General features: G+C 74.5%; 146 protein-coding genes, 5 pseudogenes and 1 riboswitch. Of the genes and pseudogenes, 11 read left to right on the forward strand and 140 right to left on the reverse strand.

What is annotated here, in order from left to right; all coding sequences use genetic code 11:
- From THESUDRAFT_RS13765 to THESUDRAFT_RS11205, 7 genes are all read right to left on the reverse strand, one after another.
- On the reverse strand, positions 1 to 622 hold a 622-nt coding region (locus THESUDRAFT_RS13765; protein ID WP_169328747.1), incomplete at its 3' end, for a helix-turn-helix domain-containing protein.
- Between the two features lie 197 nt (positions 623 to 819).
- Complete coding sequence (gene asnS / locus THESUDRAFT_RS11180) at positions 820 to 2118, reverse strand: asparagine--tRNA ligase (RefSeq protein ID WP_040827664.1); 1299 nt, start codon at positions 2116 to 2118, stop codon at positions 820 to 822.
- Positions 2119 to 2196: 78 nt separating this feature from the next.
- Positions 2197 to 3474, reverse strand: coding sequence for a D-alanyl-D-alanine carboxypeptidase family protein (locus THESUDRAFT_RS11185; RefSeq protein WP_083855440.1), 1278 nt, complete (start codon positions 3472 to 3474; stop codon positions 2197 to 2199).
- 98 nt (positions 3475 to 3572) lie between these two features.
- Positions 3573 to 4523, reverse strand: a complete 951-nt coding sequence (locus tag THESUDRAFT_RS11190; protein WP_006904904.1) for a hydroxymethylglutaryl-CoA lyase — start codon at positions 4521 to 4523, stop codon at positions 3573 to 3575.
- 87 nt (positions 4524 to 4610) lie between these two features.
- Complete coding sequence (locus THESUDRAFT_RS11195) at positions 4611 to 5750, reverse strand: acyl-CoA dehydrogenase (RefSeq protein ID WP_006904905.1); 1140 nt, start codon at positions 5748 to 5750, stop codon at positions 4611 to 4613.
- Positions 5751 to 5971: 221 nt separating this feature from the next.
- Positions 5972 to 7510: a glycosyl hydrolase family 18 protein gene (locus THESUDRAFT_RS15150; protein WP_006904906.1), complete on the reverse strand. Its 1539-nt coding sequence runs from the start codon at positions 7508 to 7510 to the stop codon at positions 5972 to 5974.
- A gap of 79 nt (positions 7511 to 7589) precedes the next feature.
- A complete protein-coding gene (locus THESUDRAFT_RS11205; RefSeq protein WP_006904907.1) occupies positions 7590 to 8432 on the reverse strand; it encodes an SDH family Clp fold serine proteinase in 843 nt (280 codons plus the stop codon).
- A 168-nt stretch (positions 8433 to 8600) separates the two neighbouring features.
- Here THESUDRAFT_RS11205 and comA point away from each other — a divergent pair, with 168 nt between their 5' ends.
- Complete coding sequence (gene comA, locus THESUDRAFT_RS11210) at positions 8601 to 9434, forward strand: phosphosulfolactate synthase (protein WP_006904908.1); 834 nt, start codon at positions 8601 to 8603, stop codon at positions 9432 to 9434.
- A gap of 5 nt (positions 9435 to 9439) precedes the next feature.
- The gene (locus THESUDRAFT_RS11215; RefSeq protein ID WP_051009339.1) at positions 9440 to 10468 is read left to right on the forward strand and encodes a hydroxyacid dehydrogenase; all 1029 of its coding nucleotides are present in this window, start codon (positions 9440 to 9442) and stop codon (positions 10466 to 10468) included.
- Positions 10469 to 10703: 235 nt separating this feature from the next.
- Here THESUDRAFT_RS11215 and THESUDRAFT_RS11220 read toward each other — a convergent pair whose 3' ends face one another.
- From THESUDRAFT_RS11220 to THESUDRAFT_RS11590, 76 genes and pseudogenes are all read right to left on the reverse strand, one after another.
- Positions 10704 to 11936 (reverse strand): glycosyl hydrolase family 18 protein, encoded by a 1233-nt coding sequence (locus THESUDRAFT_RS11220; protein WP_040827803.1) that lies wholly within the window; start codon positions 11934 to 11936, stop codon positions 10704 to 10706.
- Between the two features lie 207 nt (positions 11937 to 12143).
- On the reverse strand, positions 12144 to 14879 hold the full coding sequence (locus tag THESUDRAFT_RS11225; RefSeq protein ID WP_006904911.1) for a DNA translocase FtsK: 2736 nt from the start codon (positions 14877 to 14879) through the stop codon (positions 12144 to 12146).
- A 99-nt stretch (positions 14880 to 14978) separates the two neighbouring features.
- Positions 14979 to 15830, reverse strand: coding sequence for an undecaprenyl-diphosphate phosphatase (locus THESUDRAFT_RS11230; RefSeq protein ID WP_006904912.1), 852 nt, complete (start codon positions 15828 to 15830; stop codon positions 14979 to 14981).
- A 56-nt stretch (positions 15831 to 15886) separates the two neighbouring features.
- Positions 15887 to 16108: a YlzJ-like family protein gene (locus THESUDRAFT_RS11235; protein WP_006904913.1), complete on the reverse strand. Its 222-nt coding sequence runs from the start codon at positions 16106 to 16108 to the stop codon at positions 15887 to 15889.
- 516 nt (positions 16109 to 16624) lie between these two features.
- Positions 16625 to 17272: pseudogene (locus THESUDRAFT_RS14760) on the reverse strand (ClpP family protease); the annotation flags it as partial.
- 359 nt (positions 17273 to 17631) lie between these two features.
- Entirely contained in the window at positions 17632 to 19272 is a 1641-nt protein-coding gene (locus THESUDRAFT_RS11245) for a ribonuclease J (protein ID WP_006904915.1), read from the reverse strand.
- A gap of 323 nt (positions 19273 to 19595) precedes the next feature.
- Positions 19596 to 20486 (reverse strand): 4-hydroxy-tetrahydrodipicolinate synthase, encoded by an 891-nt coding sequence (gene dapA, locus THESUDRAFT_RS11250; RefSeq protein ID WP_006904916.1) that lies wholly within the window; start codon positions 20484 to 20486, stop codon positions 19596 to 19598.
- Positions 20487 to 20526: 40 nt separating this feature from the next.
- A complete protein-coding gene (dapG, locus tag THESUDRAFT_RS11255; protein ID WP_006904917.1) occupies positions 20527 to 21864 on the reverse strand; it encodes an aspartate kinase in 1338 nt (445 codons plus the stop codon).
- Positions 21865 to 21960: 96 nt separating this feature from the next.
- Positions 21961 to 22980 carry an aspartate-semialdehyde dehydrogenase gene (locus THESUDRAFT_RS11260; protein ID WP_006904918.1) on the reverse strand — a complete coding sequence of 340 codons (1020 nt, stop codon included), beginning with the start codon at positions 22978 to 22980 and terminating at the stop codon, positions 21961 to 21963.
- Positions 22981 to 23071: 91 nt separating this feature from the next.
- On the reverse strand, positions 23072 to 23656 hold the full coding sequence (locus THESUDRAFT_RS11265) for a dipicolinate synthase subunit B (RefSeq protein ID WP_006904919.1): 585 nt from the start codon (positions 23654 to 23656) through the stop codon (positions 23072 to 23074).
- A gap of 125 nt (positions 23657 to 23781) precedes the next feature.
- Positions 23782 to 24624: an NAD(P)-dependent oxidoreductase gene (locus THESUDRAFT_RS11270; RefSeq protein WP_006904920.1), complete on the reverse strand. Its 843-nt coding sequence runs from the start codon at positions 24622 to 24624 to the stop codon at positions 23782 to 23784.
- A gap of 20 nt (positions 24625 to 24644) precedes the next feature.
- Entirely contained in the window at positions 24645 to 25430 is a 786-nt protein-coding gene (gene dapB / locus THESUDRAFT_RS11275) for a 4-hydroxy-tetrahydrodipicolinate reductase (RefSeq protein WP_242823407.1), read from the reverse strand.
- Between the two features lie 218 nt (positions 25431 to 25648).
- A complete protein-coding gene (locus tag THESUDRAFT_RS11280) occupies positions 25649 to 26143 on the reverse strand; it encodes a DUF1269 domain-containing protein (RefSeq protein WP_006904922.1) in 495 nt (164 codons plus the stop codon).
- Positions 26144 to 26209: 66 nt separating this feature from the next.
- Positions 26210 to 26488 (reverse strand): YlmC/YmxH family sporulation protein, encoded by a 279-nt coding sequence (locus THESUDRAFT_RS11285; protein ID WP_040827807.1) that lies wholly within the window; start codon positions 26486 to 26488, stop codon positions 26210 to 26212.
- A gap of 39 nt (positions 26489 to 26527) precedes the next feature.
- Positions 26528 to 27004 (reverse strand): dUTP diphosphatase, encoded by a 477-nt coding sequence (gene dut / locus THESUDRAFT_RS11290; protein WP_006904924.1) that lies wholly within the window; start codon positions 27002 to 27004, stop codon positions 26528 to 26530.
- Complete coding sequence (locus THESUDRAFT_RS11295) at positions 27001 to 28299, reverse strand: M16 family metallopeptidase (protein ID WP_006904925.1); 1299 nt, start codon at positions 28297 to 28299, stop codon at positions 27001 to 27003. The genes dut and THESUDRAFT_RS11295 overlap by 4 nt, the downstream gene beginning before the upstream one ends.
- Before the next feature lie 120 nt (positions 28300 to 28419).
- Positions 28420 to 30702 (reverse strand): polyribonucleotide nucleotidyltransferase, encoded by a 2283-nt coding sequence (locus THESUDRAFT_RS11300; RefSeq protein ID WP_083855442.1) that lies wholly within the window; start codon positions 30700 to 30702, stop codon positions 28420 to 28422.
- A gap of 70 nt (positions 30703 to 30772) precedes the next feature.
- Entirely contained in the window at positions 30773 to 31042 is a 270-nt protein-coding gene (gene rpsO / locus THESUDRAFT_RS11305; RefSeq protein ID WP_006904927.1) for a 30S ribosomal protein S15, read from the reverse strand.
- 216 nt (positions 31043 to 31258) lie between these two features.
- On the reverse strand, positions 31259 to 32263 hold the full coding sequence (locus THESUDRAFT_RS11310; protein ID WP_006904928.1) for a bifunctional riboflavin kinase/FAD synthetase: 1005 nt from the start codon (positions 32261 to 32263) through the stop codon (positions 31259 to 31261).
- A 108-nt stretch (positions 32264 to 32371) separates the two neighbouring features.
- Positions 32372 to 33628: a tRNA pseudouridine(55) synthase TruB gene (gene truB, locus THESUDRAFT_RS14765; RefSeq protein WP_006904929.1), complete on the reverse strand. Its 1257-nt coding sequence runs from the start codon at positions 33626 to 33628 to the stop codon at positions 32372 to 32374.
- Positions 33625 to 34728 carry a DHH family phosphoesterase gene (locus THESUDRAFT_RS13970; protein ID WP_006904930.1) on the reverse strand — a complete coding sequence of 368 codons (1104 nt, stop codon included), beginning with the start codon at positions 34726 to 34728 and terminating at the stop codon, positions 33625 to 33627. The genes truB and THESUDRAFT_RS13970 overlap by 4 nt, the downstream gene beginning before the upstream one ends.
- A complete protein-coding gene (gene rbfA, locus THESUDRAFT_RS11325) occupies positions 34728 to 35135 on the reverse strand; it encodes a 30S ribosome-binding factor RbfA (RefSeq protein WP_156821958.1) in 408 nt (135 codons plus the stop codon). Before rbfA ends, THESUDRAFT_RS13970 begins: the two co-directional genes overlap by 1 nt.
- Positions 35136 to 35283: 148 nt before the next feature.
- On the reverse strand, positions 35284 to 35571 hold the full coding sequence (locus THESUDRAFT_RS11330) for a DUF503 domain-containing protein (RefSeq protein ID WP_006904932.1): 288 nt from the start codon (positions 35569 to 35571) through the stop codon (positions 35284 to 35286).
- 85 nt (positions 35572 to 35656) lie between these two features.
- The gene (gene infB / locus THESUDRAFT_RS11335; protein ID WP_006904933.1) at positions 35657 to 37969 is read right to left on the reverse strand and encodes a translation initiation factor IF-2; all 2313 of its coding nucleotides are present in this window, start codon (positions 37967 to 37969) and stop codon (positions 35657 to 35659) included.
- A gap of 870 nt (positions 37970 to 38839) precedes the next feature.
- Positions 38840 to 38941 (reverse strand): annotated as a pseudogene (locus THESUDRAFT_RS15320) (translation initiation factor IF-2 N-terminal domain-containing protein); the annotation flags it as partial.
- Complete coding sequence (locus tag THESUDRAFT_RS11340; protein WP_006904934.1) at positions 38907 to 39281, reverse strand: L7Ae/L30e/S12e/Gadd45 family ribosomal protein; 375 nt, start codon at positions 39279 to 39281, stop codon at positions 38907 to 38909. The gene THESUDRAFT_RS11340 and the pseudogene THESUDRAFT_RS15320, both read right to left, overlap by 35 nt.
- Positions 39268 to 39561: an RNase P modulator RnpM gene (gene rnpM / locus THESUDRAFT_RS11345; protein ID WP_006904935.1), complete on the reverse strand. Its 294-nt coding sequence runs from the start codon at positions 39559 to 39561 to the stop codon at positions 39268 to 39270. Before rnpM ends, THESUDRAFT_RS11340 begins: the two co-directional genes overlap by 14 nt.
- A 6-nt stretch (positions 39562 to 39567) precedes the next feature.
- Positions 39568 to 40989: a transcription termination factor NusA gene (nusA, locus tag THESUDRAFT_RS11350; protein WP_006904936.1), complete on the reverse strand. Its 1422-nt coding sequence runs from the start codon at positions 40987 to 40989 to the stop codon at positions 39568 to 39570.
- An 80-nt stretch (positions 40990 to 41069) separates the two neighbouring features.
- A complete protein-coding gene (locus tag THESUDRAFT_RS11355; protein ID WP_006904937.1) occupies positions 41070 to 41531 on the reverse strand; it encodes a ribosome maturation factor RimP in 462 nt (153 codons plus the stop codon).
- A 522-nt stretch (positions 41532 to 42053) separates the two neighbouring features.
- Complete coding sequence (locus tag THESUDRAFT_RS11360; protein ID WP_006904938.1) at positions 42054 to 43325, reverse strand: MgtC/SapB family protein; 1272 nt, start codon at positions 43323 to 43325, stop codon at positions 42054 to 42056.
- An 88-nt stretch (positions 43326 to 43413) separates the two neighbouring features.
- The gene (locus THESUDRAFT_RS11365; RefSeq protein ID WP_006904939.1) at positions 43414 to 45174 is read right to left on the reverse strand and encodes a proline--tRNA ligase; all 1761 of its coding nucleotides are present in this window, start codon (positions 45172 to 45174) and stop codon (positions 43414 to 43416) included.
- 367 nt (positions 45175 to 45541) lie between these two features.
- Positions 45542 to 46948 carry a flavodoxin-dependent (E)-4-hydroxy-3-methylbut-2-enyl-diphosphate synthase gene (gene ispG, locus THESUDRAFT_RS11370; protein WP_006904940.1) on the reverse strand — a complete coding sequence of 469 codons (1407 nt, stop codon included), beginning with the start codon at positions 46946 to 46948 and terminating at the stop codon, positions 45542 to 45544.
- A 192-nt stretch (positions 46949 to 47140) separates the two neighbouring features.
- On the reverse strand, positions 47141 to 48172 hold the full coding sequence (gene rseP, locus THESUDRAFT_RS11375) for an RIP metalloprotease RseP (RefSeq protein ID WP_242823422.1): 1032 nt from the start codon (positions 48170 to 48172) through the stop codon (positions 47141 to 47143).
- Positions 48173 to 48271: 99 nt separating this feature from the next.
- A complete protein-coding gene (locus THESUDRAFT_RS11380) occupies positions 48272 to 49792 on the reverse strand; it encodes a 1-deoxy-D-xylulose-5-phosphate reductoisomerase (RefSeq protein ID WP_006904942.1) in 1521 nt (506 codons plus the stop codon).
- Between the two features lie 109 nt (positions 49793 to 49901).
- Positions 49902 to 50849, reverse strand: a complete 948-nt coding sequence (locus THESUDRAFT_RS11385; RefSeq protein WP_006904943.1) for a phosphatidate cytidylyltransferase — start codon at positions 50847 to 50849, stop codon at positions 49902 to 49904.
- Entirely contained in the window at positions 50843 to 52060 is a 1218-nt protein-coding gene (locus THESUDRAFT_RS14775) for an isoprenyl transferase (RefSeq protein WP_006904944.1), read from the reverse strand. The genes THESUDRAFT_RS11385 and THESUDRAFT_RS14775 overlap by 7 nt, the downstream gene beginning before the upstream one ends.
- Positions 52044 to 52580, reverse strand: a complete 537-nt coding sequence (locus tag THESUDRAFT_RS11395) for a PASTA domain-containing protein (RefSeq protein ID WP_006904945.1) — start codon at positions 52578 to 52580, stop codon at positions 52044 to 52046. Before THESUDRAFT_RS11395 ends, THESUDRAFT_RS14775 begins: the two co-directional genes overlap by 17 nt.
- Entirely contained in the window at positions 52577 to 53131 is a 555-nt protein-coding gene (gene frr, locus THESUDRAFT_RS11400) for a ribosome recycling factor (protein ID WP_006904946.1), read from the reverse strand. Before frr ends, THESUDRAFT_RS11395 begins: the two co-directional genes overlap by 4 nt.
- Complete coding sequence (gene pyrH / locus THESUDRAFT_RS11405; protein ID WP_040827823.1) at positions 53128 to 53850, reverse strand: UMP kinase; 723 nt, start codon at positions 53848 to 53850, stop codon at positions 53128 to 53130. Before pyrH ends, frr begins: the two co-directional genes overlap by 4 nt.
- A gap of 197 nt (positions 53851 to 54047) precedes the next feature.
- Entirely contained in the window at positions 54048 to 54644 is a 597-nt protein-coding gene (gene tsf / locus THESUDRAFT_RS11410) for a translation elongation factor Ts (RefSeq protein ID WP_006904948.1), read from the reverse strand.
- A gap of 239 nt (positions 54645 to 54883) precedes the next feature.
- A complete protein-coding gene (gene rpsB, locus THESUDRAFT_RS11415) occupies positions 54884 to 55585 on the reverse strand; it encodes a 30S ribosomal protein S2 (protein ID WP_006904949.1) in 702 nt (233 codons plus the stop codon).
- A 251-nt stretch (positions 55586 to 55836) separates the two neighbouring features.
- Positions 55837 to 56571, reverse strand: coding sequence for a hypothetical protein (locus tag THESUDRAFT_RS11420; protein ID WP_006904950.1), 735 nt, complete (start codon positions 56569 to 56571; stop codon positions 55837 to 55839).
- A 154-nt stretch (positions 56572 to 56725) separates the two neighbouring features.
- Positions 56726 to 57256 (reverse strand): hypothetical protein, encoded by a 531-nt coding sequence (locus tag THESUDRAFT_RS11425; RefSeq protein ID WP_006904951.1) that lies wholly within the window; start codon positions 57254 to 57256, stop codon positions 56726 to 56728.
- A 4-nt stretch (positions 57257 to 57260) separates the two neighbouring features.
- Positions 57261 to 58037, reverse strand: a complete 777-nt coding sequence (locus THESUDRAFT_RS11430) for a FliA/WhiG family RNA polymerase sigma factor (RefSeq protein WP_006904952.1) — start codon at positions 58035 to 58037, stop codon at positions 57261 to 57263.
- A 65-nt stretch (positions 58038 to 58102) separates the two neighbouring features.
- On the reverse strand, positions 58103 to 58765 hold the full coding sequence (locus THESUDRAFT_RS11435) for a flagellar brake protein (RefSeq protein ID WP_006904953.1): 663 nt from the start codon (positions 58763 to 58765) through the stop codon (positions 58103 to 58105).
- Positions 58766 to 58818: 53 nt separating this feature from the next.
- Positions 58819 to 59688, reverse strand: a complete 870-nt coding sequence (locus THESUDRAFT_RS11440; RefSeq protein ID WP_006904954.1) for a MinD/ParA family protein — start codon at positions 59686 to 59688, stop codon at positions 58819 to 58821.
- On the reverse strand, positions 59660 to 61042 hold the full coding sequence (locus THESUDRAFT_RS11445) for a flagellar biosynthesis protein FlhF (protein ID WP_006904955.1): 1383 nt from the start codon (positions 61040 to 61042) through the stop codon (positions 59660 to 59662). The genes THESUDRAFT_RS11440 and THESUDRAFT_RS11445 overlap by 29 nt, the downstream gene beginning before the upstream one ends.
- On the reverse strand, positions 61039 to 63123 hold the full coding sequence (gene flhA, locus THESUDRAFT_RS11450; RefSeq protein WP_006904956.1) for a flagellar biosynthesis protein FlhA: 2085 nt from the start codon (positions 63121 to 63123) through the stop codon (positions 61039 to 61041). The genes THESUDRAFT_RS11445 and flhA overlap by 4 nt, the downstream gene beginning before the upstream one ends.
- 1 nt (position 63124) lies before the next feature.
- Complete coding sequence (locus tag THESUDRAFT_RS11455) at positions 63125 to 64573, reverse strand: EscU/YscU/HrcU family type III secretion system export apparatus switch protein (RefSeq protein ID WP_006904957.1); 1449 nt, start codon at positions 64571 to 64573, stop codon at positions 63125 to 63127.
- Positions 64570 to 65343, reverse strand: a complete 774-nt coding sequence (gene fliR / locus THESUDRAFT_RS11460; RefSeq protein ID WP_006904958.1) for a flagellar biosynthetic protein FliR — start codon at positions 65341 to 65343, stop codon at positions 64570 to 64572. Before fliR ends, THESUDRAFT_RS11455 begins: the two co-directional genes overlap by 4 nt.
- A 114-nt stretch (positions 65344 to 65457) precedes the next feature.
- Positions 65458 to 65730, reverse strand: a complete 273-nt coding sequence (gene fliQ, locus THESUDRAFT_RS11465; protein ID WP_006904959.1) for a flagellar biosynthesis protein FliQ — start codon at positions 65728 to 65730, stop codon at positions 65458 to 65460.
- A 109-nt stretch (positions 65731 to 65839) separates the two neighbouring features.
- On the reverse strand, positions 65840 to 66523 hold the full coding sequence (fliP, locus tag THESUDRAFT_RS11470) for a flagellar type III secretion system pore protein FliP (RefSeq protein ID WP_006904960.1): 684 nt from the start codon (positions 66521 to 66523) through the stop codon (positions 65840 to 65842).
- The gene (locus THESUDRAFT_RS13770; protein WP_006904961.1) at positions 66520 to 66780 is read right to left on the reverse strand and encodes a FliO/MopB family protein; all 261 of its coding nucleotides are present in this window, start codon (positions 66778 to 66780) and stop codon (positions 66520 to 66522) included. The genes fliP and THESUDRAFT_RS13770 overlap by 4 nt, the downstream gene beginning before the upstream one ends.
- Entirely contained in the window at positions 66765 to 67262 is a 498-nt protein-coding gene (locus tag THESUDRAFT_RS11480; RefSeq protein WP_006904962.1) for a DNA-binding transcriptional response regulator, read from the reverse strand. The genes THESUDRAFT_RS13770 and THESUDRAFT_RS11480 overlap by 16 nt, the downstream gene beginning before the upstream one ends.
- A 43-nt stretch (positions 67263 to 67305) precedes the next feature.
- Complete coding sequence (gene fliN, locus THESUDRAFT_RS15325; protein WP_006904963.1) at positions 67306 to 68115, reverse strand: flagellar motor switch protein FliN; 810 nt, start codon at positions 68113 to 68115, stop codon at positions 67306 to 67308.
- Entirely contained in the window at positions 68072 to 69037 is a 966-nt protein-coding gene (gene fliM / locus THESUDRAFT_RS11490; RefSeq protein WP_006904964.1) for a flagellar motor switch protein FliM, read from the reverse strand. The genes fliN and fliM overlap by 44 nt, the downstream gene beginning before the upstream one ends.
- A 36-nt stretch (positions 69038 to 69073) precedes the next feature.
- Entirely contained in the window at positions 69074 to 69568 is a 495-nt protein-coding gene (locus THESUDRAFT_RS11495; protein WP_006904965.1) for a flagellar basal body-associated FliL family protein, read from the reverse strand.
- Positions 69565 to 69843, reverse strand: coding sequence for a flagellar FlbD family protein (locus THESUDRAFT_RS11500; RefSeq protein ID WP_006904966.1), 279 nt, complete (start codon positions 69841 to 69843; stop codon positions 69565 to 69567). The genes THESUDRAFT_RS11495 and THESUDRAFT_RS11500 overlap by 4 nt, the downstream gene beginning before the upstream one ends.
- Before the next feature lie 83 nt (positions 69844 to 69926).
- Positions 69927 to 71147, reverse strand: a complete 1221-nt coding sequence (locus THESUDRAFT_RS11505; protein WP_006904967.1) for a flagellar hook protein FlgE — start codon at positions 71145 to 71147, stop codon at positions 69927 to 69929.
- 151 nt (positions 71148 to 71298) lie between these two features.
- On the reverse strand, positions 71299 to 71763 hold the full coding sequence (locus THESUDRAFT_RS12535; RefSeq protein ID WP_006904968.1) for a flagellar hook capping FlgD N-terminal domain-containing protein: 465 nt from the start codon (positions 71761 to 71763) through the stop codon (positions 71299 to 71301).
- A gap of 28 nt (positions 71764 to 71791) precedes the next feature.
- On the reverse strand, positions 71792 to 72487 hold the full coding sequence (locus THESUDRAFT_RS13605; protein WP_006904969.1) for a flagellar hook-length control protein FliK: 696 nt from the start codon (positions 72485 to 72487) through the stop codon (positions 71792 to 71794).
- 1291 nt (positions 72488 to 73778) lie between these two features.
- Positions 73779 to 74249: a flagellar export protein FliJ gene (locus THESUDRAFT_RS11520; RefSeq protein ID WP_006904970.1), complete on the reverse strand. Its 471-nt coding sequence runs from the start codon at positions 74247 to 74249 to the stop codon at positions 73779 to 73781.
- A 30-nt stretch (positions 74250 to 74279) separates the two neighbouring features.
- The gene (locus THESUDRAFT_RS11525; RefSeq protein WP_006904971.1) at positions 74280 to 75710 is read right to left on the reverse strand and encodes a FliI/YscN family ATPase; all 1431 of its coding nucleotides are present in this window, start codon (positions 75708 to 75710) and stop codon (positions 74280 to 74282) included.
- Complete coding sequence (locus THESUDRAFT_RS12540; RefSeq protein ID WP_006904972.1) at positions 75707 to 76591, reverse strand: FliH/SctL family protein; 885 nt, start codon at positions 76589 to 76591, stop codon at positions 75707 to 75709. Before THESUDRAFT_RS12540 ends, THESUDRAFT_RS11525 begins: the two co-directional genes overlap by 4 nt.
- Positions 76575 to 77570, reverse strand: a pseudogene (gene fliG, locus THESUDRAFT_RS11535) (flagellar motor switch protein FliG). The gene THESUDRAFT_RS12540 and the pseudogene fliG overlap by 17 nt, the downstream one beginning before the upstream one ends.
- A gap of 272 nt (positions 77571 to 77842) precedes the next feature.
- Positions 77843 to 79498 carry a flagellar basal-body MS-ring/collar protein FliF gene (fliF, locus tag THESUDRAFT_RS11540; protein WP_006904973.1) on the reverse strand — a complete coding sequence of 552 codons (1656 nt, stop codon included), beginning with the start codon at positions 79496 to 79498 and terminating at the stop codon, positions 77843 to 77845.
- 89 nt (positions 79499 to 79587) lie between these two features.
- A complete protein-coding gene (fliE, locus tag THESUDRAFT_RS14785) occupies positions 79588 to 79965 on the reverse strand; it encodes a flagellar hook-basal body complex protein FliE (RefSeq protein WP_006904974.1) in 378 nt (125 codons plus the stop codon).
- Positions 79966 to 80045: 80 nt separating this feature from the next.
- Complete coding sequence (gene flgC, locus THESUDRAFT_RS11550; RefSeq protein ID WP_006904975.1) at positions 80046 to 80612, reverse strand: flagellar basal body rod protein FlgC; 567 nt, start codon at positions 80610 to 80612, stop codon at positions 80046 to 80048.
- A gap of 3 nt (positions 80613 to 80615) precedes the next feature.
- Positions 80616 to 81179 (reverse strand): flagellar basal body rod protein FlgB, encoded by a 564-nt coding sequence (locus tag THESUDRAFT_RS11555; protein WP_006904976.1) that lies wholly within the window; start codon positions 81177 to 81179, stop codon positions 80616 to 80618.
- Positions 81180 to 81276: 97 nt separating this feature from the next.
- Positions 81277 to 81369, reverse strand: a riboswitch (cyclic di-GMP riboswitch).
- A 348-nt stretch (positions 81370 to 81717) separates the two neighbouring features.
- Complete coding sequence (gene hslU, locus THESUDRAFT_RS11560; RefSeq protein ID WP_006904977.1) at positions 81718 to 83160, reverse strand: ATP-dependent protease ATPase subunit HslU; 1443 nt, start codon at positions 83158 to 83160, stop codon at positions 81718 to 81720.
- Between the two features lie 118 nt (positions 83161 to 83278).
- Positions 83279 to 83827 carry an ATP-dependent protease subunit HslV gene (hslV, locus tag THESUDRAFT_RS11565; protein ID WP_006904978.1) on the reverse strand — a complete coding sequence of 183 codons (549 nt, stop codon included), beginning with the start codon at positions 83825 to 83827 and terminating at the stop codon, positions 83279 to 83281.
- A 153-nt stretch (positions 83828 to 83980) separates the two neighbouring features.
- Complete coding sequence (locus THESUDRAFT_RS11570) at positions 83981 to 85090, reverse strand: tyrosine recombinase (RefSeq protein ID WP_242823408.1); 1110 nt, start codon at positions 85088 to 85090, stop codon at positions 83981 to 83983.
- A gap of 4 nt (positions 85091 to 85094) precedes the next feature.
- Positions 85095 to 86468, reverse strand: coding sequence for an FADH(2)-oxidizing methylenetetrahydrofolate--tRNA-(uracil(54)-C(5))-methyltransferase TrmFO (trmFO, locus tag THESUDRAFT_RS11575; RefSeq protein ID WP_006904980.1), 1374 nt, complete (start codon positions 86466 to 86468; stop codon positions 85095 to 85097).
- Positions 86469 to 86470: 2 nt separating this feature from the next.
- On the reverse strand, positions 86471 to 88603 hold the full coding sequence (gene topA, locus THESUDRAFT_RS11580; protein ID WP_006904981.1) for a type I DNA topoisomerase: 2133 nt from the start codon (positions 88601 to 88603) through the stop codon (positions 86471 to 86473).
- Between the two features lie 95 nt (positions 88604 to 88698).
- On the reverse strand, positions 88699 to 89613 hold the full coding sequence (gene dprA, locus THESUDRAFT_RS11585; RefSeq protein ID WP_006904982.1) for a DNA-processing protein DprA: 915 nt from the start codon (positions 89611 to 89613) through the stop codon (positions 88699 to 88701).
- A 133-nt stretch (positions 89614 to 89746) separates the two neighbouring features.
- Positions 89747 to 91342: an ABC transporter substrate-binding protein gene (locus tag THESUDRAFT_RS11590; protein ID WP_006904983.1), complete on the reverse strand. Its 1596-nt coding sequence runs from the start codon at positions 91340 to 91342 to the stop codon at positions 89747 to 89749.
- Between the two features lie 152 nt (positions 91343 to 91494).
- On the opposite strand from THESUDRAFT_RS11590, the gene THESUDRAFT_RS11595 reads away from it, so the two are divergent.
- Positions 91495 to 93132 (forward strand): YifB family Mg chelatase-like AAA ATPase, encoded by a 1638-nt coding sequence (locus tag THESUDRAFT_RS11595; protein ID WP_006904984.1) that lies wholly within the window; start codon positions 91495 to 91497, stop codon positions 93130 to 93132.
- 148 nt (positions 93133 to 93280) lie between these two features.
- On the opposite strand, the gene THESUDRAFT_RS13130 is transcribed toward THESUDRAFT_RS11595, so the two are convergent.
- The 25 genes from THESUDRAFT_RS13130 to THESUDRAFT_RS11720 all read right to left on the reverse strand — a co-directional run bounded on the left by THESUDRAFT_RS13130 (position 93281) and on the right by THESUDRAFT_RS11720 (position 116386).
- Positions 93281 to 93682, reverse strand: a complete 402-nt coding sequence (locus THESUDRAFT_RS13130; RefSeq protein ID WP_207635467.1) for a YraN family protein — start codon at positions 93680 to 93682, stop codon at positions 93281 to 93283.
- A 242-nt stretch (positions 93683 to 93924) separates the two neighbouring features.
- The gene (locus tag THESUDRAFT_RS11605) at positions 93925 to 94740 is read right to left on the reverse strand and encodes a ribonuclease HII (RefSeq protein WP_006904986.1); all 816 of its coding nucleotides are present in this window, start codon (positions 94738 to 94740) and stop codon (positions 93925 to 93927) included.
- 244 nt (positions 94741 to 94984) lie between these two features.
- Positions 94985 to 95968: a YlqF/YawG family GTPase gene (locus tag THESUDRAFT_RS11610; protein ID WP_006904987.1), complete on the reverse strand. Its 984-nt coding sequence runs from the start codon at positions 95966 to 95968 to the stop codon at positions 94985 to 94987.
- 308 nt (positions 95969 to 96276) lie between these two features.
- Entirely contained in the window at positions 96277 to 96798 is a 522-nt protein-coding gene (gene lepB / locus THESUDRAFT_RS11615) for a signal peptidase I (protein ID WP_006904988.1), read from the reverse strand.
- 123 nt (positions 96799 to 96921) lie between these two features.
- The gene (rplS, locus tag THESUDRAFT_RS11620; protein WP_006904989.1) at positions 96922 to 97263 is read right to left on the reverse strand and encodes a 50S ribosomal protein L19; all 342 of its coding nucleotides are present in this window, start codon (positions 97261 to 97263) and stop codon (positions 96922 to 96924) included.
- 106 nt (positions 97264 to 97369) lie between these two features.
- The gene (trmD, locus tag THESUDRAFT_RS11625; RefSeq protein ID WP_006904990.1) at positions 97370 to 98137 is read right to left on the reverse strand and encodes a tRNA (guanosine(37)-N1)-methyltransferase TrmD; all 768 of its coding nucleotides are present in this window, start codon (positions 98135 to 98137) and stop codon (positions 97370 to 97372) included.
- 44 nt (positions 98138 to 98181) lie between these two features.
- Complete coding sequence (gene rimM, locus THESUDRAFT_RS11630) at positions 98182 to 98679, reverse strand: ribosome maturation factor RimM (protein ID WP_040827851.1); 498 nt, start codon at positions 98677 to 98679, stop codon at positions 98182 to 98184.
- 2 nt (positions 98680 to 98681) lie between these two features.
- Entirely contained in the window at positions 98682 to 98939 is a 258-nt protein-coding gene (locus THESUDRAFT_RS11635) for a KH domain-containing protein (protein ID WP_006904992.1), read from the reverse strand.
- Positions 98940 to 99057: 118 nt separating this feature from the next.
- Positions 99058 to 99330 carry a 30S ribosomal protein S16 gene (gene rpsP, locus THESUDRAFT_RS11640; protein ID WP_006904993.1) on the reverse strand — a complete coding sequence of 91 codons (273 nt, stop codon included), beginning with the start codon at positions 99328 to 99330 and terminating at the stop codon, positions 99058 to 99060.
- Between the two features lie 141 nt (positions 99331 to 99471).
- Positions 99472 to 100809, reverse strand: coding sequence for a signal recognition particle protein (gene ffh, locus THESUDRAFT_RS11645; protein WP_006904994.1), 1338 nt, complete (start codon positions 100807 to 100809; stop codon positions 99472 to 99474).
- A gap of 9 nt (positions 100810 to 100818) precedes the next feature.
- Positions 100819 to 101436 carry a sigma factor-like helix-turn-helix DNA-binding protein gene (locus tag THESUDRAFT_RS12545; protein ID WP_006904995.1) on the reverse strand — a complete coding sequence of 206 codons (618 nt, stop codon included), beginning with the start codon at positions 101434 to 101436 and terminating at the stop codon, positions 100819 to 100821.
- A gap of 236 nt (positions 101437 to 101672) precedes the next feature.
- Entirely contained in the window at positions 101673 to 102608 is a 936-nt protein-coding gene (gene ftsY / locus THESUDRAFT_RS11655) for a signal recognition particle-docking protein FtsY (RefSeq protein WP_006904996.1), read from the reverse strand.
- A 28-nt stretch (positions 102609 to 102636) separates the two neighbouring features.
- Positions 102637 to 106365 carry a chromosome segregation protein SMC gene (gene smc / locus THESUDRAFT_RS11660; protein ID WP_006904997.1) on the reverse strand — a complete coding sequence of 1243 codons (3729 nt, stop codon included), beginning with the start codon at positions 106363 to 106365 and terminating at the stop codon, positions 102637 to 102639.
- Between the two features lie 103 nt (positions 106366 to 106468).
- Positions 106469 to 106729: a stage V sporulation protein S gene (locus tag THESUDRAFT_RS11665; RefSeq protein WP_040827856.1), complete on the reverse strand. Its 261-nt coding sequence runs from the start codon at positions 106727 to 106729 to the stop codon at positions 106469 to 106471.
- Between the two features lie 346 nt (positions 106730 to 107075).
- Positions 107076 to 108062 (reverse strand): ribonuclease III, encoded by a 987-nt coding sequence (gene rnc, locus THESUDRAFT_RS11670; protein ID WP_242823409.1) that lies wholly within the window; start codon positions 108060 to 108062, stop codon positions 107076 to 107078.
- Positions 108052 to 109314: a beta-ketoacyl-ACP synthase II gene (gene fabF / locus THESUDRAFT_RS11675; protein WP_006905000.1), complete on the reverse strand. Its 1263-nt coding sequence runs from the start codon at positions 109312 to 109314 to the stop codon at positions 108052 to 108054. The genes rnc and fabF overlap by 11 nt, the downstream gene beginning before the upstream one ends.
- A gap of 90 nt (positions 109315 to 109404) precedes the next feature.
- On the reverse strand, positions 109405 to 109644 hold the full coding sequence (acpP, locus tag THESUDRAFT_RS11680) for an acyl carrier protein (RefSeq protein WP_006905001.1): 240 nt from the start codon (positions 109642 to 109644) through the stop codon (positions 109405 to 109407).
- Between the two features lie 112 nt (positions 109645 to 109756).
- Positions 109757 to 110506 carry a 3-oxoacyl-[acyl-carrier-protein] reductase gene (gene fabG, locus THESUDRAFT_RS11685; RefSeq protein WP_006905002.1) on the reverse strand — a complete coding sequence of 250 codons (750 nt, stop codon included), beginning with the start codon at positions 110504 to 110506 and terminating at the stop codon, positions 109757 to 109759.
- Positions 110503 to 111456, reverse strand: coding sequence for an ACP S-malonyltransferase (gene fabD / locus THESUDRAFT_RS11690; protein WP_006905003.1), 954 nt, complete (start codon positions 111454 to 111456; stop codon positions 110503 to 110505). The genes fabG and fabD overlap by 4 nt, the downstream gene beginning before the upstream one ends.
- Positions 111453 to 112688: a beta-ketoacyl-ACP synthase III gene (locus tag THESUDRAFT_RS11695; protein ID WP_341349101.1), complete on the reverse strand. Its 1236-nt coding sequence runs from the start codon at positions 112686 to 112688 to the stop codon at positions 111453 to 111455. Before THESUDRAFT_RS11695 ends, fabD begins: the two co-directional genes overlap by 4 nt.
- Positions 112663 to 113718, reverse strand: a complete 1056-nt coding sequence (plsX, locus tag THESUDRAFT_RS11700; RefSeq protein WP_006905005.1) for a phosphate acyltransferase PlsX — start codon at positions 113716 to 113718, stop codon at positions 112663 to 112665. Before plsX ends, THESUDRAFT_RS11695 begins: the two co-directional genes overlap by 26 nt.
- Positions 113715 to 114332 (reverse strand): transcription factor FapR, encoded by a 618-nt coding sequence (fapR, locus tag THESUDRAFT_RS14790; RefSeq protein WP_242823410.1) that lies wholly within the window; start codon positions 114330 to 114332, stop codon positions 113715 to 113717. The genes plsX and fapR overlap by 4 nt, the downstream gene beginning before the upstream one ends.
- Before the next feature lie 422 nt (positions 114333 to 114754).
- Complete coding sequence (rpmF, locus tag THESUDRAFT_RS11710) at positions 114755 to 114934, reverse strand: 50S ribosomal protein L32 (protein ID WP_006905007.1); 180 nt, start codon at positions 114932 to 114934, stop codon at positions 114755 to 114757.
- Positions 114915 to 115499 carry a YceD family protein gene (locus tag THESUDRAFT_RS12550; protein ID WP_006905008.1) on the reverse strand — a complete coding sequence of 195 codons (585 nt, stop codon included), beginning with the start codon at positions 115497 to 115499 and terminating at the stop codon, positions 114915 to 114917. The genes rpmF and THESUDRAFT_RS12550 overlap by 20 nt, the downstream gene beginning before the upstream one ends.
- Positions 115500 to 115657: 158 nt before the next feature.
- Entirely contained in the window at positions 115658 to 116386 is a 729-nt protein-coding gene (locus THESUDRAFT_RS11720; protein ID WP_006905009.1) for a S16 family serine protease, read from the reverse strand.
- Between the two features lie 534 nt (positions 116387 to 116920).
- Between THESUDRAFT_RS11720 and ylbJ the strand changes: the two genes are divergently transcribed.
- Complete coding sequence (ylbJ, locus tag THESUDRAFT_RS11725; RefSeq protein WP_040827678.1) at positions 116921 to 118138, forward strand: sporulation integral membrane protein YlbJ; 1218 nt, start codon at positions 116921 to 116923, stop codon at positions 118136 to 118138.
- Positions 118139 to 118241: 103 nt separating this feature from the next.
- Here ylbJ and THESUDRAFT_RS11730 read toward each other — a convergent pair whose 3' ends face one another.
- The 5 genes from THESUDRAFT_RS11730 to THESUDRAFT_RS11750 form a co-directional block, all read right to left on the reverse strand.
- Positions 118242 to 118838: an ATP synthase subunit B family protein gene (locus tag THESUDRAFT_RS11730; RefSeq protein ID WP_006905011.1), complete on the reverse strand. Its 597-nt coding sequence runs from the start codon at positions 118836 to 118838 to the stop codon at positions 118242 to 118244.
- Positions 118835 to 119326 carry a pantetheine-phosphate adenylyltransferase gene (coaD, locus tag THESUDRAFT_RS11735; RefSeq protein ID WP_006905012.1) on the reverse strand — a complete coding sequence of 164 codons (492 nt, stop codon included), beginning with the start codon at positions 119324 to 119326 and terminating at the stop codon, positions 118835 to 118837. The genes THESUDRAFT_RS11730 and coaD overlap by 4 nt, the downstream gene beginning before the upstream one ends.
- Positions 119295 to 119894 carry a 16S rRNA (guanine(966)-N(2))-methyltransferase RsmD gene (gene rsmD, locus THESUDRAFT_RS11740; protein ID WP_006905013.1) on the reverse strand — a complete coding sequence of 200 codons (600 nt, stop codon included), beginning with the start codon at positions 119892 to 119894 and terminating at the stop codon, positions 119295 to 119297. The genes coaD and rsmD overlap by 32 nt, the downstream gene beginning before the upstream one ends.
- 347 nt (positions 119895 to 120241) lie before the next feature.
- On the reverse strand, positions 120242 to 120859 hold the full coding sequence (locus THESUDRAFT_RS11745; protein ID WP_006905014.1) for a spore coat protein: 618 nt from the start codon (positions 120857 to 120859) through the stop codon (positions 120242 to 120244).
- A 41-nt stretch (positions 120860 to 120900) separates the two neighbouring features.
- Positions 120901 to 122493 (reverse strand): MFS transporter, encoded by a 1593-nt coding sequence (locus THESUDRAFT_RS11750; protein WP_006905015.1) that lies wholly within the window; start codon positions 122491 to 122493, stop codon positions 120901 to 120903.
- Positions 122494 to 123087: 594 nt separating this feature from the next.
- On the opposite strand from THESUDRAFT_RS11750, the gene gpr reads away from it, so the two are divergent.
- Both gpr and THESUDRAFT_RS11760 read left to right on the forward strand, forming a co-directional pair.
- Positions 123088 to 124293, forward strand: a complete 1206-nt coding sequence (gpr, locus tag THESUDRAFT_RS11755) for a GPR endopeptidase (protein ID WP_006905017.1) — start codon at positions 123088 to 123090, stop codon at positions 124291 to 124293.
- A gap of 211 nt (positions 124294 to 124504) precedes the next feature.
- Complete coding sequence (locus THESUDRAFT_RS11760) at positions 124505 to 125935, forward strand: MFS transporter (RefSeq protein ID WP_423219093.1); 1431 nt, start codon at positions 124505 to 124507, stop codon at positions 125933 to 125935.
- A gap of 43 nt (positions 125936 to 125978) precedes the next feature.
- Here THESUDRAFT_RS11760 and recG read toward each other — a convergent pair whose 3' ends face one another.
- Both recG and THESUDRAFT_RS11770 read right to left on the reverse strand, forming a co-directional pair.
- On the reverse strand, positions 125979 to 128771 hold the full coding sequence (gene recG, locus THESUDRAFT_RS11765) for an ATP-dependent DNA helicase RecG (RefSeq protein ID WP_242823411.1): 2793 nt from the start codon (positions 128769 to 128771) through the stop codon (positions 125979 to 125981).
- An 85-nt stretch (positions 128772 to 128856) separates the two neighbouring features.
- Complete coding sequence (locus THESUDRAFT_RS11770) at positions 128857 to 129342, reverse strand: Asp23/Gls24 family envelope stress response protein (protein ID WP_040827680.1); 486 nt, start codon at positions 129340 to 129342, stop codon at positions 128857 to 128859.
- A 391-nt stretch (positions 129343 to 129733) separates the two neighbouring features.
- Here THESUDRAFT_RS11770 and rpmB point away from each other — a divergent pair, with 391 nt between their 5' ends.
- Positions 129734 to 129925 carry a 50S ribosomal protein L28 gene (gene rpmB / locus THESUDRAFT_RS11775; RefSeq protein WP_006905021.1) on the forward strand — a complete coding sequence of 64 codons (192 nt, stop codon included), beginning with the start codon at positions 129734 to 129736 and terminating at the stop codon, positions 129923 to 129925.
- Between the two features lie 148 nt (positions 129926 to 130073).
- Here rpmB and hslO read toward each other — a convergent pair whose 3' ends face one another.
- From hslO to THESUDRAFT_RS11880, 21 genes and pseudogenes are all read right to left on the reverse strand, one after another.
- Positions 130074 to 131075, reverse strand: a complete 1002-nt coding sequence (gene hslO, locus THESUDRAFT_RS11780) for an Hsp33 family molecular chaperone HslO (RefSeq protein ID WP_006905022.1) — start codon at positions 131073 to 131075, stop codon at positions 130074 to 130076.
- A 474-nt stretch (positions 131076 to 131549) separates the two neighbouring features.
- Positions 131550 to 132410 carry a ribulose-phosphate 3-epimerase gene (rpe, locus tag THESUDRAFT_RS11785; protein WP_006905024.1) on the reverse strand — a complete coding sequence of 287 codons (861 nt, stop codon included), beginning with the start codon at positions 132408 to 132410 and terminating at the stop codon, positions 131550 to 131552.
- Positions 132411 to 132562: 152 nt separating this feature from the next.
- Complete coding sequence (gene rsgA, locus THESUDRAFT_RS11790) at positions 132563 to 133477, reverse strand: ribosome small subunit-dependent GTPase A (RefSeq protein ID WP_006905025.1); 915 nt, start codon at positions 133475 to 133477, stop codon at positions 132563 to 132565.
- A 36-nt stretch (positions 133478 to 133513) separates the two neighbouring features.
- Entirely contained in the window at positions 133514 to 134236 is a 723-nt protein-coding gene (locus THESUDRAFT_RS11795; RefSeq protein ID WP_242823412.1) for a PASTA domain-containing protein, read from the reverse strand.
- 78 nt (positions 134237 to 134314) lie between these two features.
- Positions 134315 to 134524 (reverse strand): annotated as a pseudogene (locus THESUDRAFT_RS15330) (PASTA domain-containing protein); the annotation flags it as partial.
- 928 nt (positions 134525 to 135452) lie between these two features.
- A pseudogene (locus THESUDRAFT_RS15335) lies at positions 135453 to 136211 on the reverse strand (protein kinase domain-containing protein); the annotation flags it as partial.
- Positions 136208 to 136942 carry a Stp1/IreP family PP2C-type Ser/Thr phosphatase gene (locus THESUDRAFT_RS11805; protein WP_006905028.1) on the reverse strand — a complete coding sequence of 245 codons (735 nt, stop codon included), beginning with the start codon at positions 136940 to 136942 and terminating at the stop codon, positions 136208 to 136210. The gene THESUDRAFT_RS11805 and the pseudogene THESUDRAFT_RS15335, both read right to left, overlap by 4 nt.
- A gap of 377 nt (positions 136943 to 137319) precedes the next feature.
- Complete coding sequence (gene rlmN / locus THESUDRAFT_RS11810) at positions 137320 to 138381, reverse strand: dual-specificity RNA methyltransferase RlmN (RefSeq protein WP_006905029.1); 1062 nt, start codon at positions 138379 to 138381, stop codon at positions 137320 to 137322.
- 20 nt (positions 138382 to 138401) lie between these two features.
- Positions 138402 to 139814 (reverse strand): 16S rRNA (cytosine(967)-C(5))-methyltransferase RsmB, encoded by a 1413-nt coding sequence (gene rsmB / locus THESUDRAFT_RS11815; RefSeq protein ID WP_242823413.1) that lies wholly within the window; start codon positions 139812 to 139814, stop codon positions 138402 to 138404.
- A 57-nt stretch (positions 139815 to 139871) separates the two neighbouring features.
- The gene (locus THESUDRAFT_RS11820; RefSeq protein ID WP_006905031.1) at positions 139872 to 140555 is read right to left on the reverse strand and encodes a zinc metallopeptidase; all 684 of its coding nucleotides are present in this window, start codon (positions 140553 to 140555) and stop codon (positions 139872 to 139874) included.
- Positions 140556 to 140687: 132 nt separating this feature from the next.
- Positions 140688 to 142310: a methionyl-tRNA formyltransferase gene (gene fmt, locus THESUDRAFT_RS12560; protein WP_006905032.1), complete on the reverse strand. Its 1623-nt coding sequence runs from the start codon at positions 142308 to 142310 to the stop codon at positions 140688 to 140690.
- Between the two features lie 258 nt (positions 142311 to 142568).
- Positions 142569 to 145118, reverse strand: a complete 2550-nt coding sequence (gene priA, locus THESUDRAFT_RS11835) for a replication restart helicase PriA (RefSeq protein ID WP_006905033.1) — start codon at positions 145116 to 145118, stop codon at positions 142569 to 142571.
- Positions 145115 to 146506 (reverse strand): bifunctional phosphopantothenoylcysteine decarboxylase/phosphopantothenate--cysteine ligase CoaBC, encoded by a 1392-nt coding sequence (gene coaBC, locus THESUDRAFT_RS11840; RefSeq protein WP_006905034.1) that lies wholly within the window; start codon positions 146504 to 146506, stop codon positions 145115 to 145117. Before coaBC ends, priA begins: the two co-directional genes overlap by 4 nt.
- A 1-nt stretch (position 146507) precedes the next feature.
- Positions 146508 to 146738: a DNA-directed RNA polymerase subunit omega gene (gene rpoZ, locus THESUDRAFT_RS11845; protein WP_006905035.1), complete on the reverse strand. Its 231-nt coding sequence runs from the start codon at positions 146736 to 146738 to the stop codon at positions 146508 to 146510.
- Between the two features lie 47 nt (positions 146739 to 146785).
- Positions 146786 to 147475 (reverse strand): guanylate kinase, encoded by a 690-nt coding sequence (gmk, locus tag THESUDRAFT_RS11850; RefSeq protein ID WP_006905036.1) that lies wholly within the window; start codon positions 147473 to 147475, stop codon positions 146786 to 146788.
- 8 nt (positions 147476 to 147483) lie between these two features.
- Positions 147484 to 147738 (reverse strand): extracellular matrix/biofilm regulator RemA, encoded by a 255-nt coding sequence (remA, locus tag THESUDRAFT_RS11855; RefSeq protein ID WP_006905037.1) that lies wholly within the window; start codon positions 147736 to 147738, stop codon positions 147484 to 147486.
- An 82-nt stretch (positions 147739 to 147820) separates the two neighbouring features.
- Positions 147821 to 148696 carry a YicC/YloC family endoribonuclease gene (locus tag THESUDRAFT_RS11860; RefSeq protein WP_006905038.1) on the reverse strand — a complete coding sequence of 292 codons (876 nt, stop codon included), beginning with the start codon at positions 148694 to 148696 and terminating at the stop codon, positions 147821 to 147823.
- A 30-nt stretch (positions 148697 to 148726) separates the two neighbouring features.
- Positions 148727 to 149647 carry a ribonuclease FAU-1 family protein gene (locus tag THESUDRAFT_RS11865; RefSeq protein WP_006905039.1) on the reverse strand — a complete coding sequence of 307 codons (921 nt, stop codon included), beginning with the start codon at positions 149645 to 149647 and terminating at the stop codon, positions 148727 to 148729.
- Positions 149648 to 149694: 47 nt separating this feature from the next.
- Positions 149695 to 150864, reverse strand: coding sequence for an LL-diaminopimelate aminotransferase (locus THESUDRAFT_RS11870; protein ID WP_006905040.1), 1170 nt, complete (start codon positions 150862 to 150864; stop codon positions 149695 to 149697).
- Positions 150865 to 150891: 27 nt separating this feature from the next.
- Positions 150892 to 151776 (reverse strand): diaminopimelate epimerase, encoded by an 885-nt coding sequence (gene dapF, locus THESUDRAFT_RS11875; RefSeq protein ID WP_006905041.1) that lies wholly within the window; start codon positions 151774 to 151776, stop codon positions 150892 to 150894.
- A 408-nt stretch (positions 151777 to 152184) separates the two neighbouring features.
- A complete protein-coding gene (locus THESUDRAFT_RS11880; RefSeq protein WP_006905042.1) occupies positions 152185 to 155229 on the reverse strand; it encodes a cation-translocating P-type ATPase in 3045 nt (1014 codons plus the stop codon).
- Between the two features lie 250 nt (positions 155230 to 155479).
- On the opposite strand from THESUDRAFT_RS11880, the gene THESUDRAFT_RS11885 reads away from it, so the two are divergent.
- Positions 155480 to 156034, forward strand: coding sequence for a hypothetical protein (locus THESUDRAFT_RS11885; RefSeq protein ID WP_006905043.1), 555 nt, complete (start codon positions 155480 to 155482; stop codon positions 156032 to 156034).
- A gap of 135 nt (positions 156035 to 156169) precedes the next feature.
- On the opposite strand, the gene THESUDRAFT_RS11890 is transcribed toward THESUDRAFT_RS11885, so the two are convergent.
- The 3 genes from THESUDRAFT_RS11890 to THESUDRAFT_RS13615 all read right to left on the reverse strand — a co-directional run bounded on the left by THESUDRAFT_RS11890 (position 156170) and on the right by THESUDRAFT_RS13615 (position 160301).
- On the reverse strand, positions 156170 to 157852 hold the full coding sequence (locus tag THESUDRAFT_RS11890) for a hypothetical protein (RefSeq protein WP_006905044.1): 1683 nt from the start codon (positions 157850 to 157852) through the stop codon (positions 156170 to 156172).
- 108 nt (positions 157853 to 157960) lie between these two features.
- Complete coding sequence (locus tag THESUDRAFT_RS11895; protein ID WP_006905045.1) at positions 157961 to 159067, reverse strand: NAD/NADP octopine/nopaline dehydrogenase family protein; 1107 nt, start codon at positions 159065 to 159067, stop codon at positions 157961 to 157963.
- Between the two features lie 727 nt (positions 159068 to 159794).
- Positions 159795 to 160301 carry a hypothetical protein gene (locus tag THESUDRAFT_RS13615; protein ID WP_156821939.1) on the reverse strand — a complete coding sequence of 169 codons (507 nt, stop codon included), beginning with the start codon at positions 160299 to 160301 and terminating at the stop codon, positions 159795 to 159797.
- 549 nt (positions 160302 to 160850) lie between these two features.
- On the opposite strand from THESUDRAFT_RS13615, the gene THESUDRAFT_RS13620 reads away from it, so the two are divergent.
- From THESUDRAFT_RS13620 to THESUDRAFT_RS11910, 3 genes are all read left to right on the forward strand, one after another.
- Positions 160851 to 161120: a hypothetical protein gene (locus THESUDRAFT_RS13620; protein ID WP_156821940.1), complete on the forward strand. Its 270-nt coding sequence runs from the start codon at positions 160851 to 160853 to the stop codon at positions 161118 to 161120.
- 1664 nt (positions 161121 to 162784) lie between these two features.
- A complete protein-coding gene (locus THESUDRAFT_RS12565) occupies positions 162785 to 164251 on the forward strand; it encodes a hypothetical protein (RefSeq protein WP_006905047.1) in 1467 nt (488 codons plus the stop codon).
- 257 nt (positions 164252 to 164508) lie between these two features.
- Positions 164509 to 167487 carry a bifunctional acetate--CoA ligase family protein/GNAT family N-acetyltransferase gene (locus THESUDRAFT_RS11910; protein WP_006905048.1) on the forward strand — a complete coding sequence of 993 codons (2979 nt, stop codon included), beginning with the start codon at positions 164509 to 164511 and terminating at the stop codon, positions 167485 to 167487.
- Positions 167488 to 167529: 42 nt separating this feature from the next.
- Here the strand turns inward: THESUDRAFT_RS11910 and THESUDRAFT_RS11915 are convergent, their stop codons facing one another.
- Positions 167530 to 168582, reverse strand: a complete 1053-nt coding sequence (locus THESUDRAFT_RS11915; protein ID WP_006905049.1) for an MBL fold metallo-hydrolase — start codon at positions 168580 to 168582, stop codon at positions 167530 to 167532.
- Positions 168583 to 169086 lie beyond the last annotated feature (504 nt).

Here is a 169086-nt window from a genome sequence, read left to right on the forward strand (position 1 = left end):
CCCCGGCCGCCGCCTTCCGCCGGGGCCCGGGCGTCACCAGCGGGGGTGGGGCCCAGGCCTCGGGCGGATCGGCAACAGGCCGCCGGGAGGGCGCGGCGGGAGGCAATGGAGGCCGCCGCCGGCCGCCGGTGTCCACTGCCCCGGGGGACCGCCGCCCTTCCTCGCCCCGTTCCTGGATGCGGCCGGAGGGATCGCCGGGTTCCTCGGCGGGATCCGCCGGGCGGTCCGGGGCTTGGGCCCCTTCACCCGGGCTTCCGGCCATCCAGGCAGGCGCCGGCCCACCCGCCTCCCCTTCCTGGCCGCCGGCCGTGCCCCGGGCCTGCTTCCAGCGGCTGTAGGCCCGGGCCAATTCCATCCCGTCCAGGTCGACCAGGCTGGCGTAGGCCCGGATGAATCCGCGGGTGTACACCTCCGGGGGCAACTCCGCATCGTCCCCCCGTTCCAGCGCCTCCAGGTACTTCCGCCGGATCTTGGTGGCCACCTGCACATCGTGCAGGGTCAACCCCTTGCGCTCCCGGGCCTCCCGCAGCTGCCGCCCGATCTCCTCCAGGGTCACTCCCTCACCCCCGTGCCCTGCCGCCCGCTGTCCGACGCTGGCAACGCCGTCAACTCGCGCCCGCACGCCCCCCGCCGCCGGCCGGATTCGGCCGGGGACGCGATGGAGCCCGCCTCGCCCAACGCGCGGCCCGCCGGCTCCCGGGCGTCCAGCGCTTCCTCGCTTCCACCGCCGCGGCGGGCCTCGGGGCGGGGCGGCGGCGGGGCCCGCCGCCCCGCCCCATGGGCCACCCGGACCCCCGGACCCCTCAAGGCCCCATCCCGTCAAGGATAGAGCCGGTTGAGCAGGCGCGGGAAAGGAATGGCCTCCCGGACGTGCTCCAGGCCGCAGATCCAGGCCACCGTCCGCTCGATGCCCAGGCCAAACCCGGAGTGGGGAACCGAGCCGTAGCGGCGCAGGTCGATGTACCAGGCCAGAGCCTGGCGGCTCAAGCCGTGCTCGTCGATGCGGCGCAGCAGCAGGTCCAGGTCGCTGATGCGCTGGCTGCCGCCGATGATCTCCCCGTAGCCTTCCGGAGCCAGCAGGTCGGCGCAGAGGGCCACCTCCGGCCGCTCCGGATCGGGCTCCATGTAGAAGGCCTTCACCTGGGCGGGAAACCGTTCGACGAATACGGGCCGCCCGAAGTGCTCGCTCAGCGCCGTCTCATGGGGAGCGCCGAAGTCCTCTCCCCAGGGCAGGCCCAGGCCCTGCCGGTCCAGGATGCGCAGGGCGTCGTCGTAGCTGATCCGGACGAAAGGCGCTTCGACCTCCCGGCGCAGGGTCTCGGGGTCACGGCCCAGGGTTTCCAGTTCCCGCGCGCACTGGTCCAGCACGCGCAGCACGATCCCCCGCACCAGCCGCTCCTGCAGCGCCACGTTGTCTTCGTGGGTAAAGAAGGCGGCCTCGGGCTCCAGCATCCAGAACTCCAGCAGGTGCCGGCGCGTCTTGGACTGCTCGGCCCGGAAGGTGGGGCCCAGGCAGTAGACCTTGCCCAGCGCCATGCAGGCCGCCTCCATGTAGAGCTGGCCGCTCTGGGAGAGGTACGCCTTCTCGCCGAAGTAGTCGGTTTCGAACAGGTTGGTGGTCCCCTCGGGCGCCGAGGGGGTCAGGATGGGCGCATCGACCCGGACGAACCCCTCCTCGGCCAGCACTTCGGCCGCGGCCTGCATCACCGCCGCCCGCACCCGCAGGACGGCATTCTGCCGCGGCGTGCGGATCCACAGGTGGCGGTGGTCCATGAGGAAGTCGACGCCGTGTTCCTTGAGCTTGATGGGATAGTCTTCCGCCACGTGCACCGGCTCCAGGCGGGTGACGTCCAGCTCGTACCCTCCCGGCGCCCGGCGGTCAGCCCGCACCACGCCCCACACGCGGCAGGACGACTCCTGGGTCAGGGACGCGAAGGTCTCCAGCCCCTGCTCTCCCGCCCTGTCGCGGGTGATCACGCACTGGATGACGCCCGTGCCGTCGCGCAGCAACAGAAAGGCGATACGCCCGCTGGACCGGCGGTTGTACACCCAGCCGGCCAGTTCCACCTCCTGGCCCTCGAACCGGCCCACCTGGGCCACGGTGACCGTCACGACCATCCCTCCGCCTTCACCGTCTCCCTGGTTCCGCTTTCCGCCTGCGCCCCTTCGCCCCGGCCCCCGCCCGGACCGCCGCTCTCAGCCGAACAGGTTGCGGAAGAGCAGGCGCACGCTGTCCCACAAGACCCGGAAGAACCCGCCCCGGGGCACGGCGTCGGCCGTCACCAGGGGCAGCTGGCGCAGCACCCGGCCCCCTGCATCCTCGATGGTCAGGGTCCCCACCCGCTGCCCTCGCTCCAGAGGCGCCACCAGGGGCTCCTTCAACTCCACCCGGCTGCGCACCTCCCCGGCGGCCGTCTTGGGCACGGTCACCACCGGGTCCTCCGCCGGCTGCACCGTCACCTGGGGCTGGGCGCCCTTGAAGACCGGAACCACCTGCCGCCCGTTCTCGCCAAAGGCCACCCGGGTGTTGGTGAACTGCTGGAACCCGTAGTCCAGGAGCCGCTGGCTCTCGCCGACCCGCAAGGCGTCGCTGGCCGCCCCCATGACCACCGACACCAGGCGCCGGTCACCCTCCCGGGCCGTCGCCACCAGGTGATACCCCGCCTCCGACAGGTGGCCGGTCTTGAGGCCATCCACCCGCGGGTCGCGGAAGAGCAGCCGGTTGTAGTTGGGCTGGGCAGCGAAGTCCTTCCACTCGAAATACTTCATGCTGGTGTACTTGAGGATGCCGGGATGCTCCTTGAGGACATGCAGGGCCAGCCGCGCCATGTCCCGCGCGGTCACGTGCTGCTCGCCCCCCGGCAGGCCGTGGCTGTTGCTGAACACCGAGTCCTTCATGCCGAGCTCGGCGGCGTGCTGGTTCATCCGCTGGACGAAGGCCTCCTCGCTGCCCGCCACCGCCTCCGCCAGCACCGTGCTGGCATCGTTGCCCGAGGCGATGGCCACGCCCCGGATCAGGTCCTCGATGCGGACCCGCTCCCCCACCTCCAGGAACATGGCCGACGGCCCGCCCAGGCCGGCCTGTACCGAAAGCCGCCAGGCGGCCTCGCTGACGGGCACTTCCTGGTCCAGCGTGATCTGCCCCTGTTCCAGGGCGTGGAACACCAGATCCAGGGTCATGATCTTGGCCAGGCTGGCCGGCGGGATGGGCTCGTCCGCCTTCTGGGCAAAAAGTTCCTGGCCGGTGGTCGCGTCCACCAGCAGGGCGGAACGGGCCTGGATCTCGAGACCGCCCTCGCCGCCTGCACCGGTCGCAGGCGGGCTGCCTTGAGGTGCACCGGCCTGGGCCCAGGCTACGGGGAAGCCCGTCCCAGCTCCCAGCACCGTCGCCACGCTCGCCGTCAGCATCACCACCCCGGCCGCGGCCCTCCACAGCCGCCCCCGGCGGGCGCGCCGGGATTCAGCCAACCCCATGGGAACCCTTTCGCCTCCTTCTGCCCGCGGCGATGTTCCAGGGCGCGCAGGAGCCCTGGGGAGCGCCGCGCCAGGCCTCGGCGGCCGGCGCCGCCCTGCTACCCCTCCGCCTCCCGGGCCGCCTGGCGGGCCTGGACCGACCGCACCAGATCGCTCCGCTTGCCGGCCTTGAGGACGAATCCCGGCAGCTCCCGGCCCATCAGCTCCTGGGCCAGCCGGGCCGCCGCCAGCAGGCGATCCAGGTCGACCCCCGTGGCGATCCCCATCTCGTGCAGCATGTGCACCAGGTCTTCGGTGGCCACGTTGCCCGTGGCCCCCGGCGCATAGGGGCAGCCGCCCAGGCCCCCGACGGCCCCATCATACACGGTGATGCCGGCCTGCAGCCCGGCCACCACATTGGCCAGCGCCGCACCGCGGGTGTTGTGGAAGTGAAGCCCCAGCTCCAGATCGGGGAAGCGCTGCTTCAACAGGCGGCAAAGGCGGTCGACCTGGGCCGGGTTGGCCATCCCCGTGGTGTCCCCCAGATAGACGGCCGCCACCCCCAGGTCCCGGTACGCCCCCACGATGCGCTCCACCTGCTCTTCCGGCACATCCCCCTCGTAGGGGCAGCCAAAGGCTGTCACCACATAGCCCGAGAGGCGCACCCCCGCCGCCGCAGCCAGCTCCGCCACCGGGACGAAGCCGGCCAGGGACTCGGCGATGGAACGGCGGACGTTGTGCCGGTTGTGGGTCTCGCTGGCCGAGACGAAGAGGCTGATCTCGTCCACGCCGCAGGCCAGGGCGCGCTCGGCACCGCGCCGGTTGGGCACCAGGGCGCTGTAGATCACCCCGGGACGGCGCCGGATGCGGGCCAGCACCGCCTCGGCGTCGGCCAGCTGGGGGACGGCCCCCGGGTGGACGAAGGACGTCACCTCGATGCGGCCGAAGCCGGCCTCCGTCAGGGCATCGATCAGCCGGACCTTTTCCTCCGTGGACAGGATCCGGGCCTCGGCCTGCAGGCCGTCCCGGGGCCCCACCTCCCGCACGGTCACCTGCGCCGGCCAGTCCATCCCGTTCCTCCCCTTCCCCGGCAGTTCCTGGACAGGGCGCGCCTGCCGGCAGGAGGCCCCGGCCAGGGCCCCTTCCCTACCGGTGCCCTAGCAGCCCAGCTCCCGGGCGATGACCAGGCGCTGGATCTCGGATGTGCCCTCGCCGATCTCCATCAGCTTCGCATCCCTCAGGTAGCGTTCCACGGGAAAGTCCCGGGTGTAGCCGGCACCGCCGTGGATCTGAATGGCCTCCAGGGCGGCCCGCACCGCCAGTTCGGACGCGAACAGCTTGGCCATGGCGGCCTCCCGCCGGTAGGGCCGGCCCCGGTCCCGCAGCCAGGCGGCGCGGTAGACCAGCCAGCGGGCGGCTTCCAGCTGGGTCGCCATGTCCGCCAGCTTGAACTGGATGGCCTGGAACTTGCTGATGGGCCGGCCGAACTGGCGGCGATGGCGGGCGTACTCCAGGGCGGCGTCCAGGCAGGCCTGGGCGATGCCCACCGACAGGGCGCCGATGCCGATGCGGCCGCCGTCCAGGGTTTGCAGGAACTGCTGGTGCCCCTTGCCCCGCTCCCCTACCAAGTGGTCCAGGGGAACGCGGCAACCGTCGAAGACCAGCTCCGCCGTGTCGGACGCGTGCAGGCCCAGCTTCTCGTACCGGCGCACCGCCCGCCAGCCCGGCGCCTCCCGCGGCACCAGGATGTTGCTGATGCCGTCGCGCCCGGCCTCGGGGTCGGTGACGGCCGCCACCACCACGAAATCGGCATGGCTGCCGTTGGTGATGAAGATCTTGGTGCCCTCGATGACCCACCGGTCGCCTTCCTGCCGCGCCCGGGTGCGGATGGCCGCCGTGTTGGAGCCGGCCTCCGGTTCGGTGAGCCCGAAGGCCGCGATCTTCTCGCCGCGCAGCGCCGGCGCCAGCCAGCGGGCCTTCAGCTCCTCGCTGCCGAACAGGTAGAGGGGCGTGCAGCCCAGGGAGACGTGGGCCGCCACCGTCAGGGCCGTGGAAGCACAGGCCCGGGCGATCTCCTCGACGGCGATGGCAAAGGAGAGGGTGTCACCGCCGGAGCCGCCCACCTCTTCGGGAAAGGGCAGGCCCAGGATCCCCAGCTCGCCCAGCTCCCGGAACTGCTCCGCCGGAAAGGTCCCCGTCCGGTCGCGCTCCGCCGCCCCCGGCGCGATGCGCCGCGCCGCGTAGTCGCGGACCATCTCCCGCACCAGCCGCTGCTGCTCCGACAGCTCGAAGTCCAACGGCGCCACCCCCGTGGGCATCGCAACACGCCGGGCGGGCCCGAAGGCCCGCCGGCGTGCCCGTTCCATACCTACTTTCGGAAAGGGCCGGGGGTGTCCTGCCGTCCTGGGGTGCTGCCGGGCGGGAGGCCGGGTCCTGCGGCGCCGGAGGGCGCGGGTACGGCAGGGCCTGGAGGGCCGGAAGCGACGGTGCCCTCCTGGCGGCACTTCTCTCCTCGGCGCTAGCGGCGCGGGCCGTACGCCCGCTCGATCACGTTCCAGAAGGCGTCGTCCTCGTACCCCAACCGCCAGATGGCGATGCCGCCCAGACTGTACTTCCGGACGAGATCGATACGCTGCTCCAGCACCCGCTCGTCCAGGTACCAGATCTCGCGCGCCTGGCCCCCCTCGCCGGTATAGGTGAAGTGGGGGTTCTGGCTCTCCCGGTCCCACTGCGGCCGCACGCCGTGGCGGTCGATGATCTGCTTGACCTGCCAGAGGGGCACGGGGGTGGAACTGGCCTCGTTGCCGGGCCCGGCCCCGGCCGGCCAGTCGTACCCGTAGGCCCCCACGCCGAGCAGGATCTTGTTCCCTGCGATCCCGGCGTTGAGCATCTCCTTGATGTTGGCCTCGACCCAGCCGGCCGGCGACACGGGACCCGGCTGGCTGCCCAGGTAGTGGCGGTCGTAGGCCATGAGGATCACCTGGTCCGCGTGGCGGGCAAACACCTGCCAGTTGTGCCCCCCGTGCACCGAGGGATCCACGTCCACCTTGGGGAAGGCGGCGATGTCCAGCCGCTTGTCCTCCGGCAGCGCCGCGTCCAGCTCCCGGATGAAGTCCGACATCAGAGGCTCCGCGTCGGGCGGCAGCAGCTCGAAGTCGATGTTGACGCCGTCGTAGCCCCGCTCCCGGACCTCGCGCACGATGGCCTGCACGGCCCGGGAGCGGGCCGCCGGGTCGACCAGGAACCCGGCCTCGTTGCCCCCGCTCTGCAGCAGGTTGAACAGCGGGATCAGCAAGATGTCTTGCGACCTGGCGAAATCGATGACCTCCTGGCGGATCTCCTGGGGCCAGAGGCTCCCGTCGGACCGGATGGAGTACCAGAAGGGGCTGATGCTGTCGATGAGATCGGGCCGCTTCTTCACTGAAGGGAAGGAATCGCCGAAGACGGGGGACCACCCGTTCTCGAAGAAGCCCAGCACCTCGGGACGTGCCACCCCCGCCGGCTTGCGCAGCGGCGGCTGCCCCTGGGGTCCGGGCTCCCCCGGCAGGGTCGCCAGGATCAGGAGGAACAGGCCCGCCGCCACGGCGCCCACCTGCCAGCGCCGGTCCGTGCGCAGCTTGTCCCAGATCCCGTTCCACCCGCCCAGGCTCGCCCACCAGCCTCGGCCGCGCCCGCCGCCACCGCCCCAGTCGCCGCCGCCACCGCCCGGTGGCGTGCCCCCGCGCCCCGTGCCCCCGGGGCCGGCGGCACCGCCACCCCCGGACGGCCCGTCTTTTGCGGGGCCGCCCCCCTGGTCGCCACCGTCCGGCCTGCCGGGGGCATCCCACTGGACGGGGGCGTGTCCTGCCGGCGCTTCCCGGCCCTCCGGACCTCCACCGTCACCGGCCGCCGCGCCGCGGTCGAAGGCCACCGCCGGCCGGCCGGGCTTCCCGGCTCCGGACTCGCCCGCCGGAGCACCCGGCCCTGCGGCCGGTTGCCTGCCCCGCCCGGCGGCACGGCCTGCCCTCCCGGAGTGCGGCTCCGGCCCGCGGCGGTGTTCCGGTCCTTCGCTGTTCACACCATCGCCTCCCCTCTCTGGAATCGGCCCCCCGCAGCCGCCTCCCGCGGTGGACCCCTGCTGCGGGCTCCGGCGATCCTTACCGCGTAGGCCGCTCGGCGTAGGGCACCGGGATGAACTGGACCGAAGGGCGCCGCCCGTCGGGCTGGGGATAGAGTTCCATCAACCGGTAGACCAGGTCCGGCAGCTCGCAGCGCACCTCCAGCCCCAGCGCCCGCAGCTCGTCGCAGCCGATGGGAAAGTCGTGGGTCCAGCGGCCTTCCGTCAGCGCTTCGGCGATGCGCCGCGCGTCCTCGGCCGGCAGGCGCTCCTGAAGCAGCCGCTGGACGGTCTGGCGGACCTGGGCGATGGCCTTTTCGGCCAGATCGCCCAGCATCAAGGTCTTGTCGTCCACCTTGTCGGGCCCCTTCTGGCGGATGGCGGCCAGGATGCTGGCCGCGGGGTAGCCGCCCAGCTGGGGGTCCACGGGACCCAGCACGGCGTTCTCGTCCATCCAGATGGCGTCCGCCGCCAGGGCGATCAGGGTGCCGCCGCTCATGGCGTAGTGGGGCACCATCACGGTCACCCGGCCCCGATGCCGCCGGATGGCCTCGGCGATCTGCTCGGCCGCCAGCACCAGGCCGCCCGGCGTGTGGACGATGAGGTCGATGGGCATGTTGGGCGGCGTGTAGCGGATGGCCCGCAGAACCTGCTCCGAATCGTCGACGGTGATGTACCGGGTCAGGGGGATGCCGAGAAGGCTCAGGGACTCCTGGCGGTGGATCAGGGTGATGACCCGCGAGCCCCGCTCCCGTTCCAGCTGGCGGATCACCTGCAGGCGGCGGTCGGCAATGCGCCGTTGCCGCAGCAGGGGCAGCAGGGACCAGAGGATCAGGACGAACCAGAACAAGTTGCTGAACAGTGCCCCCAGGTTGACGTCCATCGGTTCACCGGCCGGCCGCCCCTGGGCCCGCCGGCAGTAGTGTGTGCGGGGCGGCCCCGTTCTAACGGCCGGGCGGCGTCACGGCGCGGCCGGCACCGCCATAGGATGGGCGTGGCAAAGGCCGTGGCCGTCCGGGACACCGGCCCGGGCGGCGGAGGAGGAAAACCCATGAGCTTGCCTGCGCCCTGGAACGGCGTGGTCTCGCCGCCCCTGGCGGGACGCCCTCCCAAGCCCCGCCGGCGCGGTTTGACCATGATCCTCGACAAGGGGCTGGGGCCCCGCGCCACGGCGGACCTCATCGAAGTGGCCGGGCACTGCATCGATTACTGGAAGCTGGCCTTCGGCACCCCCGCCTGCTACCCCCCGGCGGTGCTCAAGGCCAAGGTGGAGCGGATCCGCGCGGCCGGCATCGCCGTCTACCCGGGCGGCACGTTCCTGGAGGTGGCCCTGGTGCAGGGACGCTTCCGAGCCTTTCTCGAGGCCGTGCGGGAGATGGGCTTCACCCACGTGGAGGTGTCCGACGGCACGGTGGACATCGCCCCAAAGGTGCGCCGCGACTTGATCCGCGCCCTGCTGGCGGAGGGCCTGGGGGTGGTGAGCGAGGTCGGCAAGAAGCATCCCGCCGATCGGGTCTCCACCCTGCGCCTGCACCAGCAGGTGCTGGACGACCTGGAGGCGGGGGTGGAGAAGGTCATCGTGGAGGCACGGGAGTCGGGCAAGGGCATCGTGATCTACGACGCGCAGGGCCGGGTGGATGAAGACGAACTGGAGGCCCTGGTGCGCGGGCTGCCCGACCCCTACGTGCTGGTCTTCGAGGCGCCGCAGGTCCACCAGCAACAGGACCTGATCCTGCGCTTCGGGCCCGGCGTCAACCTGGGCAACGTGCAGCCTGCGGACGTCCTGGCCCTGGAGGCCTTGCGCCACGGCCTGCGCGGCGACACCCTGCGCGCCGCCCTGCTCGGGCGGCCCGACCTGCGCTCCGTCCGGTTTCCCCAGGGGTGAGAGCCGTGGCCAGCGTGCCGGTGCCGGAACCCCTGGCGGGACCGGTGGTGGTGGCCGAGTTCTGTCCCGGGTCGGCGGTGGAGATCCTCCAGCAGGCAGGGTGCCGGGTGGTCTACGACCCTGGGCTGGCCCGCGACCCGGCGCGCCTGCTGCGCCTGCTGCCGCACGCCACCGGCCTGGTGGTCCGCAACCAGCTCCGGGTCGACGACGCGCTGCTCGAGGCCGCACCACGTTTGCGGGTGGTGGGGCGCCTGGGTGCGGGCCTGGACAACATTGACGGCGAGGCGGCGGCGCGCCATGGGGTGACGGTGGTCTACGCCCCCGGCGGCAACGCCCGGGCCGTGGCCGAGTTCGTCCTGGCCCAGATGCTGGCCCTGGCCCGGCGGCTGCCTGCCGCCGCGGCCATGGGAGCCTCGGGCCGCTGGGCCCGCCAGTCCCTGCTGGGGGACGAGCTGGCCGGGACCCGGGTCGGCATCCTGGGCCTTGGCCGGATCGGCCGGGCCCTGGTGCCCCTGCTCCGGCCCCTGGTGGGGGCCGTGGCCACCTTTCACCCCCGGCGGGGGCCCGAGGATCCCGAATGGCGAGAGCTGGGCATCCACTGGCGGCCCCTGGAGGACCTGCTGGCCTGGTCCGATTACCTGGTCGTCCTCCTGCCGCTGCGCGCCGGCACCCGGGGCCTGCTGGACCGGTCCCTGCTGGCGTCCCTCAAGCCGGGAGCCCGGCTGGTGGTCACCGGCCGGGGCGGCGTGGTGGACGAGGCGGCCCTGGCGGACCTGCTGCGCAGCGGCCATCTGGCCGGGGCGGCCCTGGACGTGAGGGCCCTGGAGCCACCGGGTCCCTGTGATCCCCTGCGGGGACTGCCCAACGTGGTGTTGACACCCCACGTGGCAGGGCTGACCGTCCAGGCCCAGGAGCGCATCGGCCGTTCGGTGGCCGAAGACGTGCTGCGCGTGCTGCGCGGCCTCCCGCCGCTGCAGCCGGCCTTCCTGCCGGCCACCGCGGGTGCGTTGCGGCAGGGGCCGCCGCAAGGCTAGAATGGGGGCGAACCCTGAAGACGGGAGGCCCGCCATGGTCACCCTGCTTTCGATCTTGAGCAACTGGATTCTGCCGTGGGGGTTCGTGCTGTTCGTCGGCTACTGGCTGTGGAGCGTGACCCGGCCACCCCGGCGCTCATGGTGAGAAGCGGTTCCCGCGCAGCGGCCGCAACAGGGGCGGAGCCTGGCGCTCCGCCCCTGGCCCTTTCCCTTCGGGTGCGGGGAGCGGTGGGGCCTAGGTCCCGCCGTTGCCGTCCGGATCGTTGCCCGGATGCCCCTCCTGGATCTCCCCGGGATCCGCGTCGGGATCCTTGTTCTCGCTTTCCCGCTGCTGGTTCCGGTCTGGCGTCATGTCCATGCCGGTGCGGCCGGTCTCCCGCAGCAGCATGCGCCAGTAGGGTTCATCCTCGTAGCCCAGGCGCCAGATGGCCACGCCGTACAGGTTGTGGCGGCGGGCCAGGCGCACCTTGCGGGCCACGGAGACCTCGTCCTCGTACCAGACGGTGTGGCGGACTCCCCGCTCGTCCACGTAGGTGAAGTGGGGGATCCCGTCTTCGTTGCGCTGCACCTGGATGTCCCTTTGCCGGGTCAGGGTCCGCACCTCTCGCAGGGGAACGGGCGTGGCCCGGTCGCGGTTCTCCGCCCAGTCGTAGCCGTAGGCGGGAATCCCCAGCCAGATCTTGTCGGCCGGGACGCCGTCCTCCCGGGCGGCGGCCACCACCTCTCCCACCCAGTCCAGAGGCGAGACGGGCCCGGGGCCGGTCAGCTCGCCGTGGCGGTCATAGGCCATCAGGACGATGCGGGCGTATTGGGCCAGGCCCTTGTAGCTGTAGGCGTCCTTACTGTGCTGCGTGCTGTCCTCCTGGTGGCGATGGGGGATGACGGACACGGTGATGGCCTTGTCTTCGGGCAGGGCCTGGCGAAGTTCCCTCAGGAAGGTCGTCAGCTCCTGGCGGCTGCGAGGCTCCAGCAGTTGGAAGTCGATCTGGACGCCGCCGTAGGCATGCTGGCGCACCAGACGGACGATGCTGGTCACGGCCCGGCGCCGGGCACCGGCGTCGTGCAGGAAGGCGTCGGTCCCCTCATGGTTGTTGAAGAGGGGCATCAGCTTGATGTTTTCCCGCGCAGCGAAGTCCCGCAGGTCCCGGTCGCTGCGGTCGACGATGGAGCCGTCGGCCCGCACGCTGTACCAGAAGGGCGACAGGTATTCGATCTGGTTGCGGTGCCGGCGCAGGGTGGCCAGGATGTCCTCGCCCCGGGCCTCCTCGGTCTCGTCGTAAAAGCCAAGGATGAAGAGCTGGCCCGGCACCTTGGCCCGCGGCGCCGGCTTGGCGGGCACCTGCAGGTTGTCGTTGCTCCGGTCGGCCCGCGGCTTGGCCACCGGGTTGCGATCGCCGCCGGCCGCCATCCAGATGCCGGCGCCCACCAGCACGGCCACCAGCACCCAGACCCAGGCGCGATTCCGCATGACCCTCACCTCGCTTTCCGGCCGTAGTATGGCCGCGAGGCTCGGGCCGCCGAGCCGGGTGCCGCCCGGCATTGTCTCGTAAGAATGGAAGGGAACGCCGCCGGGTGCCGCGCCCATGCCGCCGGGCCATCCCTCCCCGGCCGGCATCACCCCCGCCGGCCGCCACCGCAGGAGACCTTCCCCGGCGCCGCGAACCGGCCCGGCCGGCTAGCCGCCGGCCGGCATCCCCGGCGGCAGGCCGGCATCGCCGTGGCGGCGGCGGAACTCCTCCCAGGTGATCAGCACGTCGCGGGGCCGGGCCCCCTGGTGGGGGCCGATGTAGCCGCGTTCCTCCATCATGTCGATGAGGCGCCCGGCCCGGGTATAGCCGACGCGCAGGCGGCGCTGGATCAGGGAGACCGAGGCCTGGCCCGCTTCCAGAACCACCCGTACCGCCTGGACGAACAGGTCGTCGTCTTCCTCCGTTGCCGGGTTGTCGCCCGCCTGCACCTCCGCGCGCAGGACCTCCTGGTCGTAGGCCGGCTGGGCCTGGCGCCGCAGGAAGGCCAGAACGGCCTCCAGGTCCTTTTCGGAGATGTAGGCGCCCTGCACCCGGACGGGCTTGGTCGCCCCCACGGGCATGAAGAGCATGTCCCCGCGCCCCACCAGCTTCTCCGCCCCGGCCAGGTCCAGGATGACCCGGGAGTCGGTCTGGGACGAGACGGCAAAGGCGATGCGCGACGGGATGTTGGCCTTGATGACGCCGGTGATGACGTCCACCGACGGCCGCTGGGTCGCCACCACCAGGTGGATCCCCGCGGCCCGCGCCATCTGCGCCAGCCGCTGGATGGCGTCCTCCACCTCCACGGGGGCCACCATCATCAGGTCCGCCAGCTCGTCGATCACCACCACCATCAGGGGCAGCGGCTCTTCCCCTTCCTGGGCGGCGCGCAGGTTGTAGCGGGTCACGTCCCTGACGCCCGTGCGGGCAAAAAGCTCGTACCGGCGCTCCATCTCCCGCACGGCCCACTGCAGGGCTCCCGCCGCCTTGCGCGCGTCGGTGATCACCGGCGCGATCAGGTGGGGGATCCCGTTGTACCCGCTCAGCTCGACCACCTTGGGGTCGATCAGGAGCAGCTTGACCTCGTCCGGCCGCGCCTTGAAGAGCAGGCTGGCGATCAGGGCGTTGATGCACACGCTCTTGCCCGAGCCCGTGGCACCGGCGATGAGGACGTGCACCAGCCTGTCCAGCGAGGTCACCACGGGTTGCCCCGCGATGTCCTGGCCCAGGGCTACGGTGAGCTTCGACCGCGACCGGGCGAACTCGGGGGTCTCCAGCACGTCGCGCAGCTGGACCGCCACGATCTCCCGGTTAGGCACCTCGATCCCCACCGCCGCCTTGCCCGGAATGGGCGCCTCGATCCGCACGTCCGGCGCCGCCAGGCTCAGGGCGATGTCGCTGGCCAGGGCCTGAATCTTGCTGACCTTGACGCCCCGGGCCGGTTCCACCTCGAAGCGGGTGACCGCCGGCCCCACCGCCACGTCGACGATCCGTGCCTGCACGCCGAAACTGGCCAGGGTCTCCTGCAAGGTGGCCGCCTTCTCCAGGATTTCCCGCTGCCTGCGGGCGGTGGCCCCCTGCCGGCCCCGGCTCAAAAGCTCCAGGGGGGGCAGGCGGAAGGACTGGGGCACCGCCGGATCCGGTGCGGTCGAGGGACCACCCGCCGGGTCCGGTGCAGCGGAGGAACCGGTCTCCCCGCCCGCCGGTGCCTTGCCCGCACCCGGCTGGTGCGGGCCGCCTCCCCCGCCGGAGCCGCCGCCGGGGCCGGTTTCGCCCGCCTCGTCCCGGCCGCCGGCCTGCGCAAGCCGCCCTTCGCCGGGTCCCCAACGGGGCGACGGGCCGGAAGCGCCGCCGTCGTGCCCGGCTCCCGCCCCGCCGGCACCCTCCGGCACGGTGCCGGCGCCGGAGGCCTCCTCCAGCACGCCGGCTCCGTCCTGGAAAGCCCGCTCGACAAGCCGTTCCAGTCCCGGCAGCAGCACGGCGGGCTCCTCGGCGACGGCGCCCTGCGGCCCGGTGGCCGGAGGCAAGGAGGCGACCCGCCCATCGCCTTGTGATGGCCTGGCGCGCCCCCCGGCCCACCAGCGCCGCAGGTGCCACCAGGGAGCCCGCCCGCCCCGGATGCCGTCGCCGGGCGGGGCGGCAGCAGGGCCGTTTGCGGCCGCTGCGGAGCGCGACCGGCCCGCCCCCGGGGCGGAAGCCGCCGCCCCGGCCAGGTCGTCCACCGGGCGCGGGCCGGCGGTGCCCGTCTCGGGGTCCCGGGCGGCCGCCGCCATCCGCCCGGCAGCCGCCCCGGGCGCCACGGCCGCCGCCTGCCCGGGTTCATCCCCGTCGGGGCTGAAGAAGGCGCCCGCGGCCCATTCCCGCACCTGCAGGGCCACCGCCGCCAGGCCCCGGCCGGCCAGGGCGGCCCAGGTGGCCAGGGGCACGCCGCTGATCAGCCGGAAGGCCAGCACCGCCAGGGCCGCCCACGCCACCAGGGCGCCGGTGGCGCCGAAGGCCCGGGCCAGGAGCCAGCCGGCGGCGGTACCCACCAGGCCGCCGCCGGAGCGGTAGCAGCGGCTGGACCAGAGGTCCGCGCAGGGTTCGGCCACGGCGACCGCCACCAGCACCACGGCCAGCAGCAGGCCCGCTTGCCGGGAGCGGGCCCGCAGCGCCGGCGCGGCCAGCAGGGCCGCCAGGGCCCGCCAGGCCATCAGGGGCGGCAGGACCCAGGCCGCCCGGCCCAGGAACCAGCGCAGGCCTGCCGCCAGCTGGCTTCCCACCACGCCGCCGGCCGCCGGGCCGCCCCCTAGGGCCAGGGCCGTGGCGGCCGCCGCCACCAGGAGCACGATGCCCCCGACTTCCGCCCGCAGGGGACCGGCTTCGCCGGATGCCGCCTTGCGCCGCGCCCTGCGCCGTGCCATCCGCCTCCCCCCTCCTGGACAGGCATTTCGGCCGCAGCCGGGTTTTTCCTACGCCCGCTCGGGGCGCCGGCCTCGTCCGGAGCCCGCCCCGCCGCCGGCTCAGCCCCGCCAGCCGCTGTAGAACAAGAGAAGAATGGCGACGGTCCACAGGTAATATGCAAACCATGGCAACCGGCCGGCGATGAGCCAGCGCAGGAGCCAGCGGATGGCCATGTAGCCGGTGACGCCGGCCGCCACCGCCCCGGCCAGCAGGGGCGCCCAGCCGGTGCCGCCGCCGGCGGCCGCCAGGTCGGGCAGCTGCAGGACCGCCGCGCCCAGGATGGCCGGCACCGAGAGCAGAAAGGACAGGCGGGCCGCCTCCTCCCGCTCCAGCCCCCGCAGCAGGCCGCCCACCAGCGTGCTGCCGGAGCGCGAGACGCCGGGAAACAGCGCCAGCGCCTGGAACAGGCCGACCACCACCGCGTCGGCCAGGGTCGCCCGGGCGAGGGGCCGACCGCCCGGCGGCCTGCGCCCGGCCCACCAGAGCAGCGCGCCGGTGAAGATCCAGAAGGCGGCCACCACCACGGGGGACTCGAAAGCCGCTTCAATCAAGCCTTCGAAGGCCAGGCCGGCGACGGCCGCCGGGATCGTCCCGGCGATGACGAGCCAGCCGAGCCGGGTGCCGGGATCCAGCCCCTCCCACCACTGCAGGCTCCCTGGCCGGCGGCCCCCGGCCAACCCCCCGCCGGTGCGCACAAACCCGGCCAGGGCAGCCCGCAGGTCCGCCCCGTACACCACCAGGACCGCCGCCAGGGTGCCGAGATGCACCATCACTTCGAAGGCCAGCCCCGGCAACTGCAGCCCCAGGAGATCTTCGGCCACCGCCAGGTGGCCACTGCTGGAGACCGGCAAGAACTCGGTCAAACCCTGTACCACGCCCAGCAGGACGGCGTTCCAAAGGGAAAGCTCCACGTCCACTCCTCCCCACGGTGGCGCTTCCCCCATTTTAAAAGCCAGGGGCCCCGCCGTCAGCGGGGCCCCCACCACAAGACGCGGCGTCCGGGCTGGTACGCGGGATCCAGGAAGTCGTTGGGGTCGCAGGACAGGAGCCGGACGATCCGGCCGCCGTAGGGCGAGTCGGGTTCGACCAGCACCGTGCGGCCGTTGATCTGGAGCTCCACCGGCTCCGGCCGGGGAGCATCCCACCCCTCCAGCACCTGGTGGAGGGGAACGACGGTGTAGAGCAGCAACGGCCATCCTCCTTTCGGGCGCACCGCCGCCGGAATGAACGGTGGCCGGGGGATTCAGCCTAACCCGTGAGGGCGTTGTTGCCGGGGCCCGGGCCCGCGTCCGACCCGAGCGGTGGCGCGGGCCCGTATGCTTCCGCCACGGCGGCGGCCGCCCTCCGGGCTCGGCAGCGGCCAGCCCGGGCTTTGCCGGCCGCTCCCCCCGCCTGGCGGAGGACGCTACCGCCCGTGCCGGCGCCCGGCCGCTGGGGCCGCCGGGCCCCAGGGCGTACCCTGGGGCCGCCCGCTTGGCACACCGGGCGGGCTCCACCCCGGGCTCCCCGCCGGCTGGGTTCCCGTGCCCCACGCCGCCGGGGCTCCCCCACCCCAGGCGGGCGCCGGGGCCGGTGCCGGCGGAGCCGGCCAGGCGCCCGGCCCCGCGGGGCCCGGACCGCCCGGCCCGATCCCGTCGGCCGTACCGCCGGCCCCCGCCGCCGGGACTCCACCCGCCGCTGCCGGCTCGCCGGCGCGGCCGGCGCTCCTCTGCGCGATCAGCTGGTTGAGCCGCTGAACGGCCTGGGCCAGGCCCCCCACCTCGTCGATGAGGCCCTCCCGGACGGCGTCCTCGCCCACCAGCACCGTCCCGATGTCCCGGGCCAGCTCGCCCGTACGGAACATGAGCTCGCGGAAACGGTCGCGGCTGATGCGGGAGTTCTCCACCACGAAGCGGATGATGCGCTCCTGCATCTTGTCCAGGTACTCGTAGCTCTGGGGGACGCCGATGACCAGGCCCGTCAGCCGGATGGGGTGGATGGTCATGGTGGCCGTCGGCGCGATGAAGCTGACGTCCGCCGCCACGGCGATGGGCACGCCGATGGAGTGGCCGCCGCCCAGCACGATGGAGACCTTGGGCTTGGACAGCGACCGGATCAGCTCCGCCAGGGCGAGCCCCGCCTCCACGTCGCCGCCCACGGTGTTGAGGATCACCAGCAGCCCCTTGATGGCGGGATTCTGCTCCACGGCCACCAGCTGGGGGATGATGTGCTCATACTTGGTGGTCTTGTTCTGGGCGGGCAGCTGCAGGTGCCCCTCCACCTGCCCGACGATGGTCAGCACGTGGATGTCCGGCGGCGACTGGGGTACCCGGTCCGTGCCCATTTCCTTGATGTTGGCCGCCGCCTCGTCCATGGGCGGCTGGGCGGGGCCGGTCCCTCCGTCGCCTCCCGGGCCCCGGCCGGGGGTAGGGGCGGGCCCCGGCACGGGGGTATACGGCACCGTGGTGGGCGGCCCCGGCTGGGTCGCCCGGAAGCGCTGCTCCGGTCCAGGCAAGGGTATCCCTCCTCGGCGTGTAGTATGGCCGCCGCGCTGGTCCACAAGCCCCCGGCAAAGGCACAGGCGGCGGGTCGACCCCGCCGCCTGTGGGACCCTTGTCTCACCCGTCGAGTTCCTTCCGGCCGCCCGGCCCGGCGGAAGACCCGGCAACGTCGCACGCCGCCGGCTGCCGCTGGGGCCGGCTGCCGCTGGTGCCGCCCGCGGCGGGACGGCCCTTACACCTCCAGCACGATGGGCAGGATCACCGGCCGCCGGCCCGTGCGCTCATAAAGGAACTTCCCCAGGGCGTCGCGCACCGCGGCCTTGATGGTGGACCATTCGGTGATGTCCTGCTCGTCGATGCCGTTGAGGGCCTTGACGGCCCGCTCCCGCGCCTCCGACAAGAGGTCTTCCGATTCGCGCATGTAGACGAAGCCGCGGGTGATGAGGTCCGGACCCGACACCACCTTGCGCTGTTCCCGGCTGAGCACCATGGCCACGATCAGCACGCCGTCCTGGGCCAGCTGGCGCCGGTCGCGCAGCACCACGTTTCCCACGTCGCCCACGCCCAGGCCGTCGACCATGACGGCGCCCGCCGCCACCTTGCCCCGCACCCGGGCGGTGCTGGCCGTGACCTCGAAGACGCTGCCGTTCTCGCCGATCAGGATGTGGTTGTCCGGGATCCCCACCGAGCGCGCCAGCTCCGCGTTGTGCAGCAGGTGCCGGTACTCGCCGTGGACGGGGATGAAGAACCGCGGCCGGGTCAGGTTGAGCATCAGCCGCAGCTCCTCCCGGGACCCGTGACCGGACACGTGCACCCCGGCGTGGGGACCGTATACCACCTGGCAGCCGCGCCGGAACAGGTTGTCGACGGTGCGCTGCACCAGTTTCTCGTTGCCGGGGATGGGGTTGGCCGCGATGACCACCGTGTCGCCCGGGATCAGCTCGAGCTTGCGCAACTCGCCGGTGGCGGCGCGCGCCAGGGCGGACAGGGGCTCGCCCTGGCTGCCCGTCATCAGCACCACCACCCGCTCGGGCGCCAGCTCGCCGATCTTCTCCGCCGGGGTCAGGACGCCGCCGGTGTCCCGCAGGTACCCCAGCTTCATCGCCACCTCCACGGCGTTCTCCATGCTGCGCCCGATCACGGCCAGGCGCCGCTTGAACTGGGCCGCCAGGTCGAAGACCTGCTGCAAGCGGTGCAGGTGGCTGGCGAAGCTGGCGATGAGAATGCGCCCCCGCGCCTGCCGGAAGACGTTCGCCAGGGCTTCGCCCACCTGCCGCTCCGAACCCGTGACCCCGGGGCGCTCGGCGTTGGTGCTGTCCATCATGAGCACGTGAACGCCTTCGGCCCCGTAGGCCGCCAGCCGCTGGTAATCGGCTACCCGCCCGTCGATGGGCGTCTGGTCGAACTTGAAGTCCCCCGTATGGATGAAAAGGCCCACCGGCGTGCGGATGGCAAAGCCCACGGAGTCGGGGATACTATGGTTCACCAGGAAGGGCTCGACGGTGAAGGCGCCGGCCTTCACCCTCTCGCCCGGCCGGATGGCCCGCGACCGGGGGGGCAGGGCCCGCTTGTCCTCCTCCAGCTTGCGCTCCACCAGGCCCAGGGTGAGGCGCGTGGCGTAGATGGGCGCCTGGATCTCCTTCAGCAGGTAGGGGATCCCGCCGATGTGGTCCTCGTGCCCGTGGGTGAGGAAGATACCGCGAAGCTTCTGCCGGCGTTCGATGAGATAGGTGTAGTCCGGGATCACGACGTCGACGCCGGGCATGTCGTCGCCGGGGAAGGCCAGACCCGCGTCGATGACGATCAGGTCCTGCTCGGTCTCGAGCACCATCATGTTCTTGCCGATCTCGCCCAGCCCGCCCAGCGGCACCATCGTGACCGCGGATCCCTTACCTTGTGCCGCGATGCTCGTCCACCTCCTGCGCCAGGCCCCGCCCCGCCCTGCGCGGCGGCCCGCAGGACGGGCAGCGGGGGTACTTCGCGATCCAGCGATACACAAAGAAATGCCCCGCGCCACGGCGCGGTGGCATCCCGAACCCGAATCCGCTGCCGCTATTATACCCGGCCCCGGCAAGGGGCGCCAGGGTACCGGGGCGGGCGCCGCGCTCGTCCGGCGGCCGGCGGCGCGGGGTCCGCCCGGGTCCGGACCGGGCCACCGCCCGGGCGGTGCCGCGGCGGCGGCGCCGGTTCGACCGTTCAGGCAGGCAAGAGCTCCAGCTCCACCAGCAGCCGGCGCAGGCGACCCGCCAACTCTTCCGGCATCTCCACCAGCGGCGGCCGGAACCCTCCGGCATCGAAGCCCATCCAGCGAAGGGCCGTCTTCACCGGGATCGGGTTGGCCGTCCAGAACAGGCCCTTGAACAGGGGCAGCAGCCGCAGGTGGATGGCGGCGGCCTGGTCGACCCGGCCGGCCCGGAAAGCATCGACCAGCTGCCTCAGCTCCCGCGCGACCAGGTGGGAGGCCACGCTGACCACCCCATCCCCGCCCACCGCCAGGATGGGCAGCAGCAGGCTGTCGTCGCCCGAATACACCCGGAAGGGGCGCGGCAGCAGGCGGCGTACCTCACCCACCTGGTCCAGGTTGCCGCTGGCCTCCTTCACCGCCACCACGTTGGGCGCCTGTTCCACCAGCCGGGCCAGGGTCGCCGGCTCCAGGTTGGAAGCGGTGCGCCCCGGCACGTTGTAGATCATCACCGGCAGGGACGTCGCCTCGGCCACCGCCCGGAAGTGGGCCAGCATGCCTGCCTGGGGCGGCTTGTTGTAATACGGCGCCACCAGCATGACCCCGTGGGCGCCCTGATGCTCCGCCGCCCGTGTCAAGCGGATGCTGGTGGCGGTGTCGTTGGTGCCGGTCCCCATCCAGACGAAGACCCGGTCGCCCACGGCATCCAGCACCGCCGCCAGCAAGGCCGCCCGCTCGTCTTCGGTCAACGTGGGCGATTCGCCGGTGGTGCCCGCCACCACGATGCCGTCCGAGCCGGCGTCCACCAGGCGGCGGGCCAGGGCGCCCGCCCGGGCGACGTCGAGCCGCCCCTCGCTGTCGAAGGGCGTGACCATGGCGGTGATCACCGAGCCGTAATCGGCCACCCGCGGTCCCTCCCTTCCCTGAATGACGATCTGGAACGACCTACGCTCCGCCTTCGCCCGCCGCGGTACCGGGGGCCCGGTCCCGCCCGCCCCGGGACGCCGCCGGCGCCTGCTCCCGCGGCGCCCGTTCGGGCCCGTCCAAAAGCGGCTCGACCGATCCCAGGCCGAAGTGCTCGTGCAGGGCGCGCACGGCCCGGCCCAGGTCATCGCCGTCCACCAGGCAGGAGATGGTCATGTGGGAGTCGACGGTCAGCAGGATGGACACCCCGGCGGCCTTGAGGGCTTCCACCACCCGGGCCATGACCCCGGGGACCCCGTGCATCCCGGCGCCCACCACCGTCACCTTGGCACACCCCGGGCGCAGCTCCGGTTCCAGCCCCAGTTCCTCCAAGGCGGCCCGGGCCTCCCCGGCCCGTTCGTCCCGCACAACGAAGGACTTGCGCCGGGGCGAGACGTTGATCATGTCGACGCTGATCCCCCGGTCCGCTAGGCTGCGGAAGAGCCGCACGTTGAGCGCCTGGTCGTCCTCGGCGGTGGTGTGCAGGGTGATCTGGGTCAGCCCGGGGATGTGGGTGATGCCCGTCACCGCCCGGACCTGGCGCAGGTCGGGCCAGACCTGGTCGACCTCCCAGTGCCGCGTGATCAGCGTGCCCGGGTCGTCGCTGAAGGTGCTGCGGATGCGCAGGGGCACGTTGCCCCGCATGGCCAGCTCCACCGCCCGGGGATGCACCACCCGCGCCCCTTCGTGGGCCATCTGCACGATCTCGTCGTAGGTCGCCGTGCTCAGGGTGCGGGCCTCGGGGACCAGGCGCGGATCGGCCGTCTTGATCCCGTCCACGTCGGTGTAGATCTCCACCACCTCGGCCCGCAGGGCCACGCCCAGGGCCGCGGCGGTCGTGTCGCTGCCGCCCCGGCCCAGGGTGGTGAACTCGCGACCGTCCTCGGTCACGCCCTGAAACCCGGCGACCACCGGGACCAGGCCGCGCTCCAGCAGGCGGCGCAGGGGGGCCGGGTCGACCCGCAGGATGCGGGCATCGCCGAACTGGCCGTCGGTGACGATGCCCGCCTGGCCGCCCGTCAGGGCCACGGACTGGATGCCCCGGGCCCGCAGTTCCTGGACGAAGACCACGGCCGAAATGATCTCGCCGCAAACCATCAGCAGGTCCTGTTCCCGCTCGGCCAGCCGCGGGTGCACGCCCCGGGCCAGCTCCAGCAGGGTGTCGGTGGCGTAGGGATCGCCCCGCCGGCCCATGGCGGACACCACCACCACCGGCTTGAGGCCGTCCTGGACGGCGGCGACCACATGGCGCGCGGCCGCCGCCCGTTCCTGCGGGCCGCGTAGGGACGTGCCGCCGAATTTCTGGACGATGGTGCGCACGGTGGTCCCGTTCCTTTGACCGTGGAATGGTGAACCGTGGCAGGGTGCCGGCCGCCGCGCCCTGGGGGCGGTGCCGGCTCCTTACCCCACCGGCCCCTAGTGCCTCGAGGGGGCCCCGGCGGCGACCAGGGCCTCGGCGATCTGCACGGCATTGGTGGCGGCGCCTTTGCGCAGGTTGTCGGCCACGATCCAGAGCCAGAAGGCGCGGGGCACGGCGGGATCGTGGCGCAGCCGGCCGACGTACACCTCGTCGCGGCCTGCCACCTGCAGGGGCGTGGGATAGGCGCCGGCGCCGGGATCGTCCACCACCACCACCCCGGGCGCCGCCTGGAGAGCCGACCGCAGGTCGTCCACGGTGGCCTCCTCCCGGGTTCTCAGCCATACGGCCTCGCTGTGCCCCACCCGCACCGGCACCCGCACGGCGGTGGCCGTCACCGCCAGGCCGGGCTGCTCCAGGATCTTGCGGGTCTCGCGCACCAGCTTCCATTCCTCCAGGGTGTAGCCTTCCGCCTCGAAACGGTCGCAATGGGGCAGGACGTTGAAGGCGATGGGCTGGGGATAGACCTGGGGCCCGTGGACGCGGCCCTCCACGCCGGCCCGGACCTCCGCCTCCAGCTCGTCCAGGGCGGCGGCGCCCGTGCCCGAGACGGCCTGGTAGGTCGACACCACCACCTGTTCCAGGCCAAAGCGGTCGAGGATGGGCTTGAGCGCCACCACCAGCTGGATGGTGGAGCAGTTGGGGCTGGCGATCAGGTTGCGGTGGCGGGCCAGGGCGTGACCGTTGACCTCAGGCACCACCAGGGGAACCTCCGGATCCATGCGGAAGGTGTTGGACTTGTCGATCACCACGGCGCCCGCCCGGGCCGCCACGGGTGCCAGCTCCTTGCTGACGTCGCCGCTGGCCGCAAAGAAGGCGAAATCGACACCGGCCAGCGCGCCGGCCGTGGCCTCGCCCACCTCCCAGGTGGTGCCGCCGAACTCCACCGTGCGCCCGGCCGAGCGGGAGGTGGCCAGGGGCCGCAGCTCCTCCACCGGGAAGCGGCGCTCCTCCAGTACCCGCAGCACCTGCTGGCCGACCAGCCCCGTGGCCCCCACCACAGCAACCCGAAAGCCCATATCCTGCTCCACCCTCCTCCGTCATGGTCCCCCACGCCCCGCCGGTGCGCCGGGTCCCCGGGTTTCGCCCCGCGGCACCTTCCGCCGGCGCCTACCAAGGCGTCACCAGCAAGGGCTGGAGCTGGCGCCCCTCCAGCGCCGCGGCCACCGTCTGGGGCAACAGGTCGAAGCGTGCCGTCAGAGAGTTCGGTTTCTCGCCGGGATTATCCTGGCCAAAGGGAACGAAGTAGACGTTCCTGGTGTTGAGCAGCGTGGCCAGGTTCCGGGCGTTGAGCCCCAGGCCGTCGTTGGTCGAGATGGCCAGGACCACGGGCCGCTGGTTGCGCAACTGGGCCTTGGCCGCCATCAGCACCGCCGAGTCGCTGAAGCCGTTGGCCAGCTTGGCCAGGGTGGTGCCCGTGCAGGGTGCGATCACCAGCACGTCCAGCAGGCGCCCCGGCCCGATGGGTTCGACCTCGGGAATGGCCCGCCAGGGCGAGCGGCCCGTGACGGCTTCCAGCCTGGCCAGCCACCGCTCCGGCGTCCCGTGGCGGGTGGCTACCGTGGCCACCGAGTGGGACACGATGGGGTACACATCGGCCCCCTCGGCCACGAACCGCTCCACCCACCCCAGGACCGTGTCCAGATTGTGATGGGAAGCGCACAGCGCGAAACCCACGCGCCGTCCCTCGAGCACTGCCCGATCCCTCCCCGCCCGCGGGCCTCTTCCGCTTGGGACCCGTGTCCGGGCCCCTCACGGGCACCCTATGGCGTCCCGGGCAAGGAGGTCACCCCGGCCGGGTGGAATTGGGCTCGTTCGCGTCAGGTTTGCTGACCTGACGCCACCGCCATGACCCGTTCCGCCAGGATGCGGCCGGCCGTCACGGGGAAGAACCGGGCCGGCAGGCCCAGCTCCAGGTAGGCACGGATCTGCCGGCGGCGGGCCGCTTCCCAGTCCACGCCGCCGGGATGGGAGGCGATGTCGATCACCAGGGCGCCGGGCGGGAGGGCTTCCAGGGCGGCCGCGTCCAGCACCGGGGCGGGGACGGTGTTGAAGACCAGCTCGGCATCCCGGAGGGTAGCGGCCAGCTCGTCAAACGCCACCGCCGCCGCCCCGCCGGCCGCTGCCCGGGCCCGCGACTCTTCCCGCCGGGCCACCACCGTCACCCGGCAGCCGAAGCCGTGCAGCAGCCGGGCCAGGGCCCGCCCGCAGCGCCCGTAGCCCACCACCACCGCGGTCCGGCCGCCCACCACCTGCCGGTCCAGCTGCTGGGCGCGCAGGACGGCCCCCTCGGCCGTCGGCCAGGCGTTGGCCTCGGCAAAGGCGGCATCGGTCAGGATATCGTACACGCGGCCGCCCGCGGCAGCCACCGCCGCCTCGGCGGCGGGCCCGGGCCGCCCGCCCACGTAGAGGACACCGGGCGCCAGCGGCCAGCGCGCCGGCTCGAGCCAGGCGGCGCCCACCGTGTTCATCAGGCCCACGGTAGGACCGCCCGTCACGGGCCCGACCACCACCGCCGCCCCGGCCAGCGCCTCCGCGCCCGCCCCGCCGGGCAGGCCCTCCACGGGCTGTCCCCACCAGCGCACCGCCCATCCCCGGGCGGCCAGTTCCCGGGCACAGGCCACCTGCCGCTCGTCGGTGGTGATCACCGCGGCCACAGGCATCGCCGCTGCCTCCACCCCCGTCACCCCCGCCGCCGCCGGACCGCACCACGGCCCGGCTCGCCGCCCCGGCGCGCCGGCAAGGCCACCAGTTCCTCCAGGTCGTAGACCACCCGGCCCGCCAGCTGGCGCACGTGCCGGACGGCCAGCAGGACGCCGGGCACGAAGGAGTCGCGGCTCAGGCTGTCGTGGGCGATGGTCAGCACCTCGCCGCGCCCCCCCAGGATCACCCGGTGATGCGCCACCAGGCCGGGCAGGCGCACGCTGTGGACGGGTGCCGGCCGGCCCGTCACCGCCTCCAGGCGCTGCCGCAGGCGCAGGGCCGTCCCCGAAGGCCGGTCCCGCTTGCGGTCGTGATGCAGTTCGATGATCTCCAGGTCCGGCAGCAGCTCCGCCGCCAGGGCGGCCAGCTGGGCCAGCAGCATGGCCCCGAGGGAGAAGTTGGCGATGACGGCCGCGCCCAGTCCCCGCTGGCGGCAGGCTTCCTCCAGGGCCGACAGCACCTCGGCGGACAGGCCGGTGGTGCCCACCACCGGGGCCACGCCGTGTTCCACCGCCAGGCGCAGGTGCCGCTCCGCCACCGGCGCCACGGTGAAGTCCACCAGGACGTCGGCCTCCGTGCGGGCCAGCACGGCGGCCAGGTCGGTGTCCAGGGGGACGCCAGCCGGGCCGGCGCCCACCTCGACGCCCACGTCCGGGGCGCCGTGGGAGGCCACGGCCCCGACCAGCTGGACGTCGGGTTCAGCCAGGAGCCCGCGGGTGATGGCGCTGCCCGTCTGCCCGGTGGCGCCGCACACGATCACGCGCACCAATACCCATCCCTCCGCAGCCGCGGCGCCAGGGGATCCGGCCGTCCAGGGCAAGGCGCGGCATCACCCCAGGGCGCGCCGGCGGCTCCGTCCCAATCTCCTCCATTATACGCAACGCGGCGTTCCGGGGCGGGAAACCCCGGAACGCCGCGGGCTGTTCAAGGGTGCGGCAGGGCCGGCCTTGGGCCACGGCCGGGCTCCGTGCGCCTGCTCGCGGGTCAGCGGGCAGCAGGATGGGTCTTGACGTCGGCGGCGCCGTGCTGGCGGAGCACCTGGGCCACGTCGTTGACCTGGGCGTCCTCGCAGCGCACGGCACACAGGGTCTTGCCCTGCTTCACCTTGTTCTCGAACTCCCGGGCCTCGGCCTCGGGAATGCCCCAGTCCACCAGGCCACCCGCCAGGCCGCCGGCCGCCGCGCCCGAGAGGGTGGCCGCCAGAGGCCCGGCCGCCACCAGGGGACCGATGCCGGGGATGGCCAGCGCGCCGGCCGAAGCCAGGAGGCCGGCGCCCGCGCCCAGACCGGCGCCCCACGCCGTGCCCTCGCTCAGCGACTGGTTGGTGAAGGACGGATCGCCGTTGCCGGCATCCCGGCCGCCCTCCCGCCGGGAGACCAGGGAGATCTCCTGCTCCTTCACGCCCCGCGCCTTGAGGGCCTCCACCGCCGCTTCCGCCTGCTGCCGCTTGTCAAAGGAACCAATGACCGTCTTGGCCAACCGTGCTACCCCCTTCCGGTGCCCGGTGCAGGGCACCCGGTGGTAGCCTGCACCCCGATTCCCGGGCTAATGCGCACCGCCCTCGCGCACGCCGGTCTCAGGGTCTGCTGCGGCTGGCAATTCCACCAGAACCAGATCTTCGCCGATGCGGCGGATGGCCGGCCACGGGATCACCAGGACCCGCCGCCCGCCGCGCCAGAAGGGGCGGGGTGGCCCGGCCAGGCGCAGCTCCACCACCTGGCCCGTGGCCGGGTCGAACACCAGGTCGGCGTCGGCCACCCGCCCCAGGCGCCGGGCGTGGGTGATGTCGATGATCTCCTTGCCCGCCAGCTGCGTCCAGCGCACGGCGCCCCGCCCCCCGGAACCCACGGTGCCCCCCCGCCCTCACCGTCCCGTGCTGCCGAAGCCCCCCTCCCCGCGGGGGGTCGGGGGAAGGCTCTCCACCTCGACGAAGTACGCGCGCGCCACCGGCGCCACCACCAGCTGGGCGATGCGGTCGCCCGGCGCGACGGTGACGGGCTCCCGGCCCAGGTTGACCAGCAGCACCTGGATCTCGCCCCGATAGTCGGCGTCGATGGTGCCGGGAGCGTTGAGCACGGTGAGGCCATGGCGCGCGGCCCAGCCGCTGCGCGGCCGGACCTGGGCCTCGTAGCCGGGCGGGAGGGCGATGGCCAGGCCCGTGGGCACCCGGCAGGTGCCCCCGGGCGGGATGCGGACCGGTTCATCCAGCGCCGCCACCAGGTCGCAACCCGCCGCCAGCTCGGTGGCATAGCGGGGCAACTGCGCCCGGGGATGGACGCGGCGCACCGCCACGGGCACTCCCCCCGCGGCAGCGGCCGGCTGGTGGCTGCCGCCCGTCATGCCAGCCACTCCCGCAAGGGCAAAGATTCCGCCGGCCCCACACCTGCCACGACCCAGCGGTCCGGATCCAGGAGCCGTTCCGCCGCGGCGGCCACCTGCTCGGCGGTGACCGCTTCGACCCGGCGAACCACTTCCTCTACCGTCACCACCCGGTCCAGCATCAGCAGCGTGCGGCCCAGCCGGTTCATCCGGCTGCCCGTGCTCTCCAGCCCCATCAGCAGGTTGGCCTTGATCTGGTCGCGGGTCCGGGCCAGCTCCGCGGCGGTCACACCCTCCCGGCGCACCTTGCGGCATTCCCGGCCCACCAGCTCCAGCACCCGCGCCGCCGTATCGGGGCTGGTGGCAGCGTAGAGGCCGAAGACGCCCGCATCGGAGTAACTGACGTGATAGGTGTACACCGAGTAGGCCAGGCCGTGGTCCTCCCGGATCACCTGGAAGAGGCGCGAGCTGGAGGCACCGCCCAGGATGCTGGACAGCACCATCTCCGGGTAGATCTCGTCGCTCCCGTAGGCGGCTGCCGGCGCCACCACGCACAGGTGCACCTGCTCGACAGGCTTCTGTCGCCAGGCCTCGGCCGCCTGGGGCACGGGAGGCGTTTGGCGGGCCCGCTCCCCGGTCCGGGCCCAGCTGCCGAACCAGCGCTGGACCTCCTCCAACACCTGCTGGTGGCTTATGTGGCCGGCGGCGGCGATGACGGTGCGGCCGGGCTCGTAGTGCCGGCGCCAGAAATCCACCAGGGCCTCACGGTCCACGGCGCCCACCGTGCTTTCGAACCCGATCACGGGTCGGCCCAGGGGATGACCCGGCCACAGGGTCCGCACCGCCAGGTCGTGGACCACGTCCTCCGGGTCATCTTCGTACATCTTGATCTCTTCCAGGATGACCCGCTTCTCCTTCTCCAGCTCCTCGCCGTCCAGCCGCGAGTGCAGGAGCATGTCCGCCAGGATCTCCATGCCCAGGCCGAAGTGCTCATCCAGCACCTTGATGTAGAAGGACGTATCCTCCTTCGACGTATATGCGTTCATCTGCCCGCCCACCCGGTCCACCGCTTCGGCCAGTTCCCGGGCGCTGCGGGATTCGGTTCCTTTGAAGGCCATGTGCTCCAGCAGGTGGGCGATCCCGGCCTGCTCCTCCGGCTCGAACCGGGACCCGGTGCGGAACCAGATGCCCAGCGTCACCGAGCGCACCCCGGGCACCGTCTCGGTGACCACCCGCAGGCCGCTGGGCAGTGTGGTGATGCGGTAGGGCGTGCCGGTCCAGGCAGCGGCCGCCGGCACGCCGTGCCCTCCGTTCATCCCCGACCTCCTTCCCCTCCCCCGGCGGGGGCGCGTGCGGTCAAAGAAAAAGCTTCCCGCCACGGGGAAGCTTCATCGGGTTGGGCCCGCGCCGCCGGAGCCGGCCTCCCCGGCCGGCCATCACCGGCGCCGGCGCCCCCGGGGTCCGCCCATGCCGCCCCCCGGCCCGCCTCCGGGCCGCCCGTTGCGGCCGGCAGGACCTCGCCGCTCGCCCGGCCCGGCCACGGTCACCGGCTCGTCGAAGTCGTGGGCCCGCGGGCCGCTGAGCTGCTCCATGTGCTTCTTCTCGGGCTGCTCCTCGATGGCGTCCTTGCGCGAGAGGTTGACCCGGCCCAGGTCGTCGATCTCCACCACCTTGACCAGCACCGTGTCGCCGGGGCGGACCATGTCCTCCACCTTGGGCACCCGTTGGGGCGCCAGGCGCGAGACGTGGACCAGCCCCTCCTTGCCCGGCAGGATCTCCACGAAGGCGCCGAAGGTCATGAGCCGCGTCACCTTGCCCAGGTAGACGCTGCCCACCTCCACGTCGGCGACGATCTGCTCGATCCACTCCTTCGCCTTCTGGCCGCCCTGCTGGGTCTGGGCGGCGATGTAGACCTTGCCGTCGTCCTCGATGTCGATCTTGACCCCGCACTCGTCGGCGATGCGGTTCACCATGCGGCCGCCGGGGCCGATGACCTCGCGGATCTTCTCCACCGGGATCTGCATGATGATGATCCGCGGCGCGTAGGGCGACAGTTCCGGTCGCGGCTTGTCGATGACGGCCAGCATCTTCTCCAGGATGAACAGCCGGCCCGCCCGCGCCTGCTCCAGGGCCGTCTCCAGCACCGCCCGGTCCACGCCGGCGATCTTGATGTCCATCTGGATCGCCGTGACGCCCTCCCGGGTGCCGGCCACCTTGAAGTCCATGTCGCCCAGATGGTCTTCGATGCCCTGGATGTCCGTCAGGACGGCGAAGCGGTCGCCTTCCTTGATCAGGCCCATGGCCACGCCGGCCACCGGCGCCTTGATGGGCACGCCGGCATCCATCAGGGCCAGGGTGCTGCCGCAGGTGCTGGCCATGGAGGTGGAGCCGTTCGAGCTCAACACCTCCGACACCAGGCGGATGGTGTAGGGGAAGTCCAGCTCGTCGGGAAGAACCGGCACCAGGGCGCGCTCGGCCAGGGCGCCGTGGCCGATCTCCCGCCGGCTGGGCGCCCGCAGGGGCGCCACCTCGCCCGTGCTGTAGGGCGGGAAGTTGTAGTGGTGCATGTAGCGCTTGAACTCTTCGATCTGGCCCAGGGTGTCCAGCATCTGCCGGTCGCCGGGGGCGCCCAGGGAGGCCACCGTCAGCACCTGGGTCTGGCCCCGCTGGAACAGGCCCGAGCCGTGGGCCCTGGGCAGCAGGCCCACCTCCACGTGGATGGGCCGGATCTCGGCGGGGCGGCGGCCGTCGGGCCGGATCCCCTCGTCCAGGATCTGGCGCCGCACGATCTCCTTGAGGACGTCGTCCAGCACGTGCTTGATGTCCAGCTCGGCCTCGGGAAACTCGGCCAGCAGCTCCTCCAGGGCGGTCTTCTTGACCTCGTCCACGGCCTGTTCCCGGGCCTGCTTGTCCGGATGGTTGATGGCCGCCCGCAACCGTTCGGTATACCGGGCGCGCACCGCCACCGCCACGTTGGGGTCGGGCTCGTAGAGCACGGGCTCCGCCTTGGGCTTGCCGCACTGGGCGATGATGGCCTCCTGGAACTCCACCAGGCGCCGGATCTCCTCGTGGCCCCGGAAGATCGCATCCAGGATGGTCGCCTCGGGCACCTCGTGGGCCCCGGCTTCCACCATGTTGATGGCGTCGCGGGTGCCCGCCACCGTCAGGTCGAGACGGCTGTGCTCCCGCTGGGCGGCGGTGGGGTTGATCACCAGCTCGCCGTCCAGCAGGCCCACCTCCACGGCCCCCACCGGCCCGTTCCACGGGATGTCGGAGATCCCCAGGGCCACCGAGGCGCCGATGATGCCGGCGATCTCGGGAGAGCAGTCGTCGTCGTAGGAAAGGGTGGTGACGATGATCTGCACGTCGTTGCGGTACCCCTTGGGGAACAGCGGGCGCAGGGGCCGGTCCGTCAGCCGCCCCGAAAGGATGGCGCGCTCGCTGGGCTTGCCCTCCCGGCGGAAGAAGGAACCGGGGATGCGCCCGGCCGCATACAGGCGCTCCTCCCAGTCCACCCGCAGGGGAAAGAAGTCGATGCCCTGGCGAGGCTCCTTGGAAGCCGTGGCCGTGGCCAGGATCACCGTGTCGCCGTAACGCACCAGGGCGCTGCCGTTGGCCTGCTGGGCCAGCTGGCCGATCTCCACCACCAGCGGCCGGCCGGCCAGCTCGGTGCGGAAGACCTTCTTCGAGTCGCCTGCCTGGGTCTCCATGGTCTCCATTGTCAAGTCGTCGGGCCCTCCCCTCCAGGAAAGGGCAAGAGCGGGCGGGTGCCCGCTCTTGCCGGCAAACCTACCGCCTCAGGCCGAGGCGTGTGATGACGGCCTGATACCGCTCTGCATCGCGACTCTTCAGGTACTGCAGCAGGCGGCGGCGCTTGCCCACCATCTTGAGCAGCCCCCGGCGGGAATGGTGGTCCTTCTTGTGGCGGCGCAGGTGCTCGGTCAGCTCGTTGATGCGCTCGGTCAGGATCGCCACCTGGACCTCGGGGGAACCGGTGTCCTGCTCGTGCTGGGCGAACTCCTTGATCAGCTGCTGCTTCCGCTCCTGGCTCAGGGCCATCGGGGTTCCTCCTTTTCCCTGGGCCCGGGCATCCCCGCCCGGCCAGGCCGCCGCCGGAGGAACGGCCGGCCTCGCCGGAGGATCGCCGCCCGGGACCCGCGCCGGCTCCCGGCACCCGGCTTGCGGGTGCGCGCCCGGCCGCATGCAAGGTCGAAAAGATTGTAACAACGGCGCCGCGGGTTGGCAAACGGCCCCGTCCCGTCCGGCCCGCCGCCGCTAGCGGGGCGGCTCCTCCGGCCCCGGCGCGGGCGTGGCGCCCTGCGGCGGCACCGCCCCCAGCAGGGGATCTCCCTCGGGCGGCGTGCCCAGCGCCTCCCGGGCCGCCGCCACGTCTCGGGCAATCTGCCGGGCCAGCTCCTCAGGACCCGAAAACCGGCGCTCTTCCCGCAGGCGGCGGGCGAAGCCCACCCGCAGGACCTGGCCGTAGAGGTCCCTTGCCCCATCCAGCAGGTGGACCTCCAGGCGCAAGGCGCCGCCGCCGAAGGTGGGGCGCCGGCCCAGGTTGGCCACCCCGGGCTCCAGGCCGCCGGGCGTGCGCACCCACACGGCGTAGACGCCGGCCGCCGGCAGGGCCAGCCCCGGCGCCAGCTCCAGGTTGGCCGTGGGAAAGCCCAGGCCGGCACCGCGGCCCTCCCCCCGCACCACCCGCCCGGCCACGGAATAAAGCCGTCCCAGGGCGGTGGCCGCGATCTCCACCTGTCCCATCTCCAGCAGGCTGCGCACCCAGCTGCTGGACACCAGCTGGGCGCCGACCCGCACCGGCGGCACCGTGTGGGTCCAGAACCCCCACTGGCTTCCCCAGCGCTCCAGGTCGGCCGGCGTACCCTGGCCACCCCGGCCGAACCGGAAATTGTATCCGACGAACACGGCCCGGGCCTGAAGCTTCCCCGCCAGCACCTCCCGGGCGAAGTCCTCGGCCGTCGTTTGCGACAGGGCGTGGTCGAACCGGGCCACCAGCGTCCGGTCGATGCCCAGGGACGCGAACAGGGCCAGCCTGTCGTCCAGGGTCCCCAGAAGCGGCGGCAGCCGGTCGGGCGCCAGCACGGCCAGCGGGTGCGGGTCGAAGGTCAGGGCCACCGCCACCGCCTGCTGCGCCCGGGCAGCGGCCACGGCGCCGCGCAGCAGGGCCTGATGGCCGCGGTGGACGCCGTCGAAGGTTCCGATGGCGACGCAGGTGGGTTGCCCATCCCGCCAGCCGGCGATTCCGTGGATGACCTCCATGCCCACTCTCCTAGCCCGTCACGATGCGTTCCGCCCTCGGGGTCCGGCCGCCCCCTCACCGGGGAGCGGCGCTGCCCCTCCGGCCCGGCGGCGCGGCCGGCCGGCCTCCTACCTCTCCTCCCGCCCCCGCTGCCGGAGCTCCGGAGGGAAAACCTTTTCCGGCACCGCCGCCCAGCCCGGTCCGGCCCGCTGGAGCCGGGCCACCGCCAGGAGGTGCCCCTCCTCGTCCAGGAGGCGCACCCGGGGCGCGGCGGCCCCGCCGCCCGCCCCCGGTTCCCGCCGGGTCCCGGCCCCGGCCGGAACCGGCGGAACCTGCGGGACCGGAGGGGTCGGGGTCCCCTGGGGGAGCGGCGTCACCGGCGGCGGGGCCCCGGCCCTGCCGCCTTCCGGCCGGGGAACGCAGGCCCCGGCCGGGGCGCCGGTGGCGGCGCCGTCGCCAGTGGCGGCGCCTTCGCCGGCGCCGGCGTCCCCCGCCATGGCCATGCCCGCCTCCGGCGGCCGGTCCCACGGCCGGCTGCGCACCCGGGGCCGCCCGCCCTGGACCACCCGCCGTGCCTCGCCCGGGTCCAGCACCCAGGCCGGCAGGAAGGCAAGGGCCTGGGCCGGCGGCACGACGGGACCGCGGGCGCCGGCCCCGGCCACCAGGGCGGGCCCCTCCCCCGCCGCCGCGGCCAGGTCTTCCAGGGTCACGGCCTGCTCCAGGCGGAAGGCACCCTGGGCCGTACGCACCAGCGCCCCCAGGAGGGCGGGCACGCCCAGGGCCCGGCCGAGATCCCGCGCCAGGGCCCGCACATAGGTGCCCTTGCTGCACACCACATCGGCCAGCAGGCGTGGCACCGGACCGGGCCACCACGCCAGCAGCTCGAACCGGTAGACGGTCACCGGCCGCGCCTCCAGTTCGACCGCCTCACCCTCACGGTGGCGGTGGTAGGCTCGCCGGCCGTCCTGCCGGACGGCGCTCACCGCCGGCGGCACCTGCAGCTGGGGGCCGCTGAGCATGGCCAGCGCTCGCCGCACCGTGCCCTCGTCCAGCGCAGCCGCCGGCCGGGATGGCGGCCCGGGCGGTTCCACCCGCTGCCCCTCGCTGTCCAGGCTGTCGGTGGTCACCCCGAGCCAGATCTCCGCCCTGTATGCCTTGGGAGCCTCGCTCAAATACTCCGCCAGCCGGGTGGCCGGCCCGAGGCAGATCACCAGCACGCCCGCGGCGGCCGGGTCCAGGGTACCGGCGTGGCCCACCCGGCGGAGGCCGAAAAGGCGGCGGCACCAGTCCACCACGTCGTGGGAGGTCATGCCCGGCGGCTTGAGCACCGGCACGACCCCACCGGACGAACCGGCGGCGCGCCGGCTGCGGCCGGCGCCGGTCACAGGCGCCCCTCCCCGCCCGGGGCCGCCCGGCCCCGGGTCCCCTCGTCGCGGGTCCCGGCGGCCTGTTCTTCCAGGTAGCGGGCGACCTCCTGAAGCACCTGCACCCGGGCCCGGTCCAGCGGTCCGGCCAGGGTGCACCCCGCCGCCCGGGCGTGACCGCCGCCGCCGAAGCGGGCTGCCAGCTGGCTGACATCGACCTCCCGGTTGGAACGCCAGCTGACCCGCACCCGGCCGTCGGGCTCCTCCAGGAAGAGGAGGGCGACCTCCACCCCCGCCAGCGAGCGCGGGTAGTTGACGAACCCCTCCGTGTCCCCCCGCTGGGCGCCGGCCCGGTCCAGCATGGCCCGGGAGACGGTCATCCAGGCCAGGCGGCCGCCGGCACCCACCTCCAGGGTACCCAGGGCCTCCCGGAGCAGCCGCAGGACACGCAGGGGCCGCTGCTCGAAGACCGACTGGGACACCCGCTGGGGCTCGACGCCCAGCTCCAGCAGGCGGGCGGCCAGGCGCAGGGTCTCCGGCCGCGTGTTCTCGTACTGGAACGAGCCGGTGTCGGTCAGGATGGCCGTATAGAGCCCGTAGGCCATGGCGGCGTCCAGCGGCACGCCCAGGGCGTCGATCAGCCGCGCGGTGATCTCCCCCACGGCCGCCGCCCCGGGTTCGATGTAGTTGATGTCGCCGTACCGCCGGTTGGACGGGTGATGGTCGACGTTGATCACCCGGCCGATGCGCTCGATGGCCGAGCGGGCCGGCCCCACCCGATCCAGGTCGGCGCAGTCCAGCAGGACCGCCGCATCGTACTGGGACCAGTCCTCCTCCACCTCGTTCCAGAGACGGAACCGCTCGCTTCCCGGAAGGAAACGGTAGGCGTCGCCGGGCAGGTCCGCCCCCACCCAGACCGTGCGCTTGCCCAGGCGCTCCAGGGCCAGCCCCAGGGCCAGGGTCGAGCCGATGCTGTCTCCGTCGGGTGAGAGGTGGAGGAACAGGGCAAAGCGCCGCCCCGCCCGTAGCGCCTCCACCACCTGCCCCAGCGCGGCGCCGGCAGGCTCGCCCGCCGCGCCGGGTTCCTCCGGCCCCGCCGGGCCGTCCACCACGCCGGCCATCAATGGGCATCCTCCTCGCGGGACGCCTCCGCCCGGTCCGGACCGGGAGCGGAGACGTCGTCGGACGGACGAATCTCCCGCAGGATCTGAGCGATCCGGACGCTGTACGCGGCCGAATCGTCCAGGCGGAAGTCCAGCTCCGGCACGTGGCGCAGGCGCACCGCCCGGCCCAGCTCGGAACGGATGAAACCGCGGGCGTGTTCAAGCCCTTCCATGGTCCGCTGGCGCTCCGCCTCGTCGCCGATGACGCTGATACGGACCCGGGCGTGGCGCAGGTCGGGGGACAGCTCGACACCCGTCACCGCGGCCATCCCCACCCGGGGATCCTTGACCCGGCGCAGGATCTCCGCCAGGGCCTCCTGGATGGCATCGGCCACCCGCTGGTGGCGCTTCGCCGACACGCCCATCACCTGCCCCAAGCCCCGCGCCGCCCCCCGCAGGGCCGGTAAGCCGGCCGGCCTGCGGCGGGACAGGTTTCCTGGCTCCCCTAGACTCCGGCCCGGCGGGATGTTCCATCCGGCGGGCCCTCGAAGCCCGGACGAGCCGGCCGGGGCGTCAAAGGATTTCGGTCTCCACGTGCACCAGCTCGATGTCGGACCGGGTCTCCAGCCAGCGGACGCACTCCGCCAGGATGGCCTCGCAGCGGGACGGCTCTGCGCTCACGCAGGCAAAGGCGATGTCCGCCCGCTGCCAGGCGTCCTGGGAGCCCACTTCCGCCACGGCCAGGGCGTACCGCTGCCGCAACCGGTCCACGATGCTACGCAGCACCCGGCGCTTGTCCTTGAGGGACGTGCTGCCCGGAACCGTCAGGGTCACCTGGCACAGGCCTACGAAGGCCGCCATGCCGCCACCTCCCGGCCCCGGCCCCGGCCCCGGGACCCGGGGCCCAGGACGGACGATCCAGGCACCTTGCCTGGTCGGCGGGGCATCAGAGGGCCCGGGCCACCTCCTGCTCCTGGAACACCTCCAGGACGTCGCCCTCCTTGATGTCGTTGAAACGCTCGATGCCCACGCCGCACTCGTAGCCCTGGGCCACCTCGCGCACGTCGTCCTGGAACCGCTTGAGGGAGGCGATGCGGCCCTCGTAGATCACCGTCCCGTCGCGGATCACCCGGACCCGGGCGTTGCGGGCGATCTTGCCGTCGGTGACGTAACAACCGGCCACCGTTCCTACCCCGGGCACCTTGAAGGTGGCGCGGACTTCCGCCTGCCCCAGGACGACCTCCCGGATCTCCGGCTTGAGCAGGCCCTGCAGGGCCTTCTTGACGTCGTCCAGCAGCTCGTAGATGACCCGGTACGTCCGGATCTCCACGTTCTCCTGGTCCGCCGCCCGCCGGGCGTTGGCATCGGGCCGGACGTTGAACCCGACCACGACGGCCCGCGAGGCGGCGGCCAGCATCACGTCGGATTCGCTGATGGCGCCCAGGCCGGTGTGCAGCACCCGGACGTAGACCTCGTCGGTGGAGAGGCGCTCCAGGGCCGGGATCAGGGCGTCCAGCGAGCCCTGCACGTCGGCCTTGACGATCAGGCGCAGCTCCCGCTCGCCCGCGTCGCCGCCGGCCTGCTGGGAGAACTGCTCCAGGGTCAGGCCGCGGGCGGCCCGCATCTCCTCCTGGCGCCGTTCCTCCTGGCGCCGGGTGGCGATCTCCCGCGCCTCCCGCTCGTCGGCCACCACTTCCAGCCGGTCGCCGGCTTCCGGCACCTCCGAGGCCCCCAGCACCTCCACCGGCGTGGAGGGGCCCGCCTCCTCCACCGGCCGGCCGCGGTCGTCGAACAGGGCGCGGACCCGGCCGTAGGTCGTGCCGCAGACGAAGGCGTCGCCCACCCGCAGGGTGCCCGTCTGGACCAGGACCGTCGCCACCGGGCCGCGGCCGCGGTCCAGCTTGGCCTCGATCACGGTACCCACCGCGGGCCGGTCGGGGTTGGCCTTGAGCTCCTGCAGTTCGGCCACCAGCAGGATCATCTCCAGCAGCTCGGCGATGCCCTGGCCGGTGTGGGCCGACACCTCGACCATGACCGTGTCGCCGCCCCATTCCTCGGGCACCAGGTTGTATTCCACCAGCTGCTGCCGGACCCGGTCGGGGTTGGCCTCCGGCTTGTCGATCTTGGTGATGGCCACCACGATAGGCACGCCCGCCGCCCGGGCATGGTTGATGGCCTCGACGGTCTGGGGCATGACGCCGTCGTCGGCAGCCACCACCAGCACGGCGATGTCCGTCACCTGGGCGCCGCGGGCCCGCAGGGCGGTGAAGGCCTCGTGGCCCGGGGTGTCGAGGAAGACGATCTTCTTCTCGCCCACCTCCACCACCGAGGCGCCGATGTGCTGGGTGATGCCGCCCGCCTCCTGGGCCGTGACCCGGGTGCTCCGGATGCGGTCCAGCAGGGACGTCTTGCCGTGGTCCACGTGGCCCAGCACCGTCACCACGGGCCAGCGCGGCTTGAGCCGCTCCGGATCCTCCTCGGCGGCCGCCGGGTCGGCCTTCCTGGCCAGCTCCGGCTCGGGCTCCTGGATCTTCACCGTGAAGCCGAACTTCTCGGCTACCCTGGCCGCCACGGAGGCATCGATCTCCTGGTTGATCGCCGCCATGACGCCCATGCCGATCAGGGTCTGGATCACCTGGGCGGGGGTCAGGCCCAGCAGCTCCGCAAAGGCGCCCACGGTCACGGCACCGGTCAGCGTCACCTCGCCGCCCACCCGGGAGCCGTGGCGGATCTCGTGGGTGGCATCGTCCTGGGCCCGGCGCCGGCGCCGCTCCTCCTTACGGCCGCCGAAGAGACGCCCGTCGTCCTCGTCCTCCAGGAACTCCCGCTCATCCCGCTCGTATTCCTTGCGCTTGGCTCCACGCCGGGCACCGGCTGCCGGCCGGCCGGCGCCAGGCCTGCCGGCCGCACCCGGCCGCCCGCCACCGGGCCGCGGCGCCGCAAACCCGCCGCCCGGGCGGCCACCGCCGGGCCGGGGGCCGCCCGGGCGGCCGGCGGCACCACCCCGCGGCCCGCCGGCCCCGGCCGGGCGGCCTTGAGCCGGGCCCGGGCGGCCGGCGGCGGGTGGCCGGCGGGGCGGCGCGCGGCCGGCATGCGAGCGGGGTGATGCACGGGCGTCGCCCGGGCAGCCCTCGCCTGGGCGGCCGGGCCGCCCGGGCCGGTCGCCCCGGCGGTCATCCCGGCGCTCGCCCCGCGCCGGCCCTCCCCTGGGAGCGCCCCGGCCCTGGGCTCCCGCCGGCTGCGGCCCCCGTCCCGGCATGGACCCGGCCGGGCCTCCTGGAGACTGGGGGCGCGAGCCGGCAGCCCCCGCGGCGGCGGATCCTTGCGGCCCGCCCCGGGCCGGGCCGGCGGGTGGCACCCCTCCGGCACCAGCCGGCCCGGCCGCCGCCCCAGGGAGCGCACCGGCTCCCGGACGCCCTCCGGCCGGCGCGGCCGGACGCCCGCCGGGGGCTTGTGCACCGCCCGGCCCGGCCCCCTGCCTGGGCGCCACGGGCCCCCCGGGCGCCCCCGGTGCACCGGGGCGCGCTGCGCCAGAGCCCGGGCCCGCCCGGGTAGCCGGTGCTCCCGGCCCCCCGCCGGGCCGGGAGGGAGCCGCAGGCCGGGTGCTCATGCCGTTGCCCGCCCCGCCGGGCGCACCCGCCCTCCCGGCAGCGTGCTGCGGGCCGGCCGGCCGGCCCGTTCCCGCCGCTGCCCCGGGCGCGGCCCCCTGGGCACGGGCATCACCCGGCCGCCCGCCGGCGGGCGGCCGGCCTGCTGTCGCCGGGTTCGGCATCCCGCTTGGCCTGCCGGCCCCCGGCGCGCCGCCGGCAGCTGCGCCGGCAGGCCGGGGGCCCGAGCCCGCTGCCGGCCCGCCCGGCCGGGAGGCCGGCGGCGTACCCGGCCGGGATCCCTGGGCCGCGGCCGGAGCCCGCCCGCCGTTGCCGTCCGTTGCTGGTGGCGTGCCCCGGCCCGCGGCCGCCCCGCCGGTCCCGCTGCCGGATCTTCCAGGTCCCCCGGCCGGTGCGGCGCCGGACCTCGGCGTACCCCCGTTCTGCGATCCCTGGCCTGCAGGCCCGGAGTCGCCGCGCAGAATCTGGGTGATCCGGCGCGCCACCTGGTCGTTGATGGTGCTCATGTGGTTCTGGATGTCGATGTTCAGCTCGTCGTGCAGGATGCGCAGGATCTCCTTGCTCTGCACACCCAGCTTGCGAGCCAGTTCATAGATGCGAATGCTGCGTGACAAACGGCTCACCCCCCGATTCTGCGCCCGTTCCTCCGGCCCCGGCCGTTAGCCGTTCCCGCAGGGCTGCGGCCAGTCCCTTGTCCGTCACGGCCAGCACCGCGCACTGGGGCCGGCCGGCTAGCGCACCCAGCTCGCCCTTCCCGCCCCACACCACCAGGGGCACGGCATCCCGGGCCGCCAGCCGCGCGAAGCGGCGGTGGCATGCAGCCCCTGCATCGGCCGCCACCACCACCAGCGCCGCCCGCCCCTGCTGGAAGGCGTGACGGACGGCGTGATCCCCCGCCGCCAACCGGCCGGCGCGGCGGGCCAGCCCGATGAGTCCCCGCGGATCACCCCTACCGCCCGGCACCGGCATCCGCTCCCGTCACCAGTTCCGCCAGCTGGCGCCGCAAGGCCTCCACCGCGGCGGCGTCCAGATCGATCTTCAGCGCCCGTCCCAGCTCCCGAGCCCTCAGGGCCCGGTCCAGGCACGCCGGGTCGGGACAGAGGTACGCTCCCCGCCCGGCCCGCCGGCCCGTGGGGTCGAAGACCACCTCACCCTCCGGGGTGCGCACCACCCGGAGCAACTCCCGCTTGGGCCGCACTGCCCGGCAGCCGATGCAGGTCCGCTGCGGAATGTGCCTTGGCACGGGCCGTCACCTCGATTCCGGGCCGGGCGTGCCCGCGCGCGGGCTGCCATCCTGGTCCTCCGCCGGCCCCTCGCCGTCCCAGTTGCCTGCCGTCCCGTCGCCTTCCTCCCAGCGGCTGTCGCCGCCGTCGCCGGCCGCATCCCAACCGCCGGAGCCATCCTCCCCGGCCCATTCCTCAGCGGCCCCGGCGCCGTGATCATCCCCGCGGTCCCCGTCGCCAGACCACCAGTCCCAGTTCTCGCCGCCCGCACCGCCGCCGTCGCCGGCGTCGCCGAAGGCCCCGCCGCCGAACAGCTCGTCCAGGTCGTCGTCACCGGCGGTGCCTTCCCGACCCTCCCCGCCGGATCCGGCCAGCACGGCGTCGATGTCCCAGTCGTCCTCCCGGGCCAGCCACTCGGCCGCCTGGGACTCGGCGTGGATGTCGATCTTCCAGCCCGTCAGCCGGGCGGCCAGGCGGGCATTCTGGCCTTCCTTGCCGATGGCCAGGGACAACTGGTGGTCGGGCACGATCACCCGGGCCACCCGCGTCTCGGGTTCCAGGATCACCCGGGTCACCTTGGCCGGGGACAGGGCGTTGGCCACGAACTGCTCGGGTTCCTCCGCCCAGCGGATCACGTCGATGCGCTCGCCCCGCAGCTCCGCCACCACCGCCTGGACCCGGGCGCCCCGGGGCCCGACGCAGGCCCCCACGGGGTCGACCCGCTCGTCCCGGGTGTCCACGGCCACCTTGGCCCGGACGCCGGGTTCCCGCACCGCCTCCTTGATCTCTACGATGCCGTCGTGGATCTCCGGCACCTCCAGCTCGAAGAGGCGCTTGATCAGGTTGGGATGGCTGCGGGAGATGAGGATCTGCGGCCCCTTGGGGGTCTTGCGCACCTCCACGATGTACACCTTGATCCGGTCGCCCGGCCGGTAGCGCTCGCCGGGAATCTGCTCCGACGGGAACAGCACCGTCTCGGTCCGGCCCAGGTCGACGAAGACGTTGCGCCCCTGCACCCGCTGCACCACGCCGGTGACGATGTCGCCCTCGCGGGCGATGAACTCTTCATAGATGAGGTCGCGCTCGGCCTCGCGGATCCGCTGCAGGACGACCTGCTTGGCGGTCTGGGCGGCGATGCGGCCGAAGTCCCGCGGCGTGACCTCCTGTTCCACCACGTCCCCGGGCTTGTAGCGGGGGTCGATCTCCCGGGCTTCGGCCACGCTGATCTGGGTCGAAGGATCCTCCACCTCCTCCACCACGTCGCGGCGGGCCACCACCCGGATCTCGCCCGTCTCCCGGTCGATGCGCACGGCCACGTTCTGGGCCGTGCCGAAATGGCGGCGGAAGGCCGCCACCAGCGCCGCTTCGATCGCCTCCAGCAGCGTATCCTTGTCGATGCCCTTCTGCCGCTCCAGATCCTCCAGCGCCTCAATGAATTCCGCATTCATGGGCGGCCAGGCGCCTCCTTTCCCCTGACACCGGACCCGTCGCCCTGGCCGGGGACCGCGACGCATTCCGCGTCCACGGCCTAGATCCGCACCTGAAGCTGGGTCTTGGCCACCGCGTCGCGGGGAATGCGGTGGATCCCCTCCCGGCCGGCGACCACCACGTGCCCGTCTTCCAGTCCCTCCAGGCGACCCTGGAATCGCCGCCGGCCGTCCACGGGGCGGTAGGTGGTCACCTCCACCTCGCGCCCCCGGAACCAGGCAAACTCCCGATCGTTGCGCAGGGTGCGGTCGAGGCCCGGGGACATGACCTCCACCACCACGTCCTCGGCCAGGCCGTCCACACCCTCCAGCACCGGATCCAGCGCCTCGCTGAAGGCGGCGCACTCATCCATGGTCACGCCGCCCTCCCGGTCCACCACGCACTGGAGGAACCAGCGCCCGCCCTCCCGGCGGTACTCCACGTCCAGCAGGACCAGCCCCCGCTGCTCGGCCAGGGGCTCCGCCAGCTGGGCGACGGCCGCCTCCACCTTGCGGTTGCTCACCCTGTCGCCTCCCCGCGGGTGGCCCGCCGGACCGGCCTGCCCCGGCCGCCCGGCGTCCCCCGGGCGTTCCCCGGCGGGCGGGCCGGTCCCGCCACCCGGCTTACACGACACCGCCCCATAACGATCGAAAAGAGTGGGCGCAGAACCCACTCTTCCGGGACCATCGCTGGTTGGCGGCATGGCCCGGCGGGGACGAACCAGCCACCTTCCGGCCTACCGCCGGACCCCGCAACGGGCGCCCGCGCCGGCCACGGGGCCGGGCGCACCTGCCCAGAAGCAAGACCAGCGCCCTGAGGGCGCTACCTTGGGGCGAGTATACCACAGGCCCCAGGGGCCGGCAACCAAGCTGCGGTCCGGGGCTGGAGGCTCCGGCGCCCGGCTCCCCCGGGCAGCCGGGCCCGGGCCCGCACCAAGCTCCGGCCGACGTCAGCCCAGCCTGCGTCTGCGCCAGGTCGCCGAAGGCGTCGCCGGGGGCCGGGACCTGATCATGCCGCGGCAAGCCCCGCCCCACGGGCCGGCCCGCTACGGCGCCAGGCCGGTGGCCGCCAGGAAGAGGGGGTTCAGCAGCAAGCCCAGCCCCCCCGCCACCACCATCCCTACGATGGTGATCAGGAGCTGGCGGCCCAGGGCCGTGCCCCGGGCCGCCCGCTGGACGATGGGCACCAGGATGACGGCGCTGGCCAGGGAGGCCAGAACGGTGCCGTAGGCGGCCTGGGACGGTGCGATCCGGCCCTGGGCGGCCAGGTTGGCGGCGGTGGCGGCGCTGGAGGCGCTGGACACCAGACCGCCGAGGAAGCTCACGCCGTAGAACCCGGCGGTGCCCAGGTACCGCTGGCCCAGGGTGGCGATGACGTTCAGCACCAGAAACACCAGCCCGAACTCCAGGGCCGCCCGCACCGAAAAGGGCGAGGTCAGCCGGACCTCCGGCGCTTCTTCCCCGGCCGGCACCCGGGCCCGGGCGGCCAGCACCAGGGCGAGGACCAGCATGAGCCCCACGGGCAGGAGGCCGTAGGGCAGGGCCACGGGAGCGAACAGGCCCAGGACCAGGCCGTTGCGGATGAACATCGCCGCCTTGGCCAGCATCACGCCGCGGAAGGCAAACCGCTCCAGCGGCGGGTTCGCACCGACCTTGAGGGCCATCTCGGCCACGGTGGCGGTGCTGTTCACCAGCCCGCCCAGGAAGCCCGTGTAGGTGACGCCCCGCGCGCCGTAGACCCGCAGGAGCACGTAGTTGGCGAACCCGATGGCCGAGATCAGCACCACCATGAGCCACACCCGGCGCAGGTCGAACAGGCCCCAGGGGTCGACGGGCTCGTCCGGCAGGACGGGCAGGATGACAAAGGAGATCACCCCCAGGTAGATGGCCGCGTGGACCTCGTCCCGGGAGATCAGGGCCGTCCAGCCCACCAGCTCCTCCTTCCAGGAAAGCAGGAGCAGCATCAGGATGGTGGCCGCCACGGGCGTGAAGATCTGGCCGCGGCCCACCAGGATGCCGTTCAGGGCGGTGAGCAGGAGGGCCACGGAGGTGGTGATCTCGACGCTTTCGTGGGCGCGCAGGTTCTGCCAGCTGTTGATCAGCACCACCAGGGCGGTGAAGGCCAGGACGGCCAGCATGAAGGGCAACCGGTAGGGCGGTTCGGTGGAGGCCGCCAGGGTCCCGGCCAGGGCGGTGAAGGCGAAGGTGCGCATACCCAGTTCCTTGCCCGCCCGGTGCCGCTCCAGGCCTACCAGGAGGCCCAGGGCCAGGGACAGGGCCAGGCTTTGCAGGTCGACCCAGCTTGCTTCCGGCCGCATGGCCGCCCTCCTTCGCCTCCCGGACCCGGCGGCCGCCCGCCCCGGCCCAGGGCCTGCCGTCTCCCTCCGCTCTCCGGTGCGGGCCTCCTTAACGCTTGCCCACCGAGCCGTCCCGCCGGTTCAGCTCATCCAGGGCCTGCCGCACCCGGCGAGCCACCTCGGCCGCCGCCTGGTCCACCGGCACCGGCGTGGCCCGGCCGGTAGCCCGTTCCACCACCTCGACCTTGCCCTCCACCAGGCCGCGCGGCCCCACGGTGACCCGCAGGGGGAACCCGATCAGGTCGGCGTCGTTGAACTTGACGCCGGGCCGCTCGTCCCGGTCGTCCAGCACCGCCTCCACGCCCGCCTCGAGCAGCTGGCCGTAGACCCGCTCGGCGGCCTGGCGCTGGTCGGGTTCGGCATAGTTGACCGGCACCACCACCACGTGGTACGGCGCCACGGACATGGGCCAGATGATGCCCTTCTCGTCGTGGTGCTGCTCGATGACCGCCGCCACCGTCCGCGTGATGCCGATGCCGTAGCAGCCCATCACCATGGGCCGCTCCTGGCCGTCGGCGTCCTTGAAGGTGCAGCCCAGGGCCTCGCTGTACTTGGTCCACAGCTTGAAGATCTGGCCCACCTCGATCCCCCGGGCCGCGGCCATGGGCGTGCCGCACTCGGGACACGCGTCGCCCGCGCCCACCAGGCGCAGGTCCGTCACCCGGTCGGGGGTGAAGTCCCGGCCCGGGTTGACGTTGAAGAAGTGGTAGCCTTCCTCGTTGGCGCCGCAGGCGGTGTTGCGCAGGGCCATCACTTCCTCGTCGGCCAGCACGGGCACGCCCTTGAGGCCCACCGGCCCCGCCGACCCCGTGGGGGCCCCGGCCACCTCCAGCACCTCCTCCCGGGAGGCCATCCGCACGTCCAGGGCGCCGGTGGCGTTCTTCAACTTCACCTCGTTGAGCTCGCGGTCCCCGCGCACCAGGGCCGCCACCAGCTGAGGATCCCGCCCGTCGTAGATCGCCCAGTAGAACAGGATCTTGATCTGGCGCTGGGGCGGGATGCCCTCCGCCTCGGCCAGCTGGGCGATGGTGCGGACGCCCGGCGTGGCCCGCTTCTCCAGGGGCCGGGGCGCCTCGTCGACGGGCGGGGCCAGGCGGCTGGTGGCCTTCTCCACGTTGGCCGCGTAACCGCACGCATCGCAGTATACGATCAGGGCCTCCCCGTAGTCCGCCAGGGCCATGAACTCGTGGGTGCCCGAGCCGCCGATGGCGCCCGGATCGGCCGCCACCGGCCGGAAGACCAGGCCGCAGCGGCTGAAGATGCGTCGGTAGGCGTCGTCCATGGCCTGGTAGCTGCGCTCCAGCCCCTCGGCATCGACGTCGAAGGAGTAGGCGTCCTTCATGATGAACTCCCGGGCGCGCATCACGCCGAAGCGGGGCCGGATCTCGTCCCGGTACTTGTTCTGGATCTGGTAGAGCAACAGGGGCAGTTGCCGGTAGGAGCTGACCGTGGCCCGCACCAGGTCGGTGATGATCTCCTCGTGGGTCGGCCCCAGGCAGTACTCGCGGCCGTGCCGGTCCTTGAGGCGCCACATCTCCTCGCCGTACTGGGCCCAGCGGCCCGTCTCCCGCCAGAGCTCCGCCGGCTGGACGATGGGCAGGCCGACCTCCAGGCCGCCCTTCCGGTTCATCTCCTCCCGGACGATGGTCTCCACCTTGACCACCGCCCGCCGGCCCAGGGGCAGCCACTCGTAGATGCCGGCCGTCACCCGCCGGATCAATCCCGCCCGCAACATCAGGCGGTGGCTGGCGATCTCCGCTTCGGCCGGGTCGTCCCGCAGGGTGGGAATCAGCAGCCGGGTCCACCGCATGGGCTCCGCCTCCCGTCTTGCATCGCGGCTCCTGGTTGCAGGCTTGGCTGCAGGCTGGGCGGCCGGGGCCGCCCAGGGCGCCCTGGCCCCGGCCCTGGGGGTCGTTCCCAGGGCACGGGTCCCGGTCCGGGGCTTTCCCGCGACACCCGCCGCCCCGCCGGCACCCGGGCGCCAAAAAGGCCTTTCGCCCGCGTCGGACGAAAGGCCGGCACCTGTGACCCGGAACGTCGACGGCCGGGCTCGGCCTGGGAGACCCTCCGGCCCAGCGCCCCAGGGCCTGTCCTGCCACCTTTCTCCTCTTATTCCTACCATGTCCCTGGGGGCCGAACAAGATTCGGCCGGCGGCGGGGCCGCCGGTGCGGCCGGTCTACGTGCCGGCGGCCCGGCCACCGGCGCGGCCGGCCGGGGTACCGGCGGCGGGCCTGCCGGGGCGTCCTCCCCCGCTGCGGGCTGCGGGTCCTGCGGCCTCTCCGCCGGCATCCTCCTCGCCGCGGCGGGTCGGAGCCGCCGCTTCCCGACCGGCCGGAGCGGCCGCCCCCTTTCCTTCCCCGTTACGGCCGAAGCGGCGGGCGACGTAGTCCTCCAGGATCTGGAGAAACCGCGGCACGATGTCGTCGCCCCGCAGGGTGGTGTACTTCTCGCCGTCGATGAAGACCGGAGCGGTGGGCTCTTCGAAGGTGCCCGGCAGGGAGATGCCGATGTCGGCGTGGCGGCTCTCCCCGGGGCCGTTCACCACACAGCCCATGACCGCCACCTTCAGGGTCTCCACGCCGGGGTAGCGCCGGCGCCACTCGGGCAGGCGCCGCTGGATGTAGGCCTGCACGTCCCGGGCCATCTCCTGGAAGAAGGTGCTGGTGGTACGACCACAGCCGGGGCAGGAACTGACCTGGGGCACGAAGGTCCGCAGGCCCAGGGACTGGAGGATCTGCTGGGCCACCCGCACCTCCTCCGCCCGGTCGCCGCCCGGGGTGGGCGTCAGGGAGATGCGGATGGTGTCCCCGATCCCCTCCTGCAGCAGCACCGCCAGGCCCGCCGTGCTGGCCACGATGCCCTTCATGCCCATGCCGGCCTCGGTAAGGCCCAGGTGCAGGGGGTAGTCGCAGCGGGCCGCCAGGGTGCGGTAGACGGCGATCAGGTCCTGGACCTCGGAGACCTTGGCGCTGAGGATGATGCGGTCATGGGGCATGCCCAGTTCCTCCGCCAACCGGGCCGAGCGTAGGGCGCTCTCCACCATGGCCTCCAGCAGAACTTCCCGGGCGCTGCGGGGGTTGGGCCGGCGGGCATTGGCATCCATCAGTTCCGTCAGCAGGTCTTGATCCAGGGAACCCCAGTTCACCCCGATGCGCACCGGCTTCTCATACTTCAGGGCGACCTCGATGATCTGGGCGAAGTTGCGATCCTTTTGCCGGGCGCCCACATTCCCCGGGTTGATCCGGTACTTGTCCAGGGCGCGGGCGCATTCGGGGTAGCGGGTGAGCAGCACGTGGCCGTTGTAGTGGAAGTCGCCCACCAGGGGCGTGGCATACCCTGCCGCCCGCACCCGCTCCACGATGCGGGGCACCGCCGCGGCCGCTTCCTCCCGGTTGACGGTGATCCGGACCACCTCGCTGCCCGCCCGGGCCAGATCAATGACCTGGGCGGCGGTGGCCTCGGCATCGGCGGTGTCGGTGTTGGTCATCGACTGGACGACCACCGGGTGGTCGCTGCCGATGGGCACCGGGCCCACCCAGACGGTGGGCGTTCGCCGGCGCGGCTTGGGGCCGAGTTCCATCATGGGGGCTCCTTCCTCCGGTCAAACCAGCGCGCCCGCCCGGCCGGGCCGCCGGTCTGCGATCACCCGCCGGGGGGCACCCTGCCGGGGCGGCGGGTGCGGCCGCCCGCTGGGGCCGCCCGCCGCCGGGCCCCGGCCGCCTGCTGCGGGGCGCGGGGCCGGCCCGCCGGCGTTCTGGGGGCCACCCCCGAGCGGTCACGACGCGTTCAGTCGCAAGAGATCGCGGTAGGTGATCACGATGGCCAGCAGCATCAGCAGGGCAAAGCCGACGAAGTGGATCAAGTTCTCCTGCTCCGGATCCACCGGCCGCCCGCGGACCGCCTCCACGACAAGGAACACCAGACGGCCCCCGTCCAGGGCCGGGACGGGCAGCAGGTTGACCAGCGCCAGGTTGGCCGAAAGGATGGCCGCCAGCAACACCACCTGGCTCAGTCCCACCTGGGCCGCCTCGCCGATCTGCTGCCCGATGCCCACGGGGCCGATCACGTCGAACCCGCCGCGCCCCGTCAGCATGTGGACCAGCGCCGTGACGAACCCCGCCGCCACCTGCCAGGTCGCCTGGGCGCCGCGGCTGACGGCTTCCACCACCCCGGTGCGCACCGTCTCCACCAGGGGACGGATGCCGACCACACCGGTTCCCGGGCGCCGGGGATCGGAGCGGGGCGTCACCTGGACCGCCAGTTCCCGGCCCTGGCGCTGGATGGTGAGCTGGACGGGCCGGCCGGCCGCCTCCCGGATGGCGGCCACCACCTGGTCCCAGGACTCGACCGGCCGGCCGTCGATGGCCACGATGCGGTCTCCGGGCTGCAGGCCCGCCTCCGCCGCGGGGTAGCCCGGCACCACTTCCCCCACCACGGGCCGCGCCACGGGGACGCCGATGACGGCAAAGACCAGGGCGAACAGCACGATGGCCAGGGCCACGTTCATCAGCGGCCCCGCGGCGATGATCTTCACCCGATCGCCCAGGGGCCGGCCGAGGAAGCGCCGCTCGGGCGGGACGTCCTCCAGCCCTTCCTCGTCGGGCTGCATCCCCGCCATGCGGACGAACCCGCCCAGCGGCAGGAGCCGCAGGCTGTACTCCGTCTCGCCCCGGCGCACAAAGGCCAGCCGGGGCCCGAAACCCAGGGCGAACTCGTGGACCAGCACGCCGCTTCGCTTGGCCGCCCAGAAGTGGCCCAGCTCGTGGATCACGATGAGCAGCGCGAAGACGGCGATCGTCCAGATCACCGTCAAGGGGGTCTCACCTGCCCTCACCCGTTGGGTCCCCGCCCGCCGGAGGCCTGCTCCGGCCCTGCCCCGGGGAGCGGAAGGCGCCCCGGCCCGTTCTTATTCCGCCCGCCCCGCTTCCCATGCCCCTGCCAGCAGGGCCCGCGCCTCCGCCCGGGCCCAGGCGTCGGCTTCCAGCACGTCGTCCAGGCCGGTCACCGGCCGGGGCCGGTGCCGGTCCAGCACCGCCGCCACCGTCTCGGCGATGCCCGGAAAGGGCAGCTTCCCCGCAAGGAACGCGGCCACCGCCTCCTCGTTGGCAGCGTTGAGCACGGCCGGTGCCGTTCCCCCTGCCTGCAGGGCCTGGTAGGCCAGGGCCAGGCAGGGGAAGGTCCCGGTGTCCGGCTCTTCAAAGGTCAGCATGCCCGCGGCGGCCAGATCCAAGCGCTCCACCAGCCGGGGTCCACGTTCAGGATAACACAGGGCGTACTGGATCGGCTGGCGCATGTCGGGCCGCGCCAGGACGGCCACCGTCGCCCCGTCCACCAGCTCCACCAGGCCGTGGACGATGCTCTGGGGGTGGACCACCACGGCGATGCGCTCGGCGGGCAGGCCAAAGAGCCAGTGGGCCTCGATGACCTCCAGGCCCTTGTTCATCAAGGTGGCCGAGTCCACGCTGATCTTGGCGCCCATGGACCAGTTGGGGTGGCGGACCGCCTCCGCGGGGGTCACGCGGGCCAGGGCCTCCCGGCTCCAGCCGCGGAAGGGACCGCCCGAGGCGGTGAGGATGAGCCGCTCCACCTCCTCGGCCCGGCGACCCTGCAGGCACTGGAAGAGGGCCGAGTGCTCGCTGTCCACCGGCAGCAGACGCACGCCGCGGGCAGCCGCCACCCGTGTCACCAGGTCCCCCGCCGCCACCAGGGACTCCTTGTTGGCCAGGGCCACGTCCCGGCCCGCCTCCAGGGCCGCCAGGGTAGGGCGCAGGCCGGCGGCGCCGGTGATGGCGGAAAGGACGCGCCGGGCGCCCGGCCAGGTGGCCAGGACCTCGGCGGAGCCCGGTCCGACCAGGACCCGGACCCCTTCCCGTTCGAGAACCGGCTTCCAGCGGCGACCGGCCTCCGGGTCCTCCAGGGCCACCACCTCGGGCTTGAGGCGGCGCACCTGTTCCAGCAGGCGGGCGCCGTCGCGCCCCGCGGCCAGGCCCACGGCCCGCAGCCGGCCCGGCATCCGGGCGATGACGTCGGCCGCCTGCCGGCCGATGGACCCGGTGCTGCCCAGGATCACCACGCCCGTCCCGGCGCCGGCTTCGTCCCGCGGGCCGGGCTCCCGCCGCCGGCCCGCCACGGGCCCGCCCGCTCCACGGCAGCCGGACGGCCCTGCATCACCCCGAACCGGTTCCGACAGAGGCGGCTGGGTGCTGCCCGCAGCGGGCGCTGCGGCCGGTTCCTGCGCCCGCCGGCCCGCCGCCGCCACCGGCGCTATGCTCTTCAACGGTCCTTCCGCCTCCCCCTTGGGTTCCCCCGCCAGGCTCTGGATGCTCCCGCCAGCCGCCGCCGCCCCGGATCCCCGGGCTCCGTCGCCCGCAGCTTGCCGGAGCCGGTTGCCCCCGGGCACCGGCGGCCGGCTGCTCCGCACCCCCACGCAGCGGGCCCTCCCGCCGGCCTCCCCCGATCCTCGCGGCGGCCTCCCACCCCCGTCCCGGACGGGGCCTCCGGCAGGAATCGGGTGGCCGCGACGGTCTCAGCCCCGGCTACCGCCACGGCTGCATCCACCAGTTGAAGAGGAGCAAAGCCGGCAGCAGGCTGTCGATCCGGTCCAGCATGCCGCCGTGCCCCGGCAGCAGCGCTCCCGAATCCTTCAGGCCAGCCCGCCGCTTCCAGTAGGATTCGAAGAGGTCACCCGCCTGGCCTGCGACGGCCACGGCCGCGGCCGCCGGCAAGAGGCCGGCCGGGTCCACATCCAGGAGGCCGGCCAGGGCGATGGCCACCAGCAGACCGGCCGCCAGGCCACCCGCTGCCCCCTCCCAGGTCTTGCCGGGGGAGATGCGCGGCGCCATGCGGTGGCGGCCCACCGCCCGGCCGACGAAGAAGGCGGCGATGTCCTGGACCCACAGGATCACCAGCGGCACCAGCAACCAGGCCACCCCCGCCCGGCGCAGCCAGAGGGCATGGGCCAGGGGCACCCCGACCCAGAGGGTGACGGCCGCTCCCAGCAGGGCGGCCCGGGCTGAGGCGGCAAAGACGGAGCCGCCCTGCCCGGGATTCCCCATCCCCGGCAGGCCCCCGCCGGGCCCCGGCCTGGCCCAGCCGGACCCAGGTCCCGCGCGGTGGAACCCGGCGGTCATGGCGGCCGCCAGGGCGGCCGCCATGACCGCCCCAGCCCCGCCCGCTGCCATGGCGACCATGGCCGGACCGGGCAGCAGGGCCAGGCTTACGCTCGGCAGGGCCCCGCCCAGGGCACAGGCACCGCGCACCGCCGCGGCCGGCCGGGCAGCCCGGTGGCGGGCCGGCGGCCACCGCTCCGCCGGTGCGGCCCGCCGCCCGCCGGTCGTCCCTGCCGCCAGCAGGCCCGCGGCCTCCCAGCCCGCCAGCAGGCCCACCACGGCCAGCAGGGCAGCCAGGGCCGGCCCGCCCCGGGCGACGGCCCACAGCACCGGCGGCAACAGCAGGACGGCGGTGACGACCCGTGCCTTCAGCATGGAGCGGATGCGCCCCCGCCGCTTGCGGGCCGGGGACTGCCACCGCCTCCCGGCCGGGATCCCCCGCCCCTCGCCGCCCGGCTGCCGGCGCCGGCGCCGGCCCCGGGTCCGGCGCCGGCCGACACGGCGCCGTCACCGTTGCCCGCTGCGGGGCGGCCGGCCTGCAGCACCGCACCGTCCCCACCGGGCACCGCCCGCTCCCCGGCAGCCGCGTCCGGCCCCGCCGCCGGGCCCGCTGCCCGCTGCGGCGCCGCGGGGCCAGCCGGGCCCGCCGCCGGACCTGCCCCCTGCGGCCCCGCAGCGTCCGCCGTACCCGCCGCGCCGGGCGCCGCCGGCCGGCCGGAGGAATGCTCCCCCTCGCCGGCCAGGTCACCGGCCAGGGCGGGCTGCGTCCCGTCCCGGGCCCGGGCGCCCGCCCCGGGACCCAGGCCCCCAAAGCGCCGCTCCCGCCGCGCGAAGTCCTCGATGGCCTCCACCAGGTGCACGGGGCGGAAATCGGGCCAGGCCACGGGGGTGAACCAGAGCTCGCTGTAGGCGATCTGCCAGAGCAGGAAGTTGGAGATGCGCCACTCGCCGCTGGGCCGGATCAAGAGGTCGGGGTCGGGCAGGTCCGCCGTTTGCAGGTGGGCCGCCAGGACCGTCTCGTCGATGGCCGCAGGATCGATCTCGCCCCGGGCGGCGCGCTCGGCCACCAGCCGGGCAGCCCGGGCCAGCTCCCAGCGGGCGCCGTAGTTGAGGGCCAGCACCAGCACCATGCGGCGGTTGTGGCGGGTGGTCTCCACCGCCCGCAAGACCTCCCGCCGCGGCAGCGCCGGCAGCCCCGCGGGGTCGCCGATCACCCGGATCTGCACGCCGTTGCGGTGAAGCTCGTTGAGGTCCCGGCGGATGTGCTCCACCAGGAGGCCCATCAGGGCGCGGACCTCGGCCGGCGGCCGCCGCCAGTTCTCCGTGGAGAAGGCGTAGAGGGTCAGGACCTCCAGGCCGATGTCCCCGGCGAAGCGCACGATCTCCCGCACGCTCTCGACTCCGGCCCGGTGGCCGGCCACCCGCGGCCAGCCCCGGCGCTGGGCCCAGCGACCGTTGCCGTCCATGATGATGGCCACGTGCCGCGGCATCCGGCCCAGCGCCCGCACCCGGTCGATCCGGCGATGCAGTTCCACCTCCTCCGGCCGGGGCGCTGCCCGGCCTTGCCGCTCAACGGGATGGGTCACCGGCTCCCTCTCCTTCTCTCCCGGCTGCGTCCCGCCCGGCCCCGCTCCCTTGCTCCGCGGCACTCGCCACGCCCCGCCCGGAGCGCGGCGCCCCGGGGCCGGTGCCGGCTCCACCCGGCCGCGGGGCGGCCGTCTCCGCGGGGCCCGCCTTGACCGGGCCTGCGCCCCCGTCCCCCGCGGCGGCGCCCGCCCCGCCGGGCGCACCGGCATCCAGGGAACCCCCGCTGGGCGGCCCCCAGCTCCCGGCGGCCGCCTCGCCCAGGGCGGCCTCCAGGTCCGCCCGCGGCAGGGGGGGGAGGGGAAAGGCCGCCACCAGGAGCCGCACCTGGCCGGGCGCCTCGCCTGCCTCCGCCCGCACCACCCGCCACAGGGTCAGCCGGGGGCCCACCTGGCGGGCCCGGCGCCGGGCCGGTTCCTCCGGCGCGGCGGTCACCGTGACGGTAACGGAAAGACCTGCCCCTGCCAGGCGCCGGCGCGCTTCCGCCAGGGGCAGGCCCACCAGGTCCTGCAACGGCGTCACACCTCGCGGATCTCCTTCTCCTTGGCGGCCAGCAGCTCGTCGATGCGGGCGATGATCCGGTCCGTCAGCTCCTGCACCTTTTCCTGGGCGCGGCGGATCTCGTCCTCGGAAAAGCCCTCGTCCTCCAGGTCCTTGAGGTCCTCATTGGCCTGGCGGCGCAGGTTGCGCACGGCCACCCGCTCTTCCTCCGCCATCTTGCGTACCCGCTTGACCAGCTCGTTGCGGGTTTCCTCCGTCAGCGGCGGCAGCACGATGCGGATGACCTGGCCGTCGCTGGAGGGGTTCACCCCCAGGTCCGACTTGGCGATGGCCCGCTCGATCTCGCCCATCACACCCTTGTCCCAGGGCTGGACCACCAGCATCCGCGGCTCCGGTGCGGTGATGGTGGCCAGCTGGTGGATGGGCATGGGCGTGCCGTAGTAGTCGACCCGGATCTTCTCCAGCAGGGCCGGCGTAGCCCGGCCCGCCCGGACCCCGGCCAGTTCCCGGCGGAAGTTCTCCACCCGCGCCTCCATCCGTTCCCGGGTCTCCCGGAGGATGTCCTCGATCACCGGGGCTCCCCCCTGACGTATGTACCGATGTTCTCGCCCAGAACGGCCCGGCGCACGTTGCCGGGGACGCTGAGATCAAACACCCGGATGGGGATGTTGTTCTCCATGCACAGGGACGTGGCCGTCGAATCCATCACCCGCAGGCCGCGGTTGAGCATCTCCAGGTAGTCGATCTCGTCGATCTTGCGCGCGTTGGGATCCAGGCGCGGGTCCGCGTCGTAGATGCCGTCTTCCTTGGTCGCCTTGAAGAAGATCTCCGCCTCGATCTCGGCGGCCCGCAGCGCCGCCGTGGTATCGGTGGAGAAGTACGGGTTCCCCGTCCCGGCGGCGAAGATCACCACCCGCCCCTTCTCCAGGTGGCGGATGGCCCGCCGCCGGATGTAGGGCTCGGCCACCTCCTTCATCTCGATGGCCGTCTGGACCCGGGTGTCGACACCGTGCTTCTCCAGCGCGTCCTGCAGCGCCAGGGCATTGATCACCGTGGCCAGCATCCCCATGTAGTCGGAGGTGGCCCGGTCGATGCCCTTGGCGCTGCCCTGCACGCCCCGCCAGATGTTGCCCCCGCCGACCACGATGGCCACCTGGACGCCCAGGTCGACCACCTCCCGCACCTGGCGGGCGATGGAGTCGACGACATCGGGGTCGATGCCGTACCCGCCGCCGGCCAGCATCTCACCTGACAGCTTCAGCATGATCCGCCGATAGCGGGGGCGCGGCATGCCGTTGTCCGGCCGGCTGTCCGGGCGGCCCTCCGGGCGGCCCTCCCCGCGGGCCTGGACCGGCCCGGCCGCGCCGCTCCCCGCCGGGCGGGATGGCTGTCCCTCGGTCTGGCTGCGCTCCACGGCTCCCCGACCTTTCTCCCACCGCCGCCGGGCCACCCGGAACGGGACGAGCCCGCCGGGCAGGCCGGCCCGCCTCAGGCGCCGCCCAGCTCGAAGCGGACGAACCGCCGCACCCGGATGTTCTCACCCAGCTTGGCGATCGCCTGCTTGATCAGGTCCCCCACGGTGATGGAGTCGTCGCGGATGTAGGGCTGCTCCTCCAGGCAGACCTGGCTGAAGAACTTGTCCAGCCGCCCCTCGACGATCTTGTCGACGATGTGGGCCGGCTTGCCCTCGGCCTCGGCCTGGCGGCGCAAAACCTCCCGCTCCTGCTCCACCACCTCGGCCGGCACGTCGTCGCGCCGCACGTACTGGGGCGCCGTGGCCGCCACCTGCATGGCCAGCTCGTGGACCAGCTGCCGGAAGTCGTCGGTGGCCGCCACGAAGTCCGTCTCGCAGTTCACCTCGATCAGCACGCCGATGCGGCCCTGGCCGTGGATGTAGGCGTGGACCAGGCCTTCCGCCGTCTCCCGGCCGGCCTTCTTGGCGGCGGCCGCCATCCCCCACTCGCGCAGCAGCTGGGCCGCCTTGTCCAGATCACCGCCCGCCTCTTCCAGGGCCTTCTTGCAGTCCATCATGCCGGCGCCGGTGCGCGCCCGCAGTTCCGCCACCTGCTTTGCGCTGACCGCCATGGATGGCCTCCTTCCTCCCCTGCTCCCCTGCCGGGCGGGGGGCCGGAACCGGGGCACAGCCGCGGCGGCGTGCCTCCGCCGGTTCCGCCCCCGCCGGTTCCTCCGGCCGGGTCCGCTTGCCTCACGAGCCGTGACCGCCCTCCCGCCGGCCGGCGTGACGCGTCCCGTCGCCGCACCGGCCGGGCCCCACCTGGGCCCTCGCCGCCGGCATCAGGCCCGGGGTGGCCGGCCGCCCGGGGTCAGGCCTCGACCACCTGGACGCCCTGCTTGCCCTCCAGCACCGCGTCGGCGATCTTGCCCGTGATCAGCCGGACGGCGCGGATGGCGTCGTCGTTGCCGGGGATCACGTAGTCGACCTCTTCGGGATCGCAGTTGGTGTCCACGATGGCCACCACGGGGATGCCCAGCTTGCGCGCCTCGGAGACAGCGATCTTCTCCTTGCGGGGGTCGACCACGTAGACGGCGTCGGGCAGGTCCTTCATGCCCTTGATGCCGCCCAGGTACTTCTCCAGCTTCTCCTTCTCCCGCAACAGGCGCGCCACTTCCTTCTTGGGCAGCCGGTCGAAGTGGCCCTCGGCTTCCATCTGCTCCAGCTCCGCCAGCCGGTCGATGCGGGTGCGGATGGTGGCGAAGTTGGTCAGGGTGCCGCCCAGCCAGCGCTCGTTGATGTAGAACTCGCCGCAGCGCGTGGCCTCCTCGGCGATGGCCTCGCGCGCCTGCTTCTTCGTCCCCACAAAAAGAATGCGGCCGCCCTGGGCGACCAGCTCGCGGACGAAGTGGTACGCCTCGTCCAGGAGGCGCACCGTCTTCTGCAGATCAATGATGTAGATCCCGTTGCGCTCCATGAAGATGTAGGGGCGCATCTTGGGATTCCACCGGCGGGTCTGATGGCCGAAGTGCACACCCGCTTCCAGCAGTTGCTTCATGGCCACGACCGGCACCGGCCTCACCTCCTCGCGGTTGGTTCCTCCGCCCCCTTCGCCGGAGTGCGGAACCGGCGCGCCGCTGCGCCGCCAGCCGGCACCGCCGCACCCCTCCGGGGGCGTGTGATGTGCCTGCCACCGGTTCACCGGCCTCCCGTTGCGGCCCCGCAGCCCCGGCAGGCACTGCGGAGCTGCTGCCGCCACGGCGGTGTCCGGGCGCAAGCCGTTCGGTAGTATATCACAGGGTTTCCGGTGCGCCAACGAAGGGGCTAGCGCAGGGGCTGGGGACCGCCGGCGGGCGCCGCCGCCCCGACCATCAGGGCGGGCGTCCCGCCCTGCGGGGTGGAACCGGGGGCGAGTGACCAGGACCAGGAGGACCACGGCCGGGAGGCCGGCGGGGCAGGCGACGCCTCCCGGACCCGGGTGTCGCCTGGGGACCGGCGGCCGGCGGGAGCCGCGGGCTCCGCCCCACCGTAGGCCGGCGGCGGGGAGCCGGTGTTCAGGCGGATGTAAACGGGGATGGCCAGGGGCAGCCGGTTCACCGGACGAACGGGCACCGGCTGCTGGGCCAGGCGGGTCGCCAGGCCGTCCACCAGCTGGCGCCCCAGCTGGCGGCTCCACGGCCCGGACCAGGCGGCCAGCTGCTGCGGATCCAGCTGGGCGCCGAGCTGCCGGCGCAGCTCCTCCTCCAGGTGGCGCTCCAGGGCGGCCGCCGCTTCAGGCGGCAGCTCCAGCCGCACCCCGTAGACGATGATGCCGGCCTCCCGCAGCCGGGAAGCCAGCTGGGCGGCGATGGCGGCAGGCAGCTGCTCCTTGAGGGGGTTCATCACGGCCGGCAGCTGGCGGCGGACGGCCTCCTGCACCGCCGCCTCGGCCGCTGCGGCCAGGGGCCCGGCTTCCACCTCCACCGTCAGGCCCCGGCGTACCAGGTGCTGGATTCCGGCCGCCGTCACCAGGGCGGCCACCAGCAGGCCGCAGGTGAAGCCCAGCCAGAAGCCGCGCATCCCCTCACCCCCTGCCTGGCATAGTATGCCAGCCTTGTCCCGGCCTATGCGGCCGGCCCAGGCAGGTCGACCCGGCCGGGCGGGCCCGGTGGCCGGCGACGGGCAGGGAACGGGCGGCGGGGGCAGGGTCGTGGAGGCCCGCCCCGGCTCGGGATCACACCGTGCGATCCAGCTTCAGGCCCTTCCGTGGAAGATCCTCGGGCACCGGGCGCTTCCCCCGGGCCGCTGCGGGCGCCGGAGCTCCTCCGCCGGCGGCCGCCGGCTCGGCCCTGGCGCCGGGCACCGGACCGGTGGGAGCCGGGATCGCCGCCCCGCCCTCGGCTCCGCCCGGCGCCTCCCCCTCGTCCGGGTCCGGGGCCGGCCGGCCCCTGCCGCCGGACCGCCGGCCATTCCCCCGGTGACCCGTTCCCGAGCGCCCGCCCCCACCCTCCCCGGGACGCCGGGGCCGGCCACCGGCGCCGGCCGCCCCGGAGCCGCCGGATCCGGGTTCGTGCCCGGCCCGCCCTGCCGCCTCCCCGGCGCCGGCCCCGCTCACCTGGCGGCGCCGCCGGGCCTCGTCCAGGGTTGCGGCAAAGCGCTGGGCCTGTTCCTCCCCGCGTCCGGCCTCGGCCGGCTGGCGCTGCAGCCGCTGGGCCTCGGCCGCCGACTGGATGGCGTGGGGCCCGTCCAGCCCGCCGATGCTCACCCCATCACCCCCCGTCCCCGCCCAGGCGGGCCCGCAAGCGCAGGATGGCCCGGGTGTGCAGCTGGGAAACCCGTGACGGGCTGACCCCCATGACCTCGGCGATCTCCTTGACGGTCAAGCCTTCATAATAGTAAAGGGTGATCACCAGCCGCTCCCGCTCGGGCAGGACCGCCAGGGCCTGGGCCAGGCGCTGGCGCAGGTCGGCCAGGGTGGCGGCCGCCAGGGGGTCGGCCGCCCCGGGATCGGCCAGCCGGTCCAGCACCGCCGCCGGGTCGTCGGACTCGCTGCGCAGCACGTCGTCCAGGGAGATCACGGTGGTGCGGGCCAGGTCCTTGAGGAGCTCGCCGAATTCATCAGGTGTCAGCCCCAGCTCCGCCGCCACCTCGGCATCCTCGGCAGGCCGGCCCAGCCGGTTCTCCAGCCGCCGGTAGCAGGCCTCCACCTCCCGGGCCCGCCGGCGCAGGCCCTGGGGTACCCAGTCCATGGCCCGCAGGCCGTCCAGCATGGCGCCGCGGATCCGGGTGTAGGCGTAGGTTTCGAACTTCACCCCCCGGGAAGGGTCGTAGCGCTTGATGGCCTCCATCAGGCCGAAGATGCCGTAGCTGATGAGATCGTCCAGCTCCACCTGGGGGGGCAGGTGGACGACCAACCGCCCCGCCAGGTAGCGGACCAGAGGCAGGTGCTCCCGGATCAGGGCTTCCCAGCTCTCGGGATCCGCCGCCGTCCGGTACCGCCGCCACAGTTCCGCCCGCTCCTGCCGCTGTTTCAACTCCGCGGACACCCTGCTCCCCCCTCCGGCTTCCTCCCCCGGCCGGTCCGGGCCCCGGGCCGCTCCGGCGCCGGGGCTCAGCCCAGCACCCGGCGCCGCCGGGCCTGCTCCGCCAGGATGAACCCGGCGATCCGGTCCTGCACCCGCGGGTCGATCTCCACAAACTCCAGGCCCACCACCGGCCCGTCGCCGGGTTCCACCCGCACCACCCGGGCCGTGGCCTGGGCGGCCCAGCCGGGGAAGGCCAGGTCGACCCGCACCAGTTCGCCCGGGGGCACGGGCCGGGACAGCTGGGCCCGGCAACCGCCGCCGCTGACGTCCAGGGTCCGGCCTTCCACGACCTGAGCCGGATCGCCGCGCCGCTCGATGCGCACCGGGAGGCGCAGGTCGATCCGGACCCACTGCCGCCGCTGCACCCGCTCCACCCGCCGGGGCCAGGCCACCACCAGCTCCGGCTCCGGTTCCACCCGGGCGCCGGCCACGGCGCTGACGAAGCCGAAGAGGCCCCGGGCCGCCTCCCGGTCCTGGGGGTCCCGGTACACCACCTTGACCGCCTGGCCGGGCCGGGGCAGCACCCAGCGCTGCCGGGCCATGGGCAGGGCCAGGACCAGCCCCTCCGCCGCCGTCCCCAGGACGTGGGTGCGGTAGGGCCCCGGACCGTGGCCCGGCGGCGCTTCGCCGACGAAGGTCACCTCCACCGGATGGTTGGTCTCCAGCGGCAAAGGCTCCACCCGGTCCATCCCACTCCCCCCACTCCTTGCCCCGCCTCGCCGTCCGGCAGCACCGGCCCGGGCTAGCCCGCGACCGGCCCGCCGGCGGCTTCCCGGCCGGGAGGCGCCCCGCGGCCCGGCCAGAGCCGGGCCAGGTAGGCCAGCAAGCCTCCGGCGGCGGGCGGAGGGCACCCCAGCAGGTGGCGGGCCATGGCTTCCACAGCGCGGGCAGCAGGACTGTGGGGCGCCGCCAGCAGGAGGGGCACCTGCCGCTGCACGGCCTCCCGCACCCGGGGATCATGAGGCACCAGGCCGAGCAGGTGCGGCTCTACGCCCAAGAACCGCCGGCACACGCTGGCCAGCCGGGCGAAGGCCGCCTGCCCCTCCGCCGCCCGCTGCACCTGGTTGACGACCACCCACAGGCGGGGCGGGAGCCCCTGCCCCCCGGCCGCCACCAGCTTGATCACGGCGTAGGCGTCGGCCAGGGCGGTGGGCTCGGGCGTGGTCACCACCAAAAGCTCCCGCGCCGCCAGCAGCTGGGGCCGCACGGGACCTCCCACCCCCGCACCGCCGTCGATCACCACCAGGTCCCAGCGGCGGCCCGCCAGCTGGCCCAGCACATGCCGCCACCGCAGCCCGTCCACCGGCGGCAGCTCGCCCAGCCCGTGGCCCCCTGCCAGGAGGTCGACGCCCCCGGGGCCGCCCACCACCGCCTGCTCCAGGGTGCACCGGCCCGCCAGCACGTCGCCCAGGTGCAGGGGTGCCGACACCCCGGCCAGGATCTCCGCATTGCCCAGGCCCACGTCGGCGTCCAGGAGCAGCACCCTCCGTTCCAGCCGGCGGGCGGCGATGGCCAGGTTGAGGCTGAGGTTGCTCTTGCCGACCCCACCCTTGCCGCTGGCCACCAGTACCGCCCGCGCTTGTTCAGCCGGCCCCGGTGCCGCTGAAGCCATGGCCTGACCCTCCCCCTGTCCCCGCCACCTGTCCTGGGCGGGCGCCCAGCCACGACGCCAGAACCTGTTGGGTGCCGGGCAGGAGGTCGTCGGGCACCCGCTGCCCGCAGCCCACCAGGGCCAGGGGCAGGCCCCAGCGGGCGGCCCGGCTCAGCGCGGCGGCCGGGTCGAGGCACTCGTCCAGCTTGGTCAGCACCAGATCCGTTGCCCCCAGCTGCCGCCCCACTGCCACCAGTGCGGCCGCCTCGGCCGGTGCCAGCGTGGCCGGCACGACCAGCAGCACCCGCCAGGGGCGCACCGCCGACAGCAGGGTGGCCAGCTCGGCGGCCACCTCGGGCAGGAGCAGGTTGCGCCCGGCCGTGTCCACCAGCGCCAGCGGGCCGCCCCCCGCTCCCCCGGACGGAAGAACGGGCTGGGCCCCGGGGCCGGCCGGACCACGGTCCCCCGCGTGCGGCTCCGGCGCCTCGTCCCCGGCCGTGGTCCCGGCGATGCCGCGGCTCGCCGCCACCACCGGCGCTGCCGCCGCCCGGGCGAGTCCGCCGCCGGGTTCCTCCCAGGGCAGGCCCGCAACCCAGGCCGCCGCCTCGCCGGGGGAGTAGGCCACAGCCAGCGGCAAGCCCAAGAGCTCGGCGTAGGCCGCCAGGGAGCGGGTGGCTCCCAGACGGTAGGTGTCGGCCGCCAGCAGGGCCACGTCCCGGCCCTCGTCCAGCACGGCCCGGGCAGCCAGCTTGGCCACGGTGGTGGTCTTGCCGGCTCCCGTGGGTCCCAGGACGGCGACCACTCCCGCCAGGGGCCGCCCCGCGGGAGGGAACCGCAAGGGCCCGACCGCCGAGGCTGGCGGCCCGTCACGAAGGGGCGCGGGCCCCTGGGCGGCATGCACCGCCTGCGGCCATCTGGCCCCTTCCAGCTGCGCCGTCCCGGCTACCGGCTCCGGCCTTGGTCCTTGGACGGCCCTGGGGTGGCCGGCGGGGGCCGGCGCCCCGCCTGGGGGAGGCACCAGGGGCCCCTCCCCTACCGCCACGTCGATGCGGAGGCCACCAGGCGGCACGGGGCTGTCGCCCGCCGCGGCCTGTGGGACCGGGGAGCGGGCCGGGACCGGGGCCCGGGCCGGAGCCGAAGCCAGGGCCGGGCCGGGCGAGCCGGCACCCGTGGGTGCCTCCCGCCCGGACCCTGGATCCGGCCCGTCCCAGGCGGCGGTAACCTCCACCCAGCGCCGGCCCCGCCCCAGCCACGCCCAGATCCCCCGCCCCCGGACGGACCGGGACTGCAGGATCACGGCGTCGCGCCCCATTTCGGCCCGCACCTGCTCAAGGGCCGTGCGCATGTCGGGAGCCCGGAAGCGCTTGATCTTCACGGCCGGATCACCCCCACCGTCTCCACCTGGAGATGGGGCACCAGCTCGTTATAGGAAACCACCACCAGCTGGGGTACCGCCGCCTCCAGCATGCGGTAGAGGTGCAGGCGGATGACGGGGGCGCACAGCACCACCGGTTCGACCCCCTGGGCGGCCACCCGCCGGACCTCGGCCTGGGCCGCCCGCAGCAACCGTCCCAGCCAGTCGGCGGGCACGGCGGGATGGGTGCCGCCGGGTGCCTGCTGCAGGGCCTCCCGGATCACCTGCTCGGCGGCGGGGTCCAGGGCCAGGACCCGCAGCCGGCCGTCCCGCACCGGCAGGGACTCGGAGATCTGGGCCGCCAGGCGGTGCCGGACGAACTCCGTCAGGAGGTCGGTGTCCCGGGTGGCGGGCGCCTGGTCGGCCAGGGCCTCGCCGATGGTGACCAGGTCGCGGATGGCCACGCCCTCCCGCAGCAGGTTCTGCAGGACCTTCTGGATCTCGCCCAGGCTCAGGTGCTGCTGCAGCTCGTCCACCAGGGCCGGGGCCACTTGGCGCAGCCCGTCCAGCAGCTGGCGGGTGTCCTGCCGGGTGAGCAGCCGGTAGGCGTTCTGCCGCAAGAGCTCCGACAGGTGGGTGGCCAGCACCGAGGCCGGGTCGACCACCGTGTAACCCGCCAGCTCGGCCCGCTGGCGGTTTTCGGCCGCCACCCACAGGGCCGGCAGGCCAAAGGCCGGCTCGGTGGTCTCGATGCCCTCCACCGTTTCCGTTTCCAGCCCCGTGGCCATGGCCAGGTAGTGGTCGGGCAGCAGCCGGCCCCGCCCCACCTCGGCCCCCCGCAGGCGGATGACATAGGTGTGGCTTTCCAGCAGCACGTTGTCCCGGACCCGCACCAGGGGCACCACCACGCCCAGTTCCTGGGCCATCTGCCGGCGGATGGCGGCGATGCGGGCCAGGAGGTCGCCGCCCCGGCCCTCGTCCGCCAGGGCCAGGAGACCGTAGCCCAGCTCGATTTCGATGGGGTCGACGGGCACGGCGGTGACGGGCTCCGGCTCCGCCCGGGCGGCCGCCGCTTCCGCCCGCGCCCGGGCGGCCTCCTCCTCCGCCTGGCGACGGGCCTGGAGCTGCAGTCCCCGGGCCCCGGCGGCGGCGATGCCGGCCAGGACGAAGAAGGGTACCCTGGGCAGCCCCGGCACCAGCCCCAGCAGCACCAGGAAGATCGCCGCCACTGCCAGCACCCGGGGATTGGAGAACACCTGGCGGCGGAGCTCGCCGCCCAGGTGGTCGTCCCCCGCTGCCCGGGTCACCACGATGCCGGTGGCGGTCGAGAGGAGGAGGGCGGGGATCTGGGAGACCAGCCCGTCGCCCACCGTCAGCAGGGAGTAGACCTGCAAGGCCTCGGCCGCCGGCCGGCCGTCCCGCAGGACGCCGATCAGCACGCCCCCCACCAGGTTGATCACGGTGATGATGAGCCCGGCGATGGCGTCGCCCTTGACGAACTTGCTGGCACCGTCCATGGCGCCGTAGAAGTCCGCCTCCCGGGCCACCTGCTGCCGGCGGCGGCGGGCCTCCTGCTCGTCGATCAGACCCGCCGACAGGTCGGCGTCGATGCTCATCTGCTTGCCCGGCAGGGCATCCAGGGTGAACCGGGCCGCCACCTCCGCCACCCGCTCGGCCCCGCGGGTGATGACGACGAACTGGATCACCACCAGGATGAGGAAGACCACCAGGCCGACCACCAGGTCGCCGCCCACCACGAAGTGCCCGAACTGGCGGATGATGGCCCCCGCGTCGCCCTGCAGCAGGATGAGCCGCGTGGACGAGACGTTCAGCGCCAGGCGGAAGAGGGTGGCCAGGAGCAGCAACGACGGGAAGACGGCGATCTCCAGCGGCTCCTGGGTGTACATGGTCATCAGGAGGACCACCAGGGCAAAGGTCAGGTTGGCCGCGATCAGCAGATCCAGCAGCGCCGTGGGCAGGGGCACCACCATCATCACCACAATGGTGACCACCAGTCCCGCCACCACCGCGTCGGCGGAACCGGCCAGCCACTGCCCGGCGGCCGCCAGGCCTCCTGCCCTGCCCGTCAAAGGGCGGGCCATCTCACCTCACCTCCCCTCGGCCGGGACGAACCGGCGGCCGGCGGCCCGCCTCCCCGGCACCCGGCTCGCCGGAGCCCCACCCGCCTGGGGAGGCCGCCAGCCGGGCTTCCTCCTCGCTCCCCCTGCCTGCCGGGGCGGGCCCCCCGGCCGGGACCGCGGGACCGGGCCACGGGCCCGGCCCCGCGGTGTCCTGACCGCCGGCCGGCCCCGCCCGGCCGCGCAGCCGCCACACGAAGGCCAGCACTTCCGCCACGGCCACGTAGAAGGCAGCGGGGATCTCGCGCCCCACCTCCACCGCCCGGTAGAGGGCCCGGGCCAGGGCCGGTTCCTCCATCACGGGCACGCCGTGCTGCTCGGCCAGGGCCCGGATGCGCAGGGCCAGGAAGTCCACCCCCTTGGCCACAACGACCGGCGCCCCCATGCGGGCCGGGTCGTAGCGCAGGGCCACGGCCACGTGGGTCGGGTTGGTCACCACCACGTCGGCCCGGGGTACTTCCTGGAGCATGCGGCGGCGGGCCAGGTGCCGCTGCCGCTGGCGGATCCGCTGGCGCAGCACCGGGTCGCCTTCGGCTTCCTTCTGGTCCTGCTTCCACTCCTGGACCGTCATCCGCAGGGACTGCTGGTGCTCCCACCACTGGTAGGCGTAATCAGCCAGGGCCACCACCAGGTAGGCCAGGGCCCCTCGCCAGAGCAACCCCTGCAGGGACCGGCCCGCCAGGCCCAGCATCGCCGGCAGCGGCGCTCCCGTGGCCGTGATCAGCTGCATCCCGGCACCCAGCAAGGCGGGTCCCAGGGCGGCGGCCATCACCGCCAGCTTGACCGGCGCCTTCAGCAGCTCCACCAGGGCGCGGCGGGACACCAGCCGCTGCAGGCCGGCCAGGGGGTTCACCCGCTCCCAGCGGGGAGCGGCCAGACCCGGTTGAAACAGCCCCCCTGCCTGGACGAACCCGGCCGCCGCCGCGACCACCCAGCCCGCCAGGGCCAGGGGGCCGGCGGCGGCCAGGGTTCCCAGCAGCACCACCCGCCCCAGATCCGCCGCCTGGGCCACCGTCCAGTCCGCCGGCAGCGGGGCCGGGGATGGCGCCCACAGCCGCCGCGCCAGCCCCGCCACCTGCCGGGCGGCCAGGGGCACCAGCGTGCCGGCCAGGGCCGCCAGCGCCAGCAGCACCAGGGCTGCCGGCAGGTCCGCGCTGCGGGCCACCTGGCCCCGGCGGCGGGCCTGCCTGAGCCGCCGGGGGGACGGGGGCAGCACCCGCTCGCCGGCAAAGAGCTGGAGCTGGATCCTTCGGAGGGGGGCCCCTGCCCCGGCGGCTGCCCCTCGGGCTGGCCAGGCGGTCCCGCCGCTCTCCCGGCCGGCCCGCCCGGCCGCCCTGGGATCGAGGCGGGCCGCCGCGGAAACACCGGCCGGGACCGCCGGGCCCGCCGGGCGCACGAGGGCAGGCGGGGTCATGGGCCCATCGCCTCCAGCAGCCGGGCCAGGAACTCGCCCAGAGGCCGGGCCAGGCCGGCCAGGGCTCCGGCCAGCGCCGGCAGGGCGGCCAGCAGGGCGACCAGGGCCACGGCCACCTGCACCGGCAGGCCCGTGATGAACACGTTGAGCTGGGGCACCGCCCGGGACACCAGGCCCAGCGCCACCATCACGGCCACCAGCACGGCCAGGACGGGGAGGCTCAACAGGAGGCCGGTGGCGAACATCCAGCCCGCCAGGTCGAGCAGCACCGGGGCACCGCCGGCCAGGCCGGCTCCCCCCGGTGGCAGGTGGCGGTAGCTGTCAGCCAGAGCCCGCAGGATCAGGTGGTGGCCGTCGGTGGCCAGCAGCAGAACCCACATGACCAGGTAGAGAAAGTGCCCCAGGACGGGCATGGACTGGCTCGAGACGGGATCGATGACCCCGCTCAGGCCGAAGCCCGCCGACAGGTCGAGCAGCTGGCCCGCCAGCTGGACGGCGGCGAAGACCAGGGCGGTGACCAGGCCCAGGGCAAGCCCCGCGGCCACCTCGGCCAGCAGGGCGGCCCCGTAACCCAGGGCCGTGGCGGGCGGCCGGGCGGGCGGCATCACCGGGTATACCACCAGGGCCAGAAGCACCGCCAGCAGCGCCCGCGCAGGCGCCGGCACCAGGCCCCCGCCGAAGGCCGGCGAGGCGACCACCAGGCCGCTGGTCCGGCCCAGGCAGAGCAGGAACCGGTTGAGTTCTGTGGTGGCGATGGCCGCCAGGTCCACCGGATCACCTCCGCCGCCGGTCACCGGCCCCGGCTGCTGGGCCGGGGCCGGCCGGGCCGCCGCCACGGCCGCGGGGCACGGCCCCTCCCCCGCATCCCCGGTCCCCGGCCGGGATCATCCCAGGACGCCGGGGATGGATTCGTACAGCTGCACCGTGTAGCGCACCAGGGTCGCCAGCATCCACGGCCCGAAGAGCAGGAGGGCCGCCGCTGCCGCCAGGATCTTGGGAACAAAGACCAGGGTCTGCTCCGTCACCTGGGTGGCCGCCTGCAGAATGCTGATCGCCACCCCGACGGCCACCGTCAGGAGGAGCACGGGGGCGGCCACCAGAAGGCCCGTCCACAGGGCTTCCCGCCCCACCGTAAGCACCATGGCGTCGGTCATCATCCCTCTCCCCCTCGTCTACCGGACCCGGCCGGCGGCTCCCCCGGCCCCTCTCCGGCCCAACCGCCGGCCCGGGGGACACGGGCCGTGGGCCCGGTCTCCAGCCCGGCCCCTAGCCCGGCATGCCGAAGGACGCCAGCAGGGACCGGACCACCAGGTTCCAGCCGTCGACCAGCACGAACAGCAGGATCTTGAACGGCAGCGACACCAGCATGGGCGGAACCATCAACATGCCCATGGACATCAGGGTGCTGGCCACCACCATGTCGATGACCAGAAAGGGTACGTAAAGGATGAAACCGATCTGGAAGGCCGTCTTGAGCTCGCTGATGGCAAAGGCAGGAATCAGCACGTAGGTCGGGACCTGGTCGGGCGACGCCACCGGCCCCCGCCCCGACAGTTCCAGGAACAGGGCCAAGTCCCGTTCCCGGGTATAGCGGAACATGAACTCCCGCACCGGTTCCTGCGCCCGCTGCAGGGCCTCGACCTGGCCGATCCGGCCGTCCCGGTAGGGTATCCAGGCGTCCTGGTAGACCTGCTGCCAGACCGGTGCCATGACGAACACGGTCAGGAACAGGGCCAGCCCCACCAGCACCTGGTTGGGCGGGGCCTGCTGGGTACCCAGGGCGCCGCGCAGGAAGGACAGGGCGACCACGATGCGGGTGAAGCCCGTCATCATCACCAGCAGCGCCGGCGCCAGGGACAGCACGGTGAGCAGAAGCAGGATCTGCAGGGCGGCACCCAGGCCTTCCGGGCCCGTGGCCGGCTGGAGGGTGACGTTCACCTGGGGCATCATGCCGGCTCATCCTCCCGGGCCGCCCGCCGGTCCAGCAGGCTCACGCCCTGGTCGGTCACCCCGAGCAGGAGCTCGTCCCCGTGCCAGCGCACCACGCACAGGACCCGCCGGCCGCCCAGGGACACCACGGACCGGATTTCCAGATCACGCCCGCCCTGGGCAGGCTTCAACCACCGGACCAGGGCCCGGCTCCCCCACGCGGCCGCTGCGATCACCAGCAGCGAAGCAACGAGAAACTGGATCAGGCCTGTCCACAAGGTTCCTCCGTCCCCCCGGTCTCCCCCTGGACCGGCCCCGCCTCCAGGCAGGCCCGGCCCGGCGACTCCCCGCCCGGCGACGTTGCGGCGCCCCGGCCGGCGCGGGGATCCAGCCCTCCCGCCGGCCCCCGGGCCGCCAGGGCGCGCCGGACCGCCGCCTGCAGGCGGGCAGGCTGCCACGGTTTGGCCACCACGTCGGCCGCTCCCGCCTGCCGGTAGGCCACCACGGCCGCCCGGGTGGTCAGGGCCGTGCACACCACCAGGGTGGCGCCGGGATTCATCGCCTTCAGGACAGCCAGCCAGCGGCCCGCGTCCCGGCCCCACGGAGCCGGTTCGGCCAGGACCACCCGGGCCCGCTGGAGCTGGCGGCGGATCACGGGCTCGGGTTCGGATCCGGAAAGCTCCAGCACCACGCACCCCAGGGGAGTCAGTTGCGCCCGGACCTGGCGCCGGGCAAAGGCGGCAGGGTCGATGACCACCACCGCGGGCGCCGGTCCCCCCCGAACGCCCTCCCCCGGTACCCCCTCAACGGAGGCGGCGGAGGCGCTCGCCGGGGCTGACGATGTCGGTGATGCGGATGCCGAAGTTCTCATCGATCACCACCACCTCGCCCCGGGCGATTAGGCGGCCGTTCACCAGCAGGTCCACCGGCTCGCCCGCCAGCCGGTCCAGTTCCACCACCGTGCCCGGCGCCATCTCCAGCAGTTCCCGCACCGTGCGCTGGGTCTGGCCCAGCTCCACCGTCAGTTGCAGGGGGACATCCAGCAGGAGATCCAAGGTTCCCCGGCCCGCGGCGGGCCCGGCGCCGCCTTCCCCTTCCGGCGGCCAGCCCTCGCCGGCCTCGGGACCGCCGTGCAGGGGGTAGAACCCGGCCGCCGGGCGGCTACCGGCCCCCGCGATGCCCGCCGGGGCCGGCTCGGCTGCGGCCGCCGCCTGGGCCGGGCCGCTGCCCCGGCCGGCACCGGTCGGTCCCTCCGCGCCCGGCCCGCCCGCCGGGCTGGCCTCCTCCTGGAAGGCGGCAGGCGGGGTCGCGGCCGACAGAGCGGAGGGGCGCCTGCCCGTGGCTTCCCCGGCTCCGGCGGAGGGGCCCGTCGCGACGGGGGAGGCCTCCTGGGGCCCGGCGGACCCCGATGCCCCGCCGGCGGATCCGGCAGCTGCGGGGGGAGGGCCGTCGGATCCGGCAGCACCTCCGGCCGCGCCTCCCGCACCGGCCGGGGCGCCCCGGGCCGGGTCGTCCCCGCCGGCGGGGCCGGCCCCGCTCCCCTCCTCGGCCAGGCTGCGCAACAGGGCATCAATTTCCTCCTGCGACAGCATCTCCCACTCGCCCGTGCCCATGGCCGCGTTCCTCCTCTACCCGTTCCACCACCTGCACCGCCAGCCGTTGCCCGTGCTGGCCGGGAAGACCCCGGAACTTGAGCCGGCCGCCCACCAGGATGTCGACCAGGCTGCCGGCCCGGGTATCCAGCGGCAGCACGTGCCCCGGCGCCAGGTCCAGCAGCTGCCGGACCGTCAGCTGGGCCCGCCCCAGGACCACCTGCACCGGCAGCGGCACCTGGCGCAGGCCTTCTTCCCACTGCTCCCGGGACCGCGCCTGGCTGCGGGTCTCCCGGGCGTAGTACTGGTGCACGGCCAGCCGCGGCAGCAGGGGCTCCAGCAGGGGATAAGGCAAGCAGATCCGCCAGGCTCCCTCCTGCTGGCCGAACCGGACCGAGAGCACCACCCGCACGACGATCTCGTTGGGCGCCTGGACCTGGACGAACAGGGGGTTGGCGGCCACCGTGACCAGCTCGCCCTGTACCTGGACGAGCTGGCTCCACCCCTCGGCGACGGATCCCAGCAGCCCCTGCAGGATTGCCCGCATGACCACCGTCTCGATCTCCGTCAGGCCGCGGCCGGTGGCCGCCCCCGTGCCCGGACCGCCGAACAGGCGGTCCACCATGGGAAAGGCGATGGAGGGCTCCACGTCCATGACGGCGCTGCTCTCCAGGGGCGGCAGGTTGAAGACCGCCAGCACCGTAGGGTTGGAGAGGCCGGTGATGAACTCACCGTAGGTCGTCTCCTCCACCTCCAGCACCGCCACCTCGACCACCGTGCGCAGCTGGCCCGACAAGAAGCCCGTCGCCAGCCGGGCCACGTTCTCGTGGACCATGGCCAGGGTGCGCAACTGCTCCTTGGAGAACTTGTCCGGGCGCCGGAAGTCGTAGAGCCGGACCACCGGAGCCCTCCGGACGCCCTTGCGGCGCACGCCCTGGTTCAAGCAGCAGCCCTCCTCCCGCCCGTGCTCTGCAGGCCCCTACTGGACGATCAGGTCCGTGATCAGCACGTCCTGAATGGGCAACCCGCCCCCGGGGGCATGTCCACCGGTTCCAGATCCGGCAGGAAGGCCGGACCCCGTCCCCGGGTTACCCTGGCCGTGGCCGGAGCCGCCGCCCTGTCCCGCCAGGACGGCCCGCAGCGCCTGCTGCAGCCGGTCCATGCCGCCGGCTCCGGCCAGGTCGGCCGCGGTCATCCCGCGCAGGACCCGGTAGACCTGATGGCGCACCTCGGCCATGCCGCCGTGCTCCAGCGCCTTGGCCGCCTCCTCCCCTGCCACCCGGAGGACCAGGGCCACCTGGACCACCCGACCATCCCGCAGGTTGGTGGTAAAGGGCTCCAGGGCCACGTCCACCGGCTCCGGCGGGGGCGGGGGCTCCCCCGCCCCCGCCCGGGTGGCGGCCCACCAGGTGCGCGCCGCGGCGGCCACCGCCGTCACCACCACGATCAACAGCAACCGGACTTTGCCTTTCACCTGGGGTCACCGTCCTCGTGCCCGGTGGACCCGGCGGCCAGGGCGGGCGAGGCCGGGGCGCAGGACGCCCCTTCTCCGCCCGGTCCCCCGGCCGGCGCCAGGATGCGCCGCCGGTAGGCCACCACCCGCTCGATCACCCGGTCCACGGGTTCCCGCACCACCAGGCGCCGGCCCGTGGTCAGGGTGATCACCGTATCGGGCGTGGCCTCGAGGGTCTCGATCAGCTCCGCGTTGACCACCACTTCCCGGCCGTCCAGGCGGGTCACCGGCACCACCGGGGCTCCCTCCCGTCACCTGCGGCCGCTGGGGCCCGGTCCCCGCCGCGGCAGCCGGCGGGCGGGGCTCTCAGCCGGCCGCCTTACCGCTTGAGGTTGACCAGTTCCTGGAGCATCTCGTCGGAGGTGGTGATGACCCGGGAGTTGGCCTGGAAGCCCCGCTGGGTCACGATCATGTCGACGAACTCCCGGGACAGGTCGACGTTGGACATCTCGAGGGCGCCCGGGGTGACGGAGCCGCGCCCGCCGGTGCCCGCCTCCCCGATCCGGGCCACCCCGGAGTTGTTGGATTCCCAGTAGAGGTTGCCGTCGCGCAGCAGGCCGGCCGGGTTGGCGAAGGCGGCCAGGGCCACCTGGGCGATGGGCTGGGTCATCCCGTTGGAGAAGGTGCCGGTGATGGTGCCCGATGCATCGACGCTGAAGGACGTCAGCTGCCCGGCGGGATAACCGTCGGCCGTGGCCTCGGCGGTGGACGGCCCGGCGTACTGGGTCAGGCCGGCGAAGTCGACGGTCAGGGTCATGCGGTCGGCGCCGGGCGGGCTGTAGTTCACGGTGCCCGGGCTGCCGGCCGTGAGAAGCCCCGCGCTGCTGAAGGTCAGGGTGCCCGAGCCGAGGGAGGTGGCCGGGTCGGCCGCCGCGGCGGCGTTCCACGACCACTGGTTCGACCCGGTGCGGGTGAAGGTGAAGATCAGGGTATGGGGATTCCCCAGCGAGTCGTAGACGTCGATGGCCTGGGTCAGGGTGCTGGACGTGGGTGCCGTGGCATCCAGGTTGCTGGACCACGTCACCCGGGTGCTGGCCTGGGCCGGTACGGCCAGGTCCACGGGAACGCGGACGGCGCCCAGGTTGAGGGCGTCCCGGGCCGGCAGGACGCCGCCCTGGGCCTGCCAGCCCAGGACCCGCAGGCCATCGGCGTTCACCAGGTACCCCTCGGCATCCAGCCGGAAGTCGCCGGCCCGGGTGTAGGCGTAGCCGCCCGTGGCGTCCTGCAGCACGAAGAACCCGTCGCCCTGGATGGCCATGTCCGTGACCACGCCCGTCACCTGGGGGTTGCCGGCCTGGTGGATCACGTCGATCCCGCCCAGGGCCGTGCCCAGGCCGATCTGGATCGGGTTGGTCCCGCCCCGGGCCGGCCCGGCGGGCGCCGAGGCCCCCCGCAGGGTCTGGTTGAACAGCTCCTTGAAGGTCACGCGGCTCGACTTGTAGCCCACGGTGTTGACGTTGGCGATGTTGTTGCCGATCACATCCATCCGGAGCTGGTGGTTCTGAAGCCCCGAGATGCCGGCATACAGCGAGCGCATCATGGCGCCTCACCCTCCCTCAAGGTCATCCCCCTGCCGTGTCCTTCCCCCGCGCGGCCGGCCCGGACCCGAGGCCGGCGCCGGCTCCCGCCGGGGTCTCCGGCGGCCCCGGGCGGGCCCGTTCCGCACCGCTCTGCCGCCGGCGCCCGCCGCCTCACGCCGTCACCGGGCGCCCTGCCGGCCCGCCCGCGGGCTCCGCCTCACCCGCCAGGCGCAGGTCCAGCACGTCGGCCCAGGCCACGGGCCGGCCGTCGATCATCAGGCCCGGTGCGGCAGGATCCATCCGCACCCCCGTGACCGTGCCGGTCCGGGTCCCCTGGGCGGTGGTGATCTCCACCGTCCGGCCCAGCAGGGGCAGGGCCGAAAGCCCGCTGAGGGCCGCCCGCAGGGCCCGGGTCTCCTCCAGCTGGGTGAGCTGGGCCAGCTGGGCCACAAAGGCGGTGTCCTGCATGGGCTGCAGCGGGTCCTGATAGCGCAGCTGGGCCGCCAGCAACCGGAAGAAGGCGTCGGGGGCCAAGCCGCCCGGACCGCCCGGGCCGGACCGGCCGGCCGCGCCGCCGGTGCTGCCCGGGCCGGAACCCGCCGCCGCCGCTTGTGCCGTGCTGCTGGTAATGGCCATCCCGGCCACCTCCCCACCTCCCCATTTCCTAGATCCGGACGTCCAGCCGCCCGCGGCCCCCTCCCGGCAAGGCCGCCGTGCCCGGGCCGGCAGAAGGAACATCCCCCGGGCCGGGGCCGGGCGCGCTCGGGACCCCGCCTGCGGCCCAGGCCCAGGCCGTGCCCGGGCCACCCTGGCCGCCCGGCCCCTGCTGCCCGGCCTGGCCGGGCGCCCCGCCGGCTGCCAGCCCCACTTCGAGACCCTGAATCTGGTAGCCGCGGGCGGTCAGGGCCTGGCGGAGTTCGTCCAGGTGACGCTGGACCAGGGCCAGGGTGTCGGGGTGGAACACCGTGAGGCGGGCCGCCAGCACGCTGCCGTCCCCCGCGACCTCCACGTGCAGGGGTCCCAGGTGGGCCGGAGCCAGTTCCAGTCGCAACCGGTGCCGGTCGCCTGTCCGGTGCCACTCGAGCCCTTCGATCCAGCGGGCCACCGCCGCCGCCCACCGGCCGGCGTCCACGGGGCCGCCGCCCGCCGCTCCCGGCAGCCGGGCCGCCGCCGGCGAGGCCATCCCCGGGGCCGCGGCAGCCGCCGGTGCCAGGGGTTCTCCTTCACCTCTTATCGGCGGCCCGGCCGCTTGCGCCGCGGCCGGGCCGCCGGGGATGCCGGTCCCCTGGGAGACCGGCACCACGACCCCGGCCGCCCCCGGCAGCAGCGGCCCAGCCTGGCCCGCAGGCAGGCTCGCCATGCCGGCGGCCGCCGCCGCATGGCCGGAGGCCGGCCCAGGCCACCCTGGGCCGTAAGCTTCCGCCCCGGCCCCCGGCCCCGCGGCCGCTGCGCTCGGGACCGGTGCGCCGCCCGCCGCGGCAGCCATCGCACCCGTCATCGCCGGCGAGGTGGCCCCGGCCTTGCCGTCCCCTGCCGCCGGTCCACCGTCCCCGGCCAGGAGCCCGCCACCGGGTTGCCCGGGCCACGAGACCGGGGCCGGCGTCTCCGGCCGGCCGCCACCCGGAACGCCGCCGGGTCCGGCGGCTCCGCCGGCGGCAGCATCCGGACCCGTGGCCGCGTCCGGACCACCCGCCGCCGAAACCGGCATTCCGCTTCCCGGCGGCTCAAGGGACCCCCCTGCCCCAACCATCGCCCCGGTTCCCGACACCGGGCCGGCAGCCGGGGCGGTGGGGCCTGAGGTCGTTCCGGAGCCGGAAGGGGCGGTGGCGGCCGCCCTGGTGGTCCCCGCGACGGGCTGGGCGCGGCGGGTCGAGGGCCCTGCGGATTCCGCCGGGCCGGCCTTGCCCTGGGAGGCGCTGCCGGCCCCGAGGGCAGGAGACGGGCTCCGGCCTACCGCTGTCCCGCCGGCGGCAGTGGGATCCGGTCCCCCTGTCGCCGGGGCGTCACGGCCCGCTCCTTCGGCCCCTCCCGCCCCCGGTGCCCCACCGGGGGCGCCGTTGTGCCCGGCGCCAGGACCGCCGTCCTGCGCCTTCGCGACCCCCAGCCGGCCGCTGCCTTCGCTTTCCATCCCGGCCTCCGGCGCCGTACCGGACCTGGCGGCAGCCTCCCGGGGTTCGAATCCCCCCGCTGCACCCCCCCGCGCCGGTAGCCCTGCCGGCCGCGGCCCGGCAGCTTCACGGGTGCCGGACCACCCTTCCACCGCAACCGCCCCGGTCTCGCGACCCCGGGCACGGGATTCGAGGCCGGCCCCAACCTGGTCGCCGGGGGCCGGCATGAAACCCAGGGGAAACAGGGCCGCGACCAGCCCCATGACCTCTCCGCCGGCGACACGGCGGGCGTCACGGCCGCCGTCCTCTCCAGATCCCGCACTGCCGGAGCCGGCGGGGGCCGTGCCGCCCGCCGGACCAGGGGAACTGGCCCGCCCGGTCCGAGCCTGGTCCAGCAGCTCGGCGAAGACCTCTCCCGGCCGCCGTCCCGCCGCCGGCCCCTGGGGGCCCCCGGCGTCGCGGGTGCCGCCCGGAACCGCCGCCCCCGTTCCCGCGGCGCCGGCGGTCGCAGGCCCCCATCGCACCGGCGCCGCCACCGGCCCATCACCACGGGTCATGGCCCGTCGCCTCCTCCCTCGCCGCCCGGCGACCCGCCACCTCGTCCAGATGGGCCTGCTCCCGCCGCGCCGCCTCCAGGCGCTGCCGCCGCTGGTGGCGGTCGTAGAGCCGCTCGCAGGCCTGTTCCTCCCGCCGGGCCGCGACGGCCGCCTGCTGGCGGGTTTCGGCCTCGCGCCGCAGGACCTGGGCCCGCCCGGCCGCCGCCTGGCAGCGGAGCCCCAGATGCTCCAGTTCCCGCCAGCGGGCCACCATCTCCAAGGCCGGCCGGGCCGGCCCCACGGCCGCCAGCTCGCCCGCCGCCTGCCGCCGCTGGGCCTCCAGCAAGGTCGCTTCCTCTTGCGCCTGCTGGGCGCGGGCCTGCCAGCGACCCCACTCCCCCAGCCGGGCCAGGGCCTCCAGGCGGCGTACGTCCCATACCCGTTGCAAGCGGAACGGCTCCCCGCTTGCCATGGCCATCCCCCCACCCCTGCTGCTGCTCCTGGATCCTCAGGCCCGCTGCTCGCCGGCGGCCTCCCCGCCGGCCACCTCCTGGAGCCGGGCCACCGCCTCGGAAAAGGAAGCCGCCTCGTCGCGCCCCTGGGAGAGAAAGGCCCGGATGGCCGGCATGCGCTCCAGGGCCCGGTCGACGTCGGGGTTGGTGCCCCGCTGGTAGGCGCCGATCTCCACCAGGTCGCGGGCCTCCCGGTAGGCGCCCAGCCACCTCCGCAGCCGCTGGGCCGCCGCCCAGTGGGCCGCATCGACCAGCTCCGGCATCAGGCGGCTGACGCTGGCCAGCACGTCCACCGCGGGGAACTGGCCCTCCTCGGCCAGCTGGCGGGAAAGGACGATGTGGCCGTCCAGCGTTCCCCGCACCGCGTCGGCGACGGGCTCGTTGAAGTCGTCCCCATCCACCAGCACCGTGTAGAAGCCGGTGATGCTGCCCCGGTCCCCGGTCCCCGCCCGCTCCAGCAGCCGCGGCAGGGCGGCGAAGACCGACGGCGGGTAGCCGCGGGTGGCCGGCGGCTCGCCCACGGCCAGGCCCACCTCCCGCAGGGCCATGGCGTAGCGGGTCACCGAGTCCATCACCAGCAGCACGTGGCGGCCCCGGTCGCGGAAGAACTCGGCAATGGCCGTGGCCACCTGGGCCGCCTTGATGCGCACCAGGGCCGGCCGGTCGGCGGTGGCCGCCACCACCACCGTGCGCCGGCGGCTACCGGCCAGATGGTGGTCGACGAAGTCCCGCACCTCCCGGTTCCGCTCGCCGATCAGGGCCACCACCACCACGTCCGCCGCCGTGTGCCGGGTCATCATGGCCAGGAGGGTGCTCTTCCCCACGCCGCTGCCGGCGAAGATGCCCACCCGCTGGCCCCGGCCGCAGGTCAGCAGGGCGTCGATGGCGCGAACCCCCACGGGCAAGGGCTCCCGGATGGGCCGGCGGGCCAGGGGCGGCGGGGGGTCGGCTTCCGCCGGGTACCAGGCTTCCGCCGCCACCGGACCCTGGCCGTCCAGGGGCCGGCCGAGCCCGTCCAGCACCCGGCCCAGCAGGCCCTCGCCCACGGCCACCCGGAACCCCTGGCCTGTGGCCTCCACCCGGCTGCCCGGCCGGATGGCCCGGGCATCACCCAGGGGCATCAGCAGGGTGCGGGCACCGCGAAACCCCACCACTTCGGCCGGCACCGGCGGCCGTCCCGGCCGGTCGATCCAGCAAAGCTCCCCCAGGGAGCTCACGGGGCCCCGGGCCTCGACCGCCAGGCCGACCACCTGTTCCACCCAGCCCTGGCAGGGCCGTGGTTCGGCCGCCTGCACGGCCTCCGTGAGCCGGCCCCAGTCCAGGAGCCCACCGGACCCCTGCGCCTCTTGAAGGTCGGGGCCCGGCGCAGCCCCTGCTCCGGGCCCGCCCGGGAGACCGGGTCGGGTCGCAACGGCCGGCACGGTCATGCTCCTTCCCTCCCCTCCGGGGCGGCACCGGCCCGGACCCTGGCCGCCTCCTCGTCGGCGATGACATCCGGCTCGGAGTCCGCCCCGCCCCCGGGTCCGGCCTCCCGGAGGGCCCGACCGAGGCGCTGCATCTGGGCCTCCACCCGGCCGTCGATGAGCCCCCGGGGCGTCTCCACCCGGTAGTCGCCGGGCGCCAGGGTCAAATCGGCCACCAGCTCCACGCCAGCGGGCAGGGGCGACGCCTCCTCCAGCCGGGCCAGGCTCTCGGGATGCACCAGCACCCGGGCCCCCTCGCTCCCCAGCCGGGCCAGGGCCGCCTCGATCTGGCGGCGCAGGGCGGCAGCATCGACCGCCAGGGCCTCGCCCGCCACCCGGCGGGCCAGGACCAGGACCAGCTCCAGCACGGGCCCTGCGGACGCCTCGACCAGCCGCCGGTAGGCGGCGGCCAGTTCCTCCCGCTGGCGGGCCGCCTGTTCCTCCAGTTGCCGGCAGGCCGCCTCCCACCGCGCCCGGCCTTCCTGCTCGCCCCGGCGGAAGCCCTCCTCCCGCGCCTGGCGGCACAGGGCGTCCGCCTCGCGTCGGGCCTTCTCCAGGTGGGCGGCCGCCGCCCGCCTGGCCCTCCGGAGCCAGCGGCGGACCCGCCGGCCGGCCGCCGCCTGGGCAGCTGCCGGCAACGGACCGGCAGCCGGGCCGGCCTCCGTCGGGGCAGCGGCCTCGCCCGCAGGGGCAGGGGCCACCGTCCCGCCCGCCGGGCCCACGGACTGCCAGTTCACCGGCCGGAGCCCGGGGGCCGCCGCGCCGGCGCCGGGCAGGGACCCCAGCACCGGCCAGCGGGCGGGAACCGGCCGCCGGGCGTCTCCCACCCTAGACGACCACTTCATCCTGGCCACCCCGCGCGATGACGATCTCGCCCTCTTCTTCCAGGCGGCGGATGATGTTGACGATCTTCTGCTGGGCCTCTTCCACGTCGCGGAGGCGCACGGGCCCGAGGTAGGAGAGGTTTTCCTGGAGGATCTCCACGGCCCGCTGGGACAGGTTGCGGAAGATCTTCTGCTTGACATCCTCGCTGACGGCCTTGAGGGCCAGGGGCAGATCCTCGTTGAGGTCGACCTCCCGGAGCACCCGCTGCAGGGACCGGTCGTCCAGCAGCACGATGTCCTCGAAGACGAACATCCGCTTCTTGATCTCCTCGGCCAGCTCGGGGTCGGTGACCTCCAGGACCTCCATGATGCTGCGCTCGGTGCCGCGGTCCACGTTGTTCAGCACCTGGACCACGGCCTGCAGCCCCCCCGCGACGGTGCCCTCCTCGCCCAGGACCGACGACAGCTTGCGTTCCAGGACCCGCTCCACCTCCCGGATCAGCTCGGGCGAGGTGCGCTCCATCAGGGCCAGGCGGCGGGCCACGTCGGCCCGGCGCTCGGGCGGCAGGCCGCTGAGGACGACGGCGGCCTGTTCCGGATGGAGGTAGGCGAGGATCAGGGCGATGGTCTGGGGGTGCTCCTGCTGGATGAAGTTCAGGATCTGCAGCGGGTCGGCCCGGCGCACGAACTCGAAGGGCCGGACCTACAGGGTCGCGGTGAGGCGGTTGATCACCTCCGCCGCCCGCTGGTGGCCCAAGGCCTGCACCAGCAGCTCCCTGGCATAGTCGATGCCGCCCTGGGCGATGTAGGCGTGGGCCAGGGCCAGATCCCGGCACTCCTCCAGCACCGCCAGCCGCTGTTCGGGAGCGACCCGGTCGGTGTTGGCGATCTCCAGGGTGAGCTGTTCGATCTCCTCCTCCCGCAGGTAGCGGAAGACCCGGGCGGCCAGCTCCGGTCCCAGGGAGATCATCAGGATCGCGGCCTTGCGCCGCGGCGACAGGTCGCGGGCCGCCTCCCGGAGGGCAGGCCGGCCACCGGCGGCCGCCGCACCGGCCCCCGGCTCCGCCGCGATGCCGCCCTCCGGACCCTCGGCCACCTCCGCGGCGACCGGCGCCGCCGGGGCCCTGATCCCACCCCGGGGCGTACCCCCGGCCACCGCCGTGCCGGCCCTTGCCACCGCAACCTGCCTTGTCGCCATGGCCATCGCCTCCTCCCCCGCCCGCGCCGGGCCTGGCCGTCCTGATCCTGCTCAGGCCGTCCTGACCGCCGCCGTCAGTTGGCGGACCGCTCGGCCAGCCAGCTGCGGATCACCTGGGCCACGTGCTCCGGCTGGTTCTTCACCAGCTCGCTGACCTGCTCGAGGACCGTGGCCTCCGCCGCCTTGCCGTTGGCACCCGTCGCCGCGGCCCCGGCCGGTCCCGGAACGGGTCCGCCGGGGCCGGGTACGGCCGCGGTGCCCCGCCCGGCCGGACCGGCCGCCACCGTGCCGGCGGTGCTCCCCGGCACGGCGGGTAACCCGTGACCGGCGGCTTGTGCTTCCAGGAGCCGGCGGGCGAGCCGCCGGCGCCGCCAGGCGGCCACCAGGAGGACCAGGGCCAGCAGCGCCAGCCCCCCCGCGCCGGCCAGCAGGGCCACCCGCCGGGTCGCTTCCCGGGCCTGCCGCTCCTCCTCCAGGGACTGCTGCAGGCGGTCGGCCACCGTGGTGTCGAAGGGCATGGCCACCACCTCGACCTGGTCCTGGCGCTGGGGGTCGCTGCCGATGGCCGCGGCCACCGCCTGCTGGAGGGCCTGCCGCCGCTCGGGAGTGAGATCGCCGTTGACCACCACGGCCACCGACAGGCGCCGGACCGCACCCGGGGCCACCTGCACCCGGTCGACCACCTGGTTGACCTCGTAGTTGGCCGTCCGCTCGCTGCGCTGGTAGTCAAGGGTGCCGCCGCCCACCTGGGGATAGGTGGGGATGTTGCTGTCCCCCGGCACCCCGCCCGGTGCGGGCTGGCCGGTGAAGGTCTCCTGCAGCTCCTGGATGGACCGCAGGATGCCCTGGCCGCCGTCGGCCGGGGGCTCGAAAAGGTGCCGCTCCACCACCTGCTGGTCGAAGTTGAGCTCCGCATTGACCCGGGCGATGACGTTGCCCGGGCCCAGGACCTGCTCCAGCAGGGTCTGGAGGCTGCGCTGCAGCTCCGCCTCGAAGCGGCGTTCCACCTCGAAGCGGTCACCCGGCACCACGGCGGTCCCTTCCTGGGCCAGCTCCACTCCGGCCGAGAGCAGGCGGCCGGTGGTATCCACCACCGTCACGTCTTCGGGCTTCAGGCCTTCCACCGCCGACGCGACCAGGTGCATGATGGACCGCACCTGCTCGGGCTCGAGCTCCGCCCCTGGTTTCAGCTGGACCAGCACCGCCGCCGTGGCAGGCCGCTGCTGGCTGACAAAGGGGCTGCGCTCGGGCCGCACTACGTGGACCCGCGCCGCCTCGACCCCCTCCAGCCGGCCGATGGTACGGGCCAGCTCGCCCTGGAGCCCCCGCAGGTACTGCACCTGCCGCTCGAACTCCGTGGCACCCATCGGCATGTTCTCCAGAAGCTCCAGGCCCACCGTCCCCTGGCGCGGCAGGCCCTGGGCGGCCAGGTCCAGGCGCAGCCGGTCGACCTGTTCCGCGGGCACCAGAATGGCCTGCCCCCCCTGGGCCAGCTGGAAGGGGATGCCTTGCTCCTCCAGCTGGCCGGCGATGGCCGCGGCGTCGGTGGGGTCCAGCTGGGTGAACAGGGGGGCCCACTGGGGCCCGCTGCGCCCTGCCAGGGCCAGCGCCACCAAACCGGCCAGGGCCAGAGCCGCCGCCGAGACCACCACCCACCGGGCCGCCGGCCTGAGCTTCCGGAACCAGGCCATGAATTGCTGGGGAAGCTGCCGCACCTGTGCCAGGGGCATGGAGGATTCCGCCGCCTCCTCGACCGACCGCGACCCTGCCTTCCGGCCCCGTGCCGCTCATCCCGCCGGCCGCCGCAGGGCCGCACCCGTCACACGGGCATGCGCATGATCTCCTGGTAGGCCTCGAGCGCCTTGTTGCGCAGCTGCACCGCCAGTTCGATGGCCAGCCGCGCTTTCTCGCTGGCCACCATGACCTGGGACAGGTCCTGGACCTGGCCCGTCACCAGGCGCCGGGCCATGGCGTCGGCCTCGCCGGCCGCGCCCTCCAGCTGCTGGAGGGCGCGGGCCAGTTCCTGCAGGAAGCTGGGTCCCACGCCACCGGGCCCGGTGGAACCGGCCGCCGGGCCGTCGCCCGCGGCCGCAGCCGCCGCCCTTCCGGACGGTCCGAAGGTCCCGCCCAGACCGGTCGCCGGGGAAGAACCGGGCCAGGCGACGTTGCCGGGGGCTTGGACACCCCATGGGTTCATGGCTCAGACCTCCTCCGTTGCAGCCGCAACGCTGCCGGGACCCTGGCGGTCCCAGGGGCATCCGGCAGCCGCAGGGCCGTTCAGCCGCGGCCAATGTCCAGCGCCCGCAGGGCCAGGGTGCGGGCCGCGGCGAAGACCGCCACATTGGCCTCGTAGGCCCGGGTCGCCGCCAGCAGGTTGACCATCTCCGCCAGCGGGTCCACGTTGGGGTACGCCACGTAACCATCCGGGCCCGCGTCGGGATGGGCCGGGTCGTACACCAGCCGGGGCGGCGAGGGATCGCCGACCACGGCCGCCACCTGGACCCCGCCGGGGGCGGCTCCGGTCCCGCCGGGACCCGCCGCGCCCGGACCGGCTACGGGCGGCACCGGCCCACCCGCTACGCCGGCCAGGGGGGAGCGTGCCCAGCCGGCTGCGGCACCCGCCGCCGGCACCGGCCCCGGCACCGCACCCCGTTCCCGCAGGATCCGGGCGAAGGGCGTCGCGCGTTCCTCGAAGACCGGCACCAGCCGGCGGTAGGGCCCGCCCTGGGGGGTACGGGTGGAGTCCACGTTGGCCAGGTTGCTGGCGATCAGGTCCAGGCGCAGCCGCTGGGCCGTCATGCCGCTGGCCGCGATGTCGAAGGTGCTGAACATCCCGCCCGCCACCGCTTACCGCCTCCCCTCGGCGATGACCGTGCGCAGCAGGGCGATGCGATCGGACAGCTGCCGCACCAGGGCCTGATAGTGCACGCCGTTTTCCGCCATCCGCGCCATCTCCGCGTCCAGGTCGACGTTGTTGCCGTCGTTGCGCAGGGAGGAACCGGTCTCCCGGTATACCGCTACCGCCGGATCTGCTGGTGCCCACCGGCCCGGCAGGTGGCCTGGGTGGGTGACGCCCAGGGACAGCCGGCCACCGGGTACGGCAGGCCCGACCGCCACCCCGCCCGCTCCGGCTGCCCCCGCGCCCCCGGCCCCGGTGGCTGGTGCGGCCGCCACGGCCGGTTCGGCCCCTCCGGTCCCGGCGGTGCCGGCGGCCCCGGCTGCCCACCCCGCGGCCTGGCCTCCCGCCGGCCCGCGACCGGCCAGCGCCGCCTCCAGAGCCCGGGCGAAGTCGAGATCATACCGCTTGTAGCCGGGCGTCTCGGCGTTGGCCACGTTCTGGGCCAGCAGTCGCTGGCGGAGGGCCAGGACCTCCAGCCCGGCAGCCAGTTCATCGTTGACGCGCCCCCACACGGGTCCATCCCCTCCCGCCGCTGGAAAAGAAAGCCGCCCGCGGCGCGCCAGGCACCACGGGCGGACGAGAGGATTGCCAAGGGTCCACCGCGCGGCGTTCGGCAGTCCGGCCGTCATAGTCCCGTGCTGGCGGGACCTTAGACCCGTGACTTTGCGAACCTGCCTTTCGACAGGGGTGCCTTTGTCGCTGCCGCGGGGGGTGGCCGCGCCCCGGCCTGTGCAACCGGGACAGAAACCGCGGCTCACCCCCGAAGCTTATTCAGTTGTAGCGGCTTTCCAGCCGGCACTGGTCGACATGATTCTGCACCGAACTGGTCATTCCTTCTATCCGCGACAAAAAATTTGGGACCCGGGTCCTGGTTTTGGGTCCCTCTTGCGGCAGGGTGGGTTTTGCCAGCCAGGATCGCTTGCCCTGGCTCCTTCGCTTGCCCCCGGGGGGCGGCCGGTCAGGATTTCGCCCGCGCAGGCCGCCTGGGGCTCGCCGCCGGCTCCCCGGCCGGCCCCGGACTCCCGGCGCCGCCACCAGGGGGCAGGGCCCTCAGAGGATGTACCGGCTCAGATCCTGATCCTGGAGGACTCCCTCCAGCCGCTGGCGGACGAACGCAGCATCCACCACCACCTTGCCCTGGAGGGCGTCCGGGGCGTCGAAGGCCACCGGCTCCAGCAGCCGTTCCAGCAGGGTGTGCAGGCGCCGGGCTCCGATGTTCTCCGCCTGCTGGTTGGCCCGGGCCGCCATGTCCGCCAGGGCCTCCACCGCGTCCGGGGTGAACTCCAGCTCCACCCCGTCGGTGGCCAGCAAGGCCTGGTACTGGCGCAGCAGGGCATTGTCCGGCTCGGTCAGGATGCGCTTGAAGTCGTCCCGGGTGAGGGGCTGCAGCTCCACCCGGATGGGGAACCGGCCCTGCAGCTCGGGGATCAGGTCCGAGGGCCTGGCGATGTGGAAGGCTCCCGCCGCGATGAAGAGGATGTGGTCCGTGCGCACCGGGCCGTGCCGGGTCATCACCGTGGAGCCCTCGACGATGGGCAGGATGTCCCGCTGCACCCCTTCCCGGGAGACGTCGGGCCCGTGGCCCCGCTCCCGGCCGGCGATCTTGTCGATCTCGTCGATGAAGACGATGCCCGCCTGCTCCGTGCGCCGGATGGCCTCGGCCACCACCTGGTCCATGTCGATCAGCTTCTGGGCCTCTTCCTGGGCCAGCACCTCCCGGGCCTCCCGCACCGGCAGGCGGCGCCGGCGCTTGCGCCGGGGCAGCCAGTCCTTGAGCAGGTCCTGCACGTTCAGGGTGACCTCTTCCAGGCCCGGCCCGCCCAGGATGTCGACCATGGGCGGCGCCTGGTCTTCCACCTCGATCTCGACCACCTGGTCCTCCAGCTGCCCGCTGCGCAGCCGCGCAGCCGCCTCCTGGCGGTGCCGGCGCCAGTCCTCCTCTTCCTCGGGCCGGGCGGGCTCGGCCGGACCCGGCATCCCGGCCCCCAGGGACCCCAGCAGCATCTCCCAGGGCGACCCGGCGCGCTGGGGGCGCCGCCGGGGCGGCGGAACCAGCACGTCCAGCAGGCGGTCGTCGGCCGCGGCCCGGGCCCGGTCCTCGACGGCGGCCACCCGCTCCGCCTTGACCATGCGGATGGCCGTCTCCAAGAGGTCCCGGATGATGGACTCCACGTCGCGGCCCACATAGCCCACTTCGGTGAACTTGGTCGCCTCGACCTTGATGAAGGGAGCTCCCGTCAGCCGGGCCAGCCGCCGGGCGATCTCCGTCTTGCCCACCCCGGTGGGGCCGATCATCAGGATGTTCTTCGGCGCCACCTCGTCCCGCAGGTGCGGCGGCAGCTGCTGCCGCCGCCAGCGGTTGCGCAGGGCGATGGCCACCGCCCGCTTGGCCTCCGCCTGGCCGACGATGTACCGGTCCAGCTCCGCCACGATCTGGCGGGGGGTCAGCCGGTCGGGTTCCCACGCGGCGCCCTGGACGGCTCCCCGTTCCACGGTCGTCCCTCCCCCTGGCGGGTGGCCGCCCCGATCGGGCCGGCCCCCGGCCCGGGCCCGTTGCTCCCGGCCCAGGCCCGTGCGGCTGGAGTACGGCGAGAGTACGGCGAGAGCACGGCTAGAGCTCCTCGATCACCAGCTGGTCGTTGGTGTAAACGCAGAGCTCGGCGGCGATGCGCATCGCCTCCCGGCAGATGGCGGCGGCATCCAGGCCGGTGTGCCGGGCCAGGGCCCGGGCCGCCGCCAGGGCGAAACCGCCGCCCGACCCCACCGCCACGATCCCGTCGTCGGGTTCGAGCACTTCCCCCGACCCCGACACCAGCAGCAGGTGGTCGGCGTCGGCCACCACCAGCAGGGCTTCCAGGCGGCGCAGCAGCCGGTCGGTGCGCCAGTCCTTGGCCAGTTCCACCGCCGCCCGGACCAGCTGGCCGCCGTGTTCCTCCAGTTTCCCCTCGAAGCGCTCCATCAAGGCCACGGCGTCGGCCACGCTGCCCGCGAACCCGGCCAACACCCGCCCGTGGTAGAGCCGCCGCACCTTGCGGGCCCGGTGCTTCATCACCATGTGCTGCTGCAGGGTCACCTGGCCGTCGCCGGCCATGGCCACCCGGCCGTTGCGGCGCACGGCCAGGATGGTGGTGCCGTGAAAGCGGGGTTGCCCCTCGCCCATGCGCTGATCCCTCGCTCTGGCCCGCCGGCCTTCCGGCTCGTGCTGGGGCCTGGTGACGGTGCCGGTCCGCCCTGCCGAAGGGCGCGGATCCGTTGCCCGCCGCGGGCGGCGACCACCCCGCCCGGGGGGCGCCGGGAACCCCGGCGGCGGGGACTACCCGGACGGCGACGATCCCGGCTGCAGCCCCTGGCGCCCCCCTGCCGGCCCGTACCCGGCGGGCGAACCGGGTGCGCCTGCCGAGGGCGGGGCGCCCAGGCCCTCCGGCTCCGGCGCCGCAGCCCCCGGTGCGGGGACGGCCGCAGCCGGGGCAGGGCGGGCCCGGGGATGGGCCTGCTGGTAGACCGCCCAGAGCCGTGCCCGGGACACGTGGGTGTACACCTGGGTTGCGGCCAGGCTGGCGTGGCCGAGCAGCTCCTGGACCGCCCTGAGCCCCGCGCCGCCGTCCAGCAGGTGGGTGGCGAAGGTGTGGCGCAGCAGGTGGGGGTGGGCCTGCAGCCGCGCCACCACCGCCCCCACCCGCCGCACGATGGCCTGGATGCCGCGGGGCGAGAGCCGGCCGCCCCACCGGTTGAGGAACACGGCCTGGGCATCGGCAGGCCGGCAGGGACGGTGCCGCCGGCCTTCCAGGAACCCGGGGCGCCCTTCCTCCAGGTACGCCCGGAGGGCCGCCGCCACCGGACCGGCCAGCGGCAGGATCCGCTCCTTTCCGCCCTTGCCGTACACCCGCAGCCAGCCGCCCTCCAGGTCCACGTCGTCCAGGTCGAGCCCGCTGAGCTCGGCCACCCGCAGGCCGCAGCCGTAGAGGAGTTCCAAGATGGCCCGGTCCCGCAGGGCCGCCGGACCGTGGCCCGAGGCCGCCGCCTCCAGCAGGGCCTGGGCTTCCTCCGGGGTGTACACCCGCGGCAGCCGCCGCCGGAGCCGCGGCGTGGCCAGGCGGGCGGCGGGACTGGCCGCCAGCCAGCCCTCCCGCACGGCGTAGCGGAAAAGGCCCCGCACCGCCGCCAGCTTGCGGGCCACGGACGCCCGGGCCAGGCCGCGTTCTTCCAGATGGGCCAGCCAGCGGCGCAGGTCACGGCCGCTGACGCCCGCCAGGGCCGCCGCCCCGACGGGCGGCTCCAGGCCCAGGAACTGGAGCCAGCCTGCCAGATCCCCCGCGTACGCCTCCACCGTGCGGGGGGAAAGACCCCGCTCCAGGCGCAGGTGATCCAGGTAGGCCTCCACCACGTCGGCAGCCGGGAGGGAACCGGCAGGGATCCGGGTCACGGTCTCACCGCCCGGGCACAGGCGCCGGGTCACCGCCCGGGACCGCCGGCCCCGGCACGGTCTCGGGGAGCCGGGCGGGGGCAAACCGCTCCAGCGCGGCCAGGGCCCTCTCGGCCATGAGCAGCTTGCGGCGCCGCGGGTCCCGCACCCGCCGCTCCAGGGGCGGCAACAGGCCGAAGGCGATGTTCATCGGCTGGAAGTGGTCGGGATGCGCTTCGGTGATGTACCGGGTCAGGGCCCCATGGGCCGTCTCGGCCGGAAAGGCGACGGGTTCTTCCCCGCGCACCAGCCGGGCCGCGTTGATGCCCGCCACGATGCCCGTGGCGGCCGATTCGATGTACCCTTCCACGCCGGTGATCTGGCCGGCGAAGAACAGGTCGGGGCGCTTCCGCGCCTGCATGGTGGGCTTGAGCACCTTGGGCGAGCAGATGAAGGTGTTGCGGTGCATCACCCCGTACCGGGCGAACTCGGCGTTCTCCAGGCCCGGGATCATGCGGAAGACCCGCTTCTGCTCGCCCCACTTGAGGCTCGTCTGAAAGCCCACCAGGTTGTACAGGGTGCCGTAGCGGTTGTCCCGGCGCAGCTGGACCACGGCGTAGGGCTCCTTGCCCGTGCGGGGGTCGACCAGGCCCACGGGCTTCAAGGGCCCGTAGCGGAGGGTGTCCGGACCCCGGCGGGCCATCTCCTCGATGGGCAGGCAGCCTTCGAAGAACAGGCCCTGTTCGAAGTCGTGGGGCACGTGCTTTTCCGCTTCGACCAGGGCCTGCCAGAAGGCCTCGTACTCCTGCCGGGTCATGGGGCTGTTCAGGTAGTCGTCGCCGCTGCCCTTGTCGTAGCGGGACGCGCGGAACAGCTTGGACAGATCCAACGACTCGTAGGTGACGATGGGCGCGGCGGCATCGAAGAACGCCAGGTACTCCTCGCCGGTGAAGGACCGGATCCACTTGGAGAGGGCGTCGGAGGTCAGGGGTCCGGTGGCGATGATCACGGGACCTTCCGCGGGCGGCTCCGTCACCTCTTCCCGCACCACCTCGATCAGCGGGTGGGCGGTGATGGCCTCCGTGACGCGCCGGGCGAACTCCTCCCGGTCGACGGCCAGGGCGCTTCCTGCCGGAATGGCGCTGGCGTCGGCCGCCGCCATGATCAGGCTGCCCAGCCGCCGCATCTCTTCCTTTAATAACCCCGGCGCCTGGTCCAGCTGGTTCCCCCGCAGGGAGTTGCTGCAGACCAGCTCGGCCAGCTGGCCCGTGTGGTGGGCCGGGGTGGATTTCACCGGCCGCATTTCGTAAAGCCGCACCGGAATGCCCCGGCGGGCGACCTGCCACGCGGCTTCGCTGCCCGCCAGGCCGCCGCCGATGACCGTGACTCGTTCCGCCATGCTCAACGCCTCCCCGCCCCGGCACCGGCGCCGGCGGTCTCGGCGGCCCCTTCCCGCTGATAGGTGCACTGGGGGTTGGCGCAGACCAGGCGCACCCCCTGGCGGGACCGCTTCTCCACCAGGAAGGTGCCGCACTCGGGGCAGGTTTCCGCCGTGGGCCGGTCCCAGGTGGTGAAGTCGCACTCCGGATAGTTGCTGCACCCGTAGAAGACCCGGCCCTTGCGGGACCGGCGCTGCACCATCTCCCCGCCGCAGCGCGGGCAGCGGGCGCCGGTCTTCTCCACCAGGGGCCGGGTATTGCGGCACTCGGGAAAGCCCGGGCAGGCCAGGAAGCGTCCGTAGCGCCCGTGCTTGATCACCATGCGCCGGCCGCACTTCTCGCAGATCTCGTCCGTCTCCTCCACGGGCAGGGCAACGCGCTGGATCTCCCTTTCCGCCCGGGCCAGGGTGGCGCTGAAGGGCTCGTAGAACTCCCGGACCACATCCTCCCATTCCCGCTGGCCCTCTTCGATGCGGTCCAGGTCGGCCTCCATGCGGGCGGTGAACTCCACGTCCACGATGTCGGGAAAGTGCTCCTTCAGCAACGCGGTGACCACCCGGCCCAGCTCGGTGGGCCGGAAGCGCCGGTCTTCCTTCACCACGTAGCCCCGCTCCTGGATGGTTTCGATGATGGGCGCATAGGTGCTGGGCCGGCCGATGCCCTTTTCCTCCAGGGCCCGGACCAGCATGGCCTCGGTGTAGCGCGGGGGCGGCTGGGTGAAGTGCTGCTCCGGCCGCAGCTGCTTGAGCGCCAGGGCATCGCCCTCTGCAAGGTCGGGGAGCATGCCCTCCGCCTCGTCGCCCTCCCCTTCGCCCCCCTCGTCCCGGCCCTCCACGTAGAGCTTCATGAAGCCCGGGAACTTGACGGTCGAACCGGTCGCCCGGAAGCGATGGGGACCGGCTCCGATCTCCGCGGTGACGGTATCCAGCACCGCCGGGGCCATCTGGCTGGCGACGAACCGCTCCCAGATCAGCCGGTAGAGCTTGTACTGGTCGGGCGTCAGATCGTCCTTGATGGCGTCGGGTTCCCGGGCCACCGACGTGGGTCGGATGGCCTCATGGGCATCCTGGGCCTGTGCTGCCCGCCGCCCCGCCTGCTTGCGGGGCGCCGAGAACTCGGCGCCAAAGCGCGCGGCGATGTAGGCGGCCGCCTCGTCCAGGGCCTGGTCGGCGATGCGGGTCGAGTCCGTGCGGATGTAGGTCACCAGACCCACGGCGCCCTCGCCCCGCAGTTCGATCCCTTCGTACAGTTCCTGGGCGATGCGCATGGTGCGGCGCACGGTGAACCCCAGCTTGCGGGCCGCTTCCTGCTGCAGGGTCGAGGTGGTGAAAGGCGGCGCCGGGTTGCGTTTCCGTTCCTTGCGTTCGACCCCCAGGACGGAGAAGGGCCGCCCCTCCAGATCGGCCAGCAGGCGGTCGACGGCAGCCCGGTCGGGCAGTTCCTTCTTTCCCTCGGCGTCGCCGTAATAGCGGGCGGTGAAGGTCTCCCCGCCCGGCAGCCGCACCAGATCGGCCTCCAGGGTCCAGTACTCCTGGGGCGTGAAGGCCTCGATCTCTTCCTCCCGGTCGACGATGAGGCGCACGGCCACCGACTGGACCCGGCCGGCGGAGAGGCCGCGCCGCACCTTCCGCCACAGCAGCGGGCTCAACTTGTAGCCCACCAGGCGGTCCAGCACCCGCCGCGCCTGCTGGGCGTCCACCAGGTTCTCGTCGATGGGGCGCGGCTCCTTCAGGGCGCGGCGCACCGCCTCCCGGGTGATCTCATGGAACACGATCCGGCACGGGGAGCTCTCGTCGATGTCAAGAAGCTGGCAGAGATGCCAGGAGATGGCCTCGCCTTCCCGGTCGGGGTCGGTGGCCAGGAGGACCCGGTCCACCTGGCGCGCCTGCTGCCGCAGTCGCTCGATGAGCTTGCCCTTGCCGCGGATGGTGATGTAGTGGGGCGTGAAGTGGTCGTCAATGTCCACCCCGAGCTGGCTCTTGGGAAGGTCCCGCACATGGCCCATGGAGGCCTCGACGGCATAGTCGCGCCCGACAAACTTCTTGATCGTCTTCGCCTTGGCCGGCGACTCGACGATGATCAGCGTCCTGGGCAATGGGATCACACTCCGGCGCCATGGCGCGTTGCAACTTAGTGTAGCACTGGCACGGGAGGGGCGGCAACGCGCAGTGGCATTTCCTGGTGACGCCTTCAGGACGAGCCGGCAGCCCCGGCCCAAGGCGAGTCCGGCCAGCCTTGTCCGGCCAGGACCGCCTTCACGTCCTCCAGCCCTGCCACCGGCGGTGCCCCCGCCCGCAACAGCTCCAGGATCCCCTGACCCTGGCGCCGCGTCACGGGACCCGGCACCGCCATCACCGCCCTGCCGGCATCGAGGGCCAGATCGGCGGTCACCAGAGCCCCGCTGCGCGGGGCGGCCTCCACCACCACCACGCCGTCGCACAGGCCGGCCAGGATGCGGTTTCGCTCGGGGAAGCGGAAGGCCTCCGCCGGCGTCCCCGGCGGGTACTCCGACACCAGCCAGCCCCGGGCCGCCACCTGGGCCGCCAGCGGGCGGTGCTCCTCGGGATAGACCCGGTCGGGCCCGTGGCCCAGGACGGCCACCGTCACCCCGCCGCCGGACAGGGCCCCCCGGTGGGCGGCGCCGTCGATGCCCACGGCCAGGCCCGACACCACCACCCAGCCCGCCGCCGCCATGTCGGCGGCCAGCCGGAAGGCCACCTGGGTCCCGTACGCCGAGGCCTTGCGCGAACCCACCACGGCCACCCAGGGCACCGCCTGGGAGGGCAACCGCCCCCTGTAATAAAGGATGAGCGGCGGATCGGCCACCTCGCGCAGCCGCCGCGGGTAGGCGGGATCTTCCCAGCTCAGCCAGTGAACGCCCACGGCTCGCGCCCTTCCGGCCAGCACCGCGGGATCGGTGCGCCGGCGGGCCTCCAGGGCCCGCTCCAGCACGCCTGCCGGCGCGGCGCCCACCTCGCGCCAGGCGGAATCGGGGGCCTCCCAGGCCGGTACCGGGCCGCCCAGCGCTGCAGCGAGCTGCCGGGCTCGCTGCCGGCCGAGACCCGGCAGGGCGAGCAGGCCCATCCACGCGTGGGCAGGGTCCACGGGCCATTCCTCCTCGGGTTGGCGGATCGTGCCGGATTGGCGGATCTTTTCGGCCAGGGTGTCGTGGGACTTGTCCCCGCGGCCGGCCTGCGCCCCGGCGGCCTGCGCCCCGGCGCCGGTGCGTGCGTTCGGTCTACCGGGCCGGTTCTTCCAGGGACACGGCCCAGAGGTCGGCCCCCTGGGGGAAGGGCGAGGGGACGAACCCGCGCACTCCCGGCTGCACCGCCCAGACCGCCACGGGGTGGTAGAGGGGCAGGCCCGCTATCGCCTCCAGCAGGGTGCGGTCGAGCCGTGCAGCCGCTTCGCCCCGCCGGCGTCCCGAAGCCGTCAGCAGCTCACCCAGGGCCTGCCGGACCGCCGGATCCTGCGCCGCGGCCGGCCCGCCCTCCGCCCCGCCCAGCCAGGGCAGGAAGACGGCCTCCGGGTCGGGATACTCGGCCCACAGGGTCCGGGGTGCCAGGTGATAGGGCGCCCGCCGGCCTGCGGCCGGGGGAAAGTCGGCGTAGGCCACGGTGGCCACATCCAGTTCCAGGCCGGCCCGGCCCAGCAGGTAGTCCAGGCGCCCCGACACCGCCGCCCAGAAGGGATCGCCGGGCTGCAGCCAGCGCAGCGTGGTACCGGGCTTCAGGCCGGCCCGCTCCAGGGCGGCCCGGGCCTCCAGAACCCGGTAGGGCGGAAGCACCGGCGTGCGCCGGAAGCCCGGCCAGCCGGGCGGCAGCCAGCCCTCGGCCAGGCGGTAGCCGCCGGGCGCCAGGCCGGCGATCAGGGTCTCGCGGTCGGTGGCGTAAGCCAGGGCCTGCCGCACAGCGGGCCGGTCCAGGGGCGGCCGGGCCCCGTTGACGTCGATCCAGACCGTTGCCGGCAGGTCTGCCGGCCACTGGGGTCCCGCCCACCCCCGGGCCGCCAGCTCCCGCACCTCGTGGGGCAGCAGCCGGATGGCGGAGAGCCGGCCTGCGGCAAAGGCGCTGAGGACCTGGGAACGCGGACCGCCGGCCACCAGCCGTACCTCGTCCAGGTACGGCCGGCCCCTGTAGTAGTCCGGAAAGGCCGCCAGCCGCAGCTCCCGGCCCTCCTGCGCCACCAGCCGGAAGGGGCCCAGCCCCACCGCTGGGAAGGCACCGCTGCCGGACGCCCGGACCGTCTCGGCATCCAGGACGGCGGCCCCCGGCGTGGCCAGGCGGTACATAAAGGCCGGCCGGGGCCCGCTGAGGCGGATTTCCACCCGATCGGGCCCCAGCGCCCGGATGCCGCGGATGGCGGGAGCATGTCCCAGCCGGTATTCAGAAACGCCCTCCACCCCTTCCAGGACCCAGGCCCGCGGTGCAGGATGCCGCGGATCGGCCAGCCGTGTCAGGCTGAAGACCACATCCGCCGCCGTCAGCGGTCTCCCGTTGTGGAAGCGCAGGCCGGGGCGAAGCCAGAAGACGTACCGCCGGCCGCCGTCGCCCACTTCCCAGCGCCGCGCCAGGGCCGGCCGGATCTTCCCGTCGGGGCCCAGGCGGACCAGGCCCTCATAGAGCAGGGAGGCCACCCGGACCTCCACCTCGGACCGGGCGCGGGCCGGATCGAGGGAGGCGGGCAGAGCGGGCACGCTCTCCACCCAGCGGCCGCCAGGCTGCCCGGGCGGCCGCTGGCCTGTGGGCTGGGCCGGGCCCCCGCCCCACCAGGCCAGGGCAAAGAGCAGTACCACCGAGCCGACCAGCGTCCACCGCCAGCGCCCCGGCGCCATGGATCCCACCTCCGCCGCCGGGGCATGTATACGCCCTCCCCTACCGCCCCATGCCCCGGCCCCCTGCCACCGCGCCGGGGGTTGCCATTGTTTACCTTTACACCATATAATTACATCACGCGAGCACCGTGGTCAAGGGGGAGGTGAGGCCCGTGCCGGATACGGAGGAGGCGGTGCTCCCCGCCCCGGAGAGCCGGGGGGCGTGGGAGGCCGGAGAGGGCGGCGGCCCTCCGCCTTGGGCCTTTGGCGCATCCACCATCCTGGGCCTGGCCTGCACCGGCTGGCGCGCCATGCCCGTGCTGGTCGAGACCGTGGTCGACCGCGGCCTTCCTCACTTTGTCGTCGTGGGGTTGCCCTCGACGGCGGTGCGGGAGGCGAGAGAGAGGGTCCGGGCTGCCGTCCGCGCGTCGGGCCGGCGCTTCCCCCTCCACCGCATCACCGTCAGCCTGAGCCCCGCCGACCTGCCCAAGGAAGGCACGTCCCTGGACCTGGCCGTCGCCTTGGGACTGCTGGCGGCCAGCGGTCAGGCCCCGGCGCCCCCGCCGGGGTGGGCCGTCTTCGGCGAGCTGGGGCTGGACGGATCGGTGCGGCCGGTGCGGGGCGCCCTGTCCATGGCCGTGGCGGCCCGCCAGCAGGGAGTGACCCACCTGGTCTGCCCCGCCGCCAACGCGAGGGAGGTGGCCCTTTTGCCCGGGATCCGGCCGCTGCCCGCCCGGCGCCTGGACGACCTGCTGGACTGGCTGGCGGGACCCGTCCTGCCTCCGCCGGTACCGCTGCCGGAAGCCGCTGGCGACCCCGGCGCTCCAGGCCCCCCGGCGCCCCTGCCCGACCTGGCGTCCGTGCGCGGCCAGCCCTGGGCCCGCCGGGCCCTGGAACTGGCCGCCGCCGGCGGGCATCACCTGCTGCTGCTGGGCCCGCCTGGGGCCGGCAAGACGCTGCTGGCCTCGTGCCTGCCCGGCCTGCTGCCGCCGCTGGACGGCGAGGCGGCCATCGAGGTGACGGCCATCCACTCGGTGGCCGGCCAGCTCCCGCCCGGCGCCGGCCTGATCCAGCGCCCGCCGCTGCGCGCACCCCATCATGCCACTCCGGTGGCCGCCATGGTGGGCGGGGGCAAGGTCCCCCGGCCCGGCGAAGCCAGCCTGGCCCACCGGGGCGTACTGCTTCTGGACGAACTGGCCGAATTCCGCCGGGAGACCCTCGAGGCTCTGCGGGAGCCGCTGGAGGCGGGCCATGTCACCGTGGCGCGGCTGGCCGGCGCCGAGCGCTTCCCCGCCGCCTTCCAGCTGGTCGCTACGGCCAACCCCTGCCCTTGTGGCCAGCCCGGTGGCCGCTGCCACTGCTCGGAGCGGCAGGTGGCCCGGTACCGGCAGGCCCTGTCGGGCCCCCTGCTGGACCGCATCGACCTGCAGGTCCGGGTCCGGCGTGCCGCCCTGCCCCCCACGGCCGCCGGCCCGAGGGAGGACTCCCGGACCGTGCGGGAGCGGGTCGAGGCGGCACGGCAGCTCCAGGCCCTCCGGTTCCACCGGCTGGGCCTGAGCCACCCGCCGGGACAGCCGCCCGTCAACCGCTGGCTGGAAGCGGGCGACGCGGCGCGCTGGGCCCCCATGGGGCCTGCGGCCCGGCGCCTGCTGGACACCCTCTACCGGGATGCGAGCCTTGGCCTCTCCAGCCGGGGGCTGGTCAAGGTCCTCCGCGTGGCCCGCACCGCGGCAGACCTGGAAGGCCGCGACGAGGTGACGGTGGATGATATCGAACTGGCGGCGGAGTTCCGCTTTCCACCGGGATGGTGATAACCGGCCCGGCCCACTCCCGCGGTCCCTGTGCCCGTAGCCCGGCAGCCCGGCGTCTCCGGAAGACAGAACCGGCCCCCGCCCCGCCAGCTGGGGGCATCCGCGGGATCAGGGGCCCGCCCGGAACCCTCCCGGACCCGCGGGGGCATCAGCGCTGGGCGCCGCCCTCCAGCCGGCGGAACACGGTGATCTCCGGAACTTCCCCGGCTTGCGGCGTGCTCGGCCAGGTCACGGCCACCAGGTCGATCCGCCAAGGTGCGTCGGGCACGCCGGCCCGGGCCAGGAACCACTGGCCGGCCGTGACCAGCCGGCGGAACTTGCGGCCGTCCACCGATTGGGCCGGCGTGCCGAAGGACGGCTCGCCCCGGGCCGGACGGCGGCGGGATCGTACCTCCACCACCACCCACTCGCCCCCTTCCCGGCAGACCAGATCCGCCTCGCCCGCCGGGCAGCGCACGTTGCGGGCGACGATCCGGTAGCCCAGGGCGGCCAGGTGCCGGGCCGCCAGCTCTTCGGCCCGGCGCCCCAGTTCCCGGCGGTTGTCCCGCACCGGGCGGCCGCCAGGCGCCGCACCCGGCGCCTGGCCCCGGACGGGCCGCCCGCAGCCGGCCCACAGGTCCGGGGCCGCGGCTTCGCCTTCCGGGCGCCACGGCCCGCCGGCCCCGGGCCTTGGCGGGCCTTCCGGCCCCCCGCCCTCCCCGGGCATCCCCACGGCCCCACGGCCGCCGGCTTCTCCGGGATCCCGGTCCCTTCCCGGCACCCCGCCCATCTCCGGCGGACGAACCGGCCCCGTCATCGTCCCGCCGCCCCCAGAAAGCTGCGGCGGTGTTCGGGACACGGGCCGTATCGTGCCAGGGCCCGGCGGTGGGCGGCGGTGGCATAGCCCTTGTGCTGGGCGAACCCGTAGGCGGGATACTCCCGGTCGAGCCGGCTCATCCAGGCGTCACGGTAAACCTTGGCCACCACCGAGGCGGCGGCGATGGCCGCATACCGGGCGTCGCCGTCGACCAGGGCGTCCAGGGGATACCCCAGGTCCCCCGGCGGGCGGCCGTCGACCAGCACCCGCTGGGGCATCACCGCCAGGGCGTCCAGCGCCCGGCGCATGGCCAGGCGGGTGGCATGCCAGATGTTGAGGGCATCGATCTCCTGGGGCGTCGCCAGGCCGACGGCCCAGGCCACGGCCTGCTGGCGGATGCGGGCGGCCAGTTGCTCCCGGGCGGCGGGGGGCAGGCGCTTGGAGTCATCCAGTCCCAGCAGGTGGGCACCGGCAGGCAGGATCACGGCGCCGGCCACCACCGGGCCCGCCAGGCAGCCGCGCCCCACCTCGTCGACGCCCGCCACCTGCAGGTCGCCGGCCACCTGGTCCTGGGCCGCCGCCAGCTCGGCCCACCTTGCCCGCGCCTGCTGCCAGCGCAGCCACCGTCGCCGGGCCCGCTGCAGCAGGATCCGGGCTCCCGCCCGGGGGTCGGACTCCAGCTGGCGGATCAGGGCGGGCAACTGCTCATCGTCGGCTTCGTCCAGCCGCGCCGCCAGCCGGGCCAGGGGCAACCTGCCTTCGCCAGCCCCCGGATCCCGCGCCGGCCTGCGGTCCTGGCTGCCAGCTCTCACGCCGGGCTTGTCCTCCCCATCGCCCCGCCTCCCGTCACGACCCGCCGGACCCATGTTCGCTGCATGGCCATCCCCAGGCCATGGCCGTCTCCTTCTGTGAAAGCACTTCAGCCATATGTAACCATTTTATACAAACAATGGCTCAGTCCTGCCGCCCGGCCCGGCGGCAGGGAGCGCGGCTTGAGGCGCCCGGCTGCCCGCCGTGCACCGGGCTCCGGTCCTTTCGGTTCCCGGAGGCCGGCCGTCACGCGCCCTGTCCCGGACCGGCCAGCATCCTGGGGTGCTCCAGGGAGAACCGGCCCAGCTCCCCGGCGCGAAAGGCCGCAACCAGCACCGCGGCGGCGCGGTGGATATCGGGCTGCCCGCCCGGCCCCAGCAGGCCCCGCTGCCGCGCCACCTGCTCCAGGACCACCTGGGCCAGCGCCCGTCCATCGGCGCCCGCCGCCCCGCCACCGGCCGGGGGACGCCCGGCCGCGGGCTGCCCAGGACCCGGCCCGTGCGCGGCGCCGGGAGGCTCCCCCCCCTGACCCGGGCCGAGTGGTTCCTGCCCCGGCACGCCAGCCGGCAGCCGGGGACCCTCGACCCCCCAGCGGCCCAGGGCCTGCCGGAACGCCGGCGCGCCGCCCAGCCGCTTAAGCAAGAAGGCGGCGATCTCTTCCGGCCCCGCCAGCTCGGGGCCGACCAGCCCCAGGGCGCCCAGCACCAGCCGCCGGGTGCCGCCCAGGTGGGGCGGCAGCACGCCGGGCGTGTCCATCAGCCAGAAGGATCCCAGGTCGACCCATTGCTTGCCCCGGGTCACCCCCGGCTGGGCGCCCACCCGCGCCCGCCGCCGTCCCGCCAGGCTGTTCAGCAGGGTCGACTTGCCCACGTTGGGCAGGCCCGCCACCAGCACCCGCGGCTTGAAGGCCGCCGGCGCCCGGGCCAGCCGCCGCCGCAGCCGGCTCACCAGCCGGGCGTCGCCCGGTCCCTCGCCCACGTAGGGCTCGATGCCCTGGGACGAAAACCAGTCGACCCAGGCCCGGGTGGTGGCGGGATCGGCCAGGTCACCCCGGGACAGGACCAGCAGGTGCAGCCGGCCCTCCATGAGGGCGGCCAGCTGGGGGGAACGGGAGGTAAAGGGGGCCCGGGCATCCGCCACTTCGACCACGGCGTCCACCGCCTCCAGGTAGCGCCGTACCTGGCGCAGCGCCCGGGCCATATGCCCCTTCAGTGCACCGCCCTCGGCCACCCCAACCCCCCCCTTCCCGGGGCCGGAGGAAGCGCCCCTGGGGCTCCCTCCCGTCTTCGGGTCCGAACACCGTCCCGGCGGCGGCTTGCCCCCTCTGGGCGCCCCTCGCCGGTCCAGCGCACCCCGCGCCCGTGCCGGGAACACACCCCGTGCCCGGAGGGGACCCCATGCCCGGGCCGGTGCCCCGCCGGCCGGCGCGGCCCGTATCGCGGGGGCCATGACCCCGGCGGGGGGCCGTGACCCCGCCGGGCCCGGGGCCTTACGGCCCGGAGATCGGCCGCTCCGCACCCCGGGGCCGGGCACCCGCTTCAGGGGTGGGGAACCAGCCCCGCCTCCGCCGGCGGCCAATACACCAGCCAGGCCTTGCCGATGATGTCCCGCATGGGCACCGTCCACCCGCTGCGGCTGTCATCGGAGTGGGGGCGGTTGTCCCCCAGCACGAAGACGTGGCCCGGCGGCACCGTGGTGGGCGGGTAGAAGTCCTCGCCCGCCTGTTTCAGATAGGGTTCCTCCAGCGGGCGTCCGTCGACGTAGACCTGTCCCTGGCGGATCTCCACCGTCTCGCCCGGCAGGCCGATCACCCGCTTGACGAAATCCCGGGCCGGATCCAGCGGGTAGCGGAAGACGACGATGTCAAAGCGCTGGGGCGGGTGCCAGCGGTAGGTCAACTTGTCCACCAGCAGGCGCTCGCCGTCGTGCAGGGTAGGCTCCATGGAGATGCCGTCCACCAGAAAGGATTCGATGACGAACCCGCGTATGACCAGCGCCAGCACCAGCGCCACCAGCAAGGTCTGCACGACCTCGCGGGCGGCGCCTCCCCGCGACGCCACCTGGGGGGTCACTCCTCTCCGCCCGCCCCCGGCCCTGCACCGGGGGATGCCAGGACTGGACGGCCAAAACGAGAAAAGGACTGGATACCCAGTCCCTGGATGAACCGGCCGCCGCGGCGACCGTTACCGCTTCTCCTTGATCCGCGCCGCCTTGCCCCGCAGCTGGCGCAGGTAGTTGAGCCGCGCCCGCCGCACCTTGCCGCGCCGGGTCACCTCGATCCGCTCGATGGCCGGCGAGTGCAGGGGGAACACCCGCTCCACGCCGACCCCGGAGGCGATGCGCCGGACGGTGAAGGTCTCGTCCAGCCCACCCCCGCGCCGGGCGATCACCGTGCCCTCGAAGACCTGGATCCGCTCGCGGCCGCCTTCCTTCACCTTCAAGTGCACCCGCACCGTATCGCCCGGACCGAAATCGGGCACGTCCTGCTTCATGTACTCCTGCTGCAGGCTCTTGATCAGGTCCATCCTGTCTCGCTCCTTCACCCGCTTGTGAACCTGCCACCCCGTCCGCGGACCTGCCGCCCTGCCGCCCCAAGGCCGGCCCGGCGGCGCCGATCACGGCGGGATTATATCACACCGGCAGCCGGTTCCTCCCCAGCCGGGCGGCCGCCTGGGCGAGAAACCGCCGGTCCTCGGGGGTGAGCTCAGCCCTCTCTAGCAGGTCGGGCCGCCGCTCCAGGGTCCGCAGCAGCGCCTGCTCCCGCCGCCAGCGGGCCACGGCCCCGTGGTCCCCCGACAGCAGGATCTCGGGCACCGCCATGCCCCGGTACACCCGCGGGCGGGTGTACTGGGGGCCCTCCAGCAGCCCGCTGGCGAAGGAGTCCTGCTCCGCGGCACCCTCCGCCAGCACCCCGGGCAGCAGCCGGACCACGGCGTCGATCAGCACCAGCGCCGCCAGCTCGCCCCCGGTCAGGACGTAGTCGCCGATGGAGATCTCGTCGGTGACCAGGGCCTGGCGCACCCGCTCGTCCACGCCCTCGTAGTGGCCGCAGAGCAGGACCAGCCAGTGCCGGCGGGCCAGGTCGGCCGCCACCTGCTGGGTCAGGGTCCGGCCCTGGGGGGCCAGCAGGATGAACTCCACCCCCGGTCCGCGGCTGCGGGCCCCTCCAGGACCCAGCAGCTCGTCCACCGCCCGGAAGATGGGCTCGGGCTTCAGCACCATCCCCGGGCCGCCCCCGAAGGGCCGGTCGTCGGCGACGTGGTGCTTGCCCTCCGCCCAGTCCCGCAGGTCATGGACGAACAGGCGCACCGCGCCCCGCTCCCGGGCCTTGCGCATCATGCTGGTCTCCAGGGGCGCCCGCACCATCTCCGGGAACAGGGTCAGCACGTCGATGCGCACGCCACGCCTCCTTGCCGTACCGGGCCGCGGGGCCGGGATCCTCGCTAGTCCAGCAGGCCGGGCAAGTCGCCCAGGACCAGGCGCCCGCGCTCCAGGTCGACGGCCTCCACGGCCTGGCGGATGGCGGGGATCAGAAACTCCCGTCCCCCGTCCCCCTCCACCACGATGACGTCGTTGGCCGGATAGCGCAGCACATCCCGCACCTGGCCCACCTTCCGGCCGCCGGAGTCCACCACGTCGAGCCCTACCAGCTGGAAGACGTAATATCGGCCGGGCGGAAGGGGCGGCACCTGGTCCTCCGGCACCTGCAACCGCCCGCCCCGCAACGCCTCGGCCGCCGTCCGGTCGGGACAGCCGGCCAGCTTCACCCGCCAGAACCGGCCGTGGGGCCGTGCCCATTCCACCCGGTCGGCTCGCAGGGGCCCGCCGTCCGGCGGCGCCACCAGCACCTCCAGACCGGGCTGCAGGCGCCGGGGGTCGTCGCTCAAAAGGTCGACCTTGACCTCGCCGCGGATGCCCCAGGGCGCCAGGACGGCAGCCAGGGTTACCGGGCGGCCGTCCCCCGCCCGTCCCCGTCCAGGATCTCCACTTCCACCCGCTTGCCGGCGCGGGCGCCCACGGCCCGGGCCACCGTGCGGATGGCGCGGGCGATGCGGCCCTGCTTGCCGATGATCTTGCCCACGTCCTCCGGGGCCACCCGCACCTCGAGGATCACCGTCTGCTCGCCCGCCACCTCGTTGACCCGCACCTGGTCGGGATCGTCCACCAGGGAGCGGACGAGAAACTCCACCAGTTCCTTCATCCTGCGTCACCTCGATCGCCTCCCGGGCCCTGGCCGCCCCGCCGCAGGAGAAAGACCCTGCTGCCGGAGCTCACCCGCAGCGCCCGCGCCCCGCGGCCGGCCCGGCGGCATCCGCCTGTCAAGCACCGGCCCGCCGCTGCTGCCACTTCTCCAGCACGCCCGTGCGCTTCAGGAGCACCCGGACCATGTCCGTGGGCTGGGCCCCCTTGCGCAGCCACTCGATGGCCTTCTCCTCGTTGATCTTGATGGTGGCCGGATCGGTGGTGGGGTTGTAGTACCCGATCTCGTCGACGAACCGGCCGTCCCGCGGCGAGCGGGCGTCGGCCACCACCACGCGGTAGAAGGGATTGTTCTTGGCGCCCATCCGGCGCAGGCGCATGCGCAGCGCCACGCAGCATCACCTCACGAAGACGCTTGGATTCGGCCCGCCCCGTCACCCGGAGGGCCGGCTGGACGGGAGCTGCCGGCAGCCCGCCGTCGCCCGCCCGACCGGCCATGGACCCGGCCCCCGGTCCCGGCGGTACGGAGCCCGCTAGCGGGGGAAGGGCAGGTTGCCCAGGCCGCGCCGGCCCCGCCGGGCGGCTCCCGCCACCTGTTTCATCAGGCGCTGGGTCTCGGCGAACTGCTTGAGCAGGCGGTTGACGTCCTGCACCCGGGTACCGCTGCCCATGGCGATCCGCCGGCGGCGGCTGGCGTTGATGATCTCGGGCCGCCGCCGCTCCTCGGGGGTCATGGACTGGATGATGGCCTCGATCCGGCGCAGCTCCCGCTCGTCCACCGTCACGTCCTTGAGCCGGCCGCCCAGCCCCGGGATCATGGCCAGCAGCTGGTCCAGCGGCCCCATCTTGCGCACCTGGCGCAGCTGCTCGAGAAAGTCCTCCAGGTCGAAGGCCTGCTCCCGCAGCTTGCGCTCCAGCCGCTGGGCCTGCTGGGCGTCGAAGACCGCCTGGGCCTTCTCGATCAGCGAGAGCACGTCGCCCATGCCCAGGATGCGGGAGGCCATGCGCTCCGGGTGGAAGGGTTCGAGCTGGTCGACCCGCTCCCCCAGCCCGGCGAACTTGATCGGCCGCCCCGTCACCGCCCGCACCGACAGGGCCGCACCGCCCCGGGCGTCGCCGTCCAGCTTGGTCAGGATGACGCCGTCGATGCCCAGGCGCCGGTGGAAGGTCTCGGCCACGTTGACGGCGTCCTGGCCGGTCATGGCGTCGACCACCAGCAGGATCTCCCGCGGTGCCACCGCCTGCCGGATGCGCTCCAGCTCCTCCATCAGGGCGTCGTCGATGTGCAGCCGGCCGGCGGTATCGATCAGCACCACATCCCGGCCCCGGCGCCGGGCCTCGGCCACCCCCTCCCGGGCGATGTCCACCGGATCGCGATCGGTGCCCGGCGCGTAGACGGGCACCTGGACCTGCTGGCCCAGAGTGACCAGCTGCTCCACCGCCGCAGGACGGTAGACGTCGGCGGCCACCAGCAGCGGCTGGCGTCCCTGGCGGGTGAGGAGCCGGGCCAGCTTGGCGGCGGTGGTCGTCTTGCCCGACCCCTGCAATCCGACCAGCATCACCACGGCCGGCAGCTCGCCGCCCAGGTCGAGCCGGGCATGCTGGCCACCCATCAGCTGGGTCAGCTCGTCGTGGACGATCTTGATGACCTGCTGGGCCGGGGTCAGGCTTTCCAGGACCTCCTGGCCCACCGCCCGTTCCCGCACCCGGGCGATGAAGTCCTTGACCACCTTGAAGTTGACGTCGGCCTCCAGCAGGGCGAGGCGTACCTCCCGCAGGGCCGCCTCCACGTCGGCCTCGGTCAGCTTCCCCTTGCCGCGCAGCCGTTTGAAGACCGCCTGCAGTTTTTCCGCCAGGCCCTCGAAGGCCATGCTCACACCTCACCTCGCCGGTGCCGGCCTGGCCCGTTCCGCCCCGCCCGGGTTCGCACCGGGGGGAACGGGACCCGCCTCCAGCTCGCGGCGCATCACCTGCACGATGGCCAGCGCCTCTTGAAGAGGCCTCCCGGCCGGTCCACCCGCCCCGGCCGCCGCCGCGGCAGCACCCAGAGCGGCCTCCAGGCGGTCCAGGTGGCCGGCCGCCCGCTGCCGCCACGCCCCCAGCCCCAGGACGCCTTCCGCTTCCTCCAGCAAGGCCTCGCTGCGCCGCAACAGGTCGTGCACCGCCTGGCGGGAGATGCCCAGGTGCTCGGCCACCTCCCCCAGGGAGAGGTCCTGCCAGTGGTACAGCTCGAAGACATCCTGCTGGCGGGGTGTGAGCAGCCCCCGGTAGAGGTCGTAGAGGCGGTGCAGGCGCAAGGTCCGCTCCAGGGGCTCCAGCGCAGCGGCCGCCCCTTCGCCCGGTCCCGGCCTGCCGCCGCCGGCCCCTTCCCCGGCGCCTGCCCGTGCCGGGCCCGCCGCCGGCGGTGCCGGCTCCGCCGGTCCGGCGCCCCCGGCGGCCGCCGGGTTCGTCCCGCCGGTGGATCGGGGCCTGCGGCCCGGAGCCCTGGCGTCGGGCATGATCGCGCCTCCTCGTCGACCTGGGCCAATCCGGTGGCTGCACCGCCCGCCATGGTACGCCACCCCGGGCAGCGTGTCAAGCAAAAATCCTTGACACATCCCCGGCAGGTGACAGGCCTGAAAGAGCCGTGAGGCCGTGAGGCCGCCCCCGCCGGAATAAAGGGCGCCGGACCGCACCGGGCGCCGCCCGTCGGGTGCGGGGCCGCGCCGGCAGCCAGGTTTCTTTCCTCGAGCCCTCAGGCCCCCGCGCCGGCCGGCGTGCCCTCGAAGAGGGCCCGGGTGAACTCGCCCGGGTCGAAGGGCGCCAGGTCGTCGGCCCCCTCGCCGGTACCCACCCACTTCACCGGCAGCCGCAACTGGTCGGCGATGGCCACCACCATGCCGCCCCGCGCCGTTCCGTCCAGCTTGGTCAGGACGATGCCGGTCACGCCCACGGCCTCGGTGAAGTGCCGTGCCTGGGCCAGGGCGTTCTGGCCCGTGGTGGCGTCCAGCACCAGCAGCACCTCATGGGGCGCCGTGGGATCCAGGCGCTGCAGGACCCGTTGCGTCTTGCGGAGTTCTTCCATCAGGTTGACCCGGGTATGCAGCCGGCCGGCCGTGTCGACCAGCAGCACGTCGGCACCCCGGGCCTGGGCCGCCTGCAGGGCGTCGAAGGCCACCGCCGCCGGATCGGCTCCCGGGTGCTGGCGCACCAGGTCGGCCCCCGCCCGCTGGCACCAGCGCTCCAGCTGGTCGATGGCCGCGGCGCGGAAGGTGTCGGCCGCCCCCACCACCACCTTCCACCCCTCCTGGCGATACCGGGCCGCCAGCTTGCCCACGGTGGTGGTCTTGCCGCTGCCGTTGACCCCTACCACCAGGATCACCAGGGGACCGGGGCCCCGGCCCGGCGCCGCGGGCGGCGCGGCCACCGCTTCCAGCATGCCCCGCATCTCCTCGGCCAGGAGTCCCGGCACGGCGGCGGCATCCCGCACCCCCTCCGCCCGCACCCGCTCCCGCAGCCGCTCCAGCAGCCGCTGGGTGGTGGCCACCCCCACGTCGGCGGTGATCAGCACGGCCTCCAGCTCTTCAAACAGGGCTTCATCCAGGGCCGCGCCCTGGACCACGGCCCGGATCCGGCCGGCCAGCTGCTCCCGGGTCCGGGCCAGGCCCGCCTTGAGCTTGCTCCAGATCACGGTCCGACCTTCCTCTCTGAAGAGGCGTTCAATCCCCCGCGACCTCCATGGCTCCCTGGCGGGTCGCACCCGCGGGGCTCGGGCCTCGACCCGCCTCCTCCCGGCCGGGGGCGGTCCCGCCGGCCTGCTCCTCGGCACCGGCCGGCCGGCGGGCTTCCCTCTCGCTCCCGGCCGCACCGGGGACCGCCCCGCGCCCTTCGCCCTCGCCCGCGGCGGCCACCTCGGCCAGGCGCACCGACACCACCCGCGACACCCCCGACTCGGGCATGGTCACCCCGTAGAGGGTATCCGCAGCGGCCATGGTCCCCTTCTGGTGGGTGATCACGATGAACTGCGTGCCGCTGAACCGCCGCAGGTAACGGGCGAACCGGTCCACGTTGCGGTCGTCCAGGGCGGCGTCGATCTCGTCCAGCAGGCAGAAGGGCGTGGGCTTCACCCGGATCAGCGCCAGCAGGAGGGCGATGGCGGTCAGGGCCCGCTCGCCGCCCGAGAGCAGCGAGAGGTGCTGCAGCTTCTTGCCCGGCGGCTGCGCCACCACCTGGACCCCGGCCTCCAGGGCATCCCCCTCGCCCAGGATCAGGTCGGCGTGGCCGCCGCCGAAGAGCTCCCGGAACACCTGGCGGAACTCCGCCCGCAGCCGCTCGTAGGTCACCCGGAAGATGCGCTCCATCTCCCGGTCCATCTCGGCCAGGACGGCGCGCAGCGCCTCGCGGGCCTGCTGCAGGTCGCGGTACTGGCGCTCCAGGAAGGCGTACCGCTGGCAAACCCGCTCGTGTTCCTCCACCGCCGCCAGGTTGACCTCGCCCAGGGCCGCCATGCGCCGCCGCAGCTCGGCCACCCGCCGCTCCCCCTCCTGCCAGCCTGCCGGGGGTTCGTCGGGCACCTCCTGGACGCCGAAGTCCTCGGCCAGCCGGGCGACCAGCCGGTCCCGCTCGCTCTCCAGCCTGGCCGCCTCCACCTCCAGCCGCCGCAGCTCGTCCGACAGCCGGTCCAGCTCGGCCCGGGCGGCCACCGACTCCCCTTCCACCGCGTCCAGCCGGGCCGCCAGCCGGGCCCGGGCCTCCCGGGCTTCGGCCAGCGCCTGGCGGCAGGCGGCCACCCGGGCCTCGCCCTCGGCCACCGCCTCCTGGAGCCGCTGCCGCTGGGCGGCCACCTCCGCCTGTTCCCGGGCCAGCTGGGCCGCCTCCTCCCGGCGCCGGTCTTCGTCCAGTTCCAGGCGCCGGGCCTCCTGGCGCGCCCGCACCAGCTGCTCGGCCAGAAGCCTCCCCTCCCGGGTGAGGCCCTCCACCCGGGCCGTGGCCCGAGCCAGGTCGCCGGTCACCTGGTCCCGCCGGGCCCGGGCCTGCTGAAGGGCCGTTTCCGCTGCAGCCACCGCCGCGGCGGCCTCCCGGGCCCGGGCCTCGGCCGCTTCCACCTGGTCCGGCGCCGGCCCGCCGCCGTCCCTGGCCGGGACCGCCAGTTCCTCCAGCTCGGACTGCACGTCGGCCATGGTGCGCTCCAGCCGCTGACGTTGCTGGGCGGCGGCCTGGCGCTGCTGCTCCAGCCGGGCCCGGCTCACCGCCCCCTGCTGCCGCTGCTGGCGCGCGGCCTCCAAATCCGCAGCGGCCCGGGCGGCCGCGTCCTCCGCCCTGCGGCGGCGGTCTTCCACCTGCTCCAGGGCCCCGGCCAGCTGCTGGACCCGCTGCCGCAGGGCCTCCACCTGGCGCCGCCGGGCCAGAAGGCCGGCGGACTCCTGCCGGCGGCTGTCATGGCCGCCGGTCATGGCGCCGCCGGGATGGATCACGTCGCCTTCCAGGGTGACGATCCGGTACCGGTAGCCGCTGGCCGCCGCCAGCCGGCGGGCTGCGGGCAGGTCTTCCGCGATCAGGATCCGGCCCAGCAGGTTGGCCAGGGCGGGCCGCAGGGCGGGATCGAACCGGACCGCGTCGATGCCCCAGGCCACAGCGCCCGGCTGGTGGTCCAGACGGCGATCGGCATCGGCCGGGGCCGAGGGACGGATGGTGTCCAGGGGCAGGAAGGTGGCCCGCCCGGCCCGGGCACGCTTCAGCGCCTCGATGGCCGCCTCGGCCCCCGCCGCCGTCCGCGTGATCAGGTGCTGCAGGGCCGGCCCCAAGGCGACCTCCACCGCCCGCTCCAGGCGCGGCTCCACCTGGATCAGTTCCGCGACGGCGCCGATGACCTCCCGGTACGCCGGATCGCCCCCATCCCGGCCGGCCAGCACGGCCCGGACGCCGGCAAAGAAGCCCTCGTGCTCCCGTTCCATCTCCTCCAGCACCCGCAGCCGGGACGAGGCCTCCCCCGCCTGCTGGCGCAGCTGCTGGGCCTCCCGGCCCGCAGCCCGGGCCTCCGCCTGGGCCGCCTCCAGGGCGCGGCGCGCCGCCTCCTCCCGGCGGGCGGCCTCCGCGGCGGCCGCCGCCAGGCGCTCCAGCTCCGCCTCGACGGCGGCCTCCTCCTCGGCCAGGCGCCGGGCCTCGGCTTCGAGCCCCTCCAGGCGCTGGCGCAGGCGCTCGGCCCGCTGGGCGGCCTGGGCCTGCTCCCGCTGGCGGGCCTGCTGCTCGTTGCGCAGCCGGCTGAGTTCCTGCAAGGCCTCCAGGTGCGCCTCTCGGGCCGCGGCCAGCGCCTCTTCCGCCCGGGCCACGGCCGCCCCCGCTTCCGCCACCGCGGACCGGGCTTCCTGCTCAGCCTGCCGTGCCGCCTCCAGCTCGGCCAGCAGGGCCTGGTGACGGCGGGCAGCCTCCTCGGCACCCGCGGCCCCGGCCTGGCGCTGGGCCGCCAGTTCCTCTGCCCGCCGGCCCAGCTCCTGCTCCCGGCTCGCCAGCTGGGCGGCCCGCTCATCCAGCACCGCCAGGCGGGTGCGCACCGCCTCCAGGGCCCGCTCGGCCTCGGCCAGGGCCGCCTGGGCCGCCTCCACCTGCTGCTCCTGGTGCCGGACCTGGGCGCGCAGGGCGTCCCGGGCCGCCCCGGCCTCCTCCAGCCGGCGGCGGGCGGCGGCCACCTGCTGCCGCACGGCCTCAAGCCGCCGGGCATGGTCCGCCAGGCGCCGCTGGGCCTGGACGGCCTGCGCCGTGACCATGCGGGCCTCCAGGTCGACCAGCTCGTCCCGCCACTGCCGGTAGAGGTGGGCCCGGCGGGCCTGCTCCGTCAGGCCGTCCAGGCGGTCTTCCAGCTCGCGCAGGATGTCCCCCAGGCGGAGCAGGCGGTGCTCGGCGTCTTCCAGCCGGCGCAGCGCCTCCTTCTTGCGCACCTTGAAGCGGGTGATGCCCGCCGCCTCCTCCAGCAGCCCGCGGCGGTCCTCGTCCCGGGCGCTGAGGATCTCGTCGATCTTGCCCTGCCCCACCACCGAGTAGGCTTCCCGGCCGATGGCGGTGTCGTAGAGCAGTTCCTGCACGTCCCGCAGGCGCACCCGCTGCCCGTTGAGCAGGTAGTCGCTGCCCCCGGCCCGGTCGACCCGCCGCGCCACCGTCACCTCGGTGTAGTCGATGGGCAGCCGGCCGTCCTCGTTGTCCAGGACCAGCACCACCTCGGCCAGCCCCACTCCCTTGCGGGTGGCCGTACCGGCGAAGATCACGTCCTCCATCCTGCTGCCGCGCAGCTGGCGGGCGCTCTGCTCCCCCAGGACCCAGCGCACGGCGTCGACCAGGTTGCTCTTGCCGCTGCCGTTGGGGCCGACGATGGCCGTGATCCCCGGGCCGAACTCCAGCCGCGTGCGGTCGGCGAAGGACTTGAACCCGTAAAGCTCCAGCCGTTTCAGGTACATGGCCGCCTCCCGACAGAAAAAAACCTGCCGTGGCACCGGGTCCAACGGGCAGGTCGTAGGACGAACCCGGCCCCGGGCGCGTCCCCGGGGCACCGGGCGATGGCTAGCGGGGCTCGATGATGAACTTGATGGCCGTGCGCTGCTGGCCGTCGATCTCGATGTCGGCAAAGGCCGGGATCACCACGAGGTCGATGCCGTTGGGCGCCACGTACCCCCGGGTGATGGCGATGGCCTTGACCGCCTGGTTGACGGCCCCCGCCCCGATAGCCTGCACCTCCGCGGCGCCGTCTTCCCGCAGCACCGCCGCCAGCGCCCCGGCAACCGCCTTGGGCCGCGAGTTGGCCGAGACCCTCAGCACCTGCACCACGGCGACTCCTCCCCCAGAGTGAGCCATGGAAACGGCTGTGCTTGAACGGATGCAACGCAGGCGACCCTCGTCGCAGGCAGGTCTCGGGGGATGTTTCGGCGGGATGGGAGGGGGTTCCTTCCGCCGCTCCGGCGGCAGCGGACCGAAAGGCGCTGCACCGTACCGGGTCCCGCCCGGCACCGGACGCCGGTGGTTCGGGGCCGGCCGGGTGCGGGGCGGGCGACCCCGCCGGGCCGCGCAGGAACCCGGTCCTGCCCCCTTCGGGGCCGGGGGCAGGCCGCAGGCGCCACCGGCGGGCGCTCCGGCCGGTGCCCGGTGCCGGAGCGGAGGTGCCGGCTCCAGGTCAGGCGGTCCCCTCCCGCTCCGGGGCGGCGGCCCCGGGGCCGGCCGGCTCTTCCAGCCCGGCCAGGGCCATGCGGGCCGCTTCCCGCTCGGCCACCTTCTTGCTCCGCCCGACGGCCTGGGCCAGGGGCCGGCCGCCCACCCGCACTTCCACGGTGTAGCGCGGGTCGTGCTCGGGGCCGGCCGCACCGACGACCCGGTAGGTGGGCTCCCCCAGGCCCAGGCGGCGGGACAGTTCCTGCAGGGCCGTCTTGGGGTCGTCACAAGCCCCTGAGCTCTCCGCCAAGCGCCGGATGTCGTCGCCCAGGGTGCGCAGGATGAAGGCCCGGGCGCCCTCCAGCCCCTCCTGCAGGTAGACCGCGGCCACCATGGCCTCGTAGGCGTCGGCCAGCACCGAGGGCCGCTGCCGGCCTCCCGTGGCCTCCTCGCCCCGCCCCAGGCGCAACAGTTCCCCCAGGCCCAGGCGCTGCGCCGTGGCGGCCAGGGTCTCGGCCCGGACCACCGCCGCCCGCAGCTTGCTGAGCTCCCCTTCCGGCCGCTGGGGGTAGGTGCGGAAGATGTAGTCCGTCACGCAAAGATTGAGCACGGCGTCCCCCAGGAATTCCAGCCGCTCGTTGTCGGGCCCGGCCGTATCGGGATGCTCGGACCGGTAGGAGGCGTGGGTCAGCGCCTCCAGGAAGGGCTCGGGCCGGGCCGGCGCCACCCCCGTCAAGGCGGCCACGGCCTCCACCCAGCCCGGGTCCCCTGCCCGCGGGAACCGGGTCTCTCTGTCGTCCGCCCGCGCCGCCCCCGCTGGGGGCGCCTGCCCTCCCCCAGGGAAGGGCTCGCCGGCCAGCGCCGGCCCGGCCGGGTTCATCCCGCCGCCGCCCGCCGTCCCGGCCGGCCGGCCGGCAGCCGCGGCGCCGGCGGGCACGGCCGAACCGGCGACAGGGGCACCGGCCCCACCGGCCGGGGCGGTGGACCCATCCTGCGGGCGATCAAGCGCCACGTTCCTCCGCCCCCGCCTCGTAGCGCCGGAAGGCCAGGCACGCGTTCTGGCCCCCGAAGCCGAAGGAGTTGGACAGCGCCACGCGGATGGCCCGGGGCCGGGCCCGGTTGGGCACGTAGTCCAGGTCGCACTCCGGGTCGGGATCGTCCAGGTTGATGGTGGGCGGCAGCACGCCGTCCCGTAGGGCCAGGACGGTGAGGATGGACTCCACCGCTCCCGCCGCGCCCAGAAGGTGCCCCGTCATGGACTTGGTGGAGCTGACCGCCAGCCGGTAGGCGTGATCCCCAAAGACCCGCTTGATGGCCTGGGTCTCCGCCACGTCCCCCTGGGGCGTGGAGGTCCCGTGGGCGTTGATGTAGTCCACGTCCCCCGGGTCGACGCCGGCGTCGGCCATGGCCGCCTCCATGGCCCGCGCCCCGCCTTCCCCGCCCGGGGCGGGCTGGGTGATGTGGTGGGCGTCGGCCGTCGTGCCGTAGCCGATGATCTCGGCATAGATGCGGGCGCCCCGCTTCCGGGCATGCTCCAGGGTTTCCAGGATCAGGGCCCCCGCCCCCTCCGCCATGACGAACCCGTCGCGGCCGCGATCAAAGGGCCGGGACGCGGCCTCCGGCGCATCGTTGCGGGTGGAGAGGGCCTTCATGGCGCAGAACCCGGCCAGTCCCAGGGGCACGATGGCCGCCTCGGCACCGCCGGTGATCATCACGTCGGCCTCGCCCCGCTGGAGGATCCGGAAAGCCTCGCCCACGGCGTGGGCCGAGGCCGCACAGGCCGTCACCAGGGTGCTGTTGGGCCCGCGGGCACCGTAGCGGATGGCCACCTGGCCCGCCGCCATGTTGGCGATCATCATGGGGATGAAGAAGGGGCTGACCCGGTCCGGGCCCCGCTCGGCCATCACCGCGGCCTGTTCCACGAAGGTCTCGATGCCGCCGATGCCCGTCCCCATCACCACGCCCAGCCGCCGCCCGTCCATGGCTGCCGGGTCGATGCCGGCGTCCGCCAGGGCCATGGCCACACTGGCCATGGCGAACTGGGTGAAGCGGTCCATGCGCCGGGCTTCCTTGCGGTCGATGAAGGCGGTGGGATCGAAGTCGGGCACCTCGCCCGCAATCTGGGATGGGAAGGGGGACGGGTCGAACCGGCTGATGCGCCGGATCCCGGAGCGGCCGGCCAGGACCCCCTCCCACAGGGCCTCCACGCCGACGCCCAGGGGCGTGACGGCCCCGACACCGGTGATCACCACGCGGTGCCGCATAAAGGCTCCTCCACTCCTTTCCGGCCGGCGGGCGCCCCGCCCGCGCGGGGCGGGGCGCTCCGGCCGCCGCGGGAATGCGACCCGGCGCGGTCACTTGTGGGACTCGATGTACTGGATCGCATCCCCTACGGTGGCGATCTTCTCTGCATCCTCGTCGGGGATCTCCAGGTCGAACTCCTCTTCGAGGGCCATGATCAGCTCCACGATGTCCAGCGAGTCCGCGCCCAGATCCTCGATGAACCGGGCTTCGGGCGTCACGCTGGCTTCATCGACCCCCAGCTGCTCCACGATGATGGCCTTGACCCGCTGGAAAAGGGCCTCGTCCGCCATGTTGCCACCTCCTTTCCCCTCCCCGGTGCCGGGGGCACCGCAGCCCGGCGGGCCGGCCCGGACGGGCGCCGCTGCCGGCGCCGCGGTGCGCGGGGCCGGGCTCCCGGCCGGCTCACCCCAGGGACAGGCCGCCGTCCACCACCAGCACCTGTCCGGTGATATAGGCGGCCGCATCGGAAGCCAGAAAAACGGCGGCGTGAGCGACGTCTTCCGGCGTGCCCAGCCGCCCCAGGGCGATGCGCTGGGCGAGGGCGTCCCGGTACTCCGGCGCCAGCTCGCCCGTCATGTCGGTGGCGATCAGGCCCGGGGCGATGGCGTTGACGGTGATGCCGCGGGACCCCAGCTCCCGGGCCAGGGCCTTGGTCAGGCCCACGACCCCCGCCTTGGCCGCCACGTAATTGGCCTGGCCGGCGTTGCCGGTCAGGCCTACCACCGACGTGATGTTGATGATCCGCCCCGAGCGCTGCCGCAGCATGACCCGCGCCGCCGCCTTGCAGGTGAAGAACAGGCTGCGCAGGTTGGTGTTCAGCACCTCGTCCCACTGTTCCGGCTTCATCCGCAGGATCAGGCCGTCCCGGGTGATGCCGGCGTTGTTGACCAGGATGTCCAGGCGCCCACCGAAGGCATCGGCCGCCTGCTCCACCAGGCGCGTGGCCTGATCCCCGTCGGCCACGTCCGCCTGGAAGGCCACGGCTTCGCCGCCCCGGTCCCGGATCGCGGCGACCACCTCCTCGGCGGCGGCCGCCGAGGACCGGTAGTTGAGGGCGACCCGGGCCCCCGCCGCGGCCAGCGCCTCCGCGATGGCCCGCCCGATGCCGCGGGAGCCACCCGTCACCAGGGCCGTCCGGCGATCAAGGTTCATGCTAGCAAACCCCCTTCCGGAGGGGCAACCAGCGCCAGGATTTCCTCCGCAGTGCCGGCGGCGACGGCCTCCAGGTGCTTGTCGATGCGCCGGGCGAAACCCGTGAGGGTCTTGCCGGGCCCCATCTCCACCAGCCGCGTGATCCCTTCCCGTTGCATCCGGCGCACCGACTGCTCCCAGCGCACGGGGTGGTCAACCTGCTGGACCAAAAGCTCCCGGATCCGCTCCGGGTCCGTCACCGGCTCGGCCGTCACGTTGGCCACCACCGGGATGCGGGCCGGCCGGAAGGGCACCTCCGCCAGGACACCGGCCAGCCGCCGGGCGGCCGGTTCCATCAGCCGGCAGTGGAAGGGCGCGCTGACGGGCAGGAGCACCGCCCGGCGGGCCCCGGCCGCCCGGGCCCGCTCCACCGCCGCCTCCACGGCGGCCCGCTGGCCGGCCACCACGATCTGGCCGGGACAATTGTAGTTGGCGGGTTCCACCACCCCGGCGCCCGCGTCCATCACCTGGCGGCAGATGTTCTCCACGGTGCCGGCCTCCAGGCCCAGCAGGGCGGCCATGGCCCCTTCGCCCGGCGGGACCGCCTCCTGCATGAACTTGCCCCGCAACCGCACCACCCGGGCCGCATCGGCCAGCTCCAGCACCCCCGCCGCCACCAGGGCCCCGTACTCGCCCAGGGAGAGGCCTGCCGCCATGGCGGGCTCCAGCCCGCGGGCGGCCAGCACCCGCCAGCAGGCAACGCCCACCGCCAGCAAGGCGGGCTGCTGGAACTCGGTCAGCTGCAGCTGGTCCTCCGGGCCTTCGAAGCAGAGACGGGCCACGTCGAAGCCGGCGGCGGCCGAAGCCTCCGCGAAGACCTCCCGGGCCTCGGGGAACTGCTCGTAGAGGTCCTTGCCCATGCCCACGTACTGGGCGCCCTGGCCGGGGAACACCACGGCGGTGCCGCTCATGGCGCCTGCTCACCCCCCGGGGCCGGTCCGCCCCCGGCCCCGCCGGCCGCGGCCACCGCCGCCGGATCCAGGGCGGCCCGGGCTGCGGGTGGAGCGCCGGCCGGCCGGGCCGGGTTCGTCCCGTCCAGCCGCGCCCGGCCCCGGGCCGCCTGCTCGCGAATCCAGGCGGGCAGGCCGTACTCGGGCTGCCGGCCCGGCATCTCCAGCGGCCGGGCCGCGGGCCGGTCATAGCCCCAGCGGACGACGGCGGCCCCCCAGGTCAGGCCGCCGCCGAAGGCGACCAGCAGCACCGTCTGCCCTGCGCGCACGCGGCCTGCGGACAGGGCCTCGTCCAGGGCCACGGGGATGGAAGCCGCCGAGGTGTTGCCGTAGCGGTCGATGTTCACCACCACCCGGTCCAGGGGAAGGTCGAACCGCCGGGCCGACGATTCGATGATGCGGTAGTTGGCCTGGTGGGGTATGTACAGGTCCACGTCCTCAAAGCGCAGGCCGGCCTGGGCCAGGGCGGCCTGGGCGGCGTCCCCCATGGTCTTGACCGCGAACTTGAAGACCTCCCGGCCGTTCATCTGCACGTAGTGGAGGCCCCGGGCCACGGTCTCGGACGACGCCGGGAGGCGCGACCCGCCGGCCGGCTGCTTGAGCAGGTCCCCTCCCGAGCCGTCGGCGCCCAGGTAGAGGCCCAGGATGCCCTCGCCGGGAGGCGCCGGGCGCAAGACCGCCGCGCCCGCGCCGTCACCCAGCAGCACGCAGGTGCGCCGGTCGCTCCAGTCGATGATCTTGGACAGGGTCTCGGCCCCCACCACCAGCACGGTGTCGTAGAGACCCGCCGCCACGAACTGGGCTCCCGCCGCCAGGGCATAGACGAATCCCGAGCAGGCCGCTTCCAGGTCGAACCCGGCCGCGCGCGTGGCGCCCAGGCGGTCCTGCAGCAGGCAGGCCGTCGACGGGAAGGGCATGTCCGGCGTCACCGTGGCGACGATGATCAGGTCCACCTGCTCCGGGCGGACCTGGGCCTCCTCCAGGGCCCGCCGGGCTGCCACCTCCGCCAGGTCGGACGTGGCGGTGTCCGGATCGGCCACCCGCCGCTGGCGGATCCCCGTGCGGGTGCGGATCCATTCGTCGTCCGTCTCCACCACCTCAGCCAGGTGGTCGTTGGTCACCACCACCGGCGGCACGCAGGCGCCGATGCCGGCGATGGTCACCCCTCTACCGGCCGCGACCAAGGGCTTCACCGTCCTCCTTGCCGATGGACTCGCCGATGCGGTGGAGCAGGCGTCCCTGGCACGCCTTCACCGCCACCCCGATGCCGTTGGCCAGGGCCCGGGCGTCCGACGAGCCATGACACTTGAACACCAGGCCGTCAAGGCCCAGGAAGAGCGCCGCGCCGTACTCGCCGTAATCCAGCCGCCGGCGCACGCCCAGAAGGACGGGGCGCAGCAGCAGGGCGGCGACCCGGGCGAGAGGCCGGCGCGCCACCTCGGCCTTGAGCAGCTTCCAGCAGGCCTCTCCTGCACCCTCCATGGCCTTGAGGGCGACGTTGCCGGTAAAACCGTCGCAAACCACCACATCCGCCTTGCCGGCGAAGAGCTCGCGGGCCTCCACGTTGCCGGCGAAGGGGAGCCCGCTGGAGGCCAGGCGCTCATAGGTCTCGCGGTAGAGCCGGTTCCCCTTGCCGGCCTCGCTGCCGATGTTCAGCAGGGCCACCCGCGGGGAGGGCCGCTCCAGCACCTCCCGCGCATAGACGGCACCCATGACGGCGTACTGGACCAGCTGCTCGGGATCGGCTTCCGCACTGGCGCCCAGATCCAGCATGAGGAAACCGCGGCCGTCCAGGGTGGGCAGCACGGCGGCCAGGGCCGGGCGGGCCACCCCCGGCAGGGTCCCCAGCATGAGCTTGCCGGCGGCCATCAGGGCACCGGTGCTGCCCGCCGAGACGAAGGCGTCGGCCTCCCCCTCCCGCAGCAGGCGCATGCCCACGGCGATGGACGAGTCCTGCTTGCGCCGCAGGGCCGCCACCGGCGAATCGCCGGCCTCGATCACCTGGGAGGCGTGGACGATCCGGCCGGGCGGCGGCGAGCCTGCGCCCTGGCGGCGCAGTTCCGCCGCCACCCGCTCCTGGGGGCCCAGCCAGAGGATGTCCACCGGCCACCGGGCCGCGGCGGCCAGGCCGGCCGCCACGGGCACCGAGGGCGCGCCGTCGCCGCCCATGACGTCCACGGCCACCCGCCACCGGCGCGGCATCCCCGGATCCGTCCCCGTCACGGCTCCACCTCCCCTCGCCCGTCACCGGAGCCGGCGCCGCCCGCAGCTTCCGCCCCGGACTTCCGGGGCCCGGCCGCGCGGGGTCCTGCCCCCGGACCTGCCAGCACCTGGACGACGAACTTGCCCCGGAAGACCGTCTCGTCGCCGGCCCGGGTCTGCACCAGCACCACCGGTTCCCCGTCCCGCCGGTGGCGCAGCACCACCGCCCTGGCGACCAGGCGCTGCCCGACCTGGACGGGCTTCTTGTATTTGATGTTGGCGACGGAGATGCAGGCCAGCTCGGCATCCACCACGGCCAGGGCCAGGGAGTCGGCCTGGGCCAGGATGTACTGGCTGCGGACCAGGCGGGTGCGGGCGAAGGCCATCTCGGGGGTGGTCTCGAGGATGGAGATGCCGAACTTGCCCAGCTCCAGGTCGACCAGCTCGCCCACGATCTCCTGGAGGGGCAGGGCGCGGACGCGGCCGTGGACCCGTTCCGCCACAGCCCGCACCCGCTCCCGCACCGCCGGAATCCCCAGGCGCATGCGGTCCAGGCGGATGGTGGCCACGCTGACGTGAAAGCGCTCGGCCAGTTCCTCGTCGGTCAGGAAGGGGTTCTCCTGGAGAACCTGCACCAGCCGGGCCTGCCGCGTGGCGCGGGAGTCGCGACCGCCGGCGGATCCGGGCAGCCCGCGACGCGGGGACCCGGCCGGGGTCTCCGGCGGCGACCCGGACGGACCGGAGGGCACGGTCAAGTTCAGGGGCGGTCGCGTATTTCCCACCTGGTCATAACCTCCGGTGTTAAGACCTGCCCTTATAACCCGGACAAAACTACCGCCAGTATACGCGAGGCCACCCGCCGTGCCAAGCCGGGAAATGGCTTCCAGGCCGCGCCCCCATGGCAACCCGGGCTCGGCCACGCGGGCGCGGCCACCCCACGCGAAAACAAAAACCGGATGGCCCCACCGGCCCATCCGGCTTCACCCTCGCAACCGGGGCCCAGGCCGCCCGCGGCACCGGCCACGATCCTGGGCCCGTCCGGCGTCAGGATGCCTCGTCAGGATTCCTTCTGCACCGCCACCCGGCCGTCGTAGTAGCCGCAGTTGGGGCATACCCGGTGCGGCCGCTTGGGCTGGTGGCACTGCGGGCACTCCACCACCGCCGGGGCCGACAGCTTCCAGTGGGTCCGCCGCTTGTCCCGGCGGGACTTGGACGTCTTATGCTTCGGAACCGCCATGATCCCCTTCCTCCCCCTTGCCGTGCTCGCGCAACCACTGGTCCAGGGCCGCCAGCCGGGGGTCCAGGTCCTCGTCCCGGCAGTCGCAGGGCCCTTCGTTCAGGTTCTTGCCGCAGCGGGGACAGAGGCCGCGGCACCCCCACCGGCAAAGCTGCTTGGCGGGCACCGCCAGGATCAGGTTCTGGCGGATCCCCTCCCGCAGGTCCACCTGGTGGTTGTCGTAGTAGGCCACCCGCGTGTCGCCCGCATCCTCGGGCTCGTCCCCGGCGCCGGCACCCGGCGGCCGGGGCAGGAACTCCTCCTCGTAGCGGGTGTGCAGGTTCGCCTCGAAGGAGTCGAGACAGCGATCGCAGGTCAGCCGGGCCCGGGCGGCCAGGTCCGCTTCCAGCCAGATGCGGCCCTCGCCCGTGTGGGTCAGCCGGTAATGCAACCGGATGGGCCCATGGGCGGCGATGTCGCCGCCCGGCACGGAAATGGGCTCGATGGGCGCCACCACGGTGCCCGTCGACTGCAGCCCGCGCTGCCGGGTCAGGGCTTCCACGTCGATGACCAGCGGATCGGCCATGTTCCTCGTCCCTCGCTACACAACGGGATCATTATAGAAAGGCGCGGCAGGGGTGTCAAAAGACCGCTCCGCCCGGTACTGCCGGTCCCCAGGGCCGGCGGTTCCCGGCGCGGAGGCAGGCCCTGCCGGTTCCCCCTTCATCGCGTTGCGCTGGCCCTTCAGTCACACGGCGGGCCCTGGCCCCCCTGCTGGCAAAGCCAGGCCACGGCGGCCGCCAGGGTCGATACCCGCACCACCATGGGCGCGCTGCCCGGTGCCGGGCCGGGCGCCCGAGCCGGCACGAACAGCACGTCCAGGCCCGCCCTGGCCGCCGCCCGCCACTTCTGCTCCACCCCTTCCACGGGCCCTACCCGGCCGTCGGGAGATAGGGTGCCCGTGGCGCCCACCCGGCGCCCGCCGGCCAGGTCCCCGGGAGCAAGGGCGTCCACCGCCGCCAGGCCCAGGGCCAGGCCCCCGGAGGGACCGGCAATGGCCGGGGGGAGGGGGAACCCGGCCACCGTACCGGGTTCCACCCCCATGAGCCCCGCGGCCGCAGCGGCGGCCGCCTCCTTGCTGGCGGCCAGGGCGGCGCGCTGGGCGGCCATCACCTCGTCCAGGGAATCCCCGCCCAGGGCCCGGGCCGTGACCAGGCTGCGCGCGGGATCGCGCAGCACCGTCCAGGCGTCGCCCAGCCGGGCGGGGCGGGCCGCCACGGTGACCAGCCAGAAGGGGGTCGTCACCACCGGGCGCGTGCCTGGGGGGCGCACCACTTGCACGGGCACCGGCACGGCCAGGCCAGGCTCCACCACAAGCCAGGGGGTGGGCAGGCGTGCCGCCCCAAACCCCAGCAACCCCGCCGCGACCAGGACGGCCAGAAACCGCCCCAGCCTGGGGACGGGCCGCGGCACCGGCGCACGTCCCGCCGGGCCGGGCCCCGCCGGCGCCGGCCGCGGGTGGCCTGCCGGGCCGCCGGCGACGCGCCCTCCCCCACCGGCACGGCCCTGCCCGCCCCCGGGACCGGCCGGCCTCGCGCCACCACCGCCTGCCCCCGGGCCGGAGACGCCAGGCGGCCCGGCACGCCCGCCGGGCTCCCGGCCGCTGCCCTCCCGTTGCCGGCCGGGCCTGGCCGGGGTTCGGCCCCTTGGCCACGGCCTCCCGTCCACCCTCGCGTCGCCTCCCTCTGCAGCCGCCGCCTCTGTTCCGCCCGTATGCGCCATCCGGGCCGGTCCCGCCCCGGGCCCGGGGCACCCCGGTATACCGCCTCCGGGCCGTCCATATACATGCTGGTGCGCCCCACCCCGTGGCATGCCCGGGCCTCTTGCCGGAGGAACCCGCGGCACCCCGGCCGCCGTGCCGGTGCGCCGCCCTCCCGGAGGTACCGCGGCGGCGGTTGCGTCCCGGTGCCCGGGCGCCGGGGAGTGGGGCGGGTCCGGTGCGGGGGAATGCCCGTGCGCGAGTCACCCCTTACCCATTTGCTGGTGGCCGCCGTGGTGGGCCTGGTGCTCGCCATGGTGGTGTATCCCGAGACGGCCTTCGCGGCCGCCGTGGCCGGACTCAAGGTCTGGTGGGACGTGGTCTTCCCGGCCCTGCTGCCCTTCTTCATCGGCGCCCAGATCCTCATGGCCCTTGGCGTGGTCCACTTCATGGGCGTCCTGATGGAGCCCTTCATGCGCCCCCTGTTCAACGTCCCCGGCACGGGGGCCTTCGTGGTGGCCGTCGGCCTGGCCAGCGGCTATCCCCTGGGTGCGGTGATCACCGCCCGGATGCGCCGGCAGGGGCTGCTCAGCAAGACCGAGGCCGAGCGGCTCATGAGCTTCAGCAACACCGCCGACCCGCTGTTCATGGCAGGGGCCGTGGCCGTGGGCATGTTCAGCACGGCGTCCGTGGCGGGCCCCATCATGGCGGGCCACTATCTGGGCGCGCTGGCCACCGGCCTGGCCCTGCGCTTCTGGCGCGGCGGCAGCGACCGCAGCGAAGCCCTGGACGGGGAGGAAGGGTGGCTGCTGGCCCGGGCCTGGCGCGCCATGGTCCGCGCCCGCCGGGAAGACGGCCGCCCCTTCGGCCAGGTGCTGGGGGACGCGGTCCGCGATTCCATCAATACGCTGCTTCTTGTGGGCGGGCTGATCATCCTGATGTCGGTGGTGATCCAGGTGCTGGACCGGGCCGGCATCCTGACCGCCGTCGGCGGCCTGTTCCTCCTGGTCCTGCACCCCCTGGGCCTGGATCCTTCCCTGACCCGGTCCCTGATCAGCGGCCTGTTCGAATTGACCCTGGGCACCCAGGCCGCCGCCCAGGCCCCGGCTCCCCTCTTCGACCGCCTGGTCATCGCCGGCGCCGTCATCGCCTGGAGCGGGCTTTCCGTCCACGCCCAGGTGGCGGCCATCATCCAGGGCACCGGCTTGAGCATCGGCCCCTACATCGCGGCGCGGGCCTTCCATGCCGTCGCCGCCGGGGCCCTGACCGCCTTGTGGATGGCCTGGTTTCCCGTGGCCGCGCCCGCCTTCCTGCCGGCCCTGGCCTGGGCGGCGCCGGGCCCCCTGCCGTGGCTGGGCCGGCTGGTGGCGGGAGCCTTCCACTTCCTGGTGGCGGTGGGCGCCCTGGCTGCCGTGGCAGCGGTGACCCAGCTGTTGCGCGCCCGCGCCGCGTCGGGCTTGCGCTGACGACCGGGGGCCGCAGGGAGCCCCGCCGGCCCCCTCCGGCCACGGCCGCGCCGGTACGGCGAATGCGCCATGGCTGCACCGGCGTGGCCGCCCAGCCGCCGCCCTAGTCGCCGCCCTCCTCGTCCCAGCCGGCCCCTTGGCCGTCCGGATCCTCCACCCCTTCCTCCTCCCGGGTGGGAGCCGCTTCCCGGGCCGCCGTCCCGGAAGGGTGGGAGGCGGACCGCAGGGTGGCCTGCAGTTCTTGCCGGCCCTCGGCCACGGCGGCCAGCGCCTTGCGCAGGATCCCTTCCAGGCGGTCCAGGACGTCGGCGGCGTAGGCATTGGCAGAGGCCCGCACCTCCCGCGAGCGGGCCTCCGCCTGGGCCAGCATCCGCCGGGCCTGTTCTTCCGCCTTGCGGGTGATCTCCGATTCCCGGGCCATGCGCTCCACGTAGCTGCTGGCCTGCTTCACCATGGCCTCCGCCTCGGCCCGGGCCTGCTCCAGCAGCCGGTCCCGGTCGGCCAGCAGCCGGCGGGCCCGGTCGATCTCCTCCGGCACCAGGCGCCGCAGGTGGTCGAGGAACGAGTAGACGTCGTCCTCATCCAGGATCACCTTGCCCGTCAGGGGCACGCGGCTGGCATGATGGACGAACTGCTCGAAGTCGCGGATGAGCACGTACAGGTCCCGTTCCGGGGCGGGCTCGTGATCCGCCACCGTCATCGCCTCCTCCGCTCGGCGGCCCGGGCGGCCAGGGCCGGCCGCACCACGTCAGGGACCAGGCCCGCCGGATCCACCCCGTAACGGGCCAGTTCCTTGACGATGCTGGAACTCAGGTAGGCGTTCTCCGGCCGGGTCATCATGAACAACGTCTCCAGCTCCCCGGCCAGCTGCTTGTTGATCTGCGCCATCTGGAACTCGTACTCGAAATCCGAGACCGCCCGCAGCCCCTTGACGATCACCCGCGCGCCCTTGCGGCGGGCGTACTCCACCAGCAGCCCGTCATAGGCATCGACGGAGACGTTGGGCAGGTGGGCCGTCGCCTGGCGGGCCAGCTCGACCCGCTCCTCCGGCGTGAACCAGGGCTGCTTGGACGAGTTGATGAACACGGTGACCAGCACCTGGTCGAACAGGCGGCTGGCCCGCTCGATGATGTCCAGATGCCCGTTGGTGATCGGGTCAAAGCTCCCCGGGCAGAGGGCGATGGTCATGGGACTCTCCTTTCCTGGCAGGCAAAACGTAAAAGCTCAGGGCCGTGTCGCCGTACCGGCGCCGGTCGGCGCACTCCAGCCCGGCGACCCCGTCCGGCAGGACTTCCCGGGGATCGTGCTCCACCACCAGCCGGCCGCCGGGCGCCAGCAGCCGTCCATCCCCGACGGCGGCCACCACCCGGGCCGCCAGTCCCTGGCGATAGGGCGGATCGGCCAGGATCAGATCGAAGACCCGGGAACCGCCCGCAAGTTTCGCAACGGCGGCGAAGACATCCTGCCGCCAGACGGCCGCGCCGGCGCCCGCGCCCACGGCGTGCAGGTTCGCTTTGAGGACGGCCACCACCCGGGGATCGGACTCGATGCACAGAGCCTCCCGTGCCCCCCGGCTCAGGGCTTCGATGGCCAGGCTGCCGGTCCCCGCAAAGAGATCGAGGACCCGGGCCCCTTCCACCGCCCGCCCCAGGATGTTGAACAGCGCCTGGCGCACCCGGTCCGTGGTGGGACGAACCTGCCGCCCGGCCGGGACCTTGAGGGGCCGGCCGCGCCAGCGGCCTCCCGTGACGCGCACCACCCGTCCTCCCTGAAATTGCCATGGGCCGGCGCCCGTCCTGCGGTGAATAAGGGCCGCCCGGCTCCTCCATATTATCGACTGCAAGAGCTGCGGAGGCCAATCCGTCACGGATCCTCCCCAAGGCTCTTCCTCCGGTTTCTCCTCTCCCGGCAAGCGGCGGGGTCGCGCCAGCGCCCCGCCGCTTGCTTTGTGTCCAGCGGCCCCGACCCGGCCGGCCCCCGGTCCAGGGGGTCGGAACAGGACCGACGGGCCAGGACAGAGGCTGCCGCCTGTCGCGGCAGCCTCCTGGCCACGGGCGGGATGGCGGCCGGCCGGGCACAGCCATAGCCGCAGCCCTTCGCCGCCTAGCGCGCCCAGGCACCCGCCGGGCCCAGGGTCCCCGGCGCGGCGGCACCCGCATAGCCCCCCGGAAAGCCCTGGGCCACTTGACGAGCCATCTCCGCCGGGGCCTGGGGAACGGCGTACCAGTTGCGCTGCTGGAGATACCGGAAGAGCTCGAAGGCCATCTCGGCGTGGTCCCGGGCGATGTCCAGCAGGGCCCGCCGGGCCTCGGGGTGGGCGGCCTCCAGGGCCGTCCATGTGGTGGCCAGGCAGGCGTGCTTGTTCATCTCCAGGCAACCCACCGCCAGGGTGCGGTCGCTGACCCGGTGGCCCTGGGGCGCCGGCGGCCGGTACGGTTCGAAGGACGGAAAGCCCTGGGTCGCCTGACCGTTGCCGTGGACCCAGCGGGCATCGCCGTGGTAGTGGCCGGCGGGGGGTTGGGCCGCGCCCTGGCCCCGGGCCCGGTCCAGCATCCACTGGAGCTGCCCGTAGTGCCGCCGGTAGACCTGGCTGTGGCGCTGCAGGATCTGGCGCAGCTGCTCGTCCTGGCACATGGCCTGCTCTGCCTCGGCCTTCTCGATCATGGCCGCATGGGCATTCAGCAGGTCCGGCAGGTTGAGAAGCTCCTTATGGCTTAGCACGTTGTTCTCCCTCCTTTGCCCTTGGCCCATGAAGCGGGTGCTCAGGAAGCGGGACTCATCCCTTGCCGGGGCGGGAAGGAGCTGCGCACCCGGCTCCAGGGGCCCAGGGGGATGGGCGGGATCCCGCTCCTTCCCGTCCCGCGGCGCGGGGCGCCCGGTGCTCCCGGGTGGCCGGCCCGGCCGCCGGCGGGGACCGCGTCCGTGGCCAGGCCGTCGCGCCCCGGCACCGCCGCCGCAGCCGCACCCGGGGCGTGGTGGAGCCCAGGGCGGGCCGGAGCCACGGCGGGACGGGGCGTCCCTCCGGCCCCGGCGCCGCCCCGGCGGCCCGGCGGCCCGCCGTTTTCCGGGAGGGACCTCCCCGCCCGCGGATCCCGGAGCCCGCCTCCGGCCCGGGCCCGGGCTCCGGCCGGCCGGTCGCCCGCCCGCGCGGGCAAGGGCTCTAGCAGCACGTCCTGGCGCAGGAACGCGGCCACCAGCCCCAGCACGGCGGCGACAGCTGCAGCACTCCCCAGGTACATGGCCGCCCGGCCCAGGGGGAGCAGCAGGCCGAAGGCCGGCGGCCCCAGAGCCGCTCCGAAGAAGCGAACGGTGCCGTAGAGGGCGGTCACCCCCCCGCGCTCGGCCGACTCAACCGAACTGGTGATCAGGGTGTTGAGGGCGGGTAGCGCCAGGCCGTACCCCAGGCCCATGACGCTGATGGCCGCCACCATGGGAACCAGCTGGCGGGTCAGGAAGAGGGCGGCCGTCCCCAGGGCCAGGATCGCCAGCCCCGTCACCACCACCGCCTTGAGGTACCGGGACAGCCTTTCCTGGAGGACGATGCCGCTGACGTAGGCGGTGATGGTCGCCACCGCCACGGGGATCGCCACCACCAGGCCCTTGACGAATCCCCGGATGCCGAAGGGCCGCTCCAGCAAGTCGGAATACACGCTGAGCAAGCCGAAGAGCATGAACAGCGCGGTGAAGCCCGCTAGAAAGGAGACGGCCAGGGAGGCACCCTTGGCCTGGAAGATCCGGCCCATGCGCCGCAGGTAGGGCCCCGGCGCCGGCGCTTCCCCCGGGCGCTGCGGTTCGGGCACCAGCCACCACAGGCCCAGGGCGGAGAGGGCGGCCAGGGCCGGGTAGGCGAAGAAGGGGGCATACCAGGCCAGCAGCGACAGGGCCGACCCGAGAATGGGACTGGCGATCTTGCCCAGCCCGTTGCTGGCCTCCAGGATGCCCATGGCCCGGGTACGGGCACCCCCTTGGAACATGTCGCCCGCCGCCGCCAGCGCCACCTGGTACATCCCCCCGGCCGAAAGTCCCTGCAGCACCCGGCCCGCCAGGATCCACCCGTAGGGATCGCGGGCGAAGAGGGGCGCCAGGCCGGCTGCCAGGCCCCCCAGTCCGAACCCCACCAGGCCGGGGATCATCACCGTCTTGCGGCCCCACCGGTCCGAAAGGTAGCCGCCGATGGGGATGAACAGCCCCGCCGGCACGGAGAAGGCGGTGATGATGAGCCCAATCTGGAACAGGGTCCGGTCCATGGCCTCGCGCATCATGGGCAGCACGGGGATCAGCATGGAATTGCTGAGGACCATGACGAAGGGCACGCTGCACAGGACGGCAAAGGCCAGGCCCAAGCGCTTCTGCACGGGTCTCACCTCCCTTCCCGGTCACGGCCGGCGGCGGCCGCCGCCGTCACGGCCGCTGGCTTGCCGCCCGCCAGGGGCGCGGCTGGCGGGCAGGCTCCCCGCCAGCGGCTGCGGGCAGGCTGCCCGCAACAAGAAGCGGCCGGTGGCGACCGCCCATCAACGGGCATAGTCTGCCCGGCGGTTCTGGCGGGTGGCACGCCACTCTCTGGCACGGCGTCCAGACCGCGGGTACAGTCCCATAGCGGGAGACCGCAGGGCCCACAGCGGGAACGTGGGGAGCCGATCGGGCCTGGCGCCCTCGCCCCGCACGGCACGCTCGTGCCCCGGGCGGCGGGTCCGCTGCAAGGCGGCGCGCCCGCGCTCCATGCGGCCCCTCGGCCTGCCGGCGGGGCATCCGGGGCGCCGGGCGGCGAGCCCGCAGCAGGCCGCCGCGCGCCGTGGCCCCTGGGGCGCCGTCTTCCTCCCCCGGGGCCGGCTTGGCGCCGCCCGGCCGGCGCCCCGTGCCCAGCGACGCGGGGCCCAACCAGGACGGGCCGGGATAAGGGCCCGTGACCCCGGGAGACCTTAAAGAGGCGGAAACGGAGGGATGGCCCGGTGACGGGACCGCGGGACAGAAGGGTCCAGGGGGAACGCGGCAACCTGGAGCGGATGGCTGAACGCCGGCGCGGTGCGGGCTGGAACGCGGCGCGCCCGGGGGCGGGTGGGGTGCCCTGGGGTGGCAGCGGCCCAGGGATGGCGGCAGGCCCGGACCTGTCAGCCCCACCGGCCGCCGCCGCGCAGGCCGGGGATGCGCCGCCGGCGGCCCCGTCCCTTGCCGCCGGCGGTCCCGGCAACCTGGCCGGGGGCAACCCGGCCGGGTTCGTCCGCACCGACCTGGCCCTGGAGGCCATCGGCACCTCCCAGCCGATGCCCGGGGTCCAGGTGGAGGAAGAGCGCGGCCAGGGCTACCTGGTCACCCGGGTCACGGTCACGAGCCCCGAGGCGGCGCGCCGCCTGGGGAAGCCCCCCGGCCGGTACGTCACCATCGAATCACCGGGCTTTCGCAAGCGGGACCGGGAACTGCAGGAGCGGGTCGCCAACGTACTGGCCCGGGAGCTGGCGGCCATGCTGCCGGACCGGCCCGATGCCTCCTTCTTTGTCGTCGGCCTGGGCAACTGGAACGCCACGCCCGATTCCCTGGGGCCTGAGGTGGTCCACCGCCTGCTGGTCACCCGCCACCTGCAGGAGTACGTGCCAGAAGATCTCAAGGGCGGCCTGCGCTCCGTGGCCGCCCTGGCTCCTGGCGTGCTGGGGCTGACGGGCATCGAGACGGGCGACGTCATCCGCGGCATCGTGCAGCAGATCCGGCCCGACATGGTCATCGCCGTGGACGCCCTGGCCGCCCGCAACATCGAGCGCATCATGACCACCGTCCAGATCGCCGATACGGGCATCCACCCCGGTTCGGGGGTGGGCAACCACCGGGCGGCGGTGACCCGGGAGACCCTGGGGATCCCGGTCATCGCCATCGGGGTGCCTACGGTGGTCCATGCCCACACCATCGCCTACGACACCCTGGACGCCCTGACCCGGTCCCTGCAGTCCCAGTCCACCCTCTTCCGCACCCTGGGGCAGATGCCCGAGGCGGACAAGCGGCGGCTGATCGAAGAGGTGCTGGGACCGGCCGTGGGCGACCTGATGGTGACCCCCAAGGAGATCGACGTCTTCGTCGAGGAGATGGCCACGGTGGTGGCCAGCGGCCTCAACGCCGCCCTGCACCCGCGGATCGACGAGATCGACCTCTCCCCCGTCTTCGCCTGAGCACACCGGCAGGAGGCGGCTGAGCCTGCCTCCGGGACGCGGCCCCCGCCACGACCCGCTGGACCGGCCGGCACGGAGGCGCCCGCCTGCCTTTCCCGGCTTGCCGAACCCGGACCGGCCCTGACCGCGGGGCCGCCCCCCACCGGGCCGCCCCGGCCTCCGGCAGGAACCCGGCACGGCGGGAGCGAACGTGGGCGGATGTTTGCCGGAGGTGGCCCTCTTGCCAGCAGCCGTCTACGTCATTGCCGCCGTCGCCTGGCTGTATTTCATCTCCCTGGACATGCTCGCCACCGGCCTGCCCCTGGCCCTGGCCGCCGGCGGGGCCGGCGAAGGCTGGATCGGCTTCCTGGTGGGATGGATGGGCCTGTCCGCCATGCTCCAGCGGCCCTTCCTGGCCGCCTGGGGCGATCGCCGCGGTCACCGGCCGCTGCTCGTGGCCAGCCTGGGGGCAGGGCTAGCCGGCGCCCTTCTCTTCGCCGTCTCCCGCAACCCCGCCGCCGAACTCGCCGCCCGCACCCTCCAGGGTACCTCCCTGGCGGGCCTGGTGGTCTCCAGCCAGGCCCTGATGGCGGCGCTGGCCCCACCGGCCCAGCGGGCCCGGGCCCTGGCCCTGCAGGGGCTGGCCGACACCGGCGGCGTCCTGGCCGGGACCAACCTGGGCGAGTGGGCGTGGCATCACCTGGGACGAACGGGCCTGTTCGCCGGCACGGCAGCGGTCGTGGCCATGGCCCTGGCGCTGGCGCTGGCCGGACCGGCCCGCACCCGGCGGGAGCCCGGGAACCCGGCGGCGCGCCGCCCGGGCCACGGGGCGGCCGCCGCCGGGGGGCCGCCCGTTCCGGCCGTAGGCGGGGCAGGCCCTTCCCCTCGGGCTCAACCCGCCCCCGAAGCCAACGCCGGCGCCGGACCGGAGGGGCCCCCGTCCCCGGCTGCCGGCACCGCGCATCCGGCCGCCATGGCCGGGCCCGCCTCCACCAGGGACCCCCGGGGGGCACCGGCGGTTCCCGCCACCGCACAGGAGGTCGCCACCGGCGGGGCACCCCACCGCGCCGGGCGGCTGCCGCTGCCCGGGTCCTTTCTCGTGCTGGGTACCCTGACGGGCATGATCTTCGGCGCCGCCCTGAACCTGACCGTGCTCCATGCCCAGGGGGCCGGATTCTGGGCGGGCGGCTGGCTGGCCCTTTTCGCCCTGGTGGCCATGGGGGCGCGCTACGCTGCCGGCAGCTGGCTCGACCGGCGGGCCGGCGGCGGATTGGAAGCTGCCGCCCCGTCCCTGGCCCACCGGCTGCTGGTCCTGGGCTTCGGCCTGATGGCAGCGGGCGAAGGGGCGCTGGCCGCGGCTGCACCGGTGACGGCGGTCTACGGCGCCGCGGCGGTCCTGGCGGCGGGCTACGGCATCGCCCACACGGCGCTGGTGACGGCGGCGGTGGGCGGGGCTCCGGCCCACCGCCGCGGCCTGGCGGCGGGGTGGCTGGCCAATGCCATCGACCTGGGGGTGGGCGCCGGGCTGGCGGTACTGGGCTGGATCCTGGAGACCTGGTCCTTTTCCGTGATGTACGGGGTGCTGGCCGGCGCCGGGATCCTGGGCATGGTCACGGCCCTCCTGGCCCGGCGGCCCGGGCCCCGGGCCGCCGGCCGGCCCTGACGCCCGGCCGGCACCCGCCTTCCCTGGATCCCCCTGGACGGGCCTAGCTCCAGAGGGCCCGGGCCTCGGCCAGAAACTCCCCGTAGCGGGCCACCACTTCCTCCCGCAGGGAGCGGTGGGCCGGCGCATCCAGACCCGGGTCCCGCTCCAGCAGGCGGCGGGCGGCCTCCCGGGCCAGGCGCAGCAGGCCCGCGTCCTTCACCGGGTCGGCGATGCGCAGGGCGGGCAGGCCGTGCTGGCGGGTGCCGAAGAAGTCGCCCGGCCCCCGCAGCTGGAGGTCGAACTCGGCGATGTCGAAACCGCTCTGGCTGCGGCAGAGGGCCTCGAGCCGCATCCGGCCCTCGGCGCTGGCCGGGTCGGCCACCAGGATGCACAGGGACTCCTTGGATCCCCGCCCCACCCGGCCGCGCAGCTGGTGCAGCTGGGCCAGCCCGAAGCGGTCGGCCCCCTCGATGATCATGACCGTCGCGTTGGGGACGTCGACCCCCACCTCGATGACCGTGGTGGCCACCAGCACGTCCAGCGCCCGCCGCTCGAAGGCCCGCATGACCCGTTCCTTCTCGGGCCCCGGCATCCGGCCGTGGAGGATCCCCACGCGCAGCCGGGGATAGCGCCGGGCCACGTACTCGGCCCAGGTGGTGACCGCCTTGTGCTCTGCATCCTCCGGAGCCCCTCCGGGTCCTGGCGCCGGCCCCTCCCCGCCGGCCGCCTGGCCGCCGGAGCCCGGGCCGTCGCCTGCCGGCCCGGCGGCAGGATCGTCCACCAGGGGGCAAACCACGTACCCCTGCTCGCCGGCCGCCACCCGGGCCGCCAGAAGGTCGTACGCCTTGCGGCGCTGCCGGCCCCGCAGCCACACGGTGCGGACGGGCTGGCGACCCGGCGGCAACTGGTCGATGACCGACACGTCCAGATCGCCGTAGAGGGTCAGGGCCAGCGTCCGCGGAATGGGCGTGGCCGTCATGACCAGCAGGTCCGGCCGCCGGCCCTTGTCCTGGAGCAGGGCCCGCTGGCGGACGCCAAAGCGGTGCTGCTCGTCGATGATCACCAGGCCCAGGTCGCGGAAGCGGACGTTCTCCTGGATCAAGGCGTGGGTGCCCACCACCACCGGCCACTGGCCCGTGGCCAGCCCCTGGAGCACCCGCTCGCGGTCGGCGGCCGGCTGGCTGCCCACCAGCAGCACCACAGGAATCCCCGCCGGGGCCAGCAGCTGCTGCAGCCGCCGGGCGTGCTGCTCGGCCAGGATCTCCGTGGGGGCCATCAAGGCCGCCTGGGCACCGCTCTCCACCGCCTTCACCATGGCCCAGGCCGCGATCACCGTCTTGCCCGAGCCCACGTCGCCCTGGACCAGCCGCCGCATGGGCCGCGGCGCTTCCATGTCGGCCCGGATCTCGTCCAGCACGCGGCGCTGGGCCGGGGTGAGCTCGAAGGGCAGGGCCGCCAGGAAGCGGGCCACCCGGGGACCGTCGGGCCGGTGGGCCCGGCCGGGTTCTTGCTGCTGCTGGCTGCGCACCCGGGCCAGGGCCACCTGCATGACGAACCATTCCTCGAAGGCCAGGCGCCGGCGGGCGGCCTGCCACGCCTCGGCGTCGGGCGGGAAGTGGATGTCCCGCAGGGCCTGGGCCCGTTCCACCAGGTTCAGCTGCCGCCGCAGCTCCTCGGGCAGGATCTCGGGCACCCGCCCGGCCAGGGCGCCCACCACCTGCCAGGCCAGCTGGCGCAGCCAGCGCTGGTGCAATCCCTCGGTGGCGGGATAGACGGGGACGATCCGCGCGGTGTGCACCGGCTCGTCGCCCTCGCCTTCCAGCAGCTCCACCTCCGGGTGGTCCATCTGCCAGCCCCGGTAGCCCGCCTCCACCCGCCCGCTCAGCCGCACCGGGCGGCCGGGGGGCAGCTGCTGGAGCCGGAAGGGCTGGTTGAAGAACACGGCGTCCAGCCGGCCGCTGCCGTCGCTTATCGTCACCCGCACCACGACCCGCCGGGTGCGGGTGGGCACGCGCTGGGCGGCCACCACCACGCCCTGGACGGTGGCCACCTCACCGGGCACCAGCCGGGCGATGGGCTTCCAGGTGGAGCGGTCTTCATAACGCCGGGGCAGGTGCCAGAGCAGGTCCCCGGCGGTGTGAAGGCCGAGCCGGGCCAGGCGCTGGGCCTGCCGGCGGCCCACGCCGGGCAGGCGGCCCAGGGGCGTGGCCGGCGTGATCTCCCCTGCACCGCTGCCGGCCAGGGGCGACCGCCGTCCCGAGGGCCCGGAGGCCCCGGCCCCTGCGGCCGGCGCGGGAGCCGTGCCGGCGGCTGCGGAAGGGCCGCCGGCAGGGGCCACCGGGACCGGAGCCGGTGGCCCGCCCGGAGGAACCGTCCGGCCCTGCGAAGGCGCCCCAGCGGGCGCCGGTTCCCCGCCGAGCGGGATCCGGCGCCCAGGGGACTCCCCCGCCGCCGGCGCGGCGGCCCGGGCCACCAGGTCCACGGCGCGGGCGACCCGCTCCGCCCGCTGGCCGGGTGGCAGCCGGTCAAAGTCGCGGAACAGGCGGTAGGCCTCCCGCAAGGGTCCCCTCTGGTCCGGGGGCAGGGTCCGGGCAGCGGCTTCCAGGGCCCTCTGCACCTCGGCGGCCGCGCCGGCGGCAGGCAACATCGGCGGCAAATCGCCGGCCCGCTGCAGAGCCGCCGCCAGCTCGGCCCAGGCACCCGCAGGCTGGCCGGACCCGGGCGTCCCTCGCCGTGCGGCCCCTTGCTCCCCTGCCCCCGCCAGCCGCTCCGGGCGGGCATGCCCTCTTCCCGCCCCCGCGGCCGCGGGCTGGAGGTCGGGGCCGCACCCGGCGCCGCCGGCCGCGCCAGGCATTCCCTGCGGCCAGGGCTCCGGGGGGCCTCCCCCCTGCCGGGCCGCCCTGTCCTCCCCCGCACCGGCCCTCATGCGAACCATCGCCTCACCCGCGCAGGTTCGTGCCCCGGTCCTCCGGGCCCGCCCGCAGCTCGCCGGACCCGCCCGGCCCTGCCACCGCGGGGGCGCCGGCGGCCCCGGGCGCCGCCGGCCCGGAGGGGCCGGGCAACGGGCCTTGCGGCACCCGCACGCCGGCCACGTGGACGTTCACCCGCACCCGCTCTTCTCCCACGGCCCGGCGCACGGCCTCCCCCACCCGCCGCATCACCGTGCGGGCGACCTCGGGAATGGGCACGCCGTACGCGACGACGATCCGCACCGTCAGCTCCAGGCCGCCGTCGCCCGCGGACACCTCGACACCGCGCCCGTGGGCCTCCGTCCCCAGCAGGCCGGCCAGCCCCTGGCGCCAGCCCCGGGGGACCGTGCCCACCACGCCCTCGCACTGGGCCAGGGCCGTACCGGCGATGCCGGCGATCACCTCGTCGCTGATGGCAATCCGGCCGTGATCGGTCTGGAATTCCAGCAACCCCATGCCCCCCGCTTCCCCGTTCCGGCCCGTGCCGGGTCTCGGACATTCCCCTTCGCCGGTGGCCGCCCCATTCCTTGCCGCCCTGTGGGGCCTGTGGTAGAATCGGCTGCGTGATTCAGGCTCCATGCACGGGACGTCCCGTGAGCGCCGCCGTTGCCGGCGCCGGGGAGGCCGTCCCCTCGGCGGGAGCCGGCGGCATGGCTTGATCGTTCACCCGCGGCCCGGGCCGGCCCGGAGGTCGCGGCACCCGGCCCCGGGGGCCACAGGACGGCGCCCGCAGCGTGTCCAGCGGCCGGTAGGCCCGCTCCGCGCTACGGCGGCACGTCCCGCCGGCCGGGGCGGGGGCGGCCGGCCCGGCGCCCCATGGGCCGCGGACAGTGGAAGGAGAATCGATATGGCCCGTCGTTGTGAGATCTGCGGCAAGGGCGTGGACTACGGCAACCAGGTCAGCCACTCCAACCGCAAGTCGCGGCGCATCTGGGGCCCCAACCTGCAGCGGGTGCGCGCCGTGACGCCCCAGGGCGTGCGCCGCATCCGCGTGTGCACCACCTGCCTGAAGTCGGGCCGGGTGGCGCGCGCCGTCTGAGACCTGTACCGCCGGGCCACGGGGGCCTCCGCCACCGGGGCCACCGGCATCGCGGGCCGGCACCGGCCCGCGCCGGCCGCCACCGGCGGCCGTCCTCCCAGCACCTGCATCGTGATGGCGAAGTGCCGGCCAGGGGCCGGCCTTTGTTTTAGGTCGATCCGCCCTGGCGGGACTCCCCCTCCTGCCCGGCCCGGCGGTCCGGGCGGCCCTGCCGGGCGGCGGCCACCAGCGCCTCCAGCTCCTCGCCGCTCAGGTGGTAGGTGGTGCCGCAGAAGTGACAGCGCAGCTCGGCGCCGCCGTCTTCCCGCAGGATGGTCTCCAGTTCCTCGGGACCGAGACTGATCAGCGCCCGCTCCACCCGCTGCCGGTCGCAGCGGCAGCGGAAGGCCAGGGGCTGGCGGTCCAGGATGCGGGGCGCCAGGCCGGCCAGGCCGCGCTCGATCATCGCTTCGGGGGTCAGACCCGCATCGATCAGGCGGCTGATGCCCTGCAGCTGCTGCAGGTTTTGTTCCAGCCGCTCGGCCCACCCCTCCGGATGACCCGGCAGCAGCTGCAGCATGAACCCGCCCGCAGCCCGCACGCTACCCCCAGGGCCGACCAGCACCCCCAGTCCCACCACCGAGGGCGTCTGGTCCGACTGGACCAGGAAGGCGGTCACGTCGTCGCCGATCTCCCCGGAAACCAGCGGCACGCTTCCGGTGTACGGCGTGCCCAGGCCCAGGTCGCGGGTCACGTGCAGGAACCCCGGCAGCCCCACGGCACCCCCCACGTCCAGCTTGCCGTCGGGCCGCAAGGGCAGGTCCACGTGGGGGTTGCGGACGTAGCCGCGCACCGTCCCGGCCGCCTCGCCGGTGGCCAGGATGACCCCCAGGGGGCCGCTTCCCGCCACCCGGACGGTGACGGTGGCGTCATCCTTGAGCTGGGCGGCCAGCAGGGCCGTGGCGGTCAGCACCCGGCCCAGGGCCGCCGTGGCCGTGGGCCAGGTGTCGTGCCGCCGCCGGGCCTCTTCCACCAGGCGGGTGGTCCGGCAGGCCAGGGCGCGCACCAGGCCATCGCCGGCCACCGCCCGCACCAGGTAATCGCCGTTCCCGCCGGCAAGACCGGCGGCATCGTGGTCCCGCTCGTGTTCCTGTTCCCGTCCCCGTTCCATCCTTCACCATCCCATGCGGCCCCCGGCCCCGGGGTCGCCGGCGCGGGAGCAGGCCGGGTCACCACCCGGCGCCCCACCGCCCGGTGGCCCCGGGGCGCCGGAGGGCGCGGCGGCATCGAGTCCATCGCGCTCATCATGTTGCCACAAACGCCCCGGCACGGCAGCAGGGGCCGCGGCCCCCTCCCGCTACGGCTGGGAGCCGCCGCCAGGACGGGCCGAGGGGCGGCGCCGTGCACCCTGGCCCTGCGGCAAGGACCCCTGGCAGGCGGCTGAAAAGCGTGGCGCCGGCCAGTTCCGGGCCGGCGCGCCCCTCCTGCGTCAAGAATCCCCAAGTCCTTCAGGCGTTGCCGCGCCGCCCCCGGCGGAAGATCCGGCCCAGAAGGCCGGGCAGGCGCACCACGATGACCCGAACAGCCATGGGCATTCCCTCCCGCCCCAGGCTATTCGGCGGAAGCCCGGCCGGGTGCCTGGCCATCAAGGGGCCGGGCGTTCGGGGGCCGCGGGAGGCGGCGGGGCGGCAGCCAGCGCCTGGCGGAGGCGGTGCAGGTTCGTCCCCACGGGCGCCTGCCCGTTGTACACCGCGGACCCGGCCACCAGCAGGTCGGCCCCGGCGGCGGCGGCCAAAGGCGCCGTCGCGGGGTCGATACCGCCGTCGACCTCCAGCCACGGCCGCGGGCCGGCGGCGGGCAGCATGGCCCGCAACGCCCGCAGCTTGTCCAGGGCTAAGGGCAGGAAAGCCTGGCCGCCGAAGCCGGGGTTGACGCTCATCACCAGGATGAGGTCGACCTCACCCAGCAGCGGCTCCACTGCCACCGCCGGCGTGCCGGGGTTCAGGGCCACGCCCGCCCGGCAGCCCAGGGCGCGGATCATCTGGACGGCCCGGTGCACGTGGGGCGTGGCCTCCACGTGGACGGTGATCACGTCGGCCCCCGCCTGGGCCACCGCCGGCAGCAGGGCTTCGGGCCGCTCCACCATGAGGTGCACGTCCAGGGGCAGGCGGGTCAGCCTGCGCACCGCCGCCACAATCATCGGCCCGAAGGTCAGGTTGGGGACGAACCGGCCGTCCATCACATCGAGGTGCAGCCCGGCAGCCCCGCCGGCCTCGGCCGCCCGGACCTCCTCCGCCAGGCGGGTGAAATCGGCGGACAGCAGGGACGGTAGAACCACCGCTCCTGCACCGGGTTCCGGCCAGCCCAGGGCGCGGGGCGCGGGTTCCCCTGGCGTACCGTCCGGTGCCGCGGCGGTGCCGCCGGCCGCCGGCCCGGCCGGGTTCTCCCCCCGGGCGGCGAGGTCCGCGGTGCCGCCGCGCTGGTTTCCGTGGTGACCGCCGGCCATGGCCTCCCCTTCCCCTTTGTAGAGTCGTGCCTGGTGTCGTGCCGGGCCGGGCGGCGGCCCTGGGTCGGGCGCCGGCCCTGGGACGCATGCCGGCCCTTCGACGCCGGCGGGCCTTCAAGGCTCGCGGCCCATCATTCAACGCTCGCGGCCCATCAACGGTAGCGTTCGGCCAGGCGCTCCTCCACTTCCGACAGGAGCACCAGGTAGTTCTGGTACCGCCAGGAGGCGATCTGGCCCTGATCCCGGGCCGCCCGGACGGCGCAGCCCGGCTCGCTCCGGTGCAGGCAGCCTCGAAACCGGCACCCGGGCGCCGCCCGCCGGATCTCCGGCCAGAGGTCGCCCAGCTCCTCCGGCTCCAGCTCGGGCAGTTCCAGCTTACTGAAGCCCGGGGTGTCGGCCACCCATCCCCCTCCCGCCAGGGGCAGGAGCTCGACGAACCGGGTGGTGTGGCGCCCGCGGCCCAGCTTGCGGCTCACCTCGCCCGTGGCCAGGTTGAGGCCCGGCTGCAGGGCGTTGAGCAGGGTCGACTTCCCTGCCCCGCTGGGGCCCGCCACCACGGTGACGCCTTCCCGCAGCGCCGCGGCCAGGCCTTCCACGCCCCAGCCCCGCGGCGCCGCCAGCAGGTGAACCGGGTAGCCCGCCAGGCGATAGCCTTCCACCAGCCGGGCCGCCCAGCCCGGCAGGGGGTCCTCCGGAGCACGGGCCACCCGGTCCAGCTTGGTGAAGGCGATCACCACGGGCAAATCCATGGCCTCGGCCTGGACGATCACCCGGTCCATCAGGATGGGCACGGGATCGGGCTCCTGCAGGGACTGGACCAGCAGCACCCGGTCCACGTTGGCGATGGGCGGCCGCACCAGGCGGTTGCGCCGGGGCAAGACCCGCTCGATGGCCGCCCCGCCGTCCTGAAGGGCGACCTCCACCCGGTCGCCGGTCAGGACATCGCCCGCCTGCCGCCGCAGGCGGCCCCGCAGGGCGCACAGGATCACCTGCTCTTCGCCGTCCAGGCGGACCTCGTAGAGGTTCGTCTGCGCCTTGACCACGGTTCCCGTGCGTAGCGACACCATGGGCGTAGGTTCTCACCTCCGGCCGCTGGAGCAAGTTCAATCGCCGTTCCCGTCCTGGCCTTCCCCCGCACCCGGGCTGCCGCTGCCGGTGCCGCCCTCGCCGGCTCCGCCCTTGTCCTTGCCGCGGCCGCCCGGTGCCTTGAGCTCCTGCTCGCCGGCCAGCCGGCCGTCGACGTAGATGAAGGCCCGCGCCCGGTCGCCCTGCCAGATGACGGGAACCTCCACCCGCTCGCCGCCCTGGTGGGCCTGCTCGTAGACCACCCGCCGTCCTGCCTGGTCCTGCACCTCGACCCGCAGCACGTGCTGGCCGTCCCCCTGCAGGTCGACCACCAGCGTGGCCTGGTGGTCCCCCGTGACGGCCGGCTCCGGCCCCCGGCTCACCACCAGGTTCACCGCCGTTCCCTTCTCCACCGCCGCCGCAGCCGCCGGATCCTGGCCGATCACCGTTCCCGCGGGATAGGGGCTGTACTGTTCGGTCACCTGCCCGGCCACCAGGCCCGCCGCCTCCAGTTCGGCCCGGGCATCGGCCACGCTCAGGCCGAAGAGGGACGGCACCGTCACGGGCCGGCTCTCCGGGCCCTGGGAAACGGTGAGGTAGACGGTCATGCCGGCCTGGATGGGGCTGCCCGGCCCCGGATCCTGGTCGATCACCGTACCCTCGGCCTCGCCGGCGTGCCGGTAGCGCAGCTCCACCACCAGCCCCTGGTTCTCCAGGCGCAGGCGGGCGTCCCGCTCCTCCAGCCCGCGCACGTCAGGCACGGAAAGCCACCGGGGTCCCTTGGATACCACCAGCTGCACCGTCTGTCCCATGCGAACCTGCTGGCCGCCCGCGGGCCGCTGCTCGATCACCGTGTTGACCTCGCTGTTGTCGTGCCGCTCCTCGAGGATCTCCCACTGCAGGCCCGCCTGCTCGAGCCGGCTCTGGGCCTCGATCAGCGGCAGGCCCTCCACCGCGGGCACCGTCACCACCGGCGGCTGCAGCCACCACCGGGTGGCCGCGCCCGCCCCCACGGCCAGGACCAGCAGGAGGACCACGGCCAGCGCCACCCGCAAAAGCCGGCGCCGCCGGGCGCCGGCTTTTGCGGCGGCCGGGGAGCCCGCCCCCGCGGGCCTCGTCCCGGCCTCCCCCGCCCGCCAGCCCTGGTTGCCGCCCGCCGGGCTTACCGGGGCGCGCTATCCCATAACCGCGCCGGCGGCCGGGGGAGGGCGGCCCGGCCGCCGGCCGATCCGGGCCCCCCGGGCCCGGATCGGCCGGGGCGGGCACGGCCACCGCGCCGGCCAGCACCAGCGGCTCCAGTTCACCGGCCTCCGGGCGGGAGCGTGGCTCCCGGGCCTGCCGGGCCCCCTCCTGACGGGTCGCGGCGGGCCGGGGAGCCGCCTCTGCCGGCCCCGCCGGTGCCGGCAGGCGCCCCCGCCGGGGCCCGCCAGCCGCCGTCAGCCCGTCGCCGCCGGGACCGGCATCATTCCCTCCGCCCCGGGGGGAACCGGCTCCGGTCTCGCCGCCCCCGCGGCCATGCCCCCCGGCCACCCCCCGTTCCCCGGCGGGCGGAGCGCTCCCCCACCCGGCACCGGCTCCGGCGCCGGCGGCGGGACCGGAAACGGCGGCCGCTGCCCGCTCCTGCGCGCCCGCCGGCCCTCCGGCCCCAGCCCCTTCACCCGGCCGCACCGTCCTGCCCGCCGCGGGGCCGTCGCCCTCCACCGGACCGGCGGGCAGGGGCGGGGCGCCGCCCGGGGAAGCCGCAGCGGGCGTACCGCCTGGGGCGCCGGTTGCTCCTCCGGGGACGGTCACCCGGTCCCCGGAACGGGTGCGGCCCCGCCCCCGGCCCGCGCCGCGCGGGCCGCCGGCCCTGCCGTTCCACGGGCCCGCCACCAGGGTGTCCTCCAGCGGCGGCCGGGCCAGGGCCGCCACGGGCCGCCCGGCCAGGAAGTTCTCCAGGTCGTCCAGCATGGCCCCCGCCGACGGGTAGCGCCGGTCGGGGTTCTTCTCCAGGGCCTTGAGCACGATGGCTTCCAGGACCCGCGGCACCCGGGGATTGAGGGCCGACGGCAGGGGCGGCTCCTGGCCCAGGTGCTGCATGGCGACGGCCACCGGCGTGTCCCCGTCGAAGGGCAGCCGGCCCGTCAGCATCTCGAACAGGATGATCCCCACCGCATAGACATCGGACCGCTCGCTGGCCGGCATGCCCCGGGCCTGCTCGGGGGCGAAGTACTGGGCCGTGCCCACCATGGCGCCCTGGTCGACCACGGTGGTGGTGGTGCCGCTGGCCCGGGCGATGCCGAAGTCCGTCACCATGACCCGGGCGTCGGGGGTGATCAGGATGTTCTGCGGCTTGACGTCCCGGTGGATCACGCCGTTCTCGTGGGCGTGCTGGAGCACCGACAGCACCCGGCAGGCGATGTGGACCGCTTCCTTGAGCGGTAGCGGTGCTCTCTCCCGGATGTACTGCTTGAGGGTGACCCCCTCGACGTACTCCAGGACCAGAAAGGGCTGCCCGGCGTCCTCTCCCACGTCCAGCACGGCCACCACGCCGGGGTGGGACAGCCGCCGCACCGCTTCCGCTTCCCGCCGCAAGCGGCGCAGGAAGGCGCCGTCGGCCACGTATTCCGAACGCAGCGCCTTGACGGCCACCGTGTCGCCGGTCACCTGGTCGGTGGCCTTGTAGACCACCGCCATGCCGCCGCCGCCCAAAAGGCCGGTGACCCGGTAGCGTCCCGCCAGCACGGTGCCGATCACGGGGCGTCACCGTCCCACCAGGCCAGCACGGCGGTGATGTTGTCCGACCCGCCTGCCGCCAGGGCGGCCTCGACCAGTGCCTCGACCTGGAGGGCCACGTCGCCGGGTCCGGCGGCGGCCAGCAGAGCCGCCAGGCGGCTGTCGGGCAAGGCCTCGCTCAGCCCGTCGCTGCAAAGCAGCAGCACGTCCGCCGGCTCCAGCTGGACGGTGGTCTCGTCCACGGGCACCGAGACGTCGGTGCCGATGGCGCGGGTCAAGAGGTTGCGCTGGGGATGCCGGCGGGCCTCCTGTTCCGTCAGGGCCCCGTTGCGCACGAACTCTTCCACCAGGGAGTGGTCCTGGGTGAGGCGCTCCAGGTGGCCCTGGCGCAGGAGGTAGGCCCGCGAATCCCCCACGTGGCAGAGTTCCACCGCCCCGCCCCGGCCGATGACGGCCACCGTCAGGGTCGTTCCCATGCCGCTCAGGTCGGGGTCGCCGGCCTGCCGCCGGAACACCTCCTGGTTGGCGGCCACCACCGCCTGGGCCAGGGGCAGCCCCGCCACCACGCACTCCCGGAGGGTGCGCAGGGCAAGCCAGCTGGCCACCTCGCCCGCCCGGTGGCCCCCCATGCCGTCGGCGACGGCCAGCAGCCAGCCCCCGTCGCCGGGCAAGGCTTCAGCCAGGTAGGCATCCTCGTTGTTCTCCCGCACCCAGCCTGGATGGGTGCGGGCGGCAAGGCGCAAGACCGGCATGGTTCCTCTCCCCCCGCCCGGGCGCTGGGACCCGGGCCCGTGGCCGCCGCCCCCGCGCCCACCCGGCCGTTCCCCGGAAACGGGTGGCGGGCTCCGGGCGGGGCGGGCGGCCTGCCGGTGAACGGCGCTGGGCTCCTGAACAAGATACACTTCGCCGGCTCCAGCCGGTTTCCCTGGCACCTTTGCGGGACCGGAGGCCGGGCCCGGGGGCACCCCCGCCCGGGGCCGGCCCAGCCGGCGAATCCAGCAGCGCCCCGGCCGGCGGGAACCCGGGACCGCCGCTCCGGCCCCCGGATCCCCGCCACCGGTCCCGGTGCGGCGGTGCAGGCGGCAGGTGCCCTCCCCGCTCCCCGGGGACGGCCTCCCGTCCCCCACCCCTATGGGCGGGCGGCTCCGGCCTCCTCCAGGGCACGGCGGCGCAGCTGCCCGCAGGCCGCCTCGATCCGCTGGCCCAGCTCCCGCCGGACGGTGACGTTGACGCCCTGCCGGCGCAGCTCGGCGGCGAAGGCCTGCACCCGTTCGGGGGACGGGGCCTTGAAGGGCCGCTCGCTGACCGGGTTCCACGGGATCAGGTTGACGTGGGCGTGCAGGGGCCCCACCAGCCGGGCCAGCTCCCGGGCGTGTTCCGGGCGGTCGTTGACGTCCTCGATGAGAACGTACTCGAAGGTGATGCGGCGGCCCGTCTCCTCCACGTACTCCCGGCAGGCCGCCATCAGCTCGGCGATGGGCCAGCGCCGGTTGACGGGCATGAGCCAGCTGCGCAGGGCGTCGTTGGGCGCGTGCAAGGAGACGGCCAGGGTGATGGGCAGGCCCTCCCGGGCCAGCTGGCGGATGCGCGGCACCAGCCCCGAGGTGGACACCGTCATGTGCCGGTAGCTGATTCCCGCACCCAGGGGATGGTGGGCCACCCGCAGGAACTGCAGGGTGGCATCCAGGTTCTGCAGGGGCTCGCCGATGCCCATGACCACCAGGTGGCTGACCCGCTCGCCCCGCTCGGCCAGGTCCCGGTTGACCACCAGCAGCTGGCCCGCCATCTCCGCCGCGGTCAGGTTGCGCACCAGCCCGCCCAGGGTGGAGGCACAGAAGCGGCAGCCCATGGCACAGCCTACCTGGCTGGACACGCACAGGCTCAGGCCGTAGCGGTGGCGCATCAGCACCGTCTCGATCAGCTGGCCGTCGGCCAGCTCCAGCAGGTACTTGCGGGTGCCGTCCTCCGGGTCGACCTGCAGCCTCCGCACGGCGGGCACGGCCGGATCGCCTTGCTCCGCCAGCCGCTCCCGCAGCTCGCGGGGCAGGTCCGTCATGGCGGAAAAGCGGGTCACCCCCCGCCGGTGGAACCAGGCAAAGATCTGGCGCCCGCGGTAGGCCGGTTGGCCCCAGGCTTCCAGCTCGCGAGCCAGTTCCTCCGGCAAGAGCCCGACCCAGTCCCGGGTGGACACGGCCCTCACCTCCCTCGCCCTCACCGCCGCCGCTGGAGGCAGGCGATGAAGAAACCGTCGACTCCATGGCGATGGGGCCAGAGCTGCAGCCAGCCCCGCTCGGTGCCCGGCTCGTCCCGGAGAGGGGCCGGCAGGCGGGGCCGCAGGTCGACGGCCGCGAAGCGGTCCCCCCCTTCGCGGAGGAACCCCTCCACCACCTGCTGGTTTTCCTCCGGCTCGGTGGTGCAGGTGCTGTAGACCAGCACGCCGCCCGGCTTGAGGCAGGCCGCCGCCGCGCGCAGGAGCTCCCCCTGCAGGGCCGCCAGCGCCTTCAGGTCTTCTGGCGTCTTGCGCCAGCGCAAATCGGGCCGCCGGGCGATGACCCCCAGGCCGCTGCAGGGGACGTCGGCCAGCACCCGGTCGGCCTGGCCGGCGAAGCGTTCAGGCAGCAGCCGGCCGTCCAGGGCCAGGGGCTCGACCGACCGCAGGCCCAGCCGCCGCGCCGCCGCCCGCACCTTCTCCAGCCGGCCCGGGTCGACATCGCAGGCGACCACCCGCCCCCGGTCGCCCATGCGCTCGGCCATGTGGGTCGACTTGCCGCCGGGGGCGGCCGCCACGTCGAGCACCAGCTGGCCGGGCCGGGGGTCCAGCACATGCACCGCCAGCATGGAGCTCTCGTCCTGCCAGGTCAAGGCCCCCTGCTGGAAGGCCTCCAGCTCCGCCGGGCTCACCCCATGGCCCAGGCGCAGGGCTTCCGGGAGGAACCGGCCCGGCTCCACCGCCACCCCCTGGGCGGCCAGGGCTGCCGCCAGGGACCGGGGATCGGCCCGAAGCATGTTGACCCGGGCGGAAAGGGGCGGAATGCGGTTGTTGGCCTCCAGGAGCCGGCGGGTCTCCTCGGGGCCGAGGCGCTCCAGCCACCGCCGCACCAGCCAGCGGGGATGGGCCAGGGTCAGCGCCAGGTGCGTCTCCAGATCCTCTGCGGCACCCGGCACGGCCTCGTGGGGGAAGCCGTGGCGGGCCGCCCGGCGCAGGACGGCGTTGACGAACCCGGCGGCGTAGCCGGGGCCGTGGCGCCGGACCAGTTCCACCGACTCCGCCACGGCGGCGTGGTCGGGGATCCGGTCCAGGTGCCACAGCTGGTAGGCGCCCAGCCGCAGCGCCACCCGCACCGGCGGGTCCAGCCGCTCGGGCGGCCGCCGGGCCCACCGGGCCAGGGCCCAGTCCAGGCTCCCCTGGCGCCGGGCCACCCCGTACGCCAGCTCCGTGGCCAGGGCCCGTTCCCGGGCGGGCAGGCCGCTGCCTTCCAGCAGCCGGGCCAGGGCCTGATCGACGTACACGGGTCCCGTTTCCGCAGCCAGCAGGGCCAGGAAGGCCGCCTCCCGGCCTCCCGCCGGGCGGATGCCGCCGGCCCGCCGCCCGCCGGTGCGGCCTCCCGCCCGCCGCGCCGGCACGGCAAGGGGGCGCCGGCGCGGCGCCCCCCGGTCACCCTCGCCGGTTATCGCCATGGTTCAGTCGCGGCGCCCGCGCAAGGCCAGCAGGTAGAGCAGCTGCATCACCGCCATCACCATGGCGGCCACGTACGTCAGCGCTGCCGCCTGCAGGACGTTCCGGGCGCCCTGCACCTCCTCCCCTCGGAGGTAGCCGCCGCCCGCCAGGGTGGCCAGGGCGCGGCTGGACGCGTTGAACTCCACGGGCAGCGTGATGACCTGGAACAGCACGGCCAGGCTAAAGAGCAGGATGCCCAGATTCTGCAGGGAGGCCAGGTTCAAGATCAGGCCCAGGAAGAACAGCGGGAACGCCAGCTGGGACCCGAACTGGGTGACGGGGATGATGGCGTTGCGCAGCCCCAGCCACACGTAGCCCGTGGCGTGCTGCAGGGCGTGACCCACCTCGTGGGCCGCCACCCCCTGGGCCGCCACCGTCGAGCCGTAATAGACGCCCTCGGACAGGCGGACCACCTTGCTGCGGGGGTCGTAGTGGTCCGTCAGCCGGCCGCCGATGGGCTCGACCCGCACGTCGTCCAGGCCCGCCTGCCGCAGCAGCTGCCGCGCCAGATCGGCGCCGGTCAGGCCGTTGGAGGCCCGCACCCGGGAGTAGGTCTCGTAGGCCGAACTCACCTTGCTCTGGGCCCAGAGGGCCAGCAGCAGGGCCGGGCCGACAAAGAGAAAGTACAGCGGATCGAAGTAGAACACCGCCGTCGCCCTCCTTTCCCCCTCCGAATGGTGGTTGCTCCGCCTTTGCGGGCCGTGCCCCGCCTGCGCACCTGCCGGCAGCCGGAGCCCGCGGGGCCCGCCGGGCCCGCGGTCCGCGGCGGGGCCGCTCGTTCAGGCTTGTGCCCGCTGGCCTTGCGGTGCGCCTGCGCCATCCCCGGCCGGCGCAGCGGAGGTGCCGGCCGGGGGGTCGCCCAGTCGCTCGCCTACCTCCAGGCGGTAGCCGTTGACCATCTCCAGCGGCGTCATGGGTCGCCGGCCCGCGGGCTGCAGCCGGCGAATCCACACCAGGCCCGAGCCGCAGCGGACGGCCACGGCCCGGGGGGTGATGGCCACCACGGTGCCCGGGGGCACCGGCGCGCCGCCCTCCTCGCCGGGGGGCAGGCTGCCCTCCCCGCCCCCTCCGCCGGGGGCCCGTTCCTCCTGGTGGGGGAAGTCCGGGCCGGCGGCCTGGGGCGGGACGGTGCCCGCACCGAAGAGCTTGAGCACCTGCCCGCGCCAGGTGGTCCGGGCGCCGGGCCGCGGGTCCAGCGCCCGGATGCGGCGGGCCACCCGGGTCGCATCGTCCGCCCAGTTCACCCACTCGTCCTCAGGGCGAAGCTTGGGCGCCATGGTGGCCCGGGCCCCGTCCTGGGGCTGTCTCGGCGCCTTGCCCTCGGCCACCAGGCGCAGGGTTTCGCCCAGCAGCTGGGCCCCCAGCCGCGCCAGCCGGTCATGGAGCTGGCCGGCGGTGATCTGGTCATCCAGCGGGACCTCTCGCTGCAAGATGATGTCACCCGTGTCCAGCCCCTCGTCCATCCACATGGTGGTGACACCCGTGACGGTGTCCCCGGCCAGGATGGCGTGCTGGATCGGCGCCGCCCCGCGGTGGCGCGGAAGCAGGGAGGCGTGAAGGTTGATCGCCCCCAGGCGTGGTACCGCCAGCACCGCCGGGGGCAGGATCTTGCCGTAGGCGACCACCACCAGCAGGTCGGGCCGCCAGGCCTGAAGCTGCTCCACCACCTGCTCGTCCAGCCTCTCGGGCTGGAGCACGGGGATGCCGTACTCCTGGGCCAGCGCCTTGACGGGCGGGGCCACCGGCGCCAGGCCGCGCCCCTGGGGCCGGTCGGGCTGGGTCACCACGCCCACGACCCGCACCTGGCGCTGCAGCAGTTCCTCCAGGCTGGGCACAGCAAAGGCCGGGGTGCCCATGAAGACCACCCGCAGGTCGCTCTCCGGCGGCAGCTCGACCACCTTGCGCGCCCGGTCGGTGATCAGCACCCCGTCCAGATGGTCGATCTCGTGCTGCAGGCAGCGGGCCAGCACGCCCTCGCCCTCGATCCAGATGCGCCGGCCGCGGCGGTCCAGGCCGGTGACCTGCACCGAGGTGGGCCGCTCCACCTCGGCCAGCAGGCGGGGCAGGGAGAGGCAGCCCTCGTACGCAGCCTCCACCTCCTCACCCCGCCGGACGATCTCCGGATTGATCAGTTCGATCAGCCCGTCGCCCACGTCGACGACGATGACGCGTTTCGACACGCCCACCTGGGGAGCCGCCAGGCCGATCCCATCGGCGGCGTACATGGTGGCCGCCATCCGGTCCAGCAGCTGGCGGATTTCCCGGGTCACCCGGGCCACGGGCTGGGCCGGCGTGCGCAGGACCGGTTCGTCCGCCCCCTTGACGATGGGCAGCGGCTCCGCCTGCGGCCGGGCCCGGCGCGCCCGGTCCTGCCGGCCCCGCCGCCGCGGGCTCCCGGCCATGGGCATCCCTCCCGTCGTTCTGATCTCATTTTACCTGGGCGCGGGCAAGGGGGCAGCAGGGGCCGGCGGCCTGGCGGGGCGATCCACCCGGCCCGGCGGATCGCCCGCCGCCGGGCCCGGCGCGGCCGCGGCATGGGCATGGCACCACCACCCCGTGGCAGCGACATGACCGCCGCCCGCCGGCCCGGAATGGAGGCCCGGCGGGCAGCGAGCGTGCCGGCGCGCCGCGGCCGTGTATCCGGGCGGTGCAGAGCCGGCCTACAGCATGCTGTAGGGGTCGACATCCACCTGCACCAGCACGTCCCGGGGCCAGTGGGGGCGCAAGGAGGCCAGGGCCGCCCGGGTGGCCTCCCGCAAGGCAGGCCCGTCGGCGGCGCGCGCCAGCACGTGCCATCGCCAGCGGCCCCGCAGGCGCTCGATGGGCGCCGGCGCGGCGGGGGTGACGGAGCCGCCCTCCACCCCGGCTTCCGCCAGGGCCGCGCGCCAGGCTGCCGCCAGCCGGGCGGCCGCCCGTTCCACCGGCGGGCGCTCGGCTCCCGCCACCACCGCCCGGATCAGGTGGCCGAAGGGCGGAAAGCCCAGCTCGCGGCGCGCCGCCGACTCGAGGTCGAAGAGGGCGCGGTAGTCGTGATCCGCCACGGCCTGCAGGCAGGGGTGGTCGGGGCTGTAGGTCTGGATCACCACCTGCCCGGGGTCGGACCCGCGGCCGGCCCGCCCGGCCACCTGCTCCAGGAGCTGGAAGGTCCGCTCCTGGCGGCGGAAGTCGGGCATGTGCAGGGCGGTGTCGGCGGAAACCACCCCCACCAGGGTCACCCCGGGCACGTCCCAGCCCTTGGCGATCATCTGGGTCCCGATCAGGATGTCAATGCGCCCGGCGGCGAACTGGCGGTAGATGGCCTCATGGGCCCCCCGGCGGGCGGTCACGTCGGCGTCCATCCGCTGGATGCGGGCGCCGGGGAACAGCTGGCGCGCGGCCTCCTCGACCTTCTGGGTGCCCAGCCCGAAGGGGTGCAGGGCGACCCCGCCGCAGCGCGGGCAGGTGGCGGGCGGGACCTGCCGGTGCTCGCAGTAATGGCAGCGGCAGACCAGGCGCCCCGAGGCCAGCTGGTGAAAGGTCAGGGACACGTCGCAGTGGGGACAGCGCAGGACGAACCCGCACTCCCGGCAGAGGAGCACGGTGTGGTACCCGCGGCGGTTGAGGAACAGCAGCACCTGCTGGCCCGCCTCCAGCCGCTGCCGCATGAGCTCCAGGAGCCGCCGGCTGAAGATGGAGCGGTGGCCCGCCTCGAACTCCTCCCGCATGTCCACCAGCTCGACGGCAGGCAGCGGGCGCTCCCCTACCCGCCGGCTGAGCTCCAGCAGGCCGAGCTCACCCGCCAGCGCCCGGTGGTAGGTCTCCACCGAGGGGGTGGCGCTGCCCAGAATCACCACCGCCCCTTCCAGCCGGGCCCGGGCCAGGGCCACCTCCCGGGCGTGGTAGCGGGGCGTCTCCTCCTGCTTGTAGCTGGTCTCGTGCTCCTCGTCCACCACGATCAGACCCAGGCGCGGCACCGGCGCGAAGATCGCCGAGCGGGCCCCCACCACCACCGGCTTCGTCCCCGTGCGGATGGCCCGCCAGGTGGCCAGCCGCTGGGCCGGCGTCATGGCGCTGTGCAGCACGGCCACCCGGTTGCCGAACCGGGCGCGGAAGCGGGCCACCGTCTGGGGCGTCAGGGCGATCTCGGGCACCAGGCAGATGGCACCCTGCCCCCGGGCCAGGACCGCGGCGATGGCCCGCAGGTAGATCTCCGTCTTGCCGCTTCCCGTCACGCCGTGGACCAAGAAGGCCTGCGGAGCGGCTCCGCCGCCGGCCGGGGCCGGGACCCCGGCTCCACACCGGGGCGGCGGGGCGCCCGCCGGCTCCCCCGCCCGGGTGGAGGCCGGGGAGCCCTGGTCCCCCTCCTGCGGCCTGCCGGGCGCCGTCCCGCCGGCACCGGGGTCGTCCCCGCTTCCGGCGGCCCGGAGGGCCGGCTCCAGCTTCCGCCACACCGCCGCCTGCTCGGGCGTCAGGGGAGGCGGCGGGCCGGCCGGCTCCGCCGCCGCGGCCGGTTCGTCCAGGACCGGCAGCCGCTCCTCCACCACCACCCAGCCCTTCCGTTCCAGGGCCTTGACGACCTCGGGGCCTGCGGCGGCCTGCTGCAGCAAGAAGGCCTGGGGCAGCCCGCCGGCGGCGCCGGACCGGGCCAGCCGCTCGAGAACGGCCGCCTGGCGGGGCGCCCGGCCGGCCAGTTCCCGGGCGCGGGCCCGGGCCTCGGCCGGATCGACGGCCAGGCGAACCCAGCGGCGAGGTGCCGGGCTCACCCGGTCGCCGCGGGCACCCGGCGGCAACATAGCCCTCAGCGCCTGGACGAACAGGCAGAGGTAGCGCTCTTCCATCCAGCGGGCCAGGTCGATCAGCGCGGGGGTCAGAACGGGGATGGGATCCCGCAGGGCCAGGATGGGGCGCAACCGCTCGGGCGGCACCTCGGGGACGGGGGCGAACCCCACCACGGTCCCCTCCACCCGGCGGGGGCCGAAGGGAACGGTCACCCGGTGTCCCACCTGCAGCCGGCCGGCCAGCTCCGGGGGAACCAGGAAGTGAAAGACCCGGTCCACGTCCTGGGCGGCGATGTCGACCACGACCTCCGCCACCGGGTCCCGGCACGGAGGCTGGGCAGGGGCCGCAGCCTCGCCTCCGTCCCGGACCGGCGCCCCGCCCGCCTCCGGACCGTCCACCGCCGTACCGGGGGCTTCGCCGCCGCCAGGACCTGCGGGGCGCTTCCTCGTCACCGGACCTCTCCCCCGCCGGGCATGGGACCTCCCCCGTTACCACGGGAAGCGGGCCCGGCGTCCCGGGGCCCGGGCGCCGGCTCCGGGCCGTGCCCCGTTCCCCCGGCCCCGGGCAGCATGCCGGCGGGGCGCCGGTTCTGCCCGGTCTCGGGTTCGCGCTCCAGGGGCAGGCGGTCGAGGATGGCCTCGGCCACCGCCCGCTTGGACATGGCCGGCAGAGATTCGCGGCGCCCATCGGGATAGACCAGGGTGACGATGTTGGTGTCGACTTCGAAGCCGGCACCGGGCTGGGTGACGTCGTTGAGGACGATGAAGTCCAGGTTCTTCTCCCGGATCTTGCGCTGGGCGTTGTCCAGCAGGTCGTGGGTTTCCGCGGCGAAACCCACCAGCACCTGTCCCGGCCGCTTGCGCCGGCCCAGTTCGCGCAGGATGTCCACGGTGGGTGCCAGTTCCACCAGGGGCGCCGCGGTGTCCTTCTTGATCTTGTGGGCCGCCGGCCGGGCCGGCCGGAAATCGGCCACCGCCGCCGCCTTGATGACCACCTGGGCGGTGGCGGCCCGTTGCAGGACGGCCTCCAGCATCTCCGCCGCCGTCTCCACGCGGACGACCTCCACGCCGGGCGGGTCGGGCAGGTGGACGGGACCGCTCACCAGGACCACCCGCGCCCCCCGGTCCCGGGCCGCTTCGGCCAGGGCGTAGCCCATCTTCCCCGAGGAGCGGTTGCTGAGGAACCGGATGGGATCAAGGGGTTCCCGGGTGGGGCCGGCGGTGACCAGCACGGTCACGCCTTCCAGGCTCCGCCGCCCCGCCAGCAGCGCCGCGGCCCGGGCGGCGATGGTTTCCGGCTCGGGAAGGCGGCCCACGCCGGAATACCCTTCCGCCAGGGGTCCGGCCTCGGGCTCCATGACGTGGTAGCCCCAGGCCCGCAGTCGCTGGACGTTGGCCTGGGTCGCGGGGTGGCGCCACATGTGGGTGTTCATGGCGGGAGCCACCAGCACGGGCACCCGGGTGCCGGCGGCCAGCACCACGGTGGTCAGGAGGTCGCCCGCCAGGCCTGCTGCCAGCTGGGCCAGCAGGTGGGCCGTGGCCGGTGCCAGCACCACCAGGTCGGCGGAATCGGCCAGGCGGATGTGCTCGACCCCGGCCCGGGGCGCCCACAGATCGCCGGCCGTGTAGACGGGCTGGTGGGTCAGGGCGGCGAAGGTCAGGGGCGTGACGAAGCGGGCGGCCCCGGCGGTCAGGATGGTGACCACCCGGGCCCCCCGCTCCCCCAGGCGGCGGGCCAGTTCGGCCGCCTTGTAGGCGGCGATGCCGCCGGACACCCCCAGGATCACGGTGCGCCCCTCAAGGGGACGAGCCGTGCCCGGCTCCACGGCACCCGGCGTCATCTCACTTGATGCCCGCCTTGCCGGGCACGTAGGACAGCTTGCCGGCCGCCAGTTCTTCCAGCGCCACGGTGACGGGCTTGGCCGCCCGCGGCTCGATCACCGGCTCGGCGCCGTCCACCAGCTGGCGGGCGCGGCGGGCCGCCAGGACCACCAGGGTGTACTTGCTGTCCACCTTGTCCAGCAGCACGTCCAGGGTGACCCGCGGCGCTTCGGCCTTCCTCTGCTTCTCCATGCCCATCGCCCCCTCGTGCCTCTCCCCGTGGCGGGACCGGCCGGCCGTCAGCCGCCGATGCGCCCGCCGGCGCGCACCCGTTCGACCAGGTGGCGGCGGCGGCGGGCCCGGAGCTTTTCCGCCCGGATGATGGCGACGATGTCGTCGGCCGCCCGGTCCGGGTCGTCGTTCACCACCACGTAATCATAACGGTCGACACAGGCCATCTCGAAGTCGGCGCTGGCCAGCCGCTGGCGGCGCGCCTCCTCCGATTCGGTGCCGCGCCGCTCCAGCCGCCGCTCGAGCTCTTCCAGGGAAGGCGGCATGGCAAAGATATACACGGCATCGGGGTAGATGTCCATCAGCTTGAGGGCACCCTGCACGTCCTTCTCGCAGATCACGTCGCGGCCTTCCCGCAACCACGTCTCCATGGGCTCCCGGGGGGTTCCGTAATAGTTCCCGTACACGCGGGCCCACTCCACCAGTTCCCCCGCCTCCACCCGGCGCTGGAACTCCTCGGGAGAGACGAAGTGGTAGTCCACGCCGTCCACCTCGTGGGGGCGCCGGGGACGGGTGGTGACGGAGACGGCGTACACCAGACCCGGCAGCCGCTTCTGGAGGCGCTCCCGGATGGTCCCCTTGCCGGCTCCCGAGGGAGCGGAGAGCACGATCATCAGGCCCGGCCATGATCGGGAATCCGCCGGAACCGGCCGGCGCTCGGCAGCGGTGCGGGCGGCATCGGGTTGTCCAGCTTCCATGGGATCCCTCACTCGCCCTCCCGCGTGCTGAGCAGGCGGTGGGCCACCGTTTCGGGCTGGACGGCCGACAGGATGATGTGGTTGCTGTCGGCGATGATGACCGCCCGCGTCCTGCGGCCGTAGGTGGCATCGATCAGGCGCCCGTCGTCCCGGGCCTCGCTGATCATCCGCTTGATGGGGGCCGACTCGGGACTGACGATGGCCACGATCCGATGGGCAGAGACGATGTTGCCGAACCCGATGTTCACCAGCTTGATGTCCACGGAACCCGCCCCTTCCCGGCAGCCCTGCCCGCCCCGGCGGGCCGGCTTCCCCACCCGCCACGGAGCCGGGGGGCCGCCATGCCTACTCCACGTTCTGCACCTGCTCCCGCATCTTTTCCAGCTCGGCCTTGACCTCCACCACCCGGCCGGCGATGTCCAGGTCGGCCGCCTTGGCGCCGATGGTGTTGATCTCGCGGTGCATCTCCTGCAGCAAGAAGTCCAGCCGCCGCCCCACCGGCCCGCCCTGGGCCAGCAGTTCCCGGAACTGGCGGCAGTGGCTGCGCAGGCGCACGCATTCCTCGCTGATGTCGCTGCGCTCCGCCATCAGGGCCACTTCCGCCGCCACCCGCTGGGGGTCGACCGCCAGGTCCCCCCATTCCGCCAGCCGGCCCTCCAGCCGCCGCCGGTAGGCCTGGACCACCTCCGGCGCCCGGCCGGCGACGGCCTCCACCTGGGCTTCGACACGGGCGGCCCGCTGGGCCAGGTCCTGGGCCAAGGCGGCCCCTTCCGCCTCCCGCATGGCCACCACCTGGCGGAGAGCCGCATCCAGGAGCGGCGCCAGCGCCGCCCACAGGGCGTCCAGGTCCTCCTCGGCCTGTTCCACCCGCAGCACGTCGGGGAGATCGAGCAGCATGTCCACGTCGATGCTGCCCGGCAGGCGCAGAACCCGGCGCAATTCTTTCAACGCCTCATAATACGCGTGGGCCAGATGGGTGTCAACGTGAACGCCCCTGACGGGCGATGTAAGCCGATCTATACGAACGGTGACGTCCACACGCCCCCGTTCGATGTGCTGCGTTACCGCACGCCGGATCCGATCTTCAAGGGCGCCGTATTCCCGCGGCAGCCGCACCGCCACGTCGAGAAACCGGTGGTTGACCGTGCGGACCTCCACCGCCAGCCGGTGTTCGGCCGACTGGGCACCGGCGTGCCCGAATCCCGTCATGCTGCGGACCACGCCCATCCTCCCCGCTACGCGGTGTTCCGGCTAGCCCTCGCCGGCCGGGGCCGGGAACAGCATCCTTTCGAGGTCATCCCAGGGGACCAGGTTCTCCACGAAGGGGCCCGCCCCCGCCGCCAGGCCCGCTGCCAGGTGGCGCGCCGCCTGCCGCCACGCGGCCGGCCCGGGCAGCGGCAGGGGGGCATCGGCCCCTTCCCCCTCCCCCATCCGACCCGGGCCGGCAGGCCCCCGGCTCCCGGACCCCCGGCCCGCCCCCTGCACCATCCGCCGGAACTCCGCCTGATCCAGCCACTGCCAGCTGCCGTCGGGCAGGACCACCGCATCCAGCACGCCGTCCACGTAGGCCAGGCGAACGGGCCGGGAGACCCGCGCCGCGCCCGCCTCCCCTTCCTCCCCTTCCCGGCCGCGGGCCAGGCCGTCGTCATCCAGGATCCGGGCCGGGGTCGACAGGTTGACGTAATACCCCTTCAGGCGATACCCCGCCGGGTGCCCGGCCCGGGACCCGGCCCGGGGGTGCGGTCCACCGGGCTGCCCCGGCAGGCGGCCGGCGCCGCCCGCCTCTTCTCCCGCGGCACCGGCCTCCCCCTCCCCGGCCCGCCCCGCCGGCGGGTGCCCCTCCCGGGCAACCGCCGGCGGGGCGGGCGGCGCCAGAACCCGGAACACGTTGTACCAGCGGTCGGCCCAGTAAATCTCCAAGAGCCGGTCGCCCGGCGCGAAGGTCAGGGGCCCGGCGGCCACCGGTCCCCGGGACCACAGGGCCGCGACGGCCCACCATCCCGGCCCCGCGGCCAGCACCCCGTCCCAGGTGGCCTTCAGCCGGCCTGTAGCCAGCCAGGCCTCGACCCGCACCCGCCGGGTTCGTCCCGGTACCCGGCCGCCCTGCCCTACGAGAGGGCCCGGCGCCGGTGCGCCGCCGCCCCTTGTGCCGGGCCCTGCAGGCCCGTTCATCCCCCACCCCGCCCATCACGCCTGACGCGCCGGCGGGCGCCAGCGCGTCAGGCCAGTACCCGCCGCAGGCGGTCCATGGCCTCGGCCAGGCGGGCGTCCGGCACCGTGAGGGAGACGCGGAAGTACCCCGCCCCGTGGTCGCCGTAGGCCGAACCCGGAGAGACCACCACGCCCGCCTCCCGCAACAGAAAGGCGGCGAAGTCGCCGTCGCTGGGGAACCGCTCGGGCACCCTCGCCCAGATATAGAAGGTGGCCCGGGGGCGCGTGGCGGCGATGCCCACCTCGTGCAGGGTCCTGAGCACCAGCTCCTTGCGGGCCTCGTACAGCTGCGCCAGGCGCTGGAACCAGGTGGGCGGGGTCTGTTCCAGGGCGACCACGGCCGCCTCCTGGATGGCGGTGAACTGGCCGGAGTCGGTATTGGTCTTCAGCGTGGCCAGGGGCCGCAGCAGGCCGGCCTGGCCCACGGCAAAGCCGATGCGCCAGCCCGTCATGTTGAAGGGCTTCGACAGGCTGTGGAACTCCAGGGCCACGTCCCGCGCCCCTTCGGCCTGCAGGATGCTGGGGGCCCGGTAACCCGGCTCGCCGACCTCCGTGTAGGCCGCATCCTGGATCACCAGCAGGTCGTAGGTGCGGGCGAACTCCACCACCTGGCGGTAGAACTCCAGGGTGGCCACCGCGCCGGTGGGATTGTTGGGGTAGTTGAGGAAGAGCAGCTTGGCCCGCCGCGCCACGTCCGGAGGAACCTGTTCCAGGTCGGGCAGCCAGCCCCGTTCTTCCCGCAAGGGCAGGACGTAAGGCTCGCCGCCCGCCAGCAGGGTGTGGGCCTTGTACACGGGGTACCCCGGATCGGGCACCAGCACCACGTCGCCCGGGTCCACGTAGGCCCAGATCACGTGGGCCAGCCCTTCCTTGGATCCGATCAGGGCCAGCACCTCGCCCTCGGGGTCCAGGCGAACCCCGAAGCGGCCTTCGAACCAGCGGGCCACCGCCTGGCGAAAGCGCCGGGAGCCCGCGTAGCTCGGGTAGGGGTGGTTGGCAGGATCGGCCGCGGCCTTCTGCAAGGCTTCCACGATGTGGGGCGGCGTGGGCTGGTCGGGATCCCCGATGCCCAGGCTGATCACGTCCACACCGCGAGCCGCCGCTTCCGCCTGCAGGCGGTCCAGCTCGGCGAACAGGTAGGGTGGGATGCGCTCCAGCCGCCGTGCCGGCTGCACCATGGGGCTGCACCTCCTGTGGCGCGTGCTTCAGTGGGGATCGTAGACCACGTCCCCGATATAAGCGGCGGGGCCCGTCATGTAGACGTGGCCGTCCCCGGCCCATTCGACCTCCAGGGACCCGCCGGGCAGTTCCACCGTGACCCGGCGGCCGGTACGGCCGGTCAGGGCGCCGGCCACCGCGACGGCGCAGGCGCCCGTCCCACAGGCCAGGGTGGGCCCGGAACCCCGCTCCCACACCCGTACCCGTACCCGCTCGGGGTTCAGGACCCGGGTGAAGTGGGTGTTGACCCGCTGGGGGAAGGCGGGATGGTGCTCGAAGGCAGGCCCCAGGCGCTCCAGGTCCACGGCCTCCAGGTCGTCGACGAAGACCACGCAATGGGGATTGCCCATGGAGAGGGCGGTGACGGTGAACACGCTCCGCTCCCCGCCGGCTTCCACCTCCAGGGGCACCTCTACGGCCTGCTCCCCGGCCGGTCCCGCCATGGGGATCATCCCCCGCTCCAGCCGGGGCACGCCCATGTCGACGGTGACGCCCGTGACCCGGTGCCCGTCCAGGTGCAGCCGGGGCCGGATGGGCCCCGCCCCCGTCTCGACCACGAACTCCGTCTCCCGCGTGTAACCCCGGTCGTAGACCAGCCGGGCCAGGCACCGGATGCCGTTGCCGCACATCTCGCCTTCCGAACCGTCGGCGTTGAAGATGCGCATCCGGAACCGGGCCCCGGGATCCCGGGGCGGCAGCACCAGGATGAGCCCGTCGCTGCCGATGCCGAAGTTGCGGTCGCTGACCGCCCGGGCCAGAGCCGGCAGGTCGTCGTCGGGAGGAACGGGCTCGGCCAGCCCGTCCAGGAACAGGTAGTTGTTGCCCAGGCCGTGCATCTTGGTCAGCCGGATCGGCCGGCGTTCCGTCACCACGGCCACCTCCCCCGCGAAGCAAATAAAAAGGCGGCCGCCAGCGCCGCCGCCGGAGCCGGCCCGCCGCTCCAGCCGGGCTCCGCCCCGGGTTCTTGCCCGGCGCGTGCCGGCCGGGGGAAGTCGCCGGCAGGCGGGGAGCCCGTGCCCCGGGATCCAGGGGACGGGCCGGCTGCCTGGGGCCCGCGGCCCGGCCGCGACGGGGCCGGGCCGCGGCGCGGTCGCACCCACCTCATGTTAACATACTCTGGCTTCACCGAGCGGGATCGCAAGGGGCCGCCCCCGGCCAAGCGGCGGCCACAGGCCACCGGCTCGCCGGGCCTGGCGGCCCTCCCTCCCCTCCGGAGCCTCCTCAGGGGGCGCAGGCGTCTCGGGGCGCCCGCGCCCTGCCGCCTCCCGGCCAGCTCCCCGCTAGGCCCGGCTCGACCCCACGGCCGCCTGGGGCCGGCTTCCCACCAGCGACCGGCGCACCAGCAGCGCCACCCAGGGCAGCAAGACCCCGCCCAGCACCATGACCCAGTCCCCCGGGCGCAGGGGCACCGTATAGAAATGTCGGGCCAGGGGCTCCCAGTAGACCACCGCCAGCAGCACGGCCACCGACGAGGCCACAGCCGCCACCAGGGCGGGGTTGGCGGAGAGGGGCACGTCGAAGGCGGATCGCCGTTCGGACCGGCAATCGAAGACGTGGATCATCTGGCTCAGGACCAGCCCCGCCAGGGCCATGGTCCGGCCCCGCTCCAGGTCGCCGCTCGCCGACCCCAGGACGAACAGGGCCAGGGTGGTGACGCCGATGACGGCCCCCCGGATCAGCACCCGCCGTCCCAGGCCGCCCGCGAAGAGGCTTTCCCGGGGGTGCCGCGGGGGCCGGTTCATCACGTCGGGTTCCGCCGGTTCCAGGCCCAGGGCCACGGCCGGCAGGCCGTCGGTGACCAGGTTGACCAGCAGGATGTGGATCGGGCGCAGCGGCAAGGGCAAGCCCGCCAGCAGGGCGAGGAACATCACCAGGATCTCCCCGGTGTTGCACGCCAGGAGGTAGCGGATGAACTTGCGGATGTTGTCGTAGATGGCCCGGCCTTGCTCCACGGCGCCGACGATGGAGGCGAAGTTGTCGTCGGCCAGGATCATGTCCGCCGCCTCCCGGGTCACGTCGGTGCCCGTGCGGCCCATGGCGATGCCGATGTGGGCCTCCTTGAGGGCGGGGGCGTCGTTCACCCCGTCCCCCGTCATGCCCACCACCTCGCCCTGGCGCTTGAGGGCGCGGACGATCCGCAGCTTGTGTTCCGGCGCCACCCGGGCGAAGACGGCCACCTGACCCACCCTGCGGGCCAGCTGCTCGTCATCCATCGCGTCCAGGTCCCGCCCCTCCAGCACCGGGTCGCCACCGGCCAGGAGGCCCAGCTCCCGGCCGATGGCCGCCGCCGTGCGGGCGTGGTCGCCGGTGACCATCACCGGCCGGATGCCGGCCTGCCGGCACCGGGCGATGGCCGCGGGCACCTCGGGGCGGGGCGGGTCCATCAGACCGATCAGGCCGGCCAGCACCAGGTCCCCTTCCGCCACCGCCTCGTCCTCAGGGTCGTCCCCGGGCCCCAGCACCCGGACGGCCACCGCCAGGACCCGCAGGGCCTGTTCGGCCATGGCCGCCGCCGCGGCGGCCATCCGGTGCCGGTCCCCCTCGCCCAGGGGAACGGCCCGCCCGTCCCGCCAGAGGAACCGGCACCGCTCCAGCACCACCTCGGGCGCACCCTTGACGTAGCTCACGGCCCGGCCCTGGGCGTCGCGGCAGACCACGGCCATGCGGCGCCGTTCCGAGGAGAAGGGGTGCTCGGCCAGCCGGGGACGCTCCCGTTGCAGTCGCCGGGCGTCGATGCCCCCGGCCCAGGCGGCCTTGACCAGGCCAACCTCCGTGGGATCCCCCGTGGGATCGTCACCGGCCGTGACGGGCACCGCGTTGTTGCACAAAGCCACCGCTTCCAGAAGCAACTGCAGTTCCGCGGCCGGGCCGCCCCCCGGCCCACCGGCCCGCCCGGCCCCGGCTCCGGCCCCCGCTGCCGGGGCCGCCGTCCGGGCACCGGCCACCGGCCGCCCCGGCCCCCCCGCCTCCCCCTCTTCCCCGCCGGCCTCGGGCCTCCAGGGTTCCCCTTCGGCGGTGCGGGCGAACCGGCCGCTGGCGGTGATCGCCCGGCGGGCCGTCATGCGGTTTTCCGTCAGGGTCCCCGTCTTGTCGGAGCAGATCACCGTGGCGCACCCCAGGGTCTCCACCGCCGGCAACCGGCGGATGATGGCATTGGCCTGCACCATCCGCTGGACGCCCAGGGCCAGGACGATGGTGACCACGGCGGGAAGGCCCTCCGGCACCGCCGCCACCGCCAGGCTGACGCCGGCCAGGAACATGGACGCCAGGCGCTCGCCCTGGATCACCCCCAGGACCACCACCACGGCGCATACCGCCAGGGCCGCACTGACCAGAACCCGGCCCAGGTGGGCCAGCCGCTGCTGCAGGGGCGTGGGCTCGGCTTCCGCCGCCTCCAGAAGCCCCGCGATCCGGCCCATCTCCGTCGCCATGCCCGTGGCCACCACCACCGCCCGGGCCCGGCCGCGGACCACCGTGGTCCCCTGGTAGACCATGGTGGGCCGCTCGGCCAGGGGAGCCTCCGGCGCGCAGGTGGCGGCGGCCGACTTGCCGACCGGCCGGGACTCCCCCGTCAGGGCCGCCTCTTCCACGCCCAGGCTGTGGGACTCCAGGAGCCGCGCATCGGCAGGGACGCGGTCGCCCGCCTCCAGCAGAATAAGGTCGCCGGGCACCAGGTCGGCCGCCGCCACCACCTGGCGGTGGCCGTCGCGGATCACCCGGGCCTGAGGGGCCGCCAGCGCCTTCAGCGCCTCGAGGGCCTGCTCCGCCTTGTGCTCGTGCAGGAAGCCCAGCAACGCGTTGATGATGACGATGACCAGGATGGTGATGGCGTCGGCCTGCTCGCCCAGCGCTGCCGACAAAGCCGCCGCTCCCACCAGGACGAGGACCAGCGCGTCCTGGAACTGCACGGCCAGCTTCCGCCAGAGCGGATCCCGGCGGGCCTCCCGCAACCGGTTGGGCCCGTAGCGCCGCAGGCGCCGGGCCGCCTCGGCGGCCGGGAGACCCTCCTCGGGCCCGGTGCCGAGCAGCGCCAGGCACTCGTGGGGCGGAAGGGCATGCCATGCTACCTGCCGGGCCTCACCCCGCTCCCGGCCGCGATGGCCTCCTCCCCCGGGCCGGAGGGCCCCGCCCCCGGCAGGGTTCCCGCCCGGCCGCGGGGAAACTGATGGGGTCGAACGGGTCCCCCGGAGCCTCCCCGGGTCGCCGGGCCGGGAGCTGCGGGAACCGGGTTCCGGCACAAATCCGCCCGCCCGCCCGGCGGGGGCCGGTGCGGAGGATACCCGATCCGGCCGGCGGCTGGCGCGGTCCTTTCCTGGACGAACCACGGCCTACCTCCTCCCGCTGGCGGGGCGCCCGCCCCCGGCCTGCGGCGAGCGGGCGCCCGGTGCCGCGCCACCATGCCTATGCACAGGCCCGGGCGGCTATGAGGGACAGGACTCGAAGGGCATGTCCGGACGGGCCGGCGTGCTTTCCCCAGGCTCACCCGTCAAGGGCCGCCAGGGCGGGAACCGGCACCGCCCTGCAGGCGTCCAATGGACGGCCAACCGGCAGGATCACCCCGGAGGAGGGGTTGCGATGGAACGTGGCAAGGGACACGGGCGGGGGATGGGCCCGAAGCGGTGGCGGCCAGGGGCGCAGCGATACGCTTCCGCCATCCTGGCGGTGGTGGCGGTGGCGGCGCTGCTGGCCGGGTGCGCCGCCCTGGGGGCGCAGGCTCCGCAGGCCGGCGAGCATCCGGGTGCCGGCTCCGGTGGCGAGGGGGCCGGTGGGGCGCAGGCAGCGAAGGGAGCGTCGGAGGTGGCGGGCGTCAGCCTGGCGGCCGACCGGGAAAGCTACCGCCCGGGAGAGGCCATCACCCTCACGGTGCGCAACGACAGCGGGGCCGAGATCCAGCTGACGGGCGGCCTGGGCGGCCTCAAGGCCTGGCGGGTCGACGGGGGACAGCGGCGGCCCTGGGAGCACGGCATGATGGAAACCGGCGCCCTGGTGCCGGTGCCCGCCGGCCAGTCAATCCAGCTGGGTCCCATCCCCGCGCCGGAGGAACCGGGCGAGTACGTCCTGGAGGTCCACTTCTACCACCAGGGCGGCGGCCCGGCAGCCGCCTCGGTGACCGTCCGGGTGGCACCGTAGTCGCGGGCCGGGCCGCCGCTTCGCCGCCGGTCCGGCCTCCACGACCTTGCAGGCAGCAGGCGGGGCCGCTCCCCGGCCAGGGGGGCGGCCCCGGGCTGGTACGGGACGGCCCCGGGGCCCGCGCCGGGGCCGGGCTCAGGCCGGGGTCGCCGGGGCGGTACCGGCCACCGCCCGCTCGTAGTCGGCAAAGACCCGGGCGATGCGCTCTTCTTCCCGCAACGGCTTCCCAGTCGCCGGCTCGACGGCGACGCAGGCCCCGTTGACGATGCGGGTGCGCACCTTGCCGCAGGCGGCCCGGTTCCCCACGAGGTGGGGCGCATCCATGAGCCCCATCTCCACCGCCAGCTTCAGGGTACCGGGGTCCGTCCAGGGATCGGAGACTCCGGCCGGAGCCAGGGAACGGATCGCCTCCAGCAGCTGGCGGGCTTCGGCCACCAGCTGGTTCTTCCGCTCCTGGATGACGGGGTCCCGCAGCATGTCGGGCAGGCCGAACACCGCGTTGCGGATGGCCTGCTCGGCGATGCGGCAGGAGGCGATGACGTCCTCCGCCGTGGCGGCGTGGCTGGCCTCGGTGTAGGCCACCACGTGCACGATGTGGGGCTTCAGCGCCATCTGCACCAGCACCGAGGAGGCGATCTGGCCCTTGGCCCGGTCCAGGTCCGCCGGGTAGCTGGAGAGGCCGGTCCGGGTCTCCCGCAGCACGCGGAAACCGTCCCCTTCCAGTTCGCCCACCAGCTCCAGCTTGGCCAGCATCTTGGCCAGGTCCATCTGGATCGAGGTGCCCGGCGGGTTGTTGAACATCAGCTGCTGGACGTAGGTCTTCACCCCGCAGCGGTAGGCGTTGTACGCCGCCAGGAAGGCGGCGGCCACGGCCACCGTGTCGGGGGCATCCCGCAGGCTCCAGTGGTGCGATTCGTTCATCTCCACCGGAATGCCGTGGCGGGCGTGCCAGCGCATGAGCGCCTGGGCCTCGGCGATGGACTCGTCCAGCGGCCGCCGGCTGCGCCCGTCCAGCTGGCTGTACCAGAAGAGAGGCACCGCGCACCAGGCGTTGTTGATGGTGTCCCTCAGCATCTCCGCCCACTTCAGCGTGTCCCGCGTTCCGCTGTAGCACCGCATCAGGGGGTAGTTGCCCCGCCGGGAAGCCTGGTAGATGGCCCGCAGGTCGTCGGGGCTGCGGACGGGCACGCCGCCGGCGCCGTGTTCGTCGGGATCCATCTCCTCGGGCCGGAAGAAGTGCTCCTGCGCATTCTGGTCGGTGCCCAGGGAGATCACGTCCAGGCAGCGGGCCTCGGCGATGGCTTCGACCCCGCGGATGGTGGCCTCCACCGACGGCAGGCCGAAGTGGTGGCGCAGGATGGGATAGGGGTGCTTGAACTCGATCCGCTCCACCAGGGTCTGCGGGTAGTCCGCGGCATCCTGCCGCGCCGGTCCCCCCCGCAGGTAGGCGATGATCTCGTCGACGGTGGTGTCGGCATCGAACACGGCTTCGAACAGGCCGAGACGCCGGGCATGATCGCACACGGCCCCCACACCGCCGAAGATGAAGCGCTTGCCGGCCAGGCCCATGCGCTCGGCCTTTTCCTTCAGCTCCGCCAGGACCCGGGCTCCCGTCTCAGGGGTCAGGCGGTAGCCCACGGCGATGATGTCGGGATCATCTTCCAGGGCCGCGCCCAGCAGCTCGTCCACAGGCACCGCCGGGCCCAGGCAGAAGGTTTCGTACCCCTGAGCCTCCGCCAGGTGCAGGAAGTTCACCACCCCGGCCACGTGGACGCAGTCGCCCACCGCCGCCCCGAGGATCTTCGGCTTCCGTTCCAAACGCCTCACCTCCTGCGTCAACAGGCCCTGGCAAGGGCCGGCCGCCGTCCCGCTTCTTCGCCGGGCCCGCCGGCGCCCGCCGCGACGGCTCGGCCCGCATCGTGCCCTTCAGACGACCATGGCCTCGTCCATCTCGCCCAGGGTGACCCAGCGCTGGATCTGCTCCGCGCTCATCCCCTCGAGGCCCATCTCCGCCAAACTGCGGCCGCACCGCCAGTAGTCGGTTCCCCGCAGGGCGCCGGCCAGGTGGATGATGCCGTCCATCACCGGCGTCGGCACGCCCAGGCGGCGTCCCAGGGCCGCCATGGGCACCAGGCTGGCCGGCACGTCCTCGTCGAGGTAGCGGTGTTCCACCGAAAGGGGCGCGCCGATGCCGCGGTAGGCCGGATTGGCCTGGATGGCTTCGTAGAGGCCGGCCCCCCAGGCCCCGTACGCCTCCGCCAGCCACTGCCGGGCGCTGCGCAGGCGCAGCCCCAGGGCCCGGGCCACCGCCAGGCGCTCGGCGTCCAGGGCCTCGACGACCCGCGCCACGGCGGGGGAGATGCCCTGGCGATAGTACTCGAAGGGCTCGCCCGATTCCACCCGGGCGGCGTTGAGCAGCAGCGGGGCCGGATGGAAGACGGCCCCGATGTTGTCCAGGCTGGTCTCCAGCACGCTGTCGGCGGCGGTGAAGAGGGGCAGGACCTCCCGCAAGGTCGCCAGCAGCTCCGCGTTGCGGGCGGCTGGCAGGGCGGCGGCCCGCACCTGGCGCTTGAATCCGTAGATCCGCACCCGGGCGGGTCCCGTCACCCGGCTGGCGAAGAGCAGCGTCTGCGCCTCGCCCACCAGGACGTCGGCCCGGTTGCCGGCCTCCCGGAGGGCGGTATGGAAGGCCAGCGCCCCGCCGGTTCGCCCGGGGTGCAGGACCACCACCTGGCCGTCCCCCAGGAAGGGGGCGCACCAGCGGGCCACCTGGCGGTGGGCGGTTGCCGGGACCACCACCATGACCAGGCGGTAGCGGCGCAGCTCGGGACCGATGGTGCAGGCGACGCGTTCCACCGGCCCGAAGCCCCCCACCTCTCCTTCGAGGAAGATCCCGCCCGCCGCGGCGATGGGTTCCAGCGGTGCGGCGGACCGGTTGTAGAGGGCCACCCGGAAACCCAGCAACCCGAGATACGCGGCCATGGCCTGGCCGCCGTGACCGGCACCGATGACGGCGACGCGTCGCACCCGCACGCGAGGTCCCTCCTTCCTGGCATCTCCTGACCTGCGGCTCTGCTACCGGTGACCTGCGGCCCGGGCACCAGCCCGCGCCGCGGGACCAGCGGGCGCCTGCCCGGCGACCCGCGGGCAGCCCGGTCCCGGCGCCATCTCGATGGGGCCAGCACCCACCCCGGGGCCCCTCAGGCCCGCAGGGATTCATCCGGCAAGGCGCGGCGGCCGGAGGCGCCGGCTGAAGGCGGCCCGGGGGCTTCGCCCGGCGGCAAGCCTTCCCCGCCGTGGCCGCAGGCGCATCGCCTCTTTCTGCGGGCCACCCCTATGCTGGCCATACCTGCACGGGGGGTCGACGGGACAGGACCGCGGCAGGCACCTGCAAGGGGCCCGGGCACGCTCGCCCGGGCGTACCCATGATGGCACCCCGACCCGGCCACTCCACCTGCCACGGGGTAGCCAGCGATGCCTGCCCTTGAATCAAGGGAGAATTCGGAAACCAACCACGGACCGGTCGACACCCGGCGTTTGACCCCGTCCCAGGATGGCGGTGGCTGGCACTGGCGTGGTGTTCCGCAAGCCCGGCGGCGGGATCGGGGAAGCGTGGGAAACCCGATGGTATTGTATGCAAGTTGAGGAAACGCTGTCAAGGGCGATCAGCGGGAAGGGCCGGGGGAAGAAGGGCCCGGCTCGAACCCGGAACGCCTTCACCCGGAATGGCTTCACCTGCGATCCCTCGACACGCTGGATGCTAGGCCTGGGGACCGGACTCGCGGCGGGATCCGCCGCCGTAACCCCCTCCTCCCTGCTGCTGCTCCGGCCCCCCGCCTGCCGCGCCCCGGGCCTGGCGGCCGCCGTTACCCTGGCGGGAGCCGGTGCCGTGCCCGGCACCACCGCCCAGGCCGCTTCCGCCGCCCTGGCCACCATCCCCGCCCTGTCCCCCTTGGGCGCGGCCGCTGTCGCCGCCGCCCCACTGGGAGGTCGCCGCCAGAAGCTGCTCCATCTGCTGGGCGATGGCCTGGCTCTCGCTGATGACCTGGCGCAACTTGCGGAGGTTGTTTTCCATGTCCTGGCGCAGCTGCAGGTGGGCGCTGACCAGGCTGAGAGCCGGATTGCGGCCGCCAGGACCGCCGGGCGCCTCGCCGCCCTCCCCTTGCTGCTGCCCGCCGTCGCCGGCCCCCTCCCTACCGGTGCCGGCTCCCCCGGCGGAGGCGGGATCGGCGCCCGCCGGGTGGGCCGGCCCGGCCGCGGAAAGCATTGCGGTTCCCGGCCCGGGCGGAAGGGCTGTCCACCCCGAAGGCACCATGGCCCCCGGAAGAACCGGCCCGGCCGTGCCGGCGGCTCCCACAGGCCCGCCGGGCCAGCCCCAGCCGCCCGGCATGAGCCCGAACGGCCACGGGCTGCCGCCCGGCCAACCCCCGGCGCCCGGTACCGGAGCCCCGGTGGACCCTGCCGCAACGTACCCTGCAGGGACCGTCCCGTGACCGTGCTGGTCCTGGGCGTTTTCACCGCCGTCCCGGGATTCCCCGGCGCCGGGGGGCGGGGCCGCTCCCGGTCCCGTGAACGGCCATCCTGGTGGCAGGACGCCCGGACCCCAGGGCATCAGGGCCGCCTGCCCTCTCCCCGGGCCGGCGGGCCAGCCCGGCGTTCCCGCCGGCCCTGCCCAGGGGCCGTGGGGCATCAGGCCGGGCGATCCGCCCGCCCCGTCCATCCGGGACGCCCACAGCGGCGCGGCAGCGCCGGGAAACCCGAACAGCCCGGGTGCAGCGGGCCCGCCGGCCTGACCGGGGTAAAGGGGCGCCACCCCTTGCGCCATCCAACCGGTGGTCCCAGCCGTACCCGCTGCCACGGCGGAACCGGCCGCCAGTCCGCCATCAGGGAAGCCGGCGCCCCAACCTCCCGGCCACCCCTGACGCCGCCGGGCACCCTCGGCCTGGCGGGAGCGCTCCCGGCTCCCGCCCTGGCGGCCACCCCCTTGTTTCTCGCCGTCGCGACCGCCGCCCTGGCCGGCCATACCGGCCAGGGCCGCCAGACCCTCCATTCCCCCCTGGTCGACGCCCTGCCGGCCGGCCCCTGAGCCCTCCGAACGGCCGCCCGCCTGGCCCGCAGGCGCCGGGCCGGTATCCTGCCTGCGACCCCGCGCCCCCCGGTCGCCGTGATCGGCCAAGGCCCCGCCGAGGCGGCGCACCCGGCGGGGGGCTCCAGGGCTCTCCCGGCCTGCGGCCGCCCGCTGGACGCCGGCGCCTCCTCCCTGCGCCCCTTCACCGGCGCCGCCCTCCCCGGTGGTCCCGGCCATGCCTGCTGCCGCCAGCGATGCTGCTCCCGGGGCACCGGGCCAGAACCCGGGTCCCCATACTCCGCCCGGGCCGCCAGGCAACGGCACCGTCACGGGCCAGCCGGCTGGCAGGACGGAGGCGTAGGCCGGGCCGGCGGCCGGCACAACGGCCCCCGGCCCGGCCATAGCTGCCGGGTTCCCGCCGCCCGCCTCCTCCCTGCCCCGGCCCACCGGCCCCAGGAGGTTCGCGGGAACGGCCGGCCACGGGACCGATGCCGGCGGCAACCCCTGGACCGGCAGCGCGCCCGCGGGCGGTGGTACCGAGGCCATCCCGGCCGGCCCCGCCAGCGGCCACCCTCCGGGCCCCATCGCTCCCCCCTGGCCCGTCTCCATGCCACCCCTCATCGCCATCCCGGGATCACCCGTCCTGTGGCGGGTACCGTCGCCCCGCCGCTGATGGTCGTCCTGACCGTCCAGGGTCCCGGGGCGGTCCTGCCGCCCCCGGGGCCCGTCGCCGCGGGCAGGCGGGCCGGCGGCTGCCCCGGCCGCGGTGCCCGGCCCGCCCTCCATTCCTTGCCCCTGAGGCCCGGCGGTCGCAGCCGGCATCCCCCGGCCGGCACCGGGCGGGCCGTGGACTTCCTGCCCGCCGCTCCCGCCGGGCTGCCCCCGGTCCCCGGCCCCGTCGTCCCCGCGACCGGTGACGGCCTCGAACTGTTCCTGCAACCAGCGCCGGGCTTCGACCAGCGGTCCTGCATCCCGGTGCCGCTGGCCCCCCGCGGTGGAGCTGCCCGTGCCGGTACTGGAACGGCTTCCGCGCTGGTCCCTGGGCGCCGGCCCAGCCCCGCCTGCCTTGCCGCCGGTGCGGGCCTGGGGTCCCCGGGCCTCGACCGCCTGCTCCCGCTCAGGAGCCAGGGGCGAAGCCAGGGCCACCCGGGGACTGGGCCGCAGGCGGGCCCGGGGCCGGGACAGCCGTCCCGTCTCCGCCCCCCGGCTCCCGGCCACTAGGGGTCCGGCCAGGGGCACGGCGCCCCGCGTCCCGGGCACCAAAGGGTCAGAGGTCAGCCCTCCGGGGCCGGAACCGGTCTCCGGTCCGGGAAACGGCTTCCTCCCCGCCGCCCGCGCACCCCGTGCCGCGTCCGGGCCTCCCGGCGCGGGCCCTGCCGCCGATCCGCCCTGGAGATGCGCGCCGGGGCGGCGCCATCGAACCCAGCGTGCCACACCCCGCCCTCCCGTCGCCCTGGTTCCGGCCGGTATTCTTCCCGGCCGGCCCGGACCGTAGCCGGACCCGCGCCACAGGACACGGGGGAGGCGGGGAGGGCCCCGGCTGCCGCCGCGGCATACCCCGGACCGGCCCGCATATCCATGGGCCAGGGCCGGGGCCGGGTCTCGACCCGAACTTGTCCGTGGCCCCAGGTTCGAGACCGGACCGGCTCCACCCGCGACCCAATCCGGAGGGAGCACCCGCCATGGTCCCCGCTGGCCTGCCGCCGGCCGGCCCCGCCGGGCGGAACAACCGGCCAGGCACCCGCCGCACGGTGGAACCGCCCGCGATCTCCGGGGAGCGGTCCACGGGTGCCCCCGTCCCCTCCCTGCCGCCGGCCGGTCCGGACCCTTGCGGCCCCGGCGGCTCCAGGGTCACCGGCCGCCGTCCCGGATCTGGCACCAGCGGCCGCTTTCCGGACCGCCCTCCCCCCTGGCGCGACCGGCTCTTCCGGAACGCCCCCCGGCTTGTGCTGCTGGCCCTGGCCTTGCTGGCCGGGTGGGTCCTGCTCAGGGGGCCGGCCGGCGGCACGGGGCCGGCGGGCCGGCTCGTCCCCGGGCGCGCCGTGGTCCGGGCCGAGCTGTCCTTCGCCTGGCCCGAATACCCGGGCCGCGCCGTGCTCACCGCGTCCGAACGCCAGGACCTGGCCCGCGCCCTGGCCCGCACCCGGCGGGCGCCGGGCGGGCGCGGCGCCCCGCCGCCGGGGCCCCATTTCGCCTACTGGCAGCTGGACTGGACCGGCAGGACCGGGCGCCCCCACCGGCTGCTGGTCTCCCTGGATGGGCGCTTCTACGACCCCCAACAGGGGTACCTGGACCGGACCGGTCCCCTCTGGGCCGCTCTGGAGCCGGTCACGCGCCGCCTGGCGGCGGACCTCTTCGGCGAGCCGCTGCCGTGGGCCGAGGTCGACCGGCTGTGGCCCTGGGACGCCGTCGCCCAGCTGCGGGACCTGGAGACGGGCCGGACCTTGCGGGTGAGCCGCTACGGCGGCTACCAGCACGCCGACGCCGAGCCGCTGACCCGGGAAGACACCGCCGTCCTCCGCTCCCTCTACGGCGGCAGCTGGAGCTGGCGCCGCCGCGCCGTGGTCCTGGAGGTCGCAGGCCGGAAGATCGCGGCCTCCATCAACGGCATGCCCCACGGCGACCAGGTTGTGGTCGGCAACGGGTTCGACGGGCATTTCTGCGTGCACACCCTGGCCTCCACGACCCATGTGGGCGACCGGGTCGACCCCGGTCACCACCTGATGGTCCTCAAGAGCAGTGGCCAGCTGGCCGCCCACCTGCAGGCTGCGCCGCCCCACGTGGCGGCCACCTGGTTGTGGGTGGCCCTGGCCAACGGGGACGTGGCCACGGCCGCCCACATGGTGGCGGACCCCCACGACCCGGCCTGGAATCTTCTGGCGCGCCGGCTGGCCACGCGGATGCAGTTCGTGGAGATCGACCAGGCCACGACCCTGGCGGTACAAGGCCCGCAGGCCCGGGTCCGGGTCCGGGGAACCGTCTACTACGCCGGTGATCCGCCGCCGGTGGCGCTGGATCTGACCTGGGCCATGACCCGCCAGGACGGGTTCTGGACGGTGGTCGCCTCCGACGTGGCCCGCCTGCTCCCCCCTGAATCGGACTCTCCGGCCGCACCCGGCCCTGCCGCGCCCGGTGCGCCGCGGCGCTAGCCTACCGGCCACGGGGTCGCCCCGGCGCCCGACCTGCGCCCAGGACCACCGCCCCGGTCAGGACCCAACGGCGGTCCCCCTGGTGCGGGACCCGAAAGTCTCAGCCCCGTCTCAGGGGATCATCAGCATCGTGGGGTTCACTGGCAGGCGGGGAGTTGCCCTGGCAGGAGACACCCCCGCAGCAAACTAAGGAAAACACTGCAACCCGCTCCGGGACGGGCCCCCGCGGCTCCGGCCCCGGCAAGGAGGTCAAGCCCATGAACAGCCGGCCGCCCCATGGCGATCAGACCGCCGGTTCCCCGCCCACCGTTCCCCCGCCTCCATCCCCCGCCCAGCCCGCCGGGGATGGCTCCCGCGGCCCGGCGACGGCGGGCCGCGGCACGGGCCAGAATCAGGCCGCCGGGCCCGCCGCCGGCGACGGCGGCCACCACCGCACCGGAGGGACACCTCGCCGCGCCGGCCTGGCCACCCTGCCGGCCCTCTATCCGGCACCCATCCCCCAGGACGGGCTGGAAGCCGGGCGCGTGCTGCTGCGCGACGGCACCGCCGCCACCCTGCGCCCCGCCCGGGACCGGGACCGCCCCCTCGTGGCCGAGTTCCTCGGGCGGGTCTCGGACCAGTCCCTCATGCGCCGCTTCTTCGCCGGCGAGTCCCGCGAGGCGGCGGTGGAAAGCCTGCTCCAGGTGGGGCCACCGGACGAGCGCTACACCCTGCTGGTGCTGGTGGGAGACCCCGACCACCCGCGCATCGTGGCCAGCGGCACGTACGTCCGGGACGAGCGGGACCCCGACGCGGCGGAAGTGGCCTTCCTCGTGGAAGACGCGTACCAGGGCCGGGGACTCGGCACCCTGCTGCTGGAACGGCTGGCCCTGATCGCCGCCCGCCACGGGATCCGCCGTTTCATCGCCTGGACCCAGCCGGACAACCGCCGCATGCTGGAGGTTCTGCGCGCCAGCGGCTTCGAAGCAGAACAGCACCACCGGGACGGTTACGTCGTGGTCAGCTTGGATGTCCAGCCCAGCCCGGAGAGCGTGGAACGCAGCGAGATGCGGGACCGCATCGCCACGGTGGCCTCCCTGCGGCCCCTCTTCCGGCCCCGGGGCATCGCCGTGGTGGGCGCCTCCCGGGATCCCGGCAGCATCGGTTACCGGATTCTAGAAGCCCTGGTGATGAACCGCTACCAGGGTCCCGTCTACCCCGTCAACCCGAAAGCCGGCGTGGTGGGGTCGATCCCGGCCTACCGTTCGGTGCTGGACATCCCCGGTCCCGTGGACCTGGCCGTCATCGCCGTGCCCCGGGACGCGGTGCTCGACGTGGTCGACCAGTGCGGGGCCAAGGGGGTGCGCGGGCTGGTGGTGATCACCGCCGGCTTCGCGGAGACCGGAGCCGAGGGCCGGGAGCTGCAGGAACGCCTGGTGGCCAAGGTGCGGGGCTACGGCATGCGCATGGTCGGCCCCAACTGCCTGGGGCTGATCAACACCGCCCCCGACGTGCGGATGAACGCCAGCTTCTCGCCGGTGTTCCCGCCCCACGGGCGGGTGGCCATGTCGTCCCAGAGCGGGGCCCTGGGGCTGGCCATCCTGGAGTACGCCCGGGACCTGGGGCTCGGCCTCTCCACCTTCGTCAGCGTGGGCAACAAGGCCGACGTCTCGGGCAACGACCTGATCCAGTACTGGGAGGACGACGAGGACACCGACCTGATCCTGCTCTACCTGGAGTCCTTCGGTAACCCGCGGCGGTTCGCCCGCCTGGCCCGGCGGGTGGGACGCAAGAAGCCGATCCTGGCCGTCAAGGCAGGGCGGACGGCGGCGGGAACCAAGGCCGCCGGCTCCCACACGGCCGCCCTGGCGGCCAGCGACACCGCCGTGGAAGCCCTGTTCCGCCAGGCCGGGGTCATCCGGGCCGACACCCTGGAAGACATGTTCGACATCGCCGCCCTGCTGGCCAACCAGCCGCTGCCCGCGGGACCGCGGGTGGCGGTGGTGACCAACGCCGGCGGGCCGGGCATCCTCGCCACCGATGCCCTGGCCGCGGCAGGCCTGGAGGTGCCCGAGCCGTCCCCGGCCACCCGGGAGGCGCTGCGCCGGTTCCTCCCGCCGGCGGCCAGCCTGGGCAATCCCATCGACATGATCGCCTCTGCCACCGCGGAGGATTACCGCCAGACGCTGCGGGCGGTGCTGGCCGATCCCACCTTCGACGCGGCGCTGGTGATCTTCATCCCCGTGGGCCTGGCCGACGTGGACGGTGTGGCGGCGGCCGTCCGGGACGCGGTGGCGGAGGCCCGGGAGGCAGGGCACCACAAGCCGGTGCTGGCGTGCTTCATGAGCACCCGGGGCCTGCGCCAGCCCCTGGCGGTCGGCGACGAGCGGATCCCCTCCTACCGGTTCCCCGAGTCGGCGGCCCGGGCGCTGGCCAAGGCGTACGAGTATGCCCGCTGGCGCCGGCGGCCCCTGGGCCGGATCCCCGCCCACCCCGACCTGGACATCGACCGGGCCCGGGCCATCTGCCGGGAGGCGGCGGCCCGGGGCGGCGGCTGGCTGCCGGCGGAAGAAGTCGACGGGGTGCTCGAAGCCTTCGGCCTGCCCCGCGTCCCCTCGCGTTTCGTCCGGGACGAGGAGGCGGCCGTGCAGGCTGCGGAGGAGCTGGGCTACCCCGTGGTGGTGAAGATGGCCTCCCGCACCCTGGTCCACAAGACCGAGTGGGACGGCGTCCAGCTGAACCTGGAAGATGCCGGCGCGGTGCGGGCGGCCTGCCGGGGGATCCGCGACCGCCTGGCGGCGGCCGGCCGGGCCGGGGAACTGGACGGGTTCGTGGTCCAGCCCATGCTGCCCGGCGGCACCGAGCTGGTGGTCGGCGTGACGGAAGATCCCCTCTTCGGCCCGCTGGTGGCCTTCGGCCTGGGCGGGGTCCACGTGGAGATCCTCCAGGACGTGGTCTTCCGCATCACGCCCCTGACCGACGTGGACGCCGCGGAGATGGTCCGCAGCATCCGGGGTTACCGGCTGCTGGAGGGTTACCGCGGCCATCCGCCGGCGGATCAGGAAGCCATCCAGGACGTGCTCCTGCGGGTCTCGCGGCTGGTGGAAGAGGTGCCGGAGATCGCCGAACTGGACATCAACCCGCTCAAGGCCTACGAGCCCGGCCGCGGCTGCTACGTGATCGACGCCCGGATCCGGGTGGAACCGGAAGAGCCGGGCAGCCGGCAGCGCAGCGCCCCCGATCCCGGTGACGCGTGAGGTCGCACCGGGGGCCGGGGCCGCGCCCCCGGCCCCCGGGCCTCACACCGTCACCATCAGCACGCCGCTGCCGCCGGGCTCCGGTTCCCGGCGCAGCCGGCCCTCCGCCTCCATCCACTCCACGTGGCCGTGGACCTCGGACAGGGCCAGCAGCACGTGGCCGGGATCCCCGCGGCCAAAGAGGTCGACGGCCAGCTGGTAGAGGGTGGCGCGCCCGCCCCGGGCCTCGACCCCCCGGAGGATCTGCCCGGCCCGTTCTTCCATGCCCTGCAGGCGCCGGTCGATCAGGTCCTGGTGGCCCGCGAAGGGCTCGCCGTGGCCGGGCAGGCAAAGGTGCACGGGCAGGGGCCGGATCCGGCGCAGGGACCGTCGGTAGTCCACCAGGCTGCGGGGCGGTTCCGGGCGCACCGGGCGGCCGTGCTCGTCCAGGGGCGGGGGTTCCGGCATGGCGTTGGACGAGATGGCCGGCAGCAGGTGGTCGCTGCTGATCAGAAGCCCGTCCTTCTCCCGGTAGAGACAAACCTGGGACTGGGCGTGGCCCGGGGTGTGCAGGACCAGCCAGAGGTCGTCGCCCATCTCCACCGTGTCGCCGTCTTCCAGCCAGCGGGCCACGGGCACGGCGGGTTCCGACGCCATCAGAAGGTGCAGGCCCTGCAGCATGCCGCCCGCCAGGTCCGCGGGCACCCCCGCCGCGCGCCCGAAGTCCCGGAAGAACGCCTCCCGCTCGGGATCCTGCCCGCCCCGGAAGTGGCGGGCACCCCAGCGGTGGGCCAGGACCGGCGGCAGGGTGCGCCCCGGCCACCGGCGCAGGAGCCCGAAGTGGTCGGCGTGGGTATGGGTGATGACCACCTGGGCCAGGTCGTCCCACCCCAGGCCGGCCGCGACCAGTCCCGCCTCCAGAGCCTCCCATCCCTGCCGGCCGCCCGGCCCCACGTCCACCAGGGTGGGCACCCGCCCCAGGATGACGTAGACGTTGACGGCTCCCACCGCAAAAGGCGTGGGCACGGTGATGCACAGCACCTGGTCGTCGACCCGGCGGACCCGGGCCGGGACTCCGGCCGCCGGGGCCCCGGCACCCTTGCCCGGGGTTGCCATGGCTCCTGCCTCCTTGCTTCGAGGTCCGGGTGCGTCGCGTCCCCGCGGGCCGGGCACCATGGTGCCGCCGCAGGGGTGGAAGCGGCCGGCATTCCCCCTCGACCGCCAGCTCTCACCACCGGGGCCGGCGATGCCCCCTGCGGCGGCGCCGGGTGCGCGCAGGGGCCCGGCCGGGAGCCGCCCAGGAATGGGGGCGGGTCNCGGCCGGGCCCCTGCGCGCACCCGGCGCCGCCGCAGGGGGCATCGCCGGCCCCGGTGGTGAGAGCTGGCGGTCGAGGGGGAATGCCGGCCGCTTCCACCCCTGCGGCGGCACCATGGTGCCCGGCCCGCGGGGACGCGACGCACTCGGACCTCGAAGCAAGGAGGCAGGAGCTATGGCAACCCCGGGCAAGGGTGCCGGGGCCCCGGCGGCCGGAGTCTCGGCCCGGGTCCGCCGGGTCGACGACCAGGTGCTGTGCATCACCGTGCCCACGCCTTTTGCGGTGGGAGCCGTCAACGTCTACG

Source organism: Thermaerobacter subterraneus DSM 13965 (assembly GCF_000183545.2).
In the GTDB taxonomy this organism is placed as follows: Bacteria; Bacillota; Sulfobacillia; order Thermaerobacterales; family Thermaerobacteraceae; genus Thermaerobacter; species Thermaerobacter subterraneus.

Bases quoted from the DNA above. Each gene is read 5' to 3' on its own strand.
- THESUDRAFT_RS12550 (WP_006905008.1), bottom strand. From the start codon at position 115,499: ATGGCCGATCCGCTGGTCATCGACGTGGAAGCCCTGACCCGGCAGCGC.
- THESUDRAFT_RS11915 (WP_006905049.1), bottom strand. From the start codon at position 168,582: ATGGCAACCCCGGGCAAGGGTGCCGGGGCCCCGGCGGCCGGAGTCCCG.
- THESUDRAFT_RS11220 (WP_040827803.1), bottom strand. From the start codon at position 11,936: ATGCGGAATCGCGCCTGGGTCTGGGTGCTGGTGGCCGTGCTGGTGGGC.
- ylbJ (WP_040827678.1), top strand. From the start codon at position 116,921: ATGCCCGTGCGCGAGTCACCCCTTACCCATTTGCTGGTGGCCGCCGTG.
- THESUDRAFT_RS11260 (WP_006904918.1), bottom strand. From the start codon at position 22,980: ATGGGCTTTCGGGTTGCTGTGGTGGGGGCCACGGGGCTGGTCGGCCAG.
- THESUDRAFT_RS11455 (WP_006904957.1), bottom strand. From the start codon at position 64,573: ATGACCCCGCCTGCCCTCGTGCGCCCGGCGGGCCCGGCGGTCCCGGCC.
- THESUDRAFT_RS11440 (WP_006904954.1), bottom strand. From the start codon at position 59,688: ATGGCTTCAGCGGCACCGGGGCCGGCTGAACAAGCGCGGGCGGTACTG.
- tsf (WP_006904948.1), bottom strand. From the start codon at position 54,644: ATGGCGGTCAGCGCAAAGCAGGTGGCGGAACTGCGGGCGCGCACCGGC.
- THESUDRAFT_RS13615 (WP_156821939.1), bottom strand. From the start codon at position 160,301: ATGCTTTCCGCGGCCGGGCCGGCCCACCCGGCGGGCGCCGATCCCGCC.
- rsgA (WP_006905025.1), bottom strand. From the start codon at position 133,477: ATGGTGTCGCTACGCACGGGAACCGTGGTCAAGGCGCAGACGAACCTC.
- THESUDRAFT_RS11870 (WP_006905040.1), bottom strand. From the start codon at position 150,864: ATGGTGCAGCCGGCACGGCGGCTGGAGCGCATCCCACCCTACCTGTTC.
- flhA (WP_006904956.1), bottom strand. From the start codon at position 63,123: ATGGCCCGCCCTTTGACGGGCAGGGCAGGAGGCCTGGCGGCCGCCGGG.
- fabG (WP_006905002.1), bottom strand. From the start codon at position 110,506: ATGAACCTTGATCGCCGGACGGCCCTGGTGACGGGTGGCTCCCGCGGC.
- dut (WP_006904924.1), bottom strand. From the start codon at position 27,004: ATGACGGGCGGCAGCCACCAGCCGGCCGCTGCCGCGGGGGGAGTGCCC.
- fabD (WP_006905003.1), bottom strand. From the start codon at position 111,456: ATGAGCGGCACCGCCGTGGTGTTCCCCGGCCAGGGCGCCCAGTACGTG.
- rpe (WP_006905024.1), bottom strand. From the start codon at position 132,410: ATGGCCGGCGGTCACCACGGAAACCAGCGCGGCGGCACCGCGGACCTC.
- THESUDRAFT_RS11225 (WP_006904911.1), bottom strand. From the start codon at position 14,879: ATGGCACGGCGCAGGGCGCGGCGCAAGGCGGCATCCGGCGAAGCCGGT.
- THESUDRAFT_RS11270 (WP_006904920.1), bottom strand. From the start codon at position 24,624: ATGCCTGTGGCCGCGGTGATCACCACCGACGAGCGGCAGGTGGCCTGT.
- THESUDRAFT_RS11360 (WP_006904938.1), bottom strand. From the start codon at position 43,325: ATGCGGCCGGAAGCAAGCTGGGTCGACCTGCAAAGCCTGGCCCTGTCC.
- THESUDRAFT_RS11295 (WP_006904925.1), bottom strand. From the start codon at position 28,299: ATGAACGGAGGGCACGGCGTGCCGGCGGCCGCTGCCTGGACCGGCACG.
- THESUDRAFT_RS11525 (WP_006904971.1), bottom strand. From the start codon at position 75,710: ATGACCGTGCCGGCCGTTGCGACCCGACCCGGTCTCCCGGGCGGGCCC.
- THESUDRAFT_RS11420 (WP_006904950.1), bottom strand. From the start codon at position 56,571: ATGCGCGGCTTCTGGCTGGGCTTCACCTGCGGCCTGCTGGTGGCCGCC.
- coaD (WP_006905012.1), bottom strand. From the start codon at position 119,326: ATGACCATCGCCCTCTGCCCGGGGAGCTTTGACCCGATCACCAACGGG.
- THESUDRAFT_RS11505 (WP_006904967.1), bottom strand. From the start codon at position 71,147: ATGATGCGCTCGCTGTATGCCGGCATCTCGGGGCTTCAGAACCACCAG.
- fabF (WP_006905000.1), bottom strand. From the start codon at position 109,314: ATGCGGCACCGCGTGGTGATCACCGGTGTCGGGGCCGTCACGCCCCTG.
- pyrH (WP_040827823.1), bottom strand. From the start codon at position 53,850: ATGCCGCGCCCCCGCTATCGGCGGATCATGCTGAAGCTGTCAGGTGAG.
- THESUDRAFT_RS11590 (WP_006904983.1), bottom strand. From the start codon at position 91,342: ATGGCGCCGGGGCGCTGGCGGTGGACGCTGGTCGGCTCGGTGGTACTG.
- hslO (WP_006905022.1), bottom strand. From the start codon at position 131,075: ATGGAACGGGGACGGGAACAGGAACACGAGCGGGACCACGATGCCGCC.
- rplS (WP_006904989.1), bottom strand. From the start codon at position 97,263: ATGGACCTGATCAAGAGCCTGCAGCAGGAGTACATGAAGCAGGACGTG.
- comA (WP_006904908.1), top strand. From the start codon at position 8,601: ATGAGCTTGCCTGCGCCCTGGAACGGCGTGGTCTCGCCGCCCCTGGCG.
- THESUDRAFT_RS12545 (WP_006904995.1), bottom strand. From the start codon at position 101,436: ATGCCCGACGCCAGGGCTCCGGGCCGCAGGCCCCGATCCACCGGCGGG.
- fliF (WP_006904973.1), bottom strand. From the start codon at position 79,498: ATGCCCCTGGCACAGGTGCGGCAGCTTCCCCAGCAATTCATGGCCTGG.
- rpmB (WP_006905021.1), top strand. From the start codon at position 129,734: ATGGCCCGTCGTTGTGAGATCTGCGGCAAGGGCGTGGACTACGGCAAC.
- fliQ (WP_006904959.1), bottom strand. From the start codon at position 65,730: ATGATGACCGACGCCATGGTGCTTACGGTGGGGCGGGAAGCCCTGTGG.
- THESUDRAFT_RS11300 (WP_083855442.1), bottom strand. From the start codon at position 30,702: ATGGAGACCATGGAGACCCAGGCAGGCGACTCGAAGAAGGTCTTCCGC.
- fmt (WP_006905032.1), bottom strand. From the start codon at position 142,310: ATGGCCGGGAGCCCGCGGCGGCGGGGCCGGCAGGACCGGGCGCGCCGG.
- THESUDRAFT_RS11805 (WP_006905028.1), bottom strand. From the start codon at position 136,942: ATGCCGGTCTTGCGCCTTGCCGCCCGCACCCATCCAGGCTGGGTGCGG.
- THESUDRAFT_RS11910 (WP_006905048.1), top strand. From the start codon at position 164,509: ATGAACAGCCGGCCGCCCCATGGCGATCAGACCGCCGGTTCCCCGCCC.
- fliE (WP_006904974.1), bottom strand. From the start codon at position 79,965: ATGAACCCATGGGGTGTCCAAGCCCCCGGCAACGTCGCCTGGCCCGGT.
- asnS (WP_040827664.1), bottom strand. From the start codon at position 2,118: ATGGTCGTGACGGTCACCGTGGCCCAGGTGGGCCGGTTCGAGGGCCAG.
- THESUDRAFT_RS11435 (WP_006904953.1), bottom strand. From the start codon at position 58,765: ATGGACCGGGTGGAGCCTTTGCCGCTGGAGACCAACCATCCGGTGGAG.
- gmk (WP_006905036.1), bottom strand. From the start codon at position 147,475: ATGGAAGCTGGACAACCCGATGCCGCCCGCACCGCTGCCGAGCGCCGG.
- THESUDRAFT_RS11385 (WP_006904943.1), bottom strand. From the start codon at position 50,849: ATGCTGAAGGCACGGGTCGTCACCGCCGTCCTGCTGTTGCCGCCGGTG.
- THESUDRAFT_RS11770 (WP_040827680.1), bottom strand. From the start codon at position 129,342: ATGGGGTTGCTGGAATTCCAGACCGATCACGGCCGGATTGCCATCAGC.
- fliN (WP_006904963.1), bottom strand. From the start codon at position 68,115: ATGGGCACGGGCGAGTGGGAGATGCTGTCGCAGGAGGAAATTGATGCC.
- THESUDRAFT_RS12535 (WP_006904968.1), bottom strand. From the start codon at position 71,763: ATGGCCATTACCAGCAGCACGGCACAAGCGGCGGCGGCGGGTTCCGGC.
- rpmF (WP_006905007.1), bottom strand. From the start codon at position 114,934: ATGGCGGTTCCGAAGCATAAGACGTCCAAGTCCCGCCGGGACAAGCGG.
- smc (WP_006904997.1), bottom strand. From the start codon at position 106,365: ATGTACCTGAAACGGCTGGAGCTTTACGGGTTCAAGTCCTTCGCCGAC.
- infB (WP_006904933.1), bottom strand. From the start codon at position 37,969: ATGCCGGGACGGGGGCCGCAGCCGGCGGGAGCCCAGGGCCGGGGCGCT.
- ffh (WP_006904994.1), bottom strand. From the start codon at position 100,809: ATGGCCTTCGAGGGCCTGGCGGAAAAACTGCAGGCGGTCTTCAAACGG.
- THESUDRAFT_RS11865 (WP_006905039.1), bottom strand. From the start codon at position 149,647: ATGAACGGGCCTGCAGGGCCCGGCACAAGGGGCGGCGGCGCACCGGCG.
- THESUDRAFT_RS11730 (WP_006905011.1), bottom strand. From the start codon at position 118,838: ATGACGGTGGCGGATCACGAGCCCGCCCCGGAACGGGACCTGTACGTG.
- coaBC (WP_006905034.1), bottom strand. From the start codon at position 146,506: ATGACGCCGGGTGCCGTGGAGCCGGGCACGGCTCGTCCCCTTGAGGGG.
- THESUDRAFT_RS12565 (WP_006905047.1), top strand. From the start codon at position 162,785: ATGGTCCCCGCTGGCCTGCCGCCGGCCGGCCCCGCCGGGCGGAACAAC.
- THESUDRAFT_RS11365 (WP_006904939.1), bottom strand. From the start codon at position 45,174: ATGCGGTGGACCCGGCTGCTGATTCCCACCCTGCGGGACGACCCGGCC.
- THESUDRAFT_RS11185 (WP_083855440.1), bottom strand. From the start codon at position 3,474: ATGGGGTTGGCTGAATCCCGGCGCGCCCGCCGGGGGCGGCTGTGGAGG.
- THESUDRAFT_RS11245 (WP_006904915.1), bottom strand. From the start codon at position 19,272: ATGGTGCCGCTGGGCGGGCTGGGCGAGATCGGCAAGAACATGATGGTG.
- trmFO (WP_006904980.1), bottom strand. From the start codon at position 86,468: ATGGCGGAACGAGTCACGGTCATCGGCGGCGGCCTGGCGGGCAGCGAA.
- THESUDRAFT_RS11190 (WP_006904904.1), bottom strand. From the start codon at position 4,523: ATGGACTGGCCGGCGCAGGTGACCGTGCGGGAGGTGGGGCCCCGGGAC.
- acpP (WP_006905001.1), bottom strand. From the start codon at position 109,644: ATGGCGGACGAGGCCCTTTTCCAGCGGGTCAAGGCCATCATCGTGGAG.
- THESUDRAFT_RS13605 (WP_006904969.1), bottom strand. From the start codon at position 72,487: ATGGCGAGCCTGCCTGCGGGCCAGGCTGGGCCGCTGCTGCCGGGGGCG.
- rpsO (WP_006904927.1), bottom strand. From the start codon at position 31,042: ATGGCCCTGAGCCAGGAGCGGAAGCAGCAGCTGATCAAGGAGTTCGCC.
- fliP (WP_006904960.1), bottom strand. From the start codon at position 66,523: ATGATGCCCCAGGTGAACGTCACCCTCCAGCCGGCCACGGGCCCGGAA.
- recG (WP_242823411.1), bottom strand. From the start codon at position 128,771: ATGCCTGGCGCGGCCGGCGGCGCCGGGTGCGGCCCCGACCTCCAGCCC.
- THESUDRAFT_RS11885 (WP_006905043.1), top strand. From the start codon at position 155,480: ATGGAACGTGGCAAGGGACACGGGCGGGGGATGGGCCCGAAGCGGTGG.
- THESUDRAFT_RS11205 (WP_006904907.1), bottom strand. From the start codon at position 8,432: ATGGACGTCAACCTGGGGGCACTGTTCAGCAACTTGTTCTGGTTCGTC.
- THESUDRAFT_RS13970 (WP_006904930.1), bottom strand. From the start codon at position 34,728: ATGGCCGGCGTGGTGGACGGCCCGGCGGGGCCGGAGGAACCCGGCGCG.
- THESUDRAFT_RS11635 (WP_006904992.1), bottom strand. From the start codon at position 98,939: ATGAAGGAACTGGTGGAGTTTCTCGTCCGCTCCCTGGTGGACGATCCC.
- THESUDRAFT_RS11310 (WP_006904928.1), bottom strand. From the start codon at position 32,263: ATGGAGGTCATCCACGGAATCGCCGGCTGGCGGGATGGGCAACCCACC.
- THESUDRAFT_RS11520 (WP_006904970.1), bottom strand. From the start codon at position 74,249: ATGGCCATGGCAAGCGGGGAGCCGTTCCGCTTGCAACGGGTATGGGAC.
- THESUDRAFT_RS12540 (WP_006904972.1), bottom strand. From the start codon at position 76,591: ATGAAGTGGTCGTCTAGGGTGGGAGACGCCCGGCGGCCGGTTCCCGCC.
- rbfA (WP_156821958.1), bottom strand. From the start codon at position 35,135: ATGGGCGTGTCGGCGAAGCGCCACCAGCGGGTGGCCGATGCCATCCAG.
- ispG (WP_006904940.1), bottom strand. From the start codon at position 46,948: ATGATGGAACTCGGCCCCAAGCCGCGCCGGCGAACGCCCACCGTCTGG.
- hslV (WP_006904978.1), bottom strand. From the start codon at position 83,827: ATGGGCGAGGGGCAACCCCGCTTTCACGGCACCACCATCCTGGCCGTG.
- THESUDRAFT_RS11330 (WP_006904932.1), bottom strand. From the start codon at position 35,571: ATGGCGGCCTTCGTAGGCCTGTGCCAGGTGACCCTGACGGTTCCGGGC.
- rpoZ (WP_006905035.1), bottom strand. From the start codon at position 146,738: ATGGAGAAGCAGAGGAAGGCCGAAGCGCCGCGGGTCACCCTGGACGTG.
- nusA (WP_006904936.1), bottom strand. From the start codon at position 40,989: ATGAATGCGGAATTCATTGAGGCGCTGGAGGATCTGGAGCGGCAGAAG.